The organism is Streptomyces sp. AC602_WCS936, assembly GCF_019049125.1.
Taxonomy (GTDB): domain Bacteria; phylum Actinomycetota; class Actinomycetes; order Streptomycetales; family Streptomycetaceae; genus Streptomyces.
This window is the reverse complement of sequence record NZ_JAGMUF010000008.1, coordinates 284119-447113: the sequence shown is the minus strand read 5'-3', so window position 1 is coordinate 447113 and position 162995 is coordinate 284119. Positions and strand designations below refer to the sequence as shown.

Genomic DNA, 162995 nt, shown 5'->3' with positions numbered 1-162995 from the left:
TGGTACTGCAGGGGGGACCCTGTGGGAGAGTAGGACGCCGCCGAACAATTATTGCGAGAAAGCCCCGCACCGGGAACGGTGCGGGGCTTTCTGCGTTTCAGGGTCGTTTAGTGTCTCCGTATGCGCTACGACCTGGTTATCTTCGACAACGACGGCGTCCTCGTCGACAGCGAGCCGATCTCGAACCGGCTCCTGGCCGGCTATCTGAGCGAACTGGGGCATCCGACGTCGTACGAGGACTCCCTGCGGGACTACATGGGTGCCGCGATGCACCGGGTGCATGACCTCGTCCTGGAGCGGACGGGGCGAAGGCTGCCCGAGGACTTCGACGACGTGTTTCACCGGCGAGTCTTCGCCGCGTTCGAGGAGAACCTGGAGGCCGTGCCCGGGGTTGTCGGCCTGCTGGAGAAGCTGACGGTGGACGGGGTGCCGTACTGCGTGGCGTCCTCCGGGAGCCACGAGCGGATTCGGGTGGGGCATCGGAAGACCGGGCTGGACCGGTGGTTCGGCGACGAGCACATCTTCAGCTCCCAGGACGTGGGGCGGGGGAAACCCGCCCCGGATCTGTTCCTGTACGCCGCGCAGCGGATGGGCTTCGCGCCGGAGCGGTGCGTCGTGGTGGAGGACAGTCCGCTGGGTGTGCGGGCGGCTGTCGCGGCCGGGATGGACGTGTACGGGTTCACAGCGATGACGCCGACCGGGAAGCTGGCCGGGGCCACCCGGCTCTTCCAGGACATGGGGGAGTTGGCGGGGTTGCTGACGACCTGACCGGAAAAGTTGAGCAGAATTCATCTCTGGCTGGATCTACCCACGGGTAAGCGGGAGCTCTACGCTCGCCGCCATGACGGATGTGCTGCGGCGCGGCAGGGTCTCGTTGGCGTTCGGGTTCTTCGCCCAGGGCGTCGCCTTCGCTCTGCTGGTGACGCGGATCCCGGCCGTCCAGGACCGGTACGGGGTCTCCGACGCGCTGCTGCCCGTCTTCCTGGCCGCCGTGCCCATTCTGGCGGGAGTCGGAAGTGTCGTGACCGGGCGCCTGGTGCGGCGGGTGCGGCCGAGCCGGCTGCTGCGGTGGTCCCAGCCGGTGGTGCTGCTGGCGCTGCTCGGCGTCGGGGCGGGGGACGGGGTGGCGGCGCTGGCCGTGGCGCTCGGCTTCTTCGGGCTCGCCGTGGGGGCGCTGGACGCCTCGATGAACATGCTCGGGGTGAGTCTTCAGCGGGCGTACGGGCGCAGCATCATGCTGGGTTTCCACGCGGCGTACAGTCTGGGCGGGATCCTGGGAGCGTCGCTGGCCTGGGCGGGGGCGCACTGGGACCTGGCGTTGTGGGTGTCGTATCTGCCGGTCGTGGTGGTGCTGTTGCCGCTCGCGCTGGTGGGGAGCCGGTGGTACCTCGACGGGGACGGTGGCGGTGCCGGCGAGGTCGGGGCGGGTGGGTCGCGCAAGGCGGCGGAGGGTGCGGGCGTCGGGTTCAAGGTGCTGTTGCCGTTGTGCCTGGTGATGACGTTCGCGTACATCGGGGACTCGACCGTCTCCAACTGGAGCGCCAAGTACCTCCAGGACGTGCTGGGGAGTTCGGAGCAGCTCGCCACCGTGCCGTACAACGTGTACATGGTGACCACGCTGGTGGGGCGGGCCGTGGGGGACTTCGGGGTGCGGCGGTTCGGGGCCGTGGCGGTGGTGCGGGGTGGGGCCGTGGTCGCGGCGGGTGGGTTCGCCGTGGTGGCGGGGGCGCCCGGGGCCTGGGTGGGGATGCTCGGGTTCACGCTGCTGGGGCTGGGGTTGTGCGTGCTGGTGCCGCAGACGTTCGCGGCGGCGGGGCGGCTGGCCGAGGAGAGGGACGGCGGTCCGGGGGCGTCCGACGCGGCGGTGGCGCGGCTCAACGTGTTCAACTACGTCGGTTTCCTGATCGGTTCGCCGTTGGTGGGTGCGCTCGGAGACGCCTGGAGCTATCGCGGGGCGATGCTCGTACCGATGGTGTTGGTGCTGGTGACGGTCGTGTACGCCAGGTCGTTCGAGGCTCAACCGGACCGATACGGTGGCGGGCATGAGCGGCCGCGCACAGCTGATGTGGGACGAGGCAGTAACGGGCTATGACTTCGGGCCGGAGCATCCGATGGATCCGGTCCGGCTCGCCCTGACACGGAGTCTGGTCGGCGCCCTCGGGCTCGACCGGGAGGTGGAGGTCGTCGCGGCGCGGGCGGCCGGGGAGTCGACGCTGCGGCTCGTGCACCGGCAGGACTACATCGACGCGGTGAAGGCGGCGTCGCTGGAGCCGGGCGCGGCGGACGCGTCGTACGGGCTCGGGACGGTCGACGACCCGGCCTTCGCGGGGATGCACGAGGCGTCCGCGCTGATCGCCGGGCAGTCGGTGGGGGCGGCGGAGGCGGTGTGGCGCGGGGACGCGCTGCACGCGGTGAACTTCGCGGGCGGGCTGCACCACGCGATGCCGGGCGCTGCGTCCGGGTTCTGCGTGTACAACGACGCGGCGCTGGCGATCGCGCGGCTGCTGGAGCTGGGGGCCGAGCGGGTCGCGTACGTGGATGTGGACGTGCACCACGGGGACGGGGTGCAGGCGGCGTTCTGGGAGGACCCGAGGGTTCTGACGGTCTCGCTGCACGAGCATCCGGCGACGCTGTTTCCGCAGACCGGCTGGCCGGAGGAGACGGGGGCGGAGTGCGCCGAGGGAGCAGCGGTGAACGTCGCACTGCCGGCCGGGACCGGTGACGCGGGGTGGTTGCGGGCGTTCCACGCGGTGGTGCCGGAGGTGCTGGCGGACTTCCGGCCGCAGGTGCTGGTGACGCAGCACGGTGCGGACACGCACTTCGAGGATCCGCTGGCGCACCTGGCGGTGTCGCTGGACGCGCAGCGGGCGGTGCAGGTGGTGTGTCACGAGCTGGCGCACGAGTACGCCGGGGGGCGGTGGGTGGCGCTGGGGGGCGGTGGTTACGCCGTGGTGGACGTGGTGCCGCGGTCGTGGACGCATCTGGTGGGGATCGCGGCGGGGCGGCCGGTGGAGCCGGAGACGGTGATTCCGGAGGGGTGGCGGCAGGAGGTGTTCGCGCGGACGCGGCAGCTTGGGCCGATGCGGATGACTGATGGGCGGTGGCCGGTGGGGTGGGCGCCGTGGGAGGCGGGGTACGACCCCGCGGATCGGTTGGATCAGGCGGTGGTGGCGGCTCGGCGGGCGGTGTTTCCGTTGCGGGGGTTGTTGGCGTAGCGGGCTCGCTTATCGGTTGCCCGGCGTCCGGGCTGGGCGGGGGTGGGACGCGTGGCTCGGCGCTGCCGAGGTGCCGCTGCGCCCACCCGTGCCGCCCTGGGGGCACCTCCCAGGCCGTTCAGGCACTGGGGGAGGCACGACTGCCCGCAGCTATGGCAGCTGGGGCAGCTGGGGAGAGCGGGAACGTTACGCCGACCGTGGGTAGGTTGTTGCGTTCCTCAGTCGGGAGGCGGGTGGAACCGGCAGCATCAGTCCCGTGCTGACCCGTCGAGCTCTTCGGGCTCATCTTCTCGACGTCCGGCTTGCCGGGGTGGTGGCGACTTCCCGGGAGGTGAGTCTGCGGAGCTACCGGTTGTTCGCGGCGCGGGATCCGCGGGTGCTGATCGGGATCGATCCGGAGCGGGACTGGGGGCACCGGGAGCTGCTCGGGCTGATGGCGGAGAGGTGCGGGGTTTCGGCCGATCCGCGGCAGACCGCGGGCCAGGACGTGATCGATCCGGACCGGACGCTGGCGGCCCTGGACGCGTTCGCCGGACGGCTCGCGGCCGTCGCTCAGCGTCGCGGGCCGGTGCTCCTCGGCACCGGGCACCCGCATCGGCTGCTCGGTTTCTACGCCGCCTTGGCCGAGGCGTTGTCGGCGGCGGGATGTGCCGTCCTCACCCCGGCGCAGGGTCGCCGTGTCGACATAACGACCCGGTTCGGTCTACGCACGTACAACCTCGACTACGTCCGGGGAGTCGCGTTGGTGCGGGAACCCGGCGCCGGGCGCGCCGGTGGTGAGCCCGGCGCGCACACGCATTCGCCGCTCCCGGTTCGTACCGCGCTGGCTGCCGCGGCCGAGGCCGGCGGGCCGCTTCCCGAGTTGGTGATCGGGGACCATGGTTGGGTCTGCGGTGCAGGTCAGCTGGGGTTCGAGGCGATCGGGCCGGCCGATACGGACGATCCCGCGCTCTTCGTCGGTCAGGCCGAGGGGTCCGTGTCCGTCGTCGTTCCACTTGATGACGCCGTGCGGTCTGAGTACTACCGGCCGCTTACCCGCTACGTACTCAATCGGGCGTGTCTGTCACGGTAGGGAAGCGATGGGTGCACCTCTTCCCCATTCGCATCACCCGCCCCTACATTGGGGAGTGAGCACGCAGCGACGAAGAGTCACCGGAAGGGGAAGCCGGTGGCCGTCGAGTGCGGAAGGTTCAGGTGTGTCATGGCTGCAGCTGGCGAAAGGCCTCTGAACGAGGTTCAGTTCCTTACCGTGGCGGAGGTCGCCTCGGTGATGCGCGTGTCCAAGATGACCGTGTACCGGTTGGTGCACAGCGGTCATCTGCCCGCGATCCGGGTGGGACGGTCGTTCCGCGTCCCGGAGCAAGCGGTTCACGAGTACCTCCGGGAGAGTTACGTGGGGGTGGAAACGGCCTGACGACCTCGATTACGAGCTCAGCGCTCGGGCGGGTAGGCTGGCCCCTCGTAGGTCGTGTGGGCCCATGGCGCTCACCAACCGAGTGATGAGAAGTGAGCGAGGGTAGTCGTGGGCTCTGTTATCAAGAAGCGGCGCAAGCGGATGGCCAAGAAGAAGCACCGCAAGCTGCTGAAGCGCACGCGCGTTCAGCGTCGCAACAAGAAGTAAGCGACGCTGCGCCGTCAGCGTGGTCTGTGGCCCCCCACCGCATCCGGTGGGGGGCCACAGTCGTACCGGGCCCGGGCCGGGCGCGAAATCTCGTCACTTGCCGCGTCCGTCGGTCGTCACAGCGCAACACCGACCGGCTAAGTTGGCCCGCAGGCGGGGAACGCGGCAGGGTACGCAGCAGGGCGGAAGGAAGGCGCTGATCTTGGGCAAGGTCGTGCTCGTGACCGGAGTGGCCCGTCAGCTGGGCGGCCGGTTCGTCCGGCGCATCCAGCGTGATCCCGACGTGGACCGGGTCGTCGGCGTCGACGCCGTCGCGCCGGAGCACCATCTGGGCGGAGCCGAATTCGTCCAGGCCGACATCCGCCAGTCGGCGATCGGGCGCATCCTGGCCGAGACGGGTGCCGACACGGTGGTCCACCTGGACGTCACGGGCACCCCGCTGGGCAGCGGCAGCCGTACGTCGGTCAAGGAGACCAACGTCATCGGCACGATGCAGCTGCTCGGTGCCTGCCAGAAGTCGCCGGCCGTGCAGCGGCTCGTGGTGAAGTCCAGTACGAACGTCTACGGGTCCGCGCCGCGCGACCCGGCCGTCTGCACGGAGACCACCGCGCCCAAGTCGCTGCCCAGCGGCGGCTTCGCCAAGGACGCCGTCGAGGTCGAGGGGTATGTGCGGGGCTTCGCCCGGCGCCGCCCGGACGTCGCGGTGGCCGTGCTGCGGTTCGCCAACATCCTCGGGCCGGCCGCGGACACGCCGCTCGCCTCGTACTTCGGGCTGCCGGTGCTGCCGACGGTGTTCGGCTACGACCCGCGGCTGCAGTTCGTGCACGAGGACGACGTGATCGAGGTGCTGCGGATCTCCTCGCACGAGCCGCGGCGGTCCACGCTGAACAGCGGCACCTTCAACATCGCGGGCGACGGTGTCCTGACGCTCTCGCAGTGCTCGCGCCGGCTGGGCCGCCCCACGGTGCCGTTGCTGCTGCCCGCGGTCACCTGGGCGGGCTCGCTCGTGCGTACGCTGGGGATGACGGACTTCTCCCCCGAGCAGATCCGGCTGCTCACCCACGGGCGGGTGGTGGACACCACGCAGATGCGCGAGACCCTGGGTTTCCGGCCGAAGTACTCGACGGCCGGGGCGTTCGCGGAGTTCGCGCGCGGCCGTGGCGCGGGTCTGCTGCCGCCCGAGGCCCTCGCGGGGGCCGTCGACCGGATCGCGGAGCTGTCCCTGCGGGGCAGCGGCCACCTCCCGACGCAGAGCGCCAACTGAGGAGCGCATCAACGATGGCGGACGCCAAGGTCATTCCGTTCGACGACGACCGGTCGCGGGGGAGCGGCGGCAGCAGTGGCAGCGGGGGGAACGCGGCCCAGCGCCCGGCCCGGCGCCGCGGCGCGGGGGGCCGGCGCAAGGGCTCGGCGGAGGCCGTGCCGGTCCGGGAGGTGCAGCCGCTGCCGATGCGGGGGGCCGCCGAGGACGGCGACGACGCCGTGACGCCCGAGCCGCGGTCGTCGGAGGACGTGGAAGCGGGCGCGGACGGAGGGCTGGAGCGGCGTGTCGCGGGCGGCCTGGCCTTCCTGCGCCGCCGCCTCACCGGTGACTACGAGGTCGACGACTTCGGTTACGACGCCGAGCTCACCGACCAGGTGCTGATGTCCATGCTCCGCCCGGTGTACGACAAGTACTTCCGGGTCGAGGTGAAGGGCGTGGAGAACATCCCGGCCGAGGGCGGGGCGCTGATCGTGGCGAACCACTCGGGGACGCTGCCGCTGGACGGCCTGATGATGCAGGTCGCCGTGCACGACCACCATCCGGCTGACCGGCATCTGCGGCTGCTGGCGGCGGACCTGGTGTTCGTGCTGCCGGTGGTCAACGAGCTGGCCCGCAAGCTGGGGCACACGCTGGCCTGCGCGGAGGACGCCGAGCGGCTGCTCGCCCAGGGTGAGCTGGTCGGGGTGATGCCGGAGGGCTTCAAGGGCATCGGCAAGCCGTTCAGCGAGCGCTACAAGCTCCAGCGTTTCGGGCGGGGCGGTTTCGTGTCGACGGCGCTGCGCCAGGGGGCGCCGATCATTCCGTGCTCGATCGTCGGCGCGGAGGAGATCTACCCGATGATCGGCAACGCGAAGACGCTGGCGCGGCTGCTGGGCTTCCCGTACTTCCCGCTGACGCCGACCTTCCCGTGGCTGGGGCCGCTGGGTGCGGTGCCGTTGCCGACGAAGTGGACGATCCAGTTCGGTGAGCCGATCCCGACGGACGGCTATCCGGCGGAGGCGGCGGAGGACCCGATGCTGATGTTCAACCTCACGGATCAGGTGCGGGAGCAGATCCAGCACACGCTCTACAAGCTGCTGGTGCAGCGGAGGTCCGTGTTCTTCTGAGACGACGATTGAGACGACGATGGGGGTGCCCCTCGCGCAGGGGCACCCCCATCATGCTCACTCCGCGTCGTCCGCCTCGATGCCCAGGCCGGGCAGGAGGTCCGGGAGGAGGGGCGGGAGGGTGACGTCCGGTTCCGCGGGCGGGGTGTTGTCGCCCGTGGACGGGGAGGCGGGGCCGCTGTCCTTGGGCGGGTCGAGCAGGCCGCCCGTGCCGCCGCCGAGCAGGCCGTCGTTCTCCTGGCCGGAGCCGGTGGACTCGCTGGGCCGGCCGCTGTCCGTGCGCCCGCGCTCGGAGGTGCCGTCGTCGCCGGTGCTGGGCGCCGACGAGTGCCCGCCGGAGCCGGGGGCGTCGCTGGTCGCCGATCCGGAGCTGCCCGGGCGGCCGTCGTCCGCGCCGCCGGTTTCCCGGTCCGGCGGCTGCGGCAGCATGGACTGCAGCGGCGCCACGTCGTCCTCTATGGCGTCGAACACCGACGACACCTGCTCACTGACGTCCCCGAGCTGCACGGGCAGCCGGTCGCGCAGGGCTCCCCAGGCCTCCCGGTGGGAGCGGGAGAAGGTGGAGAGGGCCTGCATGGGGGCCAGGGAGTCGGGGTCGCGGGCGTAGACCGCGCTGAGCAGCCGGTGGCCCTCGGAGGCGTCGTGCCGCATGCCGGACAGGGCGCGGCGGATTTCACCGAGGGACTCGTGGTCGAGGGAGCCGCTGCGGCCGCGCTCCATCAGCCTGCGTGCCTCGTTCAGCCGGGTGGACGCCAGGTCCAGGTAGGCCCGGCCGCGCTCGTCGTCCCCGTCGGCGAGGCCGAGGCGGAAGTCCTCTATGCCGCGCTTGAGGCCGTAGAGCGAGTCGCCGGGCAGGGCGTCCGAACTGGCTGCGGCGACTCCGCCGAAGGCTCCGGCGGCCACGCTCACGCTCAGCCCGCCCGCGGTGAGGCCCTTGGCCAGCCGCGAGCGCGGCCGGAACCTCTTCAGCGGGGCCGCCCGGTGGGTGCCGCGCGCCCGGCGCTGTTCGGGAACCGAAGGGTCCGTCGCCCCGCCCGCGGTGCCCTCCTGGAGCATGGCCTCGAACGCGGCCACCAGCTGGGCCCGCTGGACGACCTTGACCTCGGGATCAAGCTCGGGCCGGGGCAGTGTCTCCAGGCCGGTGGCGAGGGTCAACAGACGACCCTGCTCGGTCTGTTCCCCGGTGGACCCGGCGGCTGCCGGACCTCCGGACTGCTCGGCCGCCGCCCCGGGATCGGACTGCTCCTCCAGAGCCTGGGCGAAGGCGTTCGCCCGCCGGTGTGCCGATACGTTCGCGATCACTGGCGGCACCTCCTCTCGTCATGACGGTCGACTCCCCAGGGGGTCCTGAGGGTTGCACACCCTGATCGGAACCACCCGATCGTGTGATCGGAGTCGGCCAGGGTGTGACCACAGGGAGCCTGCATCCCGCACAACGAGTGGCGCGGCACTTGGGTTACGGACGGTGGATGATCGGACCGCTGTCTCAACGGACTTTCACCGGGGGTGACTTGGGGAACGCGGAAGGTGATTGTCGACAGTGCTCTCAGCGCGCGTCGTCCGGGAGGAGCCGGGCGAGGGTGCGTACGGCCCGGTACTGGAGCGTCTTGATGGCACCCTCGTTCTTGCCCATGACCCGGGCGGTCTCGGCGACCGAGAGGCCCTGGAGGAAGCGCAGGGTCACGCACTCCTGCTGCTGCGGGTTGAGTCGTCGTACGGCGTCCAGCAGGGCGGCGTTGGAGAGGGACTCGAGGACGGAGTCCTCGGGGGACCGCTCGACCTCGTTGGCGTCGAGCATCTCGCCGGTGGTGACCTCCAGCCGGAAGCGGCTGGACTTGAAGTGGTCGGCGACGAGGTTGCGGGCGATGGTCACCAGCCAGGCGCCGAAGTCGCGGCCCTGCCAGGTGAAGGTGCCGATGCGCCGCAGGGCCCGCAGGAAGGTCTCGCTGGTGAGGTCCTCGGCGGTCGCCTTGCCGCCCACCCGGTAGTAGATGTAGCGGTACACGGTGTCGCTGTACTGGTCGTAGAGCCGGCCGAAGGCGTCGGCCTCGCCGGCCTGGGCCCGTTCGACCAGGTCCATCATGCGGGCGCTGTCGCTGTCGGCGGCGGGGCGCCGGTGGGTGGCGGCGGCCCCGGACGAGGACGACCGCGCGCGTCTGCCGACGGCGGCGCCCGAGTCGGCCAGTGCGTAGCAAGGGCCGGCCGGGACGGTGGCCGTGGCGAGGGCGGGGACGGCGTACGCGGTGGGGACGAAGCCGCGCAACAGGTCTTGGGCTGATTTGACCGTTGCGCGCAGCGTAGCCAGGCCCGAGGCGTCAACCCCGACGTGTGGGTACACGGGACTCCCAGAGGCAGAGCTTCCATCACGTGCAGTACGGAACCATTCACCCGTCGTAGCGAAGGTGGGGTGCCGGAATGCGTCTGAGGAGAATAACGCTTCGTGCAGGCACTGCTACGCCCAGTTGCTCAAATCATCGATTACGTCGCTTCCGTGCCCGATTGACGCTCGATCGGATGCGACAGAGTGATCAGTGAATGACCGAAACGGTTCGAATTCGGTGTGACTACAGAGCGTGTTGTGGCCGATGTGAGGAAGCGGGACTGAGGAGGGCGTTCCGCGGGTACGTCACCTGACTTGGCTCAGCGGCGGCGGCGGTGCAGCGCGATGGCCGCCGCGGTGCCGCCGGCCACGGCGCCGACGCCCGCGGCCGCCGGGATGCCGACCTTGGCCGCCTTGCGGCCGGTGCGGTAGTCCCGCAGCCGCCACTCCAGTTCCCGGGCGTGCTTGCGCAGCTTGGAGTCCGGGTTGATCGCGTACGGGTGGCCGACCAGCGACAGCATCGGGATGTCGTTGTGGGAGTCGCTGTAGGCGGCGCAGCGGGACAGGTCCAGGCACTCCGCCGTCGCCAGCGCCCGTACCGCCTCCGCCTTCGCGGGGCCGTGCAGGGGTTCGCCGACGAGCTTGCCCGTGTAGACGCCGCCGATCGACTCGGCCACCGTGCCCAGCGCACCGGTCAGACCCAGGCGGCGGGCGATCACCTGGGCGATCTCCACCGGGGCCGCGGTGACCAGCCAGACCTTCTGCCCGGCGTCCAGGTGGGCCTGGGCGAGGGCGCGGGTGCCCGGCCAGATCCGTTCGGCCATGTACTCGTCGTAGATCTCCTCGCCGATCGACCTCAGCTCGGAGACGCGGTGGCCCTTGACGATGGACAGCGCGGAGTCGCGGGCGTCCTGCATGTGCTCGGGGTCCTCGAACCCGGCGAGCCGGAACCACGCCTGCTGCCAGGCGAACCGGGCGAGGTCGCGGGTCTCGAAGAACTTCCGCTTGTACAGGCCCCGGCCGAAGTGGAAGATCGCGGCGCCCTGCATCACGGTGTTGTCGAGGTCGAAGAAGGCGGCTGCCCGCTCGTCGCCGTGGACCGGGAACTCGGGCGGCTCCGCGCCCGTGTCGGGGGCGGTCGCCTCCGCGGACTGCGCGGATTTGCGTGCTGCCTCCGCCGAGGCCTCGCCTGCCAACACGCTCCGCGCCGTGGCGGAGCGCCTACGGGGGGTGAGCCATCGAAGAGCGGCCATGTCCGTGAGCATAGCCAGTTTGTTCGGGGGCTTCGGAGTCGAGAGGTTCGGAGGCTGTGAACTCTGGACGACCGCACCGTTACGAGGGCGGCCGGGCGCGGGAGAATGGCCGGCATGAGCCCCCTCTTCCGCCGAAAGCCCGCGGCCGGCCCGCAGGCCCCGCAGGACCCGCAGACGCACGGGGCCGCGCAGCCCGCTCAGCCCCCCGAGCACTCCGAGAACCATCTCGTCACCCTCATCCGCAAACCCGGCTGTCATCTGTGTGATGACGCACAGCTCGTCGTCGAGAAGGTCTGTGCCGACCTCGGTGTCCCCTGGGAGGGGAAGGACATCACCGAGGACCGCCAACTCCACGACGAGTACTGGGAACAGATCCCGGTCGTCCTGGTCGACGGCAGGCAGCACACCTTCTGGCGTGTGAACGAGGAACGCCTGCGCAAGGCACTGACCGACCAGTACAAGTAGTCCGGATGGTCGCTTAGGATCGATGGTGACTTGGTCTCGGGGGCGTTGATCGTGAGGAGCGTGTGCGGCTTTGCCCCCGATGGAAGAGGAACGCGTGCGCGTATGCGCCGGTTCCCGGTTCGTGCGCCGGGCGCGCGTGAGCCCGGTCACGTTGGCCGGGCAAATCGGACACCATCTTTGTGCACGCGTTCACAAAGACATAGCCTGCATTCGACGGGGCGGTCATGTAGGGACGTATGACCGCCTACAGCCCCGCTCTACCCGCAGGAGCACCGTGGCAACTGGCCGAACACACCGACCGGCGACCCGCAGCCGAGGGATTCCCGAGGCCACCGTCGCCAGGCTTCCGCTGTACCTCCGCGCGCTGACCGCGCTCTCCGAGCGCTCGGTGCCCACGGTCTCCTCCGAGGAGCTGGCGGCGGCGGCGGGAGTCAACTCCGCGAAGCTGCGCAAGGACTTCTCCTACCTCGGCTCCTACGGGACGAGGGGCGTCGGCTACGACGTCGAGTATCTCGTCTACCAGATCTCGCGCGAACTGGGGCTCACCCAGGACTGGCCGGTTGTGATCGTCGGTATCGGTAACCTCGGCGCCGCGCTCGCCAACTACGGCGGCTTCGCCTCCCGCGGATTCCGGGTCGCCGCGCTGATCGACGCCGATCCGGGAATGGCCGGAAAGCCCGTCGCCGGTATCCCGGTGCAGCACACCGACGAGCTGGAGAAGATCATCCAGGACGACGGTGTCTCCATCGGTGTCATCGCGACCCCCGCCGGCGCCGCCCAGCAGGTCTGCGACCGGCTCGTGGCCGCCGGTGTCACCTCCATCCTGAACTTCGCGCCGACCGTGCTGAACGTCCCCGAGGGCGTCGACGTGCGCAAGGTCGACCTCTCCATCGAGCTGCAGATCCTCGCCTTCCACGAGCAGCGCAAGGCCGGCGAGGAGGCCGCCGCCGACACCGGCGTCGTACCGCCCGTCGCCGCGCGCAAGCAGCAGCCCTCCACCGACCAGGGACCCGACGGGGACGTGCCCGCCGTGATGCCGGCATGAGCCTCCTCGTCGTCGGACTCAGCCACCGCAGCGCGCCGGTCAGCGTGCTGGAGCGGGCGTCGCTGAACGCGGACGCGCAGCTCAAGCTGCTCCAGGACACGGTCGCCGCCGAACCGGCCGCCGAGGCCGCGGTGCTGGCCACCTGCAACCGCATCGAGCTCTACGCCGACGTGGACAAGTTCCACGCCGGTGTCGCCGAGCTGTCCACGCTGCTCGCCCAGCACAGCGGGGTCGGCCTGGAGGAGCTCACTCCTTATCTTTATGTGCACTACGAGGACCGGGCCGTCCACCACCTCTTCTCGGTGGCCTGCGGGCTCGACTCGATGGTGGTCGGCGAGGGCCAGATCCTCGGCCAGATAAAGGACTCCCTGGCCCGCGCCCAGGACCTGCACACCGCCGGGCGGCTGCTGAACGACCTGTTCCAGCAGGCGCTGCGGGTCGGCAAGCGGGCCCACTCGGAGACCGGCATCGACCGCGCCGGGCAGTCCCTGGTCACCTTCGGCCTGGAGCAGCTCGCCGCGGGCGCCGACGTGCAGCAGTGGGCGCGGGGCAAGAAGGCCCTGGTGATCGGCGCCGGTTCGATGTCCTCGCTGGCCGCCGCGACGCTGGCGCGGTCCGGGGTCGCCGAGATCGTGGTCGCCAACCGAACCTTCGAGCGGGCCGAGCGGCTCGCGCAGATCCTTTCCGAGGGCGACGACACGGACGTGCTGGCCCGCGCGGTACCGATGGACGCGGTGCCGGCCGAGCTGACACGTGCCGACGTGGCCGTCTCCTGCACCGGTGCGACCGGGTTGGTCCTCACGGCGGACGCCGTAGCGGCGACGGTGGAGGGCCGTACGGGCGTGCTCGTGGCCGAGTCGGCCGCCGGGCGTCCGGCCGCCGACGCCGCCCCCACCGCCGTACGGGAGTCCGCCGAAACGCCACTGCCGGGTGCCGGCGCCGACGAGAACTGCCCGCTGGACCTGTCCGCCGTCCCGTCCGGCTTCTCCGTCATGGGCGAGGCCGCCGTGGCCGGCATGGACGCGGCGACGCTGGAGCAGCACGGGGCCTGGGCCGCGAGCGGTACGACGGTGGACCGGTCGCGCGAGACCGGGCGACCGGGCGCCGAGGCGGACGCCGAGCTGATCACCGCGCTCGCCGCGACGGCGACGCGCGTCGGCCGCATCCCCGAGCGCCGCCGCCCCGAGCCGGTCGCCGAGGTGCCGCGCCCGCAGCCGGTGCTCTTCCTCCTCGACCTCGCGATGCCGCGCGACATCGACGCCGCCGTGCACCGCCTGGCCGGGGTGCGGCTGGTGGACATCGAGTCGCTCGCCGACGCCTCCGCGGACGCACCCATGGCGGCCGACGTCGACATGGTCCGCCGGATCGTCGCCGACGAGGTCGCCGCGTTCGGCGCCGCCCAGCGGGCCGCGCACATCACGCCGACCGTCGTCGCGCTGCGCAGCATGGCCGCCGACGTCGTGACCGGCGAGATCGCCCGCCTGGAGGGGCGGCTGCCGGGGCTCGACGACAAGCACCGCGCCGAGATCACCCAGACCGTCAAGCGTGTGGTCGACAAGCTGCTGCACGCGCCGACGGTGCGGGTCAAGCAGCTCGCCGCCGAACCCGGCGGTGCCGGGTACGCGGACGCGCTGCGCACCCTGTTCGACCTCGACCCCGAGACGGTGGCCTCCGTCTCCCGCGCCGAGAACAGCACTGAGAAGAACCGAGGGCCGGCATGACTGAGAAGGCACTGAGGCTGGGGACCAGGCGCAGCAAGCTCGCCATGGCCCAGTCCGGGCAGGTGGCGGACGCCGTGAGCCAGGTGACCGGTCGGCCCGTTGAGCTGGTCGAGATCACCACGTACGGCGACGTGTCGCGCGAGCACCTGGCGCAGATCGGCGGCACGGGCGTGTTCGTGGCCGCGCTGCGCGAGGCGCTGCTGCGGGGGGAGGTGGACTTCGCGGTTCACTCGCTGAAGGACCTCCCCACCGCGCAGCACGAGGGCCTGGTGGTGGCCGCGATCCCCGAGCGCGAGGACCCGCGGGACGTGGTCGTCGCCCGGGACGCGCGCAAGCTGACCGACCTGCCGCGCGGCGCCCGCATAGGGACGGGCGCGCCGCGCCGCATGGCGCAGCTGAACGCGTACGCCCGCACCCACGGCATGGAGATCGAGACGGTCCCGATCCGGGGCAACGTCGACACCCGCATCGGATACGTCCGCAGCGGTGAACTGGACGCCGTCGTACTGGCCGCCGCCGGGCTGAACCGGGTGGGCCGCATCGACGAGGTGACCGACTTCCTGTCGGTCGACACGGTTCTGCCCGCCCCCGGCCAGGGGGCCCTGGCGATCGAGTGCGCCGCGGACAACGCGGACCTCGTCGCCGCGCTCGCCGAGCTCGACGACCCGTTCACGCGGGCCGCCGTAACGGCCGAGCGGTCACTGCTCGCCGCCCTGGAGGCCGGCTGCAGCGCACCCGTCGGGGCGCTGGCCGACCTTCTGGCCGACGGGCAGACTGTCAAGGAAATGCGCCTGCGCGGCGTCGTCGGCACGACCGACGGCTCGACGCTGGTGCAGCTGTCCACCACCGGTCCCGTGCCTGAAACGCACGAGGCGGCCATGGCACTCGGTCGCGAACTCGCCACCGAGATGCTCGCCCAGGGCGCGGCCGGTCTGATGGGGGAGCGAGCACATTGAGCCCCACCACCTTTCCCGCCGGTCCGGAACAAGGGCACGTCACCTTCCTCGGTGCCGGACCCGGAGATCCGGGACTGCTGACTCTGCGCGCCGTGGAGGCGCTGACGCACGCGGACGTCCTCGTCGCCGAGCACGAGGTGCTCGACGTCGTACGCACGCATGCGAAGCAGGGCGTGTCGGAAGTGCACACGGATGCCGATCCGTCGGATCCGGGCACAGGCGCGCCCCAGCTGAAGGTAGTTGACGGCACGTCAACGACCTCTGGTGTCCCCGCTGTGCGGGATGCCGCACATCTTGTCATGGAGGCCGCGCGGGGCGGCAGGCGGGTCGTGCGTGCGGTGACCGGGGACCCCGGCCTGGACGCGTACGCCGCCGAGGAGATGCTGGCGTGCGCCGCGGCCGGGGTGCCCTTCGAGGTCGTCCCCGGCATCGCGAACGCCGTCGGCGTGCCCGCGTACGCCGGTGTTCCGCTGCGCGACGCCCAGGGCGCCGACGTGCGGTTCGTGGACGCCCGTACGGCGTCGGCCCGGTGCTGGACGGAGGTGGGCGCCTCCGACGGGACGGTCGTGGTCTCGACGACGCTCGACTCGGTCGCCGCGGCCGCCGGTGAGCTGGTGTCGGCGGGCCGCAAGCCGGACACCCCGCTGACGGTGACCATCGCCGGTACGACCACCCGCCAGCGCACCTGGACCGCCACGCTCGGCACGGTCGCCCAGACCCTGAAGCAGGCCAAGGTGCTGCCGTCGCCGGACGGTGGCCGCCCGGTGATAGCCGTGGTCGGCGAGCGTTCCGCGTCCGCCCGGCGCGACCAGTTGTCGTGGTTCGAGTCCAAGCCGCTGTTCGGCTGGAAGGTGCTCGTGCCGCGTACGAAGGAGCAGGCGGCGTCGCTCTCCGACCAGCTGCGGTCCTACGGGGCCGTCCCCAGCGAGGTCCCGACCATCGCGGTGGAGCCGCCCCGCACCCCGCAGCAGATGGAGCGGGCGGTCAAGGGCCTGGTGACGGGCCGCTACGAGTGGATCGCGTTCACGTCGGTCAACGCGGTGAAGGCGGTCCGGGAGAAGTTCGAGGAGTACGGTCTCGACGCCCGTGCCTTCGCGGGCATCAAGGTCGCGGCGGTCGGCGAGCAGACCGCGAAGGCGCTCATCGCCTTCGGCGTGAAGCCGGACCTGGTGCCGAGCGGCGAGCAGTCGGCCGCCGGTCTGCTGGAGGACTGGCCGCCGTACGACCCGGTCTTCGACCCGATCGACCGGGTCTTCCTCCCGCGGGCGGACATCGCCACGGAGACCCTGGTCGCCGGTCTGATCGAGCTGGGCTGGGAGGTGGACGACGTCACCGCCTACCGCACGGTGCGCGCCTCGCCGCCCCCGGCCACCACCCGGGAGGCCATCAAGGGCGGCGGCTTCGACGCGGTGCTCTTCACCTCGTCGTCCACGGTCCGCAACCTGGTGGGCATCGCGGGCAAGCCGCACAACGTGACGGTGATCGCCTGCATCGGTCCGGCGACCGCCAAGACGGCCGAGGAGCACGGGCTGCGGGTCGACGTCATGTCCCCCGAGCCGTCCGTCACCAAGCTGGCGGAGGCCCTGGCCGACTTCGGCGCCCGCCGCCGCGCGGCGGCCGTGGAGGCCGGCGACCCGGTGACGCGGCCGAGCGAGCGGCGGCCGGGGGCGCGGAGGCGGCGGTCTTCGACCTGAGGTGAGAGGGGGCGCTCCTTGCGGGGCGCCCCGCTTCTCGGGCGTTGGCCGTCAGTGTCCGGAGGCGTACGGCAGGAAGGTCGCCCAGGCACCTGAGGTGAGATCGAGGCGGGGGCCTGCGGGGTTCTTGGAGTCGCGGACGAGGACGTGGCTCTCGTCCGGGGTGGCTACCTCGACGCAGTCGGGGCCCTCGTCCGTGCTGTAGCTGCTTTTTATCCACGCGAACGTGGGCTCGGCACTGAAGTAGGGCTTGAGGGTCATGTCTCTCCAAGCACATTCTTGATGAGGGCCGTTGACTCCCGTGTGCTGAGAGCCTGTGCCCGGATGTTCCCATAACGCATCTCGAGGAGCTGCACTTCCTTCGGGTCCGTGATGACCCGGCTGATGTGCTGCACTTCGACGTGCCCGACCGTCGTGCCGTCGTTCAGCCTGAGCAATCTGAACGACCCGGCGAGCCCGGGGTTCTCCTCGTGCCCCAGAGGAAGAACCTGAAGGTCGATGTTGGGGTACTTGGCGGCCTCCAGCAGTCGCTCCAACTGCCCCCGCATGACCGCTCGGCCTCCCATGGGGCGACGGAGTGTCGACTCGCACTGGACGAAGGTGAAGAGGGGGCGCGCCGCCCCTTCGCCGACGATCTCCTGACGGGCCACTCTGGCCGACAGCCGCTGTTCGAGTTCGTCTGCGGTGAAGGGCGGTCGACGTGCGCTGAATACCGCCCGTGCGTACTCCCGCGTCTGCAACAACCCGTGAACGACCGAGTTGTTGTACGCCCCCAGCTCAACCGCCTCGCCCTCCAGCCTCTTCAGATCTCGTACTTTCTTGGGGTACCGGACCTCCGCCACGTCCTGCTTGAGCGCCGCGATCTTGCCACCCGCACCCATGGCCTCGTCCGCCGCCTCCAGATACTCCGGCCGAGGAATCCGCCGCCCCCGCTCCACCGAGGAGACCAGCTCCTCCCCGTACCCGATGGCCACCCCGAACTCCGCCTGGGTGAGGCCGGCCGACTCCCGCCACAGCTTCAGTTGCCGTACGACGGTCCGCATCACCGCCCCGGCCTCTTCGTCGTCGAGCCCCGCTTCCCACTCGGTCATGCCGCCGCCCTCTCGCCGCGCGCCCTTCCCCGGGCCAACCTCCGGCCGTCGCGGCCGGTCACCCCGGGCAGCCCGGACGGAACCGGACGCGCCACGGACAGCCACCGACTGCACGGGCCACCTGCCTTCACAGCGTATGCGCGCACGAACACGCTGGGTGACATGAATCAGGGAATCTCCACCCACCGCGTTCCGCTCCGGCAGTTCTCGGTGCCGCTGTCAGCCACGCGTCGCGGCGCACGACTTGCCCGGCTGCCGGTCAGCCCCCGGACGACTGTCGCCGCGCACGCGGAGTCGGGGTACGGACTGCTCCTCGTCGAGGAACTGGCGGATCGCTGGGGCGTTCGGTGCGAGCCGGTGCCTTCCAAGACCGTATGGGCGGAGCTGGACCTCGGTGCTGAGCCCTCAGTCTCGGGCCACGAGACCTCGCACCGCATCGACCAGTGAAGCCGCACGCACATCGTCCGAGCCCGCCACCACGTGGTTCATCACGTAGCCGAAGGCGATGCCATGTTCCGGGTCGGCGAAGGCGAGTGAGCCGCCTCGGCCGGTGTGGCCGAAGGACCGCGGACCGAGCATCGGGTTGGCTTCGGTGGGCAGCATGTAGCCCGTGCTGAAGCGGCTCGGGATCAGCATCACCTGATCCCGGCCGCCGGCCTGCTCCTTGGTCGCCGATGCCAGAGTTTCGGGGGCGAGCAGGCGTACGCCGTCCACCTCTCCGATCAGCGCGGCGTACATGCGGGCGAGCGCGTGCGCGGTGCCGATGCCGTTGGAGGATGGGAGTTCCGCGGCCTGCACCTCTGGTGAGTCGAAGTCGATCCCGGGCGGCTCCGTGACCGCGTACGCCCTGTTGCTCAGCGAGTTCGGATCACGCCAGGCGCGGACCTGGTCGCGGAGGTCGTCGGGCAGCGACTCGTCGGGCACGGTGGTGAGATCGATGTCCGGGCGTCGGTAGACCATGCGGCTGACTCGGTCGCGCTCGCTCGGCGGGAGGCCGATGAAGAAGTCCAGTCCGAGGGGGGCTGCGATCTCTTCGGTAAAGAAGGTGCCTGGCGAGCGGCCGGACACCCGGCGGATCACTTCGCCGACCAGCCATCCCCACGTCCGGCCGTGGTAGCCGTGTGCCGTGCCAGGAGACCACTGGGGGTGTTGGGCTGCCAGAGCCGCCGCCATCGGGTGCCAGGCCAACGCTTCCCGCAGCGGCACCGGTTGGTCCAGCGCGACCAGGCCGGCCCGGTGGGACAGGAGCCAGCGCACTGGGATGTCCGCCTTGCCGTTCGTGGCGAACCCCGGCCAGTACTTCTCCACGGGTGCATCCAGGTCCAGCGCGCCGCGCTCGGCCAGCATGTGCGCCATGGTCGCGGTCGCTCCCTTGGTCGCCGAGTAGACCAGTTGGAGCGTGTTCCGTGTCCAGGAGCGGCCGGTCGCCGGGTCAGCGATGCCTCTCCACAGGTCCACCACCGGCCGACCGTGCTGGTACACGCACACCGCCGCGCCGATGTCCCCGTGCCGGGCGAAGTTCGCCTCGAACGCCTCGCGGACCGGTTCGAAACCGGCCGCCACCCCACCGCCGATCGTCGTCATGCCGTTCATCCTGGCAGGCGCGCCGATTGCTCCGCCGAGGGCCGGGCTTCCCCTCGGCGGCTTCCGAGGCGCTTGACGCCTTATGGCGGTGGCAGGGCTCGCAGACGTTCGCGGAACTCACGGACGGAAGGGATGGACTTGTGCGCTTCGAGCCGTCCGGAGAACTCTTTCAGCCGGTCCAGCGCCCGTACCGATCCCACGCTGTCCTCCAGAAGCGCCGCGCCGTAGTGCGCTGCGTCGAGTGCTCCGTCCAGGTCGCCACCGGCGAGACGCGCCTCGGCCAGGCGGCTGGAGCGTACGGCCCTGTCTCTGGGCGCGGCACTCGCGACGGACAACTCCAAGGAACCCGTCGCACGCTGCACATGTCCCGAGCGTAAGAGGACCTTGCCCTCGGTCGACTTCAACTGGGCTTCGTTGAACCAGTCGAGCCAGTCCGGATTCTCCTCCGTCGTATGGCGCTCCCACATGGATGCCGCCTGGTTGAGTGTCGTACCGGCTCTGCGGTGGTCGCCGTCGCGTGACAGCGCCTCCGCCTTGTGCAGGTGGAGGAAGGACTGGGTGCGCGGCGACAGGGAGTGGGGAGCGTTGTCGATGGCTGTTGAGATCAGGGCGACCCGCTCGACCGTGCGTCCGGCTTCGGAGACGTGTACGCCCATCTCCGCGAGGATGAAGGCGCCGAATGCGTCGTCTCCGGCGGTTCGGGCACTGCGCAGGGCTCCGACGTAGTAGCGCTGGCCGACGGATCGCAGACCGGCGTCGTACGCCATCCAGCCCGTCAGATGTGACACACGGGCCGCCAGCGCGTACAGGCGGACGCGAATTCGGTCCGAGTACCGGCCGGTGCTGAGGAGGCCGGTGACCAGGGCCAGATCACCGCGCGCCTGTTCCAGGAGCCGGGCGCCGCCGAGTTGGTCGTCGAGTGCCCGAAGGGTGCTGACGCGCTGCTCGATCGTCGAAACCATGGTGTCCGTGACGCGGTCGCCATTGAGTGCGGAGGCGAAGGCGGCGGGTGCGTCCGCCCAGCTCGCTGCCAGGCCGGTCAAGGCCGCGCCAGTGATGGTGAGGAAGGCGCGGCGATCCGTACGGCCGCTGCCCACCAGTTCGTTGAGGGCCTCGAAGGTGCCGGCCTCGGTCCACGGGGCCGTCAGACCGGTTACCTCCCATACCGGGAGCCACCGGGGCCACACTTCCGCACGGACCTGTTCATAGGGGACGTGCAGCAGATTCGCGAGAACCCGCTGGGCGTCCGCGTCAGGTTCCTGTCCCTGCTCCCACTTCCACACCGTCGTCCGGTTGGTCGCCAGCGGGATGCCGAGCGACTTCCCGTGCTCCTGCATGAGCCGGGCGAACTCGGCCTTCCCCCAGCCCCGCGTATGGAGGACGAAGCTCAGCGGGTGGACTGCCAACGGCTCACTGGGCACGTCATCACTCCCGTCCGTTCACACGGTGTAGTCGGGAGGCTACGTCGTTGCATTCGTGCCAGGGGAGGGCGGCGCCCGAGGAGAAACCCCCTCGAAACGTTCCGGCCTGCACGCGCGAGCCCTTCACTGAGTGGCAATCCCGTTCCTCGTGATGGGAGACCCGAAGAAGGAGGAGTACGAGGTGGAAGAGGGCACGACACCGCGCCATGCCCGGAGTGACCTTCTGGTGGCGGTCGTAGAACTGTCAGCAGTCCACGACCGGTACGACAACCTCCGGTCCGACAACTCCGGAAGCTCCGGCGACGCGCCCTGGCCGGGCGGCGACGGCAACCTGCACGACGGCGAGTAGGCGCCAGGCGGTGGGGCCGACGCAACTGGCCGGTCGGTCCCACCGTGTCCGCATCACGTGGTCGAAGCTACGGAGGACGTGCGATGGAACATCGTTTGATCAACGCGATCGAGACGGCGCTCGGCTGGAGCGGGGCGGAGGGGCTGGGCAAGGGTTTCGCGCGGGGAAGCGTGGACGACTATGAACTCGTCTCCCGTCTCATGACCCCGAACCGACTGCTCGACATCGCCATGCGCAGGAGTCTGAACCGCCCGCAGCTCCGGTGCTTCCAAAGCGGCGAGGAGGTGCACCCGGCCATCTACTACACCGACAGCGTCAGCCCTCGTGGGCAGAGCATCCCCATGGTGAACATGCGTAGCCTCGGGCGACTGCTGCGGGAAGGCGCGACGCTCATCCTCGACCAAGCCAACGTCTTCGATCCGACGATGGAAGTCGCGTGCCGGGCCCTGCAGTGGTGGTCGCATGAACGGGTCCAGGTCAACGCATACCTGACGACGAATGACGCGGCCGGATTCCCCCTGCACTGGGACGACCACGATGTCGTGATCGTGCAGCTCGCGGGCGAGAAGCAGTGGGAGGTGCGCACCACGTCCCGCGTGGCGCCCATGTACCGGGACGCCGATGTCAACGACACCCCGAGCGACGAGATCGTCTGGGCGGGCTTGTTGAAGACCGGCGACGTCATGCACATCCTGCGAGGTCACTGGCACCAGGCGACGCGGACCGGTAGCGGCTCGGGGAAGAGTCTTCACGTCACGTTCGGCATCACCAAACGCACCGGGGCGAGCTGGCTCGCCTGGCTGGCCGACTGGTGCCGCGAACGCGAGATCTTCCGGCACGACCTGGACCGTCGAAACGGCCCGGACAGCGAGGCTTTGGCCGAAGCCGTCACGACGTTGGCCGGCGAACGCTCTCCTGCCGACTTCCTGAGCGTGTACGAGCAGGAGACGACCCTGCCGCGCCACGTTCCGTACCTGGACATCCTCGGACCTCTCGACGGCGTCGTGTGCACCACGCACTTCCCTCCCCGGATCTTGGAGAACGGGGGAACGGTTGACGTTCTGGCCGCGGGAAAGAAGCTCACCTTCACGGCTAAGGCTCTGCCTGCGCTACGTGTACTGCTGAGTGGCAGGCCGGTGCTGCTGGAGCGAGCGGTCGCCATTGCCGGAGCGGAGTCCGCAGAGCTTGCCGAGATCCTGGTGGAGGAAGAACTGTGCGCGGTGCTTACCCCCGAATTGTCCTCGGGCTACACCGGTCTCGTCACGAGCGCCGCCTCCTGACGGGAGCCCTTGATCTCGGCGTGACCGCTGTCGATACGAGCAGCAATTACCTCGGCTTCGGCTCGCACAGGGCCTTGGCAGGGGCAGGCAGCGATCTGCTGTCGCGCTTCTCCGTCTCTACGAAGGTCGGCTACTTCCCGGGGCGGGATGGCGCACAGCATTCCTTGGATCCCGCACGGTTGTACGCCGCCGTGGAAAAGGCGGCCTCTGAACTCGGCCGAGAGCCGGACTTGGTGTTCCTTCACAACCCGGAACACTCGCTCCGTAACGGATCTCTGCGTCACCGCGATGTGCTGTCGCAGGCGTGCGCTGCTCTGGACAACGCTGCGGCGAGTGGGGTGTGCGCCGCTTGGGGCGTCGCTTCCTGGGATCCGTCCTCGCTTTTGGCTCTGGTCGACCCGGCCACGCCCAGGCCCTCGGTCCTCATGGTCCGCGCCGGCCTGCTGGTCGGAGTGGAGACGCTCGATGCCGCTGACGCTCTCGTCGAGGCGTGGGGCGTGGATGCCGGATCGGTGTGGGGGATGAGCCCCTTCGGTGGGAGTGCCGACGCATCGGTCTGGTCCAGGGCCGATCCGCGCGTCTTCCTGCGGGACCGAGGTCGGCTCACGCGCGTGCAGGCGGCCTTCCGGGCCGCTTATTACCTTCCTCGGGTGGGCTCCGTGGCCGTGGGGACCAACGAGCCCACTCATCTGGGAGAACTCGTCGATGCCCTGGCAGGCGAGATTGATGAGGGAGCCGTCCGCGAGTACCGGAGACTCCTGCGTGACCATTCGTGCGGTCAGCCTGCCTGAAGTTGCTCGACGACTCGCTCCGCCATACGTCGCGCGGGTTCCAACCGCGGATCCTGCGGGTGTGCATGCGGGCCGAGGATCTTTGAGCAGGCGAACAAGGTCATCACCTTGCCGTCCCGGCTCTCGAAGTCGTGCCGACGCTCCTGTCGTACGCGTTCGGCGAGGGTGGGGACGGCCAGCGAACTGGCCCACAAGGAGGCGGCGTCCAGGCCTCGTGGTGCGTTTCCCCAGTCTTCCCAGTCGAAGAGGCTGAAGACAGGAGCGGTCATGTTGGCCCAGTTCAGGTCGGCGTGGGCCGGAGCCCAGCGCTGGACAGTCGTGTCCACGACCTCGGGGGCGAGTGCCTGGACGGTCTCGGTGACCAGTGCCTGGGTGATGGTTTCGGTGTCCGGTGTCGCCACCCGCGCCGTCGTCTGTGCCGCCAGTGCGTCCAGTGAGGCGTTCAACGCCTTCCACCACCCGTCCGGCAGTTCGGGAGCGTCACTCAGGACAGCACGCCCTACGGGGGCAGCCGGGAGGAGGCTGGTTTCGTCGGCGCGCCACATCACCGGATCTGCCGCGTCCCGCCAGACCACGCAGCCGTGCCAGGCGGGCTGCACGACACCTTCGAGGCGGGCGGCGGACTCGGCTCCGTTCCACCCCTGGTCAGGGATCTTGCCGAGGAGGCGGCGCTCGATGCGGACCCAGGTGTTGCGGTGTGTCCGTGCGCCGACGGACCGGCGCTTGCGGACCACTGTTTCCGGGAGCAGGCGCACCTGGAGAGAGCGGGCGACGTGGTCGAGAACATCGTCGACCGGATGCGCACGCAGGTCAGCGGCCTGGTCCGTGGAGGTCGGGAGCGTCATGTCACGGGACCGTAGCAGTGGGTGGCTGCCTTGGGAGTGGAGGCCGGGGAGGCGGGACCCGGTGGGTGGGCCGTCGGGGCAGCGGGCGGTAAAAGACCAAAGAACCCTTGGTAAATACCTACCCAACCGACCAAACCCGGTTTTGATCACACGGGCGGGTGAAAAGCGGCCGAATGGGTGGCGTGAGGGGTGCTGCGGCGTGCAGGCTCTGCGGCGAGGCGAGTTGATGCCTCTGGAATATCCCAGACGACATGAGTCGGCCCCCACCCGGGACTTGCACTCCCAACGCAGGGGCCTGACCAACGAGGAAGCAAAGGACCTTCCCCATGGCTGAGCAGAAGACTAACGCTGCCGCGCGCCCGAGTCAGGGCGTTCGCCGGTCCACCACCCACTCCGGTGTCATCCACGTACGCACGCACCAGTCGGGGCAGTACGTCGTCATCGGCAATCACCTCGCGCAGCACCGTCAGCTGTCGCTGACCGCGATCGGGTTGGCCACGCACATCCTGTCGTTGCCGGAGAGTGCCCTCGTCGACATCCGTACCCTCGCCGAGCGCTTCCCGGAGGGGCGGGAGCGGATCGCCTCCGGCTTGCGGGAGTTGGAGGAGCACGGCTATCTGGAGCGGGTACGTGAGCGCTCGGAGACCGGGCGGCTGGTGACGCGGACGTATGCCCATCACACGCCCGAGCGAGCGGTCGCGCCCGTCGTACGCCGACGTGCGGTGGCGGTGGTGCGGGAGGGCGGGGCGTCGGCTTCTCGGTCGTCGGGAGGAGCGCAGGAAGCCTCGCCGAAGGAGGGGGACCCAGTGCCGGGGGTGTCAGCGGTGGTGCCTCGGCGCAGTGAGCCCGTCGTCGAACTGAGGCCGCCGGAAGTCGCCCAGGTGGCTGTTCCGCCTGTGCCTGTGCCTGTGCCTGTGTCGAGGGGTAGCCGCCTCCACGACCGAGCCGTCGATCTCCTTGCAGGGCTGCGTCGTACCGACGAACGTCTCACCCTCTCCTCCCGAGACGTTGCAACCTTGGTCCCGAATGTCATCCGGTGGTTCGAGAGGGGTGCCACGGCCAACGTCGTCCATCACGTGCTGACCTCGGACCTGCCCACGGAGATGCGCCGCGCGGCCGGCGTGCTCGCCTATCGGCTCGTTGAACTGCTGCCTCCGCCGCTTCCGTCGGCTCCGGCACCGGCACCGGCACCGGTCTCGGTGCGCGTGGTCGATCGGCCGGAGCCCTTCCAGACCTGTGACGGCTGCGAGCGGGCCTTCCGCGCCCCGCATCCCGGTCGCTGCCGTGACTGTCGTACGGACAGCGGGACGCACGGCGAAGCAGCTCGCGCGGCCTGAAGACGGGCCTCCGGGGGGAGCGGAAGCAGGCTCTCCCGAGGCCGAGGCCGAGCCCGAGCCCGACCGCGGTCGCCTCGCTGCCGCGGCTGCTCAGCGGCACAGTGCCTCGACGTCCCCCGCGAAGGCCGGGAAGGCGGTACGGGCCTGCGCGACGATGTCCGCGGCCGGGCGGCGTGGGGTGGTGGCGTGGCGCTCGGCGAGCGCGGTGAGTGTCGGGTCGGGGCGGGACCGGGGGCCGAAGAGGACCGCCTCCGCCGGGCCGGTGCCGTCGGCCAGGAGCCACAGGAAGTCGGAGAGGCTGTCGGCGACCACGCCGCACTCGCCCTCCGAGCCCATGTACACCACGGGTTGCTCGGCGAGGGGGCGCCCCGGGCGCCCGTACCAGAGGGCCGCGAGGCCACCGCTGCCGTCCTGGCCGAACACGCGGTAGGCGGCGCCGTCGAGTGCGGAGTTCCCGGTCCACTGGCGCAGCCAGTGTGTGGTCTCGTCGGCCGGTTCGAAGGCGTCGTAGGGCTCGAAGTCGATTCCGTCGCCGTCGGCGTAATCGATCTCGACGCGGGCCATGTCGGCCAGGGCAGGGGGAAGCCGGCGGTTGTCACCGGGCGTCTCGCTCATGACCGCACCGTAGCCGTCCGCTCTGACACCGGCCGTCGTCGGCGTCCGGGACTCGCGTTGACAGCCCGGTGGGCCGGTGCGTGTAATGAGGGTGGTGCCGCGTGGCGTCGGTCAAAGAGCAGTGGGCCGGCCGGCGATCGGGCGAGCGCCCTTCATGCAAGGGGTACGTGATGCGTTCACACTCCGCGCCCTGACTTCGAGTTGCCCGATGCAGCGCTCGCGCGCGCGTCGGTCTCGTGCTTGCCCTTCATTCTTCCTTCGCACGCCGCGGCACGTGACGTTGCCGTTGCCGTGGCCTGCCGTCCTGGAGACACAGAACCGTATGCCCACGTCGTTCCATCAGTCCGTCATCGACGAGTTCCGCGCCAACGAGGGGAAGGTCGGCGGTCCCTTCGAAGGCGGGGATCTGCTTCTGCTTACCACTACCGGTGCCCGGTCGGGGGCCTCGCGGACCACGCCGCTCGGTTACGTCCGCCACGGGGACTCCCTGCTCGTGGTCGGGTCCGACCTCGGTGGGCCGCGGCATCCCGGCTGGTACTACAACCTGCTCGCCCATCCCCTGGTCCGGGTGGAGATGGGCGCCTCGAGTTTCGAGGCGCTCGCCGTGCCCGCCGAGGGGGAGCGGCGCGAGGAGCTGTTCGCGCACGTCGTACGGGAGGCGCCCGGGTACGGCGACTACCAGGCCGGCACCAGCAGGCCGCTGCCGGTGGTGGTGCTGGAGCGGGCCGAGCCCGAGGGGTGGGAGGGGCCGGGGGAGGTGCGGACCCTGGCCGACAAGCTGCTGGAGGTGCACACCTGGCTGAGGGGGCAGTTGCGGCAGGTGCGGGGGGAGGCCGAGGCGTACTTCGCGGCGCCGGGACCGGCCGGTGCGCCGCCGGGGCTCGGGCTGCAAATCCGGCAGCGGTGCCTGGCGTTCTGTCAGGCGCTGGAGTTCCACCACGTGAGCGAGGACGGGCATCTGTTCCCGGGGATCGCCCGGCACCACCCCCACCTCGCCGACGTCTTCGAGCGGCTCGCCGGCGAACACCGCACCGTCGCTCGCATTCAGGGTGAGCTGGCGGCGCTGCTGGCCGATGTCCACATCTCCGACCCGGAGCGCTTTCGTACGGAACTGGCGGCGATGTCGGCCGAGCTGAACGCCCACCTCGACTATGAGGAGGAGACGCTGCTCCCGCTGCTGGCCGACGTGCCGTGGCCGCCGGTTCCCCCGGGTGCCACCACCTCGTCGTAGGCCAGGTCGGGCAGCGCGAAGAAGTCCGTGATGGCCTGTGCTGTCCTGAGCGTGTTGCCGGTGCTGTCGAGGTCGGCTGCCGGTCCGGTCAGGCGCGCGGCCATGAGCGCGGGCGACAGCAGGTCGGGTTGCTCTCCCCACGGCTGGGAGAGGGCCTCGAAGCTGAAGGCGGTGATCAGGTGCCCGTCCCGGTGGTACTCGAAGGACGGGCGGTGGCCCTTGACGCTGCAGGGTTCGGTCACGAACACCACCAGCTCGCCTCCGCCGGCGCTCAGCGGGCCGTAGCCGACGACGTCGTAGTCGTTCTCCTCCCAGCTGAGCATGTCGTGCATCAGCAGGCCCCAGTCGGTGCCCTTGCCGTAGGCGAGCGGCATGCGGTGCTGGGCGAGGAGACCACGTGTCAGTGCGTCCAGGGTCATCCCCCGGAAGAAGACGACGTTGGTCTCCTCGTGATGCGGAAGGGCGCGGTGTATCCAGTCGGTCATGTCGGCAACGTAGACCAGCCCACTGACAGAGCCGCTGCCACCGCTCAGTGGAGTTGCGGGTGCCGTTCCGGGCCGACTCGCCGTCGGCAAAGGCACGGGTGGGGCGGGCGTAGCGTAGGTGGTATGTCGACGTACGGATCCTTTCCCGGTACGCGGCCCAGGCGGCTGCGGAGCACTCCTGTCATGCGTCGGATGGTCGCCGAGACCCGGCTGCACCCCGCCGACTTCATCCTCCCCGCCTTCGTCCGCGAGGGCGTGAGCGAGCCGGTGCCGATCGCGGCGATGCCCGGGGTCGTGCAGCACACCCGGGACACGCTGAAGAAGGCCGCCGCCGAGGCGGTCGAGGCGGGGATCTCCGGGATCATGCTCTTCGGGGTGCCGGAGGAGGCGAAGAAGGACGCCGCCGGGACGGCGGGCACCGACCCCGACGGGATCCTCCAGGTCGCGCTGCGGGACGTGCGGGCCGAGGTCGGGGACGAGCTGCTCGTCATGTCCGATCTGTGTCTCGACGAGTTCACGGATCACGGGCACTGCGGGGTGCTCGACGCCGAGGGGCGGGTCGACAACGACGCCACCCTGGAGCGGTACGCCGAGATGGCGCAGGTCCAGGCCGACGCGGGCGCCCACGTGGTCGGGCCCAGCGGGATGATGGACGGGCAGATCGGGGTCATACGCGACGCCCTCGACCAGATCGGGCGGGAGGACGTCGCGGTCCTCGCGTACACCGCCAAGTACGCCTCCGCCTTCTACGGGCCCTTCCGGGAGGCCGTCGGGTCCTCGCTGAAGGGCGACCGGAAGACCTACCAGCAGGACGCCGCCAACGTGCGCGAGTCCCTGCGGGAGCTGGCGCTGGACCTGGAGGAGGGGGCCGACATGGTGATGGTCAAGCCGGCCGGGCCCTACCTCGACATCCTCGCCAAGGTCGCCGAGGCCTCCGACGTGCCCGTCGCCGCCTACCAGATCTCCGGCGAGTACTCGATGATCGAGGCCGCCGCCGAGAAGGGCTGGATCGACCGCGACCGCGCCATCCTGGAGGCCCTCACCGGCATCAAGCGGGCCGGTGCGCGCAACATCCTGACCTACTGGGCCACCGAGGTCGCGCGCACCCTCCGCTGAGCGGCGACCTCGCCCGGTGCTTCGCGCAGGGGGTGCGGGCACCTCTTCAGTACCCGAGGGCGGCGTCCATGTCGGTCTGCCAGTAGGTGACCGTCAGCGCGGTGTCGACGTACACGCCGCCGGCGGGCAGGGCGACGGTGGCGATGGAGCCGTCCTCGAAGGGGATCGTGAGGGTGTCCGTCTCGTAGCCGTTCTCGCCGCTGCCGTCGCCGGAGGACAGCACCACACCCGCGTAGCCGGACTCGCCGGGCTCGACCCCGGTCAGCGACTGCGGCTTGGTCGCCTCCGCGACCGGCGGCACCGACTGGGCCTCGCCGAAGCGGGCCGCCGGGTACGGCGGCAGCATGCACGTCTTCGAGCCGGTGTTGGTGGCGGTCAGCAGGAGGTGGTTGAGGGGGCGGGTCACCTTCGTCGCGGTGATCTTCACGTCGGTGGCGGAGCACTTGTCGGGGATCTCGGAGTCGTCGTCGCCGGTGTCGCCCGCCGGCTTGTCGGAGGAGCCCGAGGAGTCGGAAGAGGCGGCGGAGCCGTTCGTGCCCTTCGAGCCGTTGGCCTCCGTGCCGTCGCCCGACTCGTTCCCGGCGGGGGGCTGCTCGCTGTTCCCGCCGGCCGGGGCGGAGGTGGACGGAGCGGGGGCGCCCGTGTCGGAGCCGTCGCCGCTCTCGCAGGCCGTCAGGGCGAGTGCGGCCAGGGCGACCGTGGTGGCGGCGAACAGGCGGGTGCGGCGGGCGGTACGGGCGGTGCGTGTGGACATGAGTGGACCCCTTTGGGTGGAGTTGAGGTGAGCCGCTCGACCGTTCGCCGGGAGCGGCTGCTTGGATGACCACAGCTTGGGGCGGGGGCCGTCCCGGTCGCCAGCGATGCCGGGGCATGCGGGACGCTGGGATGCCGAGAACGGCTCTGACCTGCGGGAACGGCATCCCGCTGGGATGCGGTACGGGGATGCGGGAGAGGGAGAAACGGTGGCGGGGGACGACTTCGCGGGGCTGCTGAGGGAACTCAAGGAGCGGTCCGGGCTGAGCTACGGGGCGCTGGGCAAGCGGCTGCACATGAGTGCGTCGACCCTCCACCGGTACGTCAGCGGGGAGGTCGTCCCCGTCGAGTTCGCCCCCGTCGAACGCCTCGCCCGCGTGTGCCGGGCCACCCCCGAGGAACTGCTCGAACTCCACCGCCGCTGGATCCGCGCGGACGCCCTGCGTGGCGTGAAGAAGGGCGAGAGCGGAAGCGAGGGCGAGAGTGGAAGTGAGGGCGAGAGTGGAAGTGAGGGCGAGGGCGAGGGCGAGGAGCAGACCGGCGGCTCCGAGGAGCCGGGCCTCCCGCCCGCCGTCGAGGAGCCCGCGCCGCCCGCCGTCGAGGAGCCCGCGCCGCCCGCCGTCGAGGAGCCCGCGCCGCCCGCCTCCCGTCGCCGTGTCCCCCGCGCCGCCCTCTACGCCGCCTCCGGTGTCGTCGCCGTCAGTGTCGCCGTCGCGCTCGTGGCGAACCTCGTGTCGGGCTCGGGCGACGACGGGCGGCGCGGTCCCGCCGGGGCCGCCGGGGCGGTGCCGCCTTCCCTGTCGGCGTCCGGGAGCGCCACCCCGCCGGCGACCCCGAGCGGCAGCGCCTCCGCGTCGGCGTCCCCTTCCACGTCCGGGCCCGCGACCCCCTCGGTGTCCGCGACGGGCGCCGGTCCCGCCGCGTCCGCGAGCCGCCGCCCGCCCGCCGACGGCCCGCTGCTCACCGTCTCGACCACCCCGTACTTCTGGGACTCCCCCTGCGACCACGCCTTCCTCGTCGACCGCAGCCCGAAGAACGTGCTGAAGCCGCCCGCCCAGCAGGACGCGGTCGGCTGGGCCACCGCCTACGGCGCGGTCTCCGCGAACCGGCAGACCGTCGTCCTCACCGTGCAGGGCACCGGCCCGGAGACCGTCGTCCTGAAGGACCTGCACGTGCGCGTGGTGAGCAGCGAGCAGCCGCTGGACTGGGACCAGTACGTGATGGGCAACGGCTGCGGCGGCAAGGTGGACGTCGAGGCCTTCGACGTCGCCCTCGACCTGGGCGACCCCCTGGCGATGCCGATCGGCGGCCAGCAGGACTTCCCGTACTCGGTCACCGAGTCCGACCTGGAGGTGTTCCACGTCAACGCGCACACCAGCGAGCACGACGTGAGCTGGTACCTGGAGCTGGAGTGGTCGAGCGGCGGCCGGGAGGGCACCCTGCGGGTCGACGACCACGGCCGGCCGTTCCGCACCAGCGCCTCCAAGGACGACTCCTACTACGCGTACCCGCTGGGCAGCGACCACTGGGAGCTGGTCGAGGAGGGCTGAGAGAAGGCGGGAGGGGGCGTCGGGCACCTGCAACTCGGCCGGGGCGTTAGGTTGTTGACCACACAACGGTTCCCCGTCAGGAGACGCCCATGCCCGGTGACGCCCTCAGCCAGGACCCCGCGGAGCTGAGAAGGAGGATCGACAGCAGCAAGGCGCACCCGGCCCGCGTCTACGACGTTTTCCTCGGTGGCAAGGACCACTACCCCGCCGACCGCGACGCGGCCGCCGCCGGGCTCGCCGCCAACCCGCGCGGCTACCTCGACGTACGGCACAACCGGGACTTCCTGCGCCGCGCCGTCACCGCGCTGGCCGAGGAGGACGGCATCCGCCAGTTCCTCGACATCGGCACCGGTCTGCCGACCGCGGAGAACGTGCATCAGATCGCCCAGCGCATCGCCCCCGAGTCCCGGGTGGTCTACGTCGACAACGACCCGGTCGTCCTCGCCCACGCCCGCGCCCTGCTCACCAGCGGTCCCGAGGGACGCACGGACTACATCGACGCCGACCTGAAGAGCCCGGCACGGATCCTCGAACAGGCCGCCGAGACCCTCGACTTCAGCCGTCCCGTCGCGCTCTGCCTGGTCGCCATCCTGCACTTCGTCGAGGACGAGGAGGCGTACCCGATCGTCCGCGAGCTGGTGGACGCGCTGCCCGCCGGCAGCCGGCTGGTCCTCAGCCACCTCACCGAGGACCTCAACCCGGAGAACATCCGCGCGGTCCAGCGGACGTACACGGAGCGGGGCTTCACCTTCGTGCTGCGCTCCCGCGACGACGTCGAGCGCTTCTTCGCCGAGGCCGGGCTGAAGCTCGCCGAGCCGGGCGGCGTCGTCCCGGTGCACCACTGGCGCCCGGACCACGCCGCACCCGTGCCCGAGCAGCCCGAGGAGTCCTACCTGGCCGGCCTCGACGACATCGAGAAGGTCCGGTACAAGGACATCAACGACGTCACGGACGCCGACATCAACGTGTACGGAGGGCTGGGCGTCAAGGGCTGACCGCGGGGCGGCCGTCCGGATCGCGGAAAGGCGCTTGTAGACGCCACGCACTTCTCTAGGGTGCGGGCATGACCGTGACCGAGACAGTGCCCGAGAACGCGCCCGACCCCGCCGCACCCCTCCCGCCGCTCGCCGCGCGGGCCCGGTCGACCGGCGGTTCGCCGGTACGGGACATCCTCGCCGTCACCGCCCGCCCCGAGGTGATCAACTTCGCGGGCGGGCTCCCGGCTCCGACGCTGTTCGACGCGGAGGGCATCGCCGCCGCCTACCAGGCCGTCCTCACCGAGACGCCCGCGCGGGCGCTCCAGTACTCCACCACCGAGGGCGAGCCCGCCCTGCGCGCCGCACTCGCCGCCCGCACCACCGCGCGCGGACTCGACACCGGCGCCGACGACCTCCTCGTCACCACCGGCTCGCAGCAGGGCCTGTCCCTGCTCGCCACCGCCCTGATCGAACCCGGCGACACCGTCCTCGTCGAGGACCCCTGCTACCTGGCCGCCCTCCAGGCCTTCGGCTTCGCGGGCGCCCGGGTCGTCGCCGTGCCGGGCGACGAGCACGGGATGGACCCGCAGGCGCTGGACGAACTGGTGGTGCGCGAGCGGCCCAAGCTGCTCTACACCGTGCCCACCTTCTCCAACCCGACCGGCCGCACCCTGCCCGCCGGCCGCCGGGCCGCCGTCGCGGAGATCGCCGGGCGGCGCGGGGTGTGGATCGTCGAGGACGACCCCTACGGGGAACTGCGCTTCGAGGGCGAACGGGTGCCGTGGATCGCCTCCTACGACGGCGCCCGCGACCGCACCGTGCTGCTGGGCTCCTTGTCCAAGGTCATGGCGCCCGGCCTGCGCCTCGGCTGGCTGCGGGCGCCCGCCGGACTGCGCCGGGCCTGCGCGGTCGCCAAGCAGGCCGCCGACCTGCACACCCCGACCGTCAACCAGCTCGCCGCCGCCCGGTACCTGGCCGACCGTGACCTGGACGCCCACGTCGCGCGCGTCGCCGCCGCCTACGGCGCACGCCGGGACGCCATGCTCGCCGGCCTCGCGGACGCGCTCCCGGCGGGGTCGGCCTGGACCCGTCCCGAGGGCGGCATGTTCGTGTGGGCGCGGCTGCCGGAGCGGTACGACACCACGGCCCTGCTCCCCGAGGTGGTCCGGCACGACGTGGCGTACGTCCCCGGCGCCCCCTTCCACGCCGGCGAGCCCAACTGCGCCACCCTGCGGCTGTGCTTCGTCACACAGACGCCGGACGAGATCGCGGAGGGGCTGCGGAGGCTGAGGGAGGGGCTGGCGGGTGCTTGTCCGGTGCTCCACCCTTCAGGGTGAAGGTGTAGGGCATCCTCATTCCGGAGACCCGTAGGCCCACGCGCGCCTCGACACACTCCCGTTCGCCGTCGGCGGCCGCCGCGGGCCGGAAGCAGGCCCGCAGGACGGCACCGGGACGGGCCGCGGTCATGGCGGTGTAGACGTACGACTCCGCGTCGACCTCGCCCGCGATCCGCGCCCGGTGGGTCGGGCCGCCCGCCGTCACCTCCAGCCGGTCGCCGACGCGTGTCCCCCACATGCGGGCCCAGCCGGCGCCGCACTTCTCGCTGTAGCGCAGCTCCAACCGGGCCCCGGTGGTGGTGCGATGGGTGGACAGGGTGTCGGGGCCCCCGCCGCAGAGCATGTGCATCGGGTCCTGGCCCTCGCACGCGGTGCCGTGGCAACGGGGACCGGGGGCCGGGGACGCGGACGTACGGGGGGCTCCCTCCCGGTTCGGGAGCAGGAGGAGCGCCGAGATGACACCGCCCACGGTCACGGCGCAGACGGAAACGAGCACGGTCAGGAGCCTGCCCCTGGCACCGGGTTGCCTTGTCGGTGTCGGTGTCGGTGTCGGTGTCGGTGTCGGTGTCGGTGGCTGTGGCTGTGGGGCTGGGCCGGCCGGTGCGGGGGCGGGTCGCGCCGCGCGCCCGCTCCACTCCGACTCCGCGATCTCCCACAGTGCCAGCGCCCGTCCCTCCGGTTCGCGGGCGAGCCGGCACAGATCCCGCACCGCCTGGCGCGGCGGCAGCGTCTTGCCGTTGAGGTAGCGCTCCCACGACGACTTGCTGTACGCCGTGCGCTCCGCCAGCGCCGCCAGGCTCAGCCCCGTACGTGTCCGCAACTCCCGCAGCGCAGTGGTCATCCGGGTGTGCGTCGGGGTCATGGCGGGGTCACGCCCCGCAGGGCCTTCCAGGTGTGCGGACCGACGATGCCGTCCACGACCAGTCCGTCGCGCTGCTGGACGCGCTTGACCGCGCGCTGCGTCTTGGGGCCGTAGATCCCGTCGACCTCTCCCGGCGAGATGCCGGCTCGTGCCAGCAGGCACTGCGCCTCGGCCACCTCCGGTCCGGCGTGTCCGTACGCCAGGATGGCGTCCTGCGTACGGCTGTTGCCCGCGTACCAGCGGCCGCCGCTCCGCTCCACCCGGCAGGTGTACGTCTGCGGTGACCGGGACGCCGACGCGGCGGGTGTGGTCACTGTGGCCGCCGCCGCGCCGCTGCCGTGGCCGCCGCCGCCGTCGGAGCCGCCGGTGAACCGTGCCGCCACCAGGACGGCCCCGGACACGGCCAGCACCAGGACCACCACCGCCGCCACGACCGCGACGCGCGGCGACCGTCCCGGGCGCGGTTCCTCTTCCGCGGCCTCCGGCCCGACGGGCGCGGTCCCGCGCGTCTTCCCCCAGTGCTCCGACGCCACCTCGTGCAGCGCCAGCAGTCGGGCCGGATCGTCGCCGGTGATCCGGGCCATCGCCTCGACGGCCTCCCGGGGCGGCAGGGACCTGCCGTTCAGGTACCGCTCCCAGGACTTCGCGCTGTACCCGGTCTTCGCGGCCAGTTGCCGCATGCTCAGTCCGCCGTGGTCCTTGAGCCTGCGTAATCGCACCGCCAACTGGTGCACGTGCGGATGCAGTTCCGCGGGCAGCTCTTTCCAACGCGACATGTTCCCCCACTCGCGTTCGGGCTCGCCGGTCCGGGTCCCCGTTCCCCGGTCTCATTCTGCATCAGCGACCACGCGGCCCACCGGGATGTGGTTCCCGCACCATTCGGAATCGGCCACCCCGTTTCGCCGTCCCGCCGCACCGACTCCAACGACGACGTCCCCGCAGGTCAGCGCGTGGGACGTCCCGTAAGTACGTCAGTTCCGGGGCAACTGTGGCAGCCCGGCTCGACGGGCCGCAGTCTCGTGGTCGACAGCACAGTGAACGCATCGGAGGGGAAAGCATGCGAACTTTGACGAAGACACTCGTCACCGTCACCACCGCCGTCGGGATCGCCGCCGGCAGCCTGGCGACCGCGGGTACGGCCATGGCGGCCCCCACAGAGGCTCCGCAGCGGGTGGTGAGCGCGGAGGCGGCTGCCCCGCTCGCGGTGAACAACCTCGGGCTGACCCGTACGGAGGCCAGGAAGATCCAGCGCGTCGCAGCCGCGCGCTGGGGCTACAAGGGTGAGATCGACGGGCTGCTCGGCACCGAGAGCTGGAAGGCGCTCCAGCGCTGGCTCACGCACTGGGGCTACCCCGACGACGAGATCGACGGAATCGTCGGCCCCAACACGGTGAGGGCGCTGCAGCGCTACCTCGCGAAGTACTACGACTACGACGGCGGGATCGACGGGATCGCCGGCTCGGGAACTCGGGCGGCGTTCAAGCGGATGGCCAACGACTGCCCCGACTGCTGACCCGACTGGTCGGCGAACGCACGCGGCCCGTCCTCCCACCGGGGGAGAGGACGGGCCGCACGCGTCTGTCCGGGTGTTCAGAGCCGCTCGGGCGTCCGGATGCCCAGCAGGGCCATGCCCCGGTGCAGGGTGCGGGCCGTGAGGTCGCACAGGAAGAGGCGGTTCTCCACCTGCTCCGGCGTCTGAGCCTTCAGCACCGGGCACTTGTCGTAGAACGACGTGTACAGCGACGCCAGCTGGTACAGGTAGGCGGTCAGCTTGTGCGGGGCGTACTCCGCGGCCGCCTCGAAGACCGTGTTCCCGAACGCGTCCAGGTGCAGGCCCAGCGCCCGCTCCGCCTCGTGCAGCTCCAGCTCCGGGTGGGCGGCGGGGCGGACCTCGCCGGCCTTGCGGAGGATCGACTGGATACGGGCGTAGGCGTACTGGAGGTACACGCTGGTGTCGCCGTTGAGCGAGACCATCTGGTCCAGGTCGAACTTGTAGTCGCGGTTCGGCGACGTCGACAGGTCCGCGTACTTCACGGCCCCGATGCCGACCTGCGCGGCCCGCTCCTGGATCTCGGCCTCGGTGAGGTCCCGCGCCTTCTCCCGCACGACCTCGGCGGCCCGCTGCACCGCCTCGTCCAGCAGGTCCTCCAGCCGCACGGTCTCGCCCGCACGCGTCTTGAAGGGCTTGCCGTCCGCGCCGAGCACCGTGCCGTAGCCCATGTTGTGCGCGGTGACGTCGTCGTTCAGCCAGCCCGCCCGGCGGGCCGTCTCGAAGACCATCTTGAAGTGCAGCGACTGGCGCACGTCGACGACGTACAGCAGCGTGGTGGCGTGCAGGTCCTGGACCCGGTTGCGGATCGCGGTCAGGTCGGAGGCCGCGTAGCCGAAGCCGCCGTCCGCCTTCTGGACGATCAGCGGGACCGGCTGGTCGTCCTTGCCGCGGATCTCGTCGAAGAACACCACGAGCGCGCCCTCGGAGCGCACGGCGACGCCACTCTCCTCCAGGAGGCGGGCGGTCTCGGGCATGCCCTCGTTGTACGCGGACTCGCCGACGATCTCCTCGTCGCGGATCTCCATGTCGAGCTTCTCGAAGACGGAGTAGAAGTAGACCTTCGACTCGTCCACGAACTGCTGCCACAGTTCGAGGGTCTCCTTGTCGCCGGACTGGAGGGCGACGACCCGCTTGCGGGCCCGCTCCTTGAACTCCTCGTCCGCGTCGAAGACCGCACGCGACGCCTTGTACACCCGGTTCAGGTTCGACATGGCCTGCTCGCCGTCGACGTCCTCGGCCGGGGCCAGCTCGCCGGGGTGCTCGAACAGGTACTGGATGAGCATGCCGAACTGGGTGCCCCAGTCGCCGATGTGGTGCCGGCCGATCGTCCGCTCGCCGGTGAAGTCGAGCATGCCGCGCAGGGCGTCGCCGATGACCGCCGACCGCAGGTGGCCGACGTGCATCTCCTTCGCCACGTTCGGCTGGGCGTAGTCGACGACCGTGACGCCCGCGTCCTCCTTCAGCGGCACGCCGAGGCGCTCGCCGTCCGCGTACCGCGCGGCCAGGTTCCCGGTGATCGCCCGGTCGGCGACGGTGATGTTGAGGAAGCCGGGGCCCGAGACCTCGACGTCCTTGATCAGCTCGTCGCCGGTGGTGATGTGGGCGACGACCTCGGTCGCCAGCTCCCGCGGGTTGGCCTTCGCCTTCTTGGCCAGGGCGAGGATGCCGTTGGCCTGGTAGTCCGCCCGGTCGCTGCGTCGCAGCAGCGGGTCGACGCCGGCGGCCTCGGGCCGGGTGGCCGTGAGGGCGGACGCGAGGTGCTGCTGGACGGAGTCGCTGAGGGACGTGACCGAGGCCATGGAGTGGTTCGCCGTTCTGCTCGGGGTTCCGGGAGTGAGGCTTTCAGTAGCTACGGAAACCGAGTATCCCACGCGGTGAAAAGCGGTTTTCGCGGATGCGGGCCGGACTGGGAGAATGGAGCGGTCAGCCGTGCGACCGTACCGGCTGCCCGAGTCAGAAAGAAGGACGTGCCGATCGTGGCTCAGAGCACAGAGACCACCGACTGGGTCTCCCGTTTCGCGGACGAGGTCATCGCCGAGTCGGAGCGCCGTGCCCCGGGCAAACCTGTGGTCGTCGCGTCCGGACTCTCCCCGTCCGGCCCCATCCACCTGGGCAACCTGCGCGAGGTCATGACCCCGCACCTGGTCGCCGACGAGGTGCGCCGCCGGGGTCACGAGGTCCGGCACCTGATCTCCTGGGACGACTACGACCGCTACCGCAAGGTCCCGGCCGGCATCGCGGGCGTCGACGAGACGTGGGCCGAGCACATCGGCAAGCCGCTGACCTCCGTCCCGGCCCCCAAGGGCTCCCCGTTCCCGAACTGGGCCGAGCACTTCAAGGCCGCCATGGTCGACTCGCTCGCCGAGATGGGCGTGGAGTTCGACGGGATCAGCCAGACCGAGCAGTACACCACCGGTGTCTACCGCGAGCAGATCCTGCACGCCATGAAGCACCGGCAGGACATCGACGCGATCCTCGCCCAGTACCGCACCAAGAAGGGACCGGCGAAGAAGTCGCAGAAGCCGGTCGACGAGGCCGAGCTGGAGGCCGCCGAGGGCTCCGGCGCCGCCGCCGAGGACGACGGCAGCTCCGGCTCCGCCGGGTACTTCCCGTACAAGCCGTACTGCGGCAACTGCGAGAAGGACCTGACGACGGTCACCGCCTACGACGACGGCTCGACCGAGCTGACGTACGCCTGCACCGCGTGCGGCTTCTCGGAGACGGTCCGGCTGAGCGAGTTCAACCGCGGCAAGCTGGTCTGGAAGGTCGACTGGCCGATGCGCTGGGCCTACGAGGGCGTGATCTTCGAGCCCAGCGGCGTCGACCACTCCTCGCCCGGCTCCTCCTTCCAGGTCGGCGGGCAGATCGTCGGGATCTTCGGCGGCAAGCAGCCCATCGGCCCGATGTACGCCTTCGTCGGCATCAGCGGCATGGCGAAGATGTCCTCGTCCAAGGGCGGGGTGCCCACCCCGGCCGACGCGCTTCAGATCATGGAGCCGCAGCTGCTGCGCTGGCTCTACGCCCGCCGCCGCCCCAACCAGTCCTTCAAGATCGCCTTCGACCAGGAGATCCAGCGGCTCTACGACGAGTGGGACCGCCTCGACGCCAAGGTCGCCGAGGGCTCGGCTCTCCCCGCCGACGCCGCCGCCCACTCCCGTGCCGTCCGCACGGCCGCCGGTGAGCTGCCGCGCACGCCCAGGCCGCTGCCGTACCGCACCCTCGCCTCGGTCGCCGACATCACCGCCGGGCACGAGGACCAGGCGCTGCGCATCCTCAGCGAGCTCGACCCGGCCAATCCGCTGGGCGCGCTGGCGGAGGCCCGTCCCCGGTACGACAAGGCCGAGGCCTGGATCAACACCCACGTCCCCGCCGACCAGCGCACCATCGTGCGCGACGAGCCCGACGCCGAGCTGCTGAAGTCGCTGGACGAGCAGGGCCGGGCCTCGCTGCGGCTGCTGCTCGACGGACTCGCCGACCACTGGTCCCTGGACGGGCTCACCCACCTCGTCTACGGCGTGCCCAAGGTCCAGGCCGGGTTCTCCGCCGACGCCACGCCCAAGGAGCTGCCGCCGGAGATCAAGACCGCCCAGCGGTCGTTCTTCGCGCTGCTCTACCACCTGCTCGTCGGCCGCGACACCGGCCCGCGCCTGCCCACGCTGCTGCTCGCGGTGGGGCAGGAGCGGGTGCGCGGTCTGCTCGGGGAGTAGCTCGGGGAGTAGGAGGTCCCGGTGCCCGCCGCGGGGCGGGCACCGGATCTCAGCGGGTCAGCGCGAAGCCGACCAGCAGGACGGCGACCACGGTGACGACGAGGAAGGCGAGGTGCCGGCGCGGGACCTCGATGTGGTCCGTGCGCTCGCCCCTGCGCCACCGTTCCAGCACCTCCTTGAACCACTTCCGCTGGGGCAGCATGCCCAGCGTCAGGCCGATGTGGGCGCTGGAGTACATGACGAGCGCCTCGGACAGGCCGAAGCCGCTCACCCGGCAGACGACGATCAGGAGCACGCCGCCGGTGACCATGGTCAGCGGATAGGCGATGCGGAACTTCCGCAGCGGTATCCAGCTCCCCAGCAGACAGCTGGACAGTGCGGTGGACGCCGCGGCCAGCAGCCACAGCCATGCGACGGGTACGGACGTGAGCATAGGGGTGTCCTTCTGTCCGGGGCGGGGGCGGACCGTCGGCGTCGGCCCGCTCCCGACCCGGCCGGATCAGTGGTCGGCGCTCATTCTGTGACCACCCGGCCGTTCTGTGATCACCCGAAAAGGGAACTCAGCGTACCGGTGATGGGCGAGATGATGTCGCTGCCGAGCTGGGTGACCCGCTTGGCGACGGGCGAGGCCACGCCCTCCAGCGTGGCCCCGATCCACTTGGACTGGCCGAAGGTGAGCAGTCCCAGGCTCGTTCCGACGAGCGAGCCCGCGAACTCGGAGCTGTCGAAGCCGTGCTCGATGCCGGTGAACAGGGTGCTGAGGCCGGCCGAGGCCAGGGAGACCCAGCCGAAGACCCCCGCCGCGGCGGCGACAGCGGGTGCGAACGGGCCGGTCCACGGCGCGACGAAGGCGAGGCCCGCGGCGAGGAACCCGGTGCCGATGCTGATCCAGTTGAACGCGTCCGCGTAGAACTGGGCGTCGTTCCACCACTCGTCGGAGTCGCCGTCACTGCCGCCCGAGTTGGTCCGGTCGTGCGTCGGGCTGTCGGCCGGGTTCCGTCCTTCCTCCTTGGCCCTGCGTGCCTCCTCGGCGGCCCTGCGCGCCGCCTCCGCCGCCTCCGCCCTGCGCTTCTGCGTGACGATACGGCGGGCGTCGGTGGCCGCTGCCGCCGCCGCGTCCGCGTCCTTGCCGGCGGCGATCGCGGACTGGCGCGCGCTGTTCGCCGACGCCTGGGCGCTGTAGGAGGACCGTACGGCGCTGCGGGCCGAGTCGATGGCCCGGTTCGCCGAATAGTTGGCCGCGCGCCCGGCCTTGCGGGCAGTCGCCGCGGCGGCCTTCGCCTGGTTGGCGGAGGCCTGGGCGGCCGCGGCGGACTTCTCCGCCGCGTCGGCGTTCTGGTCGGCCTGCGCGGCGTAGGTCTCGGCCCGCTCGGCCGAGGCGAGTGCCTTGTCGGCCCACTCCTTGGCCTGGTCCGCGGCGTTACGGGCCTCCGCGGCCGCCTTCGACGCGAGCTCCGCGTTCTCCTGCGCCTTGTAGGCGATCTTCGCGGCGGCGGCGATCGCCCCGCGGATCGCGGCGACGTGCGTGGCCGAGTCGTGGTCGAGCTGGGCCGCCTTGTACTGCGCGAGACTGATGAAGTTCCGGCGCATCCACGTCGGGCCCTCCAGGGCGACCTCCGCGTACGCCTTGGTGTAGATGCCCCCGGACTGGAGCAGGGCCGCGGTGGCGACCCCGTCGTCGTCCCGTACCGCGTCCGCGTAGGTGTGGTCGAGGAAGTCCCGCAGCGCCTGCGGGGTGTTGGCGTCGAGCGCGGCGTTGGCCGCGGCCTTGACGGCCCGTCCGGGGTCGGTGGACAGGATGGCGGCGATGCTGACGCGGTTGTCCTCGGCCACGGCCTCGATCAGCCCGTCGGTCAGGAACGCCCGCACGGCGCCGGTGGTGTCGCTCGCCAGCGCCGCGTGGGCGGCCTCGCCGACGTTGGCGGAGCCGATCTCCGCGATGTGCAGGGCCGTCTCCCGGTCGTCCTGGTCCTCGGCGAGGGCCCGGTCGGTGTCGATCCAGGCATGGATGTCCGCGGCCCCGCCGGACAGCGCGAACTGGGCGGCCTCCCGGGACCAGGCGCCCTGCGAGGCCGCCACGCCCATGGCGGCCTTGCGGCCCAGGGTGGCCGCCAGCGCCGCGTCACCGTCCGCGAGCGCCTTCTCGGCGCTCGCGATCAGCTCCTTGAGCTCCTGCGAGGTCTGCTCGTCCTGCGTGCGCCGGTTCGCCGCCGCGGCGCGCTCGGCCGCTTCCTGTTGAGCGAGGAGCCTGGCCTCCGCCAGGCCGTCCAGTCTGTCCTCCTCCAGGCGCGCCAACTCCGCCTCCCGGGCGGCCTTCTCGACCGCTGTGGCGTCCGCGACCGCCTGGGTGGCGGTCTCGGCCGCCTTGATCGCCTCGGCCGCGTGCGCGGTGGACTTGTTGGCGTAGTCGATGGCCTGGCCGGCGTACTTGACCGCCTCCTCGGCCGCGGCGGCGGCCTTGTCGGCGTGCGCCGCCGCGGAGTTGGCGGCGTCGCGTGCGGTGCGGGCGGCGGACGCGGCCTTGTTGGCCAGGGCCTGGGCCGTGGAGGCGGCGTTGGTGGCCCGGTTCGCGGCGCTGTTCGCGATCGCGGCCTGGCGCTTGGCCTCGGCGGCCTCGGACTGGGCGACGCCCGCCGCGGAGGCCGCCTGCGCCGATGCCGCGGAGGCCGCGGCCGCGTTGCGGGCGGCGGACGCGGCGGCGGAACCGGCACCGGCCGCCTGCGCGGCCGCGGTGGCCGCGTAGTCGGCGGCCTTGGCGGCGGTACGGGCACGCGCCGCACCGTTGCGCGCCGCGACGGCGGCGTTCTTCGCCGCACTCGCCTTGGAGGCGTCCTTCGAGGCGGCGATCGCCGCGTGGTAGGCACGGGAAGCGGCGCTGCCCGCGGTGGCGGCGGCCTGCGCGGCGGCGGCCGCGGCGAACGAGGCGCGGCGCGACGCGGCGACCGCGGAGTGCGAAGCGCTGATGGCGTTGCGGGCGGCCTTGGCGGCACCCTTCGCGGCGCTCGCGGCCTTGCGGGCGGCCGCACCGGACTTGGCCACGTCGTCCTTGGCCGCCTCCGCCTCGGCCGCGGCCTTCTCGGCCGCCGCCTTCGCCTTCTCCGCGGCGGTCTTGGCCCGCTCGGAGGCCTCGACGGCGAGGTCGGTCTCCGCCTGGGCGCGCTTGCCCTCCCGCTCCACGACGGCGACCAGTTCCTCGATCGTCGCGGCCTCCTGGTCGCGGGCGCGCGCGATGTGCTGCCCGGTGTCCAGGAACCACTCGACCTCCTGGCGGCTGCCGCTGAGCGCGCGGTCCGCGTACTTCTGCACCTCCGGGCCGCCGGACATCAGCATGGCGGAGGCCTCCACCCGCATGTCCTCCTCGCGGGCGGTGAAGCGGCCCTCGGAGAGGAAGCCGGCGAGGGACTCCTCGGTGCCCGTGTCCAAGGCCGCGGAGGCCTCCCGTCTGACCGCCCGGCCGCCGGTGCCGGACACCGTGGACGTGGCCACCTGCAGATCTTCCAGCAGGGCCGGTCTGAAGCCGCCGTCGAGGAAGGCGGCCACCGCGCCGTCCCCGCCGTCCAGGGCGGCGGACGCCGCACGCCGCAGGCCCACACCGGACCTGGAGAGGTAGGAGGCGACCGCGACGCGGGCGTCCTCCGTCGTCACCTTCGGGAGCGTCGTGGCGAGGAACGTCTGGACGTCGGAGTCGGTGCCGTACAGCGCGTCCGCCGCGGCGGCCCTGGTCGCCCTGCCGCCGGTGAGCCAGGCCTTGACCACCTTCGCCCGCTCGGTGTCCGGCAGTTCGAACGGCTTGGGCGGGGTCTCGTCCGCCGCTGTGGCGGCACGGGCGAACGGTGCCAGCACGCCGGGGGTGACGGCGACGGCGGTGACGGCTGCGGCGGTGCCCAGCAGGCGGCGCCGGCTCCAGAACAACGTGTCCATGATGAGGTGGTCCTCCAGGTGTGCCATTGAGGAACTCGACGAAAGTCATTCGCGGTGCGATCGCCTAGCCATTCACATCGCCAATGGCCCGTCAACTGGCCTTATGTTGAACGGGGTTGAGGGCAGCGTTGAAGCGATGCTTTTCGGTCGTTTCGCAGCGGTCGAGCCGGCCGGCGAACAAACCGGGTGATCTTCACTGCTTCGCCTTTTTGCAGTGCGGCAACCGGGGCTCATCGGAGGAAGAATGAGAATGGCGGAGTGCCGCACGCACCGCTACGCGATGTGGTCCTCCTCCAGCTCCGCGCTGTGCCGGTTGGTGAAGTGGGTGACCAGGCGCTTGGTCTCGTGGTCGGGAAGCTGCGTGCCGAACGTCGCCTCCACGTTGTCGCCGAACTCCCGCGGCGTCGGATAGCTGCCGTTGATCGACTGCTTGAAGACCTGGTAGAAGGCGTCCTCGTCCGGCCCCTGCGACGAGGGCTCGGATACCGCAGGGGTGCCGCCGCCCTCACCCAGCTCGCGGGTGCGGCCCGGAACGACCGGTATCGGGAAGCTGCCGGTCTCCTCCGGCGAGGGCTCCTGGAGCGGAGGCTCCTCCTCGTACTGGTCCCGGTACTGGTCGGCCCGCCGCTGCTCCTCGTACCACTCCGCGAGGTGCTCCGCCGGGTCGTAGGCGGGGTCGTAGCCGCCCTGGTACTCGACCTGCCGGGTGTTGAACCAGGGGCTCTGCTCGTCGGGCTCGCCCTCCGCCTCCGGAACGTCGCGCGCGGGCGGCGTCTTCGCCGCCGGCGCCTTGACCAGTTCGGGACGCCGCTCCGCCGCGGGCGCGGCGGCCCGCGCTTCCTCGCTCTGCTCCCTGGGCGCCGGCGGCAGCAGCGCCGGTTCGATGCCCGCCGCCGCCAGACCCGCCGGGGCGGTCTGCGCCAGGGGCACGCCGTACCGGGCCAGGCGCAGCGGCATCAACGACTCCACGGGCGCCTTGCGGCGCCAGCCGCGGCCGAACCGCGAACGCAGCCGCGCCTGATACACCAGCCGCTCCTGCTCCAGCTTGATCACCTGCTCGTAGGAGCGCAGCTCCCACAGCTTCATGCGCCGCCACAGCAGGAATGTCGGGCCCGGCGAGAGGATCCAGCGGGTGAGGCGGACGCCCTCCATGTGCTTGTCGGCGGTGATGTCCGCGATCCGCCCGATCGCGTGCCGGGCGGCCTCGACGGACACCACGAACAGCACCGGGATCACGCCGTGCATGCCCACACCCAGCGGGTCGGGCCAGGCCGCCGCGCCGTTGAACGCGATCGTCGCCGCCGTCAGCAGCCAGGCCGTCTGCCGCAGCAGCGGGAAGGGGATGCGAATCCAGGTCAGCAACAGGTCCAGCGCCAGCAGCACGCAGATGCCCGCGTCGATGCCGATCGGGAAGACGTAGCTGAAGTCGCCGAAGCCCTTCTTCAGCGCCAGCTCCCGCACCGCCGCGTACGAACCCGCGAAGCCGATCCCGGCGATGACTACGGCACCGAAGACGACGATGCCGATGAGAACGCGATGCGTCCGGGTCAGCTCTAGTGGCGCGGCCACCCGTACTCCCCTCCCAGTGCCAGTTGTTGCGCGCAACAGAGTGGCACATGCGTGCGGGGGACGGGTGGCCGGTGGGGTGATACGGCCCGTCAGCTCGTCTTCGACGACGACGACGACGCCGACGACTCGGACGACTTGGACGGCGACGGCGACGTGCTCGATGCGCTGCCGTTGGCCTTCGTCACCGAGGCCACCGCCTCCTTGGCCGCCTTCTGCGCGTCCTTCGTCAGGTCGGCGGCGTCCGGCGTCTTGTCGCCGGCCAGGCCCGCACCGTTGTAGTCGACCGTGACGACGACGTTCTCGACGCGCGCCACAACCGTCTGCTGCTTGAAGGTGCCCTCCTTCTTCTTCAGCTCGTAGCTGACGACGGAGGCCTCGTCGCCGGTCCCGCTCACCGGCGTCGTCTTCACGCTCTTCGCGTTCTCGGTGCCCTGGGCGTCCCGCAGCTGCTTCGTGTAGTAGTCACGCGCCAGCTTGTCGCCCGGGCCGCGCGTCTGGTCCGACTCGAAGCGCAGCATCGACACGCTGAGCCAGCGGAACTGGGAGCCCTTCACACCGTTGTCGTCGAGGCTGTCCCAGGAGCAACCGCCGCGCGTCGCCGTGTCGTTCGAAGCGCCCTCCTTGCCCTTGTCGGCCTTGGGCACCAGGTCTTCCAGCGTCTTCTTCGCCAGCACGGAACACGGTTCCGGAAGCTTCCGGTACGCCGCCGCCTGGACCGTCGGGGACGGCTTCGCGGACTTGGAGGCGGCCGTCTTCTGAGCCGCCTTGTCCTTGCCGTCGTCGGAGCCGGAGTCCGAGGAGCAGCCGGCTGCCACCAGCATCACGGGGACGGCGGCCGCGCAGACAAGGGCGCGGGTGAGTCGCTTCGCACGCGGATTCTGCTGGTCACGCTGGGCTCGTCGCTGCATGGTTCCTTCACTCATGGCACTCGTGGTTCCTGCGTTCGGAACGGGTCCGAGGGGTCACCGTACGCGGTGAGGAAACCGTGTGGCTCCTCTCCAGGTGCTCCACACACGGCCGCCGGGGAGTCCGCGGCGGGCTCAACCGCCCAGTGAATCGGCCAGCTGGGAAGCCAGTTTCCGCGCCTTGTCCTGCATTTCCTCGCTGTCCGGCACGACTCCGAGCGTCGCCGACTGCTCCGCGTACTCGACGGTCACCATGACGTTCGACGTGCGGAACGCCACAGTCACCGTGCGCCGCTTCGCCGTGGAACCCGAGCTGCTCAGCTCGTCGTCCACGAACGCCTCGTCACCCAGGTCGTCCAGGAGCCGGGGCTGGAGTTCGGTGGGCGTGGCACCGGCGGACGGGCTCGACGAGGGCGCGGTGGCGGAACCGGAGCCCGAGGCGGCGGGGGTGGAGGACGTGCCGCTCGGGCCGGAGCTCGGCTCCCCGGACGACGGGGCACCGGAGGAGGGGGTGTCGGACGGGGATGCGGAGTCCGAGGCGGACGCGGAGTCCGAGACCACCGGTTCGGGGAGGTCGGCCGCCGTCACCTGCCTCGCGAAGAGCCGCTCGGCCTCGCTGTCGTCACTCACGGCGTTGTCGTACGACACGACCCGCTCGAAGTTCACGAAGAGGTGGTTGGTGGCGTCCGCCGACTCCACCTTCCAGCGGCAGCCGACCTTGCGGTCCGTGTCGTAGGCGAGCGTCGGCTCACCCGCGTACGCCTTCTCGCGCTGCCGCTCGTCAGCGATCTCCTCGATGCCGGGCAGCAGCGAGTCGAGCGTCTTGTCGCCGACCGCGCCGCACGGCTCCGGGAGGGTGCGGTACTTGCCGGGCTCGGCCGCCTCGGTCGCGACGCCGGGCCGGCCCGGGTTGGAGTCGTCCGCCGTGGCGCCGTCACCCGAGCCGCCGGTGCAGCCGGCCAGCAACACCGCCAGGCAGGCGGCGACGCCGGGTACGTAGGCCTTCCGCTGCACGGTGCGGCTCCTCTCGCCGGTGTGGCTGTGGTCGGTACTCCAGTGTCCCCGCTGGTTATTCGCTTGCCGCGCGGGGGCGTCCCCTGCAGACAATGTGTATCGCACGCGCCGCCGTGAATGCCGGTCAGTCGTCCCTTTGGCTGCCCTTGGTGCCGGTTTTGCGCTTTGAGACTTCTGTTTGTTTTCCGGGGGAATGAGGACGATATGTCGTACGTGGAGATGCCGGGCGCGAAGGTGCCGATCCGGATGTGGACCGACCCGGCGACGGTCGAGGAGGGCGCTCTCCAGCAGCTGCGCAACGTCGCGACCCTGCCCTGGATCAAGGGCCTCGCGGTCATGCCGGACGTGCACTACGGCAAGGGCGCGACGGTCGGGTCCGTGATCGCGATGCGGGGTGCGGTGTGCCCGGCGGCGGTGGGCGTGGACATCGGCTGCGGGATGTCGGCGGTGAAGACGTCCCTGACGGCGAACGACCTGCCGGGCGACCTGTCGCGGCTGCGCTCGAAGATCGAGCAGGCGATTCCGGTGGGGCGGGGGATGCACGACAGTCCCGTCGATCCGGGGCGCTTCCACGGGCTGGCGACGGCGGGGTGGGACGACTTCTGGGGGCGGTTCGACGGGGTGGCGGAAGCGGTCAAATTCCGTCACGAGCGGGCCGGAAAGCAGATGGGAACGCTCGGAAGCGGAAACCACTTTGTCGAAGTTTGCACGGATACGACCGGTTCTGTGTGGCTCATGCTTCACTCCGGTTCCCGCAACATCGGCAAGGAACTCGCCGAGCACCACATCGGCGTCGCCCAGAAGCTCCCGCACAACCAGGGCCTGATCGACCGCGATCTCGCCGTGTTCGTCGCCGACACCCCGCAGATGGCGGCTTACCGCAACGACCTGTTCTGGGCGCAGGAGTACGCGAAGTACAACCGCACCCTCATGATGGCGCTCCTGAAGGACGTGGTTCGCAAGGAGTTCAAGAAGGCCAAGCCGGTCTTCGAGCAGGAGATCTCCTGCCACCACAACTACGTGGCGGAGGAGCGGTACGACGGTATGGACCTGCTGGTGACCCGCAAGGGCGCGATCCGCGCGGGATCCGGGGACTACGGCATCATCCCCGGGTCCATGGGCACGGGTTCGTACATCGTCAGGGGCCTCGGGAACGACAAGTCCTTCAACTCCGCCTCCCACGGGGCCGGTCGGCGCATGAGCCGGAACGCCGCCAAGCGCCGCTTCTCCACCAAGGACCTGGAGGAGCAGACACGGGGTGTGGAGTGCCGCAAGGACTCCGGTGTCGTGGACGAGATCCCGGGCGCCTACAAGCCGATCGACCAGGTCATCGACCAGCAGCGTGACCTCGTGGAGGTCGTGGCGAAGCTCAAGCAGGTCGTCTGCGTGAAGGGCTGAGGCGCCGCCTCCTACGACTCCCGGTGCACCTTCGTGTTCGAGGCCTGGGCGCGGGGGCGGACCACCAGGAGGTCGATGTTGACGTGGGCGGGGCGGGTGACCGCCCAGGTGATGGTGTCGGCGACGTCGTCGGCGGTCAGGGGGTCCGGGACGCCGGCGTAGACCTTGGCCGCCTTGTCCTCGTCGCCGCCGAAGCGGGTGAGGGCGAACTCGTCGGTCTTGACCATGCCGGGCGCGATCTCGACGACGCGGACCGGGCGGCCGACGATCTCCAGGCGGAGGGTCTCGGTGAGGACGTGTTCGGCGTGCTTGGCGGCGACGTAGCCCGCGCCGCCCTCGTAGGTGCCGAAGCCGGCGGTGGAGGAGACGACGACCACCGTGCCGTCGCCGCTCGCCTCCAGCTTGGGCAGGAGGGCCTGGGTGAGGTTGAGGGTGCCGAGGACGTTCGTCTCGTACATGCGGCGCCAGTCGGCCGGGTCGCCGGTGGCCACGGGGTCGGCGCCGAGTGCTCCGCCCGCGTTGTTGACGAGGACGCCGACCGTTTTGAAGGCGGTGGCGAACTCGTCGACGGCCGCGCGGTCGGTGACGTCCAGCGGGTACGCCGTGGCCTTGTGGCCGGCCGCCTGGATCTCCTCCGCCAGCGCCTCGATGCGGTCCTTGCGGCGGGCGGTGAGGACGACGCGGTAACCGGCGGCGGCGAGCTGCCGGGCCGTGGCGGCTCCGATGCCGCTGCTCGCACCGGTGACGACGGCGATGCGGGAGGCGGCGGACGGGGCGGCTGCGGTGGCCATGGGCTGCTCCTGGGCGTCAGAGACTGTACGAACGGTCGCCGCCAGCGTAGTCAGCCGCCGTTGCGCGGCGCCCACATGATCACGGCCATCCCGGCGAGGCAGACCACGGCCCCGGTGATGTCCCAGCGGTCGGGCCGGTAGCCGTCCGCGACCACGCCCCACAGGATGGAGCCGGCGACGAAGATCCCGCCGTACGCGGCGAGGATGCGGCCGAAGTGGGCGTCGGGCTGGAAGGTGGCGACGAAGCCGTACGCGCCCAGGGCGAGGACGCCGCCGGCGGCCCACAGCCAGCCGCGCTGTTCCCGCACCCCCTGCCAGACCAGCCAGGCACCGCCGATCTCGAAGAGGGCGGCGACGACGAACAGGGCGGCGGAGCGGAGGACCAGCATGGGGGCAGCTTGGCACGGGGCGGAACGGGGGGCGGAATAAGGTCCGGCGGCCGACCGTTGGGCGGTATAGTTGAACCGTCAACAAATCGGAGGTTGAGCGACCATGCAGTTCGGCATCTTCACCGTCGGCGACGTCACCCCGGACCCGACCACGGGCCGGACGCCGACCGAGCGCGAGCGCATCAAGGCCATGGTCGCCATCGCGCTGAAGGCCGAGGAGGTCGGCCTGGACGTCTTCGCGACCGGCGAGCACCACAACCCGCCCTTCGTGCCGTCGTCCCCGACCACGATGCTCGGCTACGTCGCGGCCCGCACCGAGCGGCTGATCCTGTCCACCTCCACCACCCTGATCACCACGAACGACCCGGTGAAGATCGCCGAGGACTTCGCGATGCTCCAGCACCTGGCCGACGGCCGGGTGGACCTGATGATGGGGCGCGGCAACACCGGCCCGGTGTACCCGTGGTTCGGCAAGGACATCCGGGAGGGCATCAACCTCGCCGTCGAGAACTACGCCCTGCTGCACCGCCTGTGGCGCGAGGACGTCGTGAACTGGGAGGGGAAGTTCCGCACCCCGCTCCAGGGCTTCACCTCCACGCCGCGCCCGCTGGACGGCGTCGCGCCCTTCGTCTGGCACGGCTCGATCCGCTCGCCCGAGATCGCCGAGCAGGCCGCCTACTACGGCGACGGCTTCTTCCACAACAACATCTTCTGGCCGGCCGATCACACCAAGCGCATGATCGAGCTGTACCGCAACCGCTACGCCCACTACGGGCACGGCACCCCCGAGCAGGCGATCGTCGGCCTCGGCGGACAGGTGTTCATGCGGAGGAACAGCCAGGACGCGGTCCGCGAGTTCCGGCCGTACTTCGATGTCGCGCCGGTCTACGGGCACGGGCCGTCGCTGGAGGACTTCACCGCGCAGACGCCGCTGACGGTGGGCTCCCCGCAGCAGGTGATCGAGAAGACGCTCGCCTTCCGCGACTACGCCGGTGACTACCAGCGCCAGCTGTTCCTGATGGACCACGCCGGGCTGCCCCTGAAGACCGTCCTGGAGCAGCTCGACCTGCTCGGCGAGGAGGTCGTGCCGGTGCTGCGGAAGGAGTTCGCCAAGGACCGCCCGGCCGACGTGCCGGACGCCCCGACCCACGCGTCCCTGCTGGCCGCCGCCCGCAACAAGCGCGAGGAAGGAGTACGGGCATGAAGCTCGTCGTCGTCTCGGCGGGACTGAGCGTCCCGTCCTCCACCCGGCTGCTCGCCGACCGCCTGGCCGCCGCCACCGTCGGCCGGACACCGGCCGAGGTCCAGGTGGTCGAGCTGCGCGACCTCGCGGTGGAGATCGCGCACACCTTCACCAACGGCTTCCCGAGCCGGAACCTGGCCGCCGCCTTCGACGCCGTCGCGGCGGCCGACGGCCTGATCGTCGTCACGCCGGTGTTCTCGGCGTCGTACAGCGGGCTGTTCAAGTCGTTCTTCGACGCGCTGAGCGTGACCGACGAGAACGCCCTCGGCGGGAAGCCGGTGATCGTCGGCGCGACCGGCGGCACGGCCCGGCACTCCCTGGTCCTGGACCACGCGCTGCGTCCGCTCTTCGCTCACCTGAAGGCCGTCGTCGTCCCGACCGGCGTGTACGCCTCCTCGGAGGACTGGGGCGCCGGGGGCCTGGACGGGCGGATCGAGCGGGCGGCCGGCGAGCTGGCCGCGCTGATGGGCGGGCTGTCGGCGGCCTCGGAACCGGCCGGGAAGCCGGCGGACGACGCCTTCGAGGTCGTGCCCTTCGAGGAACGGCTCGCGGCGCTGCGGCCCACTGGGTGAGAGCTTGGTAAGAAGCCCGGCCGTCCGGCCGCGGGCGCGCTCACCTTGGCAGACTGGACGGGTGCCCCGGACTGTTCTGCTCGCCGAAGACGACCGCGCGATCCGGCACGCCCTGGAGCGCGCCCTCACCCTGGAGGGCTACCGGGTCACCGCGGTCGCCGACGGCGCCGAGGCGCTGGCGCGGGCCCAGAGCGGCCGGCCGGACGTGCTGGTGCTGGATGTGATGATGCCGGGCGTCGACGGCCTCCAGGTCTGCCGGGAGCTGCGCGCCGAGGGCGACCCGACGCCGATCCTGATGCTGACGGCGCTGGTGGAGACCGCCGACCGGATCGCGGGCCTGGACGCGGGCGCCGACGACTACGTGGTGAAGCCCTTCGACGTCGAGGAGGTCTTCGCCCGGCTGCGCGCCCTGCTGCGGCGTACGGACCGGGAGGACAGGGAGGACGGGGAGGGCGCGGGCACGGCTTCCCCGGCCGCGGACGGGCCTCAGGAGCCGGACGCCGCCGCCCGGTACCTGGAGGCGGCCGGGCTGCGCATGGACCCGAGGGCCCGCCGCGCCTGGCGGGACGGGCGGGAGCTGGAGCTGACCCGCACCGAGTTCGAGCTGCTGGAGCTGCTGGTGCGCAACGCGGGCGTCGTTCTCGACCACTCCACGATCTACGACCGCATCTGGGGCTACGACTTCGGGCCCGGCTCCAAGAACCTCGCCGTCTACGTCGGCTACCTGCGCCGCAAGCTGGACCAGCCGGGCACGCCGCAGCCGATCCAGACCGTGCGCGGGGTGGGTTACGTGCTGCGGGAGGACTGAGTGGGCCCGTCCCCGCTCGGGCGCCGGCCCCGGCTGCTGTCGCTGCGGACGACGTTCGCGGTGTCCTTCGCGACGGTCACCGCCGTGGTCACCGTCCTCGTCGGGGTGCTGTCGTACAACGCGGCGGCCCGGCTGGTGAGGGTGGACCAGGAGACCGTCTTCGCGCAGGTCGTGCAGGACCTGCGGGCCGAGGTGCGTCAGCGGCGGATGTCGCCCGGCGACTTCGCCTCGTCCGCGCCGGGGCACGAGATCGTGCGCCCGGCCCGCACCGACGTGCAGGTCCTCGGGCCGGACGGTGAGATCTCCGACCCGGCCGGTCCCCGGCTGCCGGTGACCGACGCCGACCGGCGGACGGCGCACGCCGCCGTGGCCGGGCGGACGGTCGAGCACGAGGACGTCGGGGTCGGCGACGACGTCTTCCGGGTCGCGACGGTGTCGCTGGGCGGCGGCCGGGGCGCGGTGCAGGTGGCGCAGGAGTTCAGCGACACCGAGGAGCTGCTGCGGGCGCTGCAGCGCCGGACGCTGCTGCTGATGGCGGCGGTGGTGACGGCCGCCGGGCTGTTCGGCTGGTGGCTGGCGCGGCGCATCACCCGGCGGCTGGTGCTCCTGACCTCGGCCGCCGAGGACGTCGCCCGCACCCGCCGGCTGGGCGTCCAGGTGCCGGTGACCGGCCCGGACGAGGTGGGTCGCCTCGGCCGCGCCATCGACCTGATGCTGGTCCGCCTCGCCCAGTCGGAGGAGGACCAGCGGCGTCTGGTCCAGGACGCGGGGCACGAGCTGCGGACGCCGCTGACCTCGCTGCGGACCAACATCTCGCTGCTGCGCCGGATCGACGAGCTCCCGCCCGAGGCCCGCCGGGAACTGGTCGCCGACCTCGGCCAGGAGGCCCGTGAGCTGACCGACCTGGTCAACGAGCTGGTCGAGCTGGCGGCCGGACAGTCCGCCGGGGAGCCTCCGCAGCGGGTCGACCTGGCGCGGGTCGCGCGGGACGTGGCGAGCCTGGCGCGGCGCCGTACCGGGCGGGACATCGGGGTGAGCGTCCGCGGGGAGACGGTGACGGAGGGGCGGCCCGCCATGCTGACGCGGGCGCTGTCCAACCTGGTGGAGAACGCCGCGAAGTTCGACCCGGGCGGCACCGGACCCATCGAGGTCGCGGTCGCCGGGCCGGCCCTGGAGGGCCCGATCCGGGTGGAGGTCCGCGACCGCGGTCCGGGCATCGCCGAGGCCGACCTGACCCGGGTCTTCGACCGCTTCTACCGCGCCACCGACGCCCGCTCCCGGGCCGGTTCCGGCCTCGGCCTGTCCATCGTGCGGGAGGTGGCGCTGGCGCACGGGGGAGCGACGTTCGCCTTCCGGCGGGACGGGGGCGGGTCGGTGATCGGGTTCACGGTGGGCGGGGGGCCCGTGGTGGGCGGGGACGGGGACTGAGGGTCGTGGGTGTGGCGTAGGCGCCCGCGAGACTTTCACTCATACCCTGACGCCGGGCGGCCCCGATGTCTCGGAGGCCGCCCGGCGTTGTGGTGGTGCGGGTCAGTGGTACGCGTGGACCACGGCGTGGCCCTTGCCGCGGCCGATCATCCACTTGTTGACCGGCGTGGTGATCACGAACGCCACGGCGAAGCCGCCGAGCAGCGCGTACCAGAACAGTCCGTCCGACAGGTGCGCGTCCATCGCCCCCGGCGTCAGCGCGATGATGCCGTTGTCGACCAGTTCCATCACCGCGATGGAGACGGTGTCGGCGGCCAGCGCCACCTTCACCGCGGCCTTCAGGGACACCCCCGCGCGCACCACCGCGAAGAGGGTGAACGAGTAGCCGAAGACGAAGGCGAGGCCGATCGCCAGGACCATCGTCGGCACGTTGCCCCACAGCAGGGCGGTGCCGATGACCATGCCGAGGATCTCGCCGATGGCACACCCGGTGAGGCAGTGCAGGGTCGCCCGCACCGCCATCGCCCAGGTCGCGCCGTGCGCGTGCTGATGCTCCATGACGTGTCAACCCCAATCGACGTCCCGACCGTGGAGACCCGGGCCGGGCCCCACGGTCGGGAACCATATACCCCCATGGGGTATTCCGGTACCTGTTTTGAGTACCCCGATGGCGACGGACGGCCCGCCGGTGGATCAGCCCTTGCCGAGCAGTTGGTTCATGCGCTCGATCTCGGCGCTCTGGGACGTGATGATCTCGTCGGCCATCTTCTTGGCCGGGGCGAAGGCGCCGTCGGCCTGCTCGGTCCTCGCCATCGCGACCGCGCCTTCGTGGTGCTTGATCATCAGCTCCAGGAAGGCGGTGTCGAACGCCTCGCCCGAGGCGTCCTCGAGCCCGCTCATCTCCTGGTCCGTCATCATGCCGTCCATGCCGCCCGTGCCGTGCCCGGAGTGGTCCATGGCGGCGTCCTCGGCGGGCACCTCCTCGCCCCACGCCGTGAGCCAGCCGGACAGCGTCTTGATCTCCGGGTCCTGGGCCTTCTTGATCTCCGTGGCCAGCTTCTCGACCTCGGGCGACGCCGCCCGTCCGGGCGCGAGGTCTGCCATCTCGACGGCCTGGCGGTGGTGGGGGATCATCCCCTTCGCGAACGCCACGTCGGCGGCGCTGTGCTTGCCCTGCGAGGACGGTGCGGTCGCGGAGGCGGAGGGCGTCGCGTTGTGGCCGCCGTGTCCGGCGGAGCCGCCGGTGTCGCCGTCGCCGGCCCCGCCGCAGGCGGCCAGGGCGAGTGCCGCCGCTCCGGCGGCGACCATGGCGGCGGTACGGCGGACGAGGGAACGCTTGTGCTTCATGCTGGGTGCAACTCCTTTACGCGCGCCTGCTCGCGGCGCGCGTTCGAGTGGATGTGCCTGATGGATGCGAGGGCGTGCGGGCCGCTCTATATCCGCAGGAGTTGCAGTTCGGAGAGGTCGGGCGGGCCCCGCCCGACGTGGGGCGCTCCCGTGGCCGCCACGGCGGGGGAGGCGGCGGTGGGAGCGTCGGCCGTGCCGCCGGTCAGGGGCGGCGGCGTGTAGGCGGAGGCGGTCCCGGTGGCCGCACACGTACCGTCGGCGTGATCGATGTGTCCCGATCCGCCGTCCGAGTGCCCGCAGGCACGGTCCGCGAGGGTCGCCGAACCGTCCGCGTGGGCCGCCATGGCTTCCGTGTGGTGTGCACCGGACGCCGTTCCGGTGCCGGCGTGCGCCGTCGGCACTCCGGGGGCCAGGCCGTGCATGCCGAGCAGGCCGGCCAGTACCGCCGTCACCAGCAGCGTGAGCAGCCGCCCGGCCGGGCGGCTGATCGACGGGGTGCTCCTGGTCACGCTCGTCATGCTACGGGTTCGGGCGGGAAAGGACGCGGCGGCCTCCGGACGGGGGCGAGCGGCGTTCCCGGTCCGGCGCCGGAAGTTCACCGCCGAGTCACCCGGCTCATATATCGTCTGCCGATATCGAAAACCGTAAGCCGTGAGTGATGTGCCGTGAGCCATGTGGCCGGCTGCGCGGAGTGGGACGGAGTGGGCTGATGGGCGAGTCTTCGACCGCCGCGGCGGGGACGCCGGGCGAACTGCGGCGGCGGCTGGGCGTGCCCGACGCCGTGACGATCGGGCTGGGTTCGATGATCGGCGCGGGGATCTTCGCGGCCCTCGCCCCGGCCGCCCGCGCCGCCGGCTCCGGGCTTCTGCTCGGGCTCGCGGTGGCCGCCGTGGTGGCGTACTGCAACGCCACCTCGTCCGCCCGGCTCGCCGCCCGCTACCCCGCCTCCGGCGGCACCTACGTCTACGGCCGGGAACGGCTCGGCGACTTCTGGGGCCACCTCGCCGGCTGGGCCTTCGTCGTCGGCAAGACCGCCTCCTGCGCCGCCATGGCCCTGACCGTCGGCGCGTACGTCTGGCCCGGCCAGGCGCACGCCGTCGCCGTCGCCGCGGTGGTGGCGCTGACCGCCGTGAACTACGCCGGCGTGCAGAAGTCGGCGTGGCTGACCCGTGTGATCGTCGCCGTGGTCCTGGCGGTGCTGGCGGCGGTGGTGATCGCGTCCCTCGGCTCCGGCGCGGCGGACGCCGCCCGCTGGGACGTCGGGGGCGACGCCGACGCGCACGGGGTGCTCCAGGCCGCGGGCCTGCTGTTCTTCGCGTTCGCCGGATACGCGCGCATCGCCACCCTGGGCGAGGAGGTCCGCGACCCGGCCCGCACCATCCCCCGCGCCGTTCCGCTCGCCCTGGGCATCGCGCTGGCCGTGTACGTTCTCGTGGCGCTCGCCGTCCTGTCGGTGCTCGGCCCCAAGGGGCTGGCCGAGGCCACCGCGCCATTGTCGGACGCGGTACGGGCCGCGGGCGCCGACTGGCTGTCGCCGGTGGTCCGGGCCGGGGCGGCGGTGGCCGCGCTCGGCTCGCTGCTGGCGCTGATCCTGGGCGTCTCGCGCACCACCCTGGCCATGGCCCGCGACCGGCACCTGCCGCACGCCCTGGCCGCCGTCCACCCGCGGTTCAAGGTGCCGCACCGGGCCGAACTGCTCGTGGGCGCCGTGGTGGCCGTGCTCGCCGCGACGGCTGACCTGCGCGGGGCGATCGGCTTCTCCTCGTTCGCGGTCCTGGCGTACTACGCCGTGGCCAACGCCTCCGCGTGGACGCTGACCGCCGAGGAGGGCCGGCCGCCGCGCCTGATCCCGGCGGTAGGGTTCGCGGGCTGCCTGCTGCTGGCGTTCACCCTGCCGGTCTCCTCCGTGATCTCCGGGGCGGCCGTGCTCGCCGTCGGCGTCATCGCGTACGGCGTCCGCCGGGCACTCGCCTCCCGCGGCGCGTAGCCGACGTCAGGTCCCCTTGCGCGCGGTCAGGCCCCCTTGCGCGCTCAGGTCCCCGGTGCGCGCTCAGACCGATGCCGCTCGTCGCCGAGCACCTCGCGGGCCAGTTCCTCCAGGGCCCTGCGGTCCTCGGCGAGGGCCGCCTTCCCCGCCTCGGTCGCCCGGTAGACGCGGCGCGTGCGGCCGTCCACCACGCGCTGCTCGGAGGTGAGCAGCCCGTCCGCCTCCAGGCGGTGCAGCGTCGGATAGAGGGTGCCGGGGCTGATCCGGTACCCGTGCCGGGCCAGTTCCGCGGTCATCCAGGCACCGTGGATCTCCTCCTGGGCCGCGTGGTGCAGGATGTGCAGCCGCACCGCGCCCCGCTGGAACTCCCGCACCCGGTCCACCTCTCTCGACAGTGACGCAACCGATATCGGCCGTCGAGTCTACGAGGCCCGCACGGTCCGGGACGGTCCCGGACGGTCCGGGACGTGACTCGCGCAGGCGCCGCTGGGCTACCCTGGGCGGCAGCGGCCGACCCCTGTCCGGGAGGTCGCGCGGCGGTGGGGCTCGCCGTACCCGAACCGCGGCACCGACGCCGCCAACAGTCCCTACTGGTGACCAGGACCGTCCGCATGCCCGGGCGGCCGCACGAGTAGGAGACCCGCGTTGCGGAACACCCCGCGCAAGCCACTGCCGGTGGACCCCGAGGGCCGTGAGCCCATCGACCCCGACGTCGACCTGTCGGTGCCCGCCCAGCGGCGCGAACTCGCCGACGGACAGGCGCCCGTCCTCCTGGCGGTCGCGGCCGGCGGCGCCCTGGGCGCCACGGCCCGCTACGGCGCCTCGCTGCTGTGGCCCACGGAGTCCGGCGCCTTCCCCTGGACCACCCTCCTGGTCAACGCGACCGGCTGCGCGGTGATCGGCGTCTTCATGGTGCTCCTCACCGACGTATGGTCCGCGCACCGCCTCCTGCGCCCGTTCTTCGGCACCGGCGTCCTGGGCGGCTTCACCACCTTCTCCACCTACGCCGTCGACATCCAGCGCCTGCTGAGGGACGGCGACCCCGGCACCGCCCTCGCCCACCTGGCCGCCACCGTGGCGGCCGCCCTCACCGGCGTGTGGTGCGCCGCGAGCCTCACCCGACGCGCGATCTCCGGGAGGCGCAAGTGAACTGGCTGCTCGTCGTGACCGGCGCCATGGTCGGTGCGCCCCTGCGGTACCTGACCGACCGCGCGGTCCAGGCCCGGCACGGCACCCTCTTCCCCTGGGGCACCTTCACCGTCAACGTCGTCGGCTGCCTGGTCCTCGGCACGCTCACCGGCGCGGCCGCCCACGGCGCCGCCTCCGACTCGGTGCGCCTGCTGGTCGGCACCGGGTTCTGCGGCGCGCTGACCACCTACTCCACGTTCTCCTACGAGACGCTGCGGCTGGCCGAGTCCGGCGCGAGGCTCCTGGCCGCCGCCAACGTCGTCGCCTCAGTCGCCGCCGGCCTGGGCGCGGCCTTCCTCGGCGCCGCGATCGCGGACGGGGTCTGGGGCTGACTCCGGGCATGACCGCGGCGCGGAGGCGAAAGCGGTAGAGGACGCCGAGTCAGCCCTTGCCCATGGCCTTCCGGACGGCGTCCTTGGTGCGGTCCATGAGGGCGGCGACGGGCCCCAGGGCCATGTTCTTCGCCCCGGACTCGACGCCCGGGTGGGGCCGGGTGGGTGCCATGGCCTCGGCGGCCTTGATGGCCTTGGCCATTGCCGCGAGGTTGTCGGCGTCGGTGCTGCGGCGGATGTGGGTGAACTCGTACCGCTCCTCGGCCCGGGCGTGCGCCTGGACGTCCTTGCGTAGCTTGAGCAGCTGGGGCATGAACTTCGGGTCGTCGGTGTCCAGCTCGTCGAGGGCGGCCAGCGTCTCCTTGGCCGCCTTCTCCTCGGCGAGGCGTTCCGCCACGACCTGCTCGCCGCCGGGGAAACCCTTCCGGGCGAAGGGGTGGACGACCTCTTCCTCGGCGGTCTCGTGCACGGCCAGCAACCGCACCAGGCGGCGGAAGGCGTCCCGGCGCTCCTCGCCCTCGGCGGCCTCCACCTCGTCGAAGAGGTTGCGGATGTCACCGTGCTGGCGCATCAGCAGGGCGACGACGTCGTCGTCCTTGGCCATGTCGTCCCCGGCGGGCGGGGTGTGCAGCTCGGACATGTCGGCCTCCCCTACTTCTCGCGCTGCGTCGGGTCGGGGTGCTCGCCCTCGGTCTGGACGCGGTACTCGCGGCCGAACATCTCGTCGTGCTGGGCCATGACCCGGTCGCTCGGCGGTGCCTCGCCGCTGTGGATCTGCTCCTGCATCCGCTCGAACCGCTCGTGCGCCTCGCGGACGTAACCGGCCCCGAGGGTGGTCAGGTCCATCTGGGTGTCGAGCAGTTCCCGCAGGTAGCCCTTGTTCGGCTCGAAGGTGAGCACGTTCGGCAGCTCGGGCGCGAGGACGGAGGCGGGGTCCCGGCCGTCGTGGCGGCGCATGAGGCCGCAGGCGGCGTGCAGGTGCTCCAGCTCCATGTTCAGGTGCAGCTCCCAGATCGCCTTGACCTTGGGGTCGCTCTCCTGCTCCATGAAGGAGTGGTAGAGGTAGCACTCGTTGTACTCGTGGTTGACCAGCTGCTCCCACCACGTCTCGCCGGGGTCGACGAGGGACTCGTAGTGGGTGACGTGCTCCTCCTCGATCAGCCCGATCTCCTGGTAGAGCTGACGGGCGATCGGCTCCATGTAGGTGGGGCCGGTGTTCATGTAGAAGTTCATGGTCTGCTGCTCCGCCGACATGACCGTCAGCGCGTGCAGCTTGGAGAGCGGGTTCGTCTGGTCCTTGGCGTACGGGTCGCGGACGTTGTCGTACGCGTCCCTGTGGTGCAGCCGGGTGGGCCGGCCCGGCATGACCTCGGTCAGGTTGTCGACGATCGACTCCGCCTTACGGTGCTCGATCATCTCGTACAGGTTGGCGTACCGGTACAGGTGGTCGAAGTCCTCCAGCACACCGAACTGGTACGCCTGCTTCAGGTACGGGTCCGGCTCCATCCGCGCGACCCACGCCGTCAGGTCCACTGCGACCTGCTCGTAGGCGATCGTCGTCTCCAGCACCGAGGACACGCCCGGGAGCAGCCAGTTCACCACCTTCTGCTGCTGAGCCTCGATGTAGCGCACCCGCGCCAGCTGCCGCTTGATCTCGGGGTCAGGACAGTGGCGGGCGAGCTGGTGGCTGAACAGGATCGCCTCCACCTCGATCCCGTTCATGGTGATGATCCGGCAGCGGGTGTACGGGTCGCAGTGGTCCGGGTCGATCGGGTCCACGTTCAGCTCACGCCAGCTGCGCAGCTGGCGGTCCAGCGGGATGCCCCGCTGCTCCAGCGGATTGAACGTCATGGGGGTGCCTCCTGGGCTCGGGGAGGGGAGACGCGCGCCGCCGGGGTACCCCGTTCCGGCCGACAAGCACGGACTTGCGCCCCAGTCTGTTCACCATGGGTGCTTTTGAGCCACCGCTCCGGCCCGCGCACCGCGCGGTTCCCTCGTACGGTCCAGGCCCGGTGGCGGGGACGCGCACCGCGTGCGACGAGGACGGCCGCCGACGCCCGTCGGCAGCACCGTAAGAGATGCATCAAAGCCGTTCCGGCCGCCGTAAGGAAGCCATCAACGGCGGCCGAATCCGGTCACGGACGGGGTCTCCTCTCCTTGTCAGACTCTCGTTCGAACCTCACTAGGAGCTCGCGATGGCCGACGTGGCCTTCGTCGTCACCACGATCGCGGTGTTCGCGCTCGTGGCTCTCGTCGCCAAGGGGGTGACGAAGCTGTGACCGCAGAGAACGTCGTCGGCCTGATCGTGGCCGTCTCCCTGCTGGGTTACCTCGTCCTCGCCCTGATCCACCCGGAGAGGTTCTGAGCACCCCCATGAGCCCCGTCCTCGCCGGCGTGCTCCAGATGCTCGCCCTGATGGCCGCGCTGGCGCTCGCCCACGCCCCCCTCGGCAACTACATGGCCCGGGTCTACTCCTCCCCCCGGCACCTGCGGGTCGAGAAGTGGATCTACAAGGGCATCGGTGCCGACCCCGACACCCGGATGCGCTGGATCGCGTACCTGCGCGGCGTCCTCGCCTTCTCCCTCGCGGGCGTCCTCTTCCTCTACCTGCTCCAGCGGCTGCAGGGCGTGCTGCCCGGCTCGCTGGGCTTCGCCTCCATCGACCCGGACCAGGCCTTCAACACCGCCGCGTCCTTCGTGGCCAACACCAACTGGCAGTCGTACTACGGCGAACAGGCCATGGGCCACGTCGTGCAGACCGCCGGCCTGGCCGTGCAGAACTTCGTCTCCGCGGCCGTCGGCATCGCCGTAGCCATTGCCCTGGTACGCGGTTTCGCCCGGTCCCGCACCGGCGAGCTGGGCAACTTCTGGGCCGACCTGGTCCGCGGCGTCGTCCGCGTCCTGGTGCCGCTCGCGGCGGTCGGCGCGGTGGTCCTGGTGGCCTGCGGCGTCATCCAGAACTTCTCCGGCATCCACGAGGTCGGCCAGTTCAGTGGCGGCTCGCAGCAGTGGAACGGCGGTGCGGTCGCCTCGCAGGAGGTCATCAAGGAGCTGGGCACCAACGGCGGCGGCTACTTCAACGCCAACAGCGCCCACCCCTTCGAGAACCCCACCCCGTTCACCAACCTGTTCGAGATCTTCCTGATCCTGCTGATCCCCGTCGCCCTCACCCGGACCTTCGGCGTCATGGTCGGCTCGGTGCGCCAGGGCTACGCGATCCTCGCGACCATGGCCACCATCTGGGCCGGCTTCGTCGCGCTGATGATGTGGACCGAGTTCGCCCACCACGGTCCCGCCCTGCAGGCGGCCGGCGGTGCGATGGAGGGCAAGGAGCTGCGCTTCGGCATCGGCGGCTCGTCGCTCTTCGCGGTGTCCACCACCCTCACCTCCACCGGCGCGGTGGACTCCTTCCACTCCTCCTTCACCGGCCTCGGCGGCGGCATCACCATGCTCGGCATGATGCTGGGCGAGATCGCGCCCGGCGGTGTCGGGTCCGGGCTCTACGGCATGTTGATCATGGCGGTCATCGCGGTCTTCATCGCGGGGCTCATGGTCGGGCGCACCCCGGAGTACCTGGGCAAGAAGATCGGCAGCCGCGAGATCAAGTTCGCCGCCTGCTACATCCTCGTCACCCCGACGCTGGTGCTGGTCTTCACCGCCGCGGCGATGGCCCTGCCCACCCCGGGCGACTCGATGACCAACACCGGCGCGCACGGCTTCTCCGAGATCCTGTACGCCTACACCTCCGCCTCGAACAACAACGGCTCGGCCTTCGCCGGCCTGAACGCCGACACCCAGTGGTTCAACACGACCCTGGGCCTGGCCATGCTGCTCGGCCGTTTCCTGCCGATGGTGTTCGTCCTGGCGCTCGCCGGCTCGCTCGCCGGGCAGCAACCCGTCCCGGCCACCGCGGGCACCCTGCGCACCGAGAAACCGCTGTTCACCGGCCTGCTCGTGGGCGCGATCCTGATCATCACCGGTCTGACCTACTTCCCGGCACTCGCCCTGGGCCCGCTCGCCGAAGGGCTGGCGGCATGACCACCGACATGACCGACCCGCAGAAGCACGAGGACTCCATGTCCACACCCACGTCCACAGCCACCGAGCCCAGGGCGCCGCACGGCGCCGCACCCACCGCATCCGCCGCAGCCACCGGCCGCAAGGCCGAGGGCCGCGTCGGCACGGGCCTCTTCGAACCGAGGCAGCTGGTCAGGTCGCTGCCCGACGCGCTGCGCAAGCTCGACCCGCGGGTGATGGTGAAGTCGCCCGTCATGTTCGTGGTCCTCGTCGGCTCCGTCCTGACCACGGTGTTCTCCTTCACCGACCCCGGCGACCTGTTCGGCTGGACCATCAGCGCCTGGCTCTGGCTGACCGTGATCTTCGCCAACCTGGCCGAGGCCGTCGCCGAGGGCCGCGGCAAGGCGCAGGCCGACACGCTGCGCAAGGCCAAGACCGACACCGTCGCCCGCCGGACCGACGGGAGCGCGGTGGCCGGCACCGAGCTGCGCGTCGGCGACCTGGTGGTCTGCGAGGCCGGGGACGTCATCCCCGGCGACGGCGACGTCGTCGAGGGCGTCGCCTCGGTCGACGAGTCGGCGATCACCGGCGAGTCCGCGCCCGTCATCCGCGAGTCGGGCGGCGACCGCAGCGCCGTCACCGGCGGCACCAAGGTGCTCTCCGACCGCGTCGTCGTCCGGATCACCACCAAGCCGGGCGAGACCTTCATCGACCGGATGATCAACCTGGTCGAGGGCGCGGCCCGGCAGAAGACACCGAACGAGGTAGCGCTGAACATCCTGCTCGCCTCGCTGACCGTCGTCTTCCTGCTGGCCTGCGCCACCCTCCCGCCCTTCGCCGACTACGCGGGAACCGAACTGACGATGGTCGTGCTGGTGGCGCTGCTGGTGTGCCTGATCCCCACCACGATCGGCGCGCTGCTCTCCGCGATCGGCATCGCGGGCATGGACCGCCTGGTGCAGCGCAACGTACTGGCGATGTCGGGCCGCGCGGTCGAGGCCGCCGGCGACGTCTCCACGCTGCTGCTGGACAAGACCGGCACCATCACGCTCGGCAACCGGCAGGCCGCCGAGTTCGTGCCGGTGAGCGGCACCACCGCGGCCGAGGTCGCGGACGCCGCCCAGCTCTCCTCGCTGGCCGACGAGACGCCCGAGGGCCGCTCGGTGGTCGTCCTGGCCAAGGAGAGGTACGGGCTGCGTGAACGGCACCAGGGCGAACTGACCGGCGCCGAATGGATCTCCTTCACCGCCCAGACCCGCATGTCCGGCGTGGACGTCGACGGCCGCCGCGTCCGCAAGGGCGCGGCCGGTTCGGTGACCGCCTGGGTGCGCGAGCGCGGCGGCGAGGTCGCCGAGGACACGGAGCGGCTGGCCGACGGCATCTCCGAGGCGGGCGGCACGCCGCTGCTGGTCGCGGTCGAGGACGGGAGCGGCGCCCGCGTCCTCGGGGTGATCCACCTCAAGGACGTCGTCAAGCAGGGCATGCGGGAGCGGTTCGCGGAACTGCGGCGCATGGGCATCAAGACCGTCATGATCACGGGTGACAACCCGCTGACGGCCAAGGCGATAGCCGACGAGGCGGGCGTCGACGACTTCCTCGCGGAGGCCACCCCCGAGGACAAGATGGCCCTGATCAAACGGGAGCAGGCCGGCGGCAAGCTGGTCGCGATGACCGGCGACGGCACCAACGACGCGCCCGCGCTCGCGCAGGCCGACGTCGGCGTGGCGATGAACACCGGCACGTCGGCCGCCAAGGAGGCCGGCAACATGGTCGACCTCGACTCCGACCCGACCAAGCTCATCGAGATCGTGGAGATCGGCAAGCAACTCCTCATCACCCGGGGCGCCTTGACGACGTTCTCCATCGCCAACGACGTCGCCAAGTACTTCGCGATCATCCCGGCGCTGTTCGCGGCCGTCTACCCGGGCCTGGACAAGCTCAACATCATGCGCCTGTCCTCGCCGGACTCCGCGATCCTGTCCGCGGTGATCTTCAACGCGCTGATCATCGTCGCGCTGGTCCCGCTCGCCCTGAAGGGGGTGCGCTACCGGCCGGTCAGCGCCGACCGGCTGCTGCGCCGCAACCTCACCGTCTACGGCCTCGGCGGGCTGATCGCCCCGTTCATCGGCATCAAGCTCATCGACCTGATCGTCTCGCTCTTCCCCGGAATCGGTTGACCGCCATGAACACGTCCGTAACCAACACCGCCCGGCTCCTCGTGGCGGGCCTGCGCGCCCTCCTCGTCCTGACGGTCGTCACCGGCATCGCCTACCCGCTCCTGATCACCGGCATCGCCCAGGGCCTCTTCCCCACCAAGGCGAACGGCTCGGAGATCAAGGCCGACGGAAAGGTCGTCGGCTCCTCGCTGATCGGCCAGCAGTACAACCTCCCCCTGAAGGACGGCCAGGAGACCCCGGAACCCGACCTGAAGTGGTTCCAGGGCCGCCCGGCGAACGGCCTGGGCACCAACACCGTCAACACCCAGTACGACCTCATCCTGTCCGGAGCCACCAACCGCTCCGCTGACAACGCGGAGCTGCTCCAGTGGGTGAAGGACGCCAAGGCGGCCGTCATCGAGGACAACTCCGTGGCCGGCCACACCGTCAACCCCTCCGACGTACCCGCCGACGCGGTGACCTCCTCCGGCTCCGGCCTGGACCCGCACATCTCTCCCGAGTACGCGGACCTCCAGGTGCACCGGGTCGCCGACCGCAACGGGCTGCCCGTCGAACGCGTCCAGAAGCTGGTGGACGAGCACACCGAGACCCGCACCCTCGGCTTCATCGGCGAACCCCGCGTGAACGTGCTCGAACTGAACGTCGCGCTGAGGGAGCTGGTGGCCGAGGAGTAAAAGCACGCAGGCCGGCACCAGCACCGCCACCAGCACCGGCCAATGGTTCACGGTTCCCTGAATTCAGGGAAACCTGTACTGTCATGGTGTGCTGACTGTTGCCCCCGACATCGAGGTGCTGGCCCGGTTCGGCCGCGCGCTCGCCGACCCGATCCGCTGCCGCATCCTGCTCGCCCTGCGCGAAGCCCCCGCCTACCCGGCCGACCTCGCCGACGCGCTGAGCGTCTCCCGGACCCGGCTGTCGAACCACCTGGCGTGCCTGCGCGACTGCGGTCTGGTCGTCACGGTCCCCGACGGCCGCCGCACCCGCTACGAGTTGGCCGACGAACGACTCGGCCACGCGCTGGACGACTTGCGCACCGCCGTGGTGGCCGTGGAGAGCGACCGCACGTGCGCCGACGCCGACGAGAAGGGGTGCTGCTGACCATGAGCGCGGAGACGTCCATGTCCCTCGGTCCTTCTCCGGCCCGCCGAGAAGCGCTGGCGAAGCGGATACGGCTGCTGGTCGCCGCGACGATCACCTACAACGTCGTCGAGGCGGTCGTCGCCATCACCGCCGGTACGCAGGCCTCGTCCACCGCGCTGATCGGCTTCGGTCTGGACTCCGTCATCGAGGTGTCCTCCGCGGCCGCGGTCGCCTGGCAGTTCTCCGCGGCCGACCACGCGGTGCGAGAGGCCCGGGAGCGGACGACGCTCCGGATCATCGCGGTGTCGTTCTTCGTGCTCGCCGCGTACGTCGCCGTCGACGCGGTCAGGGCGCTGGCCGGAACCGGCGAGGCCGAGCGTTCCGTCCCCGGCATCGTGCTTGCCGCGCTCTCGCTCGCGATCATGCCGTTCCTGTCCGCCGCCCAACGCAGGGCCGGGCGCGACCTGGGTTCTGCCTCGGCCGTGGCGGATTCCAAGCAGACGTTGCTGTGCACGTACCTCTCAGCCGTGTTGCTGATCGGCCTCGCCCTCAACGCCACCCTCGGCTGGTCCTGGGCCGACCCGGTCGCCGCGCTGGTCATCGCGGGCATCGCGGTCAAGGAAGGACGCGACGCCTGGCAGGGCAAGGGCTGCTGCGCCCCCACCCCTCCGGCCGCCACGGGGGCCGTTGCGTCCCACGCCGGGGAGGAGGCGTGCGGCTGCTGTCCGGGCCGCGCCTGCCGCCCGACGGGCGCGAAGCCCGGTCAGTGAACTCCGAGGGATCTCCTGTAGTCGGCCCGGCGGTGAGGGACGGGGCCACCCGGACGCTCATGCAGAACGGGCAGGTCACCAGCTCGCCGACCGTGGGCGCGACACGGTCGCCCGGCTGCTCCGTCCCGTCCTCCCGGCGCAGCCCGACCTCCACCTGGCCGTCGACGACGCGGGTGTCGAAGGCGGGCTGGGGAGCGGTGGCGGGGCCACGGACGTTCCAGGCGGGCCGGGTGGATGTCTCCCTGCCCGAGGTCGACCGACAGGCGCTCCGTCTGTCGATGCGGCGGCTTTCGGCCATCGCTGTGATGGCTGGGGCGACTTCTGTCGGTCCCGTCGAGGCGGCTGCAGCTGGACAACGGACCGGCCAGGGAAGCACCGCGTCCCGGCGGGTTACTTCTGGGCGACGTCGGTGCAGTAGACGTCCTCGTCCGGCAGGTGGCCGGTGGTCAGGAAGCCGACGGTGGCCTTGTCGGCGCAGGCGGAGCCTTCGCCGTAGACGGAGTGCCCGCCGTTGTCGACGCCGACGAAGGCAGAGCCGTCGCCGAGGGCCTTGTGCAGTCCGACGCCGCCTTCCCACGGGGTGGCGTTGTCCCGGCGGTTCTGCAGGATCAGGGTGTTGCGCGGGCCGCCCTTCACGACCTCGACGGTCGCCTCGGCCGGCTTGTCCCAGTAGGCGCATGCCCAGATGTTGGCGGGCATGCCCGCGGTGAGCGGCCACTTCTCGCGGTCGGCGGTGGTGCGGGCGGCGTAGCCGTCCACGTCGTGCGGCCATTCGGCGTCGCCGCAGGTGAGAGCCATGAACATGGTGGCCTGGTTGTCCGCGGGGATGCCCGGGGACGTCGGTGGGGCGGCGAACACCTGCTTGAGAACCGCGGTGTCGGCGGCCGTGGTGCTGCCGTGGGCCAGGTTGTCGGCGGCCTTCCAGAACTTGGCGAGCAGGGGAAGGGTGTCGTTGTCCAGGAGCAGGGCGTAGGTCGTGTTCCGCAGCAGTGCCCCGTCCAGCGACACCGATGCGCCGGGAATCGCTGCGGGCGTGCGGTCGAGCCGGTCGGCGAGGGTGAGGTAGGTGTGGGTCACCTGCGCGACGTCCGTGCCCAACTCGAGGGTGCTCGCCTGGGCAGCGGCGACGCGGGCGGCATCGGGGAACCGGTCGGCCATGCCCTTGCCCCAGGTGTCCGCCACCTGGCCGGCCCACACCTTGGTGGGGTCGACGTTGCCTTCCAGGACCATCCGGTCGGTGTGATCCTGGAAGAGGGAGCGGTAGACGGTACCGAGGTAGGTGCCGTAGGATTGGCCCCAGTAGGAGATCTTCTTCTCACCGAGCGCCTGTCGGATGCGGTCCATGTCGCGGGCGGTGTTGGCGGTGTTGTAGTGCCGCAGGTTCTTGCCCACCGTGTCGGCGCACTGCTTGGCGTCGGCTTCGGCGCGGGCCACGTTCTCGGTGATCGAGCCGTCCGCGGCGGGGTAGGGGAAGAGTCCGGACACGCTGGTGTCCTGCAGACCGCAACTCTGTGGGGTGCTGTGTGCGACGCCGCGCGGGTCGAAACCGATCAGGTCGTAGCGGTCCAGCACGGACTTCGGCAGTGTGGACGCCATGGTCTCCGGCATGCCGAGACCGCCCAGGGCCGGCCCGCCGGGGTTCAGCAGCAGAACGCCACGTCGCTTCCCGGGCTGGGCGGTGGACAGCCGGGAGACCGCCACGTCGATCTTCGTGCCGTCCGGGTTCTGGTAGTCGAGTGGCACCTCCAACGTTCCACAGGCCAGGTCGGGGTCACGGGTTTGTCCCTCGGCCAGGGGCGGGCACTCGCCCCAGGCGATCTCGGCCGGTCGCGAGTCCTCGGCGTCGGCACCGCACGCGACCAGTGTGGTTCCCGCCAGCGTGGAAACCAGCAGAGCTTCGGCGATCCGGCGGCCTTTGGGGAAGCCCTGCCGCGCGGAACTGCGTGTTGTGGTCATGGTGTTGTCCTTGGCTGCTGGGCTGAACGGCCTTGTCCGGCCGCTGTGTTGACGGTTCGAGTCAACAAGAGGCCACCGGTGGCGCGAGTCACCCCGGAGAGGACGAAACAGGTAGCTCGCTCGGGGGACCCCGGGCCGCCGAGCCGGCCCTCCGCGGTGGGCGGACAGGTGAGGTCGCCGAACCGCTTGGTCCCGGGGTGATCGGCATGGAGGTCGCGGCCGGTCTGGCCGCGCTCACGTATCGCGCGGGCGGGTGGTGCATTGGGTGGTGCATCCCCCGTGAGAGCTACATGAGCTGTCCATGCAGGGGTGATTCGTGGACGTGTGCGGATTCCTACCGTGGTCGTCAGGTCGCCGCAAGGGTGACCCACTACCGGGGAGGCCACCATGGACACGACGTCCGCCGTACGACACAGCGCAGGCTCCGGCCCGGGCAAGGACCACGACGGGGGCGGCGGCCGCTTCGGTCGGATCGTGCGGTCTCCGCTCGGCTGGATGCTGGCGGGAATGGCCGGCGTCGGCCTGGTCTCGGGGCTGACGGCGACCGGACCCGGCCCCGTGCCGGTGCTGGGCGCGGTCGCCGCGGTGGCCGTGTACTGCTACGTCATGCGCCGTGTGGCACGACGCTCCGCGCCGGAGATCGCCCGGTCCGGGGCCGGCCGGGAGGCGCTGCTGGGCGGCGGGATCGGCCTGGGCTTCATCCTCGTCTCCGCCCTCCTGGTCACGGCGTTCGGAGGCTACTCGTTCTCCTGGGCGGGCGACGGCTTCGTGTCGGTCGTCGGGTCCGCGGTCGCGGTGCAGATCGGCGCGGCGGTCACCGAGGAGCTGATGTTCCGCGGTCTCGCCCTGCAGGCCCTGGAGAAGCTGTGGGGCAGCGGGGCCGCCATCGTGATCACCTCGCTGTTCTTCGGTGTCGCCCACCTGGGCGCCCCGGGCGCGAACGCGTGGAGCGGAGTGGCGATCGCTCTGGAGGCGGGCGTCCTGCTCGGAGCCGCGTTCTTGTGGCGGCGTAACATCTGGTTCGTCGTGGGTCTGCACTTCGCCTGGAACACCACGCAGGAGCTGCTCGGTATCCCGGTCTCCGGACACGCCCCCGAGGGCCTGTTCACCGTCGACGTCCACGGCTCCGCCCTCCTAAACGGCGGCGACTTCGGCCTGGAGACGTCGATCGTGCCCGTCCTCATCGGCGTGGCTCTCGCCGTCTCGATGCTCGTCCTCGCCCACCGCAACGGTGGCATCAAGTCCCGTCGACGCGCGGGCCACTGAGACAGGCCGACCGGAGGAGACAGAAGTGCTGACCCGTCAGACGCCCTGGCGCGCCCACCCGCTGCTCCGTGCGCCGCTCGACCGGTGGCAGACCCGGGACGCCCTCCTCAAGGACGGCGTCCTCGCCCTGACGCTCACCCTGCTGGCCTTCGTGCCGACCCTGTCCAACCTCGGCGCGCAGATCGGAGACCTGCCCGAGCGGCCGGCGAACGTGCTGAGCTTCGGGCTGATCCTCGCCCAGAGCCTGCCGCTGGCGGTCCGCCGCAGGTGGCCCGCCGCCTGTCTGGCCGCCGTCGCGGGCGCGTTCGCCGTGCACCAGGCGCTGGGCTTCGCGACGACGTTCGCGAGCCTGGGGCTGTACCTGGCGCTGTACTCCGCCGGGGCCCACCAGGTCCGCTTCCGCCACGGCCTGGTGGTCATGGCGAGTGCGGGCTACGCCGTGCTGGCCGCCGTCCTGAACCACCTCGGCTCGCCGCTGTCGCTACTGGACTATCTCGCGTTCTCTCTGGCACCGGCCGCGGCCTGGCTGATGGGGAGTACGGTGCGCACGCGGCGGGCACAGGAGGCGAAGCGGCGGCGGCTGGCCGCCGAGGTGGCCACGGCCGCCGAGCGGGCGCGGATCGCCCGCGAGCTGCACGACGTGGTCACCCACCACGTGACGGCCATGGTGGTCCAGGCCGACGCGGCGCAGTTCCTGCTCACGTCCGCGCCGGACCGCGCCGGCCAGGGGCTGACGGCCGTCAGCGACACCGGCCGCCGGGCGCTGACGGAACTGCGGTACCTGCTCGGTGTCCTGGAGGCGACCGGCGAGTCGGCGTCCGCGGACCCGGCGGGTGCGGGCCGGGCACCCGCACTGGGGCGGGTCGGGGACCTGGTCGAGCAGGCCCGCAGGTCGGGTCAGTCGGTCGAGTTCGGCGAGCAGGGTGAGCGGCGGCCGCAGAGCGTGGACGTGGAGCTGGCCGCGTACCGGGTGGTGCAGGAGGCGCTCACCAACGCCATGAAGTACGCGGCGGGGAAGCCGACACGGGTCCTGCTCCGGCACGGCGACGAGCGCATCGAGATAGTGGTGACCACCGACGGGCCCGCCGCCGCACCGGTCGAGCGGAAGCCGGGGCTCTCGGGCGGCCGGGGGCTGGCCGGGCTGCGTGCACGGGTGCGGATGCTCGATGGTGAACTGGAGGCCGGCCCCCGGCCCGGAGGCGGGTTCGAGGTCCGGGCCGCGATTCCGTCCAAGCCCCTTCAGGAGTGAGTCCCGTGAGCGATGCGTCGCCACCGATCCGTGTGCTCGTCTGCGACGACCAGGCGCTGGTGCGGACCGGCTACGTCACCATCTTCTCCGCGCAGCCCGACATGGAGGTCGTCGGGGAGGCCGAGAACGGCCACGAGGCGGTCGAGACCGCGCGGCGGCTGCGCCCCGACGTGGTCGTTATGGACATCCGGATGCCCCTGCTCGACGGCATCCAGGCGACGCGGCAACTGGCCGGCCCCGATACCGAAGGCGCGCCGAAGGTCCTGGTCGTCACCACGTTCAACGTCGACGCCTACGTCTACGACGCGTTGCGCGCCGGAGCGAGCGGCTTCCTCCTCAAGGACGCGCCCCCGGCGGAACTGGTCAACGGCATCCGGACCGTCGCCCGGGGCGAGGCCCTGCTGGCACCCGCCGTCACCCGCCACCTCATCGGCCACTTCGCCCAGCATCTGCGACCGGCCGACACCTCCCGGCCGGCCGGACAAGACGTCATGCGAGCGCTGACCCCCCGCGAACTGGAAGTTCTCCAACTGATCGCCGAGGGGCTGTCGAACGCGGAGATCGCCGCGTCGATGTTCATCACGCCCGAGACCGTCAAGACCTACGTGTCGCGCATCCTGGCCAAACTCGGCCTGCGCGACCGCGTCCAGGCCGTCGTCCTCGCCTACCGGGTCGGACTGGTGCCCGGCACACCGTGACCGACATGCGCGCGTGCCCCGTACAGAGCCGCCTGCCGTCGCGCAGTCGCCCACGGGGGCGCGGGGGCTGTCAGGGCGTGACGACGGCGAACGACTTGTCGGGCTCGGTGACGTACGAGAAGAGGCGGGCCAGCAGGGCCGGGTCGCCGTCCGTCGCCACACCGTCGAGGCCCTTGCCGGCGAGGATGCCGAGCAGCTGGGGCTTGGCGAGGGTGAGGGTGAGCCCGGCCGGGGTCCGCGGCTGCCGGTCGGCGGGGGAGCCGCGGTGGGTGAGGGCGCCGTTGTGGAGGGTGAGGCGGTGGCGGCGGCCTTCGTCGGTGAGGAGGAGGTCGATGACGAGGTCCTCGTGCCAGGCGCGGGGGCCGTCGACGCGTACGGCGATGGAGTCCAGCAGCATGCTCGTGGTCAGGGCCATCGCCATCTCGGGGTTGGCGGGGTCGAGTACGGCGGGGTTGGGGCCGTGGCGCAGTTCCATGGCGGCGGTGAGGTAGAAGTTGCGCCAGGTGCCGTTCTCGGCGCCCCGGCCGAGGGTGTCGTAGGCGCCGGCCAGGGTCTCCTTGGCGTCCTGGTTGCCCGGGTCGGCGAAGACGAGGTGATTGAGGAGCGTCGCGGCGAAGCGGAGGTCGCCGGCGCCGATGTACGCCCGCGCCTTCGACAGCGCCTGTTCGGGGCCGCCGGCCACCTCGACGTACCGCTTGGCCTGCTCGACGGGCGGGTGTTCCCACAGGTGGGCCGGGTTGCCGTCGAACCAGCCCAGGTAACGCTGGTAGACCGCCTTGACGTTGTGGGAGAGGGAGCCGTAGTAGCCGCGGGTGTGCCAGGACTTCTCCAGCGCGGGCGGCAGCCGCATCTCCTCGGCGATCTCCGGGCCGGTGAGGCCGGAGTTGAGCAGGCGCAGCGTCTGGTCGTGCAGGTACGCGTACAGGTCGCGCTGTTCGGCCAGGAAGGTGACCACGTTCTCCCGGCCCCAGGTCGGCCAGTGGTGGGAGGCGAAGGCGACGTCGTAGCCGTCGCCGAAGAAGTCGATGGCCTCGTCGAGGTAGCGGGCCCAGACGCGGGCGTCGCGGACGACGGCGCCGCGCAGGGTCAGGATGTTGTGCATGTTGTGCGTGGCGTTCTCGGCCAGGCACAGGGCGCGGCGGTCCGGGAAGAGGAAGTTCATCTCGGAGGGGGCCTCGGTGCCCGGGGTCATCTGGAAGACGACGCGGACGCCGTCGACCGTCTCCTCCTGCCCGGTGCGGGTGATGTCCACGGTCGGCGGGATCAGGGTGATCGTGCCGGTGGACGTCGTCATGCCCAGGCCCGCGCTGATCTGGCCGTCGGGGGCCTTGGGCAGCCGGTCGCCATACATGAAGACCGCGCGGCGGGTCATGGCGTTTCCGGCGTAGACGTTCTCGCTGACCGCGTGTTCCAGGAAGCCCGCCGGGGCGAGGACCGGCACGCCTTCCTCGGTGCCGCGCGGCAGGACGCCGCGGGCGCCGCCGAAGTGGTCGCCGTGGGAGTGGGTGTAGATCAGGCCGGTGACGGGGCGGTCGCCGCGGTGTTCGCGGTAGAGCGCGAGGGCGGCGGCGGCCGTCTCGGCGGAGATGAGCGGGTCGACGACGATCACGCCGCGCTCGCCCTCGACGAGGGTCATGTTCGACAGGTCCAGGCCGCGCACCTGGTAGATGCCGTCGGTGACCTCGTACAGGCCCTGCTTCGCGCAGAGCTGGGCCTGGCGCCACAGGCTCGGGTTCGCGGTGTCCGGGCAGTCGCCCTTGAGGAAGGCGTAGGCGTCGTTGTCGTAGACGACCCGGCCGTCGTCCGCCGTGACCACGGCGGGCGCGAGGGCGCCGACGAACCCGCGGTCGGCGTTCTCGAAGTCGGTGGTGTCCTCGAAGGGGAGGTGCTCCTCGTTGGAGACGCCGCTGCCCATGTCTGGCTCCGTTCGACGAAGGTCCGTCCCATCTCAACATCGGGCGGAAGCATGCGCATTTCGGGACGATCAGGCTTGACGGCTCCCACCCTCACCGCCCCCGGCACGCCGCCGTGCCGTGATCCACGCCCGGCCGTCGGCCATCGCCGTTTCCAGCGGGGCGAACAGCTCCGGTGCGGCCGGTACGACCCCGCCCTCACCGAGCCGTTCCCGCAGCCCCGTCGCCTCCAGCACCCGCACGAAGGGCGGCTGCGCCCCGGCGAGGACGAGCCGGCCGCCCTGCCCGGCGAGTGTGCGGGCGTAGCGGTCGAGGAGCTTGACCACGGCCGACGACGGCACGTCGGGCAGGGTGCGGACGGCCAGGACGAGGACGGCGTCGTGGGCGCCGCCCACCGACGGCAGCCGGGCCTCGACGCGGGGGAGCTCGGCGAAGAAGGAGGCGCCCGCGTAGTCGAGGACGGTGACCTCGCCGGGCGGCAGCCGCTTCGGCGGCTCGGCGGTGCGCCAGGTCCCGTCCGGGTCCCGGTGCAGGGCGACGAGGCGGGCCTGCCGGGCGGCCTGGACGCAGTACAGCAGCAGGGAGAGCACGGCGCCGAGGACGACGGCCCGCTGGAGCGGGAGCTGGGTGGTGGCGAGGAAGGTGAGGATCATGGCGGCCGACGACAGCCACGAGGTCCGCAGCACCAGCACGATGTCGTGCCGCTTGCCCCACACCAGCTCCCCGCCGACGACCAGGATCAGTCCGCCGATCACCGGCATCGGGATGCGCTCGGCCAGCGACCCGCACACCAGCACCACCAGCGCGAGGAAGACACCGGAGAACACCCCGGCCCACCGCGTGCGGGCACCCGCGCTGACCGCGACGCCGGTCCGGGACATCGAGCCGCCCGACGGCAGTGACTGGAAGAGGCCGCCGAGGAGGTTGGCGTAGCCCTGGGCCCGGAAGTCGCCGTTGACGTCGGAGCGGGAGCCGTCCGGATTCGGCATCGACGGTGCGATACCGGCCGCCTGCGCCAGTGCGACCAGCGCCACGGAGAACGCCCCGCCGACCAGGTCCGGCACGGCGGACAGGTCGGGGGCGGTGAAGGAGGGCAGCGCGGCGGGGATGGCGGCGATGCCCCGCACCAGCTCCACGTCGACGGAGAGCAGCGCCACTCCGACGCTCACGAGGACCATGGCGAGCAGCAGCGCCACCGGCTCCAGCCGCCGCACGGCCCGGGAGACCGCCCACACGGCGACGGTGACGGCGGCGACGGCGGTCGCGGCACCCTGCCACTGGCCGGCGTGCGCCAGCCAGTCGCCCAGTTGGTACAGCTTGTTGTGGCCATCCGGGTCGTACCCGGTGGCGTCCCCCAGCACCCCGACGATGATCTGCAGCGCGATGCCGGTCGAGAAGCCGGTCATCACGGCGTTCGACACGAAGCTCATCACCGCGCCGAGGCGCAGCGCGCCCATCAGCAGCATCACCGCGCCGACCATGACGGTCAGTACGGCGACGTTGCCCGCGTCCTTCGGGTCGAGCCCGGCGTCGGACAGCACGCTCTGCGAGGTCAGCGCGATGGCGCTGGTGAGCGTGGTGACCATCAGGACGGTACGGGAGGTCAGCGAGCCGACGACCGCGGGGACGACACCGGCGTACAGGCCGGCGACCGGGTTGAACCCGGCGATCGACGCGTACGCCATTCCCTCCGGGATGGAGAACAGTCCGGTGACCGCGCCGGACGCGGCATCGGCGGGGCGGGGACGGCGGCCGAACCGGCCACGCAGGGACGAGAACCGGCCCGCCGTCATGCTCGGTCACCGCCCTGCTCCGGGTGCTGTGCGGCAGGGCGGCGAGGACGCCGAAGAACCGGGACCAAGGGGAGGGTGACGGGGGCGGGCAGGGTGCCGGTGGCCTCTGTGGGAGGACGTTGGCAGGTGGTGACCGGGGCCGGTGCGGGCCGGGCCAGGGTGGCGCTGGTGGGAGTCATGCTCCGTGACCTCCGTGACCTCCGTGACTCCGTGTTGGCAGCAGAGCGATCGGTTGTCCCCCGTCTCCTGGTGGAGCTCGGCCGGCGGTCGGCATGTCCTGTTGGTGCCGACCTTTCCCGGGGTGTCGGGTACATCGCCGAGCGCGGCGGTCGTGATCGGTCCGGTCGCCTCCTCGGCTGTGCCAGGCGGCAGGACCCGCAGGTCCCAGGGGCTGTGGCCGGGGGCGAGCGGAACGACTGGGTCCTAAGTGTGCACGGCGATCTCTGCCGCAGCCGTACGACACGGTTGGCGACGGACACCCGGCCGGGTGCCGCGGACCGGGCCACTCCGTTCGAGTGGCGAGGTTTCGGGAGTACGGTTGAAGACACCGAGGGCATGTCGCGCACCGGTTCCGACCCGGCGCCGCTCTCGGCGACCGACGACGCCGGGCCGGACCGCCCGTGCCCGGGGCAGGGCTCGCCTCATGATCTTGAACGCCCCGGTTCCGCCGACGAACCCACAGCTCCTCGGTCGCCCCGTCGGCCCGGACCGACGCCGACGCGGTGGGGGGACCACCAGCGTGTCACGGCCGGAACGAGGCTCCTCGCCCCGCGAGGGGCAGCGCGTCCGTCCACTGACCCGGTGCCAGATCGAGGACCATCTGCAGGAGCTGGGCGACCTGTACGCGGAGACGTCCGGCGGCGGCCCCTGGGCGTGGAACCAGGCCCGCGGCGCCTTTCTGCGGCGACTGGCGGTCGACGTGCGGCGTCCGGGATTCGAGCTGCTGATCGCGGAGAGCACCGGGCTGACCGGGTGCGCCTACGGTTTTCCCGTACGTGGCGACGGTCCCTGGTGGGACGGCTTCGACGGATACCTGCCGGGGAGGCTGCTCCGGCTCGCCGCCGCCGGGCGCCTCTTCGTGGTCTCCGGGATTCACGTTCCGCCCCGCGTACGCAGGCAGAATCCGGACCGTTCCTGGAACCTCGCCCGGCGGCTGCAGAAACGGCTGCTCACCGACCACGGCGTCGCAGTAGCCGTGACGCTGGTGAACCGTGCCGACCACGGGACCGTCGAGGCGCTGCGGTCCTGGGGGTGGCGGTACGTGGACGGTGACACACCTCGTACGGCGCCGCTCGGCCCGTTCCGTGTCCTGGTCCTCGAGACCTGAGCACCTGAGCATTTGAGCACCTGAGCACCACGTCCCGTGTCATGGCGGTGGGCTAGGGCGACGGCAGCCGCAGGGCGAGCAGGGCCACGTCGTCGGTGCTGCCGGGCGGTGTGCGGGCGAGCAGCTCGTCGCACAACGTGTCCAGCGGTTCGTCGGCCAGCGCGAGGGCATGACGGCGCAGTCGGCCGAGTCCGGTGTCCAGGTCACTGCCGGGGACTTCGACCAGGCCGTCGGTGTAGAGCAGGAGAGTGGAGCGGGGAGGCAGGGGCTCCGTTCCGTCGGGCCTGCGCTCTCCGCTCTCCAGGCCGACGCCGAGGAGGATCCCTTGTCCGGCCTCCAGATAGCGGGCCTGTCCGTCCTGGGTCAGCAGCAAGGGCGGCGGATGTCCGGCGCTGGACCACCGCAGGGTCCATGGACCGGTGTCCGGGCCTTCGACGCGGGCGAGGATCAAGGTGGCCATGGTGACGGTCGTGATGGCGGGCATGGCGATGTCGAGCCGGTCGACGACGGCGCCCGGGGAACCGGCGTGGTCCCACGCCAGCGAACGCAGGATGCCGTGCAGTTGGGCCATGCCGGCGGCCGCGGTCAGGTCGTGCCCCACGACATCGCCGATGACCAGGGCCATCGCGCCGTCCTGTTGCTCGAAGGCGTCGTACCAGTCGCCCCCGACCTGGGAACCGGCCGGGGCCGGCTGATAGCGCGCGGCCAGCCGCAGCCGGCCGTGTCGGGGCAGCGGAGCGAGCAGGTTGCGCTGCATGGCCTCGGCGACCGCGCGCTGACGGCCGAAGCGGCGGGCGTTGTCGATGACCCGCCCCACCCGGTGGCCGATGTCGCCCACGATCCTCAGATCAGCGGCGTCGAACGGGTGGTCGGGACTGATGCGCGCCAATGTCAGGGCGCCGGCGACCTGACGGGAGGATCCCAGCGGTACGGAGATGGCGGACGACGCTCGCACCGCCCGCAGGAAGCCGTTGTGGACCGCGGCCAGTGGAGAGCCGGGCGGAGCACTCGCCTCTGACGGGCTCTGCAGGACGGGCTCGCCCCCGTGCAGCACCTGGACCAGCGGGGAGGAGGCGGCCTCACCGGCCGGTGGTAGACGCCCGCGCCAGTCCTCCTGGCCGGTGTCCCGCCCCTCCGGACCGGTCACCGCGACGCGGTGGACCTGATCGGCGCCGACCAGGAGATCAACCGCGGCCCAGTCGGCGAGCCGGGGTACCAGGAGGCGGTTGAGCCGGGTGAGTGCCTCGTCGATCTCCAGGGTCTGGCCGAGGACATCGGTGATCTCCGCCACCAGGGTCAGTCGTCCGGTGAGGTCCTCCAGAGCGCTTGTATAAGCAACACGCTCCTGATGCGCGGTGCGGTCATTGGTGGTGTCGGTGAGCAGTACGGTCGTGCCCCGGACCGGTCCTCCGGCCGGCAGCGGAGAAGTGGACCAGGACAGCGAGATCCGGCGGCCGTCGCCCCGCAGGCAGGTCTCGCTCTCCCCGTTCGCCGCGGTTCCCTCGGCCAGTGTCCGCAGCAAGGGGCAGGCCCCACGCGGGATCGTGCCGCCGTCCGTGTCGCGGTGCAGCAGGTCGTGGATGTCCCTGCCCCGCATCGTCGCCGCGGTGCGGCCCAGCAGCCGCTCGGCTGCCGGATTGACCATGAGGATCCGTCCGGTCGGGTCCACCATGGTCACGGCGACTGCCAGTTGCTCGACGACCTGCTGCCAGAAACCCGGTTCGTCCCCCGCCTCACGACACACACCGTCCGTCATACTGCCCCTCCAACCCGTGACACGGTCGCGAGCGGGATCGCGGGCGCGCCGTCGAAACCGGAAAACACCAGTACACCGATGGTCTCCCGCCGAGACGTGGGTCGCATCGCCGGCACGGCCGGCGGCGCGTGGCCCGGCGGGCGGCCTTCGGGCCCGGTTCACCACACGTGAGGGGACAAGTGAATCTGTCGGTCGGCCGGTATGTACGAGGGGAGGAGCGACCGCGCTGATGAACGTCTCAGGCCCGGCTGGTCACCGCCGGCGAGGTGCGGCTCGTCGGCTCGAAGCCCGTAGGGCGAGGCCCCCGAATACACCGCCCGACCTCCACGAAACCCCAGCTCAGGGCCACACCAGGCAGTACGGCTGATGCCCCGCCTCATGCAGCCGATGCGAGAAGTCCTGCCACTCGTGCAGCAACTGGTACACGTTGAACGCGTCCCGCGGCCCGCCCCGGTCCGGGACCGTGGACCATATGAAGGCCGCCGCGCCGACCGCCTCCTCGCCGATGCCGCGCAGGGGGTCGACGACGGTCATCGGAAGCTTCACGACCGCGTAGTCGGGGTGGAGGACGACCAGTTCCAGTGGGGGGACCTTGTGCAGGGGCACGCCCTCGATGCCGGTGAGGACCATAGCGGCCATGGTCTCCGGCTTGATCTTGGTGAACATGCCGTTCATCCCGAGCTCGTCGCCGCCGAGTTCCTCGGGGCGCATGGAGATCGGGACGCGGGCCGCGGTCGCGCCGTCGGGCGCGCCGAAGTACTTGTAGGTCACCCCCACCCGACCACCATTCCTGCTCCCCGCCCCCAGCCGGTCGGCCTGCCCGTCGAGCCGGTCCGGCTCGCCCGGGGTGCCGTGTGCCTGACGTGCTTCGGTCGATTCCGCCGCCTCGCGTCGGTGCCTTCCCCGCCGGGCACGTCGAGGACCCAGGTCGTCGGTCCCCTCGCCCAGTCCGCCACCGCGATGCATATCTCCACCCGACTGCTTTTCTAGGACGCGTGGCCCCCGCCGCGCAACCCGATCATCGTGTCAGTGACCTCCCCCACGGCCGCTCGCCGAAACGTGCGGTGGGACATATGCCCGCCGGACGGTCGGCAGCCCCGCCCGCGTCGCCCAGGTGAGCTGCGTGGATGAGTTCCAGTCTGGCAGACGGCACGGCATTGGGGGCGGTTGTCTACCCTTGACGAAGTCACCCTGGGCAACCAGACGCCGCGCAGGGTCCGATACGTCGGAGAAGGTCGAGAAGGTCGGAGAAGTCGCAGGTCATGAGCGAACTGGCATACCCATACGAAGCACCGGCCTCGCAGGCTCTGTTCGACCGCGCGGCGGCCGTCACGCCCGGCGGCGTGAACTCCCCGGTGCGGGCCTTCGGCGCCGTCGGCGGCACGCCCCGGTTCATGGTGTCCGGCACCGGCCCGTATCTGACGGACGCCGACGGGCGTGAGTACGTCGACCTCGTCTGCTCCTGGGGTCCGATGATCCTCGGGCACGCCCACCCCGAGGTGGTCGCCGCCGTGCAGGAGGCGGTCGCGCGCGGGACGTCCTTCGGCACGCCCGCCGAGGGGGAGGTCGCCCTCGCCGAGGCGATGGTGGAGCGGGTCGCGCCGCTGGAGGAGGTCCGGCTCGTGTCGAGCGGGACCGAGGCCACCATGTCGGCCATCCGGCTCGCCCGCGGCTTCACGCGGCGGACGAAGGTCGTCAAGTTCGCCGGGTGTTACCACGGTCACGTCGACTCGCTGCTGGCCGCCGCCGGCTCCGGCGTCGCGACCTTCGCGCTGCCCGACACCCCGGGCGTCACGGGCGCCCAGGCGAGCGACACGATCGTGCTGCCGTACAACGACCTCGACGCCGTGCACGCCGCCTTCGCCGCGCACCCCGGCGAGATCGCCTGCGTGATCACCGAGGCCTCGCCCGGCAACATGGGCGTCGTGCCGCCGCTGCCCGGGTTCAACCAGGGGCTCAAGGACGCGTGCGCCGCGAACGGCGCGCTGTTCGTCTCCGACGAGGTCATGACCGGGTTCCGGACCAGCCGTGCCGGGTGGTACGGGGTGGAGGGCGTCGTTCCCGACCTCCTGACCTTCGGGAAGGTCATGGGGGGCGGGTTCCCCGCCGCCGCGTTCGGCGGGCGCGCCGACGTCATGGCGCACCTCGCCCCGGCCGGGCCCGTATACCAGGCCGGCACCCTCTCCGGGAACCCCGTCGCCACCGCCGCCGGGCTCGCCCAGCTGCGGCTCCTCGACGAGGCGGCGTACGACCGGATCAACGCCACCTCCCTCCAGATCCAGGCCCTCGTCACCGAGGCGCTCGGCAAGGAGGGCGTCGCGCACACCCTCCAGACCGCCTCCAACATGTTCTCCGTGTTCTTCACCGACGGCCCGGTGCGGAACTACGAGGACGCCAAGGCGCAGGAGTCCTTCCGCTTCACCGCCTTCTTCCACTCGCTCCTCTCCCAGGGCGTCTACCTGCCGCCGTCGTCGTTCGAGTCCTGGTTCGTGTCCACCGCCCACGACGAGCGGGCCGTCCAGCGCATCGCAGACGCCCTCCCGGCGGCGGCCCGCGCGGCTGCGGAGGCGACGGCGTGAGCCACGACACCGGCACCGACGACCAGGAGCTCACCGTCGTCCACGTCATGCGGCACGGTGAGGTGGAGAACCCCACGGGTGTCCTGTACGGCCGCCTGCCCGGCTACCACCTCTCCGACCTGGGCCGGCGCATGGCCGACCGGGTCGCCGAGCACCTGGCCGAGCGCGACGTGACGTACGTCGTGGCCTCCCCGCTGGAGCGGGCGCAGGAGACGGCGACGCCGATCGCCAAGGCGCACGGACTCGACCTCGCCACCGACGCGCGGCTCATCGAGGCCGACAACGTCTTCCAGGGCAAGACCTTCGGCATCGGCGACGGCGCCCTGCGCCGGCCCGGCAACTGGCGGCACGTGGTCAACCCGTTCAAGCCGTCCTGGGGCGAGCCGTACGTCGACCAGGTGGTGCGGATGATGGGCGCGGTGGACGCGGCCAAGGAGCGGGCGCGGGGGCACGAGGCCGTGGTCGTCAGCCACCAGCTGCCGATCTGGATCCTGCGGTCGTACGTCGAGCGGCGGCGGCTGTGGCACGACCCGCGCAAGCGGCAGTGCACGCTGGCGTCCCTGACGACGTTCACGTACCGGGGCGACCGCATCGTCTCCGTCGGCTACACCGAGCCGGCCCGCGACCTCGTCCCCGCCCACCTCCTCGCCGGCGCCAAGCCGGTCAAGGGGCAGCAGGGCAAGGCGTACGGGGCCTGATCCCCGCCTGACCCTCCGTCACGCAATCCGCACAAATTTCCGGAACCCGCACGTTCGTCACGTCCTCTCACCTAGTGACCACCAGAGGACGTGACGAACGAGGTTGCGATGCGCACTTCCACCCGCACTCTCACCCGCAGGGGGATGCTCCAACTCGGCGCGGGCGCCGCGGCCGCCGTCGGGCTGGCGGGCTGCGGTACCGGCTCCCACCCGTCGTCGGACGGCTCGCACTCGGCCGGCGGTTCCGGGAAACCCTCGCCTTCCGGCAGCGAGAAGGCCCCCGCCAAGCCCATCGGGGACGGCTCGACGTCGTACACCGGCAAGCAGCCCCACCAGCCGGACGCGCCCGTGCCGCTGGAGCCGGGGCAGACGCCGCCGCAGTTCGTCGTCTTCTCCTGGGACGGGGCGGGCGAGGTCGGCAACGGGCTCTTCCCGCGCTTCCTCGACCTCGCCCAGGAGCACGGCGCGCACATGACCTTCTTCCTCTCCGGGCTGTACCTGCTGCCCGAGTCGAAGAAGCGCCTCTACGACCCTCCGAACAACCCGCGCGGCGCCTCGGACATCGGCTACCTCACCGACGCCCACATCAAGGACACCCTCGCCAACGTGCGCCGGGCCTGGCTGGACGGCCACGAGATCGGCACCCACTTCAACGGGCACTTCTGCGCCGGCGGCGGCAGCGTCGGCAATTGGACGCCGGCGCAGTGGCGCAGCGAGATCGACCAGGCGAAGTCCTTCGTGAAGGAGTGGAAGACCACCAGCGGCTGGACCGACCTCCCGGCCCTGCCCTTCGACTACGACAAGGAGCTGGTCGGCGGCCGCACGCCCTGCCTCCTCGGCCAGGACAACCTGCTGCCCACCGCCCGCGAGCTGGGCTGGCGCTACGACGCCTCCTCGCCCGGCGGCCGTCAGGTGTGGCCCGCGAAGAAGGACGGGATCTGGGACCTGCCCCTCCAACAGATACCTTTCCCCGGACACTCCTTCGAGGTGCTCTCGATGGACTACAACATCCTCGCCAACCAGTCCGTCAACTCCACCAAGGCGCCCGCCCACAACTACCCCGGCTGGCGCGAACAGGCCACCGACGCCTACGTATCCGGCTTCAAGCGTGCATACGAGACGAATCGGGCACCGTTCTTCATCGGCAACCACTTCGAGGAGTGGAACGGCGGCATCTACATGGACGCCGTCGAGAACGTCCTCAAGCACATCGCCCGGGAGAAGGAGAAGGGCGAGGACATACGGCTCGTCTCCTTCCGCCAGTTCACCGACTGGCTGGACGTGCAGAAGCCCGAGGTGCTCGCGAAGCTCCGCACCGTCGAGGTGGGGCAGCGGCCGGCCGGAGGCTGGAACGCCTTCCTCAAGGGGACCGGCACAGGCACCTCGACCCCCTCGGGAAACCCCGCCTGAAATGCGGGTTTCCGCCCGCGAGGGGGGTGCGCAAGATCCCCGGAACGGACATGCGAAACTTTTCACATGAGTGCCGCCAGCAGCGCCCCCCTGCGCTCGAACCGCTCGAACCGCACCGCCGTCCGCGTCCGCCGTCGCGCCGCCCTCGCCGCCGCAGCGGCGGTCTCGGCGCTGCTCGTGACCGCGTGCGGCTCCGGCGGCACCTCGGGCGGCGGTGGCCAGACCGGCTTCGTCACCGGCTCGGACGGCATCTCCACCGTCAAGAAGGGCGAGCGGGCCGACGCCCCCGACCTGTCCGGCGAGACGGTCGACGGCGGTCAGGCCGACATCGACGACTACAAGGGCAAGGTCGTCGTCCTCAACGTCTGGGGCTCCTGGTGCCCGCCCTGCCGGGCCGAGGCCAAGAACTTCGAGAAGGTCTACCAGGACGTCAAGGACCAGGGCGTCCAGTTCCTCGGCATCAACACCCGCGACACCTCCGTCGGCCCCGCGCGGGCCTTCGAGGAGGAGTTCGGGGTCAGCTACCCGAGCCTGTACGACCCGGCCGGCAAGCTGCTGCTCCGCTTCGAGAAGGGCACCCTCAACCCGCAGGCCATCCCCTCGACGCTGATCGTCGACCGGGAGGGCAAGGTCGCCGCCCGCACCCTCCAGGCGCTCAGCGAGGAGAAGCTCCGCAAGATGCTGGAGCCGTACCTGAAGGACACCTCCGGCGGGTCGGAGAAGTGACGTGAGCGCACTGTCCACGCTCGCCGTGGCGGGAAGCAACAGCACGGTGCTCAACGGCGCCCTGCTGGTGGCCCTGCCCATCGCGCTGCTCGGCGGCCTCGTCTCCTTCTTCTCGCCCTGCGTCCTGCCGCTCGTCCCCGGCTACCTCTCCTACGTGACCGGCGTCACCGGCACCGACCTCCAAGAGGCCCGGCGCGGACGGATGGTCGCCGGCGCCTCCCTCTTCGTGCTTGGCTTCACCGCCGTGTTCGTCTCCAGCGGCGCGTTGTTCGGCTACTTCGGTGAGACGCTCCAGGGCAACCGGGACGTGCTGAACAAGGTGCTGGGCGTCTTCATGATCCTCATGGGCGTCTTCTTCATGGGCCTGATGCCCTGGCTGACCCAGCGCGAGTTCCGCTTCCACCGCAAGCCGGTCAGCGGCCTGATCGGCGCCCCCGTCCTCGGCGCCCTGTTCGGCATCGGCTGGACGCCCTGCATCGGCCCCACGCTCTCCTCCGTGCTGATGCTCTCCTCCCAGCAGGGCACGGCGGGCCGCGGCGCGATACTGACCGTCGCCTACTGCCTGGGCCTCGGCCTGCCCTTCGTGCTCGCCGCGGTCGCCTTCCGCAAGGCGCTCGGCGCCTTCGGCTGGATCAAGCGCCACTATGTGTGGGTGATGCGGATCGGCGGCGGCATGATGATCGCGACCGGTCTGCTGCTGCTGACCGGCGCCTGGGACAGCATCGTGCAGGACATGCAGACCTGGTCCAACGGCTTCACTGTAGGGATCTGACCGATGAGCAAGACCACCACGGGCACCCCGCAGGGCACCCCGGCACCCGGCGAGGACCAGGACCTCGGCGCCGCCGGCTCCCAGCTGACCACCGCCCCCAAGGAGGAGGCCCCGAACCTCCCCTCCCTCGGCTTCATCGGCTGGTTCCGCTGGTTCTGGCGGCAGCTCACCTCGATGCGGGTGGCGCTGCTGCTGCTCCTGCTGCTGTCGCTGGGCGCCATCCCGGGATCGCTGATCCCGCAGGAGGGCGTCGACGCGATGAAGGTCGAGGAGTTCCGCGGGAACCACGACTTCCTCGGGCCCCTCTACGACAAGCTCGGCCTCTTCCACGTCTACAGCTCGGTGTGGTTCTCCGCGATCTACATCCTGCTGTTCGTCTCCCTCATCGGCTGCATCGTGCCGCGCACCTGGCAGTTCGTCGGCCAGCTGCGCGGCCGTCCGCCGGGCGCCCCCCGGCGCCTGACCCGGCTGCCCGCGTACACCACCTGGCGTACCGGGGCGGAGCCGGAGGAGGTCCGCGAGGCCGCGCTGAAGCTGCTGAAGAAGCGCCGCTTCCGCTCCCACCTCGTCGGTGACGCCGTCGCCGCCGAGAAGGGCTACCTGCGCGAGGCCGGGAACCTGGTCTTCCACGTCGCGCTGATCGTGATGCTGATCGCCTTCGCCTGGGGCCAGCTCTTCAAGTACGAGGGCAACAAGCTGATCCTGGAGGGCGACGGCTTCTCCAACACGCTCACCCAGTACGACGACTTCAAGTCCGGCAACCTCTTCGACCCGGACCACGACCTGGTCCCCTTCAGCTTCAGCCTGAAGGACTTCCACGGCACCTACGAGGCGACCGGCCCCAACCGCGGCACCCCCCGCGTCTACGAGGCCGAGGTCACCTACACCGAGGGCGCCTACGGCGACGCGCAGTCGAAGGTCATCGAGGTCAACAAGCCGCTGGAGATCGACGGCTCCAAGGTCTACCTCACCGCCCACGGCTACGCGCCGATCCTCACGATCAAGGACGCCGAGGGCAACGTCGTCATGGACAAGGGGGCGACCGCCCTGCTGCCGCTGGACTCCAACGTCACCTCCTCCGGCGCCGTCATGGTCCGCGACGGCTACCGCAACGCCGACGGGAAGAAGGAGCAGCTCGGCTTCAACGCGTTCTTCGTGCCGACCTACGGCGGCGAGGGCAGCGCGATGTACTCGACCTTCCCGGCACTGCTCAACCCGGTGCTCGCGCTCTCCGCCTACCACGGCGACCTCGGTGTGGACGCCGGCATTCCGAAGAGCATCTACCAGCTCGACAAGACCAAGCTGAAGGAGTTCAAGGACTCCGACGGCGAGCTGTTCAAGAAGCTGCTGAAGCCCGGCGAGACCATGACCCTCCCGAACGGCGCCGGCACCGTCAAGTTCGAAGGCGTCCAGGAGTGGGCCAACTTCCAGGTCACCCGGCAGCCCGCCAGCGGCTGGGCGCTCGCCGGTTCCGTCGCCGCCATCCTCGGTCTGGCCGGCTCCCTGTTCATCCAGCGCCGCCGCGTCTGGGTGCGCGCCGTCAAGGGCGACGACGGCGTCACGGTCGTCGAGATGGCCGGCCTCGGACGCAGCGAGTCCGCGAAGGTCCCCGAGGAACTCGGCGACCTCGCCGGGGTCCTGTACGAGCCGAAGAACGACGACGACACCCCCGATTCCCCCGACACCCACGTCGTATCTGCCGAAGGGTCTGAGAAGTGACTCTCGCCGCCGCAACCGAGGCCGCAACCACGCTGGCCGCCGCGACCAACGAGAACCTCGCGAACATCAGCAACACGCTGATCTACTCCGCGATGGCCGTCTACACGCTGGCGTTCTTCGCCTACATCGCCGAGTGGCTCTTCGGCAGCCGCAGCAAGGTCGGCCGCACCGCCGCGGCGCTCACCTCGGACGGCGAGGCGGCGGCGAAGACGAAGACCGCCCCGGCCGTCACCGTCAACAAGGCCGGCGGCACCGCCGTACTGGAGCGGCCGAAGGTCGTGGTGCGTGCCGCCACCGGCTCCCGCGACGTGCCCGACGGTCCCGGCGCGCACGGCGGCACCGAGAAGGGCGACCTGTACGGCCGGATCGCCATCTCCCTCACCGTGCTCGCCTTCGCCCTCGAGGCCGCCGGTGTGATCGCCCGCGCGCTGTCCGTGAAGCGGGCGCCGTGGGGCAACATGTACGAGTTCAACATCACCTTCACGACGACCGCCGTCGGCGTGTACCTCGTGCTGCTCGCCCTGAAGAAGAACGTCCGCTGGCTCGGCCTGCCGCTGACCACCACGGTCCTGCTCGACCTCGGCCTCGCCGTCACGGTCCTGTACACCGCCAGCGACCAGCTCGTCCCCGCGCTGCACTCGTACTGGCTGTACATCCACGTCTCCACGGCGATCTTCTGCGGCGCGGTCTTCTACGTCGGCGCGGTCTCCACGATCCTGTACCTGTTCAAGGACGGCTACGAGAACAAGCTCGCCTCCGGCGGCACCCCCGGCCGCTTCGCCGACTCCGTCCTGGACCGCCTGCCCTCCGCAGCGTCCCTCGACAAGTTCGCCTACCGCGTCAACGCCGCCGTCTTCCCGCTGTGGACGTTCACGATCATCGCGGGCGCGATCTGGGCGGGCGACGCCTGGGGCCGCTACTGGGGCTGGGACCCCAAGGAGACCTGGTCCTTCATCACCTGGGTCGCCTACGCCTGCTACCTGCACGCCCGCGCCACCGCCGGCTGGAAGGGCCGCAAGGCCGCCTACCTGGCCCTGGCCGCCTTCGCCTGCTGGCTGTTCAACTACTACGGCGTGAACATCTTCGTCTCCGGCAAGCACTCCTACGCCGACGTGGGCCTGGGCGCCCTCCAGTCCGTCGGGTTCTGACCCGCCGGACAGGAGGACCCCGCCGGTGCCCTAGGGGCGCCGGCGGGCGACGCTCGTGACGACGTCCCGCAGCCGCTCCACGTACAGGCTCAGGTTCTTGTGGGCGACGTCGGTGTCCGGGTAGCGGGCGGCGAACCACAGGCCCTCCGGGAGCCGGGTGACCCAGGCGCAGACCTGGTCGCCGTACGAGACCCGCAGCAGCGCGTACGCCGTCTGGTCCGACCAGTGGCCCGCGCCGGGGACGTCGCGGGCGTCGACGTACGACACGATCGAGTACAGGTCGGGCGAGGTCGGCCGGAAGTCCGTGCCGAGCAGGCGCAGCACCCGGTCGATCGGCATGCGGGACATCCGCCGGTTGGCCTGGAGTTCGGCGCGTACGGTGCGCAGGGCGCCCGCGAAGTCGCCGGCGCCCGTCACCGGGACCTCGATCGGCGCGCCGCCCACGTACCAGCCCACCGACTCCGACCACTGCGACCGCGACCGGGTGTGGAACGGTACGACGGTGCGGTAGACCGACTCCCCGCCGATCTCACGGACGGCCAGGGCGGTCGCGGCCAGGACACCGACCAGGCTGCCGCCGTAGGGACGGCAGTACGCCTCGAACGCGGCGGCGTCGGCCGCGCCCACCAGCGGCTCGCGCAGCAGCTTCTGCTCGGGCAGCGGGCCGCCCGGCTCCAGGCCGAGGTCGACGGGGAAGGACGGCAGCCGCCCGTCGCAGCGCCGGATGAACTCCCGCCAGCGGGCGACGATGTCGTGGCCGCCGTCGATCCGGTCGGCGTCCGCCCGCTCGGCCTCGCAGAAGTCGACGTAACTCCCCACCCGGGGCCGGGGCACCGTCCGTCCGGCGACACCGGCCGCGTACAGCTCCTCGACCTCGGCGGGGATGCGGTAGATCGAGTAGGCGTCGACGTTGCTGTGGTCGAAGGCCATGTAGACGCTGACGCCGTCGTCGCGGACGACCGCCGTGTAGATGAGGTTGGGCCAGCTCAGCGCGTCCGCGACCCGGTCGAACCGGTCCTGGAGGTGACGGGACAGTTCCGTCGCGTCCGGGAAGTCGCCGACGTCCTCGCGGTGCAGGGACACGGCGTCCGCGTCGAGGGTGAACCGCCGCATCTGCTCACCCTCCGCGCCGCCCCACCGGAAGCCGCTGCGCAGCGTCTCGTGCCGCAGGGTCCAGGCGCGCAGCGCCTCCTGGAGCACGTCGAGGTCGACCGGTCCCGGCAGGTCGAAGGCCGCGCCCAGCCAGGTCGGCACGAACAGACCGTCGTCGCGCACCGACCGGGCCGTCCGGATGTGCGACTCCTGGATGTACGCCGGTGGCCGCGCGTCCTCGGGCAGCCCTGCCGCGACCTCGACGGTCGCCGGACTGAGCGTCCACTCGACGAGGCGCCCGGGCCGGATCTCGCAGCGGTGGATGTCGGTCAGTCGCACGAGGGGTCTCCGTTCGCAGATGTAACAGACCCGACCAAGGGAATGCCGTGCCCGCGACCGCGCACATGGTGTGTCGGCAGGGTTCAACGAAACGGATGGCCCCTCGAACGGCGGTACGGGGGCCGCGCGGTCAGCCGCCGAGCAGCGCCAGGACGCTGTTCACGGCCTCGACGACGGGCTGGCCGACCGCTCCCACCGTGGCGGCGATGCCCGCGACCGCCATCAGCGCGCGGTGCCGCTGCTGCGGCTCGACACCGGTCGGTGCGGTGATGTCCGGCAGGCAGTCGTCGATGGACTGCGCGCTGGCCGGCGGCACCTGTGCGCGCAGCTCGCCCACCAGCTCGACGAGTTGCTGGATCGCCGCCTCCAGCGCGGGCGACGCCTCGGCCCCTGCGGGCGCCGCCTGGTTCTTGACGATGCCGGTGTTGCCGCGACCGCCGTGCATCGAGACGCTGTCGCCGAAGTAGTAGTTGTCGCCGCTCATGAGTGTCCCACCCCTACGTTTCCAGATCCGCCGTACATGTTGACGTTGTCGCCGAAGTAGTAGTTCTTGGGATTGACCAGGAGCTGCTCCACCTTGACGTGGAACTCCGCCTCGGGGTTCTCGATGGCCTGCACGATGGGCGCGACGAGCCGGTCGAGGTGGTGCGGGTCGGCACTGGTCACCATCGCGATCGACGGCCCGGACGTCTCCACCGCCAGGACGTACTGGGCCGGTGCCGTCAGCACGGAGAACAGCTCCACGATGCTGAACACCAGCGCCGCGATGGCCCCTATCCACACGAGGGTGAGGATGCCGCCCGCCGTCGAGCTGTCCGCGATCGCCGTCAGTCCGGCGACGATCGTCAGCGCGAAGGCCACCGACAGGATCAGCGCCGTGCGCTTCAGGAACCGCAGCGTGGCTTCCTTGCGCCGGGGCGTCATGGTGAAGGTGTAGACCCGGGTGATGTTCTGCAGGGGGTACGCCGCCGCGCCGACCCACAGCAGCCGCTTGCCGACCTGGAGGTCGATGGCCCGTACGCTCCGCGGTGGCACGGCGGGCGGTGGAGGGATGTCGTACTGACCCGGTGGCTGGGTTCTCTGGACGGGTGGCTGGAATCCTTGGCCGCCCGGTGGCTGGAACTCCTGGTGCGGGGTGCTCTCCATCGCTCTCCTGACCCTCCGTCGGCTGATGAGCCGTCAGTGAGTGATCCATTAACCACGCAGGGTGCCCTCGGTGCAAGTCAGATACGTGTGCAGCCGGCCGGCACCGTCGAGGGCGGCCCGCGTGCGGGCGGTGATCGCCTGCTCCCGGGCGGCGATCGCCGTCCGCAGCGCCTCGCCGCCGCCCTCCCTACGCAGGCCGTCCAGGACGGGCCGGATCTGGTCGAACAGGTAGTGACTGCGGCGCAGCGTGCGCACGACCCGTGCGTCGCGCACGTCGGCGGGCCCGTACACGCGGTATTCCGTGCCCCGCTCCCGCGCGGGCGCGAGCAGCCCCGCCGCCTCCCACACCCGCAGCGCGGACGTCCGTACGCCGACCAGCGCGGCCACCTCACCGATGCGCAGACCACCGGAGCCCGTCACCGCTTCCGCACCCTGCCCGGCAAGCGCCTCCAGCGCCTCGCGCGCGGCCCGCAGCGAGACCCGCTCCTCGTGCAGGGCGGCGTGCGCGGCGTCGACGAGGGCGAGCGCACCGGGAACGTCCCCCTCGTGCACGGCCCGCATGACCCGCGTCGCCGTCACCGGCCCGTACCCCGGCCGCAACGCCCGGTACGTCAGCAGCGCCTGCCGGTGCCGCTCGCCGAAGACCCGGTACCCGGACTCGGTCCGCCCGGCCGGGGGAAGGATGCCCGCGTCCTCGTAGTTGCGGATCTGCTGCGTCGACAGCCCTGCCGGGCGGGCCAGGTCGACGGTACGGAGACGGCGGCGGCGGTCGTCGGTGTTCATCGGCCCGCAGCTTATGCGCGGTGCTCAGAGCCGGCACTCCAGTACCGCGTAGTCCGCGAAGCAGCGCCGGTAGCGGGTGTGCCGGGTCTCCTGGGTGTGCCTGCGCTGCCATTCCTCGACGTCCGTCGGGGTCGGGCACGGTCCCGAAGTGGCTCCGCAGTCCGCGTCGTCGCCGGCCACGCAGCGGGCCTGGTACTCCGGGAGGGCGGACTGGTCCTGGACGATCGTGAACGGTACGTACCGGAAGACCCGGCGCTCGCCGTGGTCCCGCCGCTGGTGCCGGGACAGCAGCACATCGGCGTCGGTCTCGGCGCTGCCGTCACCGACGGCTCGGGCGTGGGCGCGCAGGCCGGCCAGTTCCGCGCAGGGTTCGCAGTCGGGCACCGGTTCGGGCGGTGGCGGCAGGGACACCAGGGTCCGCGCCGTCAACAAGTCGTTCAGCGAACGGTCGTTGGCCGCCCGCACCGCCGCGCTCAGCCGCTCGTCGCGTTCCATCGGCTCCACCTCTCCGTGACTCTGGGTGTAACGAGGGTTACTCACGGGAATCGTCGGTATCAATGCTCGACGCGTGACACTGGCGCACTGTCACGAAGGGGAGGCGGGGACCGTGGGGCGACGCAACGCCGAGGGGTCGGGGGCGAGTACGGCCGCCGTGTTCGGCGAGGTACTGCGGCACTTCCGGGAGGCCGCCGGGCTCACGCAGGAGGGACTGGCGGTGCGCATCCCGTGCGACCGCTCGCACGTGGCGCGGGTGGAGGCGGGGTCGCGGGTCCCGCAGGACACGTTCGCGAAGGTGTGCGACGAGTTGCTGGGTGCGGGTGGGGTGTTGGGGAGGTTGTGGGGGCGGATCGACTGGTATCCGGCGGTGGAGCATCCGGACTGGTTCCAGCGGCGGGCCGACATGGACGCGCAGGCGGTGGTTCTGCGGGAGTACCAGGACCGCGTCTTCCCGGGGCTGTTGCAGACCGAGGAGTACGCCCGTGCCCTGTTCCTGCGGGTGGTCGGCCCCGACGAGGCGGAGGAACGCGTGCGGGCTCGTATGAGCCGTCAGCGGCGGCTACTCGATGGAGGCGGCCCGGCGTACCACGCCGTGCTGGACGAGAGTTGCCTGCGCACCGTCATCGGTGGCCCGGCGGTCATGCACGGTCAGTGCGCACACCTGCTGGCCATCGGGCGTCGTCCCAACATCCGTGTACAGATTGCCCCTGCGGACCTATCAGCACTGATTCGGCCCAACGCCTCCATGTCGTTGATCGAGCTTCCCAACGGGCAGCGGTGGGTGTACTCGGAGTCGCTGGACCGAGGGCACTTCATCGACGATCCGGCCCTCTTCAGGAGGCACAGTCAGACGTACGATGTGCTCAGGGCGGATGCTCCGTCAGCTCCCGAGTCCGCCGCTCTGATCAGTGACGCGTTGGAGGGGTACCAGCAGGATGGACAGGCACGAGTTCAGCGCGGCGACCTGGATCAAGAGCAGCTACAGCGGCGACAACGGCGGCAACTGCATCGAGGTAGCCCCAGATTTCCCCGGCGTCGTCCCCGTCCGCGACAGCAAGAACCCTGACGGCCCGGTCCTGGTCGTCGGCCGCGCCGCCTGGTCCGCGTTCACCGCAACCCGCTTCTTCGTGCTGCGGTAACTCCGGCGACCAACCAAGAAGTACCCCTGGGAGAGAAAGTACCCGACCAAGCCCCACCCCTCCCTCCCGTCGCGCCCGGCGTCGACTCACTCGCCTGGGTGAACATCGCCGGTTGGGCTGGCTTTGGTGGGCCCCAACTCCCTTACGCTCAGCGCATTAACCGCTGACATATGTCAGCCCCCGGGGGGACTAGCGATCCCCACGAGGGCCTGACCAACGAGGAAGAGAAGAGCTTCCTGATGGGTACTTCCGACCTTACCGCGCCCTCGCGCGCTCAGTCCGTCGTTGACGGCAAGCGTCCCTGTTCCGGTGTCATCCACGAGCACGTCCGCCACACCGCCAACTTCACGGTGGTCGGCAACCACCTGGCCCAGCACCCGCACCTCTCCCTGCTGGCGATCGGCCTGGGCCTGTACATCCAGTCGGTGCGCGGCGGCACCCCCGTGGACATCAAGAGCCTGGCCGCCCGCTTCAAGGAGGGCGCGACCCGAATCAGCGCCGCCCTGCGCGAGCTGGAGGAGTACGGCTACCTCCGCCGGGACCGCGAGCGTTCGGCCGACGGCCGCATCCTCACCCGTACCGTCTCCTGCAACGATCCCCGGCCCCGGCGCCGGGCAGCGGGCGTCGACTGCCCCGCTCCGCAGCCGCGTCCGGCAAGGGCCGAGCGCGCGGCCCACCCTCGCCGTACGGGACGCAAGGCGCTCCCCGCCGTACCGCAGCCCAGCTGCAAGGCCCCCGCGCTCCTCCAGACCGCCGTCGACCTCCTCGCCGACCTGCGACGACACGACTCCCGGCTGGTGCTCTCCGCCACCGACACCGCCCACCTGGCACCCGGCGTCGCCGCCTGGCTGGAGCGGGACATCCGCTCCACAGCCGTACGCCACGCCCTGACCGCAGGCCTGCCCGACGAGCCCCTGCACCGCCCGGCCGCCCTCCTGGCCCACCGCCTCACCGACCGGCTGCCACCCCCGGCACCGTTCCGCGCCACCCCGGTGACCGACACGCCCCCACCCGTCCGCCACCCGGTGCGCAACTGCGACGGCTGTGACCGAGGCTTCCGCGCCCCCGAAACGGAGGACCGCTGCCGCGACTGCCGCGCGACAGCCGCCCGTCACTCCTGAACCAGCAACCAGCAAGCAGCAAGGACGCCCATGGTCAGCTCGTCCCACGAGGCGATGCACCGCATCTTCCGGCACGACCCGGGACTCTTCAGCCGTGTCTCAGGCTTCCTCGGCATCGACGTCCCCAGACCCATCGGGGCGACAGCCCTGCCGACCGACCTCACCGAGACCGACCCCGTCGAACGCCGCGTGGACACGCTGCTGCGCTTCGAGACCGCGGAACAGGGCCCGTTCCTCCTGGCCGTCGAGGCCCAGGGAAAGAGGGACCCGGACAAGCCGGCGAGCTGGGCGTACTACGTCGCGTACCTGTGGACGAAGTACCGGCTGCCCGCAGCCCTCCTGGTCGTCTGCCAGGACCACACCACGGCCAAATGGGCCCAGCGGGCGGTGAGCAGCGGACCGCCCCAACTGCCCACCCTCACCCTGCGGCCCGTGGTCGCCGGCCCGCACAACATGCCGGTGATCACCGATCCGGAGGAGGCCCGCGCCGACCTGGCCCTTGCCAGCCTGGCGGCCATCACACACGCTGCCGAACCGGTCATCAATGAGATACTGAAGACCCTGTCCACCGCGTTGCGGGACGCGCCGGAAGACGTCGCGGACCCCATCATCGAATTCACCGCACAGGGCCTGGGCAACCGCCCGGCCAATCGCCTCTGGAGGAACCTGGTGGCCGTGGACCTCTCCTTCTACAAGTCGTACATCTCCGAAGAGATCCGGGACGAGGGCCGAGCCCAGCGAGGCGCCGAGGACATCCTCATCGTCCTGGAGCAGCGCGGCCTCGACGTCTCCGACGACGTGCGCGGACGCATCACGGCCTGCGGTGACCCCGAGGTCCTCCGCCACTGGCTCGCCCGAGCCGTCACCGCGCCCACGGCCGAGGCGATCTTCGAAGACGAGTGACCCTGCGGTAGCCGGAGGCTCACCCGTACACCCGCCGCCCGCCCACGAAGGTCTCCGCCACCCGGGTCGCCCCGATCTCCTCCGCGGGCCCGGCGAACGGGTCCCGGTCGAGGACCACGAGGTCCGCGAGGTAGCCCGGGGCGATCGTGCCGGTCTCGGCGTCCAGGTGGTTGGCGTACGCGCTGCCCGCCGTGTACGCGGCGAGCGCGGTACCGGGCGCCCCTGTCTCACCGTCGCCGCGGCCACGGCGGTCGGCCGGTGACCTACATCGCTCCTAGCGTGCGGTCACGAAAGACCCGGCCGAACAGGAGCCCACCCATGAACCTCGTCTCGATCCGCGTCATCACCGGCGACGTCGCCCGCCTCGTCGACTTCTACGAACGCGCCACCGGTATCCGCGCGAACTGGGCCACCGAGGGACTTCGCCGAAATCCGTACCGGCTCCGGCACCCTCGCGATCGGCGGCACCCGGACGGTGCCGCTCTTCGCCCCCGGCTCCGCCCACCCGGCCGACAACCGCAGCGTCATCATCGAGTTCCGCGTCGACGACGTGGACGGCGTGCACCGCAACCTGGCCGGCTTCGTGGACGACATCGTCAAGGAGCCCACGACGATGCCCTGGGGCAACCGTGCGTTCCTGTTCCGCGACCCCGACGGCAACCTGGTCAACTTCTTCACCCCGGCGAGGTGACGCCATTTCACCAGACCTATACAGCACCGTACTTGGGGGCGCCGTGCTAAAGATGTAGCTTCCCGTGAGTGCCGTGACGGCCCACGGGCGCTCGCGGCGACAGGTGAACGGGGAGAGAGTTGAGCGGGGAAGCCGTATCCGGCCTCACGGGCAGTGGTGCCGAGCCGTTGGAGGACGACGACCCGCGCCGGATCGGACCGATCCCGCTGCTGGGACGGCTCGGGGCCGGTGGTATGGGCCGCGTCTACCTCGGCGTCCACGAGGGACGGTACGCGGCCGTCAAGCAGGTGCTGCCCTCGGTCGCCGGCGAGGACAAGGACTTCCTGCGCCGCTTCGGACACGAGCTGGACAACCTCTCCCGGCTGCCCGACGAGGCCACCGCGCCGCTGCTCGCGGGAGACCGGGACGCCCGGCCGCCGTGGTTCGCCACCGCCTACGTGCCCGGCATCACCCTGCGCGAGGCCGTCGACCTGCACGGCCCTCTGCCCGCCGAGGCACTGTGGCTGATCCTGCGCGAGGCCGCCAGAGCGCTGGCGTCGGTGCACGCCCTGGACATGGTGCACCGGGATCTGAAGCCGTCCAACGTCATGCTGACCCTGGACGGCCTCACCCTCATCGACTTCGGCGTCGCCCGGGCCGCCGAGCAGAGCCAGCTGACCAGGACCGGCATGGTGGTGGGCACGCCCGCCTACATGTCGCCCGAGCAGGCATCCGGGAAACGGGCGTCCAGCGGCGTCGTCGACGTGTTCGCGCTGGGCTCTGTCCTCGCGTACGCGGCCTCCGGCCGGCCGCCCTTCGGCGACGAGTCCGGGCACGCCGTGCTGTACCGCATCGTGCACGAGGAGCCCGACCTCCAGCCGCTGCGGGACCTGGACGCCGAGCTGGCCGACGTCGTCGCGTCCTGCCTCGACAAGGACCACGAGGGCCGGCCGACGGCGGCCGGACTGGTGGAGATCGCGGAGCGGCACGGGCCTTTCACCGCACCGTTCTGGCCCGAGGCGGTGAGCGGCCCGCTGGCCGAGCGGGCGGCCTTCGCCTCGACGGTTCCGGAGCCGGGGGAACCGCCCGAGCCGCACGAGGAGGCACCGTCCCTGCCGGCCGTGGTCCCGGGCGGGCAGCCCGAGAAGCGTGAGCGGCGCGGCCGTACGAAGGTCCTGGCGTTCGTGGTGCCGGTCGTCGTGACGGGGACCACGCTCGGTCTCACGTTGCTGCCCTACGTGATGGACGACTCGGACAAGGGCCGGAACGCGGGTGCACCGCCCACAGCCACCGGTTCCGCCGTCCCGGGCCCCGAGGACTCCGCCACCGGCACGTCCGGGCCGAGCGCCTCCGCTTCCGGCAGCCCCGGCGACGAGAAGGAGAAGGAGAAGGAGGAGGAGAAGGAGAAGGGCGGGGGCGGCAAGGGCAAGGGCGGCGAGAAGGACGACGGCGGCGCCGCGCCCGGCGGGGGCGGGGACGCGGCTGTCGTGGGAGGGGCGGTCGGCGAGGGCTCCGGCTCCGGCGGCTCCTCCGGGTCCGGCGGGTCCTCAGGTTCGGGCGGATCGTCGAGCACGGGAGGCTCGTCCGGTTCGGGTGGGTCCTCCGGGTCCGGGTCGGGCGGTTCCGACGGCGGCGGTTCCGGGGACGGCGGTTCCGGGGGCGGCGGGGCCCCGTCGGGCACGTTCATGCTGAAGAACGGGTCGAGCGGAAAGTGCATGTACGTCGGCCGCCCCATCGACGACGGGAACTGCTCCGGCGACCTCGCCGTCTTCCGCTTCCAGAGCACCTCGGACGGCGCCTTCAGGATGCTCAACGTGGGAACGGCCGACTGCATCCACTCCAGGAGCGCGAACGCCTGGCTCATCAGGGCCGCCTGCGGCCAGGCGGGGGGAGAGTGGAAGGAGGGGGCCGGCGGCTCGCTCAGGAACCTCACCACCGGGGGCTGCCTCGACCTCAACCGCCGGGCGTCCAGGATCGGTCTGACGACCACGACCTGCACCGGCTCCGCCTCCCAGCGCTGGACCAGGATCTGACGGCGGAAAGGATCGGGAAGGCTCAGGCCTCGTCCCGCTTGTCGCCCCTGCGGTCCTCTTCGTCTTCGGAGCCGGTCCGGCCGGTGTCCCGCGGGCCGGTCTCGCCCCGGCCCTCGTCCGCGTCGCCGGGCTGGTCGCCCAGGGACTTCAAGAACTCCGGATTGTCGTCCGGCGCGACGAACTGCCGCCGCCCGCCGCCCTGCCACGGCGACGCGCCCGACGCCTGCCGCTTCTTGCCGGCGATGAGCCAGGAGATCGAGCCCACCAGCGGGAAGAGCAGCACCAGGATCGCCCACAGCGGCTTCGGCATGTGCCGGATGTCGCTGTCCTTCGTGCTGATGCAGTCGATGAACGCGTAGACGCTCAATGCCAGTGGGATCAGGAACATCAGCACCCGAAGCATGGAGCCTCTCCAGCGAAAGCGGTGGGGTACAGGGTCGGTACAGGCCCAGGGTAGCCGCTCGGGGATACTGGACCGCATGGCTTACGACGATCTTCGCTCCCTGCTCAGGGCTCTGGACCGCGAGGGCGACCTCAAGCGCGTCAAGGCCGAGGTGGACCCGTACCTGGAGGTCGGGGAGATCGTCGACCGGGTGAACAAGGCCGGCGGTCCCGCCCTGCTCTTCGAGAACGTGAAGGGCTCCGACATGCCCCTCGCGATGAACGTCTTCGGTACCGACCGGCGCCTGCTCAAGGCCCTCGGTCTGAAGTCGTACTCCGACATCTCGGACAAGATCGGCGGGCTGCTGAAGCCCGAGCTGCCGCAGGGCTTCGTCGGCATGCGCGAGGCCTTCGGCAAGCTCGGCGCGATGACGCACGTACCGCCGAAGAAGGTCAAGGGCGACAGCGCGCCGGTCCAGGAGGTCGTCCTCACCGGCGACGACGTGGACCTCGACCGGCTCCCCGCGCTCTTCACCTGGCCCGACGACGGCGGCTCCTTCTTCAACCTCGGGCTCACCCACACCAAGGACCCGGAGACGGGCATCCGCAACCTGGGCCTCTACCGCCTCCAGCGCCACGACAAGCGCACCATCGGCATGCACTGGCAGATCCACAAGGACAGCCGGAACCACTACCAGGTGGCGGCCAGGAGGGGTGAGCGGCTGCCCGTCGCCATCGCCTTCGGCTGCCCGCCCGCCGTGACGTACGCCTCCACCGCCCCGCTGCCCGGCGACATCGACGAGTACCTGTTCGCCGGGTTCCTGCAGGGCAAGCGGATCGAGATGGTCGACTGCAAGACCGTCCCCCTCCAGGTCCCCGCGCAGGCCGAGGTCGTCATCGAGGGCTGGCTGGAGCCCGGCGAGATGCTCCCCGAGGGCCCCTTCGGCGACCACACCGGCTTCTACACCCCGCAGGAGCCCTTCCCCGCCCTGAAGATCGACTGCGTGACGATGCGGAAGCGTCCGCTGCTCCAGTCGATCGTGGTCGGGCGGCCGCCGACGGAGGACGGCCCGCTGGGCCGGGCCACGGAGCGCTTCTTCCTCCCGCTCCTCAAGATCATCGTCCCGGACATCGTGGACTACCACCTTCCCGAGGCCGGCGGTTTCCACAACTGCGCGATCGTCTCGATCGACAAGAAGTACCCCAAGCACGCCCAGAAGGTGATGCACGCCATCTGGGGCGCCCACATGATGTCCCTGACCAAGCTGATCGTGGTCGTCGACTCCGACTGCGACGTCCACGACCTGCACGAGGTCGCCTGGCGGGCCCTCGGCAACACCGACTACGCCCGTGACCTCACCGTCGTCGAAGGCCCGGTCGACCACCTCGACCACGCCTCCTACCAGCAGTTCTGGGGCGGCAAGGCCGGCATCGACGCCACGAAGAAGCTGCCCGAGGAGGGGTACACGCGGGACGGGGGCTGGCCGGACATGGTGCTGTCCGACCCGGAGACGGCGGCGAAGGTCGACCGCCGCTGGAAGGAGTACGGACTGTGACGTCGGCTTCCGCCGCGCTGCCGCAGCAGCCGGGGCGCACCAAGGCGTTCCTGCGCCTGGTGATGATCGAGCACTCGGTCTTCGCCCTGCCCTTCGCCTACATCGCCGCCCTCACCGCGATGTACGAGTGGGACGAGAACATCCACTGGGGCCGGCTGCTCCTGGTCACCGTCGCCATGGTCGGCCTGCGCACCTTCGCGATGGCGGTCAACCGGATCATCGACCGCGAGATCGACGCCCGCAACCCGCGCACCGCCCACCGCGAACTGGTCACCGGCGCCATGTCGGTCAAGCACGCCTGGACCGGCGCGCTGATCGCCCTGGTCGTCTTCCTGGGCGCGGCGGCCCTGCTCAACCCGCTCTGCCTCGCCCTCGCCCCCATCGCCGTCGTCCCCATGGTGGTCTACCCGTACGGCAAGCGGTTCACGAACTTCCCGCAGGCCATCCTGGGTCTCGCGCAGGCCATGGGCCCGATCGGCGGCTGGCTGGCGATCACCGGTGAGTGGTCCTGGGAGGCCGTGATCCTCGGCCTCGCGGTCGGCATCTGGATCGGCGGCTTCGACCTGATCTACGCCTGCCAGGACGTCGAGACCGACCGGCAGGTCGGCGTGAAGTCGGTCCCGGCCCGCTTCGGCGTCCCGGCCGCGATCTGGGGCGCCCGCGCCTGCCACACCGTCACCACGGCCCTGTTCGTCTGGTACGCCGTCGCCACCGGCGCCGGTGTCTTCTTCTGGCTCGGCCTGCTGATCGTCGCCGGTGCCTTCGTCTACGAGCACACCATCGTGCGGCCGACGGATCTGTCCCGGCTGAACAGGGCGTTCTTCTCGGTCAACGGCTTCATCGGCATCGCCCTGTTCGTGTGCGCGCTGCTCGACCTGCTGGTGCGGGGGCTCACGGTCTGAAACCCTGAGCCTGCGACTAGGCTCGGCATCATGAAGCCAGGACAGACGCAGCGCACGCCTTGGATCGTGGGGGTGTCGGGGGCGTCCGGTACGCCCTACGCGGCAGCGGTGCTGCGTGCGCTGCTCGCCGCCGGCGAGAGCGTCGACCTGGTGGTCAGCCGGGCCTCGCGGCTCACCCTGCTCGACGAGACCGGCATCTCCTTCCGCGACGCCCACTGGCGGGACGACCTGCGCGCCTGGCTCGCGCGCGGGGCCGACGGCAAGCCGGACACGTTCGACGTGGACGTCTGTGGCGACCGGGTACGGCACTGGAGCGCGGGTGACCTCGCGGCCGGGCCGTCCTCCGGGTCGTACCCCGTCAAGGGCATGCTGATCGTGCCCGCGTCGACGGCCTGCGTGGCGGGTGTCGCCCTCGGGCTGTCGAAGGACCTGTTGCAGCGGTCGGCGAGCGTGACCCTGAAGGAGCGCCGCACACTGGTCGTGGCCGTACGGGAGACCCCGCTGGACGGCCGGACCCTCAGGCACCTGGTGACACTGGACGACGCGGGCGCGATCGTGGTGCCCGCCTCGCCGGCCTTCTACGCGGGGGCGACACACATCCAGGACCTGGTCGACTTCGTCGCCGGACGCGTCCTCGACGCGGCGGGCGTCGGGCACGGCCTCTACCGCCGCTGGAGCGGCGACCTCGGCGGGGCCCGCCCCACCACCTGAGCACCACCTCCCCCCACACGTTTGTTACCCACATCTTCAGAACTCTTCAGTGGAAGGCTTCGATCGCATGGACGCGGTGGACAGGCAGCTCATCCAGGCCCTGAGGGAGAACGGCCGGGCCTCGTACGCGGAGCTGGGGCGCCTCGTCGGACTGTCGGGACCCAGCGTCACCGACCGCATCAACCGGCTGGAGGCGGCCGGTGTCATCACCGGCTACCGGGCCACCGTGGACGCCGCCTCGCTCGGCCTCGGCGTCACCGCCCTCATCGGCGTCTCGCTCTCCGACGCGGCCGACCACGAGGACGTGGCGCAGCGGCTGCGGGAGCTGCGGGAGATCGAGGACTGCTGGTTCATCGCCGGCGACGACTCCTACATGCTCAAGGTGCGCGCGGCCGACGTGGACGGCCTGGAGAGCATCATCCGGCGCCTGTCGGGCACCAAGGGCGTCTCCAGGACCCGTACCACCATCGTGCTCTCCACCAAGTGGGAGAACCGGGTGGGCGAGCTGCCGGAAGAGGTCCAGTAGCCGGGGCGTACGGTTTACGAGTCAGTCTCAGAAAGAGGTATCGCATGGACGCCGGGCTCAAGCGGGAGCTGGAGCAGAAGGTCCGCTCCGGGGAGCGGCTGACCCGCGAGGACGGCATCGCGCTGTACGAGTCGGACGACCTGGCCTGGCTCGGCGGCCTCGCGCACGAGGTGCGGACGCGGCTGAACGGCGACGTCGTCCACTTCAACGTCAACCGCCACCTCAACATGACCAACGTGTGCACCGCGTCCTGCGCGTACTGCTCCTTCCAGCGCAAGCCGGGGGAGAAGGACGCGTACACGATGCGCATCGAGGAGGCGGTGAAGCTCGCCAAGGAGATGGAGGGCGAGAACCTCACCGAGCTGCACATCGTCAACGGCCTGCACCCGAACCTGCCGTGGCGCTACTACCCGCGCTCACTGCGGGAGCTGAAGGCCGCGCTGCCGGACGTGTCGCTCAAGGCCTTCACGGCCACCGAGATCCACCACTTCGAGACCATCTCCGGGATGTCCGCCTCCGACATCCTCGACGAGCTGATCGACGCCGGTCTGGAGTCCCTGACCGGCGGCGGCGCCGAGATCTTCGACTGGGAGGTGCGGCAGCACATCGTCGACCACCGCACCCACTGGGAGGACTGGTCGCGCATTCACCGCCTGGCGCACGAGAAGGGTCTGAAGACCCCGTGCACCATGCTCTACGGCCACATCGAGGAGCCGCGCCACCGCGTGGACCACGTGCTGCGGCTGCGCGAGCTCCAGGACGAGACGGGCGGCTTCCAGGTCTTCATCCCGCTGCGCTACCAGCACGACTTCGTGGACCTGAAGGACGGCAAGGTCAGGAACCGCCTCCAGGCCCGTACGCAGATGGCGACCGGCGCGGAGGCGCTGAAGACGTTCGCGGTGTCGCGACTGCTGTTCGACAACGTCCCGCACGTCAAGGTCTTCTGGGTCATGCACGGCGTCCAGACCGCGCAGCTGGCCCTGCAGCACGGCGCCGACGACATGGACGGCTCGGTCGTCGAGTACAAGATCACGCACGACGCGGACGACTTCGGCACGCCGAACAAGCTGACGCGCCAGGACCTGCTCGACCTGATCCGCGACGCCGGGTTCCGGCCGGTGGAACGGAACACGCGGTACGAGGTCCTTCGGGAGTACGACGGTCCCGACGCGGGGCGCCGGGAGTCTCCGCAGCCGATGCGGGTGTGACGTTTCCGGTTGTTCTTCGGGTGCGGGCGCGTGGGGGCTGGTCGCGCAGTTCCCCGCGCCCCTTTCAGGGGCGTTCAGCGCACGTACTCAAGGGGCGCGGGGAACTGCGCGAGCAACCCCCCACCCAGCCGCACCCGGCACGGGTCCGCAGGACAACGGCGGGTACCCGCACCGCATGGCCGGTACCGAGGACGCTTACACTGCCGAACCCTTCGTTCCAAGGCGCGGCGGCCTCCCCGCCCTCCGCAAAGCCGCCGCGGGCTGCCGCGGCTGCCCCCTGCACAGGGACGCCACCCAGACAGTCTTCGGCGCCGGCAAGGCGACCGCTCGTCTCATGCTCGTCGGTGAGCAGCCCGGTGACCAGGAGGACCGGCAGGGCGAACCCTTCGTCGGCCCCGCCGGCCGGCTCCTCGACCGGGCGCTGGCGGAGGCCGGCCTCGACCCGGCGGACGCCTACGTCACGAACGCCGTCAAGCACTTCAAGTTCACGCGGGCCGAACCCCGCAAGCGCCGCATCCACAAGGCGCCCACCCTGCGCGAGACGACCGCCTGCGGGCCCTGGCTGGCCGCCGAGCTGGCCCAGGTGGAGCCCGAACTGATCGTGGTGCTCGGCGCGACGGCCGGCAAGGCGCTGCTCGGCTCCTCGTTCCGGGTCACGCAGGTGCGCGGCACGGTGCTGGAGGAGGAGATCCACGGGCGTCCGGAACGGCTGGTGCCGACCGTGCACCCGTCGGCGGTGCTGCGGGCCGAGGACCGGGACGGGGCCTACCAAGGCCTGGTCTCCGATCTGAAAGTGGCGACCCAGGCACTCGCGTAATGGTTACGATGGGCACGTGTCCCTTACCTTCACCCTCGATCCCGCCCTCACCCCGGACCTGCGCGACGGCGTACTCGACCTGTGGACCGACGTCACCAACGCGGGCGGCTCCGTGGGCTTCGTCCCGCCGGCGACCCGGGAGGACATCCGCCCCGAGCTGGTCAAGCACATGGTCGCCATGGCCGAGGGCCGTACCCGCCTCCTCGTCGGACGCGACGGGACCGGCAGGGTGGCCGCCACCGCGTTCCTCACCCTGAACACCCACCGGCTGATGACCCACTGGCTGTGGCTCTACACGGTGATGGTCCACCCGCGTCACCAGGGCCGGGGCTACGGCCGGGACCTGATGGCCGCCGCCGCGGACGCGGCCCGCACCCTCGACGGCGTCGAGGCGATCCGGCTCACCTGCCGGGGCGGCCTCGGCCTGGAGCGGTTCTACGAGTCCTGCGGCTACAAGGAGGTCGGCCGGGTGCCCGGCGCGATCCGGGTGGCGCCCGGCGACGACCGGGACGACGTCTTCATGCTGCTGCCGCTGACCTGAACCGACCCCCATGCGGGACCGGAGGCCCGGCATGCTTCACTGGACAGTGCCTCTTTGTGCCAGAAACGGAAGAGTGGATTGAGATGCTCCGCTACACGCTGATGCGCCTCGGGATCTTCGTCGGCTGCCTCGTAGCCGTCTGGGGACTCGTCTACGTCGGCGTGTTCCCGCGCGGGCTCGGCGACTCCAACGGCATGTGGATCATCCTGCTCGCCCTGCTGATCTCCGCCCCCATCAGCTACGTCGCGTTGCGCAAGGAGCGGGACCGGGCCTCGGTGCAGGTCGTGAACCGAGTGGACCGCATGAAGGCCAACCTGGACGCCAACCGCGGCCAGGAGGACGTCGCCGACGACTCGACGCGGGCGCAGGGCCAGACCTCGTAACGTCCGTCACGCACACGTACGCCCCGGTTTCCGCAATTCGCTGGAAACCGGGGCGATCTGCGTTTTACGGGCAGCAGCCGCTTCCCACCTCTCAAAGAAAGGCTTTGGGGGTCCCAAAGCACGGGTGTTAAAGTCGTGTGCATGAAGCACGCAGCCGCGCCCCACACACCCCCGAGCCTCGCGCTCGTGGCGCGCCTGCACGTGGACCTCTGTCGGTGCGCGTCCGCGAACTGTCGCCCCTGACGTTCCCCCTCATCCCGTCGTTCTCCACGTCAGCCCTGCGCGTCCGTATCCCCGCGTCCCGTCCCCCTACGGAGTCTGTCCGTGTCCACTTCATCGCCCGCGAAGCCTTCCGCCGGGTCCCCGGCCAAGAAGACCTTCAAGGTGCCCTTCTGGGCCCAGATACTCGCCGGTCTCGTCCTCGGTGTCCTGCTGGGCTGGCTGGCCCGCAGCCAGGACATATCCTGGCTGGTCACCACCCTGGAGAAGGTCGGTGACATCTTCATCGGCCTGCTGAAGCTGGCCGTCGCACCGCTCGTCTTCTTCGCGATCCTGGTGTCGATCACCAACCTGCGGAAGGTCAACAACGCGGCCCGCCTGGCGTCCCGCACCCTTCTCTGGTTCATGATCACATCGCTGATCGCGGTGGCCATCGGCCTCGTCATCGGCCTGGTCACCAACCCCGGCGCCGGCACCGGTCTCACCCCGGCCGACGGCGCCAAGCCCGAGAACACCGGCTCCTGGATCGACTTCCTGACCGGCATCGTGCCGACCGACGTCATCACGCCGTTCACCGAGCTGAACGTCCTGCAGATCGTCTTCATGGCCGCCGTCGCCGGTATCGCCGCCCTCCAGCTCGGCGAGAAGGCCCAGCCGATCCTCAACCTGAGCGAGTCCGTCCTCGAACTTCTCCAGAAGGCCCTGTGGTGGGTCATCCGCCTCGCCCCGATCGGCACGATCGGCCTCATCGGCAAGGCCATCGCCACCTACGGCTGGGACCTCATCGGCAAGTACGCCACCTTCACCGCCGACATCTACGTCGGCTGCGCCATCGTGATGTTCGTGGTCTACCCGGCGCTGCTCGCCACCGTCGCCAAGCTCAACCCGCTCCAGTTCTTCAAGGGCGCCTGGCCCGCGATCCAGCTGGCCTTCGTCTCCCGCTCGTCCGTCGGCACCATGCCGCTGACCCAGAAGGTCACCGAGCGCCTCGGCGTCCCGAAGGAGTACGCGTCCTTCGCCGTGCCGTTCGGCGCGACGACCAAGATGGACGGCTGCGCCGCGGTCTACCCGGCGATCGCCGCGATCTTCGTCGCGCAGATCTTCGGCATCGACCTCGGCGTCGGCGACTACCTCCTGATCGCCTTCGTCTCGGTGGTCGGCTCCGCCGCCACGGCCGGCCTCACCGGCGCCACGGTGATGCTGACCCTGACCCTGTCCACGCTGGGCCTGCCCATGGAGGGCGTCGGCCTCCTCCTCGCGATCGACCCGATCCTGGACATGATGCGCACGGCGACGAACGTCGCGGGCCAGGCGCTCGTCCCGGTCATCGTCTCCGCCCGCGAGGGACTGCTCGACCGCAAGGCCTACGACGAGGCGCACAGTTCGCCGATCGACGAGCCGGAGCGGGAGCAGGAGAAGCAGGTGTCGGAGCCGGTTCCGGCCGTCGCCTGACCGCCACCCGGCATGCCCACGGGCCGGCCCCCTCCCGATGCGACTCGCACCGGGAGGGGGCCGGCCCGTTCCCGCGCACACGCCCACCGCGGCGACGTGTCGCCGCACGGCTGCCGTCAGACGACCAGGACTCGGCGCCCGCGCGCGTGTCCGGCCTGGCTGTGGATGTGCGCCGCGGCGGCATCGGTGAGTGGGTGCGACCTCTCGACCGGGGTGTGGAGTGTGCCCCGCGTGTCCGCGCCCACCGTGGTGACCTGTCGCCGCACGGCTGCCGTCAGACGACCAGGACTCGGCGCCCGCGCGCGTGTCCGGCCTGGCTGTCGATGTGCGCCGCGGCGGCATCGGTGAGCGGGTACACCTTCTCGACCGGGATGTGGAGCCTGCCCCGCGTGATCAGGTCGACCGCCTCGGCGAGCGCTTCCGGCACGCTCCCGGCCGTGCCGGAGAACCGGACGCCGAACTCCGGCGCGCCGAGGTCGGCGATGGAGACCACCCGCCGCGGGTCCCCGGTCAGCTCGACGAGCTCGCGGATCACCCCGGAGCCGGCCAGGTCGAGCGCCGCGTCGACGTGGCCGAGCCCGCGCACCCGCTCGACCCAGCCCTCGCCGTACGTCGTGGGGACGGCGCCCAGCTCCCGCAGGTAGTCCTGGTTGGCGGCACCGGCCGTGCCGATCACCGCGATGCCGCGGGCGCGGGCGATCTGCAGCACCGCCGATCCGACTCCGCCGGACGCGCCGCTGACCAGCAGCGTCTGGCCGGGCCGCACCCGGACCTCGCGGATGACGCGCAGCGCGGTCTCCACGACGGACGGGTACCCGGCCGCCTCCTCGAACGTCAGGCCCTCGGGCATCCGGGCCCAGGCCGACAGCACGGCGAACTCGGCGTAGGTGTCGGCGCCCTCGCCGAACACCGGATCACCGGCCTCGACACCGTCGACGCCCTCGCCGACCTCGTCCACCACCCCGGCGGCGTCCAGCCCGACACCCGCGGGCAGCTCGATCGGATGGGCCCCCAGGACCTGGCCCTCACGGAGCCTCCAGTCGACGGGGTTCACGCCCGCCGCCCGCACGGCGACGCGTACCTGACCGGGGCCCGCGTGGGGCTCCTCGGCGTCCAGGAGTTGGAGGACTTCCGGGCCGCCGAACTCGGCGAAGCTCACTTTCTTCATGCGGCAGACCGTAACACTAACGGTTAGTGTTTTGGAACAGTTGCAGTTTCGCACCTGGTAGCTTTGGCGCATGACCGTGCCGACCGGACGCCGTGAGCGCAAGAAGGCCGCGACCCGGCAGAAGATCGCCGACACCGCCCTGCGGCTCTTCCTGGAGCGCGGGTACGACGCGGTGGGCATCCGGGACGTGGCCGCCGAGGCCGACGTGGCCGTCACCACGCTCTTCTCCCACTTCGCCGCCAAAGAGGCCCTGGTGTTCGAGCGGGACACGGACTTCGAGCGGCGCCTCACCGAGGCCGTCACCGGCCGGGCACCGGACGAGCCGCTCATGCCCGCGCTGCGCCGCGAGGTGCACGCTCTGGTGGCGCACTGCGCGGCGCCCGAAGCCGCCCCGGTCTGGCGCATGATCGACGCGTCACCCGCGCTGCGGCAGTACGAGGAGTCGATGAGGCTGCGCCACGCGGAGTCGCTGGCGGCGGCCGTCGCCGCCGACCTCGGCCTGCCGCGGACCACGACGGCCTGCCGGGCGATCGCCAGGTTCGTCGTCGACGCCCACGCGCTGGCCCGTGAGGCCGACGACCCCCGGGCGGCGGTGGACGAGATCTTCCGGATGATCGAGGCGGCCTGGGAGGCCGCCGGAGCACGGACGGCCTGATCACCGCCGCGCGGACCGTACGCTGATGCGTATGGGTGCAGGGAAGACCAAGCGGATGCCGCGGGCGGTCCGTGAGCAGCAGATGCTGGACGCCGCCGTGCGGATCTTCGGACAACGCGGGTACATGGCGGCGTCGATGGACGAGATCGCCGAACTGGCCGGTGTCTCCAAGCCGCTGGTGTACCTGTACCTGAACTCGAAGGACGACCTCTTCAGCGCCTGCGTCCGCCGCGAGGCGCGGGCCCTCACCGAGGCCGTGCGCGCCGGTGTACGGCCGGGACTGCCCGCCGACGGACAACTCTGGTCGGGGCTGCGGGCGTTCTTCACCCACACCGCGCGCAACCAGGACGCCTGGCGGGTGCTGCACCTCCACGCCCGCACCCACGGCGAGCGGTTCGCCGCCGAGGTCGCGGCGATGCGCGAGGACATCGTCGCGTTCGTGACCCAGCTGATCGCGGCCGCAGCACGGGAGGCGCACGGCCGCCCGCACCTGCCCGAGGGGGAGGTCGCGGGGCTGGCCGAGGCGTTGGTCGGCGCGGCCGAGTCGCTCGCCGACTGGGCCGGCGCCACCGAGGGCGTCACCGCCAAGCAGGCGGCGGCGACCCTGATGAACTTCGCCTGGGCGGGGCTGGGCGACCTGATGGCGGGCCGGCCCTGGACACCACCGGAGGAGACCGACGCCGAGCTCGCCTCCTCGGAGCCGGAGGCCCCGGCGGTCCCGGTTCAGGCCGGGTAGGGACCGATCTCCCCGGACAGGTGCAGCCGCTGCCCGTCCCCGCCCCGCAGCTCGAACCGCCCGTCCTCGGCCCCGTACGTCACCGTCCCCGGCAGCAGCACCGGTGCCCGGAACCGGGTCCGCACCACGGCCGCGTCCGGCGTCCCGTGCTCGGCGAGGCAGCGGGCCACGGTCCACATGCCGTGCGCGATGGCCCGCGGGAAGCCGAACAGGCGGGCGGTGAGCGGGTGCAGGTGGATCGGGTTGCGGTCACCGGAGGCGGCACCGTAACGCCGCCCGATGTCACCGGCGAGGCGCCACTCGGCCCGGACGGGCAGCGGCTCGGTGTGCGGGGTGGCCGGGGTGTGGTCTTGCGGGTCCGGGGTGGCCGGGTCCTGGTCCTGCCGGTCCGTGGCGGCCGGTTCGGGACCTTGCGGCGCCGCGCTGCCGTCCACCCGGTGCCGCGCCAGATACGTACTGCGCGACTCCCACACCGGCTCGGTCCCGCCGCCGGTCCGCAGCTCCGTCACCACCGCGGCCTCGGTGCCGCGCCGGTGCGAGGTCAGGTCCTCGACGTATGCGGTGAGTTCGTACTCGGCGGTCGCGGGCATGGCGGCCCGCCGGGTGATGCCGATCGACGTGTGGACGAGCCCGAGCAGTGGCAGCGGGAAGTCCCGCCCGCTCATCAGGCGCATGGCCACGGGGAAGCCCAGTACGTGCGGGTACGTCACGGGCAGCGCGTCCGCGCCGGTCGGGAAGCCGCACACCCTCTCGTACGCCGCCAGCCGCGCGAGGTCCACGCGCAGGCCGGGCAGTACCAGCCGGGTGCGGGAGAAGTCCGCGTCCGGGCGGGGGCGTTTGAGGGGCGAGAGCAGGGCGCCCCGCAGGAGGAGCGGTGGGAGGGAGGGCAGGCGGGTGAGTGTGCCGGTCGAGGTGGGCGGGGCGGGCGAGTCGGGGGATGCGGGCGAGCCGGCCGGGGGTGTCATCACGCCCCCAGCAGGCTCTGGCCGCAGACCCGTACGACCTGGCCGTTGACCGCGCCCGAGGCCGGGTGCGCGAGCCAGGCGGTGGTCTCGGCGACGTCCACCGGAAGGCCGCCCTGGCCGAGGGAGTTCATGCGGCGGCCGGCCTCGCGGATGAACAGCGGGACCGCCGCCGTCATCTTCGTCTCGATGAAGCCCGGCGCCACCGCGTTCACCGTCACGCCGTGCTCGGCGAGCGCGCGCGGCGCGAGGGCGCGGACCAGGCCGGCGATCCCCGCCTTGCTGGCGCCGTAGTTGGTCTGCCCCGCGTTGCCCGCGAGCCCCGCGATGGAGGCCGTCGCCACGATCCGGCCGTCCCGGTTGACCGCCCCCGCCGCGAGCAGCGCGTCCGTGGTGCGCAGGACGCTCGCGAGGTTGACGTCGAGGACGGAACTCCAGCGTTCGGCGGGCATGTTGGCCAGGCGCCGGTCGCGGGTGATGCCCGCGTTGTGGATCAGGACGTCCAGCCCGCCGGGCACGGCGGCGGCGATGCGCTCGCCCGCGTCGGCGGCCGTGATGTCGAGGGCGAGGGCGGTGCCGCCGAGGCGTTCGGCGAGCCGGCGCGCCTCCTGCTCGGCCTGCGGCACGTCGAGGACGACGACCCGGGCGCCCCGCCCGGCCAGGGTCCCGGCGACGGCCGCGCCGATGCCGCGCGCGGCGCCGGTGACCAGCGCGGTGCGCCCGGCGAGGGGCAGTTCCGGGGCGTCGGGTGCGGTGGTGGGGGAGCCGGACGTGGGGCCGACCTCGATCACCTGGCCGCTGACGTAGGCGGAGGCGGGGGAGAGGAGGAAGCGCAGGGTGGACCCGGCGGCGGGCGCGTCGGTGAGGCGGACGAGGTTGACCGTCCTGCCGCGTCCGATCTCCTTGCCGAGCGAGCGGGTGAAGCCCTCCAACGCCTGCTGTGCGGCGGCCTGGTGGTGGTCGGCGGGGTCGAGCGGGGCGCCGAGCACCACGACCCGGCCGCTGGTGGCGACGGACCGTACGACGGGGTGCAGGGCGGCGTGCACCTCGGCGAGCGCGTCGACGTCGCGGACGCCGGTGGCGTCGAGGACGACGGCGGCGGGGTGCCCGTCCGTGTCCTGGGTGAGGCCCGTGCGGTCCAGTACGGACGCGAGGTCGAGGTCCGTCTTGCCGGCCGTGAGGTGCAGCAGGCCGCCGGTGAGCGCGTCGCGCCGCAGCTGCGCGGGGAGCGGCAGGCCGAGGCGGCGGGTGAGGAAACGGCCGGGTGCGGTGCCGGTGAAGCTGAGATAGCGGTCGGCCATGTCCTGTCTCCCCAACGGCTGTGTAGGTGGCGTTGTGCTTACTCTGGAGTAAGGTTACCGGAGGTAAGTCTATGTCACGGGTGAGGAGAAGGTCGAGATGAGCCCCCAGAAGCCGCAGCCGCCACAGGCGCGCCGCGTCGCGGTCGTCGGAGGCGCACGCGTCCCCTTCGCCCGCTCCGACGGGCCGTACGCCACCGCCTCCAACCAGGAGATGCTCACCGCGGCCCTCGACGGCCTCGCCGAGCGCCACGGCCTGGCGGAACCGGGCGCGGTCGGCGAGTTCGTGGCCGGCGCGGTCCTCAAGCACAGCCGCGACTTCAACCTCGCCCGCGAGACGGCCCTCGGCTCGGCCCTCGACCCGCGCACCCCCGCATACGACGTCCAGCAGGCCTGCGGCACCGGGCTCCAGGCCGTGATCGCCGCCGCCAACAAGATCGCCCTCGGCCAGACCGAGTCGGCGGTCGCGGGCGGCGCCGACACCGCCAGCGACGCGCCGCTCGGCGTCAACGACCGCCTGCGCCGCATCCTCCTTCAGGCCCGCCGGGCGAAGTCCATCGGTGGCCGGGCCAGGGCGTTGGCGAAGATCCGCCCGGCCCACCTGGTCCCCGACATCCCGCGCAACGCCGAGCCCCGCACCGGCCTGTCGATGGGCGAGCACGCGGCCGTGACCGCCCGCGCCTGGGGCATCGCCCGCGAGGCCCAGGACGAACTGGCCGCCACCAGTCACCAGCGGCTGGCGGCGGCGTACGAACGGGGCTTCTTCCAGGACCTGGTGGTTCCCTTCCGGGGGCTGGCCCGCGACCAGAACCTGCGCCCCGGCTCGACGGTGGAGAAACTGGCGGCGCTGAAGCCGGTGTTCGGCCTGGACGCCCCCGGGCCCACCATGACGGCGGGCAACTCGACGCCCCTGACGGACGGCGCGGCGACGGTGCTGCTGGCGAGCGAGGAGTGGGCCGAGGCGCGCGGGCTGGAGCCGCTGGCGTACCTCACGGCGTACGAGACGGCGGCCGTGGACTTCGTCGGCGGCGATGTCGCGGGCGGCGAGGACGGGCTGCTGATGGCCCCGGCGTACGCGGTCCCGCGCATGCTGGAGCGGGCCGGGCTCGGGATCGAGGACTTCGACCTCGTCGAGATCCACGAGGCCTTCGCCTCCCAGGTGCTGGCCACGCTCGCCGCCTGGGAGAAGCGGGGCCTGGCCCCGGTGGACCGCGCCCGCCTGAACACGGCCGGGTCGTCCCTGGCCACCGGCCACCCCTTCGCCGCGACCGGCGCCCGCATCGTGGCGACGCTGGCCGGGCTGCTCGCCGAGCGCGGGGGCCCGGGGCGCGGACTGATCTCGGTCTGCGCGGCGGGCGGCCAGGGCGTCACGGCCATACTGGAACGGGTCTGACACTCCATGGCACTTCACGGCGATCCCTGACACACCATGACCTACTGGCAGGTAACCCCCAAGACTGCACACCCCCGGCGCGGGACCGTCCCGGAACCCGCACCAACTCCCCACGAGGGAACCGTACGATCCCCACCTGACCGCCGGTAACCCACGTCCGCGGACCCGGCGATGAACGCCTCGGCGCGCGAGGCACGTACGTCATGCAGCAGAGCACCGCCGACCGCGCGGTCGCCAGCAACGCAGTGTCGCCGCTGCACGTTCGCAGTGTCGCCGCTGCACGTTCCAGGAGCCGCCCGTGTCCACCCCGCTTCCCTCCTTCGCCGCGTCCGCCGCCTACGCCGACTCGCCCGGCCCCACCCTGGTGGCGCCCGAGACGCGGCGGCTGGACGGGGCCGTGCGGGAGGCGTACGTACCCCCCTTCGCCCCGCCGGTGCGGCGCGGCTCCCTCGCCGACCTGCCCTTCGACAACGCGGCGGCCGTCCCGGACCAGGTGGTCCTCAGCCGCAGGTCGCCGGACGGGGACTGGTCCGAGGTGACGGCGGCCCAGTTCGCCGCGCAGGTGCTGGCGGTGGCCAAGGGCATGATCTCCGAGGGCCTGACGCCGGGCGACCGCATCGCGATCATGGCCCGGACGACGTACGAGTGGACGCTGCTGGACTTCGCCGCCTGGGCCGCCGGTCTGGTCACCGTCCCCGTCTACCCGACCTCCTCCCTCTTCCAGACCCGCTGGATCCTCCAGGACTCCGGCGCGGTCACCCTGGTCACCGAGACCACCGCGCAGGCCGCGGCCCTCGGCCCCGAGCTGGACCGCATCCCCGACCTGAAACACCTGTGGGTCATGGACAAGGGGCACGTGGAGCGGCTGGCGGAGCTGGGCGAGCAGGTGCCGGACGCGGAGGTCGACGTACGCCGCGGCATGCTCGGCCCGTCCACCCTCGCCACCCTGATCTACACCTCGGGCACCACCGGCCGCCCCAAGGGCTGCGCGCTCACCCACGGCAACTTCTTCGCCGAGGTCGACAACGCCATCGAGCTGCTCTACCCCGTCTTCAAGGCGAAGACGGGCGAGGAGCCCTCGATCCTGCTCTTCCTCCCGATGTCCCACGTCTTCGGCCGCATGGTCGCCGTGGCCTGCGTCCGCGCCCGGGTCCGCCTCGGCCACGCCCCGAGCCTGAAGCCGGAGGACCTGCTCCCGGACCTGGCCGCCTTCCGCCCGACCTGCCTGCTGACCATCCCGTACATGCTGGAGAAGGTCTTCAACAGCGCCCGCGCCAAGGCCGAGTCCGGCGGCCGGGCCTCCGCCTTCGACCGCGCCGTCTCGGTGGCCGTGCGCTACGGCGAGGCCATGGAGGCCCGCCAGTCCGGCGGGGGCGGCGGCCCCGGCCGCGGCCTGAAGACCGCCCGCTCCTTCTACGACCCACTCGTCTACCGCAAGATCCGCAACGCCATGGGCGGCCGCGTCAAGTACGCCATCTGCGGCGGCTCCCCGCTCGGCCGCCGCCTGGCCGCCTTCTACGCCGGGGCCGGCATCGAGATCTTCGAGGGCTACGGCCTCACCGAGACCACGGCCGCGGCGACGGTGACCCCGCCGCTCAAGCCGCGCCTCGGCACGGTCGGCTGGCCGCTGCCCGGCACCCGCGTCCGGATAGCCGCCGACGGCGAGATCCTGGTCGCCGGCGAGCAGGTCCTGCACGGCTACTGGGACCCGCAGGCGGGCGGCGTCGTCCCGGCCGCCCCCGACGGCTGGTTCGCCACCGGCGACCTCGGCAGCCTCGACGACGAGGGCTACCTGACGATCACCGGCCGCAAGAAGGAGCTGCTGATCACCGCGGGCGGCAAGAGCGTGGCCCCGGCCCCGCTGGAGAACTGGCTGCGCTCCCACCCCCTGATCTCCCAGTGCATCGTGCTGGGCGACCGCCGCCCCTACGTCTCGGCCCTCTTCACCCTCGACCCGGCCGGCCTCGACCACTGGCGCCGCATGAACGGCAAGCACCCGGTGCCGCCCGAGCTGCTCGTCGACGACGAGGAGATGCACGCCGTCCTCCAGCGCGCCGTCGACGAGGCCAACAAACTCGTCTCCCGCCCGGAGTCCATCCGCCGCTTCGCCGTCCTGCCGAGGGACTTCACGGAGTGGGAGGGCCACCTGACGCCCTCGATGAAGCTGCGCCGCGACGTGATCATGCGGGACTTCGCGGAGGCGGTGGAGGGGCTGTACGAGGGACAGGGCGGCGCCGGGGTCAGCGGCGGGCGATGAGGCAGGCCTGCGGGACCTGCGCGGACGCGTCCCCCTCCGGTATCCGCACTGTCCGGGACAGCACCGTGAAGCCGGCCCGCTCCAGCAGCTCCGCCATCCGGTCGGGCTGCCGCCGTTCGAAGTCCAGGGCGACCGGATGGCCCCACGGCCGGTCGTGGTGGCGGGGCTCGTCGCCCACCTGGAAGCCCAGCAGAAGGTGCCCGCCCGGGGCCAGCACACGCCGCATCTCCGCGAAGAGGTCCGGCAGCCGCTCCCACGGCGTGTGGATCGACGAGTACCAGGAGACGGCCCCCGCGAGGGCCTCGTCGGGCAGGTCGAGGTCCAGCATGGACCCCTGCTCGAACCGCAGCCCCGGATGCTCGCGGCGCGCGATCGCGAGCATCGACGTGGACAGGTCGAGGCCGAAGACCTCGAGGCCCAGCGAGGCGAGGTGCGCGGTGACCAGTCCGGGCCCGCAGCCCAGGTCGGCCACCTGCCCCTCCGGCCCCACCAGCTCGGCGAAGGCGCCCATCAGCGCCCGGTCCAGCGGGGCGTCGTCGAGCACGGCGCGGAAGCGGGCGTGGTAGTCCTCGGCGACGGCGTCGTAGAAGGTCCGGGTAGTGGTCACGAAGGCGGGGTCGGTGGTCATGGCAGGACCCTAGGGGCAGCTACTGACAACCGGCCCCGGAAAGGGCAGGAGCCCCGTCGCCGAAACCGGCGCGGGGCTCCTTGGGTACTGCTGTCGATCAGACAGGAGTGACATTCTCCGCCTGCGGGCCCTTCGGACCCTGCGTGACGTCGAAGGACACCTGCTGGTTCTCCTCGAGGGACCGGAATCCGGTCGCGTTGATCGCGGAGTAGTGGACGAAGACGTCGGGGCCGCCGCCTTCCTGGGCGATGAAACCAAAGCCCTTTTCGGCGTTGAACCACTTCACGGTTCCGGTAGCCATAAGCCCTCCTTGGGCTCAAAGGGTTGCCCTGCTCCAGAACCAGCAAGTGTGAAGACTGTGAATGCCGCACAACTGCATACGTCTGAGAACGACGAGAGCCCGCGGTCACATGCTCCGCAGGCTCTGTACTGCAAGGGAAACCAAACTGCAACTTGCTGTGAGCCTAGCACGCAGGCACCCCGGCGCAACAGAGGCCAAGATCACTTCACCCGAATGTTTGAACCATCCGGCCGTTCGGCTGACGCCGGGGGTCGGCGGCGGGCGGAAACCGGGGGAGGGCTAGCCTCGCGATGTGGACAATTCTCGCACCCGGCCGCGCGTCGGCCACATCCAGTTCCTGAACTGCCTGCCCCTGTACTGGGGGCTCGCGAGAACGGGAACGCTCCTCGACTTCGAGCTCACGAAGGACACCCCGGAGAAGCTCAGCGAGCAGCTGGTGCAGGGCGATCTCGACATCGGTCCCGTCACCCTGGTCGAATTCCTCAAGAACGCCGACGACCTGGTCGCCTTCCCCGACATCGCCGTCGGCTGCGACGGCCCGGTGATGTCCTGCGTGATCGTCTCGCAGGTGCCGCTGGAGAAGCTGGACGGCGCCCGCGTCGCCCTCGGCTCCACCTCGCGCACCTCCGTCCGCCTCGCCCAGCTCCTGCTCGCCGAGCGCTTCGGGGTCACGCCCGACTACTACACCTGCCCGCCCGACCTGAGCCTGATGATGCAGGAGGCCGACGCGGCCGTCCTCATCGGTGACGCGGCGCTGCGCGCGAACATGATCGACGGCCCGCGCTACGGCCTCGCCGTGCACGACCTGGGCGCGCTGTGGAAGGAGTGGACGGGCCTGCCGTTCGTCTTCGCGGTCTGGGCGGCGCGCAAGGACTACGCGGAGCGCGAGCCGGTGATCACCCGCAAGGTGCACGAGGCGTTCCTCTCCTCCCGCAACCTCTCCCTGGAGGAGGTCGACAAGGTCGCCGAGCAGGCGGCCCGCTGGGAGGCCTTCGACGAGAAGACCCTCGCGAAGTACTTCACCACCCTCGACTTCCGCTTCGGCGGCACGCAGCTCGAGGCGGTCACCGAGTTCGCCCGCCGGGTGGGCCCGACGACCGGCTTCCCGGCGGACGTGAAGGTGGAGCTGCTCCAGCCCTGACACGGCAAGGGGGCCTTCCCCGAGCGGCCCACTACCCTGCTGGCAGGTACTTGTGTATTCGCGTACCTGTGTACCGGCGTACGGGGGAGGGGTGGACGCCATGCAGCCGCTCGACGTCGACGAGCCCACGGTCGTGGGGCCCTACCGGCTGCTCGGCCGGCTGGGCTCCGGCGGCATGGGCCGGGTCTACCTCGGCCGCAGCGCCGGCGGCCGCACGGTCGCCGCGAAGATCGTGCACCCGCATTTCGCGCTGGACGAGGAGTTCCGCGCCCGCTTCCGGCGCGAGGTGGACGCCGCACGCCGGGTCGGCGGCGCCTGGACCGCCCCCGTACTGGACGCCGACCCCGAGGCGCGCGTCCCCTGGGTCGCCACGGCGTACGCGGCCGGCCCGTCCCTCACCGCGGCCGTCACGGACGGCGGCCCGCTGCCGGACCACTCGGTACGGGCGCTCGGCGCGGGCCTGGGCGAGGCGCTGGCGGCCGTGCACGACCTGGGCCTCGTCCACCGCGACGTGAAGCCGTCCAACGTCCTGCTCACCCTCGACGGCCCCCTCCTGATCGACTTCGGCATCGCCCGCGCCACGGAGGGCACCGCGTCCCTCACCTCGACCGGCGTCTCGATCGGCTCCCCCGGCTACATGTCCCCCGAGCAGATCCTCGGCAAGGGCGTCACCGGCGCGGCGGACGTCTTCTCCCTGGGCGCGGTACTGGCGTACGCGGCGACGGGCGAGCCGCCCTTCCCCGGGGACTCCTCGGCCGCGCTCCTCTACAAGGTCGTCCACGAGGAGCCGCGGCTCGGCACCCTGGACGGTGAGGTGCGGGACGTGGTGGCAGCGTGCCTCGCCAAGGACCCGACCGCCCGCCCGGCCCCCGGCGAGGTCGCCCGGCGCCTCGCTCCCGAGGGCGCGGCCCGCCTGGTGTCCGGCGGCTGGCTGCCGGGGCCCCTGGTGGAGCGGGTCAGCCGGAGCGCCGTACAGCTGCTGAACCTGGAGGCGGCGGAGCGGGCGTCGGGGGCGGGGTCGGAGTCGGGACCGGTGGGATTCAGCCGACCGTCGGTCACGGCGGGGGCGGCCGACGCGGGCGGTGCCGGCGGTGCCGGCGGTGCCGGCGGCGTGGCCGACGCGGTGGCGTCCGGCGTCTTCGGACCCCCGCCGGTGATGCCCACGCCGACGGCACCCGGCGCCGACGTACCCGCCCCGCGCGGGGGCGACCGCACTCCCGGCAGACTGTCGGTCTCGGTCGCGGCCACCTCCACCCAGGCCGGCGAGGGCCGCCGGGGCCGCCGGCTCAGCTGCACGGTGGCGCTCGCGGTGGCCGGGGCGATGGCGGCGGTGACGGTCGGCTCGTTGTTCGTCCTCGACCTGCTGCCGGGCGGCGGGAGCAACGACACCGCGGACGGCGGCACGCCCACCCCGTCGGCGACCGCGCCGTCCGACCCCGGAGCGGACAAGGGCGGCGCCGGTTCCGCCCCCGTCCCCGACCGCTACGTCGGCACCTGGGAGGGTCAGGCCGTCGCCGTCGAGGGCAACCTGCCCCTCGGCACCTTCCGGCTGACCGTCCGCGAGGCCGCGGTCGGCGAGAAACTGGGCACCCTGCGCCACACCGACCTCTTCGGCGGCACCTGCGACGACGTACTGACCCTGAAGAAGGTCACCGACCAGCAGATCGTCGCCGCCGCCGTGGGAGCCGAGGGCAACCGGAACGTCTGCAACCAGGCTCTCCACACCGTCCGCCTCACCCCGGTCGGCGACGACCTCCAGTACACCTCCGACAGCGAGGACTCGGGGCGGCCGAAGGCGCGGTTGTCGAGAGTCGAGTAGCCGCCGCGTCAGGTGTGCGGGAGGGCCGACGGCCCGACGTCCCCCTGCAACCACCTCAGCCACCCTCTTACTACTGTGTCTGCGACAGCGAACGTCCCTGTGCGAGGCGGGGCGTTCGCCCACGCTTGACGACGGGGAAGGCCGGCCATGGACGCACTGCAAGCGGACGATCCGCGGGAGTTGGGCACCTACCGCCTCCTGCGCAGGCTGGGCGCCGGTGGCATGGGACGCGTCTACCTCGCCCGGTCGCCCGGCGGCCGTACGGTCGCCGTGAAGGTGGTCCGCCCCGATCTCGCGGCGGACGGCGACTTCCGGGCCCGCTTCCGGCACGAGGTCGAGATCGCGAGGGCGGTCTCCGGCCGGTTCACCGCGCCCGTCGTGGACGCCGACCCGGACGCGCCCCTGCCGTGGCTGGCGACGTCGTACGTCCTCGGTCCCGACCTGACGGACGTGGTCGCGGCCCACGGAGCGCTGCCGGAGCGCACGGTCCGCGCGCTGGCCGCCGGACTCGGCGCCGCCCTCCAGGACATCCACGCGGCGGGCCTGATCCACCGCGACCTCAAGCCGTCCAACGTCCTGCTGGCGGCCGACGGACCGCGCCTCATCGACTTCGGTATCGCGAGGGCCGTGGACGGCAGCCGGATGACCCAGACCGGCGTGGTGGTCGGCTCGCCCGGTTACATGTCGCCGGAGCAGGCGATGGGCAAGGACGTCGGCACGGCGGGCGACGTGTTCTCGCTGGGTTCCGTGCTCGCTTTCGCGGTGACCGGGCGCGGCGTCTTCGGTGACGGCACGGCCTCGCACGCCGCGCTGCTCTACCAGGTCGTGCACGGCGAGGCGGACCTGACGGGCGTACCCCCGTCCCTGCTGGGGCTCATCCGAGCCTGCCTCATGAAGGACCCGGCGCAGCGTCCGGCGCCCACGGAGATCGTGACCGCGCTGGCCGGGCAGGGCATCGACGCCGCCCTGCACGACTGGCTGCCGTCGGCGGTGGCCTCGACGATCGCGACCCACGCCGCGGGGATCCTGGACCTGGAGGCACCCGACGCACCCGTGAACGTCCCGCCGGCGCAGTCGGCGTCCGCGTTCGGTCCGGCGCCGACGATGCCGACCGGGACACCGCCGACCGGGACACCGCCGACCGGGACACCGCCGACCGGATACGGCACGTCGCCCGGATACGGCACGTCGCCCGGAGGTACGCCGCCCGGAGGTACGCCCGCACCGTCACCCGGCTACGGCACCCCCCTCCCCGGCACGGTGCGGGTCGGCGCGGGCGGGGCGCCGGCGCCGGACCGCTCCCGGCGGCGGGCGCTCGGCCTGGCGTTCGGCGCCGCGGCGGCCGTGGCGGTGGCCGGAGTCGGTGGCGGGTGGCTGCTCGCCTCCGGGGACGGGGACGGCGCCTCCGACGGGGCGACGGACGCTCCCGGCAAGGGCGGTTCGGCCGAGCCCGCGGACCAGACCTTCACGACCCCGCCCGCCGGAGTGGCCCCGCAGCCGCTGTGGCACAAGTCGGCGAAGGAGGACAGCACCAGCCCGCGCGTACCGCTCCTCACCCGCGACGGACTGCTCCTGGTCAGCGGCGACCCGCTCGTGGCCTACGACGTCCGCACCGGCAAGGCCCGCTGGACCAAGGCGGGCATCTGCCGGCCCGGAGCCCAGCTCCTCTTCCACGGCGACAAGGTGTTCCTCGCCGACGGCGACTACGAGGGTGCCCTGGTCGCCTACGACGTCAAGACCGGCGAAGAGGCCTGGCGCAGCCGCCTCGGCAAGCAGCTGTCCGTCGAGGACACGATCGCCATCGACGGCAAGAACGTCTACGTCACGGCGACCGACTACGGCCAGTCGAAGAGCGCCACCAAGTACCGCACGGCCGTCGCGGCCGTCAGCCACACCACGGGAAAGGCGGCGTGGGTCCAGCACCGGGACTGGGGCACGAAGGACTACGACGTCCAGGGCACCGCCTCGGGCAAGTACCTGGTCTACGCCGACTCGAACCTCAACCTGACCGTCCGGGACACCGCCACCGGCGGTCAGGTGTGGACCCGGAAGATCGGCGACGAGTGGTCCTGGCAGCCCACGGTCGCCAGCGGCCTCGTCTTCCTCCCGGGCGACGAACTCAAGGCCGTCGACGTGGAGAAGGGCAGTACGGCCTGGACGCTCGACCCGGCCGGTCGCCGCGGCTTCGACAACCCGACGGTCTTCGACGGCGTGCTCTACGTCAGCGACCACGACGACGGCGTATGGGCGGTGAACGTCAAGACCGGCAAGCGGACCTGGCTCTGCGACGAACTGGACGTCGACGGCCCGGAGTCGTTCCTCCGCGTGGGCTCGACCCTCTACGGCGCCACCGGCTCCGTCGACGGCGGCATCGTCGCCCTGGAGACGAGGACGGGCAAGCTCCGCTGGACGTACACCGACAGCAAGACGGTGGGCGAGCCGTGGCAGATCGCCGTCGCGGGCAACCGGCTGCTGGCGACGCACGGCCACGAGATCTACGCGCTGCCGGCAGTGTAGCGAGGCCGATGTGACGGGCGGCCGGTGCCCGCCCGTCACATCGGCGTCACATCGGCGTGGTGACCGTCAGGTGCTCCCCGGTGCCGAGGTGCAGCATGCCCTTGCCCGGAGTGATCTGGCCGCCGACCATGCTCCGGTTCGTGCGGATGCCGATCAACTCGCCCGCGGAGCTGTCCTGCGGGGACAGCAGGATGCCGCGGCGGGCCTTCTTCATGTCGACTTGCCAACCGGAGAAACCGTCGCAGATCTCCTCCTCGTCACCGGCGATGACGACGGCCAGACCCTCCTCCACGCCGCGTTCGACGATGCGCTTGAAGATGTCCTCGGCGTCGCAGTCGTCGTGCACCTCCGCGTCGTCGACCAGGACGACGATCGGCTGCTCGGGACTGGCCGACTCGACGAGCTCCTCCATCTCGTCCTCGTCGATGTCCCGGCCGGTGAAGACCTTCAGCACGCCTTCCGTCCCCTCCAGTTCACGCAGCGGGGACGGGCGAGGAGCCGCGAGGACCACCCGTACCCCCTGGGCGAGGCAGGAGCGCGCGACGTTCAGAAGCGCCGTGCTGCGCCCGGACTTCGCGGGACCGCCGATCACGAACGCCGGGACACCCTGGGCGAGGTCGGGGCCGAAGGCGGTGAGCTCGTCGCCGCCGACACCCACCAGCGCCCACAGCGGCGAGGCGCTCGCCACCGGGTCGCGCATGGCCCAGGCGTCGGCGAAGGAGATCCGGCTGGGCAGGACGTCGACGCGGAACGGGCGGCGCGAGCGCGGCAGCCCGGCGTCCCGGGCGGCCGCCGCCTCGCCGATCGCGACGAGCGCGGCAGCCTGACCCTGACCGGTGGTGTCCTCGGCGAGCAGGGCGAACTGCGTCTCGATCGCCGTCCCGCTCGCGAAGCCACGGCCGGGCGGGATCTCCTCGGGGATCTTGCGCGCGTTGATGTCCAGCAACGAGAAGTCGCCGCGGTCGGCGAGGCGCAGACCGTACTTGTCCTCGGTGAGGGAGGAGATCCGCCCCGTCAGCAGTTGACGGTCACCGGCGATCACCAGGTGCAGTCCGACGCTCGCGCCCTCGCGCATCAGCACCATCACCTGGTCGGTGAGGTCGCCGTGGTTGTACTCGCCGAGCGTGGGCAGCCAGCCCTCCCAGCGGTCGAGGAAGATCACGAGATGGGGCAGCCGCTCGTCCTCGGCCGCGGCGCCCCGCTGCTCCCCGATGTCGGCATAACCCTTGTCCGCCAGCAGATCCTGTCGCCGGGTGAGTTCCCCGGTGAGCCGGTTGAAGAGCCGGATGACCCGCTCCTGCTGATTACGGCCGACGACCGCACCGCAGTGCGGCAGCTGAGTCAGCGGGTTCAGGGCACCGTTGCCGCAGTCGATGCCGTACAGATGGACGTCGGCGCTCGACAGGGTGCGGGCCAGGGAGCCCGCGACGGTACGCAGCACCTGCGAGCGGCCGCTGCGCGGACCACCGGCGATGAGCAGGTGCCCGAAGGTGGCGAAGTCGACGACCACCGGGCGGCGGGCCTGCTCGGACGGCAGGTCCGCGATGCCGTACGGAGCCGCCGGCAGCGCCCCCTGGCTGCGCACCTCCGGAATGTCGTCCAGCAGCAGCGACTCGTCCAGGGCGGGCAGCCACGGAGAGTGCTGGGCCGGAATGCCGAGGGCCGCGTTGGCCTCCCGGACGGCGTCCACCAGGACCTTGAGATCGGTGATCTCGTCGTCCTCCCGCGCCTCGGTCTTGGGCTTGGCGAGCCCGGCACGTCCCAGTTCCTGCCAGGACAGCTCCCCGGCCCACGGGGCGAGCGCCGCCGGGTCGGCGGCACCCGGGCGGCGGCCGCCGACGCGGCCGGACTGGAAGGGGACGAGGGAGGCGTGGCCGAGACGGACGTACGCGCGGCCCGGCGTGCTCTTGGCGATGTGACCGGCGTCGGGAGCGTCGATGACGTCGGTCGACTCACCGGCGTCGGTCACGCGCAGGGCGATCCGGAGGTTGGTGTTGGCGCGGATCTCGGGCGACACGACACCACTCGGCCGCTGCGTGGCCAGCAGGAGGTGGATGCCGAGCGAGCGGCCTCGCTGGGCGATGTTGACGAGACCCGTCACGAAGTCGGGCAGGTCGCGCACCATGGACGCGAACTCGTCGATGACGATGAGCAGCCGTGGCACGGGCGCGTGGGACGGGTCCCGGCGCGCCAGGTCCTGGTAGTCCTCGATGTCCTTGGCGTCGGCGGCGGCCAGGATGTGCTCGCGCCGTTTCAGCTCCGCGCCCAGCGATTCCAGGGCGCGTTCGACGAGGTGTGCGTCGAGGTCGGTGACCATGCCGACGGTGTGCGGGAGCTTGACGCAGTCCTTGAAGGCGGACCCGCCCTTGTAGTCGACGAGGACGAACGTCATGTTCTCGGGCGTGTTGGCGACGGCGAGCGCGGCCACGATGGTCTGGAGCAGCTCCGACTTACCGGAGCCGGTCGTACCGGCGATGAGCCCGTGCGGGCCGTCGCGCCGTATGTCGATGCCGAAGGGACCGTCGTACGACTCACCGATGACCGCCATGGTGGACTGCCCGCCCATGCGCCAGCGCGCGGCGATGCCGTCGTGCGTCGGGGGCTCCAGCTGGAGCACGTCGAGGAGCCGGCTCGCGGACGGCAGCGCGGAGTCCTCGGTCTCGCCACTGATGTCGCGCAGGGGCGACAGCGCCCGGGACAGCCGGGCGCACCAGGCGGGGGAGACGAAATCGGGGCGTACCCCGGACCTGCGCCGGGCGCCGGTCTGCTCGACGCGCAACCGAAGTTCGGGAGCCCGCTCGGCGGCCTGCTGCGCCTGCTGGGCGCCTTGGTGCCAGGCCTGGAAGGAGGGAAAGCCACCGGCGGCCTGCGGGGAGTCGCCGGGCTGAGCGGCGGCGACGGCGTCACCGTGGCGCAGCGGCTCGGCGACGACGAAGGCCTGGCACTCGCCGGGCAGGAAGCGCTCCTCCTCGTCCAGGCAGATCGCGTACATGGCGACCGCCGGCCCTTCCCGCAGGAGCCGTACGACGCCCGGCAACGACCTCAGCCGACGCGACCCGTCCCATACGACGACGATGTCCGGGTCGGAGAAGGCGGGACCGGCGCCACCGCGGTTGTTCTCCTTCAGGGCCTTCTGCCTGGCGTCGAGCAACTGCGTCAGCTCACCGACCCGGGCGCCCACGGTCTCGGAGTCCGTCCCCACCATCACGTTGACGTCCTGGCCGTTCACGGGGCGGGCGTGCGGGAGCCAGCGGACCCAGTCCCAGCGCGGCTGCGCCTGGTTCTCGGTGAGCACGTAGAACTGGACGTCCATCGGGCTGTGCAGCACCGCGGTCTGCGCCACGGCCCACCTCGCGAGTGCCTGTGCCGAGTCGCCGGGCCCCGCGACACCGATGACGCCCAGTTCCTGCAGCGGCAGCGCGACGGGCGAGTCCTCGATGCCCCAGGTGACCTGACGCTTGTGGTCGTCCTGCTCCGGATCGTCCAGAACGACCTCGGACGGCACACGCCCGGTCCCGACCCTGAGGAGCAGATGGTCGGCGTCCGTACGCCGCCTCTCCCACAACCGGGTACGAGGACCGGTGCCGAAGGCGAGCACGGAGGCGGGATCGGGAACGGTGCTGCGCCGCTCGAGCCGCTCCAGCCGCAGCGCGTCCTGGGCGTCCTTCTCGATCCGCTCCTTGGTCTCCTTGTACTCCTTGACCTGCTGCGCATGGGACTTGCGCCCGTGCTTCTTGTCCATGAAGTAGTTGCCGAAGAGCATGACCGGGCTCAGCAGCGCCATGATCATGTAGTACCAGCGCCCGAAAATCATGACGGACACAACGGCGCCGACCAGCGGGAACAGCGCCATCAGCCAGGGCAACGGCCGGGCTTCGTAGTCCCTGGGCGGAGTAGGCAGCCGGAAGTGCGTCTCGCGCTCCGCCGGGCGCAGTCGCGGAGGCCGGTTGTAGTCGAGCCCGGCTCCGTCCTCCGACCACTTCAGGGCGGCGTTGGGAGGGGAGTAGCCGTCGATCTCCAGAAGCGTGTTGCGGAGGGCGAGCTGGGAGCCGAGGGGCCAGGTGCCGCCGTCGAAGTCGTCGCCGTCGAGCCGGGGGTGGTTGGGGTCGCGCTCCTTCTCCTCCTTCTCCTTGTCCCTCTTCTCCTCCCCTTTCCGCTTCTTCTTCTCCTCCCCGCCCCCGGTGTTCTTCTTCTCGACGCCGTGAAGGGTGACGTCGCAGGAGCCGTCCATGGCGATGGACAAGGTGGCAGCACGCGCGGCGAGTTCGGGATCGTCGATGCGGATGTGCGCGGCAGGCCCGCTGCCGATGTCGTACCGGCCGACGCCCAGCCGGTGCACGACACCGGCAGCGGGACCGCCGGCCACGCGGAACTCCACGACACCGGTCGGCTCACCGGCAACGCAGCCGGCCGGATCGTGCAGGCTGACGACAGCGCCCTCGCGCAGCGGTGAGCCGACGATGTTGGCGCCGGGATCGAGGGCGTAGCCGTCGACGAAGGCCTGAGGTGCGCCGTCGGGGCCGGGACGCCCGCCGATGGGGATGACCTGCGCACCATCGGCAACGCCGACATGGCGTGCCAGTTCCCGAGTGATGTCGCCGACCGACGACTCCGGATCGGCGTCGAGCACCACATCGGCGCTGGCCCCGCCGATCGGGTCGACGACGGTCAGACTCAGGCGCACGTTCGTCCTCCTCGCTGGGCTGAGGCCGCCCCCGGAACGCTGAACACAGTGCAGCGACCATAGCTGCCGCACCTTTCCCCTGTGCAACGGGATGTGCAGTGGTTCACGCTTCCCTCGCCGGGCATCCCTGTCATCCCAACAGCCCCACCCGTAAGATCTTTGCTCGTGCGGACCGTCGGCACACGACCGGGCGGACCGCGTCGGACAAGCCACGGGGGAAGGCCCTGCGGCGACCGCAACGGGAGGGAGAGCCGTCATGGCCAAGGACGCAGACCTTACTTATGCCGAGATGGAGAAGAAGGCCAACGACCTCATCAAGGCGATGGGCGACATGGAAGACATGTTGAAGGCCATCGAAAAGGGCGTCGAGGAACTCGTAGCCAACGGCTTCACCACGCAGAAGGCCTCCGGCGCCTACGACGAGTCCATCAAGGACTTCACCAAGGGCGCGGCCAAGACCGTCAAGGGCCTGGAGGGCCTGTCCAAGTTCCTCACGAACGCGAAGAAGGCGTACGAGGACCTGGACGAGCAGCTGGCGAAGAGCGCCAAGGGCTGATGTTGGCGTCACCACCTTGTCCGGGCGCGAGGCGGCACGTACCGTGTCCGGCCGCGCCCGGACGGGGCGGTTTCTGAGGAAGAAAGTCTGAACGGGTGGCAGACAGAACTCGGTACGACCTTGATCTGATCAAGGAATGCTCGAAGTCCCTGTACCGCATGCACCGCGAGTTCAAGGACAACGGCAACCCCGCCGACGAGTACGGCGACGCGCTGGGCAGCGAGAAACTGCGGGACGTCTTCGGGGATTTCTCGGACACATGGAAGAAGAATCGCAAAAAGCTCATGGAGGACATCGAGAACCTCGCCAAGTACACGGGCAACGCAGCCAAGTCGTACGAGGAGATCGACCATGAACTGGCGAACGCGCTCAGGGGCGCCAAGAAGAACGGGAAGAAGGAGAAGTAGCCGTGACAGCCCGTCCGAAGGACTGGTCACCGATGTACGACTCCGACCCGGTTCCAGGTGACCCGTACGAGGTGGCGCGGCTTGGCAAGGAGCTGCGCGGTATGGCCGACGAGATCGACAAGCAGGCGTGCAACATTAAGGCGCTGGCCTCCGTCGATGGCTGGGACAGCGACGCGGGCCGCGCCTTTCACGAGATCGCGGGCGACACGGCGGGCAGGCTGAAGGACGCCTACGACCGCTACGACGAGGCCGCGATCGCGATCGGCACGAAGGTCCAGGAGGGCGGCGGGGAGTCGTCCGAGTACGCCAGCGAGCTGCACCGGGCGCAGCGCATGGCTGACAAGGGGCTGGAGGAGTTTCGCGCCGCCGAAGTCGACCACAAGGCCGCTCTCAAGGTGCTGGATCCGCTGCAGGGAACGGTGCCCTCCGACGCGAAGGACAGCGCCGAGCGCACCAAACAGGGCAAGAAGCGGGATGACGCCGCGCTCCTGATGGCACAGGCGCGTCAGAAGATCGAGCAGGCCAAGGACATCCGTGATGACGCGGCTGACCGTGCGGCCAAGAAGATCAAGTACGTGATCCACCACGACGGCGTCCGGGATCCGGGCGGCATCATGAACTGGATCGCCGATCACGCGGACTGGTTCTCCGCTGCCGCGACGGCGCTGGCGGTCGCGGCTCTGGTCGCGGCGATCGTCCTGTCGGGCGGCACACTCGCCGTGGTCCTCGTACTCGCCGCGGGAGCCATGAGCGCCACCGCCTTGTCGGGGCGCCTCTACGACGTGTTCGCGCGAGGTGGAAAGCTCGACCTGCTCAAGATCGGCCTGGACGTCCTGGGCATCATTCCCGGTCTGGGCGCGCTCAAGGGACTCACGGCGGCGGCCAAGGGGGCACGCATGCTTACCGCGCAGAAGGCCATCTGGTCCGGCTTCACCAACGGTTTCGCCGTGAAGAACTTCAACAAGGGCGTTGTGTGGGCCTCGAAGTTCCTCTCCAGTAAGGGCATCACCAAGATCAAGCTGCCGGCAGGGGGATTCGACCCGGAACTCGTCACGCGCTACATCAAGGGCGGCTCCGCGGTGAACCTCGGGGTGCAGAGCCTGATGCGGCTGAAGAACCGGTTCGACGAGGTCGGCGACTCGCCGAGTGAGGGCAGCGCACCCGGCGGCGGCCCACAGCCCACGCCGTCACCATCACCGCAGCCGAGTCCGAAGCCGCCGTCGGCGTCGTTCCACACGGCTCTGGCGCCCGCTGCATAAGGAGACAACCCGTGAGCGACTACCATTCCCTGGATCCCGGGAAGTTCATCGACGACCAAGGCACCGAGCACAGCATGGTCCCCGCGTCCGTCGTGGCTTCCGTTCCGGAGGCCAGGGCCGCGGCGGAACGCTACGGCCGGGAGGTGCGCTTCGACTTCCTCGACGACAGGGCCGTCCACTGGATGCTGTTCCAGCGGCGTGAGGACACGGAGAAGGGCGGTGTGATCGGCTGCCTGCTCGCTGTCCCGCTGTTCGTCTTCGGCGTGGGAGCCTGGCCCTTCTGGGATCTGGTCGCCTCCCAGAAATCACGCCAGTTCCAGATCGCGTTCATCGCGGTGGACGCTCTCATCTTGAGCGCCGTGATCCTCGGCGGATACCTCGTGCGGCGACGCAGCCTGCAAGACCCCGTCGCCCGTAATGTGCGCTGCCGAGCCCGTCTGTATCGCAAGATCGTCGGCGTCGCCCGCAAGGGCGGTGCCGACATCCCGCACCTTTACCCCTATTACGGCATGTATGCCACATCGCGGAAGTTCTTTCCCGAAGCGCCCGAACGTCCCGTGCCCGAGAAGGAACAGTCCCCGTGACCAGCCAGCCCGAACTCGCCGAATTGATACCGACCCACCCCGCTCCGGTCGCATTGCACGCCGACGACATCCACGCGCGTTGGGTGATGCCGGAGATCTTCCACGACATACCGATCCACGAGACGGACGACGACGAGGCCGTGCGCCTGCTGGGCGAGCTCGTGGAGAAAGCGCTGCCGGGCGCCGGGGACGAAGCTCAGACGGCGCTCGCGGTCACGTGCGCGCTGGGCGTCGACGACCTGCTGGCCGGCGGAGCCGAGTACGCCAGTATCTGCGTCACCGCAGTCGACGACTCGCCCTGCACCGCGACGGTGTTCGCAGGCCTGGTGGACAGTCCGGATGCAGCCGATGTACCGGGCGCGGTGAAGGCGATTGCCCAGAGTCTGCGCGGTCTGGGCGATGCTGAGGTGTCCCGGATTGATCTCCCCTGCGGATCTGCCGTCTCGTACATCGGTGCGCGGGACGACAAGCTACTCGGTGAGCTCACCGAGACGGGCGAGGACCTCACGTTCCCGACGTGGTTCATACGCGTCTTGGTACCGCTGCCCAACGGCACCACCTTCATGATGGAGATGTCGACCTCGACCATGGCAGGCTGGGACGCCTTTTCCACGATGTTCGGCAACACCATCAGCAGCATCCGGCTGTTCCATGCAGACGGTTCACCGCTCATCACCTCGCCGGCGGCAGCATGACGGTGCCCGAGCCCGAATCCCCGCCGTCAGATTACCGCCTCCTCGTCCCCCGCGACTGGTTCCGCGTCGATCTCACGAAAGAGCGCTGGCGTGGCCAGTTGAAGACCTTCGTGGACAAGGAATTCGCGGAAGTCCGTACCTCGGCGGAGACTTCCCGCAGCATCTGGACCACCCTTCGCAACACCGCCGAGCACGGCCTTTCCCGTGGCGCGCTCGAGTTCTTCCTGCGGACGGAAGTGCCCGGAGGGACCACCACTCCGGCCTCACTGCTGATCTCGTGGCCACCCATGCCCCGAGGCATGGCGCCGACGCCGGAGGAGTTCGCCGAGGCGATGGCCGAGCGGACAGGACCCGAAGCCGAGGTGGAAGTCGTCGGCCTGCCTGCCGGCCGGGCGGTGCGGCTCCGCAGGGAAACAAGTCTGGACTACCACGTACGGATGCCCGGCGACGTGGGCTACCTGCATCTGGCCTTCTCCGTACCGCTCAGTGGCACGGTCGGCCCCATGGGGAATCTGTGCGACGCCATTGCCCATTCTCTCCGGTGGATCTGATGCTCTGGCCGGACGATCCCGCTCCGCTGGATGAGGCCTTCGAGTGCACCTTTGAGTTTCCGCCGGGCTGGATCGACCTCACGCTGCACGACGGGACCAAGGCCGAGGCCGAGGCGCTGGCTACGGAGGCCGTGAACCGGCTCAATCCACTCGGCCTCGAGATCGAGAGGAGCGCGGTCTTCGACGACATGGTCAAGCGGGCGGTAGACCTCAACGACGACGTGCCCACACTCGCGGCGGCGTACTACTCGGAGGCGGGGGAGGCCCTCGCCAACCTCGTGGTCGACTCATACGGCGACGAGGGAGTGCCCCGTCCCGGTCCGGAAGAGATCAGCCCCCTGCTTCTGCAGTGGGGAAACGCGGAGGTCACGGGTACACCTCAGATCACTCACCTCGAGTTGGTCGCGGGCCCCACCACGCGCATTCAGGCGATGCTCAAGGTCAAACGGACGCTCGGCTTCGGCCACAAGCTGACCGAGTTCATTAAGTACGCCGTCTTCCCGACCGGTATGGAGAGCCTCATCGTCGTCACGGTGACCTGGCAGAAGACCGCCCTTACAGGGAAGATCACCGAATCGGCCGACGAAGCGGTTCGGACGATGCGAATCACTCCGCTTCCGGCGAGCGGGGTGACTGTTGTCTGAGCAGCCAAACCGAGGTGGTGTGCTGCCGCAGCCTGACGAGCCGGCCATACGCCCGGGAGGCATGCCGCCGCATGCGAATCACGTCGTACGCCGGGCTCGGCTGTACGCCGACGGGCGGAACTTGGTCGTACGTGACGCCCGATGCCGGGAGCACCGATACGCCGTCGGCGCCGACGGCATTCGGTGCGCGGTTTTCCACCCGCCCACAGACCTGTGGGGGATCGTGCAGAAGCGCCCGGAAGACCGCTGGGGTGTCCTGGTTTTCAAGGGCGATGACGGACAGGACCTCCTGCACGTGCCGCTCGCGGGATGGCTTCCCGAGGCTCGGTGCCTCGGTGCTTTGGACCTGCGCCCGCACAAATGCCTCGACCGCACTGGGCTGAGGCAACTCGTCAAGAGGCTCGGCATTCCCTTGGAGGAGAGCCCGGAGCCCGTTACTGCCTCCGGGGTACCGGACGACGGGCGGGGGAGCAGGCCGTATCGCGTCGTGCACACCGGTTTCCCTCGCGGCTGCACAAAAGGAATCAGTCTATTCGGGTGGTTGATAGCTTTCGTGATTGGCTTCGCTACCGAAAATTTCTGGGCCCTGACGGTTGCCGCGGGGGCCCTCTTCCTCCTCCCGGCAGGTGACGCGTCAGTACGGGCCCGGGGTTGGTGGTGCAGCAGGCAGCACGCTCGCTTTGTCGACAAGACGGAGATCAGGCCGTCTCCGGCAGCAGGGAGCGGAGTGACGCGGCGATTTCTGCGCACAGCAGCTGTAAGGGTGTATTCCCGGGACGTAGTCCTGACGAACGCGCTTGGTGAGGAACGCTGGCTCGGCCGCGCCGGCGCGCATGGAGTGGCGCGATTGGTGCGGTTGGTCGACGCGGCGACCGGGGAATCGCTCGGTGTCGAGGTGTGGGACAGACAGGGTGAAGTGCGGGCACTGCTGCCGTGGCGTTTCTGGTTCGCGGGTCCCTTGGGAAGTGAGAGCTGGACGGCCTTGACAGAAGCATTGAAGGTGCCGGTCTCGGACGAGAAGTATCGACGGCGCCGAAACGCACAACATTGGTGGGAGGGCCATGCGCTCGCGGGGGACGCCCGCAGAATGTCACCGATAGAAGGCAGGGCGGTCCGTAGGGAAGTCGCTTGGTACAGCTCGGTCGCCGGCGCGGACGAGCCCGTGGTTATCCCGTTCTTCAGCGCTTGGCTGCTGTTCGGGCTCATGAGCGACAAGGTGCCAGTGTTTCTCGCCGGTCTGTTGTCCGCCCTGACCATCGTGTTGTCCTTGGGGCTGGCCACGGTGAGCGCGCTGGTGAGCCGCATCTCGTACGACAGAACGGTTCAGGCTGAGTAGGGCAGTACGTGTCAGCCCAGTCGCCGCGCCGGCTCGCTCCCACTTGAGCCCGCCTCCGGAAGCTTCGGTCAATCCGTCCCGGGAAGCCGGAGCGTCCGCGCGAAGTCGTCCAGTGCCTGCATTGCCGCGGCGATCACTTCCGGGTCGTCGTGGTGGCCGCGGAGTACGACGTCGGGGAGGCCGGGCTGGGTGTGCCAGTGGTACGACACCGAGGTCATCATGATGGTGCTGTCCGCAGGGTAGGAGCGGGTGACCCGGAGCCCATCCGTGCCCAGGTACGGAGACGGGAACGGGATGTTGCCGGTTCGCTGCTGCCACTCGGGGATCTCCGGGTGCGGCACCGTGAACGCGGTGGCTCCCTCGCACGATGACGCGTCACGAGCCTCGCAATGAATGCGGGTGGCGTGCATCACCAGCGGCATGTAGGTCAGCGGAACGGGGTGGTAGATGAACGCCTCGTCGGCCTGGAGCTTGTCCCGGAGCGTAACGATCGTTTGTTCGTAGAAGCTCTTGTGAAATCGGCGGAGTTTGCGGGTGAGTTCGATGCCATGTGCGGCGGCCAGGTCGGCCAGAGTCGCGTCCAGCCATTCCTTGAAGGTCTTCTTGTCCATCTGGAGCCAGAGATAGCCCCAGAGGCCCTTGTTGGCATCCGTATCGACGTGAAGCGCACCGAGGTCGTCGCTCCACAGGGTGCCTTCGGACATGAGAGGTCTCTTTCGTCAGGGCGCGGGAAGTGGGTGGGGCTCCATCAGGCGTAGGCCCAGCGGAACGTGCTCATCACAGCATCGAACAGCTCCACGAGCGTGTCATAGAAGGTGGGATTCGAGCCGGGCGCGATCAGCGCACTGAAGGAGAAGGCGAGGTACTGGTCGGGGACGCTGTCCGGGATCGGAACGAAGTACTCGACCCTGCGGTGAGCGACGTCGACGCCCTGGGCCGCATCGGCAGGTACGTCGCGCGACGAGCGCAGGGCCGCGGTCCCGTCCAGCTCCCGCATCTCGGCGCCGGGAGTCTCGGAAGCGAGCGCGGCCATGACCGCTTCCGGACCACTGTTGGGTCTGACCCGCGGGATTTCGATTGGCTGGGAGGCCACTATCGAGACGGGCAGAGCAACGCCGTGGAGGCGTTCCGTGGGGAGGTATAGGGTCATCCCTCCCTTTGCCTTGGCTCGGCGGACGACTTTCTTCATCTCTTGGTTAAGCTTCAGCCGGGCCTTCGGAATGTCATCTTTTGGAAAGCCGATGGGCAGTTGTGCGATGGCCTTGCGGACGATGTGGTCCGTCGCCTCTTTGGTGCCGGTGCGTAGCGGAATCACATCCCAGCCGGGCGGCGGTACCAGATTGAAGCCGTTCGGGACCCGACGGTTCTCAGCGGTGGCCATGGCGCTCCCGCATCCCTTCCACTACGTAGCAAACGCCAACGAAGATAGCCCAGCCCGGAGCGGCGATCATGCCCGGCCAGAAGCCGAGCAGCAAAGAAGGCAAGTAGAAGCCCCCGCCCATGGCGAGATCTCGAGTGAGGTAGGGCGGACGACTTGCATACCGGGGGTACTTCGCGAAGACCCAGACATAGTGGAGCAGACAGCCAATGATGCCGGCCTCATAGACGTGGAGAACGTCGTCTCTCAGAAACTCCGGCACGAAAATCATGACCCCGATCACAGGAAAGACCAGTGGCATGCCGATCAACATGGTCAACCGGAGCCGCCGGTTCGGGCCGCTACCGAGTCCCGTGCGAGCGGATTCGGATTCGGCGATGCGTTGCGCTGAGGACAGGTCCACGATCGTTCCTCACCAGTGGGTGTCGGGAGCGGGCTTAAGAGTGTTGTCCTTCCAGTTGGAATATCCCTCGTTGTACGGCTTCTCGCCGGTTCCGAGGTGTTCGTGAGTCCAGCTCGTCAGGTCACTCTTTCCCAGCGTCTTGTCCATGATGTCCATCCCCATGCCGGTCCACGCGACGCCGAGGCCTGCCTGGTAGGTCTTGTATGCCTTGTCCGCGGCGACTCCGGCAGCCTCAGGGAAGGCGGCCTTGTTCGCCTGCAACATCTTGGCCATGCCAGCCATTTCCTTGTCGCCTAGGTGCAGCAGGGTCGAGAGCGGGCTGACCCGCAAAGGCGCCTTGACCACTAGACCGACGTTCTGAGAGATGGACTTCCGTATGTCGTTACGGGCCGTACGAACTACCTGTCGCCCCGCTCCTTCCGGCATTTTGGACATCAGTCGCCCCATGTCGTCCATGATGCCCTTGACGCCTCTGAGCCCTCGGCTCAGGCCGGCTGTCCGGGCAGCTTGGGCAGCGCCCACGGTGGCCTTGGCACCGCTGGCGAGCTTCGCGGCGGCGCCGATGCCACCCACCACGAGGAGGCCTCCCACGACGTCGAAGATGACATCCGTCCAGGAGGCGTCACCGGACGCCACCAGCAAGAGCCTGAGCCCGATCGTGAGCGCCGCGATGCCAAGGACGACCAGGTTCAAGAAGGGAACGGCGAGTGCCAGGAAACCCGCGAACGTCGCGACCCAGCCGAGAAAATCGATGAAGGCCTTGATCCCGTTCGCATGGTCATGGACCCAGCCCTTGACGTCGTCCCACCACGAGTCCTCGATCACGTCGTCGATCTCGTCGCGGATCTTCCCGGCGTAGTGTTTGGCGCGTGTGGTCCGGTTGCCGGTGAGGGTGTACAGGGTGATTCGGTACGGCTGGAGGGGGTCGTCGGCGGAACTGGTGTCGTCCTTGTCCTCTGAGGCGGCCTCCTTGGCCTTGTCGGCTTCGACCTCCGCCTGCTTCTCCTTGGCCTGGCGCAGGAGCTTGCCGGCGTCGCTCTGAAAGTCCTCGAGTTCGTTCGACCACTTGGTCAGGTGGCCGTGCACCCGCTCGTACCGTCCGGCCACCTCCCGCATGTGCTTCTCCAGCGTGGAGGATTCGTCGCGCAGGTTCTTTACGTATTTGCCCTTGAGGGTCTCGTCGTCGCTGATCGCCTTGAGGTTCTTGGCCTGGTCCCGGAGCTTCTTGGCCACCGAGATCATGTGATTGACCTCGGCACGGATCTCCTCGGGATCGCCGGGAACGGGATCAGACGGGCACAGCGGCTGCCAGTCCACCGGACGGCGCTTGGATGTCGGTGTCATGGCGTCAGTTCTTCTGCTTCTTCTTGTTCGCCTTGGCCAGTTCGCCGTCGAGATCCTCGAACGCCTTCTTGCTGCCGGCCACGAGCTTGCCGACCGATTCGATGGACTCGATGAGTCTGGTGCGGTAGTCGTCCCAGTTGTCGACGAAGTCCTCCATGGCACCGGCGACGAGACCGGAGCCCCAGTGCTCCTTCATGTCGTCCCGGCGGTTCTCGATGTCCTCGAAGGTCTTCTTGAGTTGGCCGAGCTTGCGCTCGCAGTCTGCGAGGAAGTCGTAGTCGACCGTCAGGTCCGACTCACCCATACAGTTTTCCGCTCCTTGTTGTCCCGGGTTCGGACCTCATCAGCGATTGACCGCTTGGATTTCCTGGACCGTGATGGCCTGTGCGTTCCCGAAGGTTCCGTCCGGCAGGTCGCCGCCTACGCCGCCGGTACCGGTCCAGGCGATCTCCCATGTGATGGTGGCCTGGAGGTCGAAGGTGCCGTCTCCGGAGGAGCGGAGGTACTTGATACCGCAGGGAGGGGTCTGGTCGGCCTTGCCCTTGGCGTAAGGCTCTCCGATGGAACCGTCGGCGTTGATGACGCATTCGCCGGAGGTGGGGTAGGTCTCGGCGTCCGGCGTGCCGGGCTCCAGCTTCAGGGACACCGGCTTGGCGGTCGCCGTGGCCTGGATGGTGAAGCCGGGGACGTTGATTGCAGCCGTTGCCTGGACTTCGTGGAAGTCGGCCCTGTCGAGCCATGCCCAGGTCGGCAGGTTCACCTTTGTGCCTTCGGCGGGAGCGAGGGTAACTTTCGTGTCGGGAAGCTGCATGTGCTGGTAGGCGAGGGCAGCGAGTATTTCCGGGGTGATGGCCTGCTCGTACCGTGGCGGTGGGGGCTCGCCGTTGTCCACCCAGAAGGGGAGATCGGTGCAGGAGTTGCGTTTCAGGGCATCGGGCTCGTTGGGGTTCTCGACGCCGGCCCAGAACATGCCCTCGCCGTCCTTGGCGACGTTGTAGTCCTTGTAGCCGGGATTGTCATCCCAGCTGAATTCATCTTCGTAGTGGGCTTTCGTCTGGCCGATCGCCGATCCTGCGTGACCGGCCATGCCGGGGCCATTCGCTGCCTCCTCCAGTTCCGCGGACATCTTCTTCTTGAAGTCCTTGGCACCGAGGTAGGGGGCGTACCAGCAGGGGGGCGGGGCCCAGTTGGCATCAGCGAATGTCACGTTTCCCGTGCTGCCGTTGTCGGCGACAGATCCGGAGTACTGGATACGCGCGGCGGCGTAGATGCCGTTCCTGTCATTGCCGCCGGTTTGCTCTGTGTTGGCGCCTTCGGTGTTGCTCGGCTGCTCTCCCGCGTAGACAGGGTCCGCGAAGACGATACCCAAGGCCAACGTTAGGGCAGCAGCGCCAGTATTGAAGGCTGTACGCCGTGGCCTGGTCACTGGCACTTCGCCGCCTTCCCCTCCACGTACACCTCGGACGCCTGCCACAGGGAAGCATCCTTGGTCGTACGCTTGTCGACCCCTCGGTAGATGGCACGAATGTAGTTCGCTGCATCCTCCATCGCGGCTGCCTCGTTCTCGTCCTTCGGCTTCTTCCAGTCGAAGACCAGATTCATGTCCTTGGGGAGTGACACATCCACCCCATCCGGCTTGGCCTCAGTCGGCGCTCCCGAGGACTCCGGTGACTTCGACGGTGTCTCCGTGCCTTGGTCGGCCCCAGCGATCTTGTCGTTGTTGCTGGGCTCCTCGTCGCCACCCCCGCAGGCCGTCAGCAGCAGGGCTGCAGCAGTGGCCAGTGCGGCAGCGACGGGCAATGAGCGGCGCTTCACAGTGGACTCCCCGTGAGACAAAGGTGTAGTCAAGAGCACAGACGCTATCGATGAGGTTGCTGGTTTCGCCAGAGCGAACTAGCGCGAAAATCGCGGTATTTCGGGCATCTCGGGTCGATGTGGCGTTGCGCTGTGTCCTGATTGTGCCCAGACGGGGTACGGCTCCGGACGCGGCGACGTGCTGCGTCCGGAGCCGTGGCAGGTCCTGTGAGTATTGCGCCCGCTATGAGGTCGGTCGGCGCCTTGCTCATGCGCACGGGTGGGTACGGCGGCGAGCAGGTGGTCGGTTCAGTGGGGTCGCCAGCGTGGGCTTCGATAGTTCTGCGGTGCCGGGTCAGAAGTCGTCGGGCAGGTAGTCGTCCATGTCGACCATTTGTCCGTCCGAGTCCACGGTGATGCTTGCTTCGCTCGCACCGAATGCGGACGTGAGTCGACTGGGGAGGAAGATCTCGACGTGAAGGCGACCCGTCGGATTGCGGGTTACTTTCGGGGAAACTGATGTCGGCATCTGTACCTCGTCCGCGAAAGTGGAGACTGCCTCCTGCTGTGTGATGACAGGGAGGCGAGCGGAACCAGTGGCCGTGGCGGGGCCACGTAGCGCATGAGATTTCGTCGGCGGAGCGAGGCGAGCCTGCACCACGACCCGTCGACAAAGGTGACGATGAATTCGTCACCGTCCTTGAAGTTCTTGGGGACGATGCTGTCTACGTCGGTGAGCAGGCACTGCCATATGGGTTCGTCTTCGATGCGCTCCAGTTCCTTCTTGTAGTAAGGAAGGAGAACGGCGACCAGTCGGCGATCGGTGACGATGAGGTGCGTGCGGGTGTGCTTCTCGTCCAGCCGGCCTGGGTCCAGTTTGCCAGGGCAGGGTCCGGGCGATCGTCATGGGCGAGGCCCACATCACCGGAGAATCATCGACCTCGTCGGCGGCATCGTCGGGGGTGTCCGTACCGTCGTCGGACGGTACGACGCTGCTGCCGCTGATGTTGCCTCCGGACGAACTGAGCAGCGCCGTCACCGCTACGCCTGCGACCTTGGCCACCCCTCTCATCGATTGACGGACCCGAGAGCCACCGACGGATCGTGCCGTGAAGACCGGTCCCTCGGGCCAGCCCGACCTGGATGTCATGGCGTTCGGTGTCCCGGAACCAGCGCATGCCCTTGACGTGTGGCGCAGCCCCGGTGGCGAATGCCACAGGAGCTCGGGCGACCAGTACCTCACCCGGCATCGGCTGCCAGACGTTCACTGCTGTGCCCACCTTCTCACCTGTAGCTCCTGCTGCCGCATCAATCCCGGGCCAACGCCTCAGTCCGCGGTGGCGCCTACCTGCGTCGGCGCAGCACCACACTCACGACCCCCTGCACGCCCGCTACCAGGCCGAGCAGCACCATTGTCGCCACGACGCCGACGAACAGGCCCGGCCGGAAGTCGGTGGCGAAGAGCGGAGGGAGGCTGTTCTCCTCCTTGAGGCTGGGGGCGCGCAAGGGGTCGCCGGTTGTGGTCGGCTCGTCGGTGCGCGGTGACTCGTCGAGGTATGTCATCAGCGCGTCGAGGCGCTCGCCCAGGAGGTGGTCGTCGGCCTCGTCCGCCCGGTCGTTGCCGTAGGCGATGGACTCGGGAAGTTCGAAGAGGAGGTGGAAGGTTTTGAGGTGCAGGCCGTGGTTGAAGACGTCGATGAAGCCGCTCATCGGGTCGGCGACGACGTACACGCCGTCCGCCTCGCCGACGCCGTCGGCCTTGCTGAGCTTCGCCCGCACGGCGGCCGCGAACAGTTCCTCGTCACCGGCGGACTCGTCCTCGGACTGGTGGGGCACGACGGTGACGTACACCGGGCCGCCGCCCTCCGAACGCCCGAACTGCTCGATGCGCTCGTGCAGCCGGGAGAGCTGGGTGGCGTCCAGGAGCCGTGGGCTCTCGGGGTCGACGTACACCGGGTCGTGGGCCAGACCGGCCGCGACGCGTTCGACGCGAGCCGTCATGTCGGCGGGGCTGGGCAGCGGAGCGGCACTTCGCTTCGTCTCGTCGAAGACGAGCGGGGCGGTGAGGGCGATCGCGGCCGCGGCGGCCAGGGCGAGGGCGAGGCTCGGGGTGAGCAGGCGCCGCCACTTCGAGAGGGTTGCCGTGGCTGGGCGGTCAGTTGCGGCCGGGCGGCGTTTCGAGGCGGACCGGCCGGCGGTCCGGCGGGGCGGAGTCGTGTGCGGGAAGCGGCGCCGCGCCCACCGCACGCACGGCGCCAGCAGCAGGATTGTCAGCGGTACGCCGGTGAGTGCGACGCCCGTGACGAAGGACTGGTTCTTGCGGTCGGACGGGCCGATGTACATCTCCTCGGGCTCGTAGCCGTCCCGGAGCTTCTTGCCGGCCGCGGCCGCCCGCGCCTCCGCCTTTTCCGAGCCCTGCGCGACGACGTCCACGAAGCGTTCGAAGTTGCGCAGCGGGCCCGCGTCGTAGGGGAGCTCGTAGGCGGCGACCCTGCGGGCGGCCTCAGCGGGGGCGCTCACGCCGTAGGCCGCCGCCTTCCTCACTCCCGACTCGTCGAGGAGTACGTAGAGCCCGTCGCGCCCGAGCCTGTCGTGCACCGCGCCCAGCAGGTCCTCGCCGGAGCCGCTCTGGTACGGCAGGACGAGCACGTACGTCGGTACGCCGGTGCGCTCGGCGAGCCGGGCGAAGTCGGGCGCCATGGAGGGCGGGACCTCGCGGGGGAGTTGGTCGGTGACGTGGACCGGGTTCTCGCGAAGGCGGTCGGCCAGGTAGGCGGCCTGGATGGGCGGCCGATCCGCCGCGGGCGCGTCGGCGGCGCGGGCCGGGGCGGCCACCTGGGTCGCGGAAGCGAGGAGCAGGGCGGCGAGGCCGCAGAGGGTGAGCAGCAGGCGGGTCACGCCGACTCCGGTGCCGGCGGCCGGCGGCCGTTCATCCGTCATGAGTGTGGTCACCGCTCGCACTGCCCCGTGTCCCCGTCCCCGATCGTGGATCTCTCGCCCGCGGCACTCTACTGACGGCTTCGCTGCTGCGAAACCGCCCTCCCTCAGCCCAGCTTGGCGTTCTGCGCCTTCACGACCGCCGCGGACAGCTTCGCGTCGCTCGGCCTCGCGTTGGCGATGGCCAGGCCGTCGACGGAGAAGTACACGGCGACGACGTCACCGCTGCGTACAGCCTGGGTGTGCACGGTGTGGGTGGCGCCCCGGAACGTCAGCGTCGACCGGAAGGCGAGCGACTCGTCACCGGCCTCGGCCACGGGCTTCTCGGCGGTCACGGAGTCGTACGCGCTCGTGTTGCCGTTGGCCTTGGCCGTGAATCCGTCGGTGCAGGCGTCCACGGCCTTGGACAGCCCGGCCAGGGCGGCTTCGGCCTTGCCGGACTCGTACGCCATGAGCATCACGTACGTGAAGGGCTCGTTGATGTCGGAACTGAGGGAGCGCGTGAGGTCGGCCTGCGGCTTGCCGAGGGGGAGCTGGTTCATGGCGTAGGCGAGTGGGGCGCAGACGGGCTTCTCGACCGTTACCTCCTGCGGGGACTTGGCGAAGGCGAACTCGCTGTTGTCGGAGCTCACCACGTCCGCGTCGGAGACGCTCATGCCGGAGACGTCCGCCTTGGTGATCACAAGCTGCGTTAGCCGCTCTTCCGGCGTCTGCTTCTTCTGCTTCTCCTGCGAGGCGGTCGCTGCTGGCTTTGCCGCTGAGTCCGTTTCCGAGTCGGAGTCCCCGCCGCACGCGGTGAGCGTGGCGAGGGAGAGGGCGGACAGGGCGGCGACGGCGGCCGGGGCGGCGCGCTTCATGTGATGGGCTCCTTGTGCGTGAGGGGAGAGAGGGTTGTGCATCTTGGCCTCGGCTGCCTGCGTTGCCGCTGGCTCCCGGAGATGAGCCGGCGCCGCCCCGTTCACCGGTCCGAGCGAAGATCATGGCACGGGCCGTCCGCACCTTCGTGAGTGATTCGTGCAGGCATCATGGCCGCAGTGTGACGAACGGCTCGCGGACGGTGTCCCGTCGTAGCGCAATCCGATTCGCACGCGCACAGTTGGGTCGGGTGGCTCCCGGGTCGCGCTCAAGGGGGCTGTGGGAGTGAGAAGTTGCAGACCGGTAACGGCGTGAGCTGTGAGGTCCGAGGGGCCGGCGCGCCTTGAGGGGCTTATGTGCGGCTGATACGGTGCGATGGCTTGACACTCGCCTCGCTGCTGGCTATTCACCCAGGTTGGGCGGGTGCGTCAGGGGTTGTCCCGGGGCGTCGTAGGTCGGGCGGACACGCGTGAAGTGTCCGAATTTACAGATGATTGCGCGTACTTGAGCGGTGACTGCTGCTCGAGCGAGTGCGCGGCAGACAATTTCTTGGGTGTACGGGGAGCGGTTGCGTGAAGATCCAGGAGCGTACGGGGGCGGGTGCGGGACGTTCCGCGGCTCCGGCTCAGCCGTCGGTCGGTGACCGGCTTCCCAGTCCTCCTCGCGAGCGCAAACCCGCGCTGGCCGCGCTGGCGGTGCTGCTGATCCTGCTGGGTGCGCTGGGTGCCACGATGCTGGTGCTGCGGGTCGGGGAACGGGTCGAGGTCGTCAAGGTGACGAAGGACATTCCGCCGGGCGGCAAGATCACCGACCAGAACTCCACGATCGTGATGGTCGCGGACGACCCGGGCATCAACTACATCAAGGAATCGCAGCTCAAGACCATCCAGACCTACCAGACGGTCACCATGATTCCCGGTGGCACCCTCCCGGTCGGCGAGATGTTCGCCAAGGAGCCCAAGATGCCCGCCGGCAAGGCGTCCGTCGGCGTGGCTCTCAAGGAGGGCCAGTACTACGCGGACATCAAGGGCGGCGACACGGTCGCCGCGTACCGGGTCGGTACCCGCGGTGCCGGCAGCTCCGACTCCGACCAGGACTCCTCGTCGTCCTCCTCCGGCAACGCCCTGATCGCGACCGCCTCGGTGGAGAACGTCAAGGGAGACGGCGACGCCACCGTGAGTACGGGCAGCAAGTCCATCACCCTTCTCGTCGACGAAGCCGACGCGGCCGCCCTCGCCTCGGCGGCCTCCGCCGGCGAGGTGGCCCTCGTGCGCGTCCCCGGCAAGTAGAAGGCGACCAAACCACCCATGGCCCTCATCGCCCTCGCCGCCGACAAGGGTTCCCCCGGCGTCACCACCGCGGCCGTCGCCCTCGCGGCGGTCTGGCCGCGCCGCGTCCTGCTCGCCGAGACCGACCCGGCGGGCGGCGACCTGGTGTACCGGTCCGCCGCCGCGCACGGCGGGCCGCTCAACCCCAACACCGGCATGCTGTCGATCGCCGCGACCGCGCGCCGCGGCCTCGTGCCCGACCAGCTCTGGGACCACGTACAGCCGCTCAGCGGCGGCCTCGAGGTCCTCGTCGGCCTCGGCATCTCCGAGCAGGCCGCCGGTCTCGCGGGCCTGTGGCCCACCCTGGGCCGGGCCTTCGCCTCCCTCGCCGACTCCCCGAACGCGCCCGCCGACGTCATCGCCGACTGCGGCCGCATCAGCGGCGACTCGCCGGCCACCGAGCTGTTCCCGCACGCCTCGCTCGTCCTCCTGCTCTCCCGTACCGAGCCGGAGGCCATCGCCCGCGTCCGTGACCGCGCCGCCGCCCTCAACAACAAGCTGCACGGCGGCCCGCGCGGCGCCGCGAGCCTCGGCATGCCGCTGATCGGCGTCGTCCTCGTCGCCGACACCAACAACGCCGCCAAGCTGTCGGGTCAGGTCAACGACATGCTGGTGGCCGCCCAGACCGGCGCCCGCGTGGTCGGCACCATCGCCGACGACCCGGCCGGCGCCGACCAGCTGGCCGGACGCAGGCGCGGCCGGCTGGAGAAGTCGCTGCTCATCCGCTCCGCCCGCAAGGTCACCTCCGACCTCTACCAGCAGTTCGGCGCCGCCTGGTCCATGCCGACCGGTCCCACGGGTCCCGCCGGTCCCGCCGGTCCCGCCGGCATGGCCGGTCACGCCGGAGCCGGCCGATGACCGCAGTCGACCACTCCTTGGTCAAGCGGTTCCGGCAGGACGCCGGTGACCGTATCGCCGAGCAGCGTCGCCAGGACCAGGTCAGTGGCGTCACGCCGATGTCCACCGAGGACGAGCGGCAGTACGCGCGCGCCGTCATCGCGCAGATCCTGGAGGAGTACGCCCGCGCCGAGATCAACGCCGGGCGCACGCCGCTGGACGCGGAGACGGAGGAGGCGTACGCCGCCGCCGTGCACGCCGCGCTGTTCGGCGTCGGGCGGCTCCAGCCGCTGCTGGACGACCCCGAGGTCGAGAACATCGACATCAACGGCTGCGACCAGGTCTTCGTCGGCTACTCCGACGGGCGTGAGGAGCGCGGGGAGCCGGTCGCCGAGACCGACGAGGAGCTCATCGAGCTGATCCAGATCCTCGGCGCCTACTCCGGCCTCTCCTCCCGCCCCTTCGACTCCGCCAACCCGCAGCTGGACCTGCGCCTGCCGGACGGTTCGCGTCTGTCGGCGGTCATGGACGTCGCCCGGCGCCCCGCGCTCTCCATCCGCCGTGCCCGCATGGGCAAGGTCTTCATCTCCGACCTGGTCGGCAACGGCACCGTCACCCCCGAGCTGGGCCACTTCCTGGCCTGCGCGGTCCGGGCCCGCAAGAACATCATGATCGCGGGCGCGACCAACGCCGGAAAGACGACGCTGCTGCGCGCCCTCGCCAACGAGATCCCGCCCAACGAGCGTCTGATCACCGTCGAGCGGGCCCTGGAGCTGGGCCTCGACACCTTCCCCGACCTCCACCCCAACGTGGTGGCCTTCGAGGAACGGCTGCCCAACTCCGAGGGCCAGGGCACCATCAGCATGGCGGAACTGGTCCGCCGGTCCCTCCGTATGAACCCCTCCCGCGTCATCGTCGGTGAGGTGCTCGGCGACGAGATCGTGACCATGCTCAACGCCATGTCGCAGGGCAACGACGGCTCGCTCTCCACGATCCACGCCAACAGCTCGCACGAGGTCTTCAACCGCATCTCGACGTACGCCCTCCAGGCCGCCGAACGGCTGCCGATCGAGGCCAGCCAGATGCTGGTGGCCGGTGCCGTCAACTTCGTCGTCTTCATCCAGCGGCGCAACAACTTCCACAGCGGCGGACGCCTCCAGCGCATGGTCACCTCCGTCCGCGAGGTGAACGGCGTCGACGGACGCGTGCTCTCCAGCGAGGTCTTCGCCGAGGCCCCCGACGGCCGGGTCGTCCCGCACGCCCCCATAGCCTGCCTGGAGGAACTCATCGCCTACGGCTACCGGCCCAACGGAACGTGGGGGTGACGCACATGACCACCACGCACACCACGCACACCACTCTGGCCGCGCTCGACTCCCTCGGCTCCATGGGCGGCCTGTTCTCCACCACCGTCCTGTACGCGCTCGGCTGCGGCGTCGCCGTCGGCGGCGGCATCGCGCTGCTCATGGTCGCCGTACGCGGTCTGCCCGCCAAGCCCGAGCACGAGAAGCGCCAGGCCACGGAGCGGGCCAACGAACTGATCCGCTGGGCGGGCCAGCGCGGCTCCCTCGCGGCCATCGTCGGCCTCGCCGTCCTGCTCGTCACCCGCTGGGCGGTACTGGGCATCGCCGCCGGCGTCCTCGTCTTCTTCTGGGACCGCCTCTTCGGCGGCGCCGCCGAGGAACGCGCCGCCATGAAGCGGGTGGAGGCCCTGGCCTCCTGGACGGAATCCCTGCGTGACACCATCGCCGGCGCCGTCGGCCTGGAGCAGGCCATCCCGGCCTCCGCCCGAGCCGCCGCGCCCGTACTCCGCCCCCACCTGGACGCCCTGGTCGACCGGCTGCGCTCGCGCACCCCGCTGCCCGACGCGCTCCAGCACCTCGCCGACGAGATCGACGACGCCTCCGCCGACATCATCGTCGCCGCGCTGATCCTCAACGCGCGGCTGCGCGGTCCCGGTCTGCGCCAGGTCCTCGGCGCGCTCGCCAAGTCGGCGCGCGAGGAGGTCGACATGCGCCAGCGGGTGATGGCCCAGCGCGCCTCGACCCGCCGCTCGGTGCAGATCGTGGTCGCGGTGTCGGTGTTGTTCGTCCTCGGCCTGTCCATCTTCAACCGGGACTTCGTCGAGCCGTACGGCTCACCCGTCGGCCAGCTCGTCCTGGCCTGCGTGTGCGGGCTGTTCGCGCTGGGCTTCTGGTGGCTGCGCAAGCTGTCGACCATCGAGACGCCGGAGCGCTTCCTGGTCCGGGACGGCTCGGACGTCCAGTTCGTGCGCCCCCGCACGCCGGGCCAGCCGACGCAGGGGGCCGCTCAGCCGATGGCCCAGACCGCGCAGCGCCTGCCGCAACCGTCCCAGCCGTCGCAGGCGTCTGGGGACGAGGGGGTACGACGATGAACCTGACGATGCCGGTCCTGGTCGGCGCGGTCATCGGCCTGGGCATCTACGCCCTGGTCCGCGCCCTGATGCCGAGCAGGCGGAGTCCGGTCCAGCAGGTCGCCCGGATCGACGCGATGCGGGCGCGCGGGACGGCGTACGAGTCGTCGTCGCGCACGGCGAAGGACACCGGCCGCCTCGGCACGCTGCGCGCCCAGGTCGGCGCCCGCGTCGCCGAGCTGTACATGCAGCAGGGCTGGGAGCTGCGCTCGCTGCGCGCCGACCTGGCGGTGCTGGACCGCAGCTGGGAGAAGTTCCTGGCGACGAAGACGCTGCTGGCCGTGGGCGGCCTGTTCTTCGGCCCGTTCCTGTTCGCGATCGTGTGGCAGCTCGGGTTCGGCGACAGCCCGATCATCCCGGTCTGGCTGGCCCTGCTCTGCGCCGCGCTCTTCTTCTTCCTCCCCGACCTGGAGGTACGCCGGGACGCCGCCGAGAAGCGGCGTGACCTGCGGCGCGTGATCGGCGCGTACCTGGACCTGGTCTCCATGAGCCTGGCCGGCGGCCGCGGTCTGCCCGAGGCCCTGATGGCGGCGGCGGAGGTCTCGGACGGTTGGGCCACCCACCGCATCCGCAACGCCCTGGCCGATGCCCGCATCACCGGCATCAGCCAGTGGCAGGCGCTCGGTCAGCTCGGTGAGGACCTGGGCGTCGAGGAGCTCAAGGACCTCGCCGCCTCCCTCGCCCTGGTCTCCGACGACGGCGCCAAGGTCCGGGAGTCCCTCGCCTCCCGCGCCGAGACCATGCGGCACCGCGAACTCGCCGAGATCGAGGGCAGCGCGGGCGAGAAGTCCCAGTCGATGCTCGTGGCCCAGCTTCTGCTGTGCGCCGGGTTCCTGGTGTTCCTGATCTATCCGGCGGCGATGCGGGTGTTTCAGGTGTGACGCGGCTTATCAGCTCCAGAGGCTCCAAACGCCTCAGAGCGGCTTCGCTTCCAGAAACTGATACGAGAGGACAGAACTCACCATGAACGGACGGAACTTCCGCACCGGCACCACGGGCATCGTGCCCGTGGACTTCCTGATCACCTTCTTCCAGGCCCGCGTGGAGCGCGCCCGCTCCGGCGAACTGGACCGCGGCGCCTCCGCGGTCGAGTGGGTCATCATCTCCGCGGTCGTCGTGGCGATTGTCGGGGTCGTGGCGGCGATCATCACGCAGGCGCTGGACGACGGGGCCAACAAGGTCGGCGACTGCATCCGGGGTGCCAACGCGAACGGCACCTGCTGACCGCTCGAACGGGGACGACGGGGATGCCGGAAAAGCCGGGGGTGCCGGGGATGCGGGGCAGCATGCTGAGACGGGCGCGCCGCAGAGTGGAGACCGCACGTGAAGCGGCGGCCACCCGCGGCGATTCCGGCATGACCGCGATCGAGTTCGTACTGCTCACCCCGGTCCTGTTCTTCATGATTTTCGCGACGGTGCAGTTCGGGCTGTACTTCTTCGCCGACCACGTGGCGCAGGCGGCGGCCCAGGCGGGCGCGCGCAAGGCCCGCGCGACGGCCGACGCCCAGCCCGGCGCCTGGCGCGGCGAGGCGCAGGACGTGGTGGACAGCTACATCAGCCAGCTGGGCCCCCAGCTGGTCATCGCACCGGACGTGAAGATGCTCCAGCCGGAACAGGACACGGTCGGCGTGGAGATCACGGCCCGTATCCCGACGGTGTTCCCGGGCCTGGACCTGACGGTGCACGCGGAGTCGATGGGCCCGGTGGAACGCTTCGTCGAGGACGGGGGGAACTAGATGCGTGCCTCCCTGCGGGCTCTCGTACCGACGGCGCTCGAAGACCGCCGTCGGGTGTCGGCGGACGACGACGGCCTGTCCACCATCGAGGTGGTCATCCTCGCCCCGGTGATGATCCTCTTCATCCTGGTCCTGGTCGCCTTCGGCCAGCTGGTCGACGGCCGCGGTGCCCTCGACGGCGCGGCCCGGGACGCGGCACGCGCGGGCTCGATCCAGAAGGACCACGGCACGGCGATCGCCGAGGCGAAGAAGGCCGCCGAGGCCAACCTGGACGGCGTCTGCTCCGGCCCGGTCTCGGTCGTCCAGAAGAGTGCGGGCTTCGAGCCCGACACCCTCTTCACGGTGGAGGTCAGCTGCGAGGTACGCGGCCTGGCGATGATCGGCCTGGACATTCCCACCACGCTCTCGGCGACCTTCAGCTCCCCGCTGGACCCGTACCGGAGGACGGCGTGAGATCCCTCGTACGCGGCAGGATCGCGCACCGGGTCGCCGACCGGCTCGCCCGCATGGACGACCGCGGCTCCGGCGCCGGCGCGGTCATCATCTTCGCCCTGGTCTTCCTCGCCCTCTCGGCCTTCGTCATCGACGGCGGCATGTCCATCTCCAAGCGGGAACGCGCCGCGGACATCGCCGAACAGGCCGCCCGCTACGCCGCCCAGGACATCGACCGCGAGGCTCTCTACGACGACGTGGGCGGCCCCGCCCCCATCAACTACGAGAACTGCGACGCGAGGGTCAAGGCCTTCGCCGCCGAGATGAACATGACCGGCGCGGACATCGCCGGGACGCACTGCGTGGTGGCCGACGCGGAACAGGTGCAGGTCGAGGTACAGCTCACCTACTCCCCGGTCTTCACGGGGATGTTCTACAGCGGCGACGTGGTCGTCCACGGGCAGGCGGTGGCGGAGAACGAGGTGGGCTGACCACACGCCGCCCCCGCTTCCGCCCCTCGCTTCCATCCCCCCACCAACGGAGGTACGACTCCCATGCGCACACGCCCGACCACCGCCACCGCTGCCGCCGCCGCCCTGACGGCGACGGCGGCCCTGCTGCTGACCGGCTGCGGCGGCTCGGACTCCGAGGACTCCGGCAAGGACAAGATCGCGGGAGCGGACACGGGGGCTTCGGCGTCCGCGTCGCCGTCGCTGTCCTCTTCGGACGACGGTATCGAGAGGCCCGAGGTGAGCCTGCCGGAGGGCGACAACCTGATTTTCGCACCGGAGACGACAGGTGACGCCAAGGCGGACGCCGTACTGAAGGACAACGCGGAGTACCTCCGTTCCATCGACGAGGCGATCGGTAAGCAGAACCCCAAGTCCGAGGCGGTGGCCTTCTACAGCAAGGACTCGGCCTACCTCGGCTCCGTGGAGTGGATCAGTGGCTTCGTCAAGGACGGTGTCACGGTCACGGGCACGGTCCGCTATTTCGATCGCAAGGTGAGCTTCAGCAAGGACGGCTCGGCCGGGCTGGTCTACTGCGCGGACGAGTCCAAGGGCTACACCAAGGACGTCAAGACTGGCAAGGTCAACGTGACCGAGGCGAGCAAGGACTCGTACGTCCTCTACAACGACCGCCTGAGGAAGAACGACAAGGGGGTCTGGCAGACGACCAAGAGCACCTCCGACCGCGGAAGCGAGGTCTGCCAGCCGTGAACCGCATCGCGAGGTCGACAACTCTGAGCACGGCCGTTGCACTGCTGCTCACCTTGCAGGCTGCGCCCCTCGCCTGGGCCGACCGCACCACCACGAGCGGTGAGAGCAAGGACGCCGACGGCGGCCGCAGCGGCCGCACCATGTACGTCCAGACCAAGGTGCAGACAACGGTCAACGGCAGCAGCAACACCACCGAGACCGGCACACTCTCGTCCGCCGACACGAACTGGACGCCCCCCGCTTGCTGGTACGAGCCCGCCTTTTCCCCGAAGGAGATCCAGGAGACCGTCAAGTTGTGGCGTGGCCTGGACGGACTGCCGCTCATCGGCGGCGTCGGGGAACTCGTCGGCGACCTGCTGGACCAGCGGTACAAGAACGGCCACCCGTACAAGGACTACAACCTCGACAAGCAGGGTGAGGGAATGTTCTGGGCAGCCGCGGTCAATCCCAATCGCAAGGACGATCCCGAGGCGAGCGCCTGCGACAAGCCCCCGTTCTGGGTGGACAACGGCGCAACACCCGACGAGCCCCTCGCTGTGACTCCCCAAGTCCTCGCCGAGTACGCCTACGACGAACTCCCCGTCCCCGGCACCGAAATCGAAATAAAGCCGGCCGGAGCCACGAAGGTGAACCTCCCGACCTGGATCTGGCTCGACAAGGCCAAGTTCAAGAAGATCTCCGTCACCGCCAGCCTCCCCGGCACGGGCCTCTCCGCCACCACCACCGCCGAACCCGTCTCCCTCCACATCGACCCGGGCACGAGCGACGCCCAGACGTATCCAGCCTCGGGGGACTGTCAGATCAACGCTGACGGCAGCATCGGCGAGCCGTACGCGGACGGCAAGGCGAACGACACCCCGCCCTGCGGCGTCACCTACCTCCGCGCATCGGGCTCCGACGGCGCGTACGCCTTGCAGGCCACCGTCACCTGGAAGATCTCGTGGACCAGCACCACGGGCGAGGGCGGCGACCTCCCGGACGGCACGTTCGGCGCCACGCAGGACGTGACGGTGCAGGAGATCCAGTCGGTGAACCGCTGAGGACCGTCAGGCACGAGCCCGAGGAGATACCGAGGTTCCGCTTACTCCTATGGTCGTCCAGGCAGCACCGCAGAGAGCACTCGGCGTCGACGCCCGTACCGTCCTGATCACCGACGGTGGCGGGACGTATGTCGGACCGGTCACACCTGTCCTTGTACAGGCGCCCGATGAGCACCGTAGGCCGCGGGCAGCCAGTCCCACGCGTCCTCGGAGCGTTCGGACAGGGGCGCGCCGACGGTGAAGGACAGCGGAATGGCCAGAGCGGCCACGCGCGACAGGCTGCGCGGTGAGACGAAGCCATGGGCACGAGTGGCCACCCGGCCACTCAGGTCGATCTGCACAGTGAGCCCGGCCTGACTGAGCTTCTGAATGTCCCGCAGCTTGTCGGCCATGAGGTCGATCAGCTCGTCCAGCGCACTGTCGAATCCCTGGTCGGGCGTGGTAGTGATCCGGACCGCCCAGACCCGTTCGTCGGGCTGGAAACGGGAACGGTTCGTCACTAGGAGGGCGGACGACGGAACGATACCGAGTGTCTGTGTGACGATTCGAGGGGTCAGGCCCTTGCCGGAGATGAGAAGGGCGGCCGTCGGGTTGTCCCACGATGAGTTCGAGATCGTCATTCTTCCCGTTACCGGTTGCTTGTGCTGGGGTGGGCTGTGAGCGGAACGTTCAGAGCAGCAACTCGGGCGATCACGTCGGGAGTCAGGGAAAAACTACTCCCGTTCCCGACGAAGCCCGTCACTCGGATCGATACTTCATATCCTTGGGCCACGAGAGTGCTGATCTCCGCCGAGTAGGGCTCGATCTGTTCCAGGAGCTTGAGGAGCTGACCATTCACTCCTCCCGGACACCTCTCATACACAGCCAGGGAGGCGGGAAGCCCTTGTGTGACCTCCGAGGGAGGAGAGGAAGTGACGTCGGGCTTGCGGACAGCCAGCTGCACGGCCGTCTCCACCCAGTCCCCTTCTTCGTAGCTCAACCACATGTTCTCCATCCCTCTCGAGTGAGCCCCTCCCCGGAGTTCCGTGCGTCGCACTATTCGCCGCCGCCCTTCCCTCCCCGCTTGTCCTCTGTCTTCACGGCATCGTTGACCTTCTTGGTGAGGTCGTCGTCGAGTTTCTTGAACTCCCGCACCACCGCGTCCGACATGTCGGCGAGGGCGTCGAGCTGCTGGGTGATGTCCTCGCGGCCGTCCTCCCAGTTGGACTCGAAGTCGCCGAGGGCGTCGTTGACGCTGCCGTCGCCGATGTCGTCCTTGTACGACTCGAAGAGCTTCTTGGTGTGGTTCAGCCGGGTCTTCAGCGACCGCAGCCGGCGCCCGTAGTCCTCCATCTCGGAGAGCGGTAGCGCGAGATCGCTCTTGCCCTTGCCCATGGTCCGAAGCCCCCAACTGTCAGACGAAACGGAAGGTGCTGGTCACCGCGTCGAAGATGTCGTGGAACGCCTCGGCGAGATCGAGTACCGGGCTGGCCCCGGAGACGAGGACGACCTGGTCGGTGGTTCCCGGGACGGGAATGTACGTCTGGGTCAGCACCATGCGCAGCGTACGACTGTCGCCCTGGGCGACGGGCACGTCCTCGACGCCGTAGGTTCGTGCCGCTGTGCCGACTTCGAGGATGTCCACTGTCGTGACTTTGCGCCAAGCGTCCCCCTCCCGGCGGGGAGTGATCGTGCGCAGGCTCTCGGCGATGGCCCGCGGGTCGGTGGACAGGGCGACACCCTGCTTGTTCTTGGCACCGAGCACGGACACGGTGACGGTCGCGGAGAGCGGAACGCCGTCGAAGTTCTCGGCCATACAGCCCAGGTAGACGGCACCGGAGTCGTATGCGTCCTTCGCCATCTTGCGGAGCATCGCACAAGCTTCGGAGCGGTAGGGGGCGAGTTCTGGAATTTCGCGTATACGGTCGTCGACTAGATGGCGGACAGTCGCCTCTCTGCCTTCAGGGCGAACACTGAATTCCCACCAGGAGTCAGGGACGGAGAGTGCCAAGCCGATGGGTGATTCCTGATGGGTAGGCTCGTTCATTCAGGTCTTACTTCCTTGAAGCGAGGGACGTAGAGAGTGTCAGGGTCAACCGAAAATGGATGCAAGGTGAATTCCTGTGGCACCCTGATTCGCGAGATGGTGATTCCGGTCAAGCAAGTATTGCACCAGCAGAGTGAATATCCCATGCGAGTGCTCTCGTTGCCCAGAGCTACACACCGAACGGTTCGCGCGTTGCAGTTGGGGCATGTCGCGTCGCTTTCTGCAACCTCGTTATGGATAATCCGGGCAGCCAGTAGTGACCACCTGTCGAACTGTTTTTCTCTCACCTCGACCTCCCGCCGGACCTGTAGTAATCGATGAACGACTGCTCGATATCGTAACAAGCTGCTTCTCGCTTGGCACCATCCACGATCGCGTCATCGACGGGGCCATGAATCGCAAACTGCATAACGTGCATTCTCTCATGGCCGACGGTCGCAACCAGAGTTTCCATGTCTGTGAAGGCGTCAGGGTACAGTGTTATTGTGCCTTTCGGGTGTGTGTACCCGAAAAGGTTCTTGCCGACCAAGTCTGGGTTGCGGTCTATTCGAATTTTGGTTCCGGACAGGCCGATGCCGCCCTCTCGGGCAGCTCGACGTACCGATCGCATCTGCATGGGAACAGAGAGGCCCTTGAACGGGCCAAGGTTGACTGTGCGGCGAAACAGCCCAGGATCTTCTAGAAATCCTTCTCGGCGTAGCTTGCTGGCCATACCTTTTAGGCCGCCGCCGATGCCGTTCATGAAACCGGCACCTAGGCCCTTCAGCCCTCCTGCTTGCCAAAGCTTGCCGAGCTTCGCCAGGCTCGTGATGCCCTTGGTCGCGGGTATGCAGTCCAGTGCCGCCCATAGGAGGTCGCCCCAACCGGCCTCGCCTTTGATGACTTTTCTTATCGTGTCGGCCATCACGACCAGGGCCGCCGCGAACACCAGCCACCCCAGCGGGCCGCCCACGATCATCACGATGATCCCGACGACGGCGACGACCCACTTGCAGACGGTGACGATCTCGTCCCAGTGGTCGGAGACCCAGTCGCCGATCTCCTCCCACCAGTGCCGGTTCGGGATACCGGCGTCCGACGCCTCCTGGAGCTTGGTCACCGTCTGGCGCGCGGCGTCCTCGCGCAGGCCCTTGGCCTGGGCGGCGAGCTTTCTGGCCGCGTCCAGGGCGTCCTTCGCGTTTTCGACGTTCCGCTCGGCCGTGGCCTGGCGGGCCGTCGCGTGCTGGGCGTCGCGGGTGGCACGCCGTACGTCGGCCTCGTCGGGCTTGGGTATGTCCTTGCCGCCGTTCTTGGCGGGGTCGTAGGAGTCCACCTTCTCGGTAGTGGTGCGGACCCAGTCGTTCGCTCCCGACAACGCCGTCTGGGCGGTGGTGAGTTCGTCGCGCGCCTTACGGCCGTCGCGCAGGGCCTTGTCGGCCTTCTCCTGGGCGTCCTGGAGGTCGGGCCAGAAGCTCGCCAGCGCGTCGCCTGCCAGGTCGTACGACTTCTTCAGTTTCCGGAGCTTCTTCGGGACGTCCTCGAACTCCTCGGCGAACACGTCCGCCGTCTTGCCCGCCCAAGAGAGGATCTCGTCCTCCTTGGCTATGCCCTTGAGGTCGCGGAGGGCCTCCGCCACTTCGTCGGCGAAGTCGTGCAGCGTGCCGGCGAGTTTGCGTATGCGTTGCGGGTCGCCCGGGGTCGGGTCCTTCTCCAGGTCGAGTACGTGCCAGTCCGTCGGCCTGTGGGACACCGTGTTCTCCCCCGTACACGTGCGATGCCTATCGCTTAGAACGTGCGTATGAACTTATCGCACGGGTGGATCGTCGCGGAGTAGGCAGACAGGGGGTCAGGGAGTGGCTGTCTTGAAGCTCTGGACGAGTGCGGTGAAGGCGTGCAGCGGAACGGTCACTGTGCCCTGGGAGGTGTCCTTCGAGTCGCGTATCGCGACGCGGGTGGCGAGTGGGGCTATCTCCACGCAGGTGTTGCCGTCGCCTCCCTCGGAGTAGGAGGACTTCTGCCAGTCGATGGGGACGGTCACGCGTCGCGCCTCACAGTTCCTTCGCCAGGTTATGGATGAAGTCCCGCGTCCGGGCAGGGTCGAGTGCAGCCTTTTCCACTCTACGGAACAGCTTCCGGAAACGGTCGAGCTGAGATTCGGCGTCCAGGAAGGCGGTGCCGCTGGGGGAGTCGCGCAGCACGGTGTCCAGACGGGGCAGGGGGCCGCCCACGTGCATCATGGCGGCGCTGGCACCGGCGAAGTGGTCGGTGTCGAAGGGGACGACTCGTACCGTGATGTTCTCCCTCTCCGACTCCTCCAGGAGTCTGTGCAGTTGGGCGCGAGTCACCTTGCGGTCGCTCACGCGGATGCGCAGCGCGGCTTCGTGGACGATGGTCTCGTACGGCACAGCAGGGGAGCGCTCGACGACTGCCCGGCGCTTCACCCGGTGCTCGACGCGCGGAGTCAGCTCGCTGTCGGGCAGTTCCGGGACCATGTAGCCGAAGACCGCGCGGGCATACTCCGGGGTCTGCAACAGTCCGGGCACGTGCGTGATGACGACTTCGCGCAGGAACGTCGCATGCTGTTCCACTTCGGCGACGTCGAGGAAGACCGGGGGTAGGACGCCCTGAAACTCCTCCCACCAACCGTGGGTGCGGTCGGTGGCCATCGCCACGAGAGCATCGACCAAGGCGTCGTCGGGGCAGGCGTAGTGGGCGGCCAATCGGCGCACGCGCTCTTCGCTCACTCCGGCGAAGCCGGCCTCGACCTGACTCATCTGAGCCGAAGTCGAGCTGAGCAGTCCGGCGACCTCCCGGGCTTTCAGCCCGGCGGCCTCGCGCAGTCTGCGCAGTTCCGTGCCCAGACGTACCTGCCGCGCCGTCGGTCGGCTCCTTGGTGCCACGCGTCCCCTCCGGCTCTCAACTCGCCCGCCCATGTACCGCTTACGAGGGTCAGATTAGGGCAACGGCTTGCGCGGGCAAAAATTTTTGCTCTACGTTCAGTGGCGTACCGCATACGCGGCGCTACTACCGAGGCCGGAAGTGCACTGCTTCGCCATGCCTTGGTAAAGCGGCGATGCCACCGGCCGCTTCCCTGCCACCTGATCGGAGTTCACCCATGCCCGAAACCCGACCGGCCGACCCGGCCGCCCCCTGGGAGTACACCCTCTACATCCCGAACGACCTACGCGCAGTCACCGTCTCCCGCCGCACCCTCCGGCTCATCCTCACCATGCACGGCCTCATCCGCCTCGTGGACACCGCCGAACTGATCGCTGCCGAGCTGGTCTCCAACGCCGTACGCCACACCAAGGGACCCGCCGCGCTGCGGGTGCGGTGGGCGGCCGGCGTGCTGCGGGTGGGGGCGTGGGACGTCGACCCCGAACCGCCCGAGCCGCCGGGGAAGTGGGCGTCGCTCGCCGATGCGGAGGAGGGGCGGGGGCTCGCGCTGGTGCGGGCGTGCGCGGACGTGTGGGGGTGGCAGCCGCTGGCCAGGGGAGCCAACCGGGGCAAGTACGTGTGGTGTGACCTCGTCGCGGCGTAGGGCGTTGAGCCGTTGGCTTTCGCTCTGCGGACTGTCGACGCCGAGAGTGCGGCGGTGTTCGGGCAGCTCATCGAATCGTGCCTGGCGGATTCCCGGGCCAAGGAGATCTGGAGGGACCTGATGTCGGAGATCCGCTACTTCTTCAGCAACCCAGTGGCCGAGAAGGTGCGCGAGGAAGGCCGGGTGGAAGGACGCGTCGAGGATCGGGCCGAGATGACGCTACGCATCCTGGAGTGGCGGGACACCCCGGTGCCCGATGCCGTGCGGGAGCGTGTGCTTGCCTGCTCGGATCTGGACCAGCTCGAAGACTGGGCTCGGCGCGCCATGACCGCGGAGCGGGCCGAGGATCTGTTCAGCGGTTGATGGACTGGATCTCCTGGACTTCCATGTCCTGCGTCGTCTCGAAGGTGCCGTCCGGGAGGTCGCCCGCGGTGCCGCCGGAGCCCTGCCAGGAGATCTCCCAGGTGACCGACGCCTTCAGTTGGTACGGCTCGCCGTTGGAGGCCCGTAGGTAGCGGATGCCGCAGGGCGGGGTCTCGTCGGCCTTGCCCTTCGTGTACGGCGTCCCGATGGAGCCGTCGGCGTTGATCTCGCAGTCGCCGGAGGCTGGGAAGGTCTCCGCGTCGTCCGTACCGGGCTCCAGGTGCAGGGTGACCGGCTTGGCGGTCGTCTCCGCCCACAGGCCCGTGTTCGGGAGCTCGGCGCGGACCTTGACCTCCTTGAAGGTGCCCTTGTCGAGCCAGACCCAGGTGGGGAGGTTGACCGTGGACTTGGCGGCGGGCTTCAGCTCGACCTCGGTCTCGGGAACCTTGACTTTGTCGTAGGCGTACTCGGCGAGTGTCTGGGGTGTCGGGCTGTTCGGGTCGTCCGGTACCTCCCCCGCGTCCACCCAGAACATGATCCGGCCGCAGTCCCAGGAGTCCGGGTCTGAGGGATCGGGGGCGACGCCGCGCCAGAAGTACCCGTCCTTGCCGAGGTTGTAGTCCTTGTAGCCTTCGGCGGAGCTGTTCTCGGGCGATCCCAGATCGAAGTTGTCCGCCGGCTTTCCGTCTCGATAGTGGTCCGTCCACAGGCCCTCGCCCCACCAGGACTCGTGGATGCCCACGTCGCCGCCACTGTCCGTCTCCACGAAGTGCTTGAGTTGCTCGGGCGTGAAGATGGGCTCGTACCAACAGGCCGGAGGCTTCCAGTCGGGATCGACCGTACCGAGGTTGCCCTGTTTGTCGCCGCTTCCACTCCCGCTCACATAGGTGACCTTGATGTGGGAGACCGACGCCGACAGTGTCCCGTCGCCGGTGGTGTTGCCACTCGGCTGATCGGCGGGCGGCACTGTGGTGTTGTCCTCCGGGCCCGCCGCGTGTGCGGCACCTGCGGGCCACAGGACAGCCGTGGCGGTCAGTGCGGATGCCCAGCGCAGAGCGAGGGGCCTGGCGGTCATCGCCGGCACTCCTTCACACGTCCCTGCACCTCGATCTGCAGCACCTTCCAGATCTCCTGAGAGCCCTGGGGCGGCTTCATGAGGAGACGGAACTCCTGGTAGTCATTGAGGCTGCCCTCGGTGTACTTGACCTTGTCGGTCTTGACGTTCTTGCCGAAGAACTTGCTCTGGTCCCGGCACATCCTGACGAGCACACCACCGGAGTCGCTGACGTCGTCGGTCCGGGTCTTGTAGTAGCTGTCCGTCCCGGTGGCGGTCCACTCGTCGTCGACCCAGGCCTGGATCTGCTGCCTGGCGTACTTGGTGGCGTTGCCGAGTGAGTAGAACTGATAGCCCGGGTCCTCCGGATCCTGGGCGGTGATGCCGTGGTTCAGGGCCAGGATGTAGTTCTTGGCGTTGTCGAGTGCCGCTGCGTGACGGTCATCGGGCGGCTGAGGGGCGTCGAAATCGACTTTCAGGTCGGTCGGCAGGCTCAGGTCCGGTTGGCCGGACGCCGCAGACGCCGAGGCCGACGGCGAGGAGCTGCCCGCCCCCGTGTCCGCCCCCTTGATGTCCTCCGACGAGGAATCGTCCCCGCCCCCGCCGCACGCCGTCAGGAGCAGTGCCGCCGTCGCGGTGAAGGTGGCGGCGGTGATCGAGAAGGCGCTGCGGGCCACGGTTGTCCCCCCGGGGTACGGCGTTGCGAGAGGGAACGAAGCTATCAGCGGGCGGTGCAGGGGACCTGGCCGGTTTCTGGGGATTGTGTGGGGGCGGTGAAGGGGTTGACGGCGTTGCGGGGCAAAGGGCGCGAAGCGGGCGGATGTTGCGCGGGCGTCCGTACGCGGGCTTTCGACGGTGTCGGCGGGAGTCCATAAGATCTCTGTAGGCTCAGCACATCCCTCATACCGGACGCTCCCGCCGCTTCCGGCCCACACGGCCCACGACCCAGGACACCGCCCATGCCGCGACGCCGCACCTCAAGCTCCGCAAGCTCGACGGCTCCCTCGGCGGCACCGAGGAACCGGACGCCTCAGCCGGTGCGGGTGCGGCGGCGGTCGTTCGGGGACTTCGTCAAGGCGTTCCTCGCGTTCGTCGTACTGCTTGTGCTCGTCGTCGGGGTACCCCTCGCGCTGGCCATGCAGATCGGGTGGCCGCTGCCGGACGGAGTGCCCAGCCTGGACTGGCTGCAGCGTGAGATCACCGTCCAGACCTTCCTGAACATTCTGACCGTCGTCGTCTGGTTCGCGTGGGCGCAGTTCACCGCCTGCGTGCTCGTCGAGGTCAAGGCCGCGCTGTCCGGCGTCGGGGTGCCGGGGCGGGTGCCCGGGTCCGGGCCCAGTCAGCTGCTCGCCCGGCAGCTCGTCGCCGCGCTGCTGCTGGTCGGCGCCACCGCGGCCAGCCTCACGCCGGGGCTGTCGCAGCTCGGGCAGAGCATCGAGGGCAACCAGAAGCCCTCCGTGGCGGCGGCGCAGCAGACGCCGGGGATCTTCGCCCAGCAGCAGGAGCAGGCCGCCGGCACCGCGAGCGCCCTCGCCGAGCAGGCCGGTCAGGCCGCGGCCCGCGCCGACGGTGCCTCCGCCGCGCACGGCGACACGAAGTACTACCGCATCCAGCCGCCCGAGGGACGTCACCACGACTCCCTCTGGGAGATCGCCGACCGGCACCTCGGTGACGGACGCCGGTACAAGGAGATCTTCGAGCTCAACAAGGACCGCGTGCAGCCGGACGGGTCCAAACTGTCCGAGGCCAGCCTCATCCGGCCCGGCTGGATCATGGAGATGCCCGGCGACGCCCGCGGCGGCGAGCTCGTCGAGATGCCCGACGAGGCGCCGAACGTCTCCGAGCAGGTGCAGCAGCAAATCAGCGACTACGCCCAGACCGGCGACCACGCACAGGGCGGTGGCGGAGCCGGCAGCGGGGCCCAGGGGGCCGGTGGGGCCGGTGGGGCCGGGGTCCAGGGGGGCGGCGACAACGCCCAGGTCTCCCTCCCCGAGCAGCGACCCGCACCCGCCACTCCCGCGACGCCCGCCCCCAGCACTGGCAGCACCGGACACGACCAAGCCACCCCCGCCGCGGCCGACCACTCCTTCGGCCTCCCCGAAGCCCTCCTCGCCGCCCCACTCCTCGCCGCCGGTCTCCTCGGCGCCCTCGGCCGCCGGCGCCGGCAGGCGCTGTGGCAGTCGGCGCTCGGCAGCGTCGCCGGGCGGCGCGGCATGGAGCCGCCCACGCCCACCGGCGACGCCCAGGACGTGCAGGACGCGCTCCTCGTCGGCGCCGACCCCGAGGGCGTACGCCTGCTGGACCGGGCGCTGCGCGGGCTCGCCGCCGCACTCGCCGCCGAGTCGCGGCCGTTGCCGGTCGTGTACGCGGCCTGGATGGGCGGCAACGGCGACCTGCACCTCCAGCTCGCCCAGCCGGCCGGGAAGCCGCCGACGCCCTGGCAGCTCGGGCAGGACCAGACCTTCTGGCTGCTGGCCCGCGCCGACGCCGAGCGGTACGAGGACGCCGACACCGCCGCGCCGTACCCCGGACTCGTCAGCCTCGGCACCATGGACGACTCCCGGCTGCTGCTGAACCTGGAGTCGGTGCCCGGCATCGTCTCGCTCGGCGGCACCGAGGCCGACCGGACCGCCGTGTTCGCGTCGGTCGCCGCCGAACTGGCCACCAACGGCTGGTCCGACCGCATGACCATCACGCTCGTCGGCTTCGGGGACGACCTCACGCCGCTAGCCCCCAACCGCATCCGGCACCTCGACGGGTTCGAGGACCTCTTCGAGACCATGTCCGCCGAGACCCGGCAGCGGCGCGGCGCGCTCGGTGCCGCCGGGCACGATTCCGTCCTCACCGGCCGTACCGGGCCCGCCCAGCACACGCGTTGGGCCCCGCACCTCGTCCTGCTCGCCGCGCAGCCCTCCGACGAGGACGCCCTCCGCCTCGCCGAACTCGCCGCCGACGCCGGCCGTCTCGGCATCGGCTACCTCGTCGGCACCGAGGGCGCCGACCTCCCGGGCGCCGCCTGGGAGATGCAGATCACCGGCGAGGGCAAGCTGCTCGCGCCGCTCCTCGGGCTGGAGCTGGAGGCGCAGATGCTGCCGGCCGCCCAGCAGCGGGCCGTCGTCGAGCTGTTCACGGACGCCGACCCCGAGCACGGTCCCGGCGGGTCCGGGGGCTCGGGTGGCTCGGGGGGCGCGGCCAACCGCCCGCCGTTCCTCGTCGACATCAGTGAGCAGGGGCGGCCCGCGGTGTACGCCCGCCTCGTCGGGTCGTACGAGATCATCGGCCTGGACGCGCCCGACGGCGACCGCAGTGCCCTGCTCCACGAGGCGCTGGCATTGCTGCTGCTGCACCGCGAGGGCGTCCACCCGCGCGTGCTGTCCTCCGCGCTGTGGCCGCGCGGCGTGACGGCGGACGTGCGCGACGCGCTGCTGGAGCGGCTGCGGGCCTGGCTCGGCACCGACCCCGACGGCACCCCGCGGCTCGGCACGGACGCCAGTGGACGGCTCACCCTCGCCAAGTCCGTCGTCTCCGACCTCGACGTCCTGCGCTCCCTCTACTACGAGGCCACGCAGGGCCGCGGCGTCGGCAGCCGCCAGGTGCGCGGGCGGCTGCTCACCGACGCGCTGGTGCTGGTGCGCGGGCCGCTGCTCGCCGACCGGCCCGAGGGCCGCTACCGCTGGCTCACCCACGAGATCGTCGACGCCCAGCTCCCGCTGCTCGTCGCCGACACCGGGCTCGCGCTCTCCGAGTTCCACCTGGAGAAGAACCGCGCGGAGAAGGCCATCGAGGCACTGAACGCGGCCCTGCGCACCGCCCCCGCCGACGAGCGCCTGTGGCACGAGCTGCTGCGCGCCACGCACGCCACCGACGACACCAACCGGCTCCACGCTCTCGCCGCCGACCTCGTCGACCGCAGCGGGGCCCGCGGGCTGCCGCCGCGCACCGAGGCGCTGCTCGACGAACTGCTGCCCACCTGGCGCGATCGCGTCGCGGCGGCGGGATGAGCCTCGACCTCCTGGTCGTCCTCGTCGCCGCGTTCTGGGGCCTGGTGACGGGGTCGCTGCTGCCGCGGGCCGCCTACCGCTTCTCCGCCCCCGCGGGGGAGGCGTGGCGCGAGCGGTGCCCGCGGGAGCATCCCGTGCCGGGCTGGCTCGGTCGGGCCCGGTGCGGGCAGTGCGCGACCGGCCAGGCGAGTTATGGCCCCGGCACCACCGCCCTCGCCACCGTCACCGCCCTCGTCTGCGCCGCCCTCGCCGCCGCCACCGGGACCCGCCCGGAGGTGGCGGTCTGGCTGCTGCTCGCTCCGGTCGGTGTGCTGCTGGCCGCCGTCGACCTGCGGGTACGGCGCTTGCCCGACCCCCTCACCCTGCCGCTCGCCGGCGCCGCACTCGTCCTCCTCGGGCTCACCGCGCTCGTGCCCGAGCACGCCGGGGAGTGGACCACCGCCCTGCTGGGCGCCCTCGCCCTCGGCGGCGGCTACGGCGTGCTCTTCCTGATCAACCCGGCCGGCATGGGCTTCGGCGACGTCAAGCTCGCCCTCGGCGCGGGTGCCGTCCTCGGCTGGTACGGCTGGCCGACCCTCATGCTCGGCACCTTCGCCGGGTTCCTGCTCGGCGCGCTCTACGGCGGCGCCCTCGTCGTCGCCCGGCGGGCGGGGCGCAAGACGGCCATCCCGTTCGGGCCGTTCCTGATCGCGGGCGCCTTCCTCGGCGTTCTGGCCGGGGCCTACGCGGCCTGACGACGGAGGCGCGAACCCCCTGGCGTACGCTGGTCGCGTCCGTCCACAACCCTTACGAACCTTGCGAAAGGGACGCCGGTGACCGAGAAGGCCGACCTTCAGCCCATCCTCGACCGCGCCGCCGCCGGTGGGCGGATCACCCCCGAAGAGGCGCTCGACCTCTACCGGGACGCCCCGCTGCACGCGCTGGGCGCCGCCGCCGACGCCGTACGCAGGCGCAAGTACGCCGGGACCGAGCACATCGCGACGTACATCATCGAGCGGAACATCAACTACACGAACGTGTGCGTCACGGCGTGCAAGTTCTGCGCCTTCTACGCGGCCCCCAAGGACACCAAGAAGGGCTGGAGTCGCGACCTCGACGACATCCTGCGCCGTTGCGCGGAGACGGTCGAGCTGGGCGGCACGCAGATCATGTTCCAGGGCGGCCACCACCCGGACTACGGCGTGGAGTACTACGAGCAGCACTTCGCCGCCATCAAGAAGGAGTTCCCCGAGCTGGTCATCCACAGCCTGGGGGCGAGCGAGGTCGAGCACATGGCGCGGATCTCGAAGGTGTCGGTCGAGGAGGCGATCCAGCGCATCCACGCCGCCGGGCTCGACTCCTTCGCCGGAGCCGGGGCGGAGCTGCTGCCCGAGCGTCCGCGCAAGGCGATCGCCCCGCTCAAGGAGTCCGGTGAGCGCTGGCTGGAGATCATGGAGATCGCCCACAACCTGGGCGTGGAGTCGACGTCCACCATGCTCATGGGCACCGGCGAGACCAACGCCGAGCGCATCGAGCACCTGCGGATGATCCGGGACGTGCAGGACCGCACCGGCGGCTTCCGCGCCTTCATCTCTTACACCTACCAGCCTGAGAACAACCACCTGAAGGGCCGCACGCAGGCCACGCTCTTCGAGTACCTGCGGATGATCGCCATCGCCCGGGTCTTCCTCGACAACGTCGCCCACATCCAGGGTTCCTGGCTGACCACCGGCAAGGAGGTCGGCCAGCTCTCCCTGCACTACGGCGCCGACGACCTCGGCTCGATCATGCTGGAGGAGAACGTCGTCTCCTCCGCGGGCGCCAAGCACCGGTCCAACCGGCTGGAGATCATCGACCTGATCCGCAAGGCGGGGCGCGTCCCGGCGCAGCGGGCCACGACGTACGAGCACCTCGTCGTGCACGACGACCCGGCGAACGACCCCGTCGACGAGCGCGTCGTCTCCCACATCTCGTCCACCGCCATCGCGGGCGGCACGGCCCACCCCGAGCTGAAGCTGCTCGCCCCCAACTGAGGCCAACGTGCTCACGATCCACGTGTCCGAGGCCTCGCCCGAGACGGCCGTCGTGGTCGACGGCGCGCAGCTCGCCGCCGTCGGCCCGTACGAGGCACTGGCCGCCGACCACCCGCGGGCGCGGGTGCGCCGGTGGCCCGGCATCCTGACGCCCGGACTGCTCAACCCGTACGGCCCGGAACTGCTGGAGCAGGCGTACCACCCCGACCCGCGCGAAGCGGACCGGCTGGGCACCGAGCCGCTCTTCGGGGAGCGCGCGCGGGTACTCTTCGCTGCGAACGCGTCCGCGCGGGGCGCCAGCGCGCGCCGAGGGGTACAGCGCATGCTGGCGCACGGCACGGTCGCCGTCGCCGGTGAGCTGCGCGGCCGCGCGGCCCTGGACGCGGTGCGCGGAGCGGGGCTCGCCCTGGCGGGGCGGCCGGCCGGTCTGCCCGGGCCTGCGTCCTTCTCGCCGGTTCCGCTCGTGCTGCTTCCTGGGCTCGCTCCCGGGAAACCCGCCCGGTTCGCGGTGTTCGACGTACCCGACCGGGCCGCGCTCGTGCGGGAGGGCGCGTCCACGTGCGTGGCCACCGTCGTGGGCGGGCGTCTGGTGTACCGGGGGCGCTGAGCCGAGCTTCTCAGGGGCCTCGGTCCCGGGACCGCGGGTCGGGTGGGTGGAGGACGCCGCCGCGCGCAGGACGCCGCCGCGTGCAGGAGGCCGTGCCCGCTGCCGTGAGCCCGTCCGCGCCGCAGAGGACACGTGCTGCAACAATGGGCCCGTGACCCGCGCTTCCCTGAACAA

The 162995-nt window shown here is 70.7% G+C and carries 159 protein-coding genes and 3 pseudogenes (1 of these 162 running past the window's edge); 99 read left to right on the top strand and 63 right to left on the bottom strand.

Features of this window, described 5'->3' with window-relative positions; genetic code table 11:
* Positions 1–120 precede the first annotated feature (120 nt).
* From KUM03_RS04855 to KUM03_RS04820, 8 genes are all read left to right on the top strand, one after another.
* Positions 121–768, top strand: coding sequence for an HAD family phosphatase (locus tag KUM03_RS04855; RefSeq protein ID WP_217245723.1), 648 nt, complete (start codon positions 121–123; stop codon positions 766–768).
* A 73-nt stretch (positions 769–841) separates the two neighbouring features.
* Positions 842–2092, top strand: coding sequence for an MFS transporter (locus KUM03_RS04850; RefSeq protein ID WP_217245722.1), 1251 nt, complete (start codon positions 842–844; stop codon positions 2090–2092).
* The gene (locus KUM03_RS04845) at positions 2043–3215 is read left to right on the top strand and encodes an acetoin utilization protein AcuC (RefSeq protein WP_217245721.1); all 1173 of its coding nucleotides are present in this window, start codon (positions 2043–2045) and stop codon (positions 3213–3215) included. The genes KUM03_RS04850 and KUM03_RS04845 overlap by 50 nt, the downstream gene beginning before the upstream one ends.
* 256 nt (positions 3216–3471) lie before the next feature.
* Positions 3472–4287, top strand: coding sequence for a phosphatase (locus KUM03_RS04840; protein ID WP_217245720.1), 816 nt, complete (start codon positions 3472–3474; stop codon positions 4285–4287).
* Between the two features lie 129 nt (positions 4288–4416).
* On the top strand, positions 4417–4629 hold the full coding sequence (locus KUM03_RS04835) for a helix-turn-helix domain-containing protein (protein ID WP_004984898.1): 213 nt from the start codon (positions 4417–4419) through the stop codon (positions 4627–4629).
* A gap of 108 nt (positions 4630–4737) precedes the next feature.
* Positions 4738–4836, top strand: coding sequence for a 30S ribosomal protein bS22 (locus tag KUM03_RS04830; protein ID WP_003948845.1), 99 nt, complete (start codon positions 4738–4740; stop codon positions 4834–4836).
* Between the two features lie 202 nt (positions 4837–5038).
* Entirely contained in the window at positions 5039–6100 is a 1062-nt protein-coding gene (locus KUM03_RS04825) for an NAD-dependent epimerase/dehydratase family protein (RefSeq protein ID WP_217245719.1), read from the top strand.
* A gap of 14 nt (positions 6101–6114) precedes the next feature.
* Positions 6115–7206 (top strand): lysophospholipid acyltransferase family protein, encoded by a 1092-nt coding sequence (locus KUM03_RS04820; protein WP_217245718.1) that lies wholly within the window; start codon positions 6115–6117, stop codon positions 7204–7206.
* Positions 7207–7263: 57 nt separating this feature from the next.
* On the opposite strand, the gene KUM03_RS04815 is transcribed toward KUM03_RS04820, so the two are convergent.
* The 3 genes from KUM03_RS04815 to KUM03_RS04805 form a co-directional block, all read right to left on the bottom strand.
* Positions 7264–8508, bottom strand: coding sequence for a DUF5667 domain-containing protein (locus KUM03_RS04815; RefSeq protein ID WP_217245717.1), 1245 nt, complete (start codon positions 8506–8508; stop codon positions 7264–7266).
* Positions 8509–8752: 244 nt separating this feature from the next.
* Positions 8753–9544, bottom strand: coding sequence for an ECF subfamily RNA polymerase sigma factor, BldN family (locus tag KUM03_RS04810; protein WP_217245716.1), 792 nt, complete (start codon positions 9542–9544; stop codon positions 8753–8755).
* Between the two features lie 302 nt (positions 9545–9846).
* A complete protein-coding gene (locus KUM03_RS04805; RefSeq protein WP_217245715.1) occupies positions 9847–10779 on the bottom strand; it encodes an HAD family phosphatase in 933 nt (310 codons plus the stop codon).
* Between the two features lie 105 nt (positions 10780–10884).
* On the opposite strand from KUM03_RS04805, the gene KUM03_RS04800 reads away from it, so the two are divergent.
* The 5 genes from KUM03_RS04800 to KUM03_RS04780 all read left to right on the top strand — a co-directional run bounded on the left by KUM03_RS04800 (position 10885) and on the right by KUM03_RS04780 (position 16660).
* Positions 10885–11244, top strand: a complete 360-nt coding sequence (locus tag KUM03_RS04800; RefSeq protein WP_217245714.1) for a glutaredoxin family protein — start codon at positions 10885–10887, stop codon at positions 11242–11244.
* A 274-nt stretch (positions 11245–11518) separates the two neighbouring features.
* On the top strand, positions 11519–12289 hold the full coding sequence (locus tag KUM03_RS04795; protein ID WP_217245713.1) for a redox-sensing transcriptional repressor Rex: 771 nt from the start codon (positions 11519–11521) through the stop codon (positions 12287–12289).
* Entirely contained in the window at positions 12286–14010 is a 1725-nt protein-coding gene (locus KUM03_RS04790) for a glutamyl-tRNA reductase (protein WP_217245712.1), read from the top strand. The genes KUM03_RS04795 and KUM03_RS04790 overlap by 4 nt, the downstream gene beginning before the upstream one ends.
* Positions 14007–14966: a hydroxymethylbilane synthase gene (gene hemC / locus KUM03_RS04785; protein ID WP_217245711.1), complete on the top strand. Its 960-nt coding sequence runs from the start codon at positions 14007–14009 to the stop codon at positions 14964–14966. Before KUM03_RS04790 ends, hemC begins: the two co-directional genes overlap by 4 nt.
* Positions 14963–16660 carry a bifunctional uroporphyrinogen-III C-methyltransferase/uroporphyrinogen-III synthase gene (locus tag KUM03_RS04780; RefSeq protein WP_217245710.1) on the top strand — a complete coding sequence of 566 codons (1698 nt, stop codon included), beginning with the start codon at positions 14963–14965 and terminating at the stop codon, positions 16658–16660. Before hemC ends, KUM03_RS04780 begins: the two co-directional genes overlap by 4 nt.
* A 51-nt stretch (positions 16661–16711) precedes the next feature.
* Here KUM03_RS04780 and KUM03_RS04775 read toward each other — a convergent pair whose 3' ends face one another.
* Positions 16712–16921 (bottom strand): DUF397 domain-containing protein, encoded by a 210-nt coding sequence (locus KUM03_RS04775; protein WP_217245709.1) that lies wholly within the window; start codon positions 16919–16921, stop codon positions 16712–16714.
* Positions 16918–17751, bottom strand: coding sequence for a helix-turn-helix transcriptional regulator (locus KUM03_RS04770; RefSeq protein WP_217245708.1), 834 nt, complete (start codon positions 17749–17751; stop codon positions 16918–16920). Before KUM03_RS04770 ends, KUM03_RS04775 begins: the two co-directional genes overlap by 4 nt.
* A gap of 162 nt (positions 17752–17913) precedes the next feature.
* Between KUM03_RS04770 and KUM03_RS04765 the strand changes: the two genes are divergently transcribed.
* Positions 17914–18198, top strand: coding sequence for a hypothetical protein (locus KUM03_RS04765; protein WP_217245707.1), 285 nt, complete (start codon positions 17914–17916; stop codon positions 18196–18198).
* Here the strand turns inward: KUM03_RS04765 and KUM03_RS04760 are convergent.
* Both KUM03_RS04760 and KUM03_RS04755 read right to left on the bottom strand, forming a co-directional pair.
* Positions 18157–19335: a serine hydrolase domain-containing protein gene (locus KUM03_RS04760; RefSeq protein WP_217245706.1), complete on the bottom strand. Its 1179-nt coding sequence runs from the start codon at positions 19333–19335 to the stop codon at positions 18157–18159. The two genes, KUM03_RS04765 and KUM03_RS04760, sit on opposite strands and share 42 nt — an antisense overlap.
* An 80-nt stretch (positions 19336–19415) precedes the next feature.
* On the bottom strand, positions 19416–20756 hold the full coding sequence (locus KUM03_RS04755; RefSeq protein ID WP_217245705.1) for a transcriptional regulator: 1341 nt from the start codon (positions 20754–20756) through the stop codon (positions 19416–19418).
* 130 nt (positions 20757–20886) lie between these two features.
* Between KUM03_RS04755 and KUM03_RS04750 the strand changes: the two genes are divergently transcribed.
* The 3 genes from KUM03_RS04750 (at position 20887) to KUM03_RS04740 (ending at position 23176) form a co-directional block, all read left to right on the top strand.
* Positions 20887–21105, top strand: a complete 219-nt coding sequence (locus KUM03_RS04750; protein WP_217245750.1) for a hypothetical protein — start codon at positions 20887–20889, stop codon at positions 21103–21105.
* A gap of 83 nt (positions 21106–21188) precedes the next feature.
* Positions 21189–22385, top strand: a complete 1197-nt coding sequence (locus KUM03_RS04745; protein WP_217245704.1) for a cupin domain-containing protein — start codon at positions 21189–21191, stop codon at positions 22383–22385.
* Positions 22319–23176 (top strand): aldo/keto reductase, encoded by an 858-nt coding sequence (locus KUM03_RS04740; RefSeq protein ID WP_217245703.1) that lies wholly within the window; start codon positions 22319–22321, stop codon positions 23174–23176. The genes KUM03_RS04745 and KUM03_RS04740 overlap by 67 nt, the downstream gene beginning before the upstream one ends.
* On the opposite strand, the gene KUM03_RS04735 is transcribed toward KUM03_RS04740, so the two are convergent.
* Positions 23164–24021 (bottom strand): hypothetical protein, encoded by an 858-nt coding sequence (locus tag KUM03_RS04735; protein WP_217245702.1) that lies wholly within the window; start codon positions 24019–24021, stop codon positions 23164–23166. The genes KUM03_RS04740 and KUM03_RS04735 overlap by 13 nt on opposite strands.
* 326 nt (positions 24022–24347) lie before the next feature.
* On the opposite strand from KUM03_RS04735, the gene KUM03_RS04730 reads away from it, so the two are divergent.
* On the top strand, positions 24348–25358 hold the full coding sequence (locus KUM03_RS04730; RefSeq protein WP_217245701.1) for a helix-turn-helix domain-containing protein: 1011 nt from the start codon (positions 24348–24350) through the stop codon (positions 25356–25358).
* A gap of 90 nt (positions 25359–25448) precedes the next feature.
* On the opposite strand, the gene KUM03_RS04725 is transcribed toward KUM03_RS04730, so the two are convergent.
* Positions 25449–25973 (bottom strand): SMI1/KNR4 family protein, encoded by a 525-nt coding sequence (locus KUM03_RS04725; protein WP_217245700.1) that lies wholly within the window; start codon positions 25971–25973, stop codon positions 25449–25451.
* Between the two features lie 322 nt (positions 25974–26295).
* On the opposite strand from KUM03_RS04725, the gene KUM03_RS04720 reads away from it, so the two are divergent.
* Positions 26296–27204 (top strand): nitroreductase/quinone reductase family protein, encoded by a 909-nt coding sequence (locus KUM03_RS04720; RefSeq protein WP_217245699.1) that lies wholly within the window; start codon positions 26296–26298, stop codon positions 27202–27204.
* Here KUM03_RS04720 and KUM03_RS04715 read toward each other — a convergent pair.
* Complete coding sequence (locus KUM03_RS04715; RefSeq protein ID WP_217245698.1) at positions 27123–27689, bottom strand: hypothetical protein; 567 nt, start codon at positions 27687–27689, stop codon at positions 27123–27125. The genes KUM03_RS04720 and KUM03_RS04715 overlap by 82 nt on opposite strands.
* A gap of 123 nt (positions 27690–27812) precedes the next feature.
* On the opposite strand from KUM03_RS04715, the gene hemB reads away from it, so the two are divergent.
* Positions 27813–28805, top strand: coding sequence for a porphobilinogen synthase (hemB, locus tag KUM03_RS04710; RefSeq protein ID WP_217245697.1), 993 nt, complete (start codon positions 27813–27815; stop codon positions 28803–28805).
* Positions 28806–28851: 46 nt separating this feature from the next.
* Here hemB and KUM03_RS04705 read toward each other — a convergent pair whose 3' ends face one another.
* A complete protein-coding gene (locus KUM03_RS04705; RefSeq protein WP_217245696.1) occupies positions 28852–29559 on the bottom strand; it encodes a DUF4232 domain-containing protein in 708 nt (235 codons plus the stop codon).
* A 208-nt stretch (positions 29560–29767) separates the two neighbouring features.
* Here KUM03_RS04705 and KUM03_RS04700 point away from each other — a divergent pair, with 208 nt between their 5' ends.
* The 3 genes from KUM03_RS04700 to KUM03_RS04690 all read left to right on the top strand — a co-directional run bounded on the left by KUM03_RS04700 (position 29768) and on the right by KUM03_RS04690 (position 33422).
* On the top strand, positions 29768–31108 hold the full coding sequence (locus tag KUM03_RS04700) for a helix-turn-helix transcriptional regulator (protein WP_217245695.1): 1341 nt from the start codon (positions 29768–29770) through the stop codon (positions 31106–31108).
* Positions 31109–31197: 89 nt separating this feature from the next.
* The gene (locus KUM03_RS04695; RefSeq protein WP_217245694.1) at positions 31198–32103 is read left to right on the top strand and encodes an SAM-dependent methyltransferase; all 906 of its coding nucleotides are present in this window, start codon (positions 31198–31200) and stop codon (positions 32101–32103) included.
* A gap of 68 nt (positions 32104–32171) precedes the next feature.
* Positions 32172–33422, top strand: a complete 1251-nt coding sequence (locus KUM03_RS04690) for a PLP-dependent aminotransferase family protein (RefSeq protein WP_217245693.1) — start codon at positions 32172–32174, stop codon at positions 33420–33422.
* Here KUM03_RS04690 and KUM03_RS04685 read toward each other — a convergent pair.
* Together KUM03_RS04685 and KUM03_RS04680 are read right to left on the bottom strand one after the other, a co-directional pair.
* Complete coding sequence (locus KUM03_RS04685) at positions 33331–34263, bottom strand: XRE family transcriptional regulator (RefSeq protein ID WP_254398782.1); 933 nt, start codon at positions 34261–34263, stop codon at positions 33331–33333. The two genes, KUM03_RS04690 and KUM03_RS04685, sit on opposite strands and share 92 nt — an antisense overlap.
* 17 nt (positions 34264–34280) lie before the next feature.
* Positions 34281–35060, bottom strand: coding sequence for a peptidoglycan-binding protein (locus KUM03_RS04680; RefSeq protein ID WP_217245691.1), 780 nt, complete (start codon positions 35058–35060; stop codon positions 34281–34283).
* A gap of 281 nt (positions 35061–35341) precedes the next feature.
* Between KUM03_RS04680 and KUM03_RS04675 the strand changes: the two genes are divergently transcribed.
* A complete protein-coding gene (locus KUM03_RS04675; protein WP_217245690.1) occupies positions 35342–35797 on the top strand; it encodes a peptidoglycan-binding protein in 456 nt (151 codons plus the stop codon).
* 77 nt (positions 35798–35874) lie between these two features.
* On the opposite strand, the gene argS is transcribed toward KUM03_RS04675, so the two are convergent.
* Positions 35875–37635, bottom strand: coding sequence for an arginine--tRNA ligase (gene argS / locus KUM03_RS04670; RefSeq protein ID WP_217245689.1), 1761 nt, complete (start codon positions 37633–37635; stop codon positions 35875–35877).
* 168 nt (positions 37636–37803) lie between these two features.
* Here argS and lysS point away from each other — a divergent pair, with 168 nt between their 5' ends.
* A complete protein-coding gene (lysS, locus tag KUM03_RS04665; RefSeq protein ID WP_217245688.1) occupies positions 37804–39543 on the top strand; it encodes a lysine--tRNA ligase in 1740 nt (579 codons plus the stop codon).
* Positions 39544–39592: 49 nt separating this feature from the next.
* Here the strand turns inward: lysS and KUM03_RS04660 are convergent, their stop codons facing one another.
* The 5 genes from KUM03_RS04660 to KUM03_RS04640 all read right to left on the bottom strand — a co-directional run bounded on the left by KUM03_RS04660 (position 39593) and on the right by KUM03_RS04640 (position 46952).
* Positions 39593–39976: a hypothetical protein gene (locus KUM03_RS04660; RefSeq protein ID WP_217245687.1), complete on the bottom strand. Its 384-nt coding sequence runs from the start codon at positions 39974–39976 to the stop codon at positions 39593–39595.
* A 110-nt stretch (positions 39977–40086) separates the two neighbouring features.
* The gene (locus KUM03_RS04655; RefSeq protein ID WP_254398781.1) at positions 40087–43491 is read right to left on the bottom strand and encodes an ALF repeat-containing protein; all 3405 of its coding nucleotides are present in this window, start codon (positions 43489–43491) and stop codon (positions 40087–40089) included.
* A 246-nt stretch (positions 43492–43737) separates the two neighbouring features.
* Positions 43738–45033 (bottom strand): DUF2637 domain-containing protein, encoded by a 1296-nt coding sequence (locus KUM03_RS04650; RefSeq protein WP_217245686.1) that lies wholly within the window; start codon positions 45031–45033, stop codon positions 43738–43740.
* Between the two features lie 89 nt (positions 45034–45122).
* A complete protein-coding gene (locus tag KUM03_RS04645; protein ID WP_254398780.1) occupies positions 45123–45956 on the bottom strand; it encodes a DUF3558 family protein in 834 nt (277 codons plus the stop codon).
* Positions 45957–46073: 117 nt separating this feature from the next.
* On the bottom strand, positions 46074–46952 hold the full coding sequence (locus tag KUM03_RS04640) for a DUF3558 domain-containing protein (protein WP_217245685.1): 879 nt from the start codon (positions 46950–46952) through the stop codon (positions 46074–46076).
* Positions 46953–47156: 204 nt separating this feature from the next.
* Here KUM03_RS04640 and KUM03_RS04635 point away from each other — a divergent pair, with 204 nt between their 5' ends.
* A complete protein-coding gene (locus KUM03_RS04635; RefSeq protein WP_217245684.1) occupies positions 47157–48350 on the top strand; it encodes an RtcB family protein in 1194 nt (397 codons plus the stop codon).
* Between the two features lie 11 nt (positions 48351–48361).
* On the opposite strand, the gene KUM03_RS04630 is transcribed toward KUM03_RS04635, so the two are convergent.
* On the bottom strand, positions 48362–49141 hold the full coding sequence (locus tag KUM03_RS04630; RefSeq protein ID WP_217245683.1) for an SDR family NAD(P)-dependent oxidoreductase: 780 nt from the start codon (positions 49139–49141) through the stop codon (positions 48362–48364).
* A 50-nt stretch (positions 49142–49191) separates the two neighbouring features.
* Entirely contained in the window at positions 49192–49530 is a 339-nt protein-coding gene (locus tag KUM03_RS04625; RefSeq protein WP_217245682.1) for a YnfA family protein, read from the bottom strand.
* A gap of 103 nt (positions 49531–49633) precedes the next feature.
* Here KUM03_RS04625 and KUM03_RS04620 point away from each other — a divergent pair, with 103 nt between their 5' ends.
* The 4 genes from KUM03_RS04620 (at position 49634) to KUM03_RS04605 (ending at position 53581) form a co-directional block, all read left to right on the top strand.
* Positions 49634–50734: an LLM class flavin-dependent oxidoreductase gene (locus KUM03_RS04620; protein WP_217245681.1), complete on the top strand. Its 1101-nt coding sequence runs from the start codon at positions 49634–49636 to the stop codon at positions 50732–50734.
* Positions 50731–51345, top strand: coding sequence for a CE1759 family FMN reductase (locus tag KUM03_RS04615; protein ID WP_217245680.1), 615 nt, complete (start codon positions 50731–50733; stop codon positions 51343–51345). The genes KUM03_RS04620 and KUM03_RS04615 overlap by 4 nt, the downstream gene beginning before the upstream one ends.
* A 61-nt stretch (positions 51346–51406) precedes the next feature.
* The gene (locus KUM03_RS04610) at positions 51407–52153 is read left to right on the top strand and encodes a response regulator transcription factor (RefSeq protein WP_217245679.1); all 747 of its coding nucleotides are present in this window, start codon (positions 51407–51409) and stop codon (positions 52151–52153) included.
* Positions 52154–53581 (top strand): HAMP domain-containing sensor histidine kinase, encoded by a 1428-nt coding sequence (locus KUM03_RS04605; RefSeq protein WP_217245678.1) that lies wholly within the window; start codon positions 52154–52156, stop codon positions 53579–53581.
* A gap of 102 nt (positions 53582–53683) precedes the next feature.
* On the opposite strand, the gene KUM03_RS04600 is transcribed toward KUM03_RS04605, so the two are convergent.
* The 3 genes from KUM03_RS04600 to KUM03_RS04590 all read right to left on the bottom strand — a co-directional run bounded on the left by KUM03_RS04600 (position 53684) and on the right by KUM03_RS04590 (position 55437).
* A complete protein-coding gene (locus KUM03_RS04600) occupies positions 53684–54139 on the bottom strand; it encodes a DUF4396 domain-containing protein (protein WP_217245677.1) in 456 nt (151 codons plus the stop codon).
* Positions 54140–54274: 135 nt separating this feature from the next.
* Positions 54275–54928: a DUF305 domain-containing protein gene (locus tag KUM03_RS04595; RefSeq protein ID WP_217245676.1), complete on the bottom strand. Its 654-nt coding sequence runs from the start codon at positions 54926–54928 to the stop codon at positions 54275–54277.
* Positions 54929–55014: 86 nt separating this feature from the next.
* Positions 55015–55437: a DUF6153 family protein gene (locus KUM03_RS04590; RefSeq protein WP_217245675.1), complete on the bottom strand. Its 423-nt coding sequence runs from the start codon at positions 55435–55437 to the stop codon at positions 55015–55017.
* Positions 55438–55637: 200 nt separating this feature from the next.
* On the opposite strand from KUM03_RS04590, the gene KUM03_RS04585 reads away from it, so the two are divergent.
* Positions 55638–56915, top strand: coding sequence for an APC family permease (locus KUM03_RS04585; protein WP_217245674.1), 1278 nt, complete (start codon positions 55638–55640; stop codon positions 56913–56915).
* Between the two features lie 44 nt (positions 56916–56959).
* Here KUM03_RS04585 and KUM03_RS04580 read toward each other — a convergent pair whose 3' ends face one another.
* Entirely contained in the window at positions 56960–57289 is a 330-nt protein-coding gene (locus tag KUM03_RS04580) for a PadR family transcriptional regulator (RefSeq protein WP_217245673.1), read from the bottom strand.
* 271 nt (positions 57290–57560) lie between these two features.
* Here KUM03_RS04580 and crcB (KUM03_RS04575) point away from each other — a divergent pair, with 271 nt between their 5' ends.
* Both crcB (KUM03_RS04575) and crcB (KUM03_RS04570) read left to right on the top strand, forming a co-directional pair.
* Positions 57561–58064: a fluoride efflux transporter CrcB gene (crcB, locus tag KUM03_RS04575; protein WP_254398777.1), complete on the top strand. Its 504-nt coding sequence runs from the start codon at positions 57561–57563 to the stop codon at positions 58062–58064.
* Complete coding sequence (crcB, locus tag KUM03_RS04570) at positions 58061–58435, top strand: fluoride efflux transporter CrcB (RefSeq protein WP_217245672.1); 375 nt, start codon at positions 58061–58063, stop codon at positions 58433–58435. The genes crcB (KUM03_RS04575) and crcB (KUM03_RS04570) overlap by 4 nt, the downstream gene beginning before the upstream one ends.
* 49 nt (positions 58436–58484) lie before the next feature.
* Here the strand turns inward: crcB (KUM03_RS04570) and KUM03_RS04565 are convergent, their stop codons facing one another.
* Both KUM03_RS04565 and KUM03_RS04560 read right to left on the bottom strand, forming a co-directional pair.
* A complete protein-coding gene (locus KUM03_RS04565; protein ID WP_217245671.1) occupies positions 58485–59075 on the bottom strand; it encodes a hemerythrin domain-containing protein in 591 nt (196 codons plus the stop codon).
* Between the two features lie 11 nt (positions 59076–59086).
* Complete coding sequence (locus KUM03_RS04560; RefSeq protein ID WP_217245670.1) at positions 59087–60286, bottom strand: hypothetical protein; 1200 nt, start codon at positions 60284–60286, stop codon at positions 59087–59089.
* 424 nt (positions 60287–60710) lie between these two features.
* Between KUM03_RS04560 and kdpF the strand changes: the two genes are divergently transcribed.
* From kdpF to KUM03_RS04530, 6 genes are all read left to right on the top strand, one after another.
* On the top strand, positions 60711–60800 hold the full coding sequence (gene kdpF / locus KUM03_RS04555; RefSeq protein WP_073725512.1) for a K(+)-transporting ATPase subunit F: 90 nt from the start codon (positions 60711–60713) through the stop codon (positions 60798–60800).
* Positions 60801–60808: 8 nt separating this feature from the next.
* Entirely contained in the window at positions 60809–62473 is a 1665-nt protein-coding gene (gene kdpA, locus KUM03_RS04550) for a potassium-transporting ATPase subunit KdpA (RefSeq protein ID WP_217245669.1), read from the top strand.
* On the top strand, positions 62470–64629 hold the full coding sequence (kdpB, locus tag KUM03_RS04545; protein WP_217245668.1) for a potassium-transporting ATPase subunit KdpB: 2160 nt from the start codon (positions 62470–62472) through the stop codon (positions 64627–64629). The genes kdpA and kdpB overlap by 4 nt, the downstream gene beginning before the upstream one ends.
* Before the next feature lie 5 nt (positions 64630–64634).
* Positions 64635–65303, top strand: a complete 669-nt coding sequence (locus tag KUM03_RS04540) for a potassium-transporting ATPase subunit C (protein WP_217245667.1) — start codon at positions 64635–64637, stop codon at positions 65301–65303.
* Positions 65304–65391: 88 nt separating this feature from the next.
* The gene (locus KUM03_RS04535; RefSeq protein ID WP_217245666.1) at positions 65392–65727 is read left to right on the top strand and encodes a helix-turn-helix transcriptional regulator; all 336 of its coding nucleotides are present in this window, start codon (positions 65392–65394) and stop codon (positions 65725–65727) included.
* Between the two features lie 2 nt (positions 65728–65729).
* Positions 65730–66479 carry a cation transporter gene (locus tag KUM03_RS04530; protein ID WP_217245665.1) on the top strand — a complete coding sequence of 250 codons (750 nt, stop codon included), beginning with the start codon at positions 65730–65732 and terminating at the stop codon, positions 66477–66479.
* A 390-nt stretch (positions 66480–66869) separates the two neighbouring features.
* On the opposite strand, the gene KUM03_RS04525 is transcribed toward KUM03_RS04530, so the two are convergent.
* The gene (locus tag KUM03_RS04525; RefSeq protein WP_217245664.1) at positions 66870–68435 is read right to left on the bottom strand and encodes an alpha/beta hydrolase; all 1566 of its coding nucleotides are present in this window, start codon (positions 68433–68435) and stop codon (positions 66870–66872) included.
* 387 nt (positions 68436–68822) lie between these two features.
* On the opposite strand from KUM03_RS04525, the gene KUM03_RS04520 reads away from it, so the two are divergent.
* Genes KUM03_RS04520 through KUM03_RS04510 form a run of 3 tightly spaced genes read left to right on the top strand, consistent with a single transcriptional unit; the run spans position 68823 to position 71648 of the window.
* Positions 68823–69701 (top strand): CPBP family intramembrane glutamic endopeptidase, encoded by an 879-nt coding sequence (locus tag KUM03_RS04520; protein ID WP_217245663.1) that lies wholly within the window; start codon positions 68823–68825, stop codon positions 69699–69701.
* 25 nt (positions 69702–69726) lie between these two features.
* Positions 69727–70950 (top strand): histidine kinase, encoded by a 1224-nt coding sequence (locus KUM03_RS04515; protein ID WP_217245662.1) that lies wholly within the window; start codon positions 69727–69729, stop codon positions 70948–70950.
* Positions 70951–70955: 5 nt separating this feature from the next.
* A complete protein-coding gene (locus KUM03_RS04510) occupies positions 70956–71648 on the top strand; it encodes a response regulator transcription factor (protein ID WP_217245661.1) in 693 nt (230 codons plus the stop codon).
* Between the two features lie 70 nt (positions 71649–71718).
* Here KUM03_RS04510 and KUM03_RS04505 read toward each other — a convergent pair whose 3' ends face one another.
* Complete coding sequence (locus tag KUM03_RS04505) at positions 71719–73563, bottom strand: alkyl/aryl-sulfatase (RefSeq protein ID WP_217245660.1); 1845 nt, start codon at positions 73561–73563, stop codon at positions 71719–71721.
* A 69-nt stretch (positions 73564–73632) separates the two neighbouring features.
* Complete coding sequence (locus KUM03_RS04500) at positions 73633–75354, bottom strand: SulP family inorganic anion transporter (RefSeq protein ID WP_217245659.1); 1722 nt, start codon at positions 75352–75354, stop codon at positions 73633–73635.
* Between the two features lie 739 nt (positions 75355–76093).
* Between KUM03_RS04500 and KUM03_RS04495 the strand changes: the two genes are divergently transcribed.
* Positions 76094–76681: a hypothetical protein gene (locus tag KUM03_RS04495; protein WP_217245658.1), complete on the top strand. Its 588-nt coding sequence runs from the start codon at positions 76094–76096 to the stop codon at positions 76679–76681.
* Between the two features lie 52 nt (positions 76682–76733).
* Here the strand turns inward: KUM03_RS04495 and KUM03_RS04490 are convergent, their stop codons facing one another.
* Together KUM03_RS04490 and KUM03_RS04485 are read right to left on the bottom strand one after the other, a co-directional pair.
* Complete coding sequence (locus KUM03_RS04490; protein WP_217245657.1) at positions 76734–78437, bottom strand: SpoIIE family protein phosphatase; 1704 nt, start codon at positions 78435–78437, stop codon at positions 76734–76736.
* A 339-nt stretch (positions 78438–78776) separates the two neighbouring features.
* Complete coding sequence (locus KUM03_RS04485) at positions 78777–79403, bottom strand: hypothetical protein (RefSeq protein WP_217245656.1); 627 nt, start codon at positions 79401–79403, stop codon at positions 78777–78779.
* Between the two features lie 296 nt (positions 79404–79699).
* On the opposite strand from KUM03_RS04485, the gene hemL reads away from it, so the two are divergent.
* The 7 genes from hemL to ccsB all read left to right on the top strand — a co-directional run bounded on the left by hemL (position 79700) and on the right by ccsB (position 87489).
* Complete coding sequence (hemL, locus tag KUM03_RS04480; RefSeq protein WP_217245655.1) at positions 79700–81016, top strand: glutamate-1-semialdehyde 2,1-aminomutase; 1317 nt, start codon at positions 79700–79702, stop codon at positions 81014–81016.
* 47 nt (positions 81017–81063) lie between these two features.
* Positions 81064–81714: a histidine phosphatase family protein gene (locus tag KUM03_RS04475; RefSeq protein ID WP_217245746.1), complete on the top strand. Its 651-nt coding sequence runs from the start codon at positions 81064–81066 to the stop codon at positions 81712–81714.
* A 108-nt stretch (positions 81715–81822) separates the two neighbouring features.
* Positions 81823–83124, top strand: coding sequence for a hypothetical protein (locus KUM03_RS04470; RefSeq protein ID WP_217245654.1), 1302 nt, complete (start codon positions 81823–81825; stop codon positions 83122–83124).
* A gap of 66 nt (positions 83125–83190) precedes the next feature.
* Entirely contained in the window at positions 83191–83850 is a 660-nt protein-coding gene (locus KUM03_RS04465) for a TlpA disulfide reductase family protein (protein WP_217245653.1), read from the top strand.
* Position 83851: 1 nt separating this feature from the next.
* Entirely contained in the window at positions 83852–84622 is a 771-nt protein-coding gene (locus KUM03_RS04460; protein WP_217245652.1) for a cytochrome c biogenesis CcdA family protein, read from the top strand.
* Positions 84623–84625: 3 nt separating this feature from the next.
* Positions 84626–86341, top strand: a complete 1716-nt coding sequence (locus KUM03_RS04455) for a cytochrome c biogenesis protein ResB (RefSeq protein ID WP_217245651.1) — start codon at positions 84626–84628, stop codon at positions 86339–86341.
* A complete protein-coding gene (ccsB, locus tag KUM03_RS04450) occupies positions 86338–87489 on the top strand; it encodes a c-type cytochrome biogenesis protein CcsB (RefSeq protein ID WP_217245650.1) in 1152 nt (383 codons plus the stop codon). The genes KUM03_RS04455 and ccsB overlap by 4 nt, the downstream gene beginning before the upstream one ends.
* A 30-nt stretch (positions 87490–87519) precedes the next feature.
* Here ccsB and KUM03_RS04445 read toward each other — a convergent pair whose 3' ends face one another.
* From KUM03_RS04445 to KUM03_RS04425, 5 genes are all read right to left on the bottom strand, one after another.
* The gene (locus KUM03_RS04445) at positions 87520–88920 is read right to left on the bottom strand and encodes a condensation domain-containing protein (protein ID WP_217245649.1); all 1401 of its coding nucleotides are present in this window, start codon (positions 88918–88920) and stop codon (positions 87520–87522) included.
* A 130-nt stretch (positions 88921–89050) separates the two neighbouring features.
* Entirely contained in the window at positions 89051–89404 is a 354-nt protein-coding gene (locus tag KUM03_RS04440; protein ID WP_217245648.1) for a hypothetical protein, read from the bottom strand.
* Positions 89401–89955 carry a DUF6232 family protein gene (locus tag KUM03_RS04435; RefSeq protein WP_308406250.1) on the bottom strand — a complete coding sequence of 185 codons (555 nt, stop codon included), beginning with the start codon at positions 89953–89955 and terminating at the stop codon, positions 89401–89403. Before KUM03_RS04435 ends, KUM03_RS04440 begins: the two co-directional genes overlap by 4 nt.
* A gap of 159 nt (positions 89956–90114) precedes the next feature.
* Positions 90115–90849: a TioE family transcriptional regulator gene (locus KUM03_RS04430; protein WP_217245646.1), complete on the bottom strand. Its 735-nt coding sequence runs from the start codon at positions 90847–90849 to the stop codon at positions 90115–90117.
* 24 nt (positions 90850–90873) lie between these two features.
* A complete protein-coding gene (locus tag KUM03_RS04425; RefSeq protein WP_254398776.1) occupies positions 90874–91344 on the bottom strand; it encodes a hypothetical protein in 471 nt (156 codons plus the stop codon).
* Between the two features lie 112 nt (positions 91345–91456).
* On the opposite strand from KUM03_RS04425, the gene KUM03_RS04420 reads away from it, so the two are divergent.
* The 4 genes from KUM03_RS04420 (at position 91457) to KUM03_RS04410 (ending at position 94510) form a co-directional block, all read left to right on the top strand.
* Positions 91457–92413, top strand: coding sequence for a helix-turn-helix transcriptional regulator (locus KUM03_RS04420; protein WP_308406252.1), 957 nt, complete (start codon positions 91457–91459; stop codon positions 92411–92413).
* Entirely contained in the window at positions 92355–92486 is a 132-nt protein-coding gene (locus tag KUM03_RS38130) for a DUF397 domain-containing protein (protein ID WP_308406251.1), read from the top strand. Before KUM03_RS04420 ends, KUM03_RS38130 begins: the two co-directional genes overlap by 59 nt.
* A gap of 239 nt (positions 92487–92725) precedes the next feature.
* Positions 92726–93607 (top strand): helix-turn-helix domain-containing protein, encoded by an 882-nt coding sequence (locus tag KUM03_RS04415; RefSeq protein ID WP_217245645.1) that lies wholly within the window; start codon positions 92726–92728, stop codon positions 93605–93607.
* A 30-nt stretch (positions 93608–93637) separates the two neighbouring features.
* The gene (locus KUM03_RS04410) at positions 93638–94510 is read left to right on the top strand and encodes a hypothetical protein (RefSeq protein WP_217245644.1); all 873 of its coding nucleotides are present in this window, start codon (positions 93638–93640) and stop codon (positions 94508–94510) included.
* A 19-nt stretch (positions 94511–94529) separates the two neighbouring features.
* On the opposite strand, the pseudogene KUM03_RS04405 reads toward KUM03_RS04410, so the two are convergent.
* Positions 94530–94745, bottom strand: a pseudogene (locus tag KUM03_RS04405) (amidohydrolase family protein); the annotation flags it as partial.
* Positions 94746–94828: 83 nt separating this feature from the next.
* Between KUM03_RS04405 and KUM03_RS04400 the strand changes: the two are divergent.
* Together KUM03_RS04400 and KUM03_RS04395 are read left to right on the top strand one after the other, a co-directional pair.
* Positions 94829–95201 (top strand): annotated as a pseudogene (locus tag KUM03_RS04400) (VOC family protein).
* Between the two features lie 119 nt (positions 95202–95320).
* On the top strand, positions 95321–97213 hold the full coding sequence (locus KUM03_RS04395) for a serine/threonine-protein kinase (RefSeq protein WP_217245643.1): 1893 nt from the start codon (positions 95321–95323) through the stop codon (positions 97211–97213).
* Between the two features lie 22 nt (positions 97214–97235).
* On the opposite strand, the gene KUM03_RS04390 is transcribed toward KUM03_RS04395, so the two are convergent.
* Positions 97236–97616 carry a PLD nuclease N-terminal domain-containing protein gene (locus KUM03_RS04390; RefSeq protein ID WP_217245642.1) on the bottom strand — a complete coding sequence of 127 codons (381 nt, stop codon included), beginning with the start codon at positions 97614–97616 and terminating at the stop codon, positions 97236–97238.
* Between the two features lie 76 nt (positions 97617–97692).
* On the opposite strand from KUM03_RS04390, the gene KUM03_RS04385 reads away from it, so the two are divergent.
* The 10 genes from KUM03_RS04385 to KUM03_RS04345 all read left to right on the top strand — a co-directional run bounded on the left by KUM03_RS04385 (position 97693) and on the right by KUM03_RS04345 (position 105909).
* Positions 97693–99150, top strand: a complete 1458-nt coding sequence (locus tag KUM03_RS04385; protein WP_217245641.1) for a menaquinone biosynthesis decarboxylase — start codon at positions 97693–97695, stop codon at positions 99148–99150.
* Positions 99147–100052, top strand: coding sequence for a menaquinone biosynthesis prenyltransferase MqnP (gene mqnP / locus KUM03_RS04380; RefSeq protein WP_217245640.1), 906 nt, complete (start codon positions 99147–99149; stop codon positions 100050–100052). Before KUM03_RS04385 ends, mqnP begins: the two co-directional genes overlap by 4 nt.
* Before the next feature lie 30 nt (positions 100053–100082).
* Complete coding sequence (locus tag KUM03_RS04375; protein ID WP_217245639.1) at positions 100083–100763, top strand: UbiX family flavin prenyltransferase; 681 nt, start codon at positions 100083–100085, stop codon at positions 100761–100763.
* Positions 100764–100830: 67 nt separating this feature from the next.
* Positions 100831–101289, top strand: coding sequence for an Lrp/AsnC family transcriptional regulator (locus KUM03_RS04370; RefSeq protein ID WP_217245638.1), 459 nt, complete (start codon positions 100831–100833; stop codon positions 101287–101289).
* Between the two features lie 44 nt (positions 101290–101333).
* Complete coding sequence (gene mqnE / locus KUM03_RS04365) at positions 101334–102497, top strand: aminofutalosine synthase MqnE (protein WP_217245637.1); 1164 nt, start codon at positions 101334–101336, stop codon at positions 102495–102497.
* A 175-nt stretch (positions 102498–102672) separates the two neighbouring features.
* Positions 102673–103314 carry a UdgX family uracil-DNA binding protein gene (locus KUM03_RS04360; RefSeq protein WP_217245636.1) on the top strand — a complete coding sequence of 214 codons (642 nt, stop codon included), beginning with the start codon at positions 102673–102675 and terminating at the stop codon, positions 103312–103314.
* A 16-nt stretch (positions 103315–103330) separates the two neighbouring features.
* Positions 103331–103855 carry a GNAT family N-acetyltransferase gene (locus KUM03_RS04355; protein WP_217245635.1) on the top strand — a complete coding sequence of 175 codons (525 nt, stop codon included), beginning with the start codon at positions 103331–103333 and terminating at the stop codon, positions 103853–103855.
* Positions 103856–103938: 83 nt separating this feature from the next.
* Entirely contained in the window at positions 103939–104238 is a 300-nt protein-coding gene (locus tag KUM03_RS04350; RefSeq protein WP_217245634.1) for a DUF4229 domain-containing protein, read from the top strand.
* Between the two features lie 141 nt (positions 104239–104379).
* A complete protein-coding gene (locus KUM03_RS39165) occupies positions 104380–104481 on the top strand; it encodes a putative leader peptide (RefSeq protein WP_328287003.1) in 102 nt (33 codons plus the stop codon).
* A gap of 81 nt (positions 104482–104562) precedes the next feature.
* Positions 104563–105909, top strand: coding sequence for a dicarboxylate/amino acid:cation symporter (locus KUM03_RS04345; RefSeq protein WP_217245633.1), 1347 nt, complete (start codon positions 104563–104565; stop codon positions 105907–105909).
* A 274-nt stretch (positions 105910–106183) separates the two neighbouring features.
* Here the strand turns inward: KUM03_RS04345 and KUM03_RS04340 are convergent, their stop codons facing one another.
* Positions 106184–107077 (bottom strand): NADP-dependent oxidoreductase, encoded by an 894-nt coding sequence (locus KUM03_RS04340; RefSeq protein WP_217245632.1) that lies wholly within the window; start codon positions 107075–107077, stop codon positions 106184–106186.
* A 70-nt stretch (positions 107078–107147) separates the two neighbouring features.
* On the opposite strand from KUM03_RS04340, the gene KUM03_RS04335 reads away from it, so the two are divergent.
* On the top strand, positions 107148–107732 hold the full coding sequence (locus KUM03_RS04335) for a TetR/AcrR family transcriptional regulator (protein ID WP_217245631.1): 585 nt from the start codon (positions 107148–107150) through the stop codon (positions 107730–107732).
* Between the two features lie 31 nt (positions 107733–107763).
* A complete protein-coding gene (locus KUM03_RS04330; protein ID WP_254398775.1) occupies positions 107764–108468 on the top strand; it encodes a TetR/AcrR family transcriptional regulator in 705 nt (234 codons plus the stop codon).
* On the opposite strand, the gene KUM03_RS04325 is transcribed toward KUM03_RS04330, so the two are convergent.
* Positions 108456–109433 (bottom strand): MaoC/PaaZ C-terminal domain-containing protein, encoded by a 978-nt coding sequence (locus KUM03_RS04325; RefSeq protein ID WP_217245630.1) that lies wholly within the window; start codon positions 109431–109433, stop codon positions 108456–108458. The two genes, KUM03_RS04330 and KUM03_RS04325, sit on opposite strands and share 13 nt — an antisense overlap.
* Entirely contained in the window at positions 109433–110731 is a 1299-nt protein-coding gene (locus KUM03_RS04320; protein WP_217245629.1) for a 3-oxoacyl-ACP reductase, read from the bottom strand. Before KUM03_RS04320 ends, KUM03_RS04325 begins: the two co-directional genes overlap by 1 nt.
* 97 nt (positions 110732–110828) lie before the next feature.
* Here KUM03_RS04320 and KUM03_RS04315 point away from each other — a divergent pair, with 97 nt between their 5' ends.
* A complete protein-coding gene (locus KUM03_RS04315; protein ID WP_217245628.1) occupies positions 110829–112121 on the top strand; it encodes an acetyl-CoA C-acetyltransferase in 1293 nt (430 codons plus the stop codon).
* Positions 112122–112419: 298 nt separating this feature from the next.
* A complete protein-coding gene (locus tag KUM03_RS04310; protein WP_217245627.1) occupies positions 112420–114378 on the top strand; it encodes a long-chain fatty acid--CoA ligase in 1959 nt (652 codons plus the stop codon).
* Here KUM03_RS04310 and KUM03_RS04305 read toward each other — a convergent pair.
* Together KUM03_RS04305 and KUM03_RS04300 are read right to left on the bottom strand one after the other, a co-directional pair.
* Positions 114362–115006: a class I SAM-dependent methyltransferase gene (locus KUM03_RS04305; RefSeq protein WP_217245626.1), complete on the bottom strand. Its 645-nt coding sequence runs from the start codon at positions 115004–115006 to the stop codon at positions 114362–114364. The genes KUM03_RS04310 and KUM03_RS04305 overlap by 17 nt on opposite strands.
* A 97-nt stretch (positions 115007–115103) precedes the next feature.
* The gene (locus tag KUM03_RS04300) at positions 115104–115307 is read right to left on the bottom strand and encodes a cold-shock protein (protein WP_004984723.1); all 204 of its coding nucleotides are present in this window, start codon (positions 115305–115307) and stop codon (positions 115104–115106) included.
* Positions 115308–115599: 292 nt separating this feature from the next.
* Between KUM03_RS04300 and KUM03_RS04295 the strand changes: the two genes are divergently transcribed.
* The 3 genes from KUM03_RS04295 to KUM03_RS04285 all read left to right on the top strand — a co-directional run bounded on the left by KUM03_RS04295 (position 115600) and on the right by KUM03_RS04285 (position 120784).
* Positions 115600–116448, top strand: coding sequence for a menaquinone biosynthetic enzyme MqnA/MqnD family protein (locus KUM03_RS04295; RefSeq protein ID WP_217245625.1), 849 nt, complete (start codon positions 115600–115602; stop codon positions 116446–116448).
* Between the two features lie 100 nt (positions 116449–116548).
* The gene (locus KUM03_RS04290) at positions 116549–118267 is read left to right on the top strand and encodes a serine/threonine-protein kinase (protein ID WP_217245624.1); all 1719 of its coding nucleotides are present in this window, start codon (positions 116549–116551) and stop codon (positions 118265–118267) included.
* A 147-nt stretch (positions 118268–118414) separates the two neighbouring features.
* Positions 118415–120784, top strand: a complete 2370-nt coding sequence (locus KUM03_RS04285; RefSeq protein ID WP_217245623.1) for a serine/threonine-protein kinase — start codon at positions 118415–118417, stop codon at positions 120782–120784.
* 46 nt (positions 120785–120830) lie between these two features.
* Here KUM03_RS04285 and KUM03_RS04280 read toward each other — a convergent pair whose 3' ends face one another.
* The gene (locus tag KUM03_RS04280; RefSeq protein WP_217245622.1) at positions 120831–125468 is read right to left on the bottom strand and encodes an FtsK/SpoIIIE domain-containing protein; all 4638 of its coding nucleotides are present in this window, start codon (positions 125466–125468) and stop codon (positions 120831–120833) included.
* A 256-nt stretch (positions 125469–125724) separates the two neighbouring features.
* Between KUM03_RS04280 and KUM03_RS04275 the strand changes: the two genes are divergently transcribed.
* The 8 genes from KUM03_RS04275 to KUM03_RS04240 all read left to right on the top strand — a co-directional run bounded on the left by KUM03_RS04275 (position 125725) and on the right by KUM03_RS04240 (position 131500).
* Positions 125725–126024, top strand: coding sequence for a WXG100 family type VII secretion target (locus tag KUM03_RS04275; RefSeq protein ID WP_073725395.1), 300 nt, complete (start codon positions 125725–125727; stop codon positions 126022–126024).
* Between the two features lie 95 nt (positions 126025–126119).
* A complete protein-coding gene (locus KUM03_RS04270) occupies positions 126120–126431 on the top strand; it encodes a DUF863 family protein (RefSeq protein ID WP_217245621.1) in 312 nt (103 codons plus the stop codon).
* A gap of 2 nt (positions 126432–126433) precedes the next feature.
* Positions 126434–127690 carry a putative T7SS-secreted protein gene (locus KUM03_RS04265; RefSeq protein WP_217245620.1) on the top strand — a complete coding sequence of 419 codons (1257 nt, stop codon included), beginning with the start codon at positions 126434–126436 and terminating at the stop codon, positions 127688–127690.
* An 11-nt stretch (positions 127691–127701) separates the two neighbouring features.
* Positions 127702–128274, top strand: a complete 573-nt coding sequence (locus tag KUM03_RS04260) for a hypothetical protein (protein WP_217245619.1) — start codon at positions 127702–127704, stop codon at positions 128272–128274.
* On the top strand, positions 128271–128969 hold the full coding sequence (locus KUM03_RS04255) for a hypothetical protein (protein WP_217245618.1): 699 nt from the start codon (positions 128271–128273) through the stop codon (positions 128967–128969). Before KUM03_RS04260 ends, KUM03_RS04255 begins: the two co-directional genes overlap by 4 nt.
* Positions 128966–129520 carry a hypothetical protein gene (locus KUM03_RS04250; protein WP_217245617.1) on the top strand — a complete coding sequence of 185 codons (555 nt, stop codon included), beginning with the start codon at positions 128966–128968 and terminating at the stop codon, positions 129518–129520. Before KUM03_RS04255 ends, KUM03_RS04250 begins: the two co-directional genes overlap by 4 nt.
* A complete protein-coding gene (locus tag KUM03_RS04245) occupies positions 129511–130164 on the top strand; it encodes a hypothetical protein (RefSeq protein ID WP_217245616.1) in 654 nt (217 codons plus the stop codon). The genes KUM03_RS04250 and KUM03_RS04245 overlap by 10 nt, the downstream gene beginning before the upstream one ends.
* Positions 130165–130387: 223 nt before the next feature.
* Positions 130388–131500 (top strand): hypothetical protein, encoded by a 1113-nt coding sequence (locus tag KUM03_RS04240; RefSeq protein ID WP_217245615.1) that lies wholly within the window; start codon positions 130388–130390, stop codon positions 131498–131500.
* A 68-nt stretch (positions 131501–131568) separates the two neighbouring features.
* Here KUM03_RS04240 and KUM03_RS04235 read toward each other — a convergent pair whose 3' ends face one another.
* The 9 genes and pseudogenes from KUM03_RS04235 to KUM03_RS04195 all read right to left on the bottom strand — a co-directional run bounded on the left by KUM03_RS04235 (position 131569) and on the right by KUM03_RS04195 (position 140213).
* Entirely contained in the window at positions 131569–132204 is a 636-nt protein-coding gene (locus KUM03_RS04235) for a hypothetical protein (RefSeq protein WP_217245614.1), read from the bottom strand.
* A 44-nt stretch (positions 132205–132248) separates the two neighbouring features.
* Complete coding sequence (locus KUM03_RS04230) at positions 132249–132881, bottom strand: hypothetical protein (RefSeq protein ID WP_254398774.1); 633 nt, start codon at positions 132879–132881, stop codon at positions 132249–132251.
* Positions 132868–133281: a hypothetical protein gene (locus KUM03_RS04225; RefSeq protein WP_217245613.1), complete on the bottom strand. Its 414-nt coding sequence runs from the start codon at positions 133279–133281 to the stop codon at positions 132868–132870. The genes KUM03_RS04230 and KUM03_RS04225 overlap by 14 nt, the downstream gene beginning before the upstream one ends.
* A 9-nt stretch (positions 133282–133290) precedes the next feature.
* Positions 133291–134625 (bottom strand): hypothetical protein, encoded by a 1335-nt coding sequence (locus KUM03_RS04220; RefSeq protein ID WP_254398773.1) that lies wholly within the window; start codon positions 134623–134625, stop codon positions 133291–133293.
* A gap of 4 nt (positions 134626–134629) precedes the next feature.
* Complete coding sequence (locus tag KUM03_RS04215; protein ID WP_217245612.1) at positions 134630–134929, bottom strand: hypothetical protein; 300 nt, start codon at positions 134927–134929, stop codon at positions 134630–134632.
* A gap of 39 nt (positions 134930–134968) precedes the next feature.
* Positions 134969–135994, bottom strand: a complete 1026-nt coding sequence (locus tag KUM03_RS04210; RefSeq protein WP_374225256.1) for a hypothetical protein — start codon at positions 135992–135994, stop codon at positions 134969–134971.
* A gap of 104 nt (positions 135995–136098) precedes the next feature.
* Positions 136099–136440: pseudogene (locus KUM03_RS04205) on the bottom strand (hypothetical protein); the annotation flags it as partial.
* 1323 nt (positions 136441–137763) lie between these two features.
* Complete coding sequence (locus KUM03_RS04200; RefSeq protein WP_217245611.1) at positions 137764–139359, bottom strand: hypothetical protein; 1596 nt, start codon at positions 139357–139359, stop codon at positions 137764–137766.
* 104 nt (positions 139360–139463) lie between these two features.
* On the bottom strand, positions 139464–140213 hold the full coding sequence (locus tag KUM03_RS04195; protein ID WP_217245610.1) for a hypothetical protein: 750 nt from the start codon (positions 140211–140213) through the stop codon (positions 139464–139466).
* Positions 140214–140783: 570 nt separating this feature from the next.
* Between KUM03_RS04195 and KUM03_RS04190 the strand changes: the two genes are divergently transcribed.
* From KUM03_RS04190 to KUM03_RS04140, 11 genes are all read left to right on the top strand, one after another.
* Complete coding sequence (locus KUM03_RS04190) at positions 140784–141500, top strand: hypothetical protein (RefSeq protein ID WP_217245609.1); 717 nt, start codon at positions 140784–140786, stop codon at positions 141498–141500.
* 18 nt (positions 141501–141518) lie between these two features.
* Positions 141519–142397, top strand: coding sequence for a hypothetical protein (locus KUM03_RS04185; protein WP_217245608.1), 879 nt, complete (start codon positions 141519–141521; stop codon positions 142395–142397).
* Positions 142394–143701 (top strand): CpaF family protein, encoded by a 1308-nt coding sequence (locus tag KUM03_RS04180; RefSeq protein WP_217245607.1) that lies wholly within the window; start codon positions 142394–142396, stop codon positions 143699–143701. The genes KUM03_RS04185 and KUM03_RS04180 overlap by 4 nt, the downstream gene beginning before the upstream one ends.
* 5 nt (positions 143702–143706) lie before the next feature.
* A complete protein-coding gene (locus KUM03_RS04175) occupies positions 143707–144771 on the top strand; it encodes a type II secretion system F family protein (RefSeq protein WP_374225255.1) in 1065 nt (354 codons plus the stop codon).
* Positions 144768–145691 carry a type II secretion system F family protein gene (locus tag KUM03_RS04170; protein WP_217245606.1) on the top strand — a complete coding sequence of 308 codons (924 nt, stop codon included), beginning with the start codon at positions 144768–144770 and terminating at the stop codon, positions 145689–145691. The genes KUM03_RS04175 and KUM03_RS04170 overlap by 4 nt, the downstream gene beginning before the upstream one ends.
* Before the next feature lie 82 nt (positions 145692–145773).
* Entirely contained in the window at positions 145774–146034 is a 261-nt protein-coding gene (locus KUM03_RS04165; RefSeq protein ID WP_217245605.1) for a hypothetical protein, read from the top strand.
* Positions 146035–146096: 62 nt separating this feature from the next.
* A complete protein-coding gene (locus KUM03_RS04160) occupies positions 146097–146546 on the top strand; it encodes a TadE family protein (RefSeq protein ID WP_217245604.1) in 450 nt (149 codons plus the stop codon).
* Positions 146547–146999: a TadE/TadG family type IV pilus assembly protein gene (locus tag KUM03_RS04155; protein ID WP_254398771.1), complete on the top strand. Its 453-nt coding sequence runs from the start codon at positions 146547–146549 to the stop codon at positions 146997–146999.
* A 53-nt stretch (positions 147000–147052) separates the two neighbouring features.
* Positions 147053–147469 carry a pilus assembly protein TadG-related protein gene (locus KUM03_RS04150; protein WP_217245738.1) on the top strand — a complete coding sequence of 139 codons (417 nt, stop codon included), beginning with the start codon at positions 147053–147055 and terminating at the stop codon, positions 147467–147469.
* 63 nt (positions 147470–147532) lie between these two features.
* Positions 147533–148198, top strand: coding sequence for a hypothetical protein (locus tag KUM03_RS04145; protein ID WP_217245603.1), 666 nt, complete (start codon positions 147533–147535; stop codon positions 148196–148198).
* Positions 148199–148251: 53 nt separating this feature from the next.
* Positions 148252–149238 carry a hypothetical protein gene (locus tag KUM03_RS04140; RefSeq protein ID WP_374225254.1) on the top strand — a complete coding sequence of 329 codons (987 nt, stop codon included), beginning with the start codon at positions 148252–148254 and terminating at the stop codon, positions 149236–149238.
* Positions 149239–149378: 140 nt separating this feature from the next.
* On the opposite strand, the gene KUM03_RS04135 is transcribed toward KUM03_RS04140, so the two are convergent.
* From KUM03_RS04135 to KUM03_RS04105, 7 genes are all read right to left on the bottom strand, one after another.
* The gene (locus KUM03_RS04135) at positions 149379–149858 is read right to left on the bottom strand and encodes a hypothetical protein (protein WP_217245601.1); all 480 of its coding nucleotides are present in this window, start codon (positions 149856–149858) and stop codon (positions 149379–149381) included.
* A gap of 8 nt (positions 149859–149866) precedes the next feature.
* Entirely contained in the window at positions 149867–150223 is a 357-nt protein-coding gene (locus KUM03_RS04130; RefSeq protein ID WP_217245737.1) for a DUF4279 domain-containing protein, read from the bottom strand.
* Positions 150224–150273: 50 nt separating this feature from the next.
* Entirely contained in the window at positions 150274–150612 is a 339-nt protein-coding gene (locus KUM03_RS04125) for a hypothetical protein (protein ID WP_217245600.1), read from the bottom strand.
* A 19-nt stretch (positions 150613–150631) separates the two neighbouring features.
* A complete protein-coding gene (locus KUM03_RS04120) occupies positions 150632–151264 on the bottom strand; it encodes a hypothetical protein (RefSeq protein WP_217245599.1) in 633 nt (210 codons plus the stop codon).
* A gap of 283 nt (positions 151265–151547) precedes the next feature.
* Complete coding sequence (locus KUM03_RS04115; RefSeq protein ID WP_308406248.1) at positions 151548–152993, bottom strand: putative T7SS-secreted protein; 1446 nt, start codon at positions 152991–152993, stop codon at positions 151548–151550.
* 96 nt (positions 152994–153089) lie between these two features.
* Positions 153090–153281: a DUF397 domain-containing protein gene (locus KUM03_RS04110; protein WP_217245598.1), complete on the bottom strand. Its 192-nt coding sequence runs from the start codon at positions 153279–153281 to the stop codon at positions 153090–153092.
* A 10-nt stretch (positions 153282–153291) separates the two neighbouring features.
* Positions 153292–154143: a helix-turn-helix transcriptional regulator gene (locus KUM03_RS04105; RefSeq protein WP_217245597.1), complete on the bottom strand. Its 852-nt coding sequence runs from the start codon at positions 154141–154143 to the stop codon at positions 153292–153294.
* Between the two features lie 215 nt (positions 154144–154358).
* On the opposite strand from KUM03_RS04105, the gene KUM03_RS04100 reads away from it, so the two are divergent.
* A complete protein-coding gene (locus KUM03_RS04100) occupies positions 154359–154784 on the top strand; it encodes an ATP-binding protein (RefSeq protein ID WP_217245596.1) in 426 nt (141 codons plus the stop codon).
* 54 nt (positions 154785–154838) lie between these two features.
* Complete coding sequence (locus KUM03_RS04095) at positions 154839–155147, top strand: hypothetical protein (RefSeq protein ID WP_374225252.1); 309 nt, start codon at positions 154839–154841, stop codon at positions 155145–155147.
* Here KUM03_RS04095 and KUM03_RS04090 read toward each other — a convergent pair.
* Positions 155137–156222, bottom strand: coding sequence for a hypothetical protein (locus KUM03_RS04090; protein WP_217245595.1), 1086 nt, complete (start codon positions 156220–156222; stop codon positions 155137–155139). The genes KUM03_RS04095 and KUM03_RS04090 overlap by 11 nt on opposite strands.
* A complete protein-coding gene (locus KUM03_RS04085; RefSeq protein WP_217245594.1) occupies positions 156219–156878 on the bottom strand; it encodes a hypothetical protein in 660 nt (219 codons plus the stop codon). Before KUM03_RS04085 ends, KUM03_RS04090 begins: the two co-directional genes overlap by 4 nt.
* A 282-nt stretch (positions 156879–157160) precedes the next feature.
* On the opposite strand from KUM03_RS04085, the gene KUM03_RS04080 reads away from it, so the two are divergent.
* The 5 genes from KUM03_RS04080 to KUM03_RS04060 form a co-directional block, all read left to right on the top strand.
* Positions 157161–160202 (top strand): BTAD domain-containing putative transcriptional regulator, encoded by a 3042-nt coding sequence (locus KUM03_RS04080; RefSeq protein WP_254398769.1) that lies wholly within the window; start codon positions 157161–157163, stop codon positions 160200–160202.
* Positions 160199–160936 carry an A24 family peptidase gene (locus tag KUM03_RS04075; protein WP_217245592.1) on the top strand — a complete coding sequence of 246 codons (738 nt, stop codon included), beginning with the start codon at positions 160199–160201 and terminating at the stop codon, positions 160934–160936. Before KUM03_RS04080 ends, KUM03_RS04075 begins: the two co-directional genes overlap by 4 nt.
* 78 nt (positions 160937–161014) lie before the next feature.
* Complete coding sequence (gene mqnC / locus KUM03_RS04070; RefSeq protein WP_217245591.1) at positions 161015–162214, top strand: cyclic dehypoxanthinyl futalosine synthase; 1200 nt, start codon at positions 161015–161017, stop codon at positions 162212–162214.
* A gap of 7 nt (positions 162215–162221) precedes the next feature.
* Positions 162222–162821 carry a hypothetical protein gene (locus tag KUM03_RS04065; RefSeq protein WP_217245590.1) on the top strand — a complete coding sequence of 200 codons (600 nt, stop codon included), beginning with the start codon at positions 162222–162224 and terminating at the stop codon, positions 162819–162821.
* Between the two features lie 151 nt (positions 162822–162972).
* Positions 162973–162995 carry the 5' portion of a demethylmenaquinone methyltransferase gene (locus tag KUM03_RS04060; RefSeq protein ID WP_217245589.1) on the top strand. 673 nt of this gene lie beyond the right edge of the window, so 23 of the gene's 696 nt are visible here — the first part of the coding sequence; its start codon is at positions 162973–162975; the stop codon falls past the right edge of the window.

Excerpts from the sequence above, each read along its gene's own strand:
- KUM03_RS04855 (WP_217245723.1), top strand. The coding sequence starts at position 121 with ATGCGCTACGACCTGGTTATCTTCGACAACGACGGCGTCCTCGTCGAC.
- KUM03_RS04615 (WP_217245680.1), top strand. The coding sequence starts at position 50,731 with ATGAAGCTCGTCGTCGTCTCGGCGGGACTGAGCGTCCCGTCCTCCACC.
- KUM03_RS04315 (WP_217245628.1), top strand. The coding sequence starts at position 110,829 with ATGAGCCCCCAGAAGCCGCAGCCGCCACAGGCGCGCCGCGTCGCGGTC.
- KUM03_RS04155 (WP_254398771.1), top strand. The coding sequence starts at position 146,547 with ATGCGTGCCTCCCTGCGGGCTCTCGTACCGACGGCGCTCGAAGACCGC.
- KUM03_RS04695 (WP_217245694.1), top strand. The coding sequence starts at position 31,198 with ATGCCCGGTGACGCCCTCAGCCAGGACCCCGCGGAGCTGAGAAGGAGG.
- KUM03_RS04845 (WP_217245721.1), top strand. The coding sequence starts at position 2,043 with ATGAGCGGCCGCGCACAGCTGATGTGGGACGAGGCAGTAACGGGCTAT.
- KUM03_RS04820 (WP_217245718.1), top strand. The coding sequence starts at position 6,115 with ATGGCGGACGCCAAGGTCATTCCGTTCGACGACGACCGGTCGCGGGGG.
- KUM03_RS04850 (WP_217245722.1), top strand. The coding sequence starts at position 842 with ATGACGGATGTGCTGCGGCGCGGCAGGGTCTCGTTGGCGTTCGGGTTC.
- argS (WP_217245689.1), bottom strand. The coding sequence starts at position 37,635 with ATGGCCTCGGTCACGTCCCTCAGCGACTCCGTCCAGCAGCACCTCGCG.
- KUM03_RS04775 (WP_217245709.1), bottom strand. The coding sequence starts at position 16,921 with ATGACCCTCAAGCCCTACTTCAGTGCCGAGCCCACGTTCGCGTGGATA.
- KUM03_RS04150 (WP_217245738.1), top strand. The coding sequence starts at position 147,053 with ATGGACGACCGCGGCTCCGGCGCCGGCGCGGTCATCATCTTCGCCCTG.
- KUM03_RS04135 (WP_217245601.1), bottom strand. The coding sequence starts at position 149,858 with ATGACGATCTCGAACTCATCGTGGGACAACCCGACGGCCGCCCTTCTC.
- KUM03_RS04630 (WP_217245683.1), bottom strand. The coding sequence starts at position 49,141 with ATGGCCACCGCAGCCGCCCCGTCCGCCGCCTCCCGCATCGCCGTCGTC.
- KUM03_RS04200 (WP_217245611.1), bottom strand. The coding sequence starts at position 139,359 with ATGACGGATGAACGGCCGCCGGCCGCCGGCACCGGAGTCGGCGTGACC.
- KUM03_RS39165 (WP_328287003.1), top strand. The coding sequence starts at position 104,380 with ATGAAGCACGCAGCCGCGCCCCACACACCCCCGAGCCTCGCGCTCGTG.
- KUM03_RS04530 (WP_217245665.1), top strand. The coding sequence starts at position 65,730 with ATGAGCGCGGAGACGTCCATGTCCCTCGGTCCTTCTCCGGCCCGCCGA.
- KUM03_RS04160 (WP_217245604.1), top strand. The coding sequence starts at position 146,097 with ATGCTGAGACGGGCGCGCCGCAGAGTGGAGACCGCACGTGAAGCGGCG.
- hemB (WP_217245697.1), top strand. The coding sequence starts at position 27,813 with ATGTCGACGTACGGATCCTTTCCCGGTACGCGGCCCAGGCGGCTGCGG.
- KUM03_RS04745 (WP_217245704.1), top strand. The coding sequence starts at position 21,189 with ATGGAACATCGTTTGATCAACGCGATCGAGACGGCGCTCGGCTGGAGC.
- KUM03_RS04330 (WP_254398775.1), top strand. The coding sequence starts at position 107,764 with ATGGGTGCAGGGAAGACCAAGCGGATGCCGCGGGCGGTCCGTGAGCAG.
- mqnE (WP_217245637.1), top strand. The coding sequence starts at position 101,334 with ATGGACGCCGGGCTCAAGCGGGAGCTGGAGCAGAAGGTCCGCTCCGGG.
- KUM03_RS04715 (WP_217245698.1), bottom strand. The coding sequence starts at position 27,689 with ATGACCGACTGGATACACCGCGCCCTTCCGCATCACGAGGAGACCAAC.
- KUM03_RS04075 (WP_217245592.1), top strand. The coding sequence starts at position 160,199 with ATGAGCCTCGACCTCCTGGTCGTCCTCGTCGCCGCGTTCTGGGGCCTG.
- KUM03_RS04625 (WP_217245682.1), bottom strand. The coding sequence starts at position 49,530 with ATGCTGGTCCTCCGCTCCGCCGCCCTGTTCGTCGTCGCCGCCCTCTTC.
- KUM03_RS04430 (WP_217245646.1), bottom strand. The coding sequence starts at position 90,849 with ATGAACACCGACGACCGCCGCCGCCGTCTCCGTACCGTCGACCTGGCC.
- KUM03_RS04325 (WP_217245630.1), bottom strand. The coding sequence starts at position 109,433 with ATGACACCCCCGGCCGGCTCGCCCGCATCCCCCGACTCGCCCGCCCCG.
- KUM03_RS04360 (WP_217245636.1), top strand. The coding sequence starts at position 102,673 with ATGGCCGGTACCGAGGACGCTTACACTGCCGAACCCTTCGTTCCAAGG.
- KUM03_RS04130 (WP_217245737.1), bottom strand. The coding sequence starts at position 150,223 with ATGTGGTTGAGCTACGAAGAAGGGGACTGGGTGGAGACGGCCGTGCAG.
- KUM03_RS04165 (WP_217245605.1), top strand. The coding sequence starts at position 145,774 with ATGAACGGACGGAACTTCCGCACCGGCACCACGGGCATCGTGCCCGTG.
- KUM03_RS04145 (WP_217245603.1), top strand. The coding sequence starts at position 147,533 with ATGCGCACACGCCCGACCACCGCCACCGCTGCCGCCGCCGCCCTGACG.
- KUM03_RS04285 (WP_217245623.1), top strand. The coding sequence starts at position 118,415 with ATGGACGCACTGCAAGCGGACGATCCGCGGGAGTTGGGCACCTACCGC.
- KUM03_RS04770 (WP_217245708.1), bottom strand. The coding sequence starts at position 17,751 with ATGACCGAGTGGGAAGCGGGGCTCGACGACGAAGAGGCCGGGGCGGTG.
- KUM03_RS04730 (WP_217245701.1), top strand. The coding sequence starts at position 24,348 with ATGGCTGAGCAGAAGACTAACGCTGCCGCGCGCCCGAGTCAGGGCGTT.
- KUM03_RS04765 (WP_217245707.1), top strand. The coding sequence starts at position 17,914 with ATGAATCAGGGAATCTCCACCCACCGCGTTCCGCTCCGGCAGTTCTCG.
- KUM03_RS04100 (WP_217245596.1), top strand. The coding sequence starts at position 154,359 with ATGCCCGAAACCCGACCGGCCGACCCGGCCGCCCCCTGGGAGTACACC.
- kdpB (WP_217245668.1), top strand. The coding sequence starts at position 62,470 with ATGACCACCGACATGACCGACCCGCAGAAGCACGAGGACTCCATGTCC.
- KUM03_RS04690 (WP_217245693.1), top strand. The coding sequence starts at position 32,172 with ATGACCGTGACCGAGACAGTGCCCGAGAACGCGCCCGACCCCGCCGCA.
- KUM03_RS04660 (WP_217245687.1), bottom strand. The coding sequence starts at position 39,976 with ATGCTCACGTCCGTACCCGTCGCATGGCTGTGGCTGCTGGCCGCGGCG.
- KUM03_RS04320 (WP_217245629.1), bottom strand. The coding sequence starts at position 110,731 with ATGGCCGACCGCTATCTCAGCTTCACCGGCACCGCACCCGGCCGTTTC.
- KUM03_RS04490 (WP_217245657.1), bottom strand. The coding sequence starts at position 78,437 with ATGACGGACGGTGTGTGTCGTGAGGCGGGGGACGAACCGGGTTTCTGG.
- KUM03_RS04275 (WP_073725395.1), top strand. The coding sequence starts at position 125,725 with ATGGCCAAGGACGCAGACCTTACTTATGCCGAGATGGAGAAGAAGGCC.
- KUM03_RS04560 (WP_217245670.1), bottom strand. The coding sequence starts at position 60,286 with ATGACGTTCAATCCGCTGGAGCAGCGGGGCATCCCGCTGGACCGCCAG.
- KUM03_RS04120 (WP_217245599.1), bottom strand. The coding sequence starts at position 151,264 with ATGAACGAGCCTACCCATCAGGAATCACCCATCGGCTTGGCACTCTCC.
- KUM03_RS04790 (WP_217245712.1), top strand. The coding sequence starts at position 12,286 with ATGAGCCTCCTCGTCGTCGGACTCAGCCACCGCAGCGCGCCGGTCAGC.
- KUM03_RS04385 (WP_217245641.1), top strand. The coding sequence starts at position 97,693 with ATGGCTTACGACGATCTTCGCTCCCTGCTCAGGGCTCTGGACCGCGAG.
- KUM03_RS04175 (WP_374225255.1), top strand. The coding sequence starts at position 143,707 with ATGACCACCACGCACACCACGCACACCACTCTGGCCGCGCTCGACTCC.
- KUM03_RS04720 (WP_217245699.1), top strand. The coding sequence starts at position 26,296 with ATGCCCACGTCGTTCCATCAGTCCGTCATCGACGAGTTCCGCGCCAAC.
- KUM03_RS04540 (WP_217245667.1), top strand. The coding sequence starts at position 64,635 with ATGAACACGTCCGTAACCAACACCGCCCGGCTCCTCGTGGCGGGCCTG.
- KUM03_RS04475 (WP_217245746.1), top strand. The coding sequence starts at position 81,064 with ATGCGGCACGGTGAGGTGGAGAACCCCACGGGTGTCCTGTACGGCCGC.
- KUM03_RS04705 (WP_217245696.1), bottom strand. The coding sequence starts at position 29,559 with ATGTCCACACGCACCGCCCGTACCGCCCGCCGCACCCGCCTGTTCGCC.
- KUM03_RS04335 (WP_217245631.1), top strand. The coding sequence starts at position 107,148 with ATGACCGTGCCGACCGGACGCCGTGAGCGCAAGAAGGCCGCGACCCGG.
- KUM03_RS04390 (WP_217245642.1), bottom strand. The coding sequence starts at position 97,616 with ATGCTTCGGGTGCTGATGTTCCTGATCCCACTGGCATTGAGCGTCTAC.
- KUM03_RS04485 (WP_217245656.1), bottom strand. The coding sequence starts at position 79,403 with ATGCATCGCGGTGGCGGACTGGGCGAGGGGACCGACGACCTGGGTCCT.
- KUM03_RS04525 (WP_217245664.1), bottom strand. The coding sequence starts at position 68,435 with ATGACCACAACACGCAGTTCCGCGCGGCAGGGCTTCCCCAAAGGCCGC.
- KUM03_RS04185 (WP_217245608.1), top strand. The coding sequence starts at position 141,519 with ATGGCCCTCATCGCCCTCGCCGCCGACAAGGGTTCCCCCGGCGTCACC.
- KUM03_RS04800 (WP_217245714.1), top strand. The coding sequence starts at position 10,885 with ATGGCCGGCATGAGCCCCCTCTTCCGCCGAAAGCCCGCGGCCGGCCCG.
- KUM03_RS04370 (WP_217245638.1), top strand. The coding sequence starts at position 100,831 with ATGGACGCGGTGGACAGGCAGCTCATCCAGGCCCTGAGGGAGAACGGC.
- KUM03_RS04470 (WP_217245654.1), top strand. The coding sequence starts at position 81,823 with ATGCGCACTTCCACCCGCACTCTCACCCGCAGGGGGATGCTCCAACTC.
- KUM03_RS04440 (WP_217245648.1), bottom strand. The coding sequence starts at position 89,404 with ATGAGCGGCGACAACTACTACTTCGGCGACAGCGTCTCGATGCACGGC.
- KUM03_RS04125 (WP_217245600.1), bottom strand. The coding sequence starts at position 150,612 with ATGGGCAAGGGCAAGAGCGATCTCGCGCTACCGCTCTCCGAGATGGAG.
- KUM03_RS04505 (WP_217245660.1), bottom strand. The coding sequence starts at position 73,563 with ATGGGCAGCGGCGTCTCCAACGAGGAGCACCTCCCCTTCGAGGACACC.
- KUM03_RS04645 (WP_254398780.1), bottom strand. The coding sequence starts at position 45,956 with ATGAGTGAAGGAACCATGCAGCGACGAGCCCAGCGTGACCAGCAGAAT.
- KUM03_RS04685 (WP_254398782.1), bottom strand. The coding sequence starts at position 34,263 with ATGACCACTGCGCTGCGGGAGTTGCGGACACGTACGGGGCTGAGCCTG.
- KUM03_RS04170 (WP_217245606.1), top strand. The coding sequence starts at position 144,768 with ATGAACCTGACGATGCCGGTCCTGGTCGGCGCGGTCATCGGCCTGGGC.
- KUM03_RS04835 (WP_004984898.1), top strand. The coding sequence starts at position 4,417 with ATGGCTGCAGCTGGCGAAAGGCCTCTGAACGAGGTTCAGTTCCTTACC.
- KUM03_RS04220 (WP_254398773.1), bottom strand. The coding sequence starts at position 134,625 with ATGACACCGACATCCAAGCGCCGTCCGGTGGACTGGCAGCCGCTGTGC.
- KUM03_RS04300 (WP_004984723.1), bottom strand. The coding sequence starts at position 115,307 with ATGGCTACCGGAACCGTGAAGTGGTTCAACGCCGAAAAGGGCTTTGGT.
- KUM03_RS04760 (WP_217245706.1), bottom strand. The coding sequence starts at position 19,335 with ATGACGACGATCGGCGGTGGGGTGGCGGCCGGTTTCGAACCGGTCCGC.
- KUM03_RS04725 (WP_217245700.1), bottom strand. The coding sequence starts at position 25,973 with ATGAGCGAGACGCCCGGTGACAACCGCCGGCTTCCCCCTGCCCTGGCC.
- KUM03_RS04585 (WP_217245674.1), top strand. The coding sequence starts at position 55,638 with ATGGGCGAGTCTTCGACCGCCGCGGCGGGGACGCCGGGCGAACTGCGG.
- KUM03_RS04655 (WP_254398781.1), bottom strand. The coding sequence starts at position 43,491 with ATGGCACACCTGGAGGACCACCTCATCATGGACACGTTGTTCTGGAGC.
- KUM03_RS04675 (WP_217245690.1), top strand. The coding sequence starts at position 35,342 with ATGCGAACTTTGACGAAGACACTCGTCACCGTCACCACCGCCGTCGGG.
- KUM03_RS04250 (WP_217245617.1), top strand. The coding sequence starts at position 128,966 with ATGACGGTGCCCGAGCCCGAATCCCCGCCGTCAGATTACCGCCTCCTC.
- KUM03_RS04735 (WP_217245702.1), bottom strand. The coding sequence starts at position 24,021 with ATGACGCTCCCGACCTCCACGGACCAGGCCGCTGACCTGCGTGCGCAT.
- KUM03_RS04375 (WP_217245639.1), top strand. The coding sequence starts at position 100,083 with ATGAAGCCAGGACAGACGCAGCGCACGCCTTGGATCGTGGGGGTGTCG.
- KUM03_RS04600 (WP_217245677.1), bottom strand. The coding sequence starts at position 54,139 with ATGGAGCATCAGCACGCGCACGGCGCGACCTGGGCGATGGCGGTGCGG.
- KUM03_RS04415 (WP_217245645.1), top strand. The coding sequence starts at position 92,726 with ATGGGTACTTCCGACCTTACCGCGCCCTCGCGCGCTCAGTCCGTCGTT.
- KUM03_RS04805 (WP_217245715.1), bottom strand. The coding sequence starts at position 10,779 with ATGGCCGCTCTTCGATGGCTCACCCCCCGTAGGCGCTCCGCCACGGCG.
- KUM03_RS04305 (WP_217245626.1), bottom strand. The coding sequence starts at position 115,006 with ATGACCACCGACCCCGCCTTCGTGACCACTACCCGGACCTTCTACGAC.
- KUM03_RS04290 (WP_217245624.1), top strand. The coding sequence starts at position 116,549 with ATGCAGCCGCTCGACGTCGACGAGCCCACGGTCGTGGGGCCCTACCGG.
- KUM03_RS04455 (WP_217245651.1), top strand. The coding sequence starts at position 84,626 with ATGAGCAAGACCACCACGGGCACCCCGCAGGGCACCCCGGCACCCGGC.
- KUM03_RS04520 (WP_217245663.1), top strand. The coding sequence starts at position 68,823 with ATGGACACGACGTCCGCCGTACGACACAGCGCAGGCTCCGGCCCGGGC.
- hemL (WP_217245655.1), top strand. The coding sequence starts at position 79,700 with ATGAGCGAACTGGCATACCCATACGAAGCACCGGCCTCGCAGGCTCTG.
- KUM03_RS04500 (WP_217245659.1), bottom strand. The coding sequence starts at position 75,354 with ATGACGGCGGGCCGGTTCTCGTCCCTGCGTGGCCGGTTCGGCCGCCGT.
- KUM03_RS04565 (WP_217245671.1), bottom strand. The coding sequence starts at position 59,075 with ATGTCCGAGCTGCACACCCCGCCCGCCGGGGACGACATGGCCAAGGAC.
- KUM03_RS04425 (WP_254398776.1), bottom strand. The coding sequence starts at position 91,344 with ATGGAACGCGACGAGCGGCTGAGCGCGGCGGTGCGGGCGGCCAACGAC.
- kdpA (WP_217245669.1), top strand. The coding sequence starts at position 60,809 with ATGAGCCCCGTCCTCGCCGGCGTGCTCCAGATGCTCGCCCTGATGGCC.
- KUM03_RS04465 (WP_217245653.1), top strand. The coding sequence starts at position 83,191 with ATGAGTGCCGCCAGCAGCGCCCCCCTGCGCTCGAACCGCTCGAACCGC.
- KUM03_RS04235 (WP_217245614.1), bottom strand. The coding sequence starts at position 132,204 with ATGTCCGAAGGCACCCTGTGGAGCGACGACCTCGGTGCGCTTCACGTC.
- KUM03_RS04410 (WP_217245644.1), top strand. The coding sequence starts at position 93,638 with ATGGTCAGCTCGTCCCACGAGGCGATGCACCGCATCTTCCGGCACGAC.
- KUM03_RS04595 (WP_217245676.1), bottom strand. The coding sequence starts at position 54,928 with ATGAAGCACAAGCGTTCCCTCGTCCGCCGTACCGCCGCCATGGTCGCC.
- KUM03_RS04340 (WP_217245632.1), bottom strand. The coding sequence starts at position 107,077 with ATGAAGAAAGTGAGCTTCGCCGAGTTCGGCGGCCCGGAAGTCCTCCAA.
- KUM03_RS04680 (WP_217245691.1), bottom strand. The coding sequence starts at position 35,060 with ATGTCGCGTTGGAAAGAGCTGCCCGCGGAACTGCATCCGCACGTGCAC.
- KUM03_RS04350 (WP_217245634.1), top strand. The coding sequence starts at position 103,939 with ATGCTCCGCTACACGCTGATGCGCCTCGGGATCTTCGTCGGCTGCCTC.
- KUM03_RS04635 (WP_217245684.1), top strand. The coding sequence starts at position 47,157 with ATGTCGTACGTGGAGATGCCGGGCGCGAAGGTGCCGATCCGGATGTGG.
- KUM03_RS04180 (WP_217245607.1), top strand. The coding sequence starts at position 142,394 with ATGACCGCAGTCGACCACTCCTTGGTCAAGCGGTTCCGGCAGGACGCC.
- KUM03_RS04230 (WP_254398774.1), bottom strand. The coding sequence starts at position 132,881 with ATGGCCACCGCTGAGAACCGTCGGGTCCCGAACGGCTTCAATCTGGTA.
- KUM03_RS04080 (WP_254398769.1), top strand. The coding sequence starts at position 157,161 with ATGCCGCGACGCCGCACCTCAAGCTCCGCAAGCTCGACGGCTCCCTCG.
- KUM03_RS04195 (WP_217245610.1), bottom strand. The coding sequence starts at position 140,213 with ATGAAGCGCGCCGCCCCGGCCGCCGTCGCCGCCCTGTCCGCCCTCTCC.
- KUM03_RS04215 (WP_217245612.1), bottom strand. The coding sequence starts at position 134,929 with ATGGGTGAGTCGGACCTGACGGTCGACTACGACTTCCTCGCAGACTGC.
- KUM03_RS04090 (WP_217245595.1), bottom strand. The coding sequence starts at position 156,222 with ATGACCGCCAGGCCCCTCGCTCTGCGCTGGGCATCCGCACTGACCGCC.
- KUM03_RS04620 (WP_217245681.1), top strand. The coding sequence starts at position 49,634 with ATGCAGTTCGGCATCTTCACCGTCGGCGACGTCACCCCGGACCCGACC.
- hemC (WP_217245711.1), top strand. The coding sequence starts at position 14,007 with ATGACTGAGAAGGCACTGAGGCTGGGGACCAGGCGCAGCAAGCTCGCC.